This window comes from Streptomyces sp. PA03-5A, assembly GCF_033792725.1.
Lineage (GTDB): Bacteria > Actinomycetota > Actinomycetes > Streptomycetales > Streptomycetaceae > Actinacidiphila.
The window spans coordinates 97,169-278,244 of record NZ_JARAVL010000010.1 but is presented as its reverse complement, the minus strand read 5'-3'; the positions used below and the strand labels follow the sequence as shown (position 1 = coordinate 278,244).

The 181,076-nt window shown below is 72.8% G+C and carries 170 protein-coding genes and 5 pseudogenes; 72 read left to right on the top strand and 103 right to left on the bottom strand.

Annotation, left to right across the window (positions count from 1 at the left end; genetic code table 11):
• Nucleotides 1-180: 180 nt before the first annotated feature.
• Nucleotides 181-537 carry a DUF805 domain-containing protein gene (locus tag PV410_RS15515; RefSeq protein ID WP_500324903.1) on the bottom strand — a complete coding sequence of 119 codons (357 nt, stop codon included), beginning with the start codon at nucleotides 535-537 and terminating at the stop codon, nucleotides 181-183.
• Between the two features lie 277 nt (nucleotides 538-814).
• On the opposite strand from PV410_RS15515, the gene PV410_RS15510 reads away from it, so the two are divergent.
• Nucleotides 815-1,210, top strand: coding sequence for a DUF2267 domain-containing protein (locus PV410_RS15510; protein WP_500324901.1), 396 nt, complete (start codon nucleotides 815-817; stop codon nucleotides 1,208-1,210).
• A gap of 18 nt (nucleotides 1,211-1,228) precedes the next feature.
• Here the strand turns inward: PV410_RS15510 and PV410_RS15505 are convergent, their stop codons facing one another.
• The 7 genes from PV410_RS15505 to PV410_RS15475 form a co-directional block, all read right to left on the bottom strand.
• Nucleotides 1,229-1,966 carry a hypothetical protein gene (locus PV410_RS15505; protein ID WP_500324899.1) on the bottom strand — a complete coding sequence of 246 codons (738 nt, stop codon included), beginning with the start codon at nucleotides 1,964-1,966 and terminating at the stop codon, nucleotides 1,229-1,231.
• 86 nt (nucleotides 1,967-2,052) lie between these two features.
• A complete protein-coding gene (locus PV410_RS15500; protein ID WP_500324897.1) occupies nucleotides 2,053-2,424 on the bottom strand; it encodes a hypothetical protein in 372 nt (123 codons plus the stop codon).
• A 179-nt stretch (nucleotides 2,425-2,603) separates the two neighbouring features.
• On the bottom strand, nucleotides 2,604-3,302 hold the full coding sequence (locus PV410_RS15495; RefSeq protein ID WP_500324896.1) for a DedA family protein: 699 nt from the start codon (nucleotides 3,300-3,302) through the stop codon (nucleotides 2,604-2,606).
• A 5-nt stretch (nucleotides 3,303-3,307) separates the two neighbouring features.
• Nucleotides 3,308-3,841 (bottom strand): hypothetical protein, encoded by a 534-nt coding sequence (locus PV410_RS15490; RefSeq protein WP_500324894.1) that lies wholly within the window; start codon nucleotides 3,839-3,841, stop codon nucleotides 3,308-3,310.
• A 134-nt stretch (nucleotides 3,842-3,975) separates the two neighbouring features.
• Entirely contained in the window at nucleotides 3,976-4,677 is a 702-nt protein-coding gene (locus PV410_RS15485) for a TetR/AcrR family transcriptional regulator (protein WP_500324892.1), read from the bottom strand.
• 80 nt (nucleotides 4,678-4,757) lie between these two features.
• A complete protein-coding gene (locus PV410_RS15480; RefSeq protein ID WP_500324890.1) occupies nucleotides 4,758-7,055 on the bottom strand; it encodes an LLM class flavin-dependent oxidoreductase in 2,298 nt (765 codons plus the stop codon).
• A gap of 208 nt (nucleotides 7,056-7,263) precedes the next feature.
• Nucleotides 7,264-7,833, bottom strand: coding sequence for a MarR family winged helix-turn-helix transcriptional regulator (locus PV410_RS15475; protein ID WP_500324888.1), 570 nt, complete (start codon nucleotides 7,831-7,833; stop codon nucleotides 7,264-7,266).
• 159 nt (nucleotides 7,834-7,992) lie between these two features.
• On the opposite strand from PV410_RS15475, the gene PV410_RS15470 reads away from it, so the two are divergent.
• Entirely contained in the window at nucleotides 7,993-9,423 is a 1,431-nt protein-coding gene (locus PV410_RS15470) for an MFS transporter (RefSeq protein ID WP_500324886.1), read from the top strand.
• Nucleotides 9,424-9,442: 19 nt separating this feature from the next.
• Here the strand turns inward: PV410_RS15470 and PV410_RS15465 are convergent, their stop codons facing one another.
• Together PV410_RS15465 and PV410_RS15460 are read right to left on the bottom strand one after the other, a co-directional pair.
• Nucleotides 9,443-10,255 (bottom strand): thiamine pyrophosphate-dependent enzyme, encoded by an 813-nt coding sequence (locus PV410_RS15465; RefSeq protein ID WP_500324884.1) that lies wholly within the window; start codon nucleotides 10,253-10,255, stop codon nucleotides 9,443-9,445.
• Between the two features lie 475 nt (nucleotides 10,256-10,730).
• Nucleotides 10,731-11,099, bottom strand: a pseudogene (locus PV410_RS15460) (thiamine pyrophosphate-binding protein); the annotation flags it as partial.
• A 599-nt stretch (nucleotides 11,100-11,698) separates the two neighbouring features.
• Between PV410_RS15460 and PV410_RS15455 the strand changes: the two are divergent.
• Nucleotides 11,699-12,565, top strand: coding sequence for a phosphatase PAP2 family protein (locus PV410_RS15455; RefSeq protein ID WP_500324882.1), 867 nt, complete (start codon nucleotides 11,699-11,701; stop codon nucleotides 12,563-12,565).
• Here the strand turns inward: PV410_RS15455 and PV410_RS15450 are convergent.
• The 3 genes from PV410_RS15450 to lplAB form a co-directional block, all read right to left on the bottom strand.
• Nucleotides 12,510-13,244 carry a CE1759 family FMN reductase gene (locus tag PV410_RS15450; protein WP_500324881.1) on the bottom strand — a complete coding sequence of 245 codons (735 nt, stop codon included), beginning with the start codon at nucleotides 13,242-13,244 and terminating at the stop codon, nucleotides 12,510-12,512. The genes PV410_RS15455 and PV410_RS15450 overlap by 56 nt on opposite strands.
• Nucleotides 13,245-13,247: 3 nt before the next feature.
• Nucleotides 13,248-14,435 carry a CE1758 family FMN-dependent luciferase-like monooxygenase gene (locus PV410_RS15445; RefSeq protein WP_500324879.1) on the bottom strand — a complete coding sequence of 396 codons (1,188 nt, stop codon included), beginning with the start codon at nucleotides 14,433-14,435 and terminating at the stop codon, nucleotides 13,248-13,250.
• A 137-nt stretch (nucleotides 14,436-14,572) separates the two neighbouring features.
• Entirely contained in the window at nucleotides 14,573-15,637 is a 1,065-nt protein-coding gene (lplAB, locus tag PV410_RS15440; RefSeq protein ID WP_500324877.1) for a lipoate-protein ligase LplAB, read from the bottom strand.
• 160 nt (nucleotides 15,638-15,797) lie between these two features.
• Here lplAB and PV410_RS15435 point away from each other — a divergent pair, with 160 nt between their 5' ends.
• Together PV410_RS15435 and PV410_RS15430 are read left to right on the top strand one after the other, a co-directional pair.
• Nucleotides 15,798-16,706: a Sco1979 family transcriptional regulator gene (locus PV410_RS15435; RefSeq protein ID WP_500324875.1), complete on the top strand. Its 909-nt coding sequence runs from the start codon at nucleotides 15,798-15,800 to the stop codon at nucleotides 16,704-16,706.
• A gap of 82 nt (nucleotides 16,707-16,788) precedes the next feature.
• Nucleotides 16,789-17,610, top strand: coding sequence for an SAM-dependent methyltransferase (locus PV410_RS15430; protein WP_500324874.1), 822 nt, complete (start codon nucleotides 16,789-16,791; stop codon nucleotides 17,608-17,610).
• Between the two features lie 290 nt (nucleotides 17,611-17,900).
• Here PV410_RS15430 and PV410_RS15425 read toward each other — a convergent pair whose 3' ends face one another.
• Both PV410_RS15425 and PV410_RS15420 read right to left on the bottom strand, forming a co-directional pair.
• On the bottom strand, nucleotides 17,901-18,167 hold the full coding sequence (locus tag PV410_RS15425) for a hypothetical protein (RefSeq protein ID WP_500324872.1): 267 nt from the start codon (nucleotides 18,165-18,167) through the stop codon (nucleotides 17,901-17,903).
• Nucleotides 18,168-18,644: 477 nt separating this feature from the next.
• Nucleotides 18,645-21,269 carry a non-ribosomal peptide synthetase gene (locus PV410_RS15420; RefSeq protein ID WP_500324870.1) on the bottom strand — a complete coding sequence of 875 codons (2,625 nt, stop codon included), beginning with the start codon at nucleotides 21,267-21,269 and terminating at the stop codon, nucleotides 18,645-18,647.
• A gap of 276 nt (nucleotides 21,270-21,545) precedes the next feature.
• Between PV410_RS15420 and sbnA the strand changes: the two genes are divergently transcribed.
• Entirely contained in the window at nucleotides 21,546-22,556 is a 1,011-nt protein-coding gene (gene sbnA, locus PV410_RS15415) for a 2,3-diaminopropionate biosynthesis protein SbnA (RefSeq protein ID WP_500324868.1), read from the top strand.
• Between the two features lie 121 nt (nucleotides 22,557-22,677).
• On the top strand, nucleotides 22,678-23,607 hold the full coding sequence (locus PV410_RS15410; RefSeq protein WP_500324866.1) for an ion transporter: 930 nt from the start codon (nucleotides 22,678-22,680) through the stop codon (nucleotides 23,605-23,607).
• Nucleotides 23,608-23,652: 45 nt separating this feature from the next.
• On the opposite strand, the gene PV410_RS15405 is transcribed toward PV410_RS15410, so the two are convergent.
• Nucleotides 23,653-23,940, bottom strand: coding sequence for a DUF6480 family protein (locus PV410_RS15405; RefSeq protein ID WP_500324864.1), 288 nt, complete (start codon nucleotides 23,938-23,940; stop codon nucleotides 23,653-23,655).
• Between the two features lie 284 nt (nucleotides 23,941-24,224).
• Between PV410_RS15405 and PV410_RS15400 the strand changes: the two genes are divergently transcribed.
• On the top strand, nucleotides 24,225-25,070 hold the full coding sequence (locus PV410_RS15400) for a patatin-like phospholipase family protein (RefSeq protein ID WP_500324862.1): 846 nt from the start codon (nucleotides 24,225-24,227) through the stop codon (nucleotides 25,068-25,070).
• A gap of 135 nt (nucleotides 25,071-25,205) precedes the next feature.
• Here the strand turns inward: PV410_RS15400 and PV410_RS15395 are convergent, their stop codons facing one another.
• The 3 genes from PV410_RS15395 to PV410_RS15385 form a co-directional block, all read right to left on the bottom strand.
• Nucleotides 25,206-25,934, bottom strand: coding sequence for an HAD family hydrolase (locus PV410_RS15395; RefSeq protein WP_500324860.1), 729 nt, complete (start codon nucleotides 25,932-25,934; stop codon nucleotides 25,206-25,208).
• 65 nt (nucleotides 25,935-25,999) lie between these two features.
• Nucleotides 26,000-27,280 (bottom strand): MFS transporter, encoded by a 1,281-nt coding sequence (locus tag PV410_RS15390; RefSeq protein ID WP_500324858.1) that lies wholly within the window; start codon nucleotides 27,278-27,280, stop codon nucleotides 26,000-26,002.
• 35 nt (nucleotides 27,281-27,315) lie between these two features.
• A complete protein-coding gene (locus PV410_RS15385) occupies nucleotides 27,316-28,167 on the bottom strand; it encodes a DUF3626 domain-containing protein (protein WP_500324856.1) in 852 nt (283 codons plus the stop codon).
• A 67-nt stretch (nucleotides 28,168-28,234) separates the two neighbouring features.
• Here PV410_RS15385 and PV410_RS15380 point away from each other — a divergent pair, with 67 nt between their 5' ends.
• A complete protein-coding gene (locus tag PV410_RS15380) occupies nucleotides 28,235-28,684 on the top strand; it encodes a hypothetical protein (protein ID WP_500324854.1) in 450 nt (149 codons plus the stop codon).
• A gap of 66 nt (nucleotides 28,685-28,750) precedes the next feature.
• Here the strand turns inward: PV410_RS15380 and PV410_RS15375 are convergent, their stop codons facing one another.
• From PV410_RS15375 to PV410_RS15355, 5 genes and pseudogenes are all read right to left on the bottom strand, one after another.
• Nucleotides 28,751-29,341 carry a shikimate kinase gene (locus PV410_RS15375; protein WP_500324852.1) on the bottom strand — a complete coding sequence of 197 codons (591 nt, stop codon included), beginning with the start codon at nucleotides 29,339-29,341 and terminating at the stop codon, nucleotides 28,751-28,753.
• Between the two features lie 104 nt (nucleotides 29,342-29,445).
• Complete coding sequence (locus PV410_RS15370) at nucleotides 29,446-29,901, bottom strand: tellurite resistance TerB family protein (RefSeq protein WP_500324850.1); 456 nt, start codon at nucleotides 29,899-29,901, stop codon at nucleotides 29,446-29,448.
• Nucleotides 29,902-29,995: 94 nt separating this feature from the next.
• Nucleotides 29,996-30,868 (bottom strand): aldo/keto reductase, encoded by an 873-nt coding sequence (locus tag PV410_RS15365; RefSeq protein WP_500324848.1) that lies wholly within the window; start codon nucleotides 30,866-30,868, stop codon nucleotides 29,996-29,998.
• 171 nt (nucleotides 30,869-31,039) lie between these two features.
• The gene (locus tag PV410_RS15360; protein WP_500324846.1) at nucleotides 31,040-31,372 is read right to left on the bottom strand and encodes a VIT1/CCC1 transporter family protein; all 333 of its coding nucleotides are present in this window, start codon (nucleotides 31,370-31,372) and stop codon (nucleotides 31,040-31,042) included.
• 124 nt (nucleotides 31,373-31,496) lie between these two features.
• A pseudogene (locus PV410_RS15355) lies at nucleotides 31,497-31,568 on the bottom strand (hypothetical protein); the annotation flags it as partial.
• Nucleotides 31,569-31,596: 28 nt separating this feature from the next.
• Here PV410_RS15355 and PV410_RS15350 point away from each other — a divergent pair.
• Nucleotides 31,597-31,800, top strand: coding sequence for a hypothetical protein (locus tag PV410_RS15350; protein WP_500324844.1), 204 nt, complete (start codon nucleotides 31,597-31,599; stop codon nucleotides 31,798-31,800).
• A 64-nt stretch (nucleotides 31,801-31,864) separates the two neighbouring features.
• Here PV410_RS15350 and PV410_RS15345 read toward each other — a convergent pair whose 3' ends face one another.
• Nucleotides 31,865-32,287, bottom strand: coding sequence for a hypothetical protein (locus PV410_RS15345; protein WP_500324843.1), 423 nt, complete (start codon nucleotides 32,285-32,287; stop codon nucleotides 31,865-31,867).
• 271 nt (nucleotides 32,288-32,558) lie between these two features.
• Here PV410_RS15345 and PV410_RS15340 point away from each other — a divergent pair, with 271 nt between their 5' ends.
• Nucleotides 32,559-33,326 carry an NPP1 family protein gene (locus PV410_RS15340; RefSeq protein ID WP_500324841.1) on the top strand — a complete coding sequence of 256 codons (768 nt, stop codon included), beginning with the start codon at nucleotides 32,559-32,561 and terminating at the stop codon, nucleotides 33,324-33,326.
• A gap of 56 nt (nucleotides 33,327-33,382) precedes the next feature.
• On the opposite strand, the gene PV410_RS15335 is transcribed toward PV410_RS15340, so the two are convergent.
• A complete protein-coding gene (locus PV410_RS15335; protein ID WP_499515961.1) occupies nucleotides 33,383-34,240 on the bottom strand; it encodes an aldo/keto reductase in 858 nt (285 codons plus the stop codon).
• Between the two features lie 169 nt (nucleotides 34,241-34,409).
• On the opposite strand from PV410_RS15335, the gene PV410_RS15330 reads away from it, so the two are divergent.
• Nucleotides 34,410-35,285 (top strand): LysR family transcriptional regulator, encoded by an 876-nt coding sequence (locus PV410_RS15330; RefSeq protein WP_500324839.1) that lies wholly within the window; start codon nucleotides 34,410-34,412, stop codon nucleotides 35,283-35,285.
• A gap of 130 nt (nucleotides 35,286-35,415) precedes the next feature.
• Nucleotides 35,416-37,932 (top strand): excinuclease ABC subunit UvrA, encoded by a 2,517-nt coding sequence (locus PV410_RS15325; RefSeq protein ID WP_500324838.1) that lies wholly within the window; start codon nucleotides 35,416-35,418, stop codon nucleotides 37,930-37,932.
• A gap of 28 nt (nucleotides 37,933-37,960) precedes the next feature.
• On the opposite strand, the gene PV410_RS15320 is transcribed toward PV410_RS15325, so the two are convergent.
• From PV410_RS15320 to secF, 3 genes and pseudogenes are all read right to left on the bottom strand, one after another.
• Nucleotides 37,961-38,413, bottom strand: coding sequence for a TIGR03668 family PPOX class F420-dependent oxidoreductase (locus PV410_RS15320; protein WP_500324837.1), 453 nt, complete (start codon nucleotides 38,411-38,413; stop codon nucleotides 37,961-37,963).
• Nucleotides 38,414-38,444: 31 nt separating this feature from the next.
• The gene (locus PV410_RS15315) at nucleotides 38,445-39,269 is read right to left on the bottom strand and encodes an LLM class F420-dependent oxidoreductase (protein WP_500324835.1); all 825 of its coding nucleotides are present in this window, start codon (nucleotides 39,267-39,269) and stop codon (nucleotides 38,445-38,447) included.
• Nucleotides 39,270-39,377: 108 nt separating this feature from the next.
• A pseudogene (gene secF, locus PV410_RS15310) lies at nucleotides 39,378-40,583 on the bottom strand (protein translocase subunit SecF); the annotation flags it as partial.
• 164 nt (nucleotides 40,584-40,747) lie between these two features.
• On the opposite strand from secF, the gene PV410_RS15305 reads away from it, so the two are divergent.
• Nucleotides 40,748-41,533: a hypothetical protein gene (locus PV410_RS15305; protein WP_500324833.1), complete on the top strand. Its 786-nt coding sequence runs from the start codon at nucleotides 40,748-40,750 to the stop codon at nucleotides 41,531-41,533.
• Between the two features lie 78 nt (nucleotides 41,534-41,611).
• Nucleotides 41,612-42,454: an aldo/keto reductase gene (locus tag PV410_RS15300; protein ID WP_500324831.1), complete on the top strand. Its 843-nt coding sequence runs from the start codon at nucleotides 41,612-41,614 to the stop codon at nucleotides 42,452-42,454.
• Between the two features lie 16 nt (nucleotides 42,455-42,470).
• On the opposite strand, the gene PV410_RS15295 is transcribed toward PV410_RS15300, so the two are convergent.
• Complete coding sequence (locus PV410_RS15295; RefSeq protein WP_500324830.1) at nucleotides 42,471-43,100, bottom strand: TetR/AcrR family transcriptional regulator; 630 nt, start codon at nucleotides 43,098-43,100, stop codon at nucleotides 42,471-42,473.
• Between the two features lie 93 nt (nucleotides 43,101-43,193).
• Here PV410_RS15295 and PV410_RS15290 point away from each other — a divergent pair, with 93 nt between their 5' ends.
• The 3 genes from PV410_RS15290 (at nucleotide 43,194) to PV410_RS15280 (ending at nucleotide 46,594) form a co-directional block, all read left to right on the top strand.
• Nucleotides 43,194-43,949 carry an SDR family NAD(P)-dependent oxidoreductase gene (locus PV410_RS15290; RefSeq protein ID WP_500324828.1) on the top strand — a complete coding sequence of 252 codons (756 nt, stop codon included), beginning with the start codon at nucleotides 43,194-43,196 and terminating at the stop codon, nucleotides 43,947-43,949.
• A 50-nt stretch (nucleotides 43,950-43,999) separates the two neighbouring features.
• The gene (locus tag PV410_RS15285) at nucleotides 44,000-44,791 is read left to right on the top strand and encodes a class I SAM-dependent methyltransferase (protein WP_500324827.1); all 792 of its coding nucleotides are present in this window, start codon (nucleotides 44,000-44,002) and stop codon (nucleotides 44,789-44,791) included.
• Between the two features lie 837 nt (nucleotides 44,792-45,628).
• Nucleotides 45,629-46,594, top strand: coding sequence for a hypothetical protein (locus PV410_RS15280; protein ID WP_500324825.1), 966 nt, complete (start codon nucleotides 45,629-45,631; stop codon nucleotides 46,592-46,594).
• A 318-nt stretch (nucleotides 46,595-46,912) separates the two neighbouring features.
• Here the strand turns inward: PV410_RS15280 and PV410_RS15275 are convergent, their stop codons facing one another.
• The gene (locus PV410_RS15275; RefSeq protein WP_500324823.1) at nucleotides 46,913-47,473 is read right to left on the bottom strand and encodes a GNAT family N-acetyltransferase; all 561 of its coding nucleotides are present in this window, start codon (nucleotides 47,471-47,473) and stop codon (nucleotides 46,913-46,915) included.
• A gap of 435 nt (nucleotides 47,474-47,908) precedes the next feature.
• Here PV410_RS15275 and PV410_RS15270 point away from each other — a divergent pair, with 435 nt between their 5' ends.
• The 7 genes from PV410_RS15270 (at nucleotide 47,909) to PV410_RS15240 (ending at nucleotide 56,157) form a co-directional block, all read left to right on the top strand.
• Entirely contained in the window at nucleotides 47,909-48,940 is a 1,032-nt protein-coding gene (locus tag PV410_RS15270) for a LacI family DNA-binding transcriptional regulator (protein WP_500324821.1), read from the top strand.
• A gap of 113 nt (nucleotides 48,941-49,053) precedes the next feature.
• Nucleotides 49,054-50,328, top strand: coding sequence for an extracellular solute-binding protein (locus PV410_RS15265; RefSeq protein WP_500324819.1), 1,275 nt, complete (start codon nucleotides 49,054-49,056; stop codon nucleotides 50,326-50,328).
• A 9-nt stretch (nucleotides 50,329-50,337) separates the two neighbouring features.
• Nucleotides 50,338-51,300: a carbohydrate ABC transporter permease gene (locus tag PV410_RS15260; protein WP_499515940.1), complete on the top strand. Its 963-nt coding sequence runs from the start codon at nucleotides 50,338-50,340 to the stop codon at nucleotides 51,298-51,300.
• A 1-nt stretch (nucleotide 51,301) separates the two neighbouring features.
• Nucleotides 51,302-52,195 carry a carbohydrate ABC transporter permease gene (locus PV410_RS15255; RefSeq protein ID WP_500324817.1) on the top strand — a complete coding sequence of 298 codons (894 nt, stop codon included), beginning with the start codon at nucleotides 51,302-51,304 and terminating at the stop codon, nucleotides 52,193-52,195.
• A gap of 91 nt (nucleotides 52,196-52,286) precedes the next feature.
• On the top strand, nucleotides 52,287-53,303 hold the full coding sequence (locus PV410_RS15250; protein WP_500324916.1) for a glycoside hydrolase family 130 protein: 1,017 nt from the start codon (nucleotides 52,287-52,289) through the stop codon (nucleotides 53,301-53,303).
• Nucleotides 53,300-54,496 (top strand): Gfo/Idh/MocA family protein, encoded by a 1,197-nt coding sequence (locus tag PV410_RS15245; protein WP_500324816.1) that lies wholly within the window; start codon nucleotides 53,300-53,302, stop codon nucleotides 54,494-54,496. Before PV410_RS15250 ends, PV410_RS15245 begins: the two co-directional genes overlap by 4 nt.
• Entirely contained in the window at nucleotides 54,493-56,157 is a 1,665-nt protein-coding gene (locus tag PV410_RS15240; protein ID WP_500324815.1) for a glycoside hydrolase family 13 protein, read from the top strand. The genes PV410_RS15245 and PV410_RS15240 overlap by 4 nt, the downstream gene beginning before the upstream one ends.
• A gap of 94 nt (nucleotides 56,158-56,251) precedes the next feature.
• Here PV410_RS15240 and PV410_RS15235 read toward each other — a convergent pair whose 3' ends face one another.
• The 6 genes from PV410_RS15235 to PV410_RS15210 form a co-directional block, all read right to left on the bottom strand.
• A complete protein-coding gene (locus tag PV410_RS15235; protein ID WP_500324814.1) occupies nucleotides 56,252-57,169 on the bottom strand; it encodes a LysR family transcriptional regulator in 918 nt (305 codons plus the stop codon).
• A 256-nt stretch (nucleotides 57,170-57,425) separates the two neighbouring features.
• The gene (gene fdhD, locus PV410_RS15230) at nucleotides 57,426-58,265 is read right to left on the bottom strand and encodes a formate dehydrogenase accessory sulfurtransferase FdhD (RefSeq protein WP_500324813.1); all 840 of its coding nucleotides are present in this window, start codon (nucleotides 58,263-58,265) and stop codon (nucleotides 57,426-57,428) included.
• On the bottom strand, nucleotides 58,253-60,547 hold the full coding sequence (locus PV410_RS15225) for an FdhF/YdeP family oxidoreductase (RefSeq protein ID WP_500324812.1): 2,295 nt from the start codon (nucleotides 60,545-60,547) through the stop codon (nucleotides 58,253-58,255). Before PV410_RS15225 ends, fdhD begins: the two co-directional genes overlap by 13 nt.
• 287 nt (nucleotides 60,548-60,834) lie before the next feature.
• A complete protein-coding gene (locus PV410_RS15220; protein ID WP_500324810.1) occupies nucleotides 60,835-63,222 on the bottom strand; it encodes a SpoIIE family protein phosphatase in 2,388 nt (795 codons plus the stop codon).
• A gap of 74 nt (nucleotides 63,223-63,296) precedes the next feature.
• Nucleotides 63,297-64,274, bottom strand: coding sequence for a WGR domain-containing protein (locus PV410_RS15215; protein ID WP_500324808.1), 978 nt, complete (start codon nucleotides 64,272-64,274; stop codon nucleotides 63,297-63,299).
• A 64-nt stretch (nucleotides 64,275-64,338) separates the two neighbouring features.
• Nucleotides 64,339-64,887 (bottom strand): GNAT family N-acetyltransferase, encoded by a 549-nt coding sequence (locus PV410_RS15210; RefSeq protein WP_500324806.1) that lies wholly within the window; start codon nucleotides 64,885-64,887, stop codon nucleotides 64,339-64,341.
• Nucleotides 64,888-65,009: 122 nt separating this feature from the next.
• Here PV410_RS15210 and PV410_RS15205 point away from each other — a divergent pair, with 122 nt between their 5' ends.
• Complete coding sequence (locus PV410_RS15205) at nucleotides 65,010-65,729, top strand: SDR family oxidoreductase (protein WP_500324804.1); 720 nt, start codon at nucleotides 65,010-65,012, stop codon at nucleotides 65,727-65,729.
• A 60-nt stretch (nucleotides 65,730-65,789) separates the two neighbouring features.
• Nucleotides 65,790-66,272 (top strand): winged helix-turn-helix transcriptional regulator, encoded by a 483-nt coding sequence (locus tag PV410_RS15200; RefSeq protein ID WP_500324802.1) that lies wholly within the window; start codon nucleotides 65,790-65,792, stop codon nucleotides 66,270-66,272.
• Between the two features lie 15 nt (nucleotides 66,273-66,287).
• Here PV410_RS15200 and PV410_RS15195 read toward each other — a convergent pair whose 3' ends face one another.
• Nucleotides 66,288-66,698 carry a DUF3662 domain-containing protein gene (locus tag PV410_RS15195; protein ID WP_500324800.1) on the bottom strand — a complete coding sequence of 137 codons (411 nt, stop codon included), beginning with the start codon at nucleotides 66,696-66,698 and terminating at the stop codon, nucleotides 66,288-66,290.
• 229 nt (nucleotides 66,699-66,927) lie between these two features.
• On the opposite strand from PV410_RS15195, the gene PV410_RS15190 reads away from it, so the two are divergent.
• The gene (locus PV410_RS15190; RefSeq protein ID WP_500324799.1) at nucleotides 66,928-68,079 is read left to right on the top strand and encodes a right-handed parallel beta-helix repeat-containing protein; all 1,152 of its coding nucleotides are present in this window, start codon (nucleotides 66,928-66,930) and stop codon (nucleotides 68,077-68,079) included.
• A 3-nt stretch (nucleotides 68,080-68,082) separates the two neighbouring features.
• On the opposite strand, the gene PV410_RS15185 is transcribed toward PV410_RS15190, so the two are convergent.
• On the bottom strand, nucleotides 68,083-69,123 hold the full coding sequence (locus PV410_RS15185; protein WP_500324797.1) for a serine/threonine-protein kinase: 1,041 nt from the start codon (nucleotides 69,121-69,123) through the stop codon (nucleotides 68,083-68,085).
• A gap of 377 nt (nucleotides 69,124-69,500) precedes the next feature.
• Between PV410_RS15185 and PV410_RS15180 the strand changes: the two genes are divergently transcribed.
• Entirely contained in the window at nucleotides 69,501-70,928 is a 1,428-nt protein-coding gene (locus PV410_RS15180) for an ATP-binding cassette domain-containing protein (RefSeq protein WP_500324795.1), read from the top strand.
• A 54-nt stretch (nucleotides 70,929-70,982) separates the two neighbouring features.
• Here PV410_RS15180 and PV410_RS15175 read toward each other — a convergent pair whose 3' ends face one another.
• The 4 genes from PV410_RS15175 to PV410_RS15160 form a co-directional block, all read right to left on the bottom strand.
• The gene (locus PV410_RS15175; RefSeq protein ID WP_500324794.1) at nucleotides 70,983-72,446 is read right to left on the bottom strand and encodes an amidase family protein; all 1,464 of its coding nucleotides are present in this window, start codon (nucleotides 72,444-72,446) and stop codon (nucleotides 70,983-70,985) included.
• 211 nt (nucleotides 72,447-72,657) lie between these two features.
• A complete protein-coding gene (locus PV410_RS15170; RefSeq protein WP_500324792.1) occupies nucleotides 72,658-73,875 on the bottom strand; it encodes a phospholipase D-like domain-containing protein in 1,218 nt (405 codons plus the stop codon).
• Nucleotides 73,876-73,980: 105 nt separating this feature from the next.
• Nucleotides 73,981-74,508: a DoxX family protein gene (locus PV410_RS15165; protein ID WP_500324790.1), complete on the bottom strand. Its 528-nt coding sequence runs from the start codon at nucleotides 74,506-74,508 to the stop codon at nucleotides 73,981-73,983.
• Nucleotides 74,509-74,563: 55 nt separating this feature from the next.
• A complete protein-coding gene (locus tag PV410_RS15160) occupies nucleotides 74,564-76,012 on the bottom strand; it encodes an amidohydrolase family protein (protein ID WP_500324788.1) in 1,449 nt (482 codons plus the stop codon).
• Nucleotides 76,013-76,271: 259 nt separating this feature from the next.
• Between PV410_RS15160 and PV410_RS15155 the strand changes: the two genes are divergently transcribed.
• From PV410_RS15155 to PV410_RS15145, 3 genes are read left to right on the top strand one after another with little or no spacing between them, the layout of a single operon-like run.
• Nucleotides 76,272-77,462, top strand: coding sequence for a CaiB/BaiF CoA transferase family protein (locus PV410_RS15155; protein ID WP_500324786.1), 1,191 nt, complete (start codon nucleotides 76,272-76,274; stop codon nucleotides 77,460-77,462).
• Nucleotides 77,455-78,285, top strand: a complete 831-nt coding sequence (locus tag PV410_RS15150) for a citryl-CoA lyase (protein ID WP_500324784.1) — start codon at nucleotides 77,455-77,457, stop codon at nucleotides 78,283-78,285. The genes PV410_RS15155 and PV410_RS15150 overlap by 8 nt, the downstream gene beginning before the upstream one ends.
• A gap of 2 nt (nucleotides 78,286-78,287) precedes the next feature.
• Complete coding sequence (locus tag PV410_RS15145) at nucleotides 78,288-79,145, top strand: dioxygenase family protein (RefSeq protein WP_500324782.1); 858 nt, start codon at nucleotides 78,288-78,290, stop codon at nucleotides 79,143-79,145.
• Between the two features lie 71 nt (nucleotides 79,146-79,216).
• Here the strand turns inward: PV410_RS15145 and PV410_RS15140 are convergent, their stop codons facing one another.
• Nucleotides 79,217-80,029 carry an IclR family transcriptional regulator domain-containing protein gene (locus PV410_RS15140; protein ID WP_500324780.1) on the bottom strand — a complete coding sequence of 271 codons (813 nt, stop codon included), beginning with the start codon at nucleotides 80,027-80,029 and terminating at the stop codon, nucleotides 79,217-79,219.
• 530 nt (nucleotides 80,030-80,559) lie between these two features.
• Here PV410_RS15140 and PV410_RS15135 point away from each other — a divergent pair.
• Nucleotides 80,560-81,411: a formate/nitrite transporter family protein gene (locus PV410_RS15135; RefSeq protein WP_500324778.1), complete on the top strand. Its 852-nt coding sequence runs from the start codon at nucleotides 80,560-80,562 to the stop codon at nucleotides 81,409-81,411.
• A gap of 55 nt (nucleotides 81,412-81,466) precedes the next feature.
• Here PV410_RS15135 and PV410_RS15130 read toward each other — a convergent pair whose 3' ends face one another.
• Nucleotides 81,467-82,393: a pirin family protein gene (locus tag PV410_RS15130; RefSeq protein WP_500324776.1), complete on the bottom strand. Its 927-nt coding sequence runs from the start codon at nucleotides 82,391-82,393 to the stop codon at nucleotides 81,467-81,469.
• Nucleotides 82,394-82,518: 125 nt separating this feature from the next.
• On the opposite strand from PV410_RS15130, the gene PV410_RS15125 reads away from it, so the two are divergent.
• Nucleotides 82,519-83,007: a carboxymuconolactone decarboxylase family protein gene (locus PV410_RS15125; RefSeq protein ID WP_500324774.1), complete on the top strand. Its 489-nt coding sequence runs from the start codon at nucleotides 82,519-82,521 to the stop codon at nucleotides 83,005-83,007.
• A 74-nt stretch (nucleotides 83,008-83,081) separates the two neighbouring features.
• Here the strand turns inward: PV410_RS15125 and PV410_RS15120 are convergent, their stop codons facing one another.
• Nucleotides 83,082-84,104, bottom strand: a complete 1,023-nt coding sequence (locus tag PV410_RS15120; protein WP_500324772.1) for an aldo/keto reductase — start codon at nucleotides 84,102-84,104, stop codon at nucleotides 83,082-83,084.
• A 175-nt stretch (nucleotides 84,105-84,279) separates the two neighbouring features.
• On the opposite strand from PV410_RS15120, the gene PV410_RS15115 reads away from it, so the two are divergent.
• The 4 genes from PV410_RS15115 to PV410_RS15100 all read left to right on the top strand — a co-directional run bounded on the left by PV410_RS15115 (nucleotide 84,280) and on the right by PV410_RS15100 (nucleotide 86,406).
• A complete protein-coding gene (locus PV410_RS15115) occupies nucleotides 84,280-84,906 on the top strand; it encodes a TetR/AcrR family transcriptional regulator (RefSeq protein WP_500324770.1) in 627 nt (208 codons plus the stop codon).
• A 120-nt stretch (nucleotides 84,907-85,026) separates the two neighbouring features.
• A complete protein-coding gene (locus tag PV410_RS15110; protein ID WP_500324768.1) occupies nucleotides 85,027-85,236 on the top strand; it encodes a DUF2180 family protein in 210 nt (69 codons plus the stop codon).
• A gap of 72 nt (nucleotides 85,237-85,308) precedes the next feature.
• Nucleotides 85,309-85,746 carry a Fur family transcriptional regulator gene (locus tag PV410_RS15105; RefSeq protein ID WP_500324767.1) on the top strand — a complete coding sequence of 146 codons (438 nt, stop codon included), beginning with the start codon at nucleotides 85,309-85,311 and terminating at the stop codon, nucleotides 85,744-85,746.
• 150 nt (nucleotides 85,747-85,896) lie between these two features.
• Entirely contained in the window at nucleotides 85,897-86,406 is a 510-nt protein-coding gene (locus tag PV410_RS15100) for a Dps family protein (RefSeq protein ID WP_500324765.1), read from the top strand.
• A gap of 60 nt (nucleotides 86,407-86,466) precedes the next feature.
• On the opposite strand, the gene PV410_RS15095 is transcribed toward PV410_RS15100, so the two are convergent.
• The gene (locus tag PV410_RS15095; RefSeq protein ID WP_500324764.1) at nucleotides 86,467-87,225 is read right to left on the bottom strand and encodes a DeoR/GlpR family DNA-binding transcription regulator; all 759 of its coding nucleotides are present in this window, start codon (nucleotides 87,223-87,225) and stop codon (nucleotides 86,467-86,469) included.
• Nucleotides 87,226-87,324: 99 nt separating this feature from the next.
• Between PV410_RS15095 and PV410_RS15090 the strand changes: the two genes are divergently transcribed.
• A complete protein-coding gene (locus PV410_RS15090; protein ID WP_500324914.1) occupies nucleotides 87,325-88,485 on the top strand; it encodes an MFS transporter in 1,161 nt (386 codons plus the stop codon).
• On the top strand, nucleotides 88,482-89,243 hold the full coding sequence (locus PV410_RS15085; RefSeq protein WP_500324762.1) for an alpha/beta hydrolase: 762 nt from the start codon (nucleotides 88,482-88,484) through the stop codon (nucleotides 89,241-89,243). The genes PV410_RS15090 and PV410_RS15085 overlap by 4 nt, the downstream gene beginning before the upstream one ends.
• A 13-nt stretch (nucleotides 89,244-89,256) precedes the next feature.
• Here the strand turns inward: PV410_RS15085 and PV410_RS15080 are convergent, their stop codons facing one another.
• Nucleotides 89,257-90,237: a D-cysteine desulfhydrase family protein gene (locus tag PV410_RS15080; RefSeq protein ID WP_500324760.1), complete on the bottom strand. Its 981-nt coding sequence runs from the start codon at nucleotides 90,235-90,237 to the stop codon at nucleotides 89,257-89,259.
• A gap of 174 nt (nucleotides 90,238-90,411) precedes the next feature.
• On the opposite strand from PV410_RS15080, the gene PV410_RS15075 reads away from it, so the two are divergent.
• The gene (locus PV410_RS15075; RefSeq protein ID WP_500324758.1) at nucleotides 90,412-90,804 is read left to right on the top strand and encodes an SRPBCC family protein; all 393 of its coding nucleotides are present in this window, start codon (nucleotides 90,412-90,414) and stop codon (nucleotides 90,802-90,804) included.
• Between the two features lie 254 nt (nucleotides 90,805-91,058).
• Entirely contained in the window at nucleotides 91,059-91,898 is an 840-nt protein-coding gene (locus tag PV410_RS15070) for a helix-turn-helix transcriptional regulator (protein WP_500324756.1), read from the top strand.
• On the opposite strand, the gene PV410_RS15065 is transcribed toward PV410_RS15070, so the two are convergent.
• From PV410_RS15065 to PV410_RS15050, 4 genes are all read right to left on the bottom strand, one after another.
• Nucleotides 91,888-92,484: a chloramphenicol phosphotransferase CPT family protein gene (locus PV410_RS15065; RefSeq protein ID WP_500324754.1), complete on the bottom strand. Its 597-nt coding sequence runs from the start codon at nucleotides 92,482-92,484 to the stop codon at nucleotides 91,888-91,890. The genes PV410_RS15070 and PV410_RS15065 overlap by 11 nt on opposite strands.
• A gap of 50 nt (nucleotides 92,485-92,534) precedes the next feature.
• The gene (locus PV410_RS15060) at nucleotides 92,535-92,678 is read right to left on the bottom strand and encodes a hypothetical protein (protein ID WP_500324752.1); all 144 of its coding nucleotides are present in this window, start codon (nucleotides 92,676-92,678) and stop codon (nucleotides 92,535-92,537) included.
• A 218-nt stretch (nucleotides 92,679-92,896) separates the two neighbouring features.
• Nucleotides 92,897-93,166: a hypothetical protein gene (locus PV410_RS15055; RefSeq protein ID WP_500324751.1), complete on the bottom strand. Its 270-nt coding sequence runs from the start codon at nucleotides 93,164-93,166 to the stop codon at nucleotides 92,897-92,899.
• A 148-nt stretch (nucleotides 93,167-93,314) separates the two neighbouring features.
• Nucleotides 93,315-93,929, bottom strand: coding sequence for a TetR/AcrR family transcriptional regulator (locus tag PV410_RS15050; protein ID WP_500324749.1), 615 nt, complete (start codon nucleotides 93,927-93,929; stop codon nucleotides 93,315-93,317).
• Nucleotides 93,930-94,056: 127 nt separating this feature from the next.
• Here PV410_RS15050 and PV410_RS15045 point away from each other — a divergent pair, with 127 nt between their 5' ends.
• Nucleotides 94,057-94,617, top strand: a complete 561-nt coding sequence (locus PV410_RS15045; protein WP_500324747.1) for an ester cyclase — start codon at nucleotides 94,057-94,059, stop codon at nucleotides 94,615-94,617.
• A 15-nt stretch (nucleotides 94,618-94,632) separates the two neighbouring features.
• Here the strand turns inward: PV410_RS15045 and PV410_RS15040 are convergent, their stop codons facing one another.
• Together PV410_RS15040 and PV410_RS15035 are read right to left on the bottom strand one after the other, a co-directional pair.
• Nucleotides 94,633-95,202: a TetR/AcrR family transcriptional regulator gene (locus PV410_RS15040; protein ID WP_500324745.1), complete on the bottom strand. Its 570-nt coding sequence runs from the start codon at nucleotides 95,200-95,202 to the stop codon at nucleotides 94,633-94,635.
• Between the two features lie 5 nt (nucleotides 95,203-95,207).
• Nucleotides 95,208-96,614, bottom strand: a complete 1,407-nt coding sequence (locus tag PV410_RS15035; protein ID WP_500324743.1) for an amidase — start codon at nucleotides 96,612-96,614, stop codon at nucleotides 95,208-95,210.
• Nucleotides 96,615-96,669: 55 nt separating this feature from the next.
• Here PV410_RS15035 and PV410_RS15030 point away from each other — a divergent pair, with 55 nt between their 5' ends.
• On the top strand, nucleotides 96,670-97,464 hold the full coding sequence (locus tag PV410_RS15030) for an SDR family NAD(P)-dependent oxidoreductase (RefSeq protein WP_500324741.1): 795 nt from the start codon (nucleotides 96,670-96,672) through the stop codon (nucleotides 97,462-97,464).
• 46 nt (nucleotides 97,465-97,510) lie between these two features.
• Here PV410_RS15030 and PV410_RS15025 read toward each other — a convergent pair whose 3' ends face one another.
• From PV410_RS15025 to PV410_RS15005, 5 genes are all read right to left on the bottom strand, one after another.
• Entirely contained in the window at nucleotides 97,511-98,488 is a 978-nt protein-coding gene (locus tag PV410_RS15025) for an ABC transporter permease (RefSeq protein ID WP_500324739.1), read from the bottom strand.
• A 174-nt stretch (nucleotides 98,489-98,662) separates the two neighbouring features.
• Complete coding sequence (locus PV410_RS15020) at nucleotides 98,663-99,607, bottom strand: MerR family transcriptional regulator (protein WP_500324737.1); 945 nt, start codon at nucleotides 99,605-99,607, stop codon at nucleotides 98,663-98,665.
• 33 nt (nucleotides 99,608-99,640) lie between these two features.
• Nucleotides 99,641-101,290 carry an FAD-dependent oxidoreductase gene (locus PV410_RS15015; RefSeq protein ID WP_500324735.1) on the bottom strand — a complete coding sequence of 550 codons (1,650 nt, stop codon included), beginning with the start codon at nucleotides 101,288-101,290 and terminating at the stop codon, nucleotides 99,641-99,643.
• On the bottom strand, nucleotides 101,287-101,961 hold the full coding sequence (locus PV410_RS15010) for a DUF5987 family protein (protein WP_500324734.1): 675 nt from the start codon (nucleotides 101,959-101,961) through the stop codon (nucleotides 101,287-101,289). Before PV410_RS15010 ends, PV410_RS15015 begins: the two co-directional genes overlap by 4 nt.
• Nucleotides 101,962-101,964: 3 nt before the next feature.
• Complete coding sequence (locus tag PV410_RS15005; protein WP_500324732.1) at nucleotides 101,965-102,546, bottom strand: hypothetical protein; 582 nt, start codon at nucleotides 102,544-102,546, stop codon at nucleotides 101,965-101,967.
• 194 nt (nucleotides 102,547-102,740) lie between these two features.
• Between PV410_RS15005 and PV410_RS15000 the strand changes: the two genes are divergently transcribed.
• Nucleotides 102,741-103,433 (top strand): FadR/GntR family transcriptional regulator, encoded by a 693-nt coding sequence (locus tag PV410_RS15000; protein WP_500324731.1) that lies wholly within the window; start codon nucleotides 102,741-102,743, stop codon nucleotides 103,431-103,433.
• A gap of 51 nt (nucleotides 103,434-103,484) precedes the next feature.
• On the opposite strand, the gene PV410_RS14995 is transcribed toward PV410_RS15000, so the two are convergent.
• Nucleotides 103,485-104,222, bottom strand: coding sequence for an SDR family NAD(P)-dependent oxidoreductase (locus PV410_RS14995; protein WP_500324729.1), 738 nt, complete (start codon nucleotides 104,220-104,222; stop codon nucleotides 103,485-103,487).
• A gap of 135 nt (nucleotides 104,223-104,357) precedes the next feature.
• On the opposite strand from PV410_RS14995, the gene PV410_RS14990 reads away from it, so the two are divergent.
• From PV410_RS14990 to PV410_RS14970, 5 genes are all read left to right on the top strand, one after another.
• Entirely contained in the window at nucleotides 104,358-104,999 is a 642-nt protein-coding gene (locus PV410_RS14990; RefSeq protein ID WP_500324727.1) for a TetR/AcrR family transcriptional regulator, read from the top strand.
• 139 nt (nucleotides 105,000-105,138) lie between these two features.
• A complete protein-coding gene (locus PV410_RS14985; protein ID WP_500324726.1) occupies nucleotides 105,139-105,666 on the top strand; it encodes an SRPBCC family protein in 528 nt (175 codons plus the stop codon).
• A 50-nt stretch (nucleotides 105,667-105,716) separates the two neighbouring features.
• The gene (locus tag PV410_RS14980) at nucleotides 105,717-106,268 is read left to right on the top strand and encodes a YrhB domain-containing protein (protein ID WP_500324724.1); all 552 of its coding nucleotides are present in this window, start codon (nucleotides 105,717-105,719) and stop codon (nucleotides 106,266-106,268) included.
• A 234-nt stretch (nucleotides 106,269-106,502) separates the two neighbouring features.
• Complete coding sequence (locus PV410_RS14975) at nucleotides 106,503-107,246, top strand: HAD family hydrolase (protein ID WP_500324722.1); 744 nt, start codon at nucleotides 106,503-106,505, stop codon at nucleotides 107,244-107,246.
• Complete coding sequence (locus PV410_RS14970; RefSeq protein WP_500324720.1) at nucleotides 107,243-109,582, top strand: glycoside hydrolase family 65 protein; 2,340 nt, start codon at nucleotides 107,243-107,245, stop codon at nucleotides 109,580-109,582. The genes PV410_RS14975 and PV410_RS14970 overlap by 4 nt, the downstream gene beginning before the upstream one ends.
• Here the strand turns inward: PV410_RS14970 and PV410_RS14965 are convergent.
• The gene (locus PV410_RS14965; RefSeq protein ID WP_500324718.1) at nucleotides 109,537-110,616 is read right to left on the bottom strand and encodes an LLM class flavin-dependent oxidoreductase; all 1,080 of its coding nucleotides are present in this window, start codon (nucleotides 110,614-110,616) and stop codon (nucleotides 109,537-109,539) included. The two genes, PV410_RS14970 and PV410_RS14965, sit on opposite strands and share 46 nt — an antisense overlap.
• 68 nt (nucleotides 110,617-110,684) lie before the next feature.
• On the bottom strand, nucleotides 110,685-111,899 hold the full coding sequence (locus tag PV410_RS14960) for an MFS transporter (RefSeq protein WP_499515882.1): 1,215 nt from the start codon (nucleotides 111,897-111,899) through the stop codon (nucleotides 110,685-110,687).
• Nucleotides 111,900-112,059: 160 nt separating this feature from the next.
• Between PV410_RS14960 and PV410_RS14955 the strand changes: the two genes are divergently transcribed.
• Together PV410_RS14955 and PV410_RS14950 are read left to right on the top strand one after the other, a co-directional pair.
• Entirely contained in the window at nucleotides 112,060-112,530 is a 471-nt protein-coding gene (locus tag PV410_RS14955; RefSeq protein WP_500324716.1) for a MarR family winged helix-turn-helix transcriptional regulator, read from the top strand.
• A gap of 170 nt (nucleotides 112,531-112,700) precedes the next feature.
• Entirely contained in the window at nucleotides 112,701-113,528 is an 828-nt protein-coding gene (locus PV410_RS14950) for an aldo/keto reductase (protein ID WP_500324714.1), read from the top strand.
• 63 nt (nucleotides 113,529-113,591) lie between these two features.
• Here the strand turns inward: PV410_RS14950 and PV410_RS14945 are convergent, their stop codons facing one another.
• Together PV410_RS14945 and PV410_RS14940 are read right to left on the bottom strand one after the other, a co-directional pair.
• The gene (locus PV410_RS14945) at nucleotides 113,592-114,455 is read right to left on the bottom strand and encodes an alpha/beta fold hydrolase (RefSeq protein WP_499515879.1); all 864 of its coding nucleotides are present in this window, start codon (nucleotides 114,453-114,455) and stop codon (nucleotides 113,592-113,594) included.
• A gap of 38 nt (nucleotides 114,456-114,493) precedes the next feature.
• Entirely contained in the window at nucleotides 114,494-114,886 is a 393-nt protein-coding gene (locus PV410_RS14940; RefSeq protein ID WP_500324712.1) for a hypothetical protein, read from the bottom strand.
• A 385-nt stretch (nucleotides 114,887-115,271) separates the two neighbouring features.
• Here PV410_RS14940 and PV410_RS14935 point away from each other — a divergent pair.
• Nucleotides 115,272-116,324, top strand: a pseudogene (locus tag PV410_RS14935) (molybdopterin dinucleotide binding domain-containing protein); the annotation flags it as partial.
• 64 nt (nucleotides 116,325-116,388) lie between these two features.
• Here PV410_RS14935 and PV410_RS14930 read toward each other — a convergent pair.
• Nucleotides 116,389-116,808 (bottom strand): SRPBCC family protein, encoded by a 420-nt coding sequence (locus PV410_RS14930; RefSeq protein WP_499515876.1) that lies wholly within the window; start codon nucleotides 116,806-116,808, stop codon nucleotides 116,389-116,391.
• Nucleotides 116,809-116,843: 35 nt separating this feature from the next.
• Nucleotides 116,844-117,854 (bottom strand): aldo/keto reductase, encoded by a 1,011-nt coding sequence (locus tag PV410_RS14925; RefSeq protein WP_500324710.1) that lies wholly within the window; start codon nucleotides 117,852-117,854, stop codon nucleotides 116,844-116,846.
• A gap of 289 nt (nucleotides 117,855-118,143) precedes the next feature.
• On the opposite strand from PV410_RS14925, the gene PV410_RS14920 reads away from it, so the two are divergent.
• The 4 genes from PV410_RS14920 (at nucleotide 118,144) to PV410_RS14905 (ending at nucleotide 122,159) form a co-directional block, all read left to right on the top strand.
• Complete coding sequence (locus PV410_RS14920; RefSeq protein WP_500324708.1) at nucleotides 118,144-119,247, top strand: NADH:flavin oxidoreductase/NADH oxidase; 1,104 nt, start codon at nucleotides 118,144-118,146, stop codon at nucleotides 119,245-119,247.
• Nucleotides 119,248-119,356: 109 nt separating this feature from the next.
• Nucleotides 119,357-119,926: a GNAT family N-acetyltransferase gene (locus tag PV410_RS14915; RefSeq protein WP_500324706.1), complete on the top strand. Its 570-nt coding sequence runs from the start codon at nucleotides 119,357-119,359 to the stop codon at nucleotides 119,924-119,926.
• Nucleotides 119,927-120,038: 112 nt separating this feature from the next.
• Complete coding sequence (locus tag PV410_RS14910; RefSeq protein WP_500324704.1) at nucleotides 120,039-121,517, top strand: hypothetical protein; 1,479 nt, start codon at nucleotides 120,039-120,041, stop codon at nucleotides 121,515-121,517.
• Nucleotides 121,518-121,634: 117 nt separating this feature from the next.
• Nucleotides 121,635-122,159, top strand: coding sequence for a P-loop nucleotide/nucleoside kinase family protein (locus tag PV410_RS14905; RefSeq protein ID WP_500324702.1), 525 nt, complete (start codon nucleotides 121,635-121,637; stop codon nucleotides 122,157-122,159).
• A 279-nt stretch (nucleotides 122,160-122,438) separates the two neighbouring features.
• Here the strand turns inward: PV410_RS14905 and PV410_RS14900 are convergent, their stop codons facing one another.
• Complete coding sequence (locus PV410_RS14900; protein ID WP_500324700.1) at nucleotides 122,439-123,293, bottom strand: NAD-dependent epimerase/dehydratase family protein; 855 nt, start codon at nucleotides 123,291-123,293, stop codon at nucleotides 122,439-122,441.
• Nucleotides 123,294-123,429: 136 nt separating this feature from the next.
• Between PV410_RS14900 and PV410_RS14895 the strand changes: the two genes are divergently transcribed.
• A complete protein-coding gene (locus tag PV410_RS14895) occupies nucleotides 123,430-124,278 on the top strand; it encodes a helix-turn-helix transcriptional regulator (RefSeq protein WP_500324698.1) in 849 nt (282 codons plus the stop codon).
• Nucleotides 124,279-124,471: 193 nt separating this feature from the next.
• Here the strand turns inward: PV410_RS14895 and tpg are convergent, their stop codons facing one another.
• Nucleotides 124,472-125,020: a telomere-protecting terminal protein Tpg gene (tpg, locus tag PV410_RS14890; RefSeq protein ID WP_500324912.1), complete on the bottom strand. Its 549-nt coding sequence runs from the start codon at nucleotides 125,018-125,020 to the stop codon at nucleotides 124,472-124,474.
• A gap of 15 nt (nucleotides 125,021-125,035) precedes the next feature.
• A complete protein-coding gene (gene tap / locus PV410_RS14885) occupies nucleotides 125,036-127,108 on the bottom strand; it encodes a telomere-associated protein Tap (protein ID WP_500324697.1) in 2,073 nt (690 codons plus the stop codon).
• A 446-nt stretch (nucleotides 127,109-127,554) separates the two neighbouring features.
• Here tap and PV410_RS14880 point away from each other — a divergent pair, with 446 nt between their 5' ends.
• Nucleotides 127,555-127,878 carry a hypothetical protein gene (locus tag PV410_RS14880; RefSeq protein WP_500324695.1) on the top strand — a complete coding sequence of 108 codons (324 nt, stop codon included), beginning with the start codon at nucleotides 127,555-127,557 and terminating at the stop codon, nucleotides 127,876-127,878.
• 4 nt (nucleotides 127,879-127,882) lie between these two features.
• Here PV410_RS14880 and PV410_RS14875 read toward each other — a convergent pair whose 3' ends face one another.
• A complete protein-coding gene (locus PV410_RS14875) occupies nucleotides 127,883-128,860 on the bottom strand; it encodes an AraC family transcriptional regulator (RefSeq protein WP_500324693.1) in 978 nt (325 codons plus the stop codon).
• 71 nt (nucleotides 128,861-128,931) lie between these two features.
• Between PV410_RS14875 and PV410_RS14870 the strand changes: the two genes are divergently transcribed.
• Together PV410_RS14870 and PV410_RS14865 are read left to right on the top strand one after the other, a co-directional pair.
• On the top strand, nucleotides 128,932-130,305 hold the full coding sequence (locus PV410_RS14870) for an FAD-dependent oxidoreductase (RefSeq protein WP_500324691.1): 1,374 nt from the start codon (nucleotides 128,932-128,934) through the stop codon (nucleotides 130,303-130,305).
• Between the two features lie 124 nt (nucleotides 130,306-130,429).
• Complete coding sequence (locus tag PV410_RS14865) at nucleotides 130,430-131,287, top strand: alpha/beta fold hydrolase (protein WP_500324689.1); 858 nt, start codon at nucleotides 130,430-130,432, stop codon at nucleotides 131,285-131,287.
• A gap of 22 nt (nucleotides 131,288-131,309) precedes the next feature.
• Here the strand turns inward: PV410_RS14865 and PV410_RS14860 are convergent, their stop codons facing one another.
• The gene (locus PV410_RS14860; RefSeq protein WP_500324687.1) at nucleotides 131,310-132,356 is read right to left on the bottom strand and encodes a TDT family transporter; all 1,047 of its coding nucleotides are present in this window, start codon (nucleotides 132,354-132,356) and stop codon (nucleotides 131,310-131,312) included.
• Between the two features lie 279 nt (nucleotides 132,357-132,635).
• Between PV410_RS14860 and PV410_RS14855 the strand changes: the two genes are divergently transcribed.
• Complete coding sequence (locus tag PV410_RS14855) at nucleotides 132,636-134,771, top strand: SpoIIE family protein phosphatase (RefSeq protein WP_500324685.1); 2,136 nt, start codon at nucleotides 132,636-132,638, stop codon at nucleotides 134,769-134,771.
• 22 nt (nucleotides 134,772-134,793) lie between these two features.
• Here PV410_RS14855 and PV410_RS14850 read toward each other — a convergent pair whose 3' ends face one another.
• Nucleotides 134,794-135,072 carry a hypothetical protein gene (locus PV410_RS14850; RefSeq protein ID WP_500324683.1) on the bottom strand — a complete coding sequence of 93 codons (279 nt, stop codon included), beginning with the start codon at nucleotides 135,070-135,072 and terminating at the stop codon, nucleotides 134,794-134,796.
• Between the two features lie 100 nt (nucleotides 135,073-135,172).
• The gene (locus PV410_RS14845) at nucleotides 135,173-136,009 is read right to left on the bottom strand and encodes a polysaccharide deacetylase family protein (protein WP_500324681.1); all 837 of its coding nucleotides are present in this window, start codon (nucleotides 136,007-136,009) and stop codon (nucleotides 135,173-135,175) included.
• A 117-nt stretch (nucleotides 136,010-136,126) separates the two neighbouring features.
• Between PV410_RS14845 and PV410_RS14840 the strand changes: the two genes are divergently transcribed.
• Genes PV410_RS14840 through PV410_RS14830 form a run of 3 tightly spaced genes read left to right on the top strand, consistent with a single transcriptional unit; the run spans nucleotide 136,127 to nucleotide 139,697 of the window.
• Nucleotides 136,127-136,651, top strand: a complete 525-nt coding sequence (locus PV410_RS14840) for a PadR family transcriptional regulator (protein WP_500324680.1) — start codon at nucleotides 136,127-136,129, stop codon at nucleotides 136,649-136,651.
• A complete protein-coding gene (locus PV410_RS14835; RefSeq protein WP_500324678.1) occupies nucleotides 136,648-137,334 on the top strand; it encodes an ABC transporter ATP-binding protein in 687 nt (228 codons plus the stop codon). Before PV410_RS14840 ends, PV410_RS14835 begins: the two co-directional genes overlap by 4 nt.
• The gene (locus tag PV410_RS14830; protein WP_500324676.1) at nucleotides 137,331-139,697 is read left to right on the top strand and encodes an ABC transporter permease; all 2,367 of its coding nucleotides are present in this window, start codon (nucleotides 137,331-137,333) and stop codon (nucleotides 139,695-139,697) included. The genes PV410_RS14835 and PV410_RS14830 overlap by 4 nt, the downstream gene beginning before the upstream one ends.
• A gap of 15 nt (nucleotides 139,698-139,712) precedes the next feature.
• On the opposite strand, the gene PV410_RS14825 is transcribed toward PV410_RS14830, so the two are convergent.
• The 5 genes from PV410_RS14825 to PV410_RS14805 all read right to left on the bottom strand — a co-directional run bounded on the left by PV410_RS14825 (nucleotide 139,713) and on the right by PV410_RS14805 (nucleotide 146,185).
• Complete coding sequence (locus tag PV410_RS14825) at nucleotides 139,713-140,732, bottom strand: LacI family DNA-binding transcriptional regulator (RefSeq protein ID WP_500324674.1); 1,020 nt, start codon at nucleotides 140,730-140,732, stop codon at nucleotides 139,713-139,715.
• Between the two features lie 38 nt (nucleotides 140,733-140,770).
• Nucleotides 140,771-143,047 (bottom strand): alpha-xylosidase, encoded by a 2,277-nt coding sequence (gene yicI / locus PV410_RS14820; protein ID WP_500324672.1) that lies wholly within the window; start codon nucleotides 143,045-143,047, stop codon nucleotides 140,771-140,773.
• A gap of 179 nt (nucleotides 143,048-143,226) precedes the next feature.
• The gene (locus tag PV410_RS14815) at nucleotides 143,227-144,012 is read right to left on the bottom strand and encodes a carbohydrate ABC transporter permease (RefSeq protein ID WP_499517024.1); all 786 of its coding nucleotides are present in this window, start codon (nucleotides 144,010-144,012) and stop codon (nucleotides 143,227-143,229) included.
• A 32-nt stretch (nucleotides 144,013-144,044) separates the two neighbouring features.
• Complete coding sequence (locus PV410_RS14810) at nucleotides 144,045-144,947, bottom strand: carbohydrate ABC transporter permease (protein ID WP_500324670.1); 903 nt, start codon at nucleotides 144,945-144,947, stop codon at nucleotides 144,045-144,047.
• Nucleotides 144,944-146,185: an ABC transporter substrate-binding protein gene (locus PV410_RS14805; RefSeq protein WP_500324668.1), complete on the bottom strand. Its 1,242-nt coding sequence runs from the start codon at nucleotides 146,183-146,185 to the stop codon at nucleotides 144,944-144,946. The genes PV410_RS14810 and PV410_RS14805 overlap by 4 nt, the downstream gene beginning before the upstream one ends.
• 773 nt (nucleotides 146,186-146,958) lie before the next feature.
• Between PV410_RS14805 and PV410_RS14800 the strand changes: the two genes are divergently transcribed.
• Complete coding sequence (locus tag PV410_RS14800; RefSeq protein WP_500324666.1) at nucleotides 146,959-147,285, top strand: hypothetical protein; 327 nt, start codon at nucleotides 146,959-146,961, stop codon at nucleotides 147,283-147,285.
• 90 nt (nucleotides 147,286-147,375) lie between these two features.
• On the opposite strand, the gene PV410_RS14795 is transcribed toward PV410_RS14800, so the two are convergent.
• Nucleotides 147,376-147,843, bottom strand: a complete 468-nt coding sequence (locus PV410_RS14795) for a hypothetical protein (protein ID WP_500324665.1) — start codon at nucleotides 147,841-147,843, stop codon at nucleotides 147,376-147,378.
• A 401-nt stretch (nucleotides 147,844-148,244) separates the two neighbouring features.
• Between PV410_RS14795 and PV410_RS14790 the strand changes: the two genes are divergently transcribed.
• The 3 genes from PV410_RS14790 to PV410_RS14780 all read left to right on the top strand — a co-directional run bounded on the left by PV410_RS14790 (nucleotide 148,245) and on the right by PV410_RS14780 (nucleotide 150,676).
• Nucleotides 148,245-148,577: a tetratricopeptide repeat protein gene (locus PV410_RS14790; RefSeq protein ID WP_179279764.1), complete on the top strand. Its 333-nt coding sequence runs from the start codon at nucleotides 148,245-148,247 to the stop codon at nucleotides 148,575-148,577.
• A 138-nt stretch (nucleotides 148,578-148,715) separates the two neighbouring features.
• Complete coding sequence (locus tag PV410_RS14785) at nucleotides 148,716-149,861, top strand: alpha/beta hydrolase (RefSeq protein ID WP_500324662.1); 1,146 nt, start codon at nucleotides 148,716-148,718, stop codon at nucleotides 149,859-149,861.
• Nucleotides 149,862-149,971: 110 nt separating this feature from the next.
• The gene (locus PV410_RS14780) at nucleotides 149,972-150,676 is read left to right on the top strand and encodes a TetR/AcrR family transcriptional regulator (protein WP_500324661.1); all 705 of its coding nucleotides are present in this window, start codon (nucleotides 149,972-149,974) and stop codon (nucleotides 150,674-150,676) included.
• A 117-nt stretch (nucleotides 150,677-150,793) separates the two neighbouring features.
• Here the strand turns inward: PV410_RS14780 and PV410_RS14775 are convergent, their stop codons facing one another.
• The 20 genes from PV410_RS14775 to PV410_RS14680 all read right to left on the bottom strand — a co-directional run bounded on the left by PV410_RS14775 (nucleotide 150,794) and on the right by PV410_RS14680 (nucleotide 175,355).
• Complete coding sequence (locus PV410_RS14775; RefSeq protein WP_500324659.1) at nucleotides 150,794-151,129, bottom strand: nuclear transport factor 2 family protein; 336 nt, start codon at nucleotides 151,127-151,129, stop codon at nucleotides 150,794-150,796.
• Between the two features lie 104 nt (nucleotides 151,130-151,233).
• Nucleotides 151,234-152,139 carry an SDR family NAD(P)-dependent oxidoreductase gene (locus PV410_RS14770; RefSeq protein WP_500324657.1) on the bottom strand — a complete coding sequence of 302 codons (906 nt, stop codon included), beginning with the start codon at nucleotides 152,137-152,139 and terminating at the stop codon, nucleotides 151,234-151,236.
• Nucleotides 152,140-152,349: 210 nt separating this feature from the next.
• Entirely contained in the window at nucleotides 152,350-153,093 is a 744-nt protein-coding gene (locus tag PV410_RS14765) for an SDR family oxidoreductase (RefSeq protein ID WP_500324655.1), read from the bottom strand.
• A gap of 237 nt (nucleotides 153,094-153,330) precedes the next feature.
• A complete protein-coding gene (locus tag PV410_RS14760) occupies nucleotides 153,331-153,567 on the bottom strand; it encodes a hypothetical protein (RefSeq protein WP_500324654.1) in 237 nt (78 codons plus the stop codon).
• 557 nt (nucleotides 153,568-154,124) lie between these two features.
• The gene (locus PV410_RS14755; protein ID WP_500324652.1) at nucleotides 154,125-155,177 is read right to left on the bottom strand and encodes a sugar phosphate isomerase/epimerase family protein; all 1,053 of its coding nucleotides are present in this window, start codon (nucleotides 155,175-155,177) and stop codon (nucleotides 154,125-154,127) included.
• Nucleotides 155,178-155,211: 34 nt separating this feature from the next.
• Nucleotides 155,212-156,600, bottom strand: coding sequence for an alkaline phosphatase family protein (locus PV410_RS14750; protein ID WP_500324650.1), 1,389 nt, complete (start codon nucleotides 156,598-156,600; stop codon nucleotides 155,212-155,214).
• Nucleotides 156,597-157,766 (bottom strand): metabolite traffic protein EboE, encoded by a 1,170-nt coding sequence (gene eboE / locus PV410_RS14745; protein WP_500324649.1) that lies wholly within the window; start codon nucleotides 157,764-157,766, stop codon nucleotides 156,597-156,599. Before eboE ends, PV410_RS14750 begins: the two co-directional genes overlap by 4 nt.
• A gap of 13 nt (nucleotides 157,767-157,779) precedes the next feature.
• Entirely contained in the window at nucleotides 157,780-158,628 is an 849-nt protein-coding gene (locus tag PV410_RS14740) for a TatD family hydrolase (RefSeq protein WP_500324648.1), read from the bottom strand.
• A complete protein-coding gene (locus PV410_RS14735; RefSeq protein WP_500324647.1) occupies nucleotides 158,628-159,263 on the bottom strand; it encodes an EboA domain-containing protein in 636 nt (211 codons plus the stop codon). The genes PV410_RS14740 and PV410_RS14735 overlap by 1 nt, the downstream gene beginning before the upstream one ends.
• Nucleotides 159,260-160,117 (bottom strand): sugar phosphate isomerase/epimerase family protein, encoded by an 858-nt coding sequence (locus PV410_RS14730; RefSeq protein ID WP_500324646.1) that lies wholly within the window; start codon nucleotides 160,115-160,117, stop codon nucleotides 159,260-159,262. Before PV410_RS14730 ends, PV410_RS14735 begins: the two co-directional genes overlap by 4 nt.
• Entirely contained in the window at nucleotides 160,114-161,340 is a 1,227-nt protein-coding gene (locus PV410_RS14725; RefSeq protein ID WP_500324645.1) for an SCO3242 family prenyltransferase, read from the bottom strand. The genes PV410_RS14730 and PV410_RS14725 overlap by 4 nt, the downstream gene beginning before the upstream one ends.
• The gene (locus PV410_RS14720) at nucleotides 161,337-162,491 is read right to left on the bottom strand and encodes an inositol-3-phosphate synthase (protein ID WP_500324644.1); all 1,155 of its coding nucleotides are present in this window, start codon (nucleotides 162,489-162,491) and stop codon (nucleotides 161,337-161,339) included. Before PV410_RS14720 ends, PV410_RS14725 begins: the two co-directional genes overlap by 4 nt.
• Nucleotides 162,492-162,585: 94 nt before the next feature.
• Nucleotides 162,586-166,305, bottom strand: coding sequence for a ThuA domain-containing protein (locus tag PV410_RS14715; protein WP_500324643.1), 3,720 nt, complete (start codon nucleotides 166,303-166,305; stop codon nucleotides 162,586-162,588).
• 294 nt (nucleotides 166,306-166,599) lie between these two features.
• Nucleotides 166,600-167,604, bottom strand: a complete 1,005-nt coding sequence (locus tag PV410_RS14710) for a sugar phosphate isomerase/epimerase family protein (protein WP_499515840.1) — start codon at nucleotides 167,602-167,604, stop codon at nucleotides 166,600-166,602.
• Between the two features lie 28 nt (nucleotides 167,605-167,632).
• A complete protein-coding gene (locus PV410_RS14705) occupies nucleotides 167,633-168,847 on the bottom strand; it encodes a Gfo/Idh/MocA family protein (RefSeq protein WP_500324642.1) in 1,215 nt (404 codons plus the stop codon).
• A 49-nt stretch (nucleotides 168,848-168,896) separates the two neighbouring features.
• Nucleotides 168,897-169,934 carry a substrate-binding domain-containing protein gene (locus PV410_RS14700; protein ID WP_500324910.1) on the bottom strand — a complete coding sequence of 346 codons (1,038 nt, stop codon included), beginning with the start codon at nucleotides 169,932-169,934 and terminating at the stop codon, nucleotides 168,897-168,899.
• A gap of 85 nt (nucleotides 169,935-170,019) precedes the next feature.
• Nucleotides 170,020-171,057, bottom strand: coding sequence for an ABC transporter permease (locus tag PV410_RS14695; RefSeq protein WP_499515838.1), 1,038 nt, complete (start codon nucleotides 171,055-171,057; stop codon nucleotides 170,020-170,022).
• The gene (locus tag PV410_RS14690; protein ID WP_500324640.1) at nucleotides 171,057-172,598 is read right to left on the bottom strand and encodes a sugar ABC transporter ATP-binding protein; all 1,542 of its coding nucleotides are present in this window, start codon (nucleotides 172,596-172,598) and stop codon (nucleotides 171,057-171,059) included. Before PV410_RS14690 ends, PV410_RS14695 begins: the two co-directional genes overlap by 1 nt.
• A 101-nt stretch (nucleotides 172,599-172,699) precedes the next feature.
• The gene (locus PV410_RS14685; protein WP_500324639.1) at nucleotides 172,700-173,881 is read right to left on the bottom strand and encodes an ROK family protein; all 1,182 of its coding nucleotides are present in this window, start codon (nucleotides 173,879-173,881) and stop codon (nucleotides 172,700-172,702) included.
• A 292-nt stretch (nucleotides 173,882-174,173) separates the two neighbouring features.
• On the bottom strand, nucleotides 174,174-175,355 hold the full coding sequence (locus PV410_RS14680) for an ROK family protein (protein WP_500324908.1): 1,182 nt from the start codon (nucleotides 175,353-175,355) through the stop codon (nucleotides 174,174-174,176).
• A 253-nt stretch (nucleotides 175,356-175,608) separates the two neighbouring features.
• Between PV410_RS14680 and PV410_RS14675 the strand changes: the two genes are divergently transcribed.
• The 3 genes from PV410_RS14675 (at nucleotide 175,609) to PV410_RS14665 (ending at nucleotide 178,248) form a co-directional block, all read left to right on the top strand.
• Nucleotides 175,609-176,409, top strand: coding sequence for an alpha/beta fold hydrolase (locus PV410_RS14675; RefSeq protein WP_500324637.1), 801 nt, complete (start codon nucleotides 175,609-175,611; stop codon nucleotides 176,407-176,409).
• Between the two features lie 497 nt (nucleotides 176,410-176,906).
• Nucleotides 176,907-177,701: an oxidoreductase gene (locus PV410_RS14670; RefSeq protein ID WP_500324635.1), complete on the top strand. Its 795-nt coding sequence runs from the start codon at nucleotides 176,907-176,909 to the stop codon at nucleotides 177,699-177,701.
• A 121-nt stretch (nucleotides 177,702-177,822) separates the two neighbouring features.
• Entirely contained in the window at nucleotides 177,823-178,248 is a 426-nt protein-coding gene (locus PV410_RS14665; protein WP_500324633.1) for a nuclear transport factor 2 family protein, read from the top strand.
• A 70-nt stretch (nucleotides 178,249-178,318) separates the two neighbouring features.
• Here PV410_RS14665 and PV410_RS14660 read toward each other — a convergent pair whose 3' ends face one another.
• The 4 genes and pseudogenes from PV410_RS14660 to PV410_RS14645 form a co-directional block, all read right to left on the bottom strand.
• Nucleotides 178,319-178,672 carry a WhiB family transcriptional regulator gene (locus PV410_RS14660; RefSeq protein WP_500324632.1) on the bottom strand — a complete coding sequence of 118 codons (354 nt, stop codon included), beginning with the start codon at nucleotides 178,670-178,672 and terminating at the stop codon, nucleotides 178,319-178,321.
• 104 nt (nucleotides 178,673-178,776) lie between these two features.
• Nucleotides 178,777-179,652: a LysR family transcriptional regulator gene (locus tag PV410_RS14655; RefSeq protein WP_500324630.1), complete on the bottom strand. Its 876-nt coding sequence runs from the start codon at nucleotides 179,650-179,652 to the stop codon at nucleotides 178,777-178,779.
• A 77-nt stretch (nucleotides 179,653-179,729) separates the two neighbouring features.
• The gene (locus PV410_RS14650; protein WP_500324629.1) at nucleotides 179,730-180,629 is read right to left on the bottom strand and encodes an NAD-dependent epimerase/dehydratase family protein; all 900 of its coding nucleotides are present in this window, start codon (nucleotides 180,627-180,629) and stop codon (nucleotides 179,730-179,732) included.
• Between the two features lie 70 nt (nucleotides 180,630-180,699).
• Nucleotides 180,700-180,936: pseudogene (locus PV410_RS14645) on the bottom strand (gfo/Idh/MocA family oxidoreductase); the annotation flags it as partial.
• Nucleotides 180,937-181,076: the final 140 nt, after the last annotated feature.

The window sequence follows — 181,076 nt, the reverse complement described above, 5'->3', positions numbered from 1 at the left end:
ACCCGGGCAACTCCGCCCGAGGCACAGAATCCGCAGGAACGCGCGTACTCATATACACCAGCATCCCCCCACACCCCCCGACCGGCGAATTCAGACACCGCACGGCCCGGACGGCACGCGGCCCCTTCCGGCCGGCCCGGCCGGAAGGGGCCCCGCACCACGCGGAGATCAGGCGGGAGATCAGGCGGGCGCGCTGCCGAACTTCGGGTTCGCGCCGTACTGGTTCTCGGAGGGCTGGCCCTCGGTGCAGAAGAACACCAGCAGGACGATCGCGCCGACGACCGGGACGAGGGCGATCAGGATCCACCACCCGGATCGCCCGGTGTCGTGCAGGCGGCGGACGGCGACGCCGAGCCCGGGCAGCAGCACCGCGAGCGCGTAGATCGACTGGAGGAAGTTGAAGTCGATCGCGCGCCCGACGAGGACGAGCACGATGCTGATCACCACGTTGAACAGCGCGAACATCCAGTACTCGGTGCGGCGCGCGCGGCCGCCGAAGACGGCGTACTTCCTGAGCACGTCCACGTACCAGTGCATGCGGAACCCCCCAAGCCGACGAACGGATGCCCGTCCGGAGCGGCCGGGCAGGCGGAATGTACGGTTTTGTAGTGCACAGGTCAAGACATACGGCGGAAAAAGGCCCTGATCCGTTTCACGGCCTTCGGGCCGTACCGTCCTCATGGCGGTCCGGCAGTCATACACCGCGGTTTCCGGGGTAGACGCGGGCGGAACGGCCGGACCCACCGGCCGGTACGCCCACCGCGGAGGTCCTCCGATGTCCCCCGAGCCCCAACCGGGTCGGCCCACGGCGTCCATGACGTTCGACCACATGCTGGAGCGGGTGCGGTACGACGGCGTCTACCCCACCCGGGAGCGGGCCGAGGAGGCCGTGCGGGCAGTGCTCGCCGCCCTGGGCCGCCGGCTCATCGGCGACGAACGCGTCGCCCTGGCCGCGTGCCTGCCGGTCGAGGCGGCACTGGTCTTCACCGCAGAGATCCCGGAGATCCTGCCCATCGCCTGCAGCGCCTTCGTCGAGGACCTGGCCGCCCGCACCGGCGGCAGCACCGCCACGGCACGCTGGGACAGCTGCACCGTGCTCGCCGTGGTCGCCCGTCTTGCCGGACGCGACCTGACCACGCGGGTCCTCCACCAGCTGCCGTGCGACTACGCCCCGCTGTTCGGCCGCGACGACCTCGTCAGCGCCGCCTGAGACGGCCGCCGGGAGCGGCTAGAGGTGCCGCATCCACAGGTTGGACTCGGCGTAGACGCCCTGGTCCCGCTCGCGGTCGATCTCCACGAGGTCGAGGGCTCCCGGGACGACGTAACCGCCGGTCCGCGGGAAGGCCATGCCGGCCCACGACTCCCACTCGGCCACGGTGCCGGGGATCACCATGGAGCGCGGCGCGGGCGCGAGGACCCTCGCCCCGAGCCGTTGGTGGGTGCGGATCCAGGGGTCCAGGTGCAGCCCGTCCGGGCGCGCCCAGCCGGCGAAGTCCTCCATCGCCGCCAGCGGGTAGCGCGCCTTGAGGGTCGGCCGCACCGGTGCGATCACCCGCCGCAGTCCGGCGTCCACGGCGCGGTCGCGCAGCGCGGTCAGCACCGTGCCGGCCAGTCCGCCCCCGAGGCGGTCCGGACGCACGGTCGCGACCATGATGCAGAGGGTGTCGGGCACGACGGAGGCCTCGTGCCCGGTCACCGCGGCGGCCATCGCGCCGTCGTAGCCTTCCGGCAGCGTGCCGACGTCCCCGTCCCAGCGCAACGCCACACCCGCGCCGCCGGCCACCACCTCCCCGCCGTCCAGCAGCAGCACGTCGAACCGCGGGAAGTACGCCAGCGCCCGGCGCCGGTACACGGCCGAGGACGGCGCGTGCAGGATGAACTCCGGCCACCCGCCCCAGAGCGCGTCCTTCGCCTGCTCACGGAGGTCGGGGCGCTCACCGGATGTCACGATCTCTGTCTCGGGCACCCGGGGATCCTAGAGGGATCACGGTGCGTGCGGTATCCCGTCCCCTGGCACCGGTCTCCCCTGCGGGGAGTCCGCCGGGGGCCGCCTCACGCGGGAAGGTAACTCGGCCACCACGGCGGGACGTTGTCCGTGCACCAGGGGCTCGGGTAGGAGTCCGGCATGCCGAGCCACGTCACCAGGAACCACGTGAACCAGACGGTGAAGGCAAGACCCGCGACCAGTGCCGCCCGTCGGTGGCGTCGTCCCAGGGTGCCGTGCAGGACGACGACCCATGGGATCGCCGCCGCGACCCATATGAGGGGCGCGAGGAAGAGCAGCGTCAACGAGTTCGCGCCCGCGTTGACGCCGACGTCGCACGCGGCCCATGCCCTGCCGATGCCGACGACGGAAACCACCGAGGTCAGCGCGCCGTAGAGGATGCCGAACCCGATCCCCCTGGACCAGGGGCTCGGAGGCACCCGGGTTCCCGATTCCGCCGTCATCCGCCCCCCCGTTGCCGCGCGGAGGCGCAGCCTACCAACCGGCCTCGCGCCGGGGGCCCTGGCCGGACCGTGAGCCCGACCGAACCCACGTGGCGGGCAGCGGTCTCCCGCACGATGCCCGTCGCACCCCCGGGACAGCCCGTGAAAGCGGTCGCTCACGACTCCCGTGCGGAGGTGTACGTGTCCGCGGGGTCCTGCTCCGGCGTCCGCGGGGCGCGCCCGCCGGACGCCACGATCCTCGACGCGGCCCGTGCGCTCCCGCGCCGGTGCCGGGCGAGGAGCCGGGTGGCGACCAGCGCGGCCGCACCCGCGGCGACGAGCACGGGGATCGCGACCAGACCGGCCCGGTGCAGCAGTTCCGTGGCGGCCGCGCCGGCGAAGTAGCCGAGCAGCACGTTGCCGACGCCCCAGACCAGCGACGCGGCGCTGCTGTAGGCGAAGAAGCGGCGGAAGGGCATGCCGGACGCCCCCGCGACGAACGGCAGGAAGGTACGGACGAAACCGACGAACCGGCCGGTGAACACCGCCGCCCCGCCGTGGCGCAGCAGGAAGTGCTGGGCGCGTCCGATCCGGCTGTCGGGCCGTATCCGGTGCAGCCACGTGCCCGGGTGCCGCTCGCAGTGCCGGCCCAGTGCGAAGCCGAGGCTGTCACCGGCCATGCCGCCGGTGACCACGGCGGCGGCGAGGAGCAGGGGGTCCAGGTCCCCCCGGCCCGCGATGGCGGCCGCCAGGAGGATGACGGTCTCCCCGGGGAGCAGCAGGCCGACGAACGCGCTGGTCTCCCCCGCCGTCACGGCGAACACGACGACGTACGACCACCAACCGGCCGCCTCGATCAGGCCGTCCAGGTGCATGGCCGTCAGCCCGCCTGCCGCAGCGGCGCCGCTTCGGGTGCGCGTCGCGCCCCCCGCCGGTACGGCACGTGGCGTGCGGTGAACCAGGCGAGCACCGGCACGCCCGCGGCCAGCAGGGCGCCCGCCACCGGGTCGTCGGCGGTCGCCACCGCCGCCGCGACCGAGGACAGGGCGATCGCCGCCACGGCGATCCGCGCCCAGACGGCCGGGACGGTGGCGACGACCGCGAGCGCCGTCAGCAGGTACCAGCCCGCTCCCGCGCCGGGCAGCGCGAAGTAGTCCGCCAGGTAGTCGCGGGCGGGGGACGCCTCGCGCACCGGCACGCGTCCCATGGACGCGGAGAGGGCGAGCCCGGCCGCGCTCGACAGCAGCAGCGCGACGGCGACGCGGACGTAGACCGCGGGTTGCCGGTGGGACAGCCAGAGCAAGGTCACCGCCATCAGCGGCCAGGGGGCCACGGCGTGGATCCGGTCGAGCACGTGCGCCGCGTCCTGCCCCAGTGCCGTCCAGCCATCTCTCGCGGATGGGGATGGGTTCACGGCGGCCTCCTGATCAGCCGGGTCCGCGTCGCCACGGCGGCGCGTCGACTTCGTCTTCCGATCAGGTAACCGGACTTGGCCCTCCACTTATTTCCGCCGTGACGCACCTAACACCGCACGGGCCCGACGGTAGGTCAGCCGAGGCCGCGGCCCTCGCGGCCCGGCGCCCGCAGGCCCTTGGCCTCCGCGTTCCCCAGCAGCGCGCGCTGGGTCTGCATCGGGGTCGGCGCGGCCGGCAACGGACCGGTGTGGACCGGCCTGCACGCCTCCAGCAGGAACGCCACCAGGCGCCGCCACGCGTGGGGGGCGGCGCCCCGGGTCACCTCGATGACGCCCGCGTTCGCCATGAGGAACAGGAGGACGTCCTCCGGAACGACGTCCTCGCGCAGGGCTCCGGCCTCCTGTGCCCGGCGCACGAGTTCGCCCACGGCGCGGTTCTGGCGCTCACAGGAGCCGGCGGCCACCCGCGAGTTGGGAAGCCTGAGGACGAGCAGGTCGCTGATGCCGCGGTCGGCCGCCATGGCCCCGCACAGCCGCTCGACGAAGGTGGTGAAGCCGGTCCACGGGTCCTCGCAGAGCAGCGCCTCCTCGGCGATGGCTCCCACCTGCGTCAGCTCTTCCTCGAAAGCGGCCTCGACCAGCTCCTCGCGTGTCGGGAAGCGCCGGTAGAGCGTGCCGGCGCCGACCCCGGCGCGCTCGGCGACCTCGTCCAACGGGGCGTCCAGACCCCGCTCTTCGAAGATCTGACGCGCGGCCGCCACGATCCGCTGCCGGTTGCGCACGGCGTCCGCGCGCAGTCCCCGTTCTGCGGATCGGGGGCTCTCGGTCGCTGCCATACGCCCAGCCTACCAACCGGAGAACCTGCTCCGGATGGCGTCGTACGCCCCGCAGCGGCCCGGACGACGCGGTCGTGGGCCTACCGCCCGGCCGCGTCGTCGTCGGAGGACGTGGCGGGCGGGATGGGGAAGTTGCGGTTGAAGACGTTCCCCGGGTCCCACTCGGCCTTGGTCCGGCGCAGCCGCGTGAGGGCCGGCTCGGGGAAGGCGTCCTGGAGGCGGGCCGGGTCGGTGTCCGTCTCGAAGCTCAGGTACGTCCCGTCCAAGTGCGGGTACAGGCGGGCCCACTGGGCGTTCATGCGCGGGACGAGATCCGGCGCGGTGGCGGCGAGCACGGAGAACTCCTGGGTGCGGTGCGACCAGGCCGTCGCGTCGACGGGGACGTCGTGCACGGCACCGCCCATCGAGCGGAACTGCATGATGAGGAGGTCGCCGGACCTCATCATCGCCTCGACGGTCTCCGCCGCCTCGCGGGTCATGTGCGCGAGCAGTCCGCTGCGTGTGTCCTCCAGGCCCTGCCCGCGGTGCCGGTTCCCGGGCGGCGCCACGATCGCGTGGTACGGGGCGAGTTGGGCCTGCTGGTCGAGGACCGGCCCGGTGCCCAGGAACGGGGTGAGGGCCTGCTGCGCCTCCTCGACGTCGTCCCCCGTGTACACCAGGGTGATCCGCGCGGTCACCGGCGCGCCGCGCCGTCCTGGGAAGAGCGACAGGAAGCTGCTGATCTCCCGCGGGGCGGCCTCCACCAGGCGCCCCCATTCCATCAGGAAGTCCGCGGTGTCGGTCGCGTCGACGACGAGCGTGGCGTAGGCGACGTCCTCGACCTCGTAGGCCTCCAGCTCGAAGGCCGTGACGACGCCGAAGTTGCCGCCCGCGCCGCGTATCGCCCAGAAGAGGTCGGGGTGATGCCCGGCGTCGACGCGGAGCTTGCGGCCGTCGGCGACGACGATCTCGGCCGCGGTGACGTGGTCGATGGTGAGCCCGTACTTGCGGGCCAGGTAGCCGATGCCGCCCGCCGTGGCGAGCCCGCCGACGCCGACGTCGCCGTAGTCGCCGGAGCTCATGGCCAGTCCGTACGGGGCGAGGGCGCGCGCGACGTCCCCCCATCGCGCGCCGGGCCCGATGCGGACGCGGCCGGTGGACCGGTCGAGGACCTCGACCGCGTTCATCGCGGAGAGGTCGATGACGACCCCGCCGTCGTTCGTCGAACGGCCGCTGATGCCGTGGCCGCCGCTGCGAACCGCGACGGCGACTTCCTGGCCGCGCGCGTAGGCGAGGGCCGCCACCACGTCGTCGGCGCTCTCCGCGCGGACGACCAGGGCGGGCGAACCGGTGCGGGTGTAGGTGTGGCGCACGTCCTCGTAGCCGCGGTCGCCGGGTTCGACGACCTTGCCGGCCAGAGACTCCGGGACGGCGTCGTAGTCGAGCGTGTCGTGCCGCGCGGCGAGGGCGACCGCCGGGCGCCGCGGGGCGGTGCCCGTGCCCGCGGCGGCCCGTTCGCGTGCGACGGCCTCGCGCAGGGCGGGCGCCACCTCCTCGCCGAAGGTGCGGATCACGTGCGGGTCGTCCCGGCCGATGAAGAAGCCGGAGAAGCCGTGCTCCAGGACGAGCGGGAGGAGTTCCTCGACCCACTGCGCCGGCGGGCCCTGGAGGTGGCCGCGCCGCACCGGGGAGAAGTCCACCCGGAAGACGTTGAGCAGGCGCCGGATCTCCCCGGGGTCGCGGCCGGCCGCGAGCGCGGCCTCGTCGATCGTCTTGTTGGCCTCCGCCATCCCCGGGGTCCGCAGGTACTCCAGGGTGGGCAGCCATCCGTCGGCCTTGCGGCCCGTCAGGCGCAGCATCCGCGGCTTGTAGGCGCCGAGCCAGACGCCGATGCCGTGGGCGGGGCGCGGGCCGCGCTTCATCCCGGGGACGGTGTGGTGCCGGCCCTGGAAGCGCAGGGGGCCGGGAGCGTCGCCGTCCCACACACCGCGGATGACGTCGAGGGCCTCCTCGAGCGCCTCGGTCCCCTGGCCCGGCGTCAGGCGCCGGCCGCCCATGCCGTGCACGGCGTCGGGGAAGGCGCCCGCACCGAGGCCGAGTTCGAACCGCCCTCCGGACAGGAGGTCCAGGCTCGCCGCCGTACGGGCGAGCATCGCGGGCGGGCGCAGGGGCAGGTTCGTGACGTTCGCCGAGACGCGCAGCCGGCTCGTCCGCGCCGCGACCCAGGTCATGAGCGTGTAGGTGTCCAGGAAGTCCGGATTGTAGGGGTGGTCCTGGAACGTCGCCACGTCCAGGCCCGACGCCTCGGTGAGTTCGGCCAGGGCCACGGCCTGCGCGGGGTCGTGGGCGGTCGGGGTGATGAACGTGCCGAGCAGGAGCTCGTGACCGTGGTCGGGCATGACCTCGTCCCTCTTAGTGTGCTGCCGGACAGCTTATCTGTCTCGCAAATAATATATATTGCAGCACATCTGTGAGCACACGTATTCCTCGGCTCTCCCGGGGCGAGGGTGGAGGGTAAGGACGGCGGTACGCGAAGCCGCCGCCGTCCGAACGGACGGCGGCGGCAAAAGCATTAGGGCGGGGGCGCCACCACGGCACCCCTGACGGTCAGTTCGCGGGACGCCGCCGTCCGCGGCGCGGTGCGCGCGGCGACTCCTCGGCGATGCCGAACTCGACGACCACCTGGCAGGGGTCGACCACCGGGTCGCGCCCGGTCACATGACGGGCGAGGGTGCACAGCATGCCGTGGAACGCCTCCCGCGACTCCTCCGGCAGCACGCCGAGCAGGTGCTGCTCGACCAGGCCGACCCGGGCGCGCAACTCCTCCCAGCGTTCGGCGCCGTGCTCGGTGGCGAACACGTGCCGGCTCCTGCGGTCGGCGGGGTCGGGCCTGCGCTCCACCAGACCTGCCTCCTCCAGGTCGTCCAGGAGGTAGGTCATGACCGTCCGGTCGACCCCGAGGCGTTCGGCGAGGGACTTCTGGCTGCCCGCCTCGCCCGAGACGGCGGCCGCGAGCACGAAGTAGCCGCGGGGCCCGCCGGGGATGTCACCGACAGCGGCGTCGACCGCCTTCGCGTAGGCGCGGAAGACCGCGCCGATGGCGAAGCCGAAGTCGCCGTCCAGTCCGGACGGTCCGCTCTCCGGGGCCTCCGCACCGAGGCCGCGCTGTGAAGTCACGAGGACACCCTAATTCACCTCGGTGCGCATATCGTCTGCTTGACAGATCATCTTGTCTACATAAGATCTGGTTGGCATCTTTCTCCGGGACCCGAGTGCCGTCCGGCCTCCCGGGCGCCGGGACCGGCGGAACCCGCACCCGTTCGCAGAGAAGGCCCCATGCCACCCCTCGTTCCCCCGCGTCCCGCGCGCCCGCGCGCCGTCCTGGCCGTCGTCCTGCTGGGCGTCTTCGCGTTCGCCCTGCTCCAGTCGCTGATCAACCCGGTGCTTCCCCGGTTGCAGGAGGAACTGCGCACCACACAGACGCTCATCACCTGGGTCGTCACCGCCTTCCTCCTGTCGGCGTCCGTCTTCACACCCGTCGTCGGACGCCTCGGCGACCGGTACGGCAAGGACCGGATGCTCGGCGTGGCACTCGCCGCGCTCTCCGCGGGCTCGCTGCTCTCGGCCGTCGCCACGGACATCACCGTGATGATCGCCGGACGGGCCGTCCAGGGCATCGGCGGCAGCGTCCTGCCGCTCGCCTTCGGGATCATCCGCGACGAGTTGCCACGGGAGCGGATCCCCGGCGCGATCGGTCTCGCGTCGGCACTGACCGCGGTGGGCGGCGGCAGCGGCGTCGTCCTGGCCGGACCGCTCGACGACGCCCTGGGCATCCGGGCGTTGTTCTGGGCCCCGATGGTCCTCACCGCCCTCGCCGCGGTGGCGGCACGGCTCGTGGTGCCGCCCTCGCCGTCCCGGAACGACGGGTCCGTCAGCTGGGGGTCCGCCCTGCTCCTGGCCGGCTGGCTGCTCGCGCTGCTCGTGCCACTGACCCAGGCCTCGGCGTGGGGGTGGTCGTCGGGCAGGGTGACCGGCCCCCTGGTCGCGGCCGTCGCGCTCGGCGCGGCCTGGGTCGTGACGGAGAGCCGTTCCGCGAGCCCGCTGGTCGACATGCGTATGCTGCGCGTCCCCGCGGTGTGGACCACCAATCTGGTCTCGCTGCTGCTGGGCACGGGCGTCTTCGCCGTGCTCGGCTTCATGCCCGCCTTCCTGCAGAGCCCCCCGGAGAGCGGCTACGGCTTCGGGGCGAGCGTCTCCCGCGCCGGGCTGCTCCTGCTGCCGATGACGGTGGCGATGTCCGTCTCCAGTCCGGTGTCGGTGCGGCTGACACGGCGGCTCGGCGCGCGCACGGTGCTCACCGCTGCGGCCGTGCTCGACGTGGTCGCGCTGGCCGGGCTCGCCTTCCGGCACGACCGCACGTGGCAGGTGGTGGTCGCGATGGTGCTGCTCGGCACCGCCTTCGGGGGAGCCGTCGCCACGATGTCGAACGTCGTCGTCGCCGCTGTCCGCCCCGAGCAGACGGGAGTGGCGGGCGGTGTCAACGCCAACCTCCGCACCATCGGCGGCGCCCTGGGTGCCGCGCTCATGGGCGGGATCGTCGGCGCCCGCGTCGGCGAAGGCGGACTGCCCGCCGAGTCCGGGTACACGTACGGCTTCGGCGCGCTCGCTCTCGCCGGACTGGGGGCGGTCCTCGCCGCATGGCTGGTGCCCCGTCGGAGCGCGGCCGGGCACACGCCCGCGAAGGAGGCGGTCGTCGCCCGCTCCTGACGGGACGCCGGCGGCCCCCTCAGCGCTGGTGGACCTCGACGAGCCGGGGGACCTGGGCGGTCGGCCCCTGGTGCACGAAGTCCGTCAGGTCCTGGAGGTCCTCCGCGCGGTGCGCCTCCAGGCCGTAGCCACGGGCGAGGTCCAGGACACCGATGCCGGCGATGTCCAGGTAGTCGCCCTCCGGGACGTGGAGGAGCCGGGAGAACTCCTCCAGTGCCCCGTACCTGCGGTTGTTGCAGACCACGAAGGTGACCGGCACCCGGTAGCGGGCGGCGGTCCACAGGACGGAGGTGGTGTACTGCATGGCCCCGTCGCCGATCAGGGCGACGACGGGCCGCTCGGGACGGCCGAGCCGCAGCCCGATGGCGGCGGGCAGGCCCCAGCCCAGGCCGCCGGCGGCAGGGTAGAACAGCGACGTGGGCCGGGTGATGGTGAGCCGGTCGCGCGCCATGTCCGCGGACGTCCACTCGAGGGCGAACACGGTGTCGTCGCTCTTGCCGCGCTCGATCGCGTCGAGGATCGCCTCGGCGGTGAAGGCCGGCCCGGAGGTGTCCGCCGCCGCGACGGTGCGCTCGGGGGGCCAGGGCCGGTCGCCCGGTGCGGCCGCCTCGGCCAGACGCACCAGCGCGTCGGACGGGTCGCCCACGGCGAGGCGGCCGAAGGGGGCGCGGGCCGCTTCGTCCGGGTCGTCGGTGACCCCGTACACGCTGATGCCCGGCGGAAGGAAGTCGCTGCCGCTGGGGGCGTGGTACCGGAAGACGGGCGCCCCGAAGCAGAGGACGACGTCGTGGCCGGAGAGCACCTCCGCGACCGCGCCGACGGCGGACGGCAACTGGCCCTGGTAGCAGCCGTGTCGCGTGGGGAACGGCGCCCGCGGCGGGCTGGGGGCCACCCACACGGGCAGCCGGGCCCGTCGGCCAGCGCGACCGCCGCGGGGAAGCCGGTCTCGGTGTCGGCCCCCGGGCGAGGACGAGCACCGGCGACCCGGCGCGGTCCAGCACGCCGGCCAGCGCGTCCAGCACGCGCGGCGCCACCACGGGACTGCCCTCGACCCCGCGATCCATGAGCTGGGCCAGGTCACCTTCCTCGGCGGGCTCGTTCCAGTCGTCCAGCGGTACGGACAGGTAGACCACGCCGCGCGGCGCGGAGCCGGCGAGCATCAGGCCCTTGGAGACCAGTGCCCGGCCGTCCTGCGGCCGCGGCGGTTCGCCGGACCACTTGACCAGCGGGTCGCAGAGCTTGGTCGGGTCGACGTTGGTGAGCATCGCACCCACGGGGACGTAGCGCCGGGGCTGCTGGCCGGCCATGACGACCATCGGGGTGTGGCAGCTCGCCGTGTTGGTCATGCAGCCCATCGCGTTGCCGGTGCCCGAGGCGGCGTGCAGGTTGAGGAAGCCGGTCGTGTCCGATGCCTGGGCGAAGCCGTCGGCCATCGCGATCGCGGCGCCCTCCTGGAGGGCCAGGTAGTAGGGGATGTCCTCGGGCAGTCCGGTGAGGAACGAGAGCTCGTTGGACCCGGGATTGCCGAAGACCGCCTTCACCCCGTGATGGCGCAGGATTCGGTAGAAGGCATCACTGACGGTGACCACGGCCGTCCCCTTACGCAAGGTGATGGACCCTGTCCCATGACCGTAGAAGTGCCGCAGGGAATCGGTAAATCGGCACGCCACCGCCATCGCCGGGCGCCGCTCACGAGCGACCCGCCGGAAGCGGGGCCGGTGCTGAATTCCGCCTGCACAGGCGGGAATTCATCGCCGCGGAAAGGCCTGTCGCAGGTATGCCCGGCATTCCTCACCGCACATCCCCGGACGGTGCACGGAAGCCGCCGCCACCCCATATGCTTGCAGCGTCAAGTAGATACCGGTCGCCGTTCCCTGTCAACTCCACGCCGGGTACCTGGCGCATGAGCAGCGGTGACACCTCTCATCGGACGCATGGTCAGTTCACTTGACCCTCAAGGAAGAAGCGCCCGGCCTCCCGTGATCCCCCATGCCGCGACATGGCCGGCGCATCACGACGACTTCCTGTGATCTTCCCCACCGCGACCCTCCGGAATATGGGAAACGAAACTCCCAGTTGTTGCGATGCGTTCGAGCACAACTGAACCGGAGGCAGAAATGAACGGCCCACTCCCCTCGTCGGACGGCAGTGGCAGAAACACCGACGGCAGCCGGATCGTCGTCCCGCTGTGGCGGGCCCCGCTCGCGGGACCCGGCGTCCGCGCGGAGTCGCACCCGGGCACCCAGAGTGACCGGCAGGGCTTCCGGACCCCGCGATGAGCGTCATCGCCCCCTACGCGCACCGCGCCCGCCACCTGGCGTACGACGCCGTCTCCTGCCGTGCGGCCCATGACGGGCCCCCGGCCGCCACCGCGTCCCGGCTGGTCCCGCGGAGCGCGGTCGTCGTGGCCGCCGTCATCGGCTACTTCGGCGTCCGGGGCCTGACCGACGGTTCGCAGGGCACGGCCCTGCACAACGCCGCCCGGGTCCAGGCCACCGAGCGGTTCCTGCACCTGGACTGGGAGTCCCCGCTGCAGGACCTGGTCGTCGACGACCGCACCGTCACGCGGGTCCTCAACTGGATCTACATCTTCGGCCACTGGCCGGTCATCGCGCTCACCCTGCTGTGGCTGCTCTCCCGGCACCCGGAGGTGTACACCCGGGCGGCCGGCGCGATGCTGATCTCGGGCGCGGCCGGGCTCGTCGTCTTCGCCGCGTTCCCCGTGGCCCCGCCGCGACTGGCGGCGACGGGCATGACGGACACCGTCACGCAGCAGTCCCATGCCTACCGGGTCCTGCAGCCGCCCGCCTTCACCGACCAGTACGCGGCGATGCCGAGCCTGCACGTCGGCTGGAACCTCCTCATGACGCTGGCGGTCCTCGCCGCCACCCGGAAGGTCTGGTTCCGCGTCCTCGCCGTCGCGCTCACCGTGTCGATGGACGCCACCGTCGTCCTGACCGCCAACCACTACGTCCTGGACGCCCTCGCGGGCGCCGCCCTGGCCCACGTCGGCTGGTACGCCGCCGGACACCTCGGGTCCCGGCCCCGGCCGCCCCGGCTCCGGAGCGGCGGGATCGCCTCGGCGGTCAGCCGGCGGGGCCTTCCTTCCGCAACGGGGCTCCACCGGCGGCCAGGCGCATGAGCGGGGTGTCGAAGTCGACGTCGGCGGCGGTGCGTTCGGCACGCGTGGCGTTGCCGCCGAAGCGGTGCTGGTAGCCGGACCAGGCCCGGTCCGCGATCGTGTCGGCGACCCCGCTGGCCATCAGCGCCGCGAGCTCGACCGCCGCCCGGCCGATGCGGTCCCCCAGCGCCGACGCGCCCCAGTCCTCGGGGGCGGCGAAGACCGACGTCGGGACGGAGAGGGCGCGCAGGTAGGCGAACATGGGGCGGACCTGGTCCTCGACCACCAGCGCATGACGCGCGCTGCCGGCCGTCGCGGCGAGCACGACGGGCCTGGCGACGAACAGGTCGCCGTCCAGGACGTCGAAGAACGACTTGAACAGGCCGCTCACCCCGGCGGTGTAGACCGGGGTGGAGGTGATCACGCCGTCCGCGGCGGCCAGTTCGCCGATCGCCGCCTGCAGGTCCTCACCGGGATGCCCGGAGACGATCGCCCGGGCGATGTCGACGGCGAGCGGGCCGAGTCCGATCGACCGGGTCGTGGCCGTACGCCCCTGCTCACGCAGCGCGGCGACGGCCCGGTGGGCGATGCGGCCGGCCAGCAGCCGCGACGAGGAGGGATCGCCGACCCCCGCGTCGAGGACGACGAGGCTGAGCGGGCGGGTGGCGGACGCGTCGGCGGCCGGGGTTCCGGTGCTCATGGCTCAGCCTGCCAGGGGCCGGTGCGCGGCGACCGACGGATCGCTGTCCTGGTACGGCGAGGCGCCGGTGACGTTGTCCCCGCGGTTGGGGTTCGGCCGCGGCTGCCGCGGCTCGGCGTCGCCGTACTTCGCCCGCACCAGGCTCGCGTGCGTGGGCGCGTCCGGCACGCCCGGGGCGCGCAGCGAGCCCATCTCCTTGCGGAGCACCGGCACCACCTCGGTCGCCAGCAGTTCCATCTGCTCCAGGACGACCTCGACGGGCTGCCCCATGCCGTCCACGTTCCACAACTGGCGCTGGTAGTCGCCGAAGCGCTCCCGGAAGTCCATCGTCTTGTCGATGACCTCCTGCGGACTGCCCACCGACAGCGGGGTGAGCTTGCGGTACTCGTCCAGCGAGTGCCCGCGGAACAGCGGGTGGCCCTCGAAGTACGGGCGGAACGCCGCGACCGCGTCCTGCGAGCGCCGGGCGATGTGGGCCTGGCCGCCGAGGCCGACGATCGCCTGCTCCGGGGCGCCGTGCCCGTGGTGCGCGAACCGCTGGCGGTAGAAGGCGACGAGCCGTTCGAAGTGCCCGTACGGCGCGAGGACGTTGTTGGCGAAGAAGCCGTTGCCGTAGTACGCGGCCTGTTCGGCGATCTCGGGCGTGCGGATGGAGCCGTGCCACACGAAGGGCGGCACGTCGTCCAGGGGGCGCGGGGTGGAGGTGAAGCCCTGCAGGGCGGAGCGGAAGTTGCCCTCCCAGTCGACCACGTCCTCCCGCCACAAGCGGTGCAGCAGGTTGTAGTTCTCCAGCGCGAGTTCGACACCCCGGTGGATGTCCTGCCCGAACCAGGGGTAGACCGGCGCCGTGTTGCCGCGTCCGAGGACGAGGTCGACCCGGCCCTTGGCGACGTGCTGCAGCATCGCGTACTCCTCCGCGATGCGCACCGGGTCGTTCGTCGTGATCAGTGTGACGGAGGTGCTCAGCGTGATCCGCCCGGTGAGCGCCGCGATGTGCCCCAGGATCGTGGTGGGCGAGGAGGGGATGAACGGCGGGTTGTGGTGCTCGCCGATGGCGAAGACGTCCAGGCCGAGCTCGTCCGCGCGCCGGGCGATGCGCACGATGGCGTCGATGCGCTCCGCCTCGCTCGGCGTGCGTCCGGTGACCGGGTCCCGGGTGACGTCGCCGACTCCGAAGATGCCGAATTGCATGGTGGTTCGTCTTTCTGGTGCGCGGACGGACGCCCGGGGGGTTCCGGGGTCCGCGCCGGCAGGCCCGCACCCCACGTCTTTGACTCGTCAAGCATACATATGCTTGACGAGTCAAAGACGTGGGTCGGACGCGTGCGTCACGGCACGCGAGCGGTCCATTCCGCGGTGCCGAACTTCGCGGCGACGAGTTCCTCCGCGCGTGCGAGCTCCTCGGCGCTGATGCTCCCGTCCGTGAGGCCGTAGCGGGCACGGAAGGAGTCGATCATCCGGTCGATGACGGCCTCGCGCGGCAGCCCGGTCTGGCGGCGCAGCGGGTCGACGCGCTTCTGTGCGCTGCGGGTGCCCTTGTCGGACATCTTCTCCCGTCCGATGCGCAGCACCTGGAGCATCTTGTCGGCGTCGATGTCGTAGGACATCGTCACGTGGTGGAGGACGGCACCCGCGCCCCCGTCGGGGGCGACCACGCGCTTCTGCGCGGCGCCGGCGATCTTGCCGGCCTCGGTGGCGATGTCGTTCAGCGGCTGGTACCAGGCCTTGATGCCCATGTCCCCCAGGGCGTCGAGCACCCAGTCGTCGAGGTAGGCGTAGGAGTCGGCGAACGAGAGCCCCGACACCAGGGAGGCGGGCACCGACAGGGAGTACGTGATGGTGTTCCCGGGCTCCACGAACATCGCGCCGCCGCCCGAGATCCGCCGCACGACGGTCAGGCCGTGGCGCTCGGCGTTCCCCGCGTCGACCTCGTTGGCGAGGGACTGGAAACTGCCGATGACGACCGCGGGACCGCCCCACTCCCACACGCGCAGGGTCGGCGGCCGGCGGCCGGCCGCGACCTGCGCGGTGACGACCTCGTCGAGGGCCATGTGCAGGGCCGGGGACTGCGGTCCCTCGTGGATCAACTGCCAGTCGTAGTCCGTCCAGTCCGTGGCCTGGGCGAGGGCCCGCCGTACGGCGACGGCGACCCCCTCCGCGGTCAGGCCGTACATGACCGTCCCCTCGGGCAGGGCAGCCTCGATCCGGGCCGCGAGGCCGGCGGCGTCGGTGTCGGCGGGAGCGCCCTCGAGCGCCCGGTCGATGGCGGTGATCGCCTCGTCCGGTTCGAGGAAGAAGTCGCCTGCGACGCGAACATTGCGGAGCATCCCGTCGTGGTCGTCGAGGTCCACGACCACGAGCTTCCCACCGGGCACCTTGTACTCACCGTGCATGCTGACGACAACCGTCCCGGCCGCCCCTTTACTCCCGGCGGGTGCGCCGGGCACGCGCGCGGTGGGCACCGGGCACGCCGCCGCGATGCGGATGTGCCTGTACTGACGGGCCCGGCGATGGAACACTGAATCCGCAACCAGTCGTCCAGGGGGATCCGACATGACTGCCGCCCGGCCGGGCCACGCGCCCGCCACCGGTTCGCCGCTCGCCGCGCAGCGCGGCGGGCCGACGGTGCTCCGCATCGTCCTGGGCACGCAGCTGCGCAGGCTGCGCGAGTCCCGGCAGATCAGCCGCGAGGCGGCCGGCGAGGCGATCCGCGCGTCGCACGCGAAGATCAGCCGCCTTGAGCTGGGCCGGGTGGGGTTCAAGGAGCGCGACGTCGCCGACCTCCTCACCCTGTACGGCGTGACCGACGCGCAGGAGCGCGCCGACCTGCTGGGGCTCGCCCTGCGGGCCAACACCCCCGGCTGGTGGCACCAGTACGCCGACGTCCTGCCGAGCTGGTTCGAGACGCACATCGGCCTCGAGGAGGCCGCCCACACCATCCGCACCTACGAGGTGCAGTTCGTCCCCGGCCTGCTGCAGACCGAGGCGTACGCCCGGGCCGTCACCAGGCTCGGCCACCCCCGCGCGACCGAGCGGGAGATCAGCCGCCGTGTCGACCTGCGGATGACCCGTCAGGACCTGCTCGCCAAGGCGGACGCGCCGCAGCTGTGGGTCGTGCTCGACGAGGCCTGCCTCCACCGCCCGCTCGGCGGCGTCGAGGTGATGCGCGGTCAGCTGGAGCACCTGATGAAGGTCGCCGCGCTCCCCAACGTGACGCTGCAGATCGCCCCGTTCGACATCGGCGGTCTGGCCGCCGCCGGCGGCCCCGTCACCATCCTGCGCTTCTCGGAGCCGGACCTGCCCGACATCGTCTACCTGGAGCAGCTGACGAGCGCGCTCTACCTGGACAAGCAGGACGACGTGGAGCACTACCTGACCGTCATGGACCGGCTCGCCGCCGAGTCGCAGCCGCCCCGCAACACCGGCCGGATCCTGACCCGCCTCATCGACCGCATGGGCTGAGCACCACCGCCGGGGGTGAACTGCCCACGACCTTCCCTAGGATGACGGTTGCCCGGCGTCATCGCGGAGAAGGATGGGTGTCATGACGGACGACGTCTCCTGGGTCGACCAGACCAGACCAAGCATCGCACGCGTCTACGACTACCTGCTCGGCGGCAAGGACAACTACGCCGTCGACCGGGAGATCGGCGACGTGTTCAAGAAGGACCTGCCCGGCTCGGTGGCGATCGCCTTCGCCAACCGCGCGGCACTGATCCGCGCGATCCGGGAGATCGCCACCACGACCGGTGTACGCCAGTTCGTCGACCTGGGCAGCGGTCTGCCGACCGCGGACAACGTCCACCAGGTCGCCCAGCGCCACTCCCCCGGCTCCACGGTGGTGTACGTGGACAGCGACCCGATCGTGCTCGCCCACGGCCGGGCGCTGCTGGAGCAGAACGACGACACGCGCGTCATCCAGGCCGACATCCGCGAACCCGAGGTCATCCGGAACCACCCGGACACCCTCGAGGTGATCGACTTCGACAAGCCCGTCGCCGTCATCCTCAGCGCCATCCTCCACCACGTCAACGACGACGAGGACCCGGCGGGCATCGTCGGCTACTGGCGCGACCAAGTGCCCTCCGGCAGCTACTTCTTCGTCAGCCACTTCCGGTCCGGCAACAACGCGGAGACCGCCGAGTCCGAGCGGATCCTCCAGCAGACCTTCGGCCGCGGGCGGTGGCGCACCGACAAGGAGATCGAGGACCTGCTGGACGGCCTGGAGGTCCTGGAGCCGGGGATCGTCCCCGCGTCGCTGTGGCGACCGGACGCGAGCGACGGTGTCTCCCGCATCGGCGACACCGAGCGTGAACTCACCGTCTGGGAGCGTCTCATCGCCGCCGGGATGGCCAGGAAGCCGTAACCGGCGGCCCTTCCGGGCTCGCCGCCGGCGCGCTCGTCCACCCGCCGCGTCGACCACGCGCCCGTGAACTCCGCGGCGGGCGCCGGGTCGTCCGGGCAGGGCAGGGCCGGGCACGGCGGGAAGAGCGGCCCGGGGCCGAACCGGGGGCCACTCCGGGGCCCCGGGACCGCTGTGTTCATCAGACACCCCGGGGCGCGATCCGGCGAGCCGGGCTGACCCACCCGGGGCCCCCGCGGCAACCCGGCCCGGTGCACGCGACCGTGACGGGGCGTCCGCGACGCCGGGGACGGTCAGCGGCTGTCGCCGTGCCAGTCCCAGTGGTCGGTGTCGCCGTCGCGAGGGGCGTACCGGGCGCGGCCGCCCGGACCGAAGCGGCCGATGTCGGTGCGCAGCTCCGCGCCCGCCGAGTGCTGCGGCGCGGTCCAGCCGGTCACGTCGAGCAGCAGTCCGTCCAGCGGGCCGCCGACCAGTTCCCGGTAGACGTGCCCCGGCTTGGGGCCGGGATGCGGGTCGTCCACGTCGGCACCGTAGACCCTGGGGTGTATCACCTCGTCCATGGTGTCCACGGTGCCACCCGGCACCGACAATCCCCGGGGAAGCAGCCTGCGCCGGCCCGGATGGGGGCCGGACCGGCGCGGGAATGAGGCGGGTGCCGGTCGCCGCTCCCCGGCGGCAGCGTGGGGGCCGGACCGCTGCGCGGTCCCCACGGCGCCAGGTCGCGTACTCCCGCCACCGGTCACCCGCGTTATGTGCAACCGCCGCGCGGACGATGCCATTCCCGTCGCCGGGCGGCGGGACAGCCGCGCACCGGTGTCACTTGTGGTGCGCGATCGGTCACGCACGGCGTTTGTTCAAAATAGGGCATTCCGCTTATACCTGGATAAAGAGCCCATAAGGCCCGACATCATGCCGCCTCCCCGTGCACCCCTAGGAGTCCCGGATGTCCCACGGAGCACTCTCCGCTCCCGCCGTCCCGCATCCCGACCTGGCCGCGGCACGCAGCTGCACGGTCTGCCTCGGGTGGGGCACCCGGATCACGGCGCGGGGGCATCAACTGTGCCCCGCGTGCCAGCGACCGGCGGCGCCGCCGGTGCCGGGTGTCGACGGGCCGGTGCCGGCGGACCTCCGGCAGTGCCGGCCCCCGGCTGCCTGAGCTCCCCGTCCTGCGGCCCGCCCGCGCACCGCCGGGCCTCCAGCGTCCCTGCGAGGTCGGCCAGCACCGGGTGGGCGTTGACGTCGGCGGGGGTGACGTCGCGGTCCAGCAGGATCGCCAGGCGCACCGCGGCCAGTGAGGTGCCGCCCCGGTCGAAGAAGTGGTCACCGCGGCCGACGCGGTGCTCCGCGATTCCGAGCGCCTGAGCCCAGGCGGTGGCCAGGCGGCGTTCGGCCGCCGTGTGCGGGGGCTGGTGGGCACCGGCAGGCTCCGCACGGCCGGCGAGCGCGGCCAGGGCCTCGCGGTCGGTCTTCCCGTTGCCGGTCAGCGGCAGGCGCTCCAGCCAGTGGAAGGCCGCCGGGATCATGTAGGCGGGCAGCGCCGCCGCCAGGTGTTCGTGGAGCGCGGCCGCAGGTACCGGCCGGTCCCCGGTGCAGAAGGCGGCCAGCCGGCTCCCGTGGTCGGTCAGGACCACGGCGGCGTCATGGACGCCGTCGGCGCGCGTGAGGGTGTTCTCGATCTCGCCGATCTCGATGCGGAAGCCCCGGATCTTCACCTGGTCGTCGGTCCGGCCGAGGAACTCCAGCCGGCCCCCGGGATGCCAGCGACCGACGTCACCGCTGCGGTAGAGCCACGCCCCGGGGTGGTGGGGGTCGGGCAGATAGGCCTCGCGGGTGCGCTCGGGGTCGTTCACGTAGCCCCGGCCGACGCAGATCCCCGAGAACGCGATCAAGCCGGGGGCGCCCAGCGGGACGGGCGCCAGGTGCTCGTCGACGACGTACACGCGGACGTTGTTGACCGGCCGGCCGACGGGGACCCAGTCGGACGCGGGGGGACGGTCCATGACCGCGTGGTTGGTGTCGTCGCTGGTCTCGGTCAGCCCGTACGCGTTCACCAGCCGGGTCCCCGGCACGGCGGCGAACCAGCGCTCGACGAGGTCCTTCTTCAGCGCCTCCCCGGTCACCGAGACGCAGCGCAGGTCCGGCAGGCGCCGCGGCCGGCTCTCCAGCGCGGACAGCACGACGTCCAGGTGGGAGGGGACGAGCTGCAGCACCTCGACCGGTTCCCCGGCGACCGCGTCGAGGAAGCGGTCGGCGTCCAGGACCACGTCCTGCTCGACGACGAGGACCCGCCCTCCGGCCAGCAGCGGGGCGGTCAGCTGCCACAGCGAGATGTCGAAGCTCTGCGGCGCGGTCTGCGCGACGACCTGGCCCTCCCCGATGCCGAGGTCGTCGATCTTGGCGTAGAGGTGGTTGAGGAATCCGGCGTGCTCGCACATCGCGCCCTTGGGCTCCCCGGTCGAGCCGGAGGTGAAGTACAGGTACGCCAGCTGGTCGCCGGCCACGGGGACACCGGGATCGGACGGCGGGTGATCCTGCGCGCGGGCCTCCTCCACGAAGACGGTCGTGGTGCCGGGCAGCCCGTGCAGGGCGCGTTCCAGGGCCTCGGTGCTGCCGTGCTCGGTGATGACGGTCGTGCAGGCGGCGCGGGTGAGGACGGCGGCGATCCGGCCGGGCGGCAGGTGCGGCTCGACGGGCAGGTACGCGCCCCCGGCCTTGAGCACGGCCAGCACCGCGGCCAGCCAGTCCAGGTTCCGCCCGGTGACCACCGCGACCACGTCCTCGGCCCGCAGCCCGCGGGCCAGCAGGGCGTGGGCCAGGCGGTTGGCACGGGCGTTGAGCTCCCCGTACGTCCACCGCCGGCCGGCGTGGACGGCCGCCACCGCCTCGGGCCGGCGAGCCGCCCGCTCCTCGAAGAGCTCGTGGAAGCGCCGGTCTGGCAGCCTGCGCCGGGGCCCCGCCATGCCGTCGAGCTGCAGCCGGGTCTCCTCCGCCGTGAGCAGGCTCTGGCGCGCGTGCTCGGCGTCGACGTCGGTGGCCATCAGGGTGAGGGCGGTCAGGTGGTAGCCGGCGATCCGGGCTGCCGCCGGTTCGTCCAGCACGTCGGTGCGGTAGCCCAGCTCCAGTACCGGACGGCCCTCGTGGGCGCCCAGGCCCACCCGCAGCACCGTGGACCGGTCAGGTGCCCCGTCCGCGCCGGCCAGCCCGGCGCCCACGCCCGCCGGGTCGCAGACGGTCTCGAACAGCGGGCCGGTCATCCCGAGCTCCCGGCTCAGCTCACCGACCGGGTAGTCCTGGAAGGCCAGCACCTGCGCCTCCACCCGGTGCGTGGCCAGCACCAGCCCGCGCCACGTGGCGGCGGCCGCCGACAGCCGGCACGGGAGCACCCTCCCGTCCTCGACGGCGTAGCCGGTCACCACCTCCGCCTCCCCCGACAGGGCCGCCAGCACCTTGGCGTGCGCGGCCGGCAGCATCGAGCGCAGCGGCACGCCGAGGCGGTACGCCTGCCGTCGCAAGGCCGCCACCAGCCCGTCCGGGAGCCCCAGCCGGTGCACGGCGGTGCCCGGTGGGGACGGCCGGCAGGTCCAGCGCGGTATCGAGGTGAACCCGCCGGTGGTCACCATGGAGTGCCAGAACCTGCGGCCGGTGTGGGCGTACGTGTCCATCGAAGTCGTCCTTCCGGTGCGATGCGGTGGCGTCGGGTCGTCGGTGTGCCGGGGGCGCCGCCCTCCAGTAGGCACCGGCGCCGACGGCCTGTCCTGCCCCGGCAATTCGGTACTTGACGTGTCGGCGTACGTCCCGACAATCCGCCCGCCCCGCCCGTTCGGCGCCCGCCCGTAACGGCGCTCCCGGACGGCGTCAAGTCACGGATTCCGGTGACATGACGGACAGCTCCCGATGGGTGTCACTGGGAGCACGACCACCCCCGGAAGGGAGACACCGTGCCGGTCATATCCGCACCCCAGGACTTCAACGAGGACGATCTGTACGTCGACCTCGAACCCGTCCTCGCGCAGCGGCTGTTCCTCAAGTGCGAGGGCTTCAACTTCGCGGGGTCGATCAAACTCAAGGCGGCCGCCGCCATGATCGGGGCCGCCGAGCGCAGCGGACGCCTCGGGGCCGGCTCGGTCCTGGTCGAGTCCTCGTCGGGCAACCTCGGCGTGGCCCTGGCCGTGATCGCCGCGAACCGGGGCCACCGCTTCGTGTGCGTGACCGACACCCGCTGCAACCTGGCCACCCGGCAGATGATCGCCGCCCTCGGCGCCGGGGTGCACCTGATCACCGAACCCGCTCCCGTCGGGGGCTGGCTGCGGGCCCGCATCGACCACGTCCGCGCGCTGTGCGCCGCCGACGACGGTTACGTGTGGCTGAACCAGTACACCAACCCCGACAACGGCCGGGCCCACTACAGGACGACCGCCCCGGCCATCGCCGCCCGCTTCCCCGCCCTGGATGTCCTGTTCGTCGGCGCGGGCACGACCGGCACGCTGATGGGCTGCGCCCGCTACTTCCGCCGCCACCATCCCCGCGTCCGCGTCGTGGCCGTCGACACCGCGGGCTCGGTCACCTTCGGCGGCGCCCCCGGCCGGCGCATGATCCCCGGGCTGGGCACGAGCGTCCGCCCGCCGCTGCTCGACACCGCGTGCGTCGACGAGGTCGTCCACGTCGCGGAGGCGGACGCCATCCGCACCTGCCACCGCCTGGCCCGCCGCGGCTTCCTCTTCGGCGGCTCCACCGGAACCGTCGTCAGCGCCGCCACCGACTGGCTCGCCGACCGCGGCCACGACGACCTCACGGCGGTCGCCATCGCCCCCGACCTCGGCGAACGCTACCTCGACACCGTCTACCACACCCCCTGGGTCAGGGACCTCTACGGTGACGACGCGCTCGCCGGCCCCGACGACCCCGCACCGCGCCCCGCCAGTGCCTCCACCGCCACCCCGGCCCACTGAACCACCGTCGCCCGAACGGCAGTTGAGTGCGCCTGCGGACCCGTGGGCCCGCCTGCCGGCCATAAGATCCACTTCAGTCGGGTCAACAGGCAGGCGGCAGCGGAGGACCGGGTACACGTACATGGCCGAACACATCGCCACTCCCCCGGGCCGTGCGCTCGCCGTGCGCTGCCGTCGCGTCGTCGACTCCGAGTGGTTCGGCGTCACCGTCTTCGCCCTCGTCCTGGCCAACGCGGCCGTCCTCGGCGTCGAGACGTACGACGGCATCGCGGCACGCTGGCACGGCCCCCTGAAACTGGTGGAGCACGCCTTCCTGGCGGCCTTCACCGCCGAGGTCGTCCTACGGGCCTGCGCCCACGCCGACCGCCCCGGGGACTTCCTCCGCGACCCGTGGAACATCTTCGACCTGGCCGTGGTGACGCTGGCCTACCTGCCCTTCGCGCGCGAGAACACCACGGTGCTGCGTCTGCTGCGGATGGCCCGGGTCGTGCGCGCCGCCCGCTTCCTGCCGCAGCTGCGCATCATCATCGTGGCCATCGGCAAGAGCCTGCCGGGCACGGTCAGTTTCCTGCTCGTCGGCACGATGCTGCTGTACGTCTACGCCATGACCGGCTGGGTCTTCTTCGCCGACGACGACCCCGAGCACTACGGGTCCGTCGGGCGGGCCGCCCTGTCGCTCTTCCTGCTGATCACCCTCGACGGCATCGGCGACGCCGTCCGGGGCGGCCTGGAGATCTCACGTTGGAGCCTGCTCTACTACGCCTCCTATGTGCTGCTCGGCTCGTTCGTGCTGGTCAACCTGCTCATCGGCGTGGTCATCAGCTCGCTGGAGGAGGCCAGGCAACTGGAGCGCGAGCGCGAGTCGCCGCCCCGGCCGACCGAGGGCGAGCCGCCCCCCGACCTACGGGAACGTCTCGCCGCCGCCCGGCGGGCCCTGGACGAGCTGGAAGCCGGGCTCGATCTCGTGGGCGCGCAGAGCGCGGGCCCCGTAGCCGCCGTCCCGGCCGCCCCGTCCGGCGGGCGTCAGGCCGGGTCACCGGCCCCGACCTGAGGACGGGCGCTCCGGCGTCCTGGACCATGTGCCGCCGGCGACCGGTCAGAGCGTCAGGACCCGGCCGAACATGCCCACGGCGATCAGGAGCGTGACGGCGAAGATCGCCACCAGGGCAACGATCTCCCAGGTCTTCGGGACCTCCGGGGGCTCGGTGTACGAGATGCCCGCGGTGGTGCTCTCCTCGCAGGCCGGCGTCGGGGTGGGCGCCACCCGGTCCCGGTGCGGGCGCAGGGCCGGCGCGGGCTGCGCCCCGGTGCCGGTCGTGGCGCCGAACGCCGGGCCGATCGTGGGGCCGATCACCGGCCGGGGAGGAATCAGTGTCTTGGACATGCTCACCACTCCGGACGTTCCTGTGGCGGACGCGGGAACCGCTCCGCATGGCGTCACCTCGGGCCGCGGCGGCCGGGGTCCACGGAGGTCTCCGCCGCACACCGCCCGGGCGATTCATCTTATATCCGCACGAAGGGATCCACGATCAGGGATCCCACGTGACCAGCGCGTCACGCTGGGTGGCCGATGACACCCGTCCTCCTCGCGGGACCGGACGATCCGGCCGCCACGGGAGAGGATGGGACGAGGGCCGACGAGGGCAACGCCGAGGGAGAGGACGGAAGATGACCGACGCACTGGTGCTCGGTGGCGGGGGCGTCGCCGGGATCGCCTGGATCACCGGACTGCTGGCGGGGCTCGCGGACGCGGGGCAGGACGTGTCAGGAGCCGACGTGCTGGTCGGGACGTCGGCGGGGGCGACGGTCGCGGCGCAACTGGCCAGCGGGCTGTCGCTGCAGGAGCTCTACGCCCGGCAGACCGAGCCGGAGCTGCAGTCGGCCGAGATCATGGCGGACGTGGACCTGGCGAACTTCGGCGCGGGCATCGCCGACGTGCTGCAGGGCGCGGCCTCCGTCCCCGACATGCGGCGCGCGGTGGGCAGGTACGCCCTGGACGCCGAGACCGTGCCGGAGGCGGAACGGCGGCGGGTGATCGAGTCCCGTCTCCCCTCACACGACTGGCCCGCCTCCCGGACGGTACGGATCGTCGCCGTGGACGCGGAGACGGGGCAGCCGCGCGTCTTCGACGGCTCCTGCGGCGTGGGCCTCGTGGACGCCGTCGCGGCGAGCTGCGCCGTGCCGGGCATCTGGCCCCCCGTGACGATCGAGGGGCGCCGCTTCGTCGACGGCGGCGTACGGTCCGCCACGAACGCCGACTACGCCGGGGGCGCGTCGCGCGTGCTGGCGATCGCGCCGATGGGGACCACGGACCTGTTCCCCAGCGAACTGCCCCTCGAGCGGGCCCTGGCGGAACTTCGGGCCGCGGGCGCCGAGGTCGCGGTGGTCGAACCGGACGAGGCGTCACTGGCGGCGATCGGCACGAACCCGCTCGACCCCGCCACCCGCCGGCCCGCCGCCGAGGCCGGACGGGCACTGGGGCGCGCGCTGAAGATCGAGTGGAGCCGTGCGTGAGCACCCCGCGGGTGGCGCAGGGACCTCGCCCTCGCCCCTCCCCGAACCAGGAGTCCTGAAGGAGGCGGCCAGGCAAGGAGGCGCGGCCCACCTGCCACCGCTGGTTCAGCTCCGTGTGAGGTGCCCCACGGCCGCTCACGACCGCACCCCGGCCAGCCGGAGCACCGCCTCCAGCCCCCGGTGCCCGCCGGGGGCCGCGCCTGCGGGCAGGACGTACGAACGCAGTCCCGCGCCGGCCGCGCCGCCGTCCTTGGCCGGGTGGTCACCCACCATGAGCGTCTCGGCCGGATCGACGCCCAGTTGACGGCAGGCGTGCCCGAACAGGACGGCGTCGGGCTTCTCGGTGTCGTACGCGTAGGAGTGCACCCACGCCGAGAAGTGGTGGTCGAGCCCGTGATGGGCGAAGGTCGGCCGCAGATCCCAGCCCACGTCGCTGACGACGCCCATGGCGATGCCCGCACCCCGCAAGGCTTCCAGCGTGGCCGCGGCGTCGGCGTACGGCACCCAGTGGCCGGGCGCCCGCAGCTGCTCGTAGAGCGCGTCGGCGTACGGGGCGAGTTCGGCCACGGAGGCGTACCACGTCGTGAAAGCGTGACGATGCGCCGTCGAGGAGACGTCCCGGCCCCGTTGCGCGCGCACCACCTCGGGATCCGTGAGCCCCGCCTCCAGCCCGTCCAGCAGCCGGTCCATCTCCGCATCGCCCACGGGCCGTTCCAGCACCGCGCGGATCCGGTCCGCGTACGACGCGATCTGGAACAGCGTCCCGGAGAAGTCGAAGAGAACGGCACGCACGGGTGCGGACCCACGGGCGACGACCGCGGCACGCAGGGGCCCTTCGGGGCCGCAGACGGGAGGCTGTGTCATTCGATCTTCCTACCGCACGCCCCACGGCAGCCACCAGGCCCCGCGGAGGGCCGGACGGTGACAGCTCAGGACTGCTGCTGGGTTCTGCGCCGGGGCAGCCCCTCCTCCCCGCTCGCCGGCAGGCACAGCACGCGGACCCGACGGCGCACCAGCGGAACCACGGCGGCGCCGAGCGTGACCAGGCCGCAGCAGGCCAGCGCCGGCCGCACGCCGAAAGCGTGGGCCATCGGCGCGGCCGTCAGGGAGGCCAGGGGGACGGGGGCGAGCTGGAGCAGGGTGGAGAACGCGATGACCCGGCCGAACGCCTCGTCGGGAACGCGGCGTTGGAGCAGCAGGGTCCACACCGTCGACACCAGTGCCTCACCTGCACCGGCCAGGAAGTACCCGGCCCCCACGGCCGGAAGGCCCGTACCGGCCGCCATGGTGAGCATGGGCAGCGCCATCAGCGCGGTCCCCGCGCAGAGCAGCCGGCCCACGCGGCGCACGTGCCACCACAGCGCCACGGCGGCGCCCACGAGGATCCCCGCGGTGAAGCCGGTCATGGCCAAGCCCCACGCTGCCGCACCACCCAGGTGTTCCTCCGCGTAGGCGGGCCCCAGCGTCTGGAACGACACCAGCCAGACGGGCACCACCACCGTCCCCTGGACCAGCAGCAGCCGGAGCCACGGACGCGCGGCGATCTCCCGCCATCCCTCGCCGGGCCGCAGGCCGCCGGTCCGCCGGCGCGCGTCGGGCAGCCGCGGGGTGCGGAGGCGGGTGGAGAGGAGTCCCGCGGCCAGGTACGTGGCCGCGTCCCAGGCGATGGCCCACTGCGGCCCGGCCGCCGCCACCACGATGCCGCCCAGCGCCGGGCCGGCCACCTTCACGGAGTTCTGCGCCAGCCGCAGCAGCGCGTTGGCCTGCCGGAGCTGTTCCGGCGGGACCACCGCACGGAGCACCCCGCTCGACGCGGGCCCGATGAACGCCCCCGCCACGCCACCGAGCGCCGCCGACACCGCCAGGTGCCAGACCTGGGCGGTCCCGGACCACACCAGCGCAGCCGCGCAGCCCTGCCCCACGGCGGCGACGACGTTGGCCGCGACCAGCACCGTGGACCGGGGCCACCGGTCCGCCACCGCGCCGCCGACCAGCAGCAGCGCCGCTCGCGCGGCCATGTCGGCCGCCAGCACGACCCCGAGCCCGCCGACGCCCCCGCCGATCCCGAGCACGGCGAACGCCAGCGCGATCGGCGAGACCGCGGTCCCGGTCCACGACAGCACCCGCGCCGCGAAGTGCCGCCGGAAGAGGGGACCGGACAGCGGAAGCCATGCGGCGGTGAAACGGGCGGTGAAGCGTGCTGAGGTCATCGTCCCCATCCCCCGATGCGTTGTCCGACGCGGCGTCAACTTCGGGCGCCGTCCATCCCGAAGCGGGCGAGGCAGTGCCACACCTTCTTGAGCGCCTGGGGGTCGTGGCGGCCGGTCGCGGCGGCCGTGCCGAGGACGCGGGGGTCGAGCAGGCCGTCGACCGCGATCCCGGCGCCCAGGTCCACGTACTCCCGGCCGCGGTACGCGGGGCGAAGCCGGAGTTCCTCGACGGTGAGCCGGAAGCCGCCGTGCCACTCCACGGGGCAGGGCAGCCGGCGGGCCGCGTCCTCGACGGCGGTGCCCCGGTAGCAGGGGTCCAGGACCAGCGCCTCGACATCGCGGTCCAGACGGACCGGTCCGTGGACCTGTGCCTCGATGTAGTCGTCGAGGGCGTCCCTGGAATCGGCCAGGGCGAGCGCGACCAGGCCCATGCGGTCCCCGACGCCGAAGTCCGAGGGTTCGAAGAAGCTGTCCGGGTAGCAGAAAGTCGTCCGGGTCACCGTCCCTGCGCTCAGGCGGAAGTGGGCGGACCCGAACCGCGGCGCGGCGCCGACCGTCTTGCGGCGGAAGTTCAGCGCCCCGTAGACGGGGCGTTCGGCGGGCGGCGCGGCATCGTACGCACCGTTGAAGATGCGGCTCTCCCACCGCCACCGGTCACCGCCCGGCCGGGCGGTCAGGCCGCCGTTGCTCGTCCCCGTGACGAACTGCGAGTGGTAGACGCCGCCTTCGGACAGGGCCTGCAGCACCGGCTTGCCCCGCGCGGCCCGGTCCGGGTGGAAGTTCAGCGTGACCCGCAGCGCCGGATCCACCGGAGGTCCCGACGACAGCCCCGCGACGTGCCGCAGGGCCCGCTCCCGCGGGGTCGGGGCGGTGGCGTCGGTGGTCATCCACGCAGTGTCCCGCGGACGACGGGGAGTTCGCACATCCGCATCACCGGCCAGGCATGATGTGTCCATGCGGAGATCATCTTTGGGCTCAGTCACCGTCGCCCTCGCCCTGACGGCCGTGGCCGGCGCCTGCGGGTCGGGGGACAGCAACCGGGCACGCGGCCTGGCCCGTGATGCGTGCGGGACCTACGAGATGTTCCTCCCCGGCGGCTTCGACACTCCCGAAGACCGGGACACCGTCCGCGAGCGGGACATACCCGCTCTCGAGGAAAGTGCGCGCGAGGCCGCTCAGGCCGCCCGCCTCGACTCGGACTGGCGGGAACTCGCCCAAGGGCTGTCCAGGACGGTGGAGTGGGCCTCGGCGAGCCTCGAACTCGCCGACCTGAAGGCGGATGTCGCGCCGACGTCGGACGGCACGGACGAGGTGGACGCACTGCAGGCCCGCGTCCTCAGCCTCGGCAGCGAGCTCGACGCCCACGATCCCCAGGCGCAGTGCCAGAAGGCCCAAGCCTCCTGACGCCGGGAGTGGCCGACGCGGCCGGCCGCGGACGACCCCGGCCGACTCACCGGCCACGACGCACCTTCACGCGGGGCCGCCCAAGTGGGCGGGGAGGAGGCGCAGCACGTGGTCGATGCTCTGTTCCGGGGTGTCGCCCTCCGTGCACACGACGTGCGTCGCGACGGCACGGCACATGGGGTCGTGGAGCCATTGCGCGAGGAAGTCATGGCCGTCGGTGATCCAGTCGGTCCCCTTGGACGCCATCGAGCGGCGGCGCAGCACGGTGAGGGCGCGCTCCGGATCCGCGGCGGGGAGCAGCAGATGGACCGCGGTGCAGGGGCGGAGGGCGGCGCGGACCTGTGCGGCGTGGCGGGGGTCGGCGTAGCTCGTGTGGCCCGCGCCGAGCGCGACCACCGCCCCGGGGTGGTCGGCGAGGAACCGCCGCACCGCGTGGACCCGGGCGGGCTCCCACTCGCGTTCGGCTGCCACGCGGCCGAGGGCGGTGATGCGCTCGCGCAGGCGCGCGACGCTCCAGCCGACCTCGCGGTAGTAGGTGTCGGCGACCGCGTCGAGGTCCGTGAAGGGGCGCCCGAGCCGGGCGGCGACGCCCCGCCCGACGGTCGACTTGCCCGTCGCGGCCGGGCCCACGAGGACGAGCAGCGGTGCGGCTTCCATGGCGGGCCATGATGCTGCATCCCCCGCGGCGGGGGGAGGGCCGGGACGCGTCGGGCCGCCCCCGGTCCCGGGGGCGGCCCGACGTGCGTACCGTGCGGGGAGGGTCAGAGGTCGAACTCCGCCGGGGCCAGGTCGAGGGCGTAGCAGGCCTCGCGGACGACGGCCTGCTCGGTCTTGTCGAAGTTGCCGTCGGCGCCGCCGATGACGACGCCGATCTGGATGACGGCCCGCGCCTCGGCGGGCTTCTTCCTGGCCTTGGCGATCTCCTGGAGGATGCCGACCTTGCCGAAGTCGAAGTCGGCGGTGAGTTTGTCGAGGCAGTCGTCGAAGCGCCGCTGCAGGTCGGCGGCCGGGAAGTTCTGCAGGACCTCGTTGGTCGCGATGAGCTGCGCGACGCGCTGTCGTTCGGAGGGGTCCACGGTGCCGTCCGCGGCGGCGACCAGGGCGCACATCGCCATGCTCGCGTCGCGGAAGGCGCCGCTCTTCAGGTCGTTCTTCTTGGCGACGAGCTGCGTCTGCATCGTCGCGGCCGAGTCCTTGATGCGGTCCCAGAGGGCCACGGTCTCTCCTCAGGTGATGGTCCGGCGTTCACCGAGGAGGTAACGCAGGACGCGCGGCGCGAGTGCCGCGCCGCGCGGCGGCCGTGCCCTCGCGTCAGACCGCCGTCGTCAGCGCCTCGTACTGCTCGTCGGTGAGCCGGATACCCGCTGCGGCGATGTTGTGCTCCAGGTGCGCGACCTTGGACGTGCCGGGGATGGGCAGCATGACCGGGGAGCGCCGCAGCAGCCAGGCGAGGGCGAGCTGGGACGGCTGGGCGCCGTGCGCCTCGGCGATGCGGTCCAGGGGGCCGCCCTTCCGCGCCAGTTCGCCCGTGGCGAGCGGGAACCAGGGGATGAAGCCCATGCCGTGCCGCTCGGCGTGGGCGAGGACGTCCTCGGCCGCCCGGTCGGCGAGGTTGTAGCGGTTCTGCACGGAGACGATGGTGGCGGTCCTCGCGGCCTCCTCGATCTGGGCCGTGGTCACCTCGCTGAGCCCGATGTGCCGGATCTTGCCCTCCTGCTGCAGCGCGGCGAGTTCCCCGACCTGGTCGGCGATGGGCACCTCGGGGTCGACGCGGTGCAGCTGGAGCAGGTCGATGCGCTCGACGCCCAGGTGACGCAGGCTCAGCTCCACCTGCTGCCGCAGGTACGCGGGCCGCCCGACCGCGACCCACTGTCCGGGGCCCGGGCGGGCGAAACCCGCCTTGGTGGCGATCACCAGGTCCTGCGGATAGGGGTGGAGGGCCTTGCGCAGGAGCAGTTCGGCGGTGAAGGGGCCGTAGGCGTCCGCGGTGTCGATGAAGGTGACGCCGAGGGTGACCGCGCGCCGCAGGACCCGTACGGCCTCGTCGGGGTCCGCGGGGTCGCCCCACACGCCCTCGCCGGTCAGCTGCATCGTCCCGTAGCCCAGCCGGTGGACGGGCAGGTCGCCGCCGAGGTCGAAGGTGCCGGAGTCGCGGGCGTCGGCCTGCGCGCTCGTGGATGTCATGGGGGTCTCCTCGCGTCGTGCCGGCGGACGGCTGCTCACCAGCTTCGGGGCCGCGTCCGCTCCCCGCTCGGCGGACTACGCCGACCGGCGCCCCCCGGCCGGTCCCTCAGCTCACCGCCTGCCCGCCCAGGGCGCCCAGGGCGTACGTCGCGGCCGAGGCGGCGGCGACGATCAGCGGCTGGCGTGCCGCGGTCCAGGCGGCCTTGCGGGGGCACGCGCCGGAGCCGAGGCGCCGACCAGGAGCGAGGCGAGGGCGGTCACGGCGGCGGACGCGGCCGTCCCGGAGGTGAGGAACCACGGCAGCAGCGGCACGAGGGCCCCCGTCGCGAAGAGCAGCGGCGAGCTGACGGCAGCGACCATGGGCGATCCGGCCTCCCGGGCGCTGACGCCGAACAGGATGCGCAGGGTCGTCTGCCGGGTGGTGCGTTTGGCGGCGGCGATGCCCCCGCCGGCCCGGACCGCGGTCTCCTTGTCGGGGCCGCGGTCGCGCATGCGGCGCGTCATGTGCGCCGGCACGACGAGGGGGCGACAGCGTCCACGCCCGGTGGAGCGCGTCCTCCATGCCGCCGGCGATCTCCCGCCGGCCGCGTACGGAGACCCGCTCCCCCGCGGCCATGGACAGGGCGCCGGCGAGCAGGCTCGCGGGGCCGGTCAGCCGTACCGTCCCGGGACCGGCGCTCGTACCCGCGACGCCGAGGATCAGGCAGAGGTTGGTGACCAGGCCGTCGTTGACGCCCAGCAGGCGGCCCGCCGCCGCCCGCGACGCGGTGGGCGGTGCGGGCGAGCGCGGCGAGTTCGGCCTCCGCGGCGGCGTCGCCCTGCGCGCTGCGCCGGGCGGGGGGTCCCAGCGCGGCGCGAGCACCGAACGGTCAGGACCCGTCGATGCCCTGCACAGCCTCCTCGCCGTTCGTCGCATCAGGCTGCGGTCGTGACCGGTGCGGGGGCGGGAAGGGCGGCGGGGCGGTGTGCCGGACCCGCCGGGGGAGCGGCCGGCCGTCAGCCGACCGCGTCCTCGAGGCTGTCGTGACCGGTGGCGGCGAGGATCGACTCGCGGACCCCGGGGCAGCCCTGCTGCGCGGCGGCGTCGAAGTCCGCGGCCGTGCGCGGCTGCTGCTCCGGGTGGTCGGAGACCCAGGTGGCCAGGTCGATCGCCAGGGCGGCCTGCGCCCCGACGTCGGAGCCGATGTCCTTCACCTTGGGCTGCTCATCGGTGAGGAAGGCGCAGAAGGCCGCGGCGTCGACCGGGTTGCCGTCGCCGTCCTTCGCCGGGTCCTGCGCGGAGGCGCTCCTCGACGCGCTCGCGCTCGCGTCCGGCGCCGGCGTGCCGGCGGAGGGCGATCCGCCGCCCGCTTCGGCGCCCTTGCCGCCGCACGCGGTCAGGAGCAGCAACAACAGGGCGGCGGGCACTGCGTACTTCATGGTTCCCCCTCCTTCAGGACGCCCCCACGACGTCCGGTGCCGCCATCCAACGCCATCCGCCGGCGCATGTCCCGCGGGCACACGGGTTCGGTGCCCGACGGTGACTGTCCCGGGACGTCGCGGCCGTCCGGCCCTGCCCCCGCTATTGGTTGACGCTTCATCACCGGGACATCCGGCGAGGCTCGACGTGTCACCGCGGTTCGGGAAAGATGAGCCGAGCATGTCAATCAGGCCGTGCATTCCCCCACCGCGGTCGACCAGGAGGAAGCAAGTGAAGAGAAGCTCGCGTACCGGCAGGGTCCCGGCTGTCGTCGGCAGCGCGGTCGCGCTGGTGATCGCCCTTCCGGGGACGGCGTTCGCCGCCCCGCCCCCCGCCCTGCCCGCCAACGCGGACGGCCTGGAGCAGACGTTCCAGCCGGCGTTCGACTACGACACGGACGGCTGCTACCCCACCCCCGCCATCGGCCCCGACGGCACCATCAACCCGGGCCTCAACCCCACCGGCGCCCTGAACGGCAACTGCCGCGACCAGTCGGACCTGGACAACACCAACGGCTACGCCCGCTACAAGTGCAACAACGGCTGGTGCGCCATCATCTACGGCCTCTACTTCGAGAAGGACCAGGCCATACCCGGCATCAGCCTCGGCGGCCACCGCAACGACTGGGAGCACGTCGTGGTCTGGGTGAAGGACGACCAGGCCCAGTACGTGTCCACGTCGGCGCACGGCAACTTCAACATCTACGGCCGCGACCAGATCCGCTGGGACGGGACCCACCCCAAGGTCGTCTACCACAAGGACGGCGCGGGCACGCACTGCTTCCGTCCCGCCAACACCAACGACGAGCCGCCGGAGAACCACTACCACGGCTGGCAGTTCCCCGACCTGATCGGCTGGAACGGCTACCCCGCGGGCCTGCGCGACAAGCTGAGCCAGGCCGACTTCGGCAGCGCGGTCTTCGGCCTGAAGGACGGCAACTTCAACGGCCACCTGGCCCAGGCCAAGCCGGCGGGCATCCCGTTCGACCCGAACGCCTGACGCGTGCGCCGGGACGGGGCGGCGCACCGCCCCGCCCCGTCCCGGGCACGGCCGTGTCAGACGGCGTCCAGCTCCGCGATCTCCTCGGCGGTGAGCACGAGTTCCACCGCGGCCACCGAGTCGCGGATGGTCTCCGGCCGGCTGGAGCCGGGGATCGGGATCACGTAGGGGGACTTGGCGAGCATCCACGCCAGGCACACGCGCTGCGGGCTGACCCCGTGGGCCTGCGCGACCCGGGCGAACGGCGCGTAGGACGAGCCGAGTTCGCCTGCCTGGGAGATGCCGCCGAGCGGGCTCCACGGCAGGAAGGCGATGCCGAGCTCGTGGCACAGTTCGAGCTCCGGCTCGCTGGAGCGGAAGGCCGGGGAGAACTGGTTCTGCACGGAGACCAGCCGGCCGCCCAGGATCTCGTCCGCCTGCCGGATCTGCTCCGGGTCCGCGTTGGAGACGCCGGCCATGCGGATCTTGCCCTCGTCGAGCAGGTCGCGCACCGCGCCGACGGACTCGGCGTACGGGACCTTGGGGTCGGGGCGGTGGAACTGGTACAGGCCGATGGCCTCCACGCCCAGCCGGCGCAGCGAGTCCTCGCAGGCCCGCTTGATGTGCTCGGGCGAGCCGTCGAGGGTCCAGCGGCCGTCGCCGGGGCGCAGGTGGCCGCCCTTGGTGGCGACCAGGACGTCGGAGCCGCGTCCGTGGGACGCCAGCGCCTTGGCGATCAGGGTCTCGTTGTGGCCGACCTCGTCGGCCCCCAGGTGGTAGGCGTCCGCCGTGTCGATCAGCGTGACACCGGCGTCGAGCGCCGCGTGGATGGTGTCGATGGACCGCGCCTCGTCCGGCCGGCCCTCGATCGACATGGGCATGCCGCCCAGGCCGATCGCGCTGACCTCGGTGGCGCCGATGCGGCGAGTCTCCATGTGTCCGTGGCCTTTCTCGGCTTGCGTCTCGGTCTTGCGCACTGATGGCGTGCCGGCACGGCCGGAAACGGGCCGCAGCCGTGCGGGCACGCACCCAAGCCTCGCCGGAGCTGCACCCACACGTCCAATAGAAGAAAGCGAACACATTCAGGAGCTAGGCTTCTGAATCATGGAGCTACGCCATCTGGAGTACTTCGTCGCGGTCGCGGAGGAGCACCACTTCACCCGCGCCGCCGAACGCCTCATGATCTCGCAGTCGGGTCTGTCCGCCTCCGTACGCGCCCTGGAGCAGGAGCTCGGCACGCCGCTGTTCGTGCGCAGCACCCGCAGCGTGGAGCTGACCGCGGCGGGCCGGGCCCTGCTGGACGAGGCCTGCCGCACGCTGGCGAGCGTACGGGCCGCCAAGGAGGCCGTGGCGGCCGTACAGGGCCTGATGCGCGGGGTGCTCACCATCGGCACCGAGCAGTGCCTGGCCGGCGTCGACGTGCCGGCACTGCTGGCCCGCTTCGGGGCCCAGCACCCGGGCGTGGAGGTCCGGCTGCGGCAGGCCGGGTCGGCCGCCCTGGTGCAGGACATCACCAGTGGCCGGCTGGACGTGGCGTTCACGGCCCTGAGCGGCGAGGCGCCCGAGGGAGTGCGGCTGATGCCGATCACCCGGGCCCCGATGGTCCTGCTGTGCCACCCCGGGCACCGGCTGGCCGGGGCGGACTCGGCCGGCTGGGCGGACCTCGGCGGCGAGGAGTTCGTGGACTTCCACCCCGACTGGGGCGCGCGCGGGCTCACCGACCGGGCCTTCGCCGCGAACGGGGTACCGCGCCGGGTCGCCCTGGAGGTCAACGACGTGCACAGCCTGATCGACCTGGTCCACCACGGGCTCGGGATCGCCGTCGTGCCACGGCCCATCGCCCGCAAGGAGCACGCCGCGGGACTGCGCACCGTGACGCTGGACGGCGCCGAGGACCACGTCTGGGAGGTATCGGCCGCCCTGCCCCAGGAGGACCGGGTCTCCCCCGCCGCCCGCAAACTGCTGTCCTACCTGCCGTGACGTCACCGTCCACGCCTTCGCCGGCGGCCCCGCCGTGGACCTGCGGGCACCCGCAGCCGCGCGCACACTGGTGCCGGGCGCGCGGTGCCGCGCTCCCGGCACGTACCCCCACCCCGTTCTCCGGAGGGGCATGAACAGCACGGCCCACGACCCGTACGTCCGGGTGCGCGGCGCCCGCGAGCACAACCTGCGCAACGTCGACGTCGACGTCCCGCGGGACGCGCTGGCGGTGTTCACGGGGGTCTCCGGCTCGGGCAAGTCCTCGCTGGCGTTCGGCACCATCTACGCCGAGGCGCAGCGCCGCTACTTCGAGTCCGTCGCCCCGTACGCCCGCCGGCTCATCCACCAGGTGGGCGCGCCGGCGGTCGACGACGTCCTGGGGCTGCCCCCTGCGGTCGCCCTGGAACAGCGCCGCGGGGCGCCCACCTCGCGCTCCTCCGTGGGCACGGTGACGACCCTGTCCAACACGCTGCGGATGCTCTTCTCCCGCGCGGGCCGCTACCCGCAGGGGGCGGAACCCGTGGACTCCGACGCCTTCTCCCCCAACACGGCCGCGGGCGCCTGCCCGGTCTGCCACGGGCTGGGACGGGTGCACCGGGCCACCGAGGAGCTGATGGTCCCCGATCCCTCGCTGAGCGTCCGGGAGGGCGCGATCGCCGCCTGGCCGGGCGCCTGGCACGGCAAGAACCTGCGGGACGTCACCCGCACCCTCGGGTACGACGTCGACCGGCCCTGGCGCGACCTGCCCGCGCAGGACCGGGAGTGGATCCTGTTCACCGACGAGCAGCCGGTGGTGACCGTGCACCCGGTGCGGGAGGCGGGCCGGATCCAGCGCCCGTACCAGGGCACCTTCCAGAGCGCGCGGCGCTACGTCATGCACACCTTCGCCGACTCCAAGAGCCCGGCGCTGCGCGCCCGCGCGGAGCGGTTCCTGGAGAGCTCGCTCTGCCCCGCCTGCGACGGCAGCCGGCTGCGCCCGGAGTCCCTGGCCGTCACCTTCGCCGGCCGGAACATCGCCGAGCTCAACGCGATGCACCTCGCGCGGCTCGCCGACGTGCTGCGCCCGGCCGCCCGCGGCGCGGTGGACGACCTCCCCGAAGGCCCGGAACGGCAGATCGCCACGACGCTGTGCGCCGACCTCGTCGCGCGGATCGAGGTCGTCACCGAACTCGGCCTGGGCTACCTCAGCCTGGACCGCACGACGCCCACGCTCTCCCCCGGCGAGCTGCAACGCCTGCGCCTGGCGACCCAGTTGCGCTCCGGCCTGTTCGGTGTGGTGTACGTGCTGGACGAGCCCTCGGCCGGGCTCCACCCGGCGGACAGCGAGGCACTGCTGACGGTCCTGGTGCGGCTGCGGGAGGCCGGGAACTCGGTGTTCGTCGTCGAGCACGACATGGACGTGGTGCGCCGCGCGGACTGGATCGTCGACGTCGGACCCCTCGCGGGCGAGCGCGGCGGCCAAGTGCTGTACAGCGGCCCGGTGGACGGACTGGAGGCGGTCGCCGAGTCCGCCACCCGCCGGTTCCTGTTCGCCGCGGGACCCGATCCGGCCGCCGGTCGCACCGCACGGAAGCCGTCGTCGTGGCTGGGTCTGCGCGGCATCACCCGGCACAATCTGCGCGGCGTGGACGTCGAGCTGCCCCTCGGGGTGTTCACGGCGATCACGGGGGTGTCGGGTTCGGGCAAGTCGACGCTGGTGGGCGTACTGGCCGGGGTGCTGACGGAGCACCTGGGGCCTTCCGGCACCGCGGACGACGCGGCCGTTCGCGCGGACGCCGCCGACGGCGACGGCGACGACGAGGCCTGGGAGGGCGCCGGCGCCGGGCCGGCGTTCGGCGTCCTGGCGGACGGCCTGCAGGCGGTGGACCGGCTGGTGCGGGTGGACCAGAAGCCCATCGGCCGCACCCCGCGCTCCAACCTCGCCACCTACACCGGCCTGTTCGACGCGGTGCGCAAGCTCTTCGCGGCCACCGACGACGCGCGGCGGCACGGCTACACGGCCGGGCGCTTCTCCTTCAACGTCGCGGGCGGCCGCTGCGAGACCTGCCAGGGCGAGGGCTTCGTCGCCGTCGAGCTGCTGTTCCTGCCCGGCACGTACGCCCCCTGCCCCACCTGCCACGGGGACCGCTACAACGAGGAGACCCTGTCGGTCCGTTACCGGGGGCGGAACGTCGCGGAGGTGCTCGGCATGAGCGTGGACGCGGCGGCGGAGTTCTTCACCGGCGTCCCCGCGGTCGCCCGCAGCCTGCGCACCCTCCAGGAGGTGGGTCTTGGCTACCTGCGGCTGGGGCAGCCGGCCACCGAGCTGTCGGGCGGCGAGGCGCAGCGGATCAAGCTCGCCTCCGAGCTGCAGCGCGGCCGCCGCGGGCACACCGTGTACCTGCTGGACGAGCCCACCACGGGCTTGCACCCGGCCGACGTGGAGCTGCTGATGCGGCAGTTGCACGAGCTGGTCGACGCCGGCCACTCGGTCTTCGTCGTCGAGCACGAGATGAGCGTCGTGGCGGGTGCCGACTGGGTCATCGACCTGGGCCCCGGCGGCGGGGACGCCGGAGGGAAGGTCGTCGCCACCGGGCGGCCCGCGGAGGTGGCCGGGGCCGGGGGCAGCCGTACGGCGCCCTACCTGGCGCGCCGGCTGACGGGCTGACCCTTCCCTCCGCGGTCCGCCCCCGGCTTCACACGGCCCGCCAGCCGCTCCAGCGCCGTACGGAGATTTCCACCACGGGCCCGGCGGGCGGACGGCCCGCGTACTGACCGTACTTGGCGGTCAGCAGGGCGACGCAGCGGGCGGCCGCTGCCGATCCGCAGGTCGGTCCGCCGGCCGGTTCTCCGACCGGGGGGAGGACGCGGGCCGTGCCGTCGGCGCGGGCCCACCACAGCAGCTCCCAGTCCTCGTCGTAGCGGTCGGCGAGCAGGCAGACCGACGGGTTGGCGTCGATGTTGGCCAGGCGTTTCAGGCGCGTGGTCCGTTTGGGTTTGTGGTCCACGGCCAGCGCGACCGTGTCGCCGTCCACGGCGAAGACCACCGGCACCAGGTGCGGCACACCGACGGCGTCGGCGGTGGCCAGGCGTGCGACGCGTGCCGCGGCGAAGCGCTCGCGTGCCTCGCCGCCCGTCAGGGCCGGCATCGGGTCCTCCCCTCGTCGGGGTCCCGCCGGGTCAGCGGAACCGGTCGGCCAGCGCGGCCAGTCCGTCCAGGTGCTCCAGGGTCTCCCGTTCGGGCAGCGTCGGCAGGTGGAGCAGCACCCGTTCGACACCGAGCCGCTGGTAGCCCTCGAGCTGCTCGGGGCCGCCGCGGACCCCGTACACCGTCACGGGCACGTCGCGCCCGGTGACCTCGCGCAGCCGCTCGATGCGCGGGCCGAGGTCGTCCGGCGCGTCACTGTTGGCGAGCCAGGCGTCGCCGAACTCGGCGACCCGGCGGAACGCGCCCTCGCCGCCGCCGACGTAGATCGGCGGATGGGGCCGCCGTACCGGCTTGGGCCAGGCGAAGACGGGGTCGAAGTCGACGAACCGGCCGTGGAACTCGGCCCTGTCCGCGGTCCACAGCTCGCGGATGGCCCGCAGCCGTTCGTCGGTGAGCAGGCCGCGCGTGGCGGGGTCGGCGCCGTGGTTCCGCATCTCCTCGCGGTTCCAGCCGACGCCGACGCCGAAGACGGCACGGCCGTCGGAGACCAGGTCGAGGGAGGCCACCTCCTTGGCCGTGTGGATCGGGTCGCGCTGCGGGATCAGCGCGATCCCGGTGCCCAGCAGCAGACGCCGGGTGACGGCGGCGATCACGGAGAGGGCGACGAAGGGGTCGAGGGTGCGGTAGTACACCTCCGGCAGCTCGCCACCCATGGGGTAGGGGCTCTCGCGCTTGACGGGGATGTGGCTGTGCTCGGCGATGAAGAGCGAGTCGAACGCCCGTTCCTCCAGGGCGGTGCCGAGCGGGGCGGGGCGGATGCCCTGGTCGGTGATGAAGGTGGAGATCCCGATGTACACGACGGCTCCGTGGGTTGCGACGAGCGGATGGCTCCTCTGTGCTGCCTACCCCGTCCGGGTGGCCGCGCGCCCACGACCACCCGGGAGGAGCATCGCGCCGGGTGTCCCTCAGCCGGCCGCCACCGGGCGCGCGGTCACCGGCGCCCGCTTGCGCCGGTGCAGTTCCACGGCGAGCGGCGCGGCGGTGAACACCGAGGACCAGGTGCCCACGGCGAGCCCGATGAGCAGGGCCAGCGCGAAGTCGGCGAGCGATCCCTCCCCCAGCACGGCGAGCTCGGCGAGGATGAACGCCGCGCCCATCCCTGTGTTCACGGTGCGGGGCACCGTCTGCAGGACCGCTGCGTTGGCGACACGCGCGAAGGGGCGCCTCCCGTCGCGCCGGGCCAGTTCCCTGACCCGGTCGAAGACGACGACGGAGTCGTTGACCGAGTACCCGACGACGGTCAGCAGGGCCGCGACGAAGACGCCGTCGACGGGCTTGCCGAGCCAGGCGAACACCCCCACCAGGACGACGACGTCGTGCACCATGGCGACCACCGCCGCCGCGCCGAACGTCCACCGGAACCGGGCGGCCAGGTAAAGGAGTTGGGCGGCCAGGGCCACGGCGAGGGCGATGACGGCGCCGCGGCGCAGCTCCTTGCCGATGCCGGGCCCGACGGACTCGTCACGGAGTTTCTCCGCCTGCCCGCCGAGACCGCTGATCGTCGCGATGACGCGGTCCTCCTCCGGCTCGGTCAGGTCCGCGGTACGCACGGTGAGACGGTCGTCGCCCGAGGTCGGCACGACGGCCCGCGGGAACGCGGCACCGCCGAGGACCTCGCGTGCGCGGTCGGCGCTCACCGGCCGGTCCGTGGCGTACTCGATGAGCCGGCCACCGGTGAACTCGACCCCGAGGTCGGCACCCCGCACCAGCACGCCGGAACCCGCAAGGACGAGGACCGCCGCCGACACGGCGAGCCAGCGCCGTGGGCGCCGCATCAGGTCGGGGTCGCGGCGGGTGATCCGTTCCCGTACGGCGCCGATGCCCGCGATGCCGGACAGGTGCGGGCGCCGTCGGACGGAGCGGCGGGTGACGGCCGTTTCGGCGAGGGACCGGGTGATCACCAGCGCGCTGAGCATCGAACTGAGGACACCGATGCCGAGGGTGACGCCGAAGCCGCGCACCGGCCCGGACCCCAGGAAGAAGAGCAGCGCGGCGGCGATGAGGGTGGTGACGTTGGTGTCCGCGACCGCGCTGAAGGCCTTCCGGAACCCGGCGGTCAGCGCGGACCCCAGGCTGGCGCGGCGCCGTGCCGCGTACTCCTCACGGGCCCGGCCCGGATGGTGCTCGCCGACGTCGAGGCGGCCCTGGAGCGCATGCGCGAGGGGCGGTACGGGATCTGTCCGCTGTGCCGGGAGCCCATCCCGCTGAACCACCTGGTGGTCGTCCCCCAGGCCCGATACTGCGGCCGCTGCCTGCATGCGCGGGGGGCCGAGTGATGAGCGCGCCGTGGCTGCCGGTGCGCCGGCAGACGGGCTTCGCCCTCGACCTGGGCAGTGCCCGCACGCGGGTCTGGGCCCTCGGCCGGGGCATGGTGCTCGACGTGCCCACGGTGACGTTCCTGGGCTCGGGCACCGTCCACCCCGTCCGCCGCGGCGTCATCGACGTCCCCGGCACCGCCCGGATGCTCGACCGGTTGCTCCGCCATCGGCTGCCCCGTCTCGGCCGCCCGCTGGTCGCGCTGACGGCGCCCGTCCTGGACGGCGTCGCCTACCGCGCGGCGGCCCGGGCCGCCGTGGAGGTCCTGCGGCCGCGCGCCGTCCTGACGGTGCCCACGGCGCGGGCGGTGGCCCTCGCGGCCCGCGAGGACCTGAACCGCCCGCTGCTCGTGGTGGACGTCGGCGCCCACCTCACGGAGACGGTCCTGCTGGTCGACGGCGCGGTGACCGACGCGCACCGCGCGGAGCTCGGCACCACCGGCCTCGACGCGGACCCCGGTGCCGCCGCACGCCTCGTCGACGCGCAGGTGGCCACCGTGGCGACCGTGCTGGAGGAGGACCGGACGGCGGCCGCGCCGGCCGCCCTGGCGCACGGCGTCCTCCTCGCCGGCGGGGGCGCACTGCGCCCCGAGGTCGTCCACCGTCTCGCGCGCCGGCTCGACGTCCCCGTCAAGGTGGTGCCGGCGCCGCACACCGCGGCGGTGCGCGGCGCGGCCGAACTCCTGGGATCCGCCCGCCTCCACCCGTCGTTCACCGGCAACGTCCGCGCGCCGGTGCCGGAGTAGGAGCCGGCGCGGTCCACCGAGTTGCACCACCGGATGCGGGGTGGTGGCCTGAAGGGGTGTCGTGCCGGGGAGGCAGGGATGGCGACAGCGTCGATGCGTACGGTCCGGCTGTCCTCCAGGGACGTCCCCGCGCTCGGCCAGGGCACCTGGTACCTCGGTGCGGACCCGGGCCGCCGCCGCGAGGAGCTCGCCGCCCTGCGGCTCGGTGTGGACCTGGGCATGTCGATCGTCGACACCGCCGAGATGTACGGCGACGGCGCGGCGGAGGAACTGGTCGGGGAGGCGATCGCGGGACGCCGTGCCGAGGTGTTCCTCGTGAGCAAGGTGCTGCCGGACCACGCCGACCGCCGTGGCGTCGTCGCGGCCTGCGAGGCGAGTCTGCGACGGCTCCGCACGGACATCCTGGACCTGTACCTGCTGCACTGGCGGGGGCGGCATCCGCTGGAGGAGACGCTGGCCGGGTTCACCGAGCTGATGGCCGCCGGAAAGATCCGCACCTGGGGGGTCAGCAACCTGGACGCCGGGGACATGGCCGAACTGGTCTCCCTCCCGGGCGGTTCGGCCGTGGCGGTGGACCAGGTGCTCTACAACCTCACCCGGCGCGGCATCGAGTGGGACCTGCTGCCCTGGTGCCGGCGCAACCGGGCCGGAGTGATGGCGTACTCCCCCGTCGAGCAGGGCAGACTGCTGCGTTCCGCACCGCTGCTGGCCGTGGCGGACGGCCTCGGCGCCACGCCCGCCCAGGTGGCGCTGGCGTGGGTGCTGGAGCAGGGCGTGGCGGCGATCCCCCGCTCGGGGCGGCCCGAGCACGTGCGCGAGAACCGCGCCGCGGCGGACCTGCGGCTCCCCGCGGAAGCGCTGGCGGCGCTGGACGCCGCGTTCCCGCCGCCCCGCGGGCCCGTGCCGCTGGAGGTGCTCTGAGGGGTGCCGTGCCCGGTCAGGGGGCCGACGGCACGGGTGCGGGTACCGGTACGGGTGCGGCGAGGAGCCGTTCGATGCCCAGGTCGAGGGCGGCTTCCAGGTGCGTGAGCGAGCCCGTCGACATCAGGATCGAGACACCGCCCTGGATGCCCGCGAGGAGGGCGGCCGCGACACGGTCGGCGTCCAGCTCCGGTGAGATCTCCCGCTGCTCCTGCATGGCCCGGATGCCGGTGGTGATCTGGGCCTGCCAGGAGGCGAGGAGTTCCCTGGTGACGGCCTGCGCGCCGGGCGTGGCGGGGCTCAGCTGCGAGATGAGCGTGCCGAGCGGGCACTGCTGCCCCTGCCGCCGGTAGCGGTCGACCACCGCGTCCCGCCAGTCGTACCAGGCCTGCCAGGAGGTGAGCGCGCCGAGGTGCGGCTGCTGGTCGGCCAGGACCCGGCCGGCCTCGTGCCGGGCCACGGCGAGCAGCAGCTCCTCCTTGCCGCCGGGGAAGTAGTGGAAGAGCTGGCTCTTGCTGGTGGCCGTGCGGGCGCGGATGTCGTCCAGGGTGGTCTCGACCGCGCCTCGCTCGCGGATCTCCTCCGCGGCCCCCTCGACGATGCGCTGCCGGGTGGCGGCGCCCTTGGCCGTCAGTCGTGCTGCCATGCCTCCATCCTGCCACTTTCTGGACTTGCAGGTCCAATTTCCGGGTGGCACCTTGGCCGTTCCCAGCCGGTTCACGGAGAAAGGTGCGGAAACATGACCCAGCGACTCACCGGGCGGACGGCCCTGGTCACCGGTTCCACCACGGGCCTCGGCGCCGCCATCGCGGCGGCCCTGGCCGCCGAGGGCGCGTTCGTCGTCGTCAGCGGACGCGACGCGGCCCGCGGTGCCGACGTCGTGGCACGCATAGAGAAGGACGGCGGCTCGGCGGCGTTCGTCGGCGCCGACCTGTCGGGCGGCGCCGACGCGGTCGGCCGCCTCGCCACCGACGCGCTCGCGGCGGCCGGCGGCCGGATCGACGTCCTCGTCAACAACGCGGCGCTCCTGCTCACACCGACGCCCACCGCCGAGGTCCCGCAGGAGACCGTCGACCAGGCCCTGGCGGTGAGCGTGCGGTCGGTGTTCCTCCTCACCGGCCTGCTGGCGCCGCCCATGGCCGAGCGCGGCCACGGCGCCGTGGTCAACCTGGGGTCCATCAACGGCATGCGGGGCATGGCGCATTCGGCGCTCTACAGCATGACCAAGGCGGCCGTGCACTCGCTCACCATGTCGTGGGCCGCGGAGTACGGACCGCACGGGGTCCGGGTCAACACCGTGGCCCCCGGTCCCACCCTGACGGAGAAGGTCGCGGCGATGGAGGAGCACCTGACCCCGATCATCGCGCGCATGCCCGCGCGCCGCGCCGGCGACCCGGCGGAGGTGGCATCGGCCGTCGTGTTCCTGGCGAGCGACGAGGCCTCGCAGATCCACGGCGCCACGCTCACCGTCGACGGCGGGTTCACCGCGGTGTAGCGACCGGCCGCCGACGGGTGACCGCGTCCGGTGCTTGCCACAATGAGGGCATGACCAGCGCCGGTCGCTACGGTGAGCGCTTCTTCCGCCCGGAGGACGCCGGCGAGGGCGACCGCATCGACCTCGCCGCCGCCACGTACGACGACACCACCCTCGCCCGCCTGCGACAGCTCGGGGCCGGCCCCGGGTGGCGCTGCCTGGACGTCGGCGCCGGCACGGGCACGGTGGCGCGCAGACTGCTGCGCGAGGCCGCGGTCAGCGAGGTGCTCGCGGTCGACCGGGACGTACGGTTCCTGGCGGCGCGTCCGACGCCGGGCCTCACGGTGCGGCAGGCGGACGTCACCGTGGACGACCTCCCGCCGGGGCGGTTCGACCTCGTCCACGCGCGGTTCGTGCTGATGCACCTGCCGTCGCCGGAGCGGATGATCGCCACGCTCGGCGGCCTGCTCGCCCCCGGCGGCGTCCTGGTGGTCTGCGACGCCGTGGACCTGACCACCGCCGCCGCCCCCGGCACCCCGTACACGCTGGCCATGCGGGCGATGTGGCGGGGGCTGCGCGACACCGTCGGCACCGACGTCTCACGGGTGCCGCGCTACCCCGGGATGCTCAGGGCGGCCGGGCTCCGGTCGGTCGCGGCGGAGATCCACGTTCCGCCGCTTCTGCCCGGCAGCACGATCAGCCGGTTCTGGGCGGAGACCTGGCACCGGACCCGGTCCACCATGATCGCCACCGGTCTCGTCGACGACATCCTCGTCGACGAGGCCCTGCGCTACCTGGACTCCCCCCAGTGCGCAGACCTGTCCCCCGGCATGCTCACGGCCTGGGGCCGGTCGCCGCCCTAGGCGTGCCGCCGGGCACCGGCCGACGGCGTGACGCCACCCATGGGCGCAGGGAGCATCACCCGTCCGGCCCCCGGTGGCGTGCGAGCGCGCGGGCCCACGACGAGGCTGGGCAATGGTGTAGTTGGAGGGCTCCGACTCTCCCCGTTCGAGCCCTCATCGCCATGAGTCGGGCCCCTGCCGCAACGGCGCGGCGGGGGCCTGCGGCATGCCCGGGCGCCCCTCCGCCGTGAACGCTGCCCGCAGTCGGCGCGCTTCGGCGACCACACTCCACAACGGCGCACTCGCCCCGGAGCAGGGCGATGCGCCCGCCGACCGATGCCCCGACCCGCTGCCGGCCGACTTCACCCTGCCCTGCGTCGGACCCCGGATCGGTCTCACCGACACCGACACCCCGGATCTCGCCGGGGTCGCGACCGCGGGCAGCCACCGCGTCCTCTTCAAGGGGCGCCCGAGTCAGGCAAGTCGATGGCCCCCGAACAGCTGACTGAAGTGCAGCTGCCCGACCAGCACATCGTCGACCAGCCCCCGTACTGCGCGCCGCACCACTCAGCGACCCAGCGGCCCCTCGGCGGCGGGAATCGTCGGAATGAGGGCTCATCCGAGCGATATGAGAAGCCGCTAACGCGCTTGACCCCGCCGTGGCGCCTTGGGAGCGTCCATCACGGCGGTGTCGCTCTCATCGAGCCTCGTGTTCGTGATACCGGTTGCCCGGCCGAACCGGCTGTGGCCCTAGGCCGGGTGGCAACCAATCAGGGGACATGGACAGTCCGGCCAAAAGCCTCCCGTCCGGGGTGCAACTGGGGCACACTAGCCACCTGTTGAGCAGCGAGGTGGGGGATGGCGGACACTGACACTCCGGATGCGGACACTCAGTCAGGCGACTCTGACGGCGGCCACCAACCGCAGGCGTTGAGCAAGAGAGTTAAGGCATTCATCTGGACGGCAGTGCTCGTTGGTTTGTCGGGCAGCATTGCAGCGATTACGCAGGGCGCTGTCACATGGGTGACCGACGGCATTGCGCACCCCTTCAAAAGTGATACCACCACTAAGTCAAGTCCTTCAAATCCTGGAACTGGCCCTACCACAAGCCTGGCGAAAGCGCCGTTCACTGTCACCATCGACCAAACCAGTCCGTGGGATGCCTGTGAAAATGGCAGTGGAATGGTGTATCTGAAGCCGCCATCCATTGCAGCCATTAATGATGAGTGGAAGCGGCGTTTCGTTCCCCCGTATGACATCTTGGGACTGAAGTCGAGTTTCGACAAAACACACTCGGGCCAACCAGCCAACTTCGCCATTCTCAATGTGCAGATCCACGGCAAGAGCGACGAGGCCGTCACCATCAATGACGTGTCGATCGTCGCTGTCAAGGTGAGTCCTGCCCCGAAAGCCCTGCGCCTGGCGCTGGAAGGCGGGTGTGGGGACAGCAGCAAAAGCCGGTTCTCTATCGATTTGGATTCCCCTAGCCAGCACAAGGTGTTCAAGGCGGGCAATAATGATGCCGGCGCTAAGCTAGTCCGCCGTTTTCCTTACCGGGCCACCAAGGGCGACCCGGAAACGATGCAGATATTACCCTTCACCAATGAGAGTGATTACAGCTTTAAACTATCCATCTCATGGGCCACCAGTGCTGGCAGCAGTTCGACCGAGGTGGGTGACCTCGACCATGGCAACCAGCCATTTCGAGTGGTATCTGGCGCTCAGTCTCAGAAGTACATCGTGGGACAGGACGCAGCGGCGCGCCCGTTCGTCGAGAAAAAGGTAGATGATCCGTTCGACGAGCTTCCCACGCAGGAGCCGTAACGCTCGGCGCAACTGCATGATGACACGTCATTCGGATTGGCTGGCGAGACCTGGATGACGCCTCCTCGGCTGGCACCCATAAGCGGTAGCGCGAAAAGTGCGAGTAGTAGTGGTCCTGGGCATGGGGAGCACGATCGAGCAGAACCGGTCCTCCGTCGTTCCGAGGAACCCACCACCCTGGCAGTCGTCAATGTCTTGGATGGCGCCAACTTTCCACGCCACCGGCGACACCCTCGTACCCGCCCGGACCCAACGCCGCCATTCTTCGAACGCGTCCGACCCGGGTCCGCTGGCGACCCGCCCGCGTCCCTGCCCCGATCATCCACCAACGGCGCCCGCCAAGTCCCCCGGCACCAGGGAGAACACGACGAGGTCGACGCGGCCGGTGTGCACGAACCCCGCGTTGCGCAGGACGCCTTCACGGCGCAGGCCGGCCTTCGCGGCAACGCGCTGGGAGGCGGTGTTGCCCGTCGCCGCGCGGAGTTCCAGGCGCTGGAAGCCCTGTTCGGCCAGCAGCCAGGTCGCGAGGACCCGGGTCGCCTCCGTGGCGATGCCGCGTCCCCTCGCCCAGGGGGAGACCCAGTAACCGACCTCGCTCGTCAGTGCCCGCCAGTCGGTCCGTTTCAGGCCGACGGTGCCCACCAACCGCCCGCCGTCCGCTTCGGTGACGGCGAAGTGGATGCCGTCGCCGGACTCGCGCAGGGCGTGCGAGACCGTCGTGCACCAGGCCGTCGCGTCGTCGAGCGTGTAGGGGCGGGGCAGGGGCAGCCACCGCTGGGTGTGGGGGTCCTCACAGCTGGCCCGGGTGTCTTGGGCGTCGTCCGGGGTGAACGGGCGCAGGAAGAGCCGTTCGGTGCGCAGGACCGTGTCCGGGAACACATCCGTCTCCGTCGTCGTCTCCGTCCGCCGCCCGCGGCCGGGTTGGGCAGACGTTAGCAGCACGCCGCGCCCTACCGGCACCCCCGCAGGGGCCGTGACGCACTGTCACAGCTCGCTCCCTGCGTGGTGACGGTGCACCGCGGCGACATTTCGGACCTATCGTCTCATTTACCACACATAACTCCCCAACTGAGAGTAGGCCCTTGACACTCCGCCCCCCGAGGTTCATGGTTCCTCACATCGCTCGTTTAAACCGGTTCAAACGCGAGGTGACGAGAGCCTTTCGCGTTGGTTGCCCCGGTATGCGAGTGCAAGAACGTGCTGCCTCCGGCGCCGAAGGTGCCGCCGGACGGTGTGCCCCTCGGGGTACGCCGGCCGACGGGACCCGCGGATGCGGATGTGGCGCCCTTCCGCCGCCGTACACGGAGAGTCCGCATGGCCAGACGCCCCACGATCGCCGATGTCGCCCAGCTGGCGGGTGTGTCCAGGGCGACGGTCTCCTTCGTCCTCAACGACCGCCCCGGCGTGGCCGCCGCGACCCAGGAACGGGTCCGCGCGGCGGCCGAGAAGCTGGGCTGGACGCCGAGCCGCAGCGCCCGCGCGCTGTCGACCGGGCGGGCCAGGGCCGTCGGCCTGGTCCTGACCCGCGAGCCCGACCTGATCGGCACCGACCCCTTCTACCCGGCCTTCATGGCGGGCATCGAGTCCGTCATATCCGAGTCCGGTGACGGCCTCATGCTGCACGTGACGGGCCCCCGCAACGAGATGGACACCTACCGCCGCCTGGTGGACGACCAGCGCGTGGACGGGGTGTTCCTCACCGACCTGCGCGTGGGCGACCCCCGCCCCGCGCTGCTGCGGGAACTGGGCCTGCCCGCCGTGGCCGTCGGCGCCGACGACGGTGTCGAGGGGATCGCCACCGTGAACCTGGACGACCGGCCGGTGGTCGCGGGCGCCGTCCACCACCTCGTCGGACTCGGCCACCGCCACATCGCCTACGTCGCGGGCCCCGAGGAGTACCTGCACGCCCAGCGGCGGCTGGGCGCCTGGCGGGACGCGCTCGCGGAGGCGGGCCTGCCCCCGGGCCCGGTACTGCCGGGCGGCTTCACCGCGGAGGGCGGCGCGCTCGCGACGCAGGCCCTGATCACGCGGGGCGACCGGCCCACCGCCATCGTGTACGCCAACGACCTGTCTGCCACCGCCGGCATGGCGGTCGCGCAGGAGGCCGGCCTGCGGCTGCCCGACGACCTGTCGGTGGTCGGCTTCGACGACGTACCGCTGGCCTCCTGGACCAGACCCTCGCTCACCACCTGCCGTGCGGACGCCGCCACCTGGGGCCGCGCCGCCGCACTCGCCCTGATCGAGACGATCGAGCAGGGCACCACCCCGCACGTGGAACTGGACCCGGCCGCGCTCATGGTGCGCGGCTCCACGGGCCCGGCTCCCGCCGGAACCGCACGCCCCTGAACGCGCGCCCGACGCGCCCACGACGTTCTCCGCTCCCCGGAGGGCCGTCACCGAGGCAGGACGACGCCCCGGAACGGCCTCTCCCCACCCCTTGAGAACCCGGAGCCACCGCAATGAAGAAAACCCTCCTGACCGTCCTCTCGGCCGTCGCCCTGACCGTGCCCCTCGCGGCGTGCGGCAGCGGCGGGTCGGACTCCGCCGGGGGCGGCGACGCCGCCCACGGGCCGATCACGGTCTGGTACTCCAACAACGCCCAGGAGGTCGCCTGGGGCAAGAGCATGGTCGCGTCCTGGAACGCCGCCCACCCCGACGAGAAGGTGAAGGCGCAGGAGATACCGGCGGGCAAGAGCTCCGAGGAGGTCATCGGCGCGGCCATCACGGCGGGCAACGCCCCGTGCCTGATCCTCAACACCGCCCCCGCGGCCGTGCCCGGCTTCCAGAAGCAGGGCGGCCTGGTGGCCCTGGACGACTTCCCGGGTGGGGAGGCGTACCTCAAGGCGCGGACCGGCGACCGGCTCTCGCAGTACGCGTCGCCCGACGGCAAGCACTACCAGATGCCCTGGAAGAGCAACCCCGTCATGATCTTCTACAACAAGGACCTGTTCAAGAAGGCCGGGCTCGACCCCGAGCACCCCAAGCTCTCCACCTACCAGGACTTCCTGACCACCTCGCGTGCCCTGGTGAAGGGCGGTGCGCACGCCGCCATCTGGCCGGCGCCCACCTCCGAGTTCTACCAGTCCTGGTTCGACTTCTACCCGCTCTTCGCGGCCCAGACCGGCAAGCAGCTCGTCGAGGACGGCAAGGCCCAGTTCGCCTCGCCCGATGGCGTCAAGGCCGCCGAGTTCTGGAAGACGATGTACGCGGACCACCTGGCCCCCAACGAGCAGTACAACGGGGACTCCTTCGCCGACGGCAAGTCCGCCATGGCGATCGTCGGCCCGTGGGCCGTCTCCGTCTACGGCGACAAGGTCAAGTGGGGCGCCGTGCCGGTGCCCACCGCGACCGGCACCGAGGCCAAGGGCACCTTCAGCGACGAGAAGTCCATCGGCATGTTCACCGCGTGCAAGAACAAGGGCACGGCCTGGGACGTGCTGAAGTTCGCCACCAGCAAGGAGCAGGACGGCAAGCTGCTGGAGGCCACCGGCCAGATGCCGATGCGGCAGGACCTCCAGGCCGCGTTCCCCGACTATTTCGCCTCGCACCCGGACTACAAGACCTTCGCCGAGCAGGCCGACCGCACCGTCGAGGCCCCGAACGTGCCGAACTCCGTCGAGATCTGGCAGACGTTCCGCGACGCCTACACCAAGTCCGTGATCTTCGGGAAGGGCGACGTCGAGAGCGCCTTCCGCGAGGCCGCGGGCAAGGTCGACGGCCTGGCGAAGCAGTGAGTCACGGCCATGTCCTCCACGCACCATGACGTCCTCCGCCCCGGGTCCGCCCGGGGCGGGGCCCGCCCCCGGGCCGACCGCGAGCCGCGGCCGCGCCGGCTGCGGTTCGCGGGCCGGCAGCCGATCGGCCTGGCCTTCGTCTCCCCGTACCTGATCTACCTGGCCGCGATCTTCCTGTACCCGCTCGGCTTCGCGGTGTGGATCTCCTTCCACGACTACTTCTTCGCCGCGCCGGGCGCCCAGGTGGACCGTCCCTTCGTGGGGCTGGCCAACTACACGGCCGTCCTGACCGATCCGGCCGTGTGGCGTTCCTTCGGCAACATCGCGGTCTTCCTGGTCATCAACGTGCCGCTGACGGTGGCGGCGTCGCTCGTGCTCGCCACCGCCCTCAACTCCAAGCTGCGGGCGCGCACGTTCTTCCGCACCGCCTACTACGTCCCGTACATCACCGCCAGCGTCGCCGTCGTCGGTGTGTGGCTCTTCCTGTTCAACTCCAACGGCCTGGTCAACAAGGCGCTCGGGCCGCTCGCGCCGGACCCGTCGTGGCTGGTCAACTCGCACCTCGCGATGCCGACCATCGCGCTGTTCGTCGCCTGGAAGCAGCTCGGCTTCTTCATCGTGCTCTACCTGTCGGCGCTGCAGAACGTGCCCGGCGAGCTCTACGAGTCGGCCGCGCTCGACGGCGCGGGCAAGGTGCGGATGTTCTGGTCCATCACCGTCCCTGCGGTGCGCACCGCGACGCTGCTGGTGCTGGTCATGGCGACGGTGACGGGCGCGAACCTGTTCACCGAGCCCTACCTGCTGACCAGCGGCGGCGGACCCGACGGCGCCACCACCTCACCGGTGCTGCTGATGTACCAGCGCGGTCTGCAGCAGGGCCACCCGGACGAGGCCGCGGCGATCGGCGTGATCCTCGTCGTGCTGATCACCGGGATCTCCCTCCTCTACCGCCGTCTGCTGGAGAGGGACTGACATGGCCGACGCACACGCCCCCTCGCTCCCGCGCCGCTCGGCGCACCACAGGCCGCACACGCACTCGCGCGCCCGCCGGATCCTGTCGCGGCTGGCCCTGCTCACCGGGGCCTTCGCCTTCCTCTTCCCCTTCTACTACATGCTCATCGGCTCCCTGCAGCGCGAGCCGGACAGCAGCCCCGCCGGCGCCTTCCCGCAACCGGGGAACCTCTCCCTGCACAACTACGCGGAGATCAACTCGGCCATCTCGCTCGGCCGTTCCCTGATCAACTCCGGGATCTTCACCGGCGGCGTCATCGTCTGCACCACCGTCTTCGGCCTGCTGGCGGGGTACGCCCTGGCCCGGCTCCACTTCCGGGGCAAGGGCTCCACCTTCGCCCTGGTGCTGCTGGTGCAGGTCATCCCGTTCCAGCTGCTGATGATCCCGCTGTACGTGCTGATCGTCCGCGACTACGGCCTGGCCGACTCCTACATCGGGATCATCCTGCCGTTCGCGATCAACACCAGCGCGGTCTTCATCTTCCGGCAGTTCTTCCTGCAGCTGCCGCAGGCGATGTTCGAGGCCGCGCGCATCGACGGCGCGGGCGAGCTGCAGATCCTGTTCCGGATCGCGATCCCGCTGTGCAGGCCGGCGCTCGCCTCCGTGGTGCTGCTGAGCTTCACAGGGCCGTGGAACGAGTTCCTGTGGCCGTTCCTGGTCACCAAGGAGCAGGACATGCAGCCGCTGGCGGTGTCCCTGGCCAACTACATCAGCACGGTCTCCTCCGCCGCCGCCAACCCGTTCGGCGCCATCCTCGCCGGTGCCTGCGTACTGGCCGCGCCCGCGGTGGCCCTCTACCTCGTCTTCCAGAGCCGCTTCACCTCCACCGACCTCGATTCCGCCACGAAGGGCTGAACTCGCCGTGAACGACCGCACCACCAGCACCGCCCGTACCACCGGCTCCAGCAGTTCCGTGCCCTACCGCCTGACCCGCGTCGGCGTCGTGATGTCGCCGCTGGCCGGCGAGGCCAACGAAGCCGAGGGCGTGCTCAACCCCGCGTCCGGCCGTACCCCGGACGGCACCCTGCACCTGCTGCCCCGCCTCGTCGCGGAGGGCAACGTCTCCCGCGTGGGCCTGGCCGAGGTCGTGATCGAGGACGGCGTGCCCACCGGCGTCGAGCGCCGCGGCGTCGTCCTCGCCCCCGACGCCGGCTGGGAGCGCGGCAAGAACAACGCCGGCGTGGAGGACCCGCGCACGACGTGGATCGAGGCGCTCGGGCTGCACGTCATGTCGTACGTCGCCTACGGCCCGCTCGGCCCCAAGCCGGCGCTGGCCGTCTCGAAGGACCTGGTCACCTGGGAGCGCCTGGGCCCGATCCAGTTCGCCTACCAGGCCGACCTCGACACCGACCTCAACCTCTTCCCGAACAAGGACGTGGTGCACTTCCCCGAGCCCGTCCCGGGTCCGGACGGCGAGCCCGCCTTCGCCATGCTGCACCGCCCGATGTGGGACCTGGGCTGGTTCCGTCCCGGGGAGGGCGTCCACCTGCCGGCCGGCGTGACCGACGAGCGCCCCGGCATCTGGATCTCCTACGTCCCGGTGGCCGAGGTGGAGAAGGACCTCAGCGCCCTGGCCCGCCCCCGTGACCACCGTCTGGTCGCGCTGTCCGAGCACCCCTGGGAAGAACTCAAGATCGGCGCCGGCCCGGCACCGATCCGCGTCGAGGAGGGCTGGCTGCTCATCCACCACGGCGTGTCCGGCACCATCGACGACCCCTTCGCCCAGCAGCAGAAGGTCAGCTACGCGGCGGGCGCCATGATCCTCGACCCGCAGGACCCGGCCCGGATCCTGGCCCGCACCGACGAGCCTCTCATGGAGCCGGAGACGGAGGAGGAGCGTTCCGGCACCGTGCCGAACGTCGTCTTCCCGACCGCGATCGAGGAGATCGACGGCGTGCGCTACGTCTTCTACGGCATGGCCGACGCCCACATCGGCGTCGCCCGCCTGGACCGTGCCGAGTGACCACGCTCGGTCTGGGCCTGGCCGGCTGCGGCGCGTTCGGCGCCTACCTGCTGGACGCCGTGGCCGACCTGCCCGGCGTACGCGTCGTGGCGTGCGCCGACCCCGACGGTGACCGTGCCGCCGCCCTCGCGCGGCGGCACGGCGCCACCGTCGCCGCCGACGCCGCGGCGCTGGCCGGCCTGCGCGGGGTGGACGTCGTGGCGATCGCCACTCCCCCGGCCACCCACGCGGAACTCGCCGTCGGCGCGCTGCGCGCGGGCCGGCACGTGTTCTGCGAGAAGCCGCTGGCCGTGACGCTGGAGGACGCCCTGCGGGTGGAGGCCGAGGCCGAACGCTCCGCCGGCGTCCTCGTCGTCGACCACGTCCTGCGCTACAACCCCGTCCTGCGGATGCTCGAGCGGCTGCGTGAGGAAGGGCTGCTGGACCCGCTGGTGCGCTTCGCCTTCGAGAACGACGCCGCCGACGAGGACCTGGGCCCCGGCCACTGGTTCTGGGACCCCGCCCACAGCGGCGGCATCCACGTCGAGCACGGCGTGCACTTCTTCGACGCCGCCCGCGCCCTCATGGGCAGCGAGCCCGTCGAGGTGCACGGCACGGCCGTGCGCCGCGAGGGCGGCCCGGTCGACATCGTCGTGGCCACCGCCACCCACCCCGGCGGCGCCGTCGCCACCCACACCCATTCCTTCACCCACGCCCATCGCGCCGAACGGCAGTTGATGCGCCTGGACTACGGATTCGCCGAGGCCCGGGTCACCGGCTGGATCCCGACCCACGCGACGGTCACGGCCTGGACGGACGAGCAGGGCGCCCGCCGCTGGGAGGACCTGCCCTCGCGTGCCGCCGCGCTGCTGGCCGTACCGGGGCTGCGGCCGCACGGCGAGGAGCGGATCACCGTCACGGTGGAACGCGACGCGGGACCGGCGGCGCCCGCCCGCGGCCGCGGTGCGGAGCGGAGCGTCCCGCACCGGGTGACCTGCGTGGTCGACCTGGGCGGAGAGGCGCGCAAGCAGCACGTGTACGCCGAGAGCGTGCGCGCCGCCTTCACCGACCTGCTGCGCTGCGCGACCGAGGGCGGCACCCCGGTGGCCGACGCGCGGTCCGGGCGGACCGCGGTCGCGGTGGCCGAGGCCGCCACGCGTTCCGCGGAGACCGGCCGCACCCTGCCGGTCCCGTCCGGCCCGACAGGAGCATGAGGAGCACCGTGAGCACCACCATTCCCGCACCGGACACGCCCTGGTGGCGGGACGCGGTCTGCTACGAGATCCACCCGCGCGCGTTCGCCGACGGCGACGGGGACGGCGTCGGCGACCTCGCCGGCGCCGCCGCCCGCCTGGACCACGTGGCCCGGCTGGGGGCGGACGCGGTGTGGATCACCCCGTTCTACCCGTCCCCGCTGGCCGACGGCGGCTACGACATCGCCGACCACACCGCCGTCGCCCCCGACCTCGGCACCGACGCGGACTTCGACGCCTTCGTCGCGCGCGCCCACGGCCTGGGGCTGCGGGTCCTGATCGACCTCGTCCCCAACCACACCTCCGACACGCACCCCTGGTTCCGGGAGGCGCTCGCGGCCGGCCCGGGGAGCGCGGCGAGGGACCGCTACCTCTTCCGCACGGGACGCGGCGCGGACGGTGAACTCCCCCCGAACGACTGGGAGTCCGCGTTCGGGGGTCCGGCGTGGACCCGTGTGCCCGCACCGGACGGCGGCCCGGGCGAGTGGTACCTGCATCTGCACGCGCCCGAGCAGCCGGACCTCAACTGGCGCCGGCCGGAGGTCGTCGCCGACTTCGAGCGGATCCTGCGGCACTGGCTCGACCGCGGCGTCGACGGTTTCCGCATCGACGTGGCCCACACCCTCTTCAAGGCCCCGGGCCTGCCCGACGCCGGACCCGGGCAGCACCAGGACGTCCTGCGCAACCACCTGCTGCCGTACCACGACCAGGAGGAACTGCACCCGCTGTTCCGTTCCTGGCGCCGGCTGCTGGACACCCATCCGGCACCGCCCGGCGCGGTCCCCCCGGGGCAGCGCGTGATGGTGGCCGAGGCCGCCGTGTTCGAACCGGCCCGGCTGGCCCGGTACGTCAGCCCCGGCGAGATGCAGCAGGCCTTCAACTTCGCCTTTCTGGAGTCCCCTTGGGACGGGAGGGAGATGCGCGCGGTCATCGGGCGGTCCGTCGCGTCGATGCGGGCCGTCGGGGCACCGGTCACCTGGGTCCTGTCCAGCCACGACGCGGTCCGCCCGGTCACCCGCTACGGCGGCGGGCAGCGCGGCCGGCGCCGTGCCCGGGCCGCCGCGCTGCTCATGCTCGCGCTGCCCGGCGCCGCGTACGTCTACCAGGGCGAGGAACTGGGGCTGCCGCAGGCCCACGTGCCGGACGAGCGGCTGCGTGATCCCCTCTGGGAGCGTTCCGGCCACCGCGAGCGCGGCCGCGACGGCTGCCGGGTGCCGCTGCCCTGGGAGGGCCCGGCGGCTCCTTACGGTTTCAGCAGCGCCCCCGCCGAGGCCTGCTGGTTCCCGCAGCCCGACGACTGGGCGGACCTGACGGTCCGGGCCCAGGAGGACGACCCCGCCTCGATGCTCGCCCTGTACCGCTCCGCGCTGCGGCTGCGCCGCGCCGCGCCGGTCCCGGCGGAGGCGGCGCCGGTTCCGCAGGGGCCCGCGGACGGTTCCTGGTTCGCCTTCGACCGCGCGCCGGGGCTGCGGTGCCTGACCAACTTCGGCCCGGATCCCCTGGCCCTCGCGGAGGGGGACGAGGTGCTGCTGGCCAGCACCCCGCTCGACGGCCGCTCGGTGCCCGCGGACACCACCGTGTGGCTCCGCCCCGCCGGGACCACGACCGGGGTCACGTCCTAGGCCGGCAGTCCCAGGGCGGACCGGGACTCGCGGGGGCACGGGGACGTGCGTCCGCGCTCCCGCCGCCGGGCGTCGTCGGCCGCGATCCCCGGCCTCACTGCATCCGGGGAAGCGACTCCAGCGGCTTGAGGTCGGCGTGCTGCGCGGTGGCGACCAGCGCCTGCACCATCACGGACTCGGGATCGCGGCGGAAGGCGACCAGCCCTATCTCGGCAGCCCGGGCGGGCTCCACCATCGGGACCGCCCGCACCCCGGGCGGCACTCCCAGGGCATGGATCCACGCCAGAGGGGCGATCCCGGCCCATCGCCCGGGCACGACGTGGGCGATCAGCGAGGCGAACGAGTCGGTCTCCACCCTCGCCGTCGGTTCGGCCCCGGCCGCGGCGAAGAGGGCGTCCATGGTGCGCCGTCCCCGCATGGTCGAGGTGAGCAGGCACAGTGGCAGGGCCGCCGCCTCCGCCCAGGTCGCCGTGGCGCCGCCGGCCGGGGCCCACGAGGCGTCGGTGAGCAGTGCGTACTTCTCCCGGTACAGCGGCACGGTGCGAAAGGCGGCACGCACCTCGTCGTCCAGGTAGGTGACGGCGGCGTCGAGGGTGAAGTCCCTGAGCATCGTGAGGATGTCACTTGACGTCAGGTCGTTCACGATGTGCGCGGTGAGCAGCGGGTGCCGCGTGCACAACGGGTCGACCAGGCGCGGCACGGCGGTGGCCGCGCTGGGCACGACGCCGATGCGGATGCGGCCGCTCAGTCCGGTGCGCATGGCGGCGACCTCGCCCTCCATGGCATCCCGGTCGGCCAGGATCTGCCGCGCCCACACCACGACGCGCTCGCCCTCGGCGGTGAGGCCGTCGAACCGCCGGTCCCGCTGGATCAGCGGGACCCGCATCTCCTCCTCCAGCTTGCGGATGCCCTCGGACAACGAGGGCTGGGACACCCCGCAGCTCTGCGCGGCACGGGCGAAATGCCCCTCCTGCGCCAGGGCCACCAGGTATTCGAGCTGCCGGAAGAGCACGGCTGAGCACCTCTCAGGATTCCACCGGCCGGGAGACGCGTCGGACCTGTTCCCGGGTTCCGAGCTGTATACCAAGTCGCTCCCGGCGGGCCGACGGCGCCCGCCTCCGCGAAGTGCCCGGAGCGCCCGTGTTCCCAGTGAACCGGTGAGTGCCGTGCGCGGCGAGTCGAGGATGCGGTCACGCCGGCACCGGGCGCGGAACGGGTGCCGCCCGGACGGGCGGCACCCCTCGCGCACGGCCGGGCGACGCTCCGCGTCAGGCGACGGGCTGGGCCACGCGCAGCCGCTCGGCGCCGGTGTACACGTTCGCCGAGCGGCCGCGCAGGAAGCCCACCAGGGTCATCCCCGTCTCTTCGGCCAGGTCCACAGCGAGGGAGGACGGCGCGGACACCGCGGCCAGCACCGGGATGCCCGCCATGGCCGCCTTCTGCACGAGTTCGAAGGACGCCCGCCCGCTGACCATGAGCACGGTGCCCTGCAGCGGCAGCAGCCCCTCCTGCAGCGCGTGGCCGACCACCTTGTCGACGGCGTTGTGACGGCCCACGTCCTCACGCAGGCACAGCATCTCGCCGTCCGTCGTGAACAGCCCGGCGGCGTGCAGCCCGCCCGTGCTGTCGAAGACCCGCTGCGCCGCCCGCAGCCGGTCGGGGAGGGTGAAGAGCACCTCGGAGTCGATCTCCGCGTCGTCGCCCGCCACGCTCCAGCGCTGCGTGGTCCGCACCGCGTTCAGGCTCGCCTTGCCGCACAGACCGCAGGAGGAGGTGGTGTAGAAGTTGCGCTCCAGGGAGAGGTCGGGCAGGCGCACGCCAGGGGCCAGGACGACGTCGACGACGTTGTAGGTGTTGCCGCCGTCGTCCGTGGCACCTGCGCAGTAGCGGATGCCCAGCACGTCGTCCGGACCGTGGATGACGCCCTCGCTGACGAGGAAGCCCACCGCGAGGTCGAAGTCGCTGCCGGGGGTGCGCATGGTGACCGTCAGCGCGCGGCCGCCGACCCGGATCTCCATCGGCTCCTCGGCGGCCAGCGTGTCCGAGCGGTGCCCGGGCACCCCGTCCCTGATCCGCAGCACCCGCCGCCGCGCGGTCACCCGGCCCATGCCGCCGCCTCCAGTCGTACGACGACGGCCTTGGAGGTGGGGCAGTTGCTGACGTCCGCGACGCTGTCCAGCGGGACCAGGACGTTGGTCTCCGGGTAGTAGGCGGCGGCCGACCCCCGGGAGGTGGGGTAGGGCACCAGGCGGAAGGACTCGGCCCGGCGCTCGCTGCCGTCGGTCCAGATGCTCACCAGGTCCACCATCTGCATCTCGGTGAGCCCCAGCGCCGCGATGTCCTCGGGGTTGACCATGACGACCCGGCGTCCGCCCTGGATGCCGCGGTAGCGGTCGTCCATGGCGTACGGGATGGTGTTCCACTGGTCGTGCGACCGCAGGGACTGCAGGATGAGGTGGCCCTTCGGCGCCCGCGGCATCTCGAAGTCGTTGCGGGTGAAGACGGCCTTGCCGCTCGGCGTCCTGAAGGTCATCGCGTTCACCGGGTTCGGCAGCTGGAAGCCGCCCGGTTCGGCGACGCGCCGGTTGAAGTCCGCGAACCCCGGGACGACCCGGGAGATCCGGTCCCGGACGGTGCCGTAGTCGGCCTCGAACTCCTCCCAGCCGATCGCCGGGGAATCGCCGAGGGTGGCCCGGGCCAGCCGGGAGATGATCGCCACCTCGCTCAGCAGGTCGGGGGAGGCGGGCGCCAGCTTGCCGCGGGAGGCGTGCACCATGCTCATGGAGTCCTCGACGGTGACGAACTGCTCGCCGCCCGCCTGGACGTCCCGGTCGCTGCGGCCCAGGGTGGGCAGGATCAGTGCGGTGTCACCGCACACGGTGTGCGAGCGGTTGAGCTTGGTGGAGATGTGCGCCGTCAGCCGGCAGCGGCGCATCGCCCGCTCCGTGACGTCGCTGTCGGGGGTCGCCCGGACGAAGTTCCCCGCCACCCCGAGGAAGAACTTCGCCTCGCCGTCGCGCATGGCACGGATGGCGTCGACGGAGTCGTGGCCGTGCTTGACGGGGGGTGTGAAGCCGAACTCCCGTCCCAGGGAGTCGAGGAAGCTCTGCGGCATCTTCTCCCAGATGCCCATGGTGCGGTCGCCCTGGACGTTGCTGTGGCCACGCACCGGGCACGCCCCGGCGCCGGGCTTGCCCAGGTTGCCGCGCAGCATCAGGAAGTTGACGATCTCGCGGATGGTCGGCACACCGTGCTTCTGCTGCGTGACACCCATGGCCCAGCAGACGATGACGCTCTTGGCGGCCAGGACGCGCTCGTGGACCTGCTCGATCTCCTCACGCGTCAGGCCGGTGGCCGTCAGCACGTCGTCCCACGACGTCTTGCGCGCGTGCTCGGCGAACTCCTGGAAGCCCGTGCTGTGCTCGCGGATGAAGTCGTGGTCCAGGACCGTACCGGGAGCGGCGTCCTCGGCCTCCAGGAGCAGGAGGTTCAGCGCCTGGAAGAGGGCGAGGTCGCCGCCCGCGCGGATGTGGAGGAACTGGTCGGCGATGACCGTGCCGCGCCCGATGACGCCGCGCGCCTTCTGCGGGTGCTTGAACCGCATCAGCCCGGCCTCGGGGAGGGTGTTGACGGCGACGACGCTTCCGCCGCCCCGCTTGGTCTCCTCCAGTGCGGACAGCATGCGCGGGTGGTTGGTGCCGGGGTTCTGTCCGACGACGAAGATCAGGTCGGCCTCGTGGATGTCGTCGAGGCTGACGGTGCCCTTGCCGACGCCGAGCGTCTCGTTCATGGCGGCGCCGCTGGACTCGTGGCACATGTTGCTGCAGTCCGGCAGGTTGTTGGTGCCGTAGGCGCGGGCGAAGAGCTGGAGGAGGAAGGCGGCCTCGTTGCCCACCCGCCCGGAGGTGTAGAACAGGGCCTCGTCCGGGGAGTCCAGGGCGCGCAGCTCCTCGGCCATCAGGGCGATGGCCTCGTCCCAGGCGATGGGCTCGTAGTGCTCCGACCCGGGCCGCTTGACCATCGGTTCGGTCAGTCTGCCCTGCTGGTTGAGCCAGTAGTCGGACTTACGTCCCAACTCCTCGACGGTGTACTGCTCGAAGAACTCCCGCCGCACGCGGTGCGACGTCGCCTCGTCGTTGATGTGCTTGGCGCCGTTCTCGCAGTACTCGTTCATGTGCCGCTTGCCGGGCGCCGCCTCGGGCCAGGCACAGCCGGGGCAGTCGATGCCCTTGGCCTGGTTGACGTTCAGCAGGGTCAGCATGGTCCGGCGGGGCGAGGTCTGGCTCAGTGAGTACCGCAGTGCGTGCGTGACCGCGGGGAGACCGGTCGCCCAGGTCTTGGGCGAGGTGATCTCCAGGTGCTCGTCCGTTGGGTCCTCCAGAGCGCTCATGCCTGCCCTGCCTTCCCGGCTTCCGACACCGCGGAAACCGCCGCGAATACCGATCCGCAGAAAAGCTAGACCCGCTTCACCGGCCCGTCAAAGAGGCCGTTCCTTTTGCTTGATAGGCGGCGCCGATCAAGGAAGAGCAGGGCGAACGCCCAGCTCGTCGCGGCACTGTACGTATCCGGGGGAACGCGGCGAAAAAGCGGGCGCAAAAAACGTCTCGCCATCCGGGGATTTCACCGGGGACGTCCGTTCCGCCGCCCACGAGAATTCAGGACCGGCTCCGCACGAGGCTAGACGGCGAGGGTCTGCTCGGTCCAGATGGTCTTGCCGCGCTCCCGGTAGCGGGTGCCCCAGCGCTCGGCGAACTGGGAGACCAGCAGCAGGCCGCGGCCGCCCTCGTCGGTGGTGCGGGCGTGGCGCAGGAAGGGTGCGGCGCTGCTGGTGTCGGAGACCTCGCAGGTCAGCGCCCGGTCGCGGATGAGCCGGAGCTGGATGGGCGGTGTCGCGTACCGGATGGCGTTGGTGACCAGTTCACTGACGATGAGTTCGGTGGCGAAGCACTTCTCGTGCAGGGCCCACGCCGCGAGCTGACGCGTCGTCAGCGTCCGTGCGGTGGCCACGGCGGCGGGGTCGCACGGCAGGTCCCAGGTGGCGACGGAATCGGGGCCGAGCGGCCGGGGGCGGGCCACGAGCACAGAGGCGTCGTGGTCCGGGTCCGCGGGGACCAGGGCGTCCGTGAGCAGCAGGCTCATGTCCTGGGGGGAGTCGCAGGGCGTGGCCAGCAGCCGCTCGAACTCCGCCCGACCGGTCCCCGCCGGGTGGCTCTGCAGGAGCCCGGGGGTGCGGAGCACCAGCATGCATCCCTCGGGCAGTTCCAGGGTGGCCATCTCGAAGGACGGCCCGGGGCGGCCGAGCGGTTCGCCCGCGGGGGCGTCCGGGATCCGAACGGTGTGGTCGGGGTGGACGACCGCCGGCGGCGGATGGCCCGCCGAGGCCATGGTGCTCTGCCGGGTCACGGGGTCGTAGACCATGTACAGGCAGGTGGCCCCGACCGGGGAGGCCGAGCCCGCGCCCTCGTGCTCCTGGGCGAGGTTGCGCACCAGGTCGTCCAGGCGGGCCAGGACCTCGTCGGGGGCCTGGTCCAGGTTGGCAAGGGTGTGCACGGCCGCCCGGAGCCGGCCCATGGTGGCGGCGGTGCGCATGCCACGGCCGGGGGTGCTGCCGCTGACGAGGGCCACGCGTGCGCCGGGCAGCGGGATGACCTCCGTCCAGTCGCCGCCGGCACCGGAACGCACCAGGTGGTGGGCCCACTCCACGGCGCTGGGCGCGGGCAGCCGCTGGGGCAGCATGCCGCGCTGCAGGGCGAGGACGGCGTTGCGTTCGCGCACGTAGCGGTGGGCGTTGTCCAGCGCCATCGCGCCGCGGCCGGCGAGGTCGACGGCGAGCGTGAGGTCGTCGTCGTCGAAGGGGCCCAGCTCCGGGTCCCACCGGTGGAAGGTGACGAGGCCCAGCACGCAGTCGCGGACCAGCAGCGGCACCACCATCAGGGAGTGCACCCGCTCCTCCAGCATCCTGCCGCCCCGTACGGGGTCGTCACCGATCCACGTGCTGTCCTGGCTGAGCCGGGGAACGAGGCGCGGCTCGTGGTCGGCGAGCACCTGCAGGGCGGGCGAGCCCACCAGGTGGGTGCTGACCGCACCCGTGGTGTACGCCCCGGTCTGGCCGCAGCGGGCGGAGGTGGCGGCGCGCCGCAGCCCGGTGTCGTCCGCGACCGGCCCCGCCGCCATCTCCTCGCCGCCGAGGAGGGGGGCCAGCAGGTCGACGTTCACGCAGTCGGCGAGTACCGGGACACCCACCTCGGCCAGTTCCTGCGCCGTGCGGATCGGGTCCAGGGTGGTGCCGATCCTCCGTCCCGCCTCGGCCATCAGGGCCAGGCGCGCCTCGGCGAGGTGGCGTTCCGTGACGTCGACGACGGCGTCGGCCACGCCGAGGATGCGGCCGTCCTCCGACTCGAGCCGGAAGGCGGACGCCGAGTAGACGTGCTCCCTGGCGGGATCGCCGGGCGGACGGCCGCGCTTCTCGAACGAGATCGCGGCCTCTCCGGTCCTGAGCACCCTGTTCATCACGCGCTCGGCGAGCTCCGCGCTGAAGTCGGGCCACGCCTCGGTGGGCCGCCGCCCCAGGGCGAGCTGCGAGCGGTGGTCCTGCATCCCCTCCGCCGCCGGGTTGAACCGCATCAGCCTGAGCTGCGGGTCCAGCACGAACAGCCCGATGGGCGAGCGGGTGAACAGTGCCTCCAGGAGGGCGCGGTCGACGTCCGGGGAGAGGCCCGACACCCCGGTCAGCAGGTCGACGGTCAGGCGCGGGCCCCTCCCGTCGTCGCGCACGGCCCGCAGGCTCGGCCGGCAGGCCACCGTCCGCCCGTCACGGTGCCGGAGGAGGACGCATCCGGGCCCGGCGCACGCGCCGGATCCGGCGTCGGCGGTGCCGGGGGCGGGGGCGAGCAGGTCCAGCGCGGGCCGGCCGAGCACGTCGCCCGCCGGGCGGCCGAGGAGGCGCTCCGCCTCCGGGCTCCATGCAACGACCGTGCCATGGGCGTCGATCACCATCCGCGCCGCCGTGCGCCCCGCCGGCTCCTCGCGCTCTTCGCCGCGTTCCCGCGATGCCCAAGTGCCCATGACCGTCCCATCACGTTCCGGTCCTCAGGTTCCCAGTCTTGCGCAGGCGGGCGAGGTCACCACTCGGGGCCGCCTCAGCCGTGCAGGAAGGCCGTCACCTCCGCGAGGGACGGGACCTCGGCGGGTGTGAAGCGCCGGATCTCGCCGCGGAAGGAGCGCACTTCCAGCCAGCTGCCGGGGTCCGCACCCGGCAGTGCCGCCAGGAGGGCCTCGAGATCGGCGGCGCCGAACACCTTGAACGTCCGTGTCCGCCGGTAGTGGGACGGCTGGACGTCGAAGCGGAGGTCCACGACCGGTTGCGGCCGGCGGGCCCAGTCGGCGTACGGCAGCGAGCCGTGCCCGTGGATCCGCGCGTCGACCAGGACCTCGGGATCCGCGTCACCGATCTCGCAGTCGAAGACCGGGAAGGCCGCGGCGACGCGGTCGGCGATGGCGGGGTAGGCGACGCAGCCCCGTCCGAGGGCCGGTGCGCACAACAGCGCGTGGCTGAACGCCCCGACCGGCTCCGGCAGCGGCACCTTGTGGTGGGAGCGCCCGTCGAAGGGCAGGTCGCGACGGGTACGGACGAAGTCCAGGAAGGCGGACACGGCTGCGGCGTCACTCCGGTCGGACCGCACGGCGAAGCGGACGGCGCTGCGTCCGTCGTCGCGCAGGACCACGTACTCGTGGAAACCCGCCGGCCGCCCCGGCGCGAGCACATGGCGGTACACCTGCTCGAAGCCCTCGACCGGCAGGTACTCCAGGGCCGGGGCGTGCGGCCGGGCGTGCGGGCGGGCGCCCGCCCTCAGCACGTCGAGGACCTTCGCCTCCGGGTCGGGTCCGGCGTCGTCCTCCGGCGGGTCGACCTCCACGAAACCCTTCCGCAGCCACTCGCCGGCCTTGCGCGCGGCGTGGCGCCGGGCGTGCTCCTCGTCGTCGAGCGTCGAGGTGCTCCCCTTGCCGTTCGCACCGACGGAGCCCCAGCGCAGGAAGCAGCGGATCCCCTCCTGACGGATCTCCCGGTACTCGGTCCTCCCGGCCCCCGGGGCCTCGAACCGCCGCCACCTCGTCATCCGTATCCGTCCTCCGGCGTCCGCGGCGCCGCCCGTGCGCTGCGCGCCGCCTCCGGCGGTCATGTCAGGGCGCCTGGACCGGGGCGCCCGCCGTGATCCGGTACAGCACGTTGGGGCGCAGCGGCCCTTCGGGGGCGGTGGGGTCCTCGAAGTCGCCGGCGGGGTCGCGGGTCATGCCGATGCGGCGCATGACAGCCTGGGAGCGGAGGTTCCCGGCCGTCGTCACCGCGAGGATCTCATCGAGCCCGAGGGTGCCGAAGCCGAAGGCCAGGACGGCCAGGGCGGCCTCGGTGGCGTAGCCCTTGCCCCAGGCCGCACGCGCGAGGCGCCAGCCGATCTCCACTCCCGTGAACGGCAGGCCGTCGTCCACCCGGTCCAGGCCCGCGAAGCCGGCGAACCCGCCGGTCGCCCGGATCTCGACCGCCCACCAGCCGTAGCCGCGCTCGTCGAATTCGGCCAGGAACCGGGCCACGGACGCGTCGCTCTGCTCCCGGGTCAGCGGCTCCCCCAGATGCTCCCGCACCTCGGGGTCGGCGTTCATCGCCGCCCAGGGCGCGAGGTCGCGGTCCTGCCAGCGGCGGAGGATCAGGCGTTCGGTGCTCAGTTCGGTCACACCGCCCAGCCAACGGCAACCGCGGCTCCGGGGCAAGGCCATTTCCCATCTGAGTTGCTTTTCAGAATCCAGCTGACCTAGATTGGATATACCTACTCAGCCCAACGGAACGAGCGCTCCTCATGGACATCAAGAACTCCGTCGCCGTCGTGACCGGCGCCAACCGCGGCCTCGGCCGTCACCTGGCGACCCAGCTGCTCGACCGGGGCGCCGCCAAGGTCTACGCCGGCGTCCGCAACCCCGACGCCCTCGACCTGCCGGGCGTGGAGCCGCTCCGGCTGGACATCACCGACCCCGAGTCGGTCGCCCGGGCGGCCCGGACCGCCTCCGACGCCACTCTCGTGATCAACAACGCGGGCGTCAGCACCCACGTGGGGCTCGCCGAGGGGAACATGGCCGACATCCGCCTGGAGATGGAGACCCACTTCTTCGGCTCCCTGGGCGTCACGCGGGCCTTCGCGCCGGTGATCGCCGCGAACGGCGGCGGAGCCGTCCTCAACGTCCTGTCCATCCTGTCCTGGATCCACCTCCCGGGATACGGCGGCTACAGCGCGGCCAAGGCCGCCGAACTGGCGATGACCAACGTCCTCCGGCAGGAGCTCGCCCCGTCCGGCATCGACGTCACCGCGCTCCACGTGGGCTACATGGACACCGAGATGGCCGACTACGTCGACCCCTCCGACAAGGTGGACCCCGCATGGGTGGCGGGCCTGGCTCTGGACGGCATCGAGCAGCGGGCGCTGGAGGTCGTCGTCGACGACCGGAGCCGCGGCGTCCGGGCCGCCCTGTCCGGCGGACTCGAACTGCTCTACCCGGGCCTGCCCGCACCGGCTGCCCGCTGACCGGCACACGCCGCACCAGCAGCTGAATTGGAAATGTCAATCCAGAGGTACATTGGTGGCATGTCCAGCGCCAAGGCCACCGGCAACGCCACCGGCAAGGAGGAGACCGTCTGCTCGATCGCCCGGACCCTCGAGGTCGTCGGCGACAAGTGGACGCTGCTCGTCCTGCGTGAGGCGGCGATCCGGGGCGTGACGCGCTTCGCGGACTTCCGCCGGGAGCTCGGCATCGCGCCCGATCTGCTGACCGGGCGCCTGGGCTCGCTCGTGGACGAGGGGATCATGGAGAAGCGGCCGTACCGGGAGCCGGGCAGCCGGACCCGGTACAGCTACCACCTGACACCGGCGGGCGAGGAGCTGCGGCTGATCCTCGCGGCGCTCCAGCAGTGGGGCGACACGCACCGGACCCCCGCGCGGGGGCCGAGCCACCTGCGGCGCTCGGCGGACGAGGGCCGCCCGGTCAGCGTCGCCTTCGTCGACGACGCCGGCACCGTGCTCCCGCCGGAGGGCGTGGAGTTCACCCCCTCGGAGGGCGTCGCCCGCTGACCGCGCCACCGTGGCTCACGACCACCCGGGCGCGATCCGGGCGAGCGCGTCCGCGCGGATCCGGTTCATGGGCCTGCTGCTCACCCGGTAGCGCCCGTTGGGCACCTCGGCGGACCGGACGATGCGCACGGTGACCGGGCCGGCCCACTCGTAGCCGCGCCGGTCGGCGTGGCGCAGCAGCGAATCCGTCAGGGCCTCCCCCACGCGGGCCCGATGCGGGATCAGCTCCCGGTGCGGAGCGTCGGCCAGCTCCACCGTGTACACGTTCGGCACCACCACGCGGCTCGAACTGCACACCACCGCCCGTTCGTCGCACTCCCGGCGCAGGGCGTCCACCAGTTCCACCGGCTCACGGTGGATCAGCTTCGCCACCAGCACCTGTTCCCAGCGCTCGATCACCCGTTCCCATCGTTTCAGTGTTCCCATGACGATGCGCCTGCCCGGGGCCCGGGCCCTGATGCGGCCGCGGCCACCCCATCAGCCGTACCGGGTCGATTCCGGCCACCGGACCCGGCACCCCCGTGAGCCCGGGGGCCACCGGCCGATCAGGGCCCCGTCGCCCGCATGCCGCAGGCTCTGCAGTGGCGAGGTGTCAGATCCGTCCATAGCGTCTGTTTTCGGCTGATCACATGTCACGGAAAGCAGGTGCACACACATGAAGCTCTGTCGGTCCCGCAGGGCCGTCGTCGCGGCGGCCGCCACGGCGACCATCGTGGGGGGCGCGGTCGCGTGCGGCGGCGAGTCGCAGCCCACGGCCTCGCAGTCCGCGGACGCGCAGAAGAAGATCTCCGTCCGCGCGGGGGAGTCCATCCAGTCGGCGGTGGACCGCGCCAAGCCCGGCCAGGTCATCGACATCGCGGCCGGTACCTACCACGAGAGCGTCCAGATCAGCACGCCGCGGCTGACGCTGCGCGGAGCGGGCACGGGCACCGTCATCTCCCCGAGCACGAAGGGCAAGGAGAACGCCTGCGCCAAGGCGGGCGAGGGCATCTGCGTCACCGGTACGGCGCAGAAGAAGGCGTCCGACGTGACGCTGGAGTCGCTGACGGTCGCCGGGTTCAAGAAGGCCGGCATCCACGCGACGCAGGCCGACGGCCTGCAGGTCGTCCGCGTCACGGCACGGGACAACAAGGTGCAGGGCATCCTCGCGGAGAAGTCCGTCCGCACCGTCTTCCGCGACAACACCGCCCGCAACAACGGCGATTCCGGCATCTTCCTCGCCAACTCCATGGACACCGAGGGCGGTGCGCTCGACACCCAGGGCGCCGTCATCGACGGCAACGAACTGACGGAGAACCGGATCGGCATCGGACTGCGCCGCGTGCGGGGCGTCACGGTCGAGAGCAACCAGGTCACCGGCAACTGCGGCGGTGTCTTCGTCGTCGGCGACGAGGGCGTCCCGCGCGGCGGTGCGCTGACCGTCACCCGCAACACGGTGACCGGCAACAACAAGTACTGTGCGCCCAGCGCCCGCCTCCCGTTCATCCAGGGCACGGGCATCCTGCTCACGGGCGTCGAGAAGACCGTCGTGACCGACAACGACGTGCGCGACAACAGCGGCAAGTCCCCGATGTCCGGCGGCATCGTGCTCTTCGGCAGCGTCGTGGGGACGTCCAACTCCGAGAACACCATCCGCGACAACGTCGCCCGCGGCAACAAGCCCGCCGACCTCGCCAACCGCGACCTCAAGGGCAAGGGGAACACGTTCGTCAACAACACCTCGGAGACCACCGAGCCCAAGCAGCTGCCCAACAGCTCGCCCAGCGGCGCGTCGAGCACCGCGCCCAGCACCGCACCCAGCAGCTGACGTTCACAGACCCGGCAGACGACGGAAGACCGCCCGGGCCCACATCGGCGGGTCCGGCGGCGGTCCCGGGGGCGTGGGGAGCACGGGCGCCCGGGGCGTCACCCGCGTCGCCTGGTGGTCGGGGGAACCGCCCCGCGCGGAACCCTCCTCCGGCGCGGTCGCGGCAGCGGCCGCCCGCAGGGCACCCACGAACTCCAGGCAGGAGTCGTAACGGTCCTCGGGGACCTTCGCGAGCGCTTTGGCCATGACGTCGTCCATGGCCGGCGGGATGTCCGGCCGCCGCTCGCTGAGGGGTGGCGGCTGGTCGTACTGGTGCGCCCACAGCAGGGCCATGTCCTCCTCGCGCTCGAAGGGCAGGCCACCGGTCAGGCTCTCGTAGACGACGCAGGCCAGGCTGTACAGATCGCAGCGGCCGTCCACCGGGCGCCCGGAGATCTGCTCGGGCGCCACGTAGTCCAGGGTGCCGACGAACTCGCCGACGGTGGTGAACCCGGTCAGCGACAGCGACTTCTTCGTCAGGCCGAAATCCGTGAGGTAGACGTGCTCGGGGTGCTCGCTGTCGGTGCCCTTGGCGACGAGCACGTTCCCCGGTTTCACGTCGCGGTGCACCAGGTCGTGGTCGTGCGCCGCGTCCAGTGCGGAGGCCACCTGGGTGGCGATGCGCAGGGCGGTGGGAACGGGGAGCGGACCGTCCCGGTCGAAGAGCGCCCGCAGGTCGAGGCCCGAGACGTAACGCATCGCGATGTAGAGGACACCGTCGGTCTCCCCGGCCTCGAATATCGGCACGATGTGGGGGTGGTCGATCGCGGCCGCCACCCGTGACTCGTGGGTGAAACGGCGGCGGAAGGTGTCGTTGCGGGCCAGCTCGGGGGCGAGCAGCTTCAGGGCCACCGTACGGTCGAGCCGCAGGTCCCGGGCGCAGTAGACCACGGCCATGCCGCCGCGGCCGATCTCCCGCTCCACGCGGTAGCCGGCGATCTGGGCCCCGATGAGCCCGGAGGACCGCCCGGCGTACACGCTCACGTCATGCGGAATCGAATTCATCGCGCACCACCGCCACGCGGCCCGACATCGGAGACCTTTCCGCGCTCCCTTTGTGAATTGTATCGACCGGGCCCCGGCAATTCGCGGTCGCGCCTTTCCCTCGAAGCCTGAGGTACAGTTCCTGGGTCCTGTCGTCTCCGATAGAGGTGGACGTTGCTCATCTGAGGTCCGCGATCATCGCGCGCACGGCCCCACCGCCGTCCGCCGGTCACGCAGCAGTCGGCCTTCCCGCCGCCCGTGACCCCGCGCGCATGCGACCTCGGTGCACGAGCCGTCCCCGTTCCCCGGAGGACCGCACCCCCCGTCCCCGCACGGTCGCCGCGTGGTGCTCGCACCCGAAGCCCGCCACCCCTGCGCTTGCGACTGCGAGGACCATCATGTCCACTCACACCCCCACCGCCACCGGCTCGTCCCTGGGCTGCTCCGGCCTCTCCTTCCGGTGGCCGGACGGCACACCCGTGGTCGACGGGCTCTCCCTCACCATCGGCAGGGGCCGCACCGGGCTCGTCGGAGCCAACGGCACCGGAAAGTCCACCCTGTTGAAGCTGCTGGCCGGCCGGCTGCCCCCCACCCGGGGGTCGGTGACCGTCGGCGGCAGCCTCGCTTACCTGCCCCAGGACGTCACCCTCGACACCGCGCTCCGCGTCGACCAGGCCCTCGGCATCGCCGAACGGCGCGCCGCCCTGCGGGCCATCGAGGCGGGGGACGCCGGGGAGGAGCACTTCGAGACCGTCGGCGACGACTGGGACGTGGAGGAACGCGCCCTGGCGACCCTGGGCTCCCTCGGGCTCGGCGGCCTCGAACTGGACCGTACCGTCGGCCGGATGTCCGGCGGCGAGACCGTGCTGCTGCGCCTGGCCGCCCTGCTGCTGGGCCGCCCCGACGTCCTCCTGCTCGACGAACCCACCAACAACCTCGACCTCTTCGCGCGCCGCCGGCTCCACGAGACCGTCGGATCCTGGCGTTCCGGCGTCCTCGTCGTGGTCAGTCACGACCGCGAGCTGCTGGAACGCGTGGACCGCGTCGCCGAACTGCGCGCGGGCTCCGTCACCTGGTACGGCGGGGCGTGGTCCGACTACGAGGGGACCGTGGCCGCCCAGCAGGAGACTGCCGGGCGCGCGCTCCGCGCCGCCGAGGCCGACGTGCGCCGCCAGCGCCGCGAACTGGAGGAGGCGCGGATCGCGTCGGACCGCCGACGGCGGCACAGCCGGAAGATGGACGCCCAGCGGCGCGCCCCGCGGATCGTCGCCGGCGAACGCAAGCGTTCCGCGCAGGAGTCCGCCGACCGGCTCCGGGGCGTGCAGGAGGAACGGCTCGCCCAGGCGCGCGAACGCCGCGAGGCCGCCGCGGACGCGCTCCGCGACGACGCGGAGATCCGGGTCGACCTGCCGCGCACCGCGGTCCCGGCGGGCCGCACCGTGCTCACCCTGCGGGGGCTGCGGCCACGCAACGAGATCCGCGCCCGGCTCGCGCGGTTCCTGTTCCGGGGCGCCCGCGCCGAACAGCCCGCGGGCACCCTCTCCGGCGGGGAGCGCTTCCGCGCCGCCCTGGCGGCGTCGATGCTCGCCACGCCGGCCCCGCAGCTGCTGATGCTCGACGAGCCCACCAACAACCTCGACGTGGACGGCGTCCGTCAGCTGACGACCGCCCTCGCGTCCTTCCGGGGCGCACTCGTCATCGCCAGCCACGACCTGCCGTTCCTGGAGTCGGTCGGGATCACACGCTGGCTGCTCGTGGCCGAGGAGCTCCACGAGACCACCGCCGAGGAGGTGCGCGGCCTGCTGGAGGACGCCGGGGACGACTGAGCGTGGGACCGGGACCGCCCCGCTCGTGCGGGGCGGTCCCGGGCGCCGACGCCGTCAGCGCTCCGGGTCCGCCGCCCTCGGCGCCGGTACGGCGAGCGGACGGCGGCGCAGCAGGGTGGGGTTGACGGCGGACGGCGGCCTGCGCAGCCGGGTCGCCTGCTCGTAGTCGTGCGCGTAGCCGAGGAGCAGCGGTTCGCTCCACGCCCGTCCCAGGAAGGTGATGTTGAACGGGCGGCGGTTGGCCGCGAGGTAGCCCGCGGGCACGGTGACCGAGGGGTAGCCCGCCTTGGCGCCGATGGACGAGCTGCCGCTGTTCGCGAACAGCAGGGCGGTGACGGCGTGTTCGGCCATCAGGGCGTCGATGCGGTCCTTGCTCTCCTCCAGGTCCCGGGCGCGGGCCGCCTTGTACTCGACGGTGTCCGCGCTGTCCGGACCGAGGTCCCTGGCCTGTGCGGCGAGCGCGAGCGTCTGCCCGAACTTCAGGGCGACGTCCGCGTGGGCCTCGTTGTGGGCGATCACGTCGGCGAGGGTGCGCACCGGTGCACCCTCGGGCAGCCGCGCGAGATAGGCGTTCAGGTCGCGCTTGAACTCGTGGCTCAGCACCGGGGAGGCGACGTCGTACCGGCGGCGCGCCTCGATGCCGACGTCGACGAGTGCGGCGCCGCGTCGCGCCAGTGCGTCCAGGGCCGCGTCCCACAGGGCCCGTTCGTCCGTGCCGTCCTCGGGCGTCTGTTCCGCGACGACGCCGATGCGCACGCCGCGCAGGGCGTCGGGGGACAGGTCGGCGGTGAAGTCGTGGCCTTCGAGCGGGTTGCCGGCGGTGGCCGGGTCCGCGGGATCGGTGCCGGCGAGGACGGTCAGCAGGGCGGCGGCGTCCGCGACCGTCCGGGTCATCGGGCCCGCGGTGTCCTGGCTGGAGGCGATGGGCACGATGCCGGTGCGGCTGACGAGGCCCAGGGTGGGCTTCACCCCGACCCCCGACGTCGCGGACGCCGGGCTGAGGATGGACCCGTCCGTCTCGGTGCCGATGGTGACGGCGGCCAGTCCGGCCGCGGCGGCGACCCCCGAACCGGCGCTCGAACCGCTCGGCGTCTCGCTCAGGTCGTACGGGTTGAGCACCTGACCGGCCAGCGAGCTGTAGCCGCTGGGCATGCCGACGGTGAGGTAGTTGGCGAACTCCGTGAGGTTCGCCTTGCCGAGGATCACCGCACCCGCCTCGCGCAGCCGGGTCACCAGCGGGGCGTCCTGCGCGGGGTGGGAGTCGGCGAGCACCACCGAGCAGGCGGTGGTCGGCATGCCGAGGACGTCGACGTTGTCCTTCACGAGCACCGGTATGCCCAGCAGCGGGCCGCCGGGGTCGCCGCCGGCCCTGCGCGCGTCGGCCGCGGCGGCCTCCTCCAGGGCGGCGGGATTGACGCAGCGCACCGCGTTCAGGGCCGGTCCGCCGACGTCCAGGTCCTCGATGCGCCGCAGGTAGGCGCGGGTGAGGGAGACGCTCGTAATGCGGCCCGAGGCCATCAGGGCGGTCAGCTCGGCGACCGTCGCGACCTCCAGGTCGGCGGGGAACGGTTCGTGCGGCGCCGCGTCGTTGGCGTCGGTCCGGCTGCCTGTCGATGCCGGTTCTGGGCCGGTGTTGACGTCGATGTCGCCCTCCAGGGTGAGCGGTGCGCTGACGCGCCCCGGTGTCCGTACGCCCCCGCGGCCGTCTCGTGGGGCGACACCATGATGCTCACAGGAAGCGGCGGATGGGCGCGGTCGCCACCTCCTGGGCCCGCTCCAGTGAGGAGCGGGTGCGCCAGCGCGTGCCGTCGACGGGGTCGCTGCGCAGCAGGTCCTCGTCGAAGTGGGCGTCGAGGACGGACGTGAAGTTCTCGTCGAGCACCGCCAGCATCACCTCCTCGTCGTGGTCGAGGGAGCGGCGGTTGAAGTTGGTCGAGCCGATCAGGGTGGCGACCCCGTCCATGGTGATCACCTTGGCGTGCATCATGGTCGGCAGGTAGTGCCAGATCCGCACGCCGCAGTCGAGGAGCCGCTGGTAGTAGCGCTGCCCGGCCAACTGGCAGACGCGCTTGTCGGTGTAGGGGCCGGGCAGCAGGATCTCGACCTCCACCCCGCGGGCCGCCGCGTGGCAGAGCAGGCCGACGAAGTACGGGTCGGGCGCGAAGTACGCGGTCGCGAGCCGGATGCGCTGCTCCGCGGAGGCGATCACCACCCGGAGCAGGGTGCGCATGTCCTGCCAGCCGACGCTCGCCGAGCCCCGGACGACCTGGACGATCGCGCCTCCGCTCTGCTCGTGCTCGCCGAAGCGGTCGCGGTCGTCGAAGAGCCCGTTGCGCCGGCACTCCGCCCAGTTCTGCGCGAACGCGGCGGCCAGGCCGTCCACGGCCGGCCCGGTGACCCGGACGTGGGTGTCCCGCCATTCGCCGGGGTGCCGGGCGTCGCCGCACCACTCCTCGGCGATGCCGACGCCGCCGGTGAAGGCCACCTCGGCGTCGACCACCAGGACCTTGCGGTGGCAGCGGTGGTTCTGCTTGAACGGCGACAGCCGCACGGGCTTGCGGAACCAGGCGACGTCCACGCCGGCCCGGTCCATGCCGTCCAGCAGTTCCTGCTCGATCAGCCGCCCGCCGAAGCCGTCCAGCAGCAGCCGTACCCGTACCCCCTCCGCCGCCTTGGCGGCCAGCGCGTGCGCGAAGTCACGCGCGATCTGGCCGCGCCAGTAGACGAAGGTGGTCATGTCGACGGTGTGCTTCGCCGCGCGGATCGCGTCCAGCATCGCGGGGAAGATCTCGTCCCCGTTCCGCAGGGCCTGCAGGCAGTTGCCCTCGGTCGCGGCGATGCCGATGAGCCGTTCCAGGCGGCGGCGCAGTTCCTGCTTGCGGTCGGCGACGGAACGCTCCGGCCGGTCTCCGTCGGTGCGGTCGGTCTCCTCCAGCGAAGCGCCCATGCCGTCGTGCCCCCCGGTTCCGGTGCCGCCGCGGCCCGTCCGGCCGCGGCGTCGCGTGGCGTACTCCAGCCGTATGCCCGGCAGGATGCGGCTTATCCGGAGTGACTACGCGTTCCCGTGGGACCCGGGGGACTCCCTCCTGCTCCTGCGCACCTTGGCGCGGCCGGCGAGCGGCACCGTCGCCGCGAGGAGTCCGGCCGCCAGCGCGGCCGCGCCCCAGGCGGGGGCCGGCCGCCAGCTCAGGCCGAGGACGTGGTCGAGCGACCACTCCCCCGGCCCGGTGAAGCCGAGGCACGCGGCGACCGCGCCGTAGAGGAACGGCACCTCGCAGCCGCCCTTCAGCGCCCAGAAGCCGCCCGGCGCCGTCGAGACGGCGGCCACCGTCATCGTCCCGACGACGACCGCGCACCCGCCGGGCGTCAGCAGTCCGGCCGCGACCGACGCCGCGCCCGTCAGCTCGGCCACCCCGGCGACCAGGGCCATCCGCGGCCCGGGGACGATGCCGTAGCGCTCGAAGACGGCGCCGGTACCCGCCAGCCCCGCCCCGCCGAACCAGCCGCGCAGCTTCTGCGTGGCGTGGCCGAAGAGCAGGGCGGCGAGCAGCAGTCGGAGCAGCAGCAGCCCCACGCTCATCTCTCGGTTTCCCTTCGTGTCGCTGGTGTCACCCGTGCCGCCGCTGTCACCGGTGTCACCGGCCGTGCGTCGAGGCGCTGCGGTAGTCGGTGTAGGTGTAGGGGTTGTCGAGCACCTTCGTCTCGGGGACGTCGGGGTTCATCCCCTTGCGCCACTCCTCCTCGCCCATGGCGGACCGCAGGTGGTCGACGGTCTCCTCGACCTCGCGCCGCACCGCGGCCAGGTCGACGCCGACCAGGCGGTGCTCGTGCTTGACGACCCGTCCGTCGACGAGCACGGTGTGCACGTCGCCGCGCTGCGCCTGGAAGGCGACCTGGCCGTACGGGTTGAGCAGCGGGAAGGAGACCGGCGAGTGGTCGTTCTTCAGCAGGACGATGTCGGCCTTCTTGCCGGCCTCCAGGCTGCCCAGGTCCCGCTCGCGGCCGAGGGCCCGGGCCCCGCCGAGGGTGGCCCACTCCACCACCTGGTCGGCGCGCAGGGCGCAGTGGGTGACGGTGTCGCCCTTGGCGTGCGCCTCCAGGTGCGCGCGGGCGCGGTCGGCGCCGAGGGTGGTGCGCATGGCGGAGAACAGGTCGCCGCTCCACCACACGCTGGTGTCCATCGACAGGGAGACGGGGATGTCGTGCGAGCGGATGGCCCAGGTCGTCGGGTAGCCCTGGCCGGCGCTCTGCTCGCTCTCCGTCGACACCGAGACCGAGCCGCCGGTGGCCGCGATGCGGTGGTAGGAGTCGGCGCTGAGCGTCGAGGCGTGGACGTACACGGTCTGCGGGGTCATGAAGCCGTTCTCGTACATCAGGCGGATGCCGTCGTCGTTGGTGGCGCCCCACACCCCGGCGTGGGTGGTGACGGCGACGCCCAGTTCGCGGGCCACCTCGAAGGCGGGCTTCTCGGGGAAGGCGGGGTCGCCCGTGACGTCGAAGGCGAGCTGGAAGCCGAGCATGTCGTCGCCGTCGATGCGGCGGGCGACGAAGTCGCGGAACTCCGGCGCGGCGGTCCATTCCGCGGGTGCCTGCTGGATGTTGCCGTAGGCCAGGACGAAGCGGCCGGGCACCGACCGCAGGGCGTCCACGGCGGCGTCGGCGTGGTCCACGGTCTGCAGGCCGTGCGACCAGTCGACGACGGTGGTCACGCCCGCGTCGAGGGCCTCCACCGCGGCGAGCCGGTTGCCGGCGTGGACGTCCTCGGGGCGGAACTTCCTGCCGTGTTCCAGGTAGTACCAGACGAAGTACTGGGTGAGGGTCCAGTCGGCGCCGTAGCCGCGCATCGCGGTCTGCCACATGTGGCGGTGCGTGTCGATCATGCCCGGCATCACGATGCCGCCCGTGGCGTCGATCTCCACCGTCCCGTCGGGGACCGCCAGTCGCGGACCGACCGCCGCGATCCGGTCGTCGACGACGAGCACGTCGGTGTCCCCGAGGACCTCGCGCTCACGGTTGACGGGCAGCACGGTCCCGCCCCGCAGGACAATGGGCCGCCCCGGGGTGAATGCCTCGACCTTATCCATCGTTGAACTCCCTTGGCCGCTTGACGGACACAGGTACGCTATTCGGCCAATGGACCGAGCGCTAGCCTCGCGACGCAGTTCGGAGCGCACACGCCCGCGGATGGGCCCCGGCCCTGTCGCAAAACGAGACACCGCAGTGCCGGCAAGCCTCTGACCGGCTACGGCGGCGACGATCACCCTTGACGCCCCCGGCTTTCAGCAACAGAATCACGGTGACGGACGGATGTCCGTCCTGCGGTCAGATGAAAGGTGACACCGGATGTCAGAGAGCACCGCGCCTGCGCGACCGGGCCCGGCGGGCCCGCTGTCCGGGCTGCTGGTGGCCGACTTCTCCCGCATCCTCGCCGGGCCCTACGCCACGATGCTGCTGGCGGACCTCGGTGCGGACGTCGTCAAGGTCGAGGGCCCGCGCGGGGACGACACCCGCAGCTGGACGCCCCCGGTGCGCGGCGAGGTGTCCACCTACTACCTCGGCATCAATCGCGGGAAGCGTTCCATCGCACTCGACCTGCACGACGGGGCCGACCTGGAGGCGGCGCGCGAACTCGCGCGCCGGGCGGACGTCGTCATCGAGAACTTCCGGCCCGGCGGCCTGGTCAAGTACGGGCTGGACTACGCGTCGGTGCGGACCGGGAACCCGGCCGTCGTCTACGCCTCCATCAGCGGTTTCGGTTCCGGCGCCGGGCGCAAGGTGCCCGGCTACGACCTGATGGTGCAGGCCGTCTCGGGGCTGATGAGCCTCACCGGGGAGCCCGACGGCCCGCCCTACCGGGCCGGGATCTCGGTCTTCGACGTCATGGCGGGCAACCACGCGGCCATCGGCATCCTCGCCGCGCTGCGCCACCGCGACGCCACCGGCGAGGGCCAGCACGTCGAGGTCAACCTGCTGTCGTCGGCGCTGACCGGACTGGTCAACCACAGCTCGGCCTACGTGGCAGGGGGTGAGGTCCCGTACCGGATGGGCAACGCGCACCCGAGCGTGTTCCCCTACGAGCCCTTCCCCACGGCCGACAACGACCTGATCGTGACCGCCGCCAACGACGGCCAGTTCCGCAAGCTGTGCGAGGTCCTCGGCATCCCCGGGGTCCCCGACGACCCGCGCTTCGCGCGGAACGCCGACCGCACCGCGAACCGGGAGGAGCTGCGGCCGCTGCTCGTGGAGCAACTGGTCAAGCGCGGCGCGAACGAGTGGTTCGAGCTGCTGGTCGAGGCCGGGGTGCCGAGCGGGCCGATCAACACCATCGACGGCGGCTTCGCCATGGCCGAGCGGTTCGGGCTGGACCCGGTCGTCACCGTCGGCGAGGGCGACCGCGCGGTGCCCACCACCCGCCACCCGGTCACCTTCTCCGCCACTCCCGCCGTGTACCGGCTGCCGCCGCCCGAACTCGACGAGCACGGCGCCGAACTGCGTGCGTGGCTGGCCCAGGACCCGGAGGACACCCGTGACTGACCCGTCCGCGTCCGGCGGCTACCCCACCGCGCTGGGCGCCTCGGACCGCAAGAGCATCACCCTGCTCGGCCATGACCTCGCCGAGGACATCATGGGCAGCGTCGGCTTCGGCGAACTCGCCTTCTGGCTGGCGACGCAGCGCCGTCCGAGCCGCGGCGAGACCCGCGTCTTCGAAGCCGTGCTCGCGGCCCTGGCCGACCACGGCTTCACGCCCACGGCCATCGTCACCCGGCTGACGTACCTGTCCGCGCCGGACTCCGTCCAGGGCGCGCTCGCCGCGGGTCTGCTCGGCGGGGGCTCGCGCTTCCTCGGCGTCACCGAGGACACCGGGACGTTCCTGCACGAGGCCCTCGCCGCACACGGCGAACCGCCCCACGACGACTCCGGCTGGGACGAACTGGCGCTGCGCCTGGTGCGCGAGCAGCGGGCGGCCGGTCGCTTCGTCCCGGGCCTCGGCCACCACGTGCACAAGGACGGTGACCCGCGCACGCCCCGGCTGATGGCCATCGCCGCCGAGGAGGGCCTGTTCGGCCCGCACCTGTCACTGTTCGCGGCCATCGGCCGCGTGCACCCCGAGGTCCTCGGCAAGGCCCTGCCGCTCAACGGCGCCGGCGTGTGCGGAGCCGCACTCGCCGACCTCGGGCTGCCGCTGCCGCTGCTGCGCGGCTTCGCCCTGCTCGCGCGCACCGCCGGGCTCATCGGCCAGCTCGCCGAGGAGATGCGCGATCCGGTCGCGAACGACATCTTCCTCTCCGTCGACCTCAACAACCGGCCCGTCCCGCCCCGGCCGGACACCGAATCCGCAGGGAACACCAAGGAGTGACCGTGTTTGTCAACGAGGACAACCTCACCGAACTGGCGGCCCGGCGCTGGGCGACCGCGCACACCCCGCGCCAGGCCGAGCTCCTGTCCGCGCTGGTCCGCCACCTCCACGCGTTCGCGCGCGAGGTGGAACTCACCGAGGACGAGTGGATGGCCGCGATCCAGTGGCTGACCGAGGCGGGCCGGATCAGCGACGACAAACGTCAGGAACTGATCCTCGCCTCCGACGTGTTCGGGCTGAGCACGCTCGTGGTGCAGCTGAACAACAGGTTCGCGCCGCGGGCCACCCCCGCCACCGTCCTCGGCCCCTTCCACATCGACGGGTCCCCCGCCGCCCCGTACGGCTTCGACATGTCCGACGGCATCCCCGGGACGCCGTTGTTCATCACCGGCAAGGTCACCGACCTGGACGGCAAGCCCGTGCCCGGGGCCGTCCTCGACGTGTGGCAGGCGGACGCCGACGGCGCCTACGAGGCGCAGCTCCCCGAGGTCGACGAGGCGCGGCTGCGTGCGAAGTACCGGGCCCGCGAGGACGGCACCTACTGCGTCCGCACCATCGCGCCGCGTGGCTACGCCATCCCGATGGACGGCCCGGTCGGCGACCTGATCAGCACCACCGACATCAGCCACTTCCGCCCCGCGCACGTCCACTTCCTCGTCGACGAGCCGGGGTACGAGAAGCTGATCACCCATCTGTTCCAGGAGGGCAGCGAGTACCTGGACAGCGACGTCGTCTTCGGCACGAAGGAAGCGCTGGTGGTCCGGTTCACCGAACAACCGGCGGGACCCGCCCCCGACGGAACGGCCGTCGACGTGCCGTACCTGCTCGCCGAGTACGACTTCGTGCTGCAGCCCCGCTGACGCGGCGTCGGCCGCAGGTGCGGTGCGTCGCCGCCGCCGCCACGGCGCGGTGCCCTGTTCCGGGCAGGGCGTCAGCCGGCGGCGGGGCGCACCTCGCCGTGCGGCCGGCTCTGCCACAGCGCCCAGTCCGCCGAGACGTCCCCGGCCGCGCGCAGCAGCAGGGGCAGGTACGTGCCGGTGAGCACGTCCACACTGGTCTCGGCGGCGTGCACGGTGACGTTCATCGCCGCCCGGACCACCCCGTCGCCGTCCCGTACGGGCACGGCGACCGACCGTACGCCGGGTGCGAGTTCCTCGTCGGCCAGCGCCCAGCCGCGGGCCCGGACGGTGCGCAGCTCCGCGGCGAACTCCTCGGGCGTCCGCCGCGGGGACTCCGGCAGCCCGGAGCGGCTGGGCTCGGCCAGGACGGCCTCCAGCTCCTGCGGGCCCAGGGCGGCCAGCAGCACCTTGCCCTGGGAGGTCTGCGGGGCGGGGAACCGGGTGCCGATGTCCACCCGCAGCGCGATGATCTTCGGTACGGAGACGCGGGCCACGTAGACGATGTCGGAGCCGTCCAGCTGCGCCATCGAGGACGACTCCCCGGTCCGCGTGACCAGCACCTCCATGTGGGGGCGGGCCACGTCCCACAGGCCGAGCGAGCCCACGTAGGACATGCCCAGGCGCAGCACGCGCGGCGTGAGGGTGAACGCGCCCTGGTCGGCGCGGACGTAGCCGAGCTCCTCCAGCGTCAGCAGCAGTCGGCGCGCCGTCGGCCGCGCCAGCCCCGTCGCGGCGGCGATCTCGCTCAGCGTCCGCCGGCGGTGCCGGGCGTCGAAGCAGCCGAGCACGTCCAGCCCGCGGGCCAGCGCCTCCACGAAGTCCGGACTGCTTCCGCGCCCTGCCATCCGATGCCTCCCGCGTCCACGACCGCGATGCCCCGCCCACCGGTGACCGCAGGGCGGACCGCCCGCAGACGGCGTCGCGCCTGCGTCCGTTCCCCTTCACCGGCTCCCGACCGCACGGGCATCCTCTCGGCGGCCATTATACGGACGATCGTCCGTCGCCGGCGCGGCCTTGGTGGCACCCGGCCACGGCCGCCACGACAGGAAAGGCCCGCATTCCGCCGGCGATGACACCCGGGCGATGATTTCCGGTGCCACGCATCAGGCAGAGCAAGGTCGGACCACATTCGGAAACCCCCGCCGCGGCGAACCGGTGATCGGCTTCTTCCTGCGGCTCCACCCGCCACGCAGCGCGACTTTACCCATGGCCGAATTTCCGTTGACCCGGCCTTGCATTACGGATTGCACGCCGATGACATAGCGCGTCATTTCCCTTGTGACGTGCAACTCCTTTTCCTTCACGACGCCTCGACGGACCTAGCATCGGGAAAACCAGGACGGACATTCCGGTACATCAGTGAAGAGGTGACACCATGCCGATCCCCGTGTCCCAGACCCTCGACGAGCAGGGGCGGACGGCCGCCGAGAAGGTCGCCGGCCTCCGCAGCCCGGGCCGCTACCTGGTCAGCTCCCTGCTGGCCGGGGCGTTCGTCGGGGTCGCGGCGGTGCTGCTGCTCACGGTCACCGGACCACTGGCGGCCGCGGGGTCGCCGTCCACGAAACTCGTCCAGGGCCTGCTGTTCGGCGTGGCGCTCACCCTGGTGGTCTTCGCCGGTGCCGAACTCACCACCGGCAACATGATGACGACGGTCCAGGGCGTCGTCGTCCGCAGCATCAGCGGCGCCAACGCGATGGCCCTGGTCGTCGGTTCGTTCGTGGGCAACCTCATCGGGTCCGCCCTGTTCGCGCTGCTGGTGCACGGCAGCGGGGTCATCACCGCGGGCGCCGCTCCCGGGCACACAGCGCCGGCCCTCGCCCTGCTCTCCACCCTGCTCAAGACGAAGGCGGCGGAGTCCGGCGGGGCGCTGTTCTTCCGCGGTGTGCTCTGCAACTTCCTGGTCTGCCTGGGCGTCTGGATGGCCGCGCGGACCCGTTCGGACGGCGCCAAGATCGCGCTGATCTTCTGGGCCCTGCTGGCGTTCGTCGGCTCCGGCTTCGAGCACGTCGTGGCCAACATGACGTACTACTCGCTCGGGATGCTGGAGCACGTGCCGGACGCCACGGCCGCCGCCTTCGCGCGCAACCTGCTGCTGGTGGGCCTCGGCAACCTCCTCGGCGGCGGACTGCTGGTGGGCGCGGCGTACGCGTTCGTGGGCCGCGGCAGGCCGGGGCGGCCCGCCGGCGGGCCCGCCCCGGTCGAGGCTCCGGAGTCGGTCCAGGTCTGAGCGACGCCGACCGGTCCGGCGGCGGACCCGGGTGGCCGCCGCCGGACCGCGCCGGTCAGTGCGTGTTCCCCCGCGACTTCAGGGGCACCCGCGGCAGTTCGGGCGCGGGCAGCGCGTCGCCGTCGTAGCCCTTGACCTCACCGAACCGGGTACCCGTCATCCAGTCGGAGCGGGCCTGTTCGATGTCCTCCTGCGTGCGGCCGATGAAGTTCCACCACATGATGATCCGCTCGCCGAGGGGAGGCCCCCCGAGCAGCACCGCCCGGGCGGGCGCGTCGGCGTGGTTGGTCAGGGTCAGGGTGTCGCCGCCGGGCGCCAGGTAGCCGAGTTCGGCCGGGCTCAGCCGGGTGCCGGCCATCTCCACGTCGCCGGCGTCGACGAGCAGGCCGTGCTCGTAGGCCGGATCGATCGCCAGGGTGACGGTCGCACCGGGATCGAGCGCGAGTTCGGCGCCGAGCAGCGGGGTGAAGGTCGGCACCGGCGAGGTGTCGCCGGCCAGGGACCCCAGGAACACCCGTGCCACACCGCCGGCGAGCGCCACGGGCTCCGGGACGTGGTGCTGGAAGGCGGGGGCGGTGTCACGGTGCCGCTCGGGGAGCACGACCCACAGCTGGACGCCGTGCAGGACCGTGGTGCGCTCGGTGGAGACCTCCGAGTGGCTGATGCCGTGGCCGCCGGTCATGAGGTTGAGTTCGCCGGGCCGTACGTAGGCGTGCGTCCCGAGGCTGTCGCGGTGCTCGATCTCGCCGCTGAAGAGCCAGCTCACGGTCTGCAGCCCGGTGTGCGGGTGGGGCGCGACGTCCATGCCTCCGGTGTCGGAGACGTCGTCCGGCCCGTAGTGGTCGGCGAAGCACCAGGCGCCGATGAGCGAGCGGTTCCGCTGCGGAAGGGTGCGCCGCACCGTCATCGCGCGGGGCCCGCCGAGCGGGACGTCACGGGCGGACAGGATCTCCACGGTGCCCTCGGGCTGGGTCCCGCTCATGTCGCGCTTCTCACACAACGACTGCTTCGAATTTCAACAATCATGGAGTTGATGATACGGCGATGCCCCCGAAGGACGACGGCGCATCCCACAGCGGCCGGAGACGGCCCGGCGAAGGAGTACTGGTGAGCGACACCACGGCGGTTCGGCCGAGCAGGCGGATCTTCATCGACAAGCAGAGCCCTCGGGCCTACAAGGCGATGCTGGCGGCCGCCGAGACCGTACGCGCGGTGGCCACCGAGGCCGGGCTCGAACACGACCTCGTGGAGCTGGTGAACATCCGCGTGTCGCAGCTGAACGGCTGCGCCTTCTGCCTCGACCGGCACACCCGGACCGCCCTCAGCGCGGGCGAGACCCCGCAGCGGCTGACCGTGCTGCCGGCCTGGCGCGACACCGAGCTGTTCACCGCACGCGAGCGCGCCGCGCTCGCGGTGGCCGAGGTGACCACGGACCCCACCGACGCCGCCGCTCAGGAAGAGGCCTACCAGGCCGCGCGCGAGGTGTTCGGCGACGACGAGCTCTCGGCCCTGATCTGGGTGGCGATCACCATCAACTCCTTCAACCGGGTCTCCATCCTGAGCAAGCACCCGGTCCGCCCCGGCCCGCGCCGGTGAGCCACGACCGTGACCGAAGGGGCGCGGCCCGCCGTTCGTGACGGCCGGGCCGCGCCCTTCCCGTCACGGCGGGGTCAGCCGTCCAGGTCCCGCTGGGCTCCCGGCCCGGAGTGCACGCGCTCGATGTACTCCGGGGCGAGCCGGCTGACCTCGTCGAGCGCGGCGAGGTCGTCCTCGGTGAGCGTGAGCCCGGCCGCGGCGAGGTTGCCCTGCAGCTGGTCCATGCGGCTCGCGCCGACCAGCACGCTGCTCACCCCGGGCTGCTGCATCACCCAGGCCAGGGCCACCTGCGCGACCGTCGCGCCGTGCCGCCCGGCGATCTTGTCGAGGCGGTCGACCACGTCGTGTCCGCGTGCCTCGTCGACCGGCGGGTTCGAGCCCTTGCCCCAGCGCGTCGACAGGTCGCGCTCCGCTCCCCGGCGGAACTTGCCGCTCAGGAAACCGCCCGCGAGGGGGCTGTAGACCAGCAGGCCGAGCCCCTGGTCACGCACGGCGGGGAGGATCTCCCGCTCGATGTCCCGGCCGACGAGGGAGTAGTAGGCCTGCAGGGAGGCGAAGCGCTCCAGGTCGTGCAGGGCCGAGACGCCCAGCGCCTTCATCAGCTGCCAGGCCGCGAGGTTGGAGGCGCCGATGTAGCGCACCTTGCCCTGGCGGACCGCGTCGTCGAGCGTGCGGAGGGTCTCCTCCAGCGGCGTCAGCGGGTCGAAGCTGTGGATCTGGTAGAGGTCGATCCGGTCCGTGCCCAGCCGCCGCAGGCTGTCCTCCAGCTGGCGCATGACGTGCAGGCGCGACAGGCCCATGTCGTTGGGGCCGGCGCCCATCCGGCCGTAGACCTTGGTGGCGAGGACGACGTCGTCGCGCCGTCCGCCGAGTATCCGGCCGAGAACCTCCTCCGACTCCCCGTCGGAGTAGATGTTCGCGGTGTCGATCAGGTTCACGCCGGCGTCGAGCACGGCGTCCAGCATCTTGCCGGACTCGGTGTCGCCGAGGCCCCCGAGCACCTTCCAGAAGTCGTGGTCGCCTCCGCCGAAGGACATGGTGCCCAGGCCGAGCCGGGACACCAGGAGGCCGGTGTTGCCAAGTCGCGTGTAGCGCATGTCGTCGTCTGCCTTGCCTTTGCGTGTCACTGCCTCGCGGACCGGACAGCGGTGCACCGTTCACGGGGCACATCGGACAGTATGCACGACATAGTGTCGGACACAGTGTCCGAGACAGTACGGTGACCTAGGGGACGGAGAGAATGGGCGTCCGGTCAACCAGGGAGCAGCACACATGGCATCGATCACCCGCCCGACCCGCCAGACCAGGCGCCGCGCGGACTCCGAGGCGGCGGTCCTCGCCGCCACCGAGCGGCTCCTCCAGGCCGGCGCCACCTTCACCGAGCTCGGCGTCCAGCGGATCGCCGCGGAGGCGGGCGTGGCCCGGTCGACCTTCTACCTGTGCTTCCGGGACAAGACCGACCTGCTCATCCGGCTGACCGCCCACATGAAGGAGGAGCTGTTCCGGATCGGCGGCGACTGGCGTCCGACCGGGCCGGACGGCGGCCCCGACGGCCTGGCGGCGATCTACGCGGAGCAGCTGCGCTACTACCGCGAGCGCGGTCCCCTGCTCGCCGCCATCGCCGAAGTGGCGGCCTATGACGCCGAGATGCGCGAGGCCAGGGCGCGGGAGATCGACCGGTTCACCCGGCACATGACCCGGCTGATCGAGGAGGAGCAGGAGGCCGGCCGCCTCCACCGGGGGGTGGACGCGACGGCCGCGGCGCAGGTGCTGGCCTGGGGCGGTGAGCAGGTCATCGCACGTCAGGTGGCGATCGGCGACCCGGCCCGGGACGAGGCCGTGGCCCGCGACCTGGCCGGGTCGCAGTGGTACGGCACCTACCGCCGCCCGGAGGTCTGAGTCCTTCCGCACGGCGGAACACGTACGGCCCGAGATTTGACTCGGTCAATTCTCGCCTTTACGTTCGAGGGGCGGGCGACGAGAGCCGCGCCCCTCCCCCACCCCACGGAGCGAACTCGCGTGAAGTGCTACGACTGCGCCCAGGAAGCGCGCCACAACAGCGAAGGCATCGGCGTCTGCACCCGTTGCGGCCTGTTCACCTGCGCGGACCACTCCCGCGTCGTCCGCCTCCCCGTCCACCAGCCCCGCGGGCTCGGCCGGGCGACCAGCCGCCTGCCCGCGCGCCGCGTCGTCTGCGCCACCTGCCACACGGCCGAGACCGCCGAGTGAGCACGGCCACGTCGGCACGTGCACTAAAATTGACTGTGTCCAATCTCGTGCGCGAAGGAGCGTGACGCCGCCATGGAGCAGTCAGTGGGCGACCTGCTCAAGAGCAAGGGGCTGCGCAGTACGGCACAGCGCCGCGCCCTCCTCAGCGCCCTGCAGGGCCACCCCCACTCCACCGCCTCCGAGCTCGAGGCGAGGATCGGCGTCGGCTCCCCGGGCGCTGGCGGACTGTCCAAGCAGGGCCTCTACAACGTGCTCGACGACCTCACCAGGGTGCAGTTGATCCGCTGCATCGAGCCCGCCGGTTCCGCCGCGCGCTACGAGCTGCGCGTCGGCGACAACCACCACCACCTGGTCTGCCGCAACTGCGGACGGGTCGAGGACGTCGACTGCACGGTCGGCGCGGCCCCCTGCCTGGACCCCGTGGAGGACAAGGGCTTCGTCATCGACGAGGCCGAGATCACCTGGTGGGGCCTGTGCGCCGACTGCCAGAAGGCCGCCACCGGCATCTAGATTTGACCGGGTCCAATCTAGGCGTAGTGTGGGAACCGCACCAGGACGAAGACCGCCACCGGCCCCATCGCACCCCTCCCACCTCGCCGGCCGGACGCGGACCTCGCGGCACGCACCGCACACCGCCCGCCCATGGGAACGGAGTCCATCGTGACCACGACCCTGCACGCCTCCCCCACCAACCGGCGCCGCGCTTTCGACGCCGCCCCGTTCACCGCCTCCGCACCGCTGGCCGCCACCCTCCAGGACGTCCTCGTCGACCTGCTGGAAGTGCACGCACAGACCAAGCAGGCGCACTGGAACCTCGTCGGCCGCGGCTTCCGCAGCCTGCACCTGGAACTGGACGAGATCGCCGCGACCGCCCGTGAAGCGGCGGACGAGATCGCCGAGCGGATGCGCGCCGTCGGCGCCGCCCCCGACGGCCGAAGCGACACCGTGGCACGGACCACGACGCTCCCCGAGTTCCCCGCGGGTCGCATCGAGGACATCCGCGCCGCGACCCTCGTCCTCGGCCGCCTCAACACCGTCGGATGCGTGTTGCGCGCGGCGTCCAGCGCCACGGGCGCCGAGGACCCGGCCACCGGGGACCTGGTCAACACCACGCTGCAGTCCGTCGAGAAGCACGCCTGGATGCTGCGCGACCGCCTCGCCCACGTCTGACCAACCGTCACATTCCGTGCGGACAGAACACCTTGACGACGTCGGACGACGGACGCGTGGTCAGACCTGCCGGACCATGACACCCGCCGCGGTCAGTGCGCCGACCGCCTCTTGCGGCGCGGAGTCGTCCGTGACGACGGCGTGCAACGCGCCGGCCGGGGCGACGAATGCGAGGGCGGTACGGGAGAGCTTGGCCCCCTCCGTCACCGCGATGACGCGGCGGGCGGAGCCGATGGCGGCCCGCTTCACGGCGGCGTCGTCCAGGTCGTAGGCCGTGAGGCCGTTGGCGGCGTTGAGACCGCAGCAGCCGATCACCGCGGTGTCGAAGCGCAGCGCGGCCAGCGACGCCTCGGTCAGCGGGCCGGTGAGCGCCAGTTCGCCGGGCCGCGGCCGGCCGCCCGGGACGAGCAGGGTCAGGGACGGGGCGCCGGTCAGGGCGTTCACCGAGTGCAGCGACAGGGGCATCACCGTCAGCCGGCGCCCTTCGAGCGCCCGGGCCACCTCCAGGCAGGTCGTACCGCTGTCCAGGACGACAGCCTCGCCGTCGGAGATCAGCCCGGCGACCTCGGCCGCGATGCGCCGCTTGCCCTCCTGCCCCTCCTGGGACCGGAGCCCGAAGGGCGGTTCCTCACCGCGCAGCAGCAGGCTCCGCGCGCCGCCCCGGTAGCGCTCCAGGACACCCTGGGCGGCCAGCACCTCCAGGTCGCGACGGACGGTCATCTCCGAGGCGCCGGTGAGGACGGCCAGTTCGGCGACGCCGACGCGCCCCGCCTCCTGCACGGCCTCGGTGATCTGCCTGAGTCGGTCGGTACCAGCCATGACCGCATTGAACAACAGGCATGTTCAAAAGGCAAGGTTTCGAAAGTAATCGATGTTCGCTATGTTCGAAGTGTGAACACAGCACCCCGGGCCGCCCGGATGGCCACCTTCGCCTACTTCGTGCTGAACGGCTTCGTGCTGGGAATGTGGATCGTGCACATCCCGGAGATCGAGCGCCGCACGGGGATCGGCCATGCCACGCTCGGCTGGCTCCTGCTGCTGCTCGGCGCGGGGGCCTTCGCGGGCATGCAGATCGTCGGCCCGCTCACCGACCGCCTCGGTGCCCGTACGGTCGTACCCGTCAGCGCGGCGCTGTGCAGCGCCACCGTCGTCCTGCCGGGCCTGGCCGGCGACGCCTGGACCCTGGGGGCCGCCCTCCTGCTGCTCGGCATCGGCAACGGCAGCCTGGACGTCAGCATGAACGCCCACGCCGTCCAGGTCGAGCACGGCTACGGACGGCCCGTCATGTCGGCCTTCCACGCCACCTTCTCCATCGGCGGCGTCCTGGCCGCGCTCGCGGGCGCGCGCACGCTCAGCAGCGGCTGGAGCCCGGCGTGGACGCTCGGGGTCGTCGCGGCGCTGGGCGTCGTCGTCGCGGTCGCGGCGGCACCCGCCCTGCTGCGGCCCGTAACCCACGCCCCTGGTACGGAGAATGCGAAGGCTCCGGTCCGCCGGCGGACGCCACGGCGCATCTGGGCACTCGCCGTACTCGCGTTGATGATCATGATGTGCGAAGGGGTGGCCAACGACTGGAGCACGCTCCACCTGAGCACCGTGCTGGACGCGCCGGCCGCCACCGCCGCGCTCGCCTACGGGGCCTTCTCCACCGCCATGACGGCCGGCCGGTTCGTCGTGGACCGCGTGGCCACGCGGCTCTGCCCCCTGGCCGTCCTGCGGGGCGGCGCCGCGGTGGCCGCGGCCGGGCTCCTCACGGCGGCCCTCTCACCCTGGGTGCCCCTGGCGGTGGCCGGCTGGGCCGTGTTCGGCGCCGGACTGTCCGGCTGCGTGCCCCAGTTGTTCAGCGCGGCGGGCCACGCCGACCCCGCCTCCGCGGGCGCCAACGTCTCCCGCGTCGCCGGGCTCGGCTACCTCGGCATGCTCGCCGGGCCGGCGGTCATCGGGCCGCTGACCCATCTGATGCCGCTCAACATCACCTTCCTGCTGCCCGTGGCATGCTGTGCCGTCGCGGCCGCGGCGGCCGGCATCCTGCGGCCGCCCGCGCGTACCGCACCGGCGCACCAGGAGGTCTCGGCGGCATGACCGGCACCGAACGCACCGGCGGGAACCCCGCCACGATCGAGTCGTTCACCGTGGACTGCGACGGGGAGACCCTCAGTTGCACGGCGGCGCGCCCGGTCACGGACGACCGGGGAGCGGCCGGGGCGCTGACGGCCGTCGTCCTGCACGGCGCGGGAACCAGCGACAGGCAGCGGCTCACCGGCCTGCTCGGCGACGTCGCCGCCCGGGGTCACCACGCGCTCGCCTTCGACTTCTCGGGGCACGGCGACAGCACCGGCCTGCTCGCGGACTCCAGCCTGAGGCGGCGGTTCCTCCAGGCCCGGGCCGTCATCGACGGACATGTCCCGGCCCGGCACCGCCTGGCCGTGATCGGCTTCAGCATGAGCGGGCAGACCGTCGCCGACCTGGCGCGGCACTACGGCGCACGGGTGGCGTCCGTCGGCCTGTGCGCTCCTGCCGTGTACGCGGCCGACGCGTGGACCGTGCCCTTCGGGGCGGGCTTCACCGAGATCATCCGGAGCCCCGAGAGCTGGCGGAACTCGCCCGCCCTCGACGTCTTCCGCTCCCTGTCCTGCCGGGCGGTCCTGGCGACCCCGGCCGCCGACACGGTGATCCCGCCCGCCGTCACCGAGGCCGTCGCCACCGCGCTCGGGGGCTCCCGCGCGCGCTTCACCCGGCTCACCTACCCGGACGCGGAGCACCGGCTCGCCCTGTGGTTCACCGGCAACCCGGAACCGCGCGGTCGCTTCGTCGACGCCGTCCTGCGCGACGCGGCGTGAACCTCCCGGCCCGTCAGCCCCGTTCGTACGGCCGCAGCGCGGCGACCGAGCGGCGCACGGCCTCGGCGTGCCCGAACAGCCCGGGCAGGCCGCCGGTGTGCAGGAAGACGGTGCGCCGCCCGCGGCGGATGTCGCCGTCGCGCACCGCCGCGGCCAGACCGGCCATGGCGCGGCCGGTGTAGGTGGGGTCCAGGGCGATGCCCTCGGTGGCCGCCGCCGTACGCATCGCCTCCAGGACCGGTTCGTGGAGCGTCGCGTAGCCGGCGCCGACCTGGTCGGTGCGGATGCGCAGCGAGTCCGGGGCGACGGCACGGTGGGCGACCTCCCCCACCAGGTCCGCCACGATGGCGGCGGGTCCGGTCACGGCGCCGCAGTGGACGCCCAGGACCCGTTCCTCACCCAGTGCGGCGACGAGACCGGCCATGGTGCCGCCGGAGCCGAGTGCGACCACCACGTGGGCGACGTCCGGCAGTTGGGCGTGGAGCTCCTCACCGGCCTCGACGTACCCGCGGGCACCGGTCGGGCTGGATCCGCCGAAGGGGATGAGGTGGGGCAGTGCGCCCTCGCGGCGCAGTTGCCCGCACACCTCCTCGGCGACGCCCGCGAGGTCGGCGGGCTCGGCGTCGCCGGCCCAGACGACCCTGGCGCCGAAGAGGCCGTCGAGCACGAGGTTGCCGGTGCCGGACCCGGCTTCGGGTTCCTTGCCGGGGAAGACGAGGACGACGTCGAGCCCGAGGCGCGCGCCGGCCGCGGCGGTGAGGCGGGCGTGGTTGCTCTGCGCCGCGCCGACCGTCACCAGGGTGTCCGCGCCCGCGTCGAGCGCCTCGCCGACCGTCCACTCCAGCTTGCGGACCTTGTTGCCGCCGCCGCCCAGCCCGGTGAGGTCGTCCCGCTTGATCCACAGGTCGTCCGCGCCCAGGCCGAGGGTGGCGGCCAGGCGCGGCATGGGCTCGACGGGGGTGGGCCAGGTGGACAGCGTGATCTTGCCGGGCATCGGCTGCGCTCCAGGGTCAGACGACGGTGGTGACCGGCGTTCCGGACGCCGGTGGAGTCCATTGTGGGCGCTGCCGGGCGGCCCGCCGCTCCGGAAGGGCGGAAGGGGGCCCGGTGGCTGCCTCGTCGCGGCGAAGGGACACTTGAAGTCTCCCCCTGAGGAGGTGGGATCGCCGTGAGCGAGTTCGAGCGCTCCATGAACATGACGGCCTCCGCGGACCGCGTCTTCGACCGGGCGGAGGACCTCGGCCGCATCGAGTCCTGGCTCCCCGACGAGCTGCACGTCCACGCCGCCGAACCGCCCGCCGTCACCGTGCACGACGACGACACCGGACGGGACGCGGCCGCGCTCTTCCGGGCCGACCGCGCGCACAAACGGCTGGAGTGGGGTACCAGCGAGGACGACCGCTACGCGGGCTGGCTGCAGGTGGACCGGACCGACGAGCGGACCAGCGAGGTGACCATCCACCTGTCGTTCTCCGACGAGAGCATCGCGCCGCCGGAGGACGTCGTGGACCAGGCCTTGGACGACAGCCTGCACCGTCTGTCGCGCATGGTCACCGCCTGAGTCCGGCGGCGCGTCCGGGCGCCGGGGCCAACTGTCGGCGCCGGCCGCACCGCCGGGGCGAGAGGACGGCTCCCGGGATGACGCACGTCCCAGCGGACCCGGACTCCGTTCCCTCGTGCATCCCAACGTAAATCTCAGTTTGGACTGAGTCAAATGTCGGCGGTCGCCCCGGGCCGGCCCCGTACCACCGTCGCCGGACCTCCTGGGACTGCGGGTACCAGGCAGCCACGCGGCCCGCGCAGCACACTGGGGGCATGGCGGCGACGGAATTCGGCAGAGCGGTGCGGCGGTGGCGGGAGCGGGTGGCCCCCGAGGCCGCCGGGCTGCCGGTCGGCGGGCACCGGCGTGCCCCGGGACTGCGCCGGGAGGAACTGGCCCAGCTGGCGGGGATCTCCGTCGACTACGTCACCCGGCTCGAACAGGGCCGGGCCTCCCATCCGTCGGCGCAGGTCGTGGAAGCCCTGGCCAGGGCGCTGCGGCTGTCCCCGGACGAGCGCGGGCACCTGTTCCAGCTGGCCGGTCTGGCGCCCCCGGGACCGGACACCGTCCCCGCCTACATCACGCCCAGCGTCCAGCGTCTGCTCGACCGGCTGACCGGCACCCCGGTCGCCGTCTACGACGCGTCCTGGACGCTGCTGGTGGCCAATCCCCCGTACGCGGCGCTCATGGGCGATCCGTCCGGGTGGCGCGGCAACCAGCGCAACGGGGTCTGGAACCACTTCGTCGGCGGGGGCGAGCGGATCCGGCGCACCCCGGAGTACCTGGCCGCCTTCGAGTCGGCGCTCGTCGCCGACCTCCGCGCGGCCGCCGACCGCTACCCGGCCGACCCGCAGGTGCGCCGGCTCGTCTCCGACCTCCGCGCGAACAGCGACCGCTTCGCCGAGCTGTGGGACGCCGGCGCGGTCGGCCGCCACGAGGCGGCCCGCAAGACGTTCGACCACCCGCGCGTGGGCCCGCTGACCCTCGACTGCGACGTGCTCACCGTGACGGGCAGCGACCTGCGCATCATGGTCTACACCGCAGAACCCGGCACCGAGGACGCCGACCGCCTGGCGCTGCTCACCGTGCTCGGCACCCAGGAACTCACCGGGTGACGGCCGCCAGTCGCTCGAACGCGGTCGGAAACGGCCTGCGGGGCAGGAAGTCACGGATGCGGCGGGCACACTCCGCCGCGGAGGCCTCGGTCGTGTCGCACTCGACGTCGTAGAGGCCGTGGGCGTGGACGAGTCCGGACTGACGGGCCGCCAGGCCTTCGGGGCGGTCCCCGCGATCGCGTTCGCGCCGCCGGAGTTCCCCGGGCGAGCAGTGCACCCCCACCAGGACGACGTCCCTCGGGGGGAACAGCCCGAGGCAGTCCCGCAGGCGCCAGGGCTCGCTGAGGACGTGGTCGACCACCACGTTGTTGCCCCCGGCGGCCATGCCGGCGACCGCGCGGTGGAATCCCCGCCAGGTGCGCCGCAGTACGCCCGGCAATTCCTCCGGGCCGACCTCGCGACGGGACCGCATGGCGTGGAACGCGTCCACCGGCATGTGGAAGTAGGTCCCGTCCAGGGTGAGCAGCAGTTCCCTGGCGATGCTCGACTTCCCCGAACTGGACGTCCCGTTGAGGAAGACGATGAGGCCGCCTGGCCCGGCATCGGGGGTTGCTTCGGTATCGGTGGTTGCGCCGGCTTCGGGCAACGTGCCTCCTCCGCCGCCGGACCGCCGGGGGGCCGTGGTGGGCGGTCGCCCTACGGCGCGTGCGTGCCGGGCGCGTTGGGGCCTGCCGACGGCTGGGTGGGGGGAGGACTCACGATCCGGTCCTCCACTGCGGACAGGACGAGCATCAGCCCGAGCAGGAACACCGGCAGCCCGAGCACCAATGCGGCGATCATCGCAGATCCTCCGCGTGCGGCGGGGACGTTCGCCGACTGCGGGCGAGGGCGTCGGACGGGTGGCGGGGGTCGTGGACACGGTGGGACACGGGCGACATGGGCACCTCCACTGTGGCGTCGGATGCCCGCCTTCCCCGCTTCGGGCGTTGTATGGGGGCGCCCGGGAAGCCGGCGCTCCCGCGTCCCGGTTCCGGTCCCGGGCGCCGCGCCCCGTCGGGTCAGTAGCGGAAGGCGTCGGGGCCGTCGAGCCGCCCGAACCGCCGCGGGTGCGGGATCTGCTCCGGCCGCTGGGCCCACCGGGCACGGCGGCGCCGGGCGCCTCCGTGCTCGCCCCAGTAGAGGACCGCGACGACACCGGCCGTCGCGCACAGCAACGCGCCGACGGCGACGCTGTAGACCGTGCCCGCCGAGAGCACCCCGACCACGGTGCCCAGCACGACTCCCAGCATTCCCGCACCGAAAACGAGCCTGCGAATCTTCAAATCCATGAAGAATCACTCCCTTTCGCCAGAACGCATTCCCCGGTGAACGCCCGTCAATCCACGGATCGCCTTAACGAGTGACACCCGGACCGGGTTTGTGACACATCATCACGCGATTTCCCCCGCATTCCTCCACGCTCGGGAAGCCGCGGTTTCACACGAGGGCGTCCATCGCCGTGCGGTACAGGACCTCCTCGGCCCGGTCCCACGACCAGCCGTTCTCCACCACGAGCGTGCGCCAGCCGGTCGGGCCGAACCAGAACCAGAGCAGGTCGGCGGTCTCCTCCGGCGAGTAGCGCGGGGCGGGTGCGCTCACCGCCAGGAAATGCCGGGCGACCGCGCGCAGCGCCTCCCGGTAGTCCGCCGTCGCCCTTTCCCACAGCGCCTCGCCGTTCTCGTGCACGGGCAACGCCTTCTGAATCGCCTCGTGCGCCTTGAACTGGCTCTCGTTGCCCGCCCGGGTGCCGTCGGCGAGCGCCCGGAGGACGCCCTCGGGCGTCCGTACGGCCAGGATGCGCGCGACGGCCCCCTCGTAACCGGACCCCACGACGGCCTTGTCGACGATCCGGTCCAGGACCTCCGATTTGCTGCCGACGCTCGCGAAGACCGTCTTCGACGCGACCCCGGCCGCCGCCGCGATGTCCGCGACGGTCACCCGCCCGTAGCCGCGTTCGGCGAAGAGCTGCTCCGCCTGTTCGAGGATCACCGCACGCGTCCGCGCCGCGGCCTGTTCACGGAGCGGGGAGACGTATGCGCGCTTGGTGACCATGCCGTCATCCTACTATCAGTGCCGCTTTGACCTATCCAATCGGTCCTCTATAACCTCAATATCGGATGCGCGGCTCGCGCATCCGGTGAGACCGGCCCGCAGGACGGGCGGGCGAAAGGTGGGAACGATGGCGATGGACGCCAAGGACCTGGCCGAAGGGCTCTTCCGGATCCTGGAGACGGGCGACGCGGCGCTGGCCGCCGAGGTCGTGGGCGCCGACAACCACAACCGGGAGGCGGCCGTCTCGCCCGCGGCCTGTTCGACACCCGGCCCGGCGGGAACGCTGGCCTCTGGCGCGTGGCTCCGCTCGGCCTTCAGCGACCTGCGCTTCCCCGTGCTGGGCATCGCGCGCAACGACGATCAGGTCTGGATCCGGCTGCGCATGCAGGGACGGCACACCGGTCCGTTCGTGCGCTTCCGGGACGGCGTCCTCGACCAGGCGATCCCTCCCACGGGGCGCGAGGTCGACTTCGAGCAGGTGCACCTGCTCGACCTCCGCGACGGCAAGGTCGTCCGGCACGAGGCGCTGCGTGACGACGTCACGATGCTGGGCCAGCTCGGCGTCTTCCCCCCGTCGCCGGCCGTGGCGATGCGCATGGTCGCCTGGAAGGTCTCCGGACGCGCCAAGCGGGCCGCGGACGAGGTCACGAAGCTCGCCGCCGCGGCGGCCGGGCAGGCGCGCGCGTAGTCCGGCGGGCCCGGGTCAGCGGGCGCCCGAGGCGCCCCGTGCCAGCAGGAGCAGCGCGTCGACCAGGCTCTCGGCCGAGCTGCCGGTGGCCAGGCGGCGCAGCTGCATCCCGAACACCAGGGCCACGACCGTCGAGGCGGCCTCCTCGGCGTCCGGCACGCCGAGGGCGGTCAGCACGGACGCGGCGAGCCGGTCGTAGGCGGCGAAGCACTCCGCCGCGGCGTCCCGCAGCGCGGGGTCGCGGCCGGCCTGGACGTACAGCTCGAAGGGCGCGAGGTGGGTGCTGTCGAAGCCCGTCCCCTCGGCGACCTGCCCCACCAGCGCGGCGGCACCCTTGAGGTCGATGCCCTCCTCCTGCCCCCGGGCGGCCAGTTCGGTGAAGCGGCCGGTCTCCTCCTCCACGAAGTGCAGCAGGCTCTCCCGCAGCAGGTCGTGCTGCGTGGCGAAGTGGTAGGTCACCGAGCCGAGGGACACCCCGGCCTCCTGGGCGATGCGCCGGTTGGTGACCGCGGCGACACCGTCCTGACCGATGATCCGCAGGACGGCACTGATGATGTTCTGGCGGGTGCCGGCGGGGTTGGGCATGCCTGTCATTGTGTCACCGCGGCGGGGGCGCGCTGCTCGTACCAGCGCTGATCGCTCTCCAGCTGTGCGGCGAGCGAGATCAGCAGGGGCTCGCTGTGGGCCGGCCCGAGGAGCTGGGCGCCCACCGGCAGGCCGTCGCCGAAGCCCGCCGGGACGCTGATGCCGGGCCAGCCGAGCACGTTCCAGGGCCAGGCGTACGGGCAGGCCGCGATCACCGCCTGGTCGGTGCGCCGCCCGGACAGCTCGGTCATGGCGCCCACGGCCGGGGGCGGGGTGGCGGTGGCGGGGGTGAGGAGCACGTCGAAGCGGGAGAAGATCTCGCCGATCCGGCGGTGCTGGCCGCCCTCCGCGCGGCGGGCGCGGCGCAGGGCGGCCCCGGCGAGCAGGCGCCCGTTCCGGGAGGCGGTCAGGGTGCGGGGGTCGAGGAGCGTGCGGTCCGGGACGCGGTCGCTCCACTGGCTGATGCCGGCGAACGCGCGGGGCAGGAAGCTCAGTCCGATCAGGCCGTAGCGCGGCTCGGCCTCCTCCACCTCGTGGCCCAGCCGGGCGAGGGCGTCGGCCAGGTCCCCGAGCGCGCGGTGCACGGACGGGTGGAGCGGGGCACGGGCGGCGACGAACGGGGGCCGCCAGGACACTGCGATCCGCAGCCGGCCCGGTTCGCGTCCGGCCGCCTCGACGGCGGCGATGCCCGGGGGCCGGTGGAGGTCGCCCGGGTGCTGTCCGGCGGCGGCATCCAGCAGCAGCGCCGCGTCGCCAACGGTGCGGGCGAGCGGGCCGTTGACGGTCAGGCCGTGGAAGGACTCGGCGTCGGGCCAGGTGGAGACCCGGCCACGCTGCGGCTTGATGCCCACCAGACGCGTCCACGCCGCGGGGATGCGGACCGAACCCGCCCCGTCCGAGCCCAGCGCCGCGGCCACCACCCCGGCGGCCACCGCTGCCGCGGCGCCGCCGGAGGAACCCCCGGGAGTGTGCCCCAGGTCCCACGGGTTGCGGGTGGCACCGAAGGCGGGGCCCTCGGTGAACGGCCACTGCCCCAGCTCACAGGTGTTGGTCTTGCCGACGACGATCGCACCGGCCGCGCGCAGCCGCCGTACCGCCTCGCCGTCCTCGGACTTGGCCGGGAAGGCCCCGGCGCAACCGAACGCGGTCGGTTCGCCCGCCAGGTCCGTGTCGTCCTTGATCGCGACGGGGACGCCCAGCAGCGGCAGCCGCTCGCCGCGCTCCAGCCGCCGGTCGGCCTCCTCGGCCTCCGCCAGGGCGGCCTCGGCACGCACGCGGCGGAAGGCGTTGACGGTCGGCTGGGTGGCGTCGATGCGGCCGAGCGTCACGCGCACCAGCTCCGCCGCGGTGACATCGCCTTCACGCAACGCCCGGGCCTGCGCCGCAAGCCCCTCGGTACGGGCAGTGGACACGGCCGCCCCCTCTCCCTATTGTTCGTTCGAACGAACGAGACGGGAGGTTAGACGGATGCGCATCGCCGGTGCAACTGTTCTGCTCACCGGTGCCACGGGTGGGCTCGGCCAGGACATGGCGCGCGAACTCGCCGCCAGGGGCGCGCGGTTGACCCTCAGCGGGCGCCGCGCCGACGTCCTCGAACCCTTGGCCAAGAGCCTGGACGCGAGGGCCGTCCCCGCCGACCTCGCGGATCGCGCCGACGTGGAGCGGCTGGCCGCCGAGTGCGCCGGCGTCGACGTCCTCGTGGCCAACGCCGCCCTGCCGAGCAGCGGCGAGCTGCTGGACTACTCCCCCGACCAGCTCGACCGCGCCCTGATGGTGAACCTGCGGGCACCGGTTCTGCTCGCGCGGCTGCTGGCGCCGGCCATGGTCGGGGCCGGGCGGGGCCACATCGTCCTCATCGGCTCACTGTCCGGCAAGGCCGCCTCGCGGTCCACCTCCCTGTACAGCGCGACCAAGTTCGGCCTCCGCGGCTTCGCCCACGGCTTCCGCGAGGACCTGCACGGGACCGGTGTCGGGGTGTCCTTGGTCCAGCCCGGATTCGTCCGGGACGCGGGCATGTTCGCCGACACGGGTGCCAAGGCGCCCGCCGGGGCGCGTACCGTGACGCCCCGACAGGTCACGGCGGGGGTCGTCCGGGCCGTCGAACGCAACCTCGGCGAGGTGAACGTGGCCCCGCCCGAGCTGCGCCTGCTCAGCGCCGTCGCCGGGCAGTTCCCGGTCTTCGCCGCCCGCGTCCAGCGGCTCAGCGGATCCGCCGAGCGTGCGACGCGGGACATCGTGACCGCGCAGCGGCACCGCCGCTGAGCGGCCGCCGTACGGGTGTGACGCCGTCCGGTACGACCGTACGGGGTCACATGTGCGGGTACCGGCGCCGCCGCCAGGTCCACGCCACCGCGGCGGCCGCCGCCGCCCAGCCGAAGAGCACCAGGTACGGGAAGGCGTACTGGTTCTCGGCGAAGTAGATCGCGTTGTGCTGGGCGTTGACCGAGGCCCCGGGCGGCAGCCAGCGGCCGACGGCCCCCAGCGGCTCGGGCAGGAGCAGCCAGGACACCGCCCCGCCCGAGGACGGGTTGCCGAGCAGCACCATGAGCAACCAGGTCGGCAGGATGGCCCACTTGCCGAACAGCATGTAGAACGCCGTGAACACCAGCCCCGAGGTCACCATCGTGAGGGTCAGGATCGCCCAGGACTGGAGGAAGGGCAGCCGCAGCACGTGCAGCCCCCAGTCCACCACCGCGACGATGGACAGGCTTCCGAGCGCGGAGTACGCGACGATCGTCAGGAAGCGCTCCAGCGGTCTGAGCTCCGACGCGTGCACGGTCAGCTGCACCGCGCCCAGGAAGCCCACGATGACCGCGGCGAGCGTGATGTAGAAGATCGCGAGCCCCTGCGGGTCGCCGGGCTGCAGCGGTCTGAGGTCGCCGAGGGTCAGCCGCACCCCTGCCTGCGCGGCCGCCACCGGGGCCGCCGCCGCCAGCACACGCGCCACCGAGGCCCCCGCGGCCGGCACCAGGTCGAACGAGACGGCGCCGCCCCCGGCCCTGGTCTGCGCCACGGCGAACACATGCTGCCGGTCGACGGCGTCGACGGCGGCCGCCCGCGTGGCGAAGCGGCGCTGCAGCAGTTCGGTGCTCAGACCCGAGTCCATGCCCGCCACGAACTTCTGCAGCTGGGGGGAGTCGTCCACGACGCCGATCGGGATGTGATGCGGTGTCGGATGTGCCATGGCGAAGCTGTACGAACCGGCGAACAGCCCCGCCCCCACCGCCAGGAGCACGACGATGACCACGGCCGGCCGGAAACGTGACAGCCCGGAGGGGGCAGTCATCGGCTTACCCTCATCGCACCCTCCGAAAGGCCGAGCTCCGTCCCCGGCGGCCTCGCGGCACGGCCGGCGGTGCGGGGCGAACCCGCCGCCCAAGTTACTGCCGGTGATCCGCCCCCGCTACCTGACGGGACCTGGGTCCGGCGCACCGGCGTGAGGGCCCGGCGAGCCGTCCGGTCACGCTGCGGCGGCCTCCAGGGCGCGGACGGCCCAGTCGAGGGCGGGCCCGCGGCTCTCCAGGACGGGCCAGCCGTTGACCACCGCGAGCAGCCGGGCGTACCGCTCCCGGCGTGGGTCGGACGCGGTCCGCAGACGGGTCAGCAGTCGTCGCCGGAGCTCGGCGCCGTCCGCGGCGCCGAGGAGGTCCGCGTACTCCGCGGCGACGGCCGCGACGACCGTACGCGCCCGGTCGGAGGCGGGGTCGACGCCGGCGGCCACGGCGGGGCCGACCCGCTCGCCGACCGACGCGACGACGTCGCGGCGCGGCGACGTGGTCCCGGCCCGGGCACGGTCGGCCGCGTGCTCCCCGGCCATCCGGCGCATCGTGGCCCGGAAGCCGGGGTCCCGTGACAGTTCGGCGAGCTCCACCCACGCCTGGACCTGGTCCGGCTCGGGGTCCTCGGGCAGCTCCGGGGTGAGGGAGCGGCGCAGGCCCGCGAGCGTGGGGGCGTCCGCGAGGTCACCGGGTCCGCCGAGGACGGCGTCGAGGAAGTCGTCGATGAGCCGTCCGCGTTCCACCGCGGACAGCCCGGCCAGTTCGTGCATGAGCTCGGTCTCCTCCGGGGTGGACCCGCGCCGGGCCACGGCCGTCAGCACCGCGCGCCGCAGCCGCAAGGTGCGGATCTGCGCCTCCAGGGCCGCGGCATGGGCCGCCGCGACCTCGGGCAGGGACAGCTCCCGGTCCACGACCCGCCGGATCGTGGCCAGGTCGAGTCCCAGCTCGCGCAGGGTCCGCACGAGTTCCAGCCGGGCTGGGGCCTCGTCGCCGTAGCGGCGGTAGCCGGCCGGACTACGGCCGGCCGGCGTCACGATCCCCCGGTCGGAGTAGGAGCGGATGGTCTTGACCGTCAGCCCGGTGCGCCGGGCCAGGTCGCCGATCGAGTAGCGCGCGTCGCCGTTCACACCTCCACTCTTCCGTCTCCCCCCGGGGGAGACTCAAGCCCCCGCGCGGGCCGCGACGGCACGGGCCGCCGCCGCGATGTCGCCCCCGCGGGTCGCGCCGGTGAGCGGATCGCTCGGTGCGTAGCGCACGGCGACGCCGTACTGGGCGCAGCGGGCGGCGATGGCGGGGCAGGCACGCTCCGCGAGGGCCGCGATGGTCAGGGAGGGATTGACGGTGAGGGAGGTGGGGACGGCCGCACCGTCCGTCACGAAGAGGCCGGGGTGGGTGCGCAGCTCGTTGAGCTCGGTCAGCGCGGAGATCGCGGCGGAGTCGCCGAGCCGGCAGGAGGCGAGGGGATGGGCGGTCACCGTGCCCGCCACGTCCTCGCTCCACGGGCGGACGGTGGCGAGGCCGTCCCGTTCCAGTACCGCCCGTGCGTGGGTGTCGGCCTCGGACCAGCCGCGCCGCGTGCCGGCCGTCGGTGCGAACCGCATGGTGCCCAGGCCCAGCCCGTTGGCCAGGCGGGTGAAACTGCCGGTGAGGGGCGGCACGCCGAAGCTGCCCTCGGCCTCGTCCTCGGTCATGGCGAGCACGGTGAGCCAGGAGCGCCAGCGGGCCCGCATCTGCTTCTTGGCGACGCCCGACCAGCGCCCCCCGGCGGTCTGGGCGAGGGAGTTGGTCACGGTCGGGAAGTAGATCTGCTGGAGGGTGAAGCGGGAGAACTCCGGCGCCCGGGCGTCGAGTCGGTCGAAGGACGCCGCGGTGATCGGCATCCCGATGTGCAGCGCCTCGTACGCCACCGTCGCGCTGCGCGCCAGCCCGAGCAGGGAGCGGACCTTGCCCTCGTCCATCTCCGCGACGCTGACCCGGTCGCCGTTGCCGGAGAAGTAGCCGCCGACGGCCGGCGGGACTCCCCCCAGGGCGAGCGCCGAACGCTGCAGCAGGACCGGTGTGCCGACCGCGCCCGCGGCCAGCACCAGGACCTTGGTGTGGACGGTGCCCGCGCCGGTGGGGCAGGTGTAGTCCGCCGGGTCCACGGTGGTGTAGTCGACGGCGTAGCGGTATCCGGGCACCGTGGACGGGCGGATCAGCTGCACCTCGTGCAGGGGGCGGATCTCGGCCCCGTGGGCCTCCGCGGCGGGCAGGTAGTTGAGCAGCATGGAGCGCTTGGCGCCGAATCGGCAGCCCGAGAGCATCCAGTTGCAGTCGGTGCAGCGGGCCCGGTCGACGGCGACGGGCACCGGGTTACAGGTGTGCCCGGCGCGGTCGCAGGCGGCGGCCAGCACGCCGCCCGCGTACGAGACGTCGGGCCAGTCGAGCTTCGTCACGGGCAGGGCCTGCTCGACCTGCTCGTACCAGGGGTCGAGGGCGGCGCGGGTGAGGGAGGCGGGCCACAGCCGCCGTCCCGAGGCGTCGCGCCGGTCGAAGACGAAGGACGGCGCGCGCAGCGACGCGGCGAAGTAGACGACGCTGCCGCCGCCCACGCAGTTGCCCGCGACGACCGAGATGCCGTCTCCCTTGATCACGTCGACGATGCGGGGGTACGCGCCCAGGTCGAGGTCGTGGGTGAAGTCCTCGGTGGCCAGGCGCGGTCCGCGTTCGAGGACGGTGACGCGGGCTCCCGCGGCGGCGAGGTGGTAGGCGGGTATCGCACCGCCGAAGCCGCTGCCGATGACGAGGACATCGGTGGTCTGGGGGCTCATGCGGGGCTCCCGGAGGGGGTGGTGGCGGGGTGCGGCTCGGCGAGGGCCGTGCCGTAGGAGGGGGACGGGTAGCGCCACAGGCCGTCGGCGTCGGGCGGGGGGAAGCCGGTCCAGACCAGACCGGGGTGGCCTTCGGCGAGGGCCTGCGCGGTGTGGCGGTGGGCGGCGGTGTCGAAGGCCAGACCGACGAGGAAGGCGAGCAGTTGCCAGATCGGGCGGTCGAGGTCGTCGGCCCGGAAGAGCCCGGTGACCAGGGTGGTGCGGTGGTCGAAGGAGAGGCCGACGAAAGGCGGGCGGTCGAGCGGGAGCAGGATGAGCCGGCTGATCGCGTAGGCGGTGGCGCGGGCGTCCAGCAGCGCCGCGATGCCCGGCAGGAGCGGGTTCAGCGGGAGGTCGGGCGAGGCGAGCAGGGTGATGACGCCGGCCTGTACGGCGCCCGGGCCGGGGGCGGCACCGGCGATGGCGCGGTCGGAGGGGGAACGTCGTTCCCCCGGCACGAGGGTGTCGGCGAAGGCTTCCAGGGTGGAGACCGGCCAGGAGCCGAGCGCGGCGGGAGCGGCGGGAGCGGCCGCGGCGGGAGCCGCCGCCGTGCCCAGCGCGGGCAGGGCGGCGACGGCGGCGGCCAGACCGCGCAGCACGGCGCGCCGGTCGATGCCGGGGAGCGGCTCCATCGGCTACCACCCCGCGCACAGGAGGCTGAAGGGCAGCGTGACGGAGAGCCCGCTCTCGCCGGCCTCGTCCCCGTACGCGTCCAGGACGTCCGCCACCTCGGGCAGTTGCGGACGCAGCGCGGCCACCAGGTCGCCGATGCCCACGGTGACCCCGTTGAGCCGGAAGTTCGTCAGGAGCATCGCCGCACGCCGGTTGCGCTTGTCGAACCAGTAGCGGCCGTCCCAGGAGACGTACGGGACCGCGCCGGTGGTGGACTGCACGCTCCAGTGGTCGCGCTGGTAGTAGCGGCACACGGGGAGGGCGAGCGCGAAGCGGGCGGGTTCGGCGAGCAGGAAGCGGACGGCGCCGCCGTTGTCGAGGGTGATGTCGCGCTTGGAGTACTCCACGCACACCGGGTCGGACAGCCAGAGCCACGGGTCGGGGGTCTCGCCCTCCCCGTACGCGTGCCAGTCGCAGGCGGCGGCGAACGGCGGCTCGGAGTACGGGTCGGGAGCGTTGGCCGAGGCGGGGGCGGTGGCGGTCACCGCGAACAGGGCGGCCGCGGCCAGGGTCAGCAGGCGTGAGGAACGGCGGAAACGGGGCATGGGCAGACTCCGGCGGTCGTGGGGACGGGGCGTACGGGGCCTGGGCACCACGCAGGATGCCGCTGACGCGACGTCAGGGCAAGAGGTTGCACACAGACTCATTGAATGAGTGGCTCATCCACTGCCTGAGTGTGTTGACGCGGTCCCCGTTGCTCGGTGGGCTTGGACCGGACCGCTTCGAGAGGACGACCACGGTGGAGCCACTGCCCCGCGAGACCATCGTCGACGTGCTGGAACGCCGCCTGCAGGAGGACATCCTGGGCGGCACCCACCCCGCCGGCACCCTGCTGCCCCCGGAACAACGCCTCGCCGAGGGCTACGGCGTCACCCGCACCACGGTGAAGCACGCCTTCGGCCGGCTCACCCAGGCCGGTCTCCTGGAGACCCGCCACGGCGTCGGCACCCGGGTCCGCGACTACCTGCGCCTCGGCGGTGCGGACCTGTTGCCCATGCTCGTACGGCACAACCCCGGGTGGCTGGCCGACATCTTCGAAGTCCGTGCCGGTGTCGGCACGTTGATCGCCGAACGCGCCGCCGTCAAGGCCACTCCCCCGCAACGCGCCCGGCTGCGCACCCTCCTGGACGCCGTCGGCACCGCCGCCGACCCCGACGCCGTCCAACTGGCCGACGCCGAGGTCCACCGCGCCCTCGCCCAGGCCACCGGCAACCGCGTCTACGTGCTCCTCACCAACACCCTCTTCGCCGCCTACCTGCCGTTGCGCGCCCGCCTGGTCGCCCCCTTCCGCGACCCGGCGGAGGCGGCCGCCCGCCTGGAACCCCTCGTCACCGCCGTCATCGACGGTGCCGCGACCACGGCCCGCACGGCGGCCCAGGCGTACCTCGCCGAGACGCAGCGCATCATGCTGGAGTCGCTGGAGCCGTCCTGAGCCGAGCGGACCGCCGCGGAAGGGTTCCCCGGTCCGCGGCGGCCGGCCTCGTCAGCGGGCCTGGTCGGTGGGCCGGATCAGGATCTCGTTCACCGCGACGTGGTCGGGCTGGGTGACCGCGTACAGGACGGCGGCGGCGATGTCCTCGGGCTGCAGGGTCCGCATGGACTCGGCCATGCTCTTGGCCATGGCCTGGATCGCCGGGTCGGTGATGTGGCTGGTCAGCTCGGTCGAGACGAAGCCGGGTTCGACCAGGACGACCCGGACGCCCTGTTCGGTGACCTCCTGACGGAGCGACTCCGCGAAGGCGGTGACGCCGAACTTGGTGGCCGAGTACACGCCGCTCGCGGCCGTCGCCGTGCGCCCCGAGGTCGAGGAGACCTGGACCACGGCCCCCTTGCGCTCCAGCAGGTGGGGCAGGGCGGCGTGGACCGCGTACATCGAGCCCAGCAGGTTGGTCTCGACCATGCGCGTCCACTCGGTGGTGTCCGCACCGAGGATCGGGCCGCTGAGCATGACGCCCGCGTTGTTGACCAGGATGTCGAGACCTCCGAAGCGCTCGACGGCCGCCGCGACCGCGTCGCGCACCGATGCGTGGTCGGTGACGTCCAGATCGATGGCGAGCATCTCGCCGGGGGCGTCCTGCACGAGGTCCTTCAGCCGGTCGGCCCGCCGGGCCCCGACCGCGACCAGGGCGCCGGCCTTCGACAGGGCGATGGCCGTGGCCCGGCCGATGCCCGAGGACGCGCCGGTGACGAGGACGACCTTGCCTTCCAGGGTGCCGCTCACGTTGTTCTCCCAGAGGTTCGTGTTCGTGGTTCGCGACCCGGGCAGAAGGTGACCGCCGGGTCATGTTGAGCGTAACAGCTAACCTGACCCTCCGGTCACGTTGGTGATAGGCTCCACACCTGGGAGGAGGCGCGGATGAGCGGGACGACAGCCACTCCGGGCCAGCGGGCGGACATGGTGCGCAACCGACGCCTGCTGCTCGAGGCGGCGACAGCGGCGTTCGCCGAGCGCGGGGTCGACGTGCCGATCGGTGAGATCGCCCAGCGGGCCGGCCTCGCCAAGGGCACCGTCTTCCGGCACTTCGCCTCGAAGGAGGACCTCCTCGCGGCGATCATGCTCCAGTTGCTCGACCAGCTCGTCGGCTCGGCCGGCCGCCTCCTGGAGGCCGACGACTCGGGGGCGGCGCTGCGCGAGTTCATGACCGACGGCGTCGAGGCGCTCGCCACCGACCGCGCGTTCTGCGAGGTGATCGGCCGCCCGTCACTGCAGCACGCCGAGGTCCGCGACCGCATCGCCCTGCTCTGCGACGCCGCCGAGGCGCTCACGGCCCGGGCGCGCGAGCAAGGCGCCGTGCGCGGCGACATCACGGGGACCGACGTCGTCCTGCTGCTCGGCGGGATCCACCAGACGGCGGCACCGCTGCTCCCCATCCAGCCGCAGGCGTGGCGCCGCTACCTCGCGCTGGCCTTCGACGGGCTGCGCGCCGCCGACTCCGGGCCCTTGCCGGAACCGCCACCCGCGCGCCTGGAGATCGCCGACCCCGCGACGTCGCCGTAGGGCACACGCACCCACCCCTCCCCCGACCAGCGGAACATCGGGCCCGCCGGCGCATGCCGCCGGCGGGTCTTGACCGCATCCATGCCCATGGGAGAGCATTGCTCTCATTGGTAAGCACTGCTCTCGACGGGGGATGGGGATGAAGCTGTTCTACGCGGGCCCGCCGCTCGGGGAACTGCACGAGGAGTACGCGAAGAAGGGCCGGCTGGACGAGCGCGCCCCGGTCAGGTCGACCAGTTCGGTCACCGTTGACGCACCGGTCGCCACGGTGTGGCGGCTCGTCAGCGACCTGCGCGCCTGGGACACCTGGCGCTCCGACGCCCGCGTCGTCGAGCTCGGGGCCGTGGAACCGGACGCACGCTTCCGCTGGAAGCTGCGGGGGACGCGCATCACGTCCTCCTTCGCCGTGGTGGCGCCCGAGCGGGAGCTGTCGTGGACCGGGCTGGCGATGGGCTGGGTGAAGGCGGTCGACCGGATGCGGATGGCACCCACGGACGACGGCCGGACGGTCGTCACGATCGAGGAGTCGCTCTCCGGGCCGCTCCTCACGCTGTTCTACGACAGCACACGGCTCCGCAGGGGCCACGAGGAGATACTCCGCATGCTGAAGGCCGCCACGGAGGAGAGCGCGGAGGAGAGCAGGGCCTCGTGCCGGCCGGGGACCTAGGACCAAGGGACCACTGGCCCGGTCCGCGCCGGTTGCGGGATGCTCCCCGCATGATCGAGCGCGAGGACGCGGTCCGGAGGGTCCAGGAGCACCTGGACCGGTGCTTCCCGGGGCGCATGGCGGTGGTGGAGGCCGAGGAGCACGAACTGGTGTGGGTCGTCGTCTACCAGTCCGCGGAGTACGTCAGGACCGGCGACGCGGAGCATCTCCTGGCCGGCAACGGACCGTACCTGGTGGACCGTGCCGACGGCCGCATGCACGCGATCGGACCTGTGGACTACCTCATGGGCGGATGGGAGGACGAGTACCGGGCGCGTGTCCGCCGACTGCCGGTGCGGACCGCGGTGGACGATCTGGACGACGGGATACGCACGTCGGTGGCCGCCCGCGGCCGCGTGTTCGCCATGGTCGAGCTGCGGGAACGGATACCGGCGCTCACCCCCGCCGACGCCTTGGCCTACGTGACGGCCGTTCAGGCCGCCCGCCCCGCGCCGCGGCGTCCGCTCGCCGTCGTCAGCGAGGCCCTGGTGCCGTACCGGGAGCCCGTGATCAAGCCCGTCCCCCAGAGACGCGAAGACGCCGGTCAGGACGGGGGAACCTGACCGGCGCCGGTCTGCGTTGCGGGGCCGCGGTGGCGGTCGCCCCCGGCGAGGGGCTCCGTGGGGCTTCAGCCGAACGATCGTCCCCACGGGCGAAGGGATGAGGCCCGGGGTCACTGGCCCACTCACGGCACCCGCATCATGTCGAACCGTGCCCCGGCCCGGATTGTTCCCGCGTCCCGGTGGTCCGCGGCCGCGGAAGGCATGCCCGGGGCCCGCTGCGGGGAAGCGCGTTGCATGACGAAGACCGGTCTCCCGGAGGGCATCCGGGCCTGCCTGTTCGATCTCGACGGAGTGCTGACCAAGACCGCGGTCGTGCACGCCGCCGCCTGGAAGGAGGTGTTCGACGACTTCCTGCGGCACCGGGAGGGTGCGGACTTCCGCCCCTTCGACAAGGTGACCGACTACGACGAGTACGTCGACGGCCGCCCACGCGCGGACGGCGTGCGGGCCTTCCTGGCCTCGCGCGGCATCGAACTGCCCGAGGGCTCCGCGGACGACCCGCCCGAGCGCGACACGGTGCACGGGGTGGGCAACCGCAAGAACGTGATCCTGCTGGAGAAGATCCGCAGCGAGGGCGTCGAGGCCTACCCGGGCTCGGTCCGCTACGTGAAGGCCGTACGGGCCGCCGGCCTGCGGACGGCCGTGGTGTCCTCCAGCGCCAACTGCCGCGACGTGCTGGTCGCGGTCGGCATCGAGGACCTCTTCGACGTGCGCATCGACGGTGTGGTGGCCGCCGAGCGCAAGCTCCCCGGGAAACCGCACCCCGACACCTTCCTTGAGGCGGCGCGCGAGTTCGGGGTGGAGGCGAAGGCGGCGGTGGTCTTCGAGGACGCGCTGGCCGGCATGGACGCCGGCCGCTCCGGCCACTTCGGGTACGTCGTGGGGGTGGACCGGGTGGGCCAGGCCGACGCCCTGCGCGCGCACGGCGCCGACATCGTCGTACGGGACCTCGCCGAGCTGCTGGAGGCGGACGCGTGATCAGCCACTCCTCCTACGTGGTCGAGCCGTGGTGCCTGCGTGAGACGGAGCTGGACCTCGACGTGCTCGCCCAGAGCGAGTCCGTGTTCGCCCTCTCCAACGGCCACGTCGGCTGGCGCGGCAACCTCGACGAGGGCGAGCCGCACGGACTGCCCGGCTCCTATCTGAACGGTGTCCACGAACGGCACCCGCTGCCCTACGCGGAGGCGGGTTACGGCTACCCGGAGGCCGGCCAGACCGTCATCAACGTCACCAACGGCAAGATCATCCGGCTGCTCGTCAACGACGAGCCGTTCGACGTGCGCTACGGGCGGCTCGTCTCGCATGAACGCGTCCTCGACCTGCGCGCGGGGCATCTGCGCCGCACCTGCGAATGGACCTCCCCCGCCGGCTGCACCATCCGGGTGACCTCGACCCGCCTGATCTCGCTCACCCAGCGGTCCATCGCCGCGGTGGTGTACGAGGTCGAGGCCGTGGACGACGTGCGCCTGGTCGTCCAGTCCGAGCTGGTGGCCAACGAGCAGCTGCCGACGACCTCGGGCGACCCCCGGGTCTCGGCCGTGCTGGACTCCCCCTTGCAGCCGGAGGAGAACCTGGCACTGGACAACCGTCTGCGCCTGGTGCACTCGACCTCGGTCACCGGACTGCGGGTCGCGGTGGCGGCCGACCACGCCGTGGAGGGGCCGCCGTCCACCCGGAGCTTCAGCGAGAGCAACGACGACACCAGCCGGCTCACCGTCACCTCGTCCCTGGCGGCCGGGGAGAAGCTGCGCCTGGAGAAGATGGTCTCCTACGGCTGGTCCCAGGTCCGTTCGCTGCCCGCCGTGCGCGACCAGGTGGAGGCGGCGCTCGCGGGCGCCCGCAGCACGGGCTGGCAGGGGCTGTGCGACGAGCAGCGCGACTACCTCGACGCGTTCTGGGCGCGGGCGGACGTGGAGATCGACGGCGACGCCGAGATCCAGCAGGCGGTCCGTTTCGCCATGTTCCACGTCCTGCAGGCGGGTGCGCGCGCCGAGCAGCGTGCGATCCCGTCGAAGGGCCTGACGGGCTCGGGCTACGACGGGCACTCCTTCTGGGACACGGAGACCTTCGTCCTTCCGCTGCTCACCCTGACCTCGCCGGAGTCCGTCGCGGAGGCCCTGCGCTGGCGCCGTGCCACCCTGCCCGCCGCCCGGGAGCGCGCCCACCAGCTCGGCCTCGAGGGCGCCGCCTTCCCGTGGCGCACGATCGACGGCTCGGAGGGCTCGGGCTACTGGCCGGCGGGAACGGCCGCGTTCCACATCAACGCGGACATCGCCGACGCCGTCGTCCGCTACGTCTCCCTCACCGGCGACGAGGACTTCGAGCGCGAAACGGGTGTGGAGCTCCTGGTGGAGACCGCGCGCATGTGGCACTCCCTCGGTCACCACGACCCCCACGGGAACTTCCACATCGACGGGGTCACCGGGCCCGACGAGTACAGCGCCATCGCGGACGACAACGTCTACACCAACCTGATGGCCCAGGCGAACCTGCGCGCCGCCGCCGACGTCGTCGAACGCCACACCAAGGAGGGCGCGGCCCTCGGCGTCGACGACGAGGAGACGGCCGCCTGGCGGGACGCGGCCGCGGCCATGACCGTCCCCTACGACAGCGCGCTCGGCGTCCACGAGCAGTCGGCGGGCTTCACCCGGCACCAGATGTGGGACTTCTCCACCACGCAGCCCGACCAGTACCCGCTGATGCTGCACTTCCCCTACTTCGACCTGTACCGCAGGCAGGTGGTCAAGCAGGCGGACCTGGTACTGGCCATGGTCAAGCAACCGGAGGCCTTCGACGACGAGCAGAAGGCACGGAACTTCGCCTACTACGAGCCGATGACGGTGCGGGACTCGTCCCTTTCGGCGTCGACGCAGGCGATCATGGCCGCCGAGGTCGGTCATCTGCGCCTCGCCTACGACTACCTGGGCGAGGCGGCGCTGATGGACCTGCACGACCTGGAGAACAACACCCGTGACGGCCTGCACATCGCCTCCCTCGCCGGCACCTGGGCCGCGCTGGTCGGCGGCTTCGGCGGGATGCGGTACCGGGACGGCTGCGCCGCCTTCGCACCGCGGCTGCCGGAGAAGCTGCGGCGGCTCGCCTTCACCCTGCAGGTGCGGGGGCGGCGGCTGAGGGTGGAGATCACCGGCGCGGCGGCGACGTACACCCTGCTGGACGGGGAGCCGCTCGAGCTCTACCACTACGACGACGGGTTCACGCTCACCGTCGACCGCCCGCAGACGCGCAAGGTGCCGACCCTGCGCACGCGTCAGGCGCCGGAACAGCCGCCGGGCCGCAGTCCCCGGCACCGCTGACCTCCCCGCGTGCGCGGCGGGTGCGCGGCGCCGGTCCCCGAGGGGGCCCGGCGCCGGGTCAGCGCCCGGGGAAGTGGGGCAGGACCTCCTCGGCGAGTTCGTGCAGTACCTCCGCGACCGGGCGGTCCCCCGGACGGAGGTTGAGGGAGACGTGGGCGACGCCCAGGTCCGCCATCGCGCCCAGGTGTTCGACGAGGGCGGTGCGCCCGGTACGCAGGCCGAGGCGGATCGGCTCCGGCCGGGCCGCGGGGTCCGCGACCAGGTCGAGCAGCATGGGCGTGAGGTAGGGCTTGGACCTCCCGCCACCGCTGGACGTCGTCGCGCAGGGCGTCGAGGGGCCGGGGGTCGTTCAGGCCCGCGTCGGCGTGCCCGGCGATCCACTCCGGGGTCTGACGGGCGCTGCCCGCCACCGCGATCGGGATGTCCCCGCCCACGGGCTTCGGCAGGACGTCGATCCGCCGCTCGGCCCGGAGCCCGGTGCCGGGCAGGGTCAGCCCGAGCCCGGGAGCGGGGGTCGCCCAGGCGGCGCGCAGGGTCCGCACGCCGTCGCGGAAGGCCTGTCCGCGGCCGTCGAAGTCGGCACCGAAGAGCGGGTACTCCACCGGGCGGTCCCCGCTGGCCAGGCCCAGGACGAGGCGTCCTGCGGAGAGCACGTCGACGGTGGCCGCGGCCTTGGCCACGTGCAGCGGGCTGCGCAGTGGCAGGACGACGGCGGAGGTGCCGAGCACCACGTGTTCGGTCAGCGCGGCGAGGTGCCCGAGGTACGCGAAGACGTCGAAGACGGATCCGGCGTCGCCGAAGGCGAGCGGGTCGTACACCGGTACGTCGCGCAGCCACAGGGCGCTGAAGCCGAGGCGGTCGGCGAGCCGGGCGAGGTCGGCGTGACCGCTCAGGTCCGGCACCCCGAAGGGGCGCCCGGCCTGCTGGTCGGCGGCACGGCGGCCGGCTCCCCAGTCGTTGTCCAGGGGCAGTTCGAGTCCGAGGGTGAGCCGCTGGTGCGCGCCGGTGAGGCGGGTGAGGGCGGTGCTGGTCATGGTGCGGGCCTTCGTCGGTGCGGTGTCGGGGCCGGGACCGGCGGTGCCTGTGGTCCCGGCCCCCGCGGTCAGTGCCGGGAGGTGAGGGCCGGCTGCTCGGCGGGCGCGGCCCCGGTGACGACCCGGCTGGTCCGGCCGCCGCGGCCCTTCTCCAGTGCAGCGGAGACGACCGCGAGCACGAGGGCGGAGGCGGTGAGGACGGCCCCGACGAGGTTCGGCGCGGTGTAGCCGAAGCCCGCGGCGATGACGACCCCGCCGAGCCAGGCGGACAGCGCGTTGCCGAGGTTGAAGGCGCCGATGTTGACGGCCGAGGCCAGGGTGGGGGCGCCGGACGCCTGGTCCAGGACCCGCTTCTGCAGCGGCGGCACCGTCGCGAAGCCCAGGGCGCCGATGAGGAGGATCGTCACGCCGGCCGTGACCTCGTTGTGGGCGGTGAGGGTGAACAGCGCCAGCACGGCGGCCAGGGAGCCCAGCGCCGTGTACAGCATCGGCATCAGGGCGCGGTCGGCGTACTTGCCGCCGACCAGGTTGCCGACGACCATGCCCGCGCCGAACAGGACCAGCAGCCAGGTGATGGAGGAGTCGGCGAACCCGGTGACCTCGGTCATCATGGGCGCGATGTAGGTGATGGCCGCGAAGACGCCGCCAAAGCCGAGCACGGTCATCGCCATGGCCAGCAGGACCTGGACGTTGCGGAAGGCGCCCAGTTCGTGGCGCAGGCGCACGCCCTGCGGCTTCGGCATGTCGGGCACCAGCTTGAGGACGCCGGCCAGGCCGACGACGCCGAGGCCCGCGACGACGAAGAAGGTCACGCGCCAGCCGGCGTTCTGACCGATGAAGGTGCCCAGCGGCACGCCGATCACGTTGGCCACGGTGAGGCCGGCGAACATCATCGAGATCGCGCGCGCCTTCTTCTCCGGGGCCACCAGGTCGGCGGCGACGACCGAGCCGATGCCGAAGAAGGCGCCGTGCGTGAAGGAGGCGAGGATGCGCCCGGCCATCATCACGCCGAAGGCGGGTGCCAGGGCGGAGACCAGGTTGCCGAGCACGAACAGGCCCATGAGCAGCATGAGCATGTTCTTGCGGGACACCTTGGTGCCGAGCAGCGTCATGATCGGCGCGCCGATCATGACGCCGAGTCCGTAGCCGGTCACGAGCAGGCCGGCGGTGGGGACGGAGACCCCGAAGTCGGAGGCGACCTCGGGCAGCAGGCCCATGATCACGAATTCGGTGGTTCCGATCCCGAAAGCCCCGATGGCGAGGGCCAGGAGCGCGAGAGGCATGGCGGAGACCTTCCAGATGTTGCAGTGGCACCTAACAAGCGAAAACAATAATTGCAGACGCGCTATAACGTCAAACGCTGGACATCTCCGGGCGGCGGCTTACCATGGCCAGTGACGACGAACAGCCTTCACCCGCAGCCGCTGCACAAAGGGGACCTCGATGACCGCCACCGATCCGGCCCTGACCGCCCTCGCCCAGGGGTGGCACGCCCTGTCGCTCCTGCACGGACGGATCGAGGGGCGGATCGAGAAGCAGCTCCAGGTTCACCACGACCTCAGCGTGCGCGAGTACTCCCTGCTCGACGTCCTCAGCCGTCAGCACGACGGGGAGGGCGGCCACCTGCAGATGCGCCAGGTCGCCGACGCCGTCGTACTGAGCCAGTCGGCCACGACCCGCCTGGTCACCCGGCTGGAGGACCGCGGCCTGCTGGCCCGCTACCTCTGCCCCACCGACCGGCGCGGCATCTACACGGACGTGACGGAGGCCGGCCTGAAGCTGCTGGAGGAGGCCCGGCCGACGAACAACGCGGCGCTGCGCTCGGCGATGGACGACGCGGCACTCGTCCCGGAGCTCGCCCCCCTGGTCAAGGCGGTGGAGGACCTGCAGGGCGCGAAGGTCCCGGCTTCCTGACCCGGCCATTCCGCGCACGAACTTATTCCGCGTTTGCAATTAACCGCGTGCGCAACTAATCTGGTCGTGGAGCACGGGAAGGGCGCGTCCCCCGCCCCCTCCCGGGACGTTCACCCGTCCGCACTCGCACCGGCACCCATCGCCGGCCGCGACGCGAAAGGATCTGCACCATGACCACCCCCACCCCGGACATCACGCTGAACAACGGCGTCACCATGCCGCAGCTCGGCTTCGGCGTCTTCCAGGTGCCCGACGCCGACACCGCGACCGCCGTCACCTCGGCCCTGGAGAGCGGCTACCGCAGCATCGACACCGCGGCGATCTACGGCAACGAGGCCGGCGTCGGCCAGGCCCTCGCCGCCTCGGGCATCGCCCGTGACGAACTGTTCGTCACCACCAAGCTGTGGAACGGCGACCAGGGCTACGACAGCACCCTCGCCGCCTTCGACGCCTCCCTCGCCAAGCTCGGCCTCGACCACGTGGACCTCTACCTGATCCACTGGCCGGCCCCGGCCCGTGACACCTACCTGGACACCTGGCGCGCCTTCGAGAGGATCCACGCCGAGGGCCGGGCCCGCGCCATCGGCGTCTCGAACTTCCAGCCCGCGCACCTGCAGCGGCTCATCGACAACGGCGACGTCGTGCCCGCCGTCAACCAGGTGGAGCTGCACCCCCAACTGCAGCAGGCCGAGCTGCGCGCCTTCCACGCCCGGCACGGCATCGCCACGGAGGCATGGAGCCCGCTCGCCCAGGGCGCCGTCCTGAAGGACCCGGTCATCACCGGCATCGCCGGCCGCCTGGGCAGGACCCCGGCCCAGGTGATCCTGCGCTGGCACCTGCAGCTCGGCAACGTGGTCATCCCCAAGTCGGTGACCCCCGAGCGGATCCGCGAGAACCTCGACGTCTTCGACTTCGTGCTCTCCGACGCCGACGTCGCGGCGATCACCGCCCTCGACAACGGCACCCGCATCGGCCCGGACCCCGACGCCTTCAACTGATCGCCCGGCCACGGGCCGCGGGGCACCCCGCGGCCCGGCGGGCGGCAGCGTACGGCGCGTGCCTCAGGAGGCGGTGCGCTCCTCGATCCGCCGCAGCGCCTGCTTGAGGTACCCGGCAAAGCGCGGGTAGTTCTCGCTCATCGGGAAGTGCCCGATCTCCTTCATCTCGATGAACTCGGCCCCGCGGATCTGCTCCGCGGTACGGGCCCCGTCCTCGGGGGTGGTCAGGTAGTCGTACTCGCCGGTGAGCATGACGACCGGGCAGCGCTCCCCGTCGATCTCCCCCAGCCTGCCCCGGAGGTCGTGGTCGACGGAGTAGAAGTACAGGTCGCCCTTGAACGCCTCCGAGCCCTGGCTGTAGTAGAACCAGGTCGCCCAGCGGTCCGCGTCGGGCGACTGCGGGGCCATGAGGTCCCACACCCCGCTGGCGCAGACCTGCGCCGCGTTGGCGTGGGGATGCTGCCACCAGTCGAGGTAGAAGCCGGGAGAGTAGTCCGCACCCTCCACGGGGATGACCGCCTTGAAGCGGTCCGGGTGCCGCAGCGCCAGTTGCAGGGCCACGTTCCCGCCGAAGGAGGAACCCATGAAGATCGGGTCCTCCAGACCCAGCGCGTCGCAGAACGCGGTGATGAAGGCGACGTAGTGGTCGGCGGTGAGCTTGTACTCCTCCTTCCACCACTCCTTGTTCAGCGGCGGGTCGGACTTGCCGTGGCGGGCGAGGTCGTAGGCGATGACGCGGTGGTTCGCGGTGATCTCCTCGTCCTCCAGGAGGCCGCGCCACTGGTGGTTGTGGCAGCCCGCCGTGTGCTGGCACACCAGCGGCTGTCCCTGGCCGTTCTCCAGGTAGAAGACCTTGTACTGGACGTCCTCCACGTCGATCGTGACGTAGTGGCCGGTCACCGGGGAGATACGGGAGGCGGTGCTCATCGAGGGGTCCTTTCGGCGGTGCGGGGCGGAACGGTGGTTCAGCCCAGCGGGCCGGTGAGGCGGAGCAGTTCCAGCTGACGGGTGAGGCAGCGCAGGTTCTGCATGAGGACCAGCAGGTCGCCCTCCAGCCGCATGTCCCGCTGGAAGCTCGCCGCCCAGATGCCGTGGTACATCGGCTTCGGCACCGGCGAGCAGAACTCCCGCCAGGTCGCGGCGCCGGCCCTGATGGCGAAGTCGTAGGCGGTGAGCGGCTCGGGATCGACGACGAGGTCCTCCACCCGGCCGCGGTGCATGCGCACCAGGAAGGCGTGCCGTTCCATGTCCAGTAGATAGGTGCAGCTGAAGTACGCCCCGTGCGCCCGCAGCTCCGCGTCGCCGTCACTGAGCCGGCGGAACTCCTCCACCGGCCCCTGTGCCGTTGCCGTCGCCATGTCCTCTCCTCGCTGACGTCGATCTTTGCGCCCAGCTAATACACCGCCAGGTGCGCGCGGGCGGGGGCACGCCGTCACGTCCCCCGCACGCACCCCGGCAAAGCGTCCGGTGGTGGCACCACCACCCCGCACGGCGCGCCCACCAGGCGGGCCTCGCGGCGGGCCCGCCCTCCTGGTGCACCTCCGGGGAGGACAGCGCCCCAGATGCCCTCATAGGATAAAGATCATCATTGAATGCCATATTTGCCCCGAAGGTGATCGGTATGAGCGTCCAGGGCGTGAACGAGCCGATGGCACCCGGCGACGGCCGGCCCGAGGTACCGCCGACCGGCGGTGCGGGTGCCGCCGACGACAAGCGGCCGTCCCAGCACGACTACCACCACCCCGCCGCAGCCTGGGGCGCGAGGGCGCCGGCCCCTCCCCCGTGCGCGGGCACAGCAACGTCCAGGGCAACCGCACGTGCGGCATCGACCACCGGCCGGCCGAGGCCTTCCTGGACCGGCTCGCCGCGGTCTGCGGCATCGACCCGCCCCGGGAGCACGAGGTGTTCGTCGGGATGGGCGGCAATTTCGTGCTCGCCGCGCCCGACACCCCGTACACGGCCCAGGGCCTGGCCAAGTGCGCCCTGACGGCGCACGTGAGCACCAAGCTCAACCGGAGCCACCTCGTCCACGGCAGGCAGGCCCTGATCCTGCCGTGCCTGGGCCGCACCGAGAAGGACGAGCAGCGGCGCGGACTGCAGGCCACGTCCGTCGAGGACTCCATGAGCATGGTCCACCTGTCCGTCGGCATGAAGCGGCCCGCCTCGCCCCACCTGCTGTCCGAACCGGCCATCATCGCCGGCATGGCGCGCGCCGCCCTCCCCGGCAGTTCCACGCCGTGGGAGCACTACGTCGAGGACTACGACCGGATCCGCGACACCATGGCCAAGGTCCTGGACGGGTTCGAGGACTTCAACCGTCGTGTCCGGCTCCCCCTGGGCTTCCGGATCCGCCAGCCCGCGCGCGAACTGGTCTTCTTCACGCCCTCCGGGCGTGCCGAGTTCTCCAGCGCGCCGCTGCCGGACGTGGTGCCCCGCGACGGGATGCTCGTCCTGCAGACGATGCGCTCCCACGACCAGTGGAACACCACCATCTACTCGGACGACGACCGCTACCGCGGCGTGAAGAACCTGCGCACCCTCGTCCTGATGAACCCGGCCGACATGCGGGCCCGGGACATCGAGCCCGGCACCCTCGTCGACATCACGGCGACGGCCAAGGACGGCAGCCGGCGCACGCTCACCGGCTACCGCGCGCTGCCCTACGACATGCCCCGCGACTGCGCGGCCGGCTACATGCCGGAGATGAACGCGCTCATCGCCGCGAACGACTACAGCACCCAGAGCGACCAGCCGCTGATGAAGAGCGTCCGGGTCACCATCGGCCCCACCGGCTGAGGCGCCTGCCGTCACCACGATGCTCCCCCGCCACCGGGCGTGACGGGGGAGCGTCGGCGCGGGTTCAGCCCGCGAGCGTGCCGTGGAGCGCTTCGAGGCCGTCGCGGTAGATGCCGGTGAACAGCTCGACCACCTCCGCCTCGCCGGCACCGTCGGGGACGAACCGGCCGCTCCACACGACCTCCGCGACCTCCGGCTGCCCGGGTACGGCGTGGACCCGCAGGTCGGAGACGTACCCGGTCACGGGGAAGGGCGCCTGAAGGATCGCGTACGCGTAGTGGCGCTCGGCTTCGTTGAAGGCCACCATGCGCTCGACGATCACCTCGCCGTCGGGGTTGCGGAGCCTGCGCACCCGCCCGCCCTCCAGTGGGGTGCTCTCGGGGATGAACGGGAGCCAGTCGGGCAGCGCGTGGAAGCCGCCGATCAGGTCCCAGACGCGTTCGGGCGACGCGGGCACGACTCGGCTGACCGAGGTGGACGCCATGGTCTTTCTCCTTGGCTTGTGGGGGGCGAGGGCGTTCAGGCGCCGTTCGGGAGCGGCGCGGCGGGGCTGACGAGGCCGGAGGCGCGCAGGTCGGACCAGAAGGCGGCCGGGACGTCCTCGTTGAGCGCGGCGATGTCCTCGGCGATGCGGCCCGGCTTGGTCGAGCCGGGGACGGCGGCGACGGCCACCGGGTGCGCGAGGGAGAACTGCAGGGCCGCCGCCTTGACGCTCACCCCGTGGCGGGCCGTGATCTCCTTGATGCGCCGTACGCGCTCGACGATCTCCGGAGGCGCGTCCTGGTACTCGAAGTGGGTGCCGCCGGCGAGGACCCCGGAGCTGTAGGGGCCGCCGACGACCATGCCGACGCCCTGTTCCTGCGCCTTGGGCAGCAGCCGCTCCAGCGGTCGCGCGTGGTCCAGCAGGGTGTAGCGGCCGGCGAGCAGGAAGCCGTCGGGCTGCGGCTCGTCCAGGTCGAGCGTCAGCTCGATGGGCTCGACCCGGTTCACGCCGAGGCCCCAGGCCTTGATGACGCCCTCGTCGCGGAGCCGGGACAGCACCCGGAAGGCGCCCGTGCGGGCCTCCTCGAACTTGCTCAGCCACAGGTCGCCGTGGAAGTCCTGGGCGATGTCGTGCACCCAGACGATGTCCACGCGGTCGACGCCGAGGCGCTTCAGGCTTCCCTCGATCGACCGCTCGGTGGCGTCGGCGGTCCATTCGTGGAGCATCGCGTTCGGACGGCCGTGCTCGAAGAGCCCGCCCTTCTCGCCGAGGTCGCGGGCGCCCGGCTCGGGCTCGTCCAGGATGACGCGCCCGACCTTGGTGGCCAGCACGTACTCGTCGCGGGGCCGCCGCGAGAGCAGCTCGCCGAGCCGCAGCTCCGCGAGACCCGCGCCGTAGAAGGGGGCCGTGTCGTAGAAGCGGACGCCCTGGTCCCAGGCGGCCTCCAGGGTCGCGCTCACCTCCTCTTCGGGGATGGCGCGGAACATGTTGCCGAGGGGGGCGGTACCGAAGCCGAGGCGGCCGGGGATGAGTTCCTTGAGCGACATGATGGTGCCTTTCGACGACCGTACGCGGGGGGCGAGGTACCCCGCCGCGGGGCCGGGAGGTGAGGGGATTGCGCCTTACGAGGATCGAGGTTACTTGCAGACGCGGACTAATGCAAACGCTTGATATCTGCGTCATCCACTTGTGGGCGATCGAGCACTGCACGCGGGATGCGGGAATTAATCAGCGCGTGCAATTATTGAGGGAGCCTGTAGGGCGCATACGCATGAGCGATGCAACGACGCGTTGCCGCGTGACCCGGCCCCGACCGCCCCCTGAGGAGACAGCTTCGTGACCACCACCTTGTTCGAGCCTTTCACCCTCCGGTCGCTGACCATTCCGAACCGGATCTGGATGGCCGCAATGTGCCAGTACAGCGCCGCGCCGGACGGCGAGCAGGCGGGCGTGCCGAACGACTGGCACTTCACGCACCTGGCGGCCCGGGCCACCGGCGGCACCGGACTGATCATCACCGAGGCCACCGCGGTCAGCCCCGAGGGCCGGATCAGCCCGTACGACCTCGGCATCTGGAACGACACCCAGGTCGAGGCCTTCCGCCGGATCACCGCCTTCCTGAAGTCCCAGGGCACCGTGCCCGGCATCCAGCTCGCCCACGCCGGCCGCAAGGCCTCCACCGAACGCACCTGGGTCGACCGCGGCGCCCCCATCACCCCCGACACCCAGCACGGCTGGACACCCGCCGGCCCCAGCGCCGTCCCGTTCGACACCGGCTCCACCACACCGGAGGAGCTCAGCACCGAGCAGATCGGCCGGATCGTGGCGGACTTCGCCGCGGCCGCCCGGCGCGCCCTGGACGCCGGGTTCCAGGTCGCCGAGATCCACGGGGCCCACGGATACCTCATCAACCAGTTCCTCTCCCCGCACAGCAACCGCCGCACCGACGGCTACGGCGGGGACTTCGCCGGCCGCACCCGCTTCGCCCTGGAGGTCGTCGACGCCGTCCGCGCCGTCTGGCCCACCGACCTGCCGGTCTTCTTCCGCATCTCCGCGACCGACTGGCTGAGCGAGAACGCCGACGACGACCGCGAGGGCTGGACCGCCGACGACACCGTCCGCCTCGCCAAGGAGCTGCAGGCCCGGGGCGTGGACCTGATGGACGTCTCCACGGGCGGCAACGCCCCCAACGCCAGGATCGTCGCGTCTCCCGGCTACCAGGTGCCGTTCGCCGAGCGCGTCCGCAACGAGACCGGTATGCCCGTGGCGGCCGTCGGCATGATCACCGAACCCGACCAGGCGCAGACCATCGTCGCCTCCGGCAAGGCCGACGCCGTCCTCCTCGGCCGCGAGCTGCTGCGCGACCCCTACTGGGCGCGCCACGCGGCCACCGCGCTGGGCGGGAAGGTCACCACCCCGGTTCAGTACCACCGTTCCTGAAGGTCGTAACAGCCCCGTCCCCGTCGTACCGTCGTACGGCGGGGACGGCGCACGCCGGAGGCGGAAATCGCGTTGCGCGGCGTCTCCCCGCCCGGACAGCATCACCCCCGTGACCTACACGCTGCGTGAGTACGCCCCTGCGGACGAGGCCTCCTGGCTGCGCTGCAGGGTGCTCTCGTTCCTGGGCACCGCCTACTACGACGACGTCGACCGCGCCAAGCCGCCGATCCCGGCCCCCGGCCTGGAACTCGTCGCCGTCGACGCGTCGGGGACGGTCGTCGGCATCATGGACACCGTCGTCGACACCGCCCTGGCGACCATCGACACCGTCGCGGTCCACCCCGACCACCAGCACCGCGGTCTCGGCCGGGCCCTCCTGCACCGCACACGCGCCGAGGTCCGCGAGCGGGGCGCGACGACCCTCGACGCCTGGACCCGCGACGACCCGGACACCCTCGCCTGGTACCGCGCCATGGGCTTCGCGGAGAGCGACCACTACCTGCACGTGTACGCCCACCAGTACACCGCTCCCGGCGAACCGGACCGCGCGATCCTCACCCCGCGCCCCGGCCTGCGGCTCATGGCCGCCTTCCTGCACGCGAAGCTCGAGGACGAGACCCGCATGCGCGCGGAGTTCAGCCGCGTCCACGTGTGCCGGCGCTTCTCCATGACGACGTGACCCCTCGCCTTCCCCGACGGCCTTCCCCTGCTCGCCGTTCCGGTCCCGCCCACGCCGGACGGCGCCCCCCGGCATCGCACGGCCGGCCTGGCCTGCGCCACGATGGTGCCCTGTGAACGACCTCCTGTACGGCCTGGCCGGCAATCCCTCGCTGCCGCCCGAATGGGTCGACCGTCTGATCGCGACCGCGGACGCCGATGTCGCCGGTGCGCTCGCCGACCGCCCCGACCTCACCCGTGCGCAGGTGGCGGCCCTGGCCGCGCGCGACGAGGGCGCCGCCCTGAGCCTGGCGTACGGGGGACGTCTCTCCGCGGCCGATGTCGATCCCGTCGACCGGCCGTTCGTCGCGCTCGCCCTGCTGGACGGGCGCGCGGGACCGCCGGAGTGGGCGCGCCTGCTGGCCACCACGGGGTCCGTCGAGCAGCGGGAGAAGCTGGCCGGCTGCCCCGGTCTCCCCGAGGATGTGGCGCGTGCCCTCGCGGCGGACCCCGAGGTCGGGGTGGTCGCGGAACTCGCGCTGTGGACGACGTCCGATCTCGCCGCCCGCCTGGCGGAGCACCCGCATGCCGGGGTGCGTCGCGCGGTCGCGGTCAACGAGGCGACCCCACCTGATGTGCTGGCGGCGCTCCTCGACGGCGGAGCACTGCCTCCGGCACGCTTCTGCCGGGTCTGCGAACATGAGCCGACGCATGAGCCGACGCCGCCCGGGGAGCACTGCGAGGGTGCGCACGAGTCCACCGTGCACGCGACGCTGCAGGCCGCCCTGGGCAATCCGGCCACGCCCGCGTCCGCCGCCGCAGCCTTCGTCGACCATCCGTCCCTGCTGCTGCGCCAGGAACTGGCCGGGCGGATCGACCTGCCGCCGCAGGTGTACGCGCGGCTCGCAACCGACCCCGTCCCCTGGGTCAGGGCGCAGCTCGCGGACAACCCGGGGATCGGCGAGGAACTGATCCGGACCCTGGCCGTCGACCTCGGCCACGACGTGCGGCGACGGCTCGCACACCACCCGGCGGTGCCGCTGGACGTCCTGGACCGGCTCGCCTCCACCGTCCGGATCGGTCCGACGCCGCTGCCGCGCATCTCCTCGGCCACTCCCGACGAGATCGCCGGGCTCGCCACCTCACCGAACCCCGTCCTGCGGATGTTCCTGGCCGGGCGAACCGATCTGCCCGACGAGATCCGCGACGCCCTGGCCCGCGACCCGGACGCGAAGGTGGTGGGCGCCCTCGCGCCCCATCCCGGTCTAAGAGAAGCCCAGTTGGCGTCCATGATCGACCGGCATGGTGCGCGTGTCGCCGCGCGGGTGGCGGCCAACCCGGACGCGACTGCGGCCCTGCTGGAGCGATTGGCGCACATCCGGCCCCCCGTCCGGAAGGCGCTGCGCGAGATCGCCCGGCACCGGCACGCGACGGCCGCGGCGCTGATCCCCTGCCTCGACGACCTACGGGCAAGGCCCCTGGCCGCGGCCCACCCGGCCCTGCCGCCCCCGGTGATCGCCGAACTGCTTGCGGACGAGGACGCGCAGGTGGTGCACGCGGCGGCCGCCAATCCGTCCCTGCCGTCGGCGGCGATGGCACGTCTGCTGCGCTGATCGTCGTGCGGCCGAGGGCTTCCTTCGACGGCCCGAGGGTCTTGCCTGCATCAGGCGGGCCGGCACCGCCGGACCCGAAGCCTTGCCGCCGCCCGCACAGCGCTAGCATCGGGACGCATGATCGTATGGCTCAACGGCACCCACGGCGCGGGGAAGACGACGACCAGTGCGCTCCTGCAGCCGCTGATCCCGGATTCACGGGTGTTCGACGCCGAGAAGGTCGGCGAGACGCTCATGGACATCACGCCCGGGCTGCCCGCGACGGACAACTTCCAGCACTGGCCGCCGTGGCGACCGCTCGTCGTCGAGACCGCCCGGCGGGTACTCGACTACACCGGCGGCACCCTGGTGATGCCCATGACCGTCCTGGTCGAGCGGTACTGGCGCGAGATCAGCTCGGGCCTTGCCCGGCATGCCATCCCGGTCCGGCACTTCGTCCTCCACGCCGACCAGGACACCCTCCGCGGGCGCATCGAGGGCGACACTGTTCTCGGCCCCAATTCCCCGTTCCGTCTCCGATACCTCGAGCCCTACGCCGAGGCGGCCCGCACCTGGTTGCACGGCGAGGCAGAGGTAGTCGACACCACGCACCTCACGCCCGCCCAGGCCGCCCAGCAGATCGCGGAGGCCGTCAAGGGCTGAGGTGCTGAGCCGAAGCACGATGGGTGTCACCACCGGCATCCACTGAACTGCGGCTTCGGCCGGGCGAAGCACAGTGGTTGTCACCGGTACGGCGCGCTACCTGTCACCCCCTCTGCGCCCCGCAGCCGCCTGAGCCGAAGGCAGCAGCATCAAATCCTGCCCGCGCGGTGCCGATCGTGACGCTACCGGTGCTGTACCTGGTGGCGGTCGTGATCCGTGTGGCGGGGGCGGTGCTGGTGGGGCGGATCAGAGGGGGGGACCAACCTCGCGTGGTGACCGTCACAGGGCTCCGGCGTCCCGGGCCGTCCAGACGCTCGGATAGATCGGCCGGAAGCCGAGCTCCCGGCGGATGCGCTGGTTGGACATGATCCCGAACCACGGGTCGGGGTCCGTGAGCTCGTGGAGCCCGGCGGGCACCTCGACGCCGTTGAGCTGGTACAGCTCGACCGTCGTGACAGGGGCGTCATCGGCGATGTTGTAGATCCGGCCGGCGATGCCCGGCGCGTACAGCAGACGCATCAGACCCTGGGCAACGTCCGCGTGGTGGGCCATCTGCAGGCGCTGGTGCGGCGCCCAACCGGCGGCCCAACGCAGGGAGTCGGTGAGGTGCGGGTCGCCCTCGCCGTAGACGAAGGGGAGCCGCCCGATGCGTACGTCCAGGCTCTCAAGCGCAAGCAGTTCACGCTCGGCCTCGGCCTTGGACTCGGGGTAGGCGCCCCACATCTCGCCGCCCGGCCGGCTCTCGTCCGCCTCGGTCAGCGGGCGGCCCCGTCCGACGCCGTACACATTGCCCGTGCTGACCTGCACGAACCGCTCCACGCCGGAGGCCTGCGCGGCGCGGCCCAGGGCCACCGCGGCGTCCCGGTTGACGGCCCATGCCTCCTCGTCCGGCACCCCGCGGAAGGAGGCGGCGACGTTCACGACGGCGTCCACGCCGACGAGCGCCTTGCCGAGTGTCTCCTCGTCGCGCATGTCTCCTACGGCGACCTGGGCGCCCAGCTCCCCGAAGCGCTCGCCGCGGGTCGCATCCCGTACCAGGACCCGCACCTGCTCGCCCGGCTGCCGCTGGGCCAGCAGCCTCGGCACGAAGCGGCGTCCGACCTGTCCCGTCGTTCCGGTCACCAAAGTCAGCATGATGTGCTCCTCACGCGCTGTGTCGCCTGTCGTTGACGACCAGCCTCGGCGGATACGGGAACGACCGGGAGAGACCTCTTCATCAGGGGATCGGGAGTCCCTGGATAAGCCGGCCGGCCTCCCGCACCCTGGAGAGGTGAACCGAGGCGAACTAGCCGACTTCCTGCGCCGCGCCCGCGCCCGCCTGGACCCCTCCGACGTGGGCCTCACCGCCGGCGCCCGCCGCCGTACGCCGGGGCTGCGCCGCGAGGAGGTGGCCCAGCTGGCCGGCATGTCCGTGGACTACTACACGCGGATGGAACAGTCCCGGGGCCCGAGCCCGTCCCGCCAGATGCTCACCGCGCTGGCCCGCGCCCTGCGCCTGACGGAGGACGAACGCGACCACCTCTTCCACCTCACCGGTGAACAGCCGCCGCGCCGGGAGGCGACCAGCACGCACGTGCGCCCGGGCCTGCTCCTGGTGCTGGACCGGCTGGACGACACCCCGGCGATGGTGGTGACCGACTGCGGCGAGGTCCTGGCCCAGAACGCGCTGTCACGGGCGTTGAGCGGAGACGTCCTCGCCCGCCCGCCCCAAGGACGCAACATGATCCGCCGATTCTTCCTGGACCCGGCGGCCCAGGAACTGTTCCCGCCCGAGGACCGCCCCGAGCGCGCCCGCGAGCAGGTCGCCGGCCTGCGAGCGGTGGCCGCGGCCCGCCCCACGGACCCCGAACCCTCCTCCCTCGTCGCCGAACTACGCGCCGCGAGCGAGGAGTTCGCCCGCCTCTGGGACGAACATGAGGTCGCCGTACGCCGCGCCGCCACGAAACGCTTCCGGCACCCTGCGATCGGCATCCTCGAACTCGACTGCGAGGTCCTGGTCAACTCCGACCACAGCCAACAGCTCGTCATTCACACGGCCCGTCCGGGCACGGAGTCGTACCAGCGTTTGCAGTTGCTGCGGGTGGTGGGCTTGCAGGACCTGTCGCCGACGAGCTCCTGAACGCGTGCGCGCCTTTCACGTTCGCTCCCTGCCCACCGCACAGCGCCCACGATCCCGAACTCCGCGCCATCTGGCGCCGACAGCGGCGCAACGTCTGCCACTGGCACAGGCAGACGGACGACCACCCCTACTACCGAGCGCTCAGGCCCCTGCCTGACGGCCACGCTGAGCAGCTGGCCGAGGCTATCGACACTCAGAACTCGAACTCGACGTAGTCGATGTCGGTGAAGTCGACGTGCAGTCCCTGCGCGCGGCGGCCGCGGTCCTTGAAGTAGACCTCCTGGAGGCCCTCCGCCGCGATGGCGCGCAGTTGGTCCTCGCCGGCGCCCGCGGCACGGGCGGTGAAGAGATGGGCGGCGTAGTCGGGGGGAAGGGCCTGGGTGACGAGGCGGACGCGGGCGTCGTCGGTGGAGCCCGGGGCGGCCGTGAAGCCAAAGCGGGCGCGGGTCTCGATCACGATGCCGCCGGTGGTGGCCGCGTGGCGGCGGGCGCGTTCACGGACGCGGGGCTGCCACCGTCTGCGGACCTCGTCCTCGAGGCGGCCGGCCAGGTCCTTGCGGGGACGTTTGATCTCGCCTGTGAGGTAGCGCTCGACGGTGCGCTGCGAGACGCCCAGCAGGGCGGCGACGGCCCTGGTGCCCTTCTCCTGCTTCACCAGGAACCGCATCTGGGCCTGCGCCGACTTGGGCACGGGCCGTGTGAGGGTCTTCGCCGTGGCCTTGTCGAGGCCGTCGCCGAGCATGCCCACCGGACTCTCCTACTCTCCGTCGAGTGCGGCGTCGCCGCCCTTGATGTGGCGGGCGGGGTTGTGGCCGTCCTCGAGCAACTCCACGGCCCACATGAGGGATTGGGTGCCCTCGTGCTTGACCATCCCGGGCGACACCCCGAGCCGGAAACCGCCGGGCAGCGGCTTGCCCTCGGGCGTGCGCGGCAGGAAGTCCAGCGGGCCGGGGCCGTCGGACAGGTACACGGCGCAGTCGGAGAGCACCGCCACCGGGAAGAGGCCCACCGCCGCGAACCTGACCATCTTGCGGTGCATGTTGACGCGCGCGGTGGCGATGACGGCGGCGCGGATGTCGGGGCGCCACGTGGGCCGGTCGAGGGCGGGCCAGCGCTCCCCCGGGCGGTAGCCGGTGCCCTGAGGGCGTTCGCGGAGCTTGCCGATGCCGCCCTTGACGGTGGCCTTGACGGCCGAGAGGAGGCCGGCGCGGGCCGGGTCGGCCTCCTTGTGGTGTTCCATCGCGGCGAGGAATTCGGCCTCCGGCATGCCGGAGACGACGCCGAGTTCGGCCATGGTGGTCATGTAGGCGTCGCGCAGGCGGCCGTACCAGGCGTCGAGGTAGGCGCCGTGCTCGGGGCGGACGTACGCCTCGGTCGGGCGCACGTCGTGGCCGAGTTCGACCGCGTACGCCACGGTGGGGGTGGCATACCAGGCGGGGCCCCCGGGGCGGGTCCCGTCGGGGGTGAACGGGTTCGGCAGGCGCGGGTCGACGTCGATGTGCGAGAGGTCGACGAGCCAGGACCCGGGCAGCGCCTTGTCGAACTCCGGGGCGCGGACGTGGACGGCGGCGCCGAGGCCCACGTTCAGGCGGTTCGCGGCGGCGGCGAACGCCATGTTGACGTCGATCCCGACGGCGTACTTCCGGGCGCACTCGTCGTCGGTGAGCAGTTGCGGGTCCCGGGTCCACTCGAAGGCCTCCTCGTCGAGGACTTCTTCCGGGGTGCGGCGGTGCCCGCGCGCGAACAGCGAGGCCACGACGGGGTGTTCGTCGGGGGCCTCGGGAGGTGCCGGGTCCACGGGCTGCGCGAGGGCACCGGGGTTCGGAGCCGGGACCCAGGAGCCGGTGGCCTGGTCCTTGACGGCGCGGGTCGGCGGGCGCAGGGCGGTCATCAGTTCCAGACCGCTCACGGCGGTGGAGCCGCGCGGGGTGATGACGCGGTGCGCGTAGTCCGCGAGCAGTTGGGCGAGCTCGGGGGGCGGCAGGTGCTCGACGTCGCCCCAGGAGCGGCTGTCGAGGGCGCCCCACGGCAGGACGGCGAGTTGTACGCACTGACGCCTGCCGTCCTGCGCCGGGCGGTACACGCGGGCCCAGGGGCCGAACCCGCGGCGGGTGAGCTGCCACTTGGCGCGGGCGATCTGCCGGACGACCTTGTGGTCGGCGGGCAGGCGCAGGGCCCTGCGGTCCTCCAGGACGGTGGGCAGGCCGAGGCGTTCGGCGGCCGGGGCGGTGAGGACGATCAGCGGGTCCGCGTCCTTGCCGTTGCGGTGCAGGCGCGGCGCACCGAGCCTCGCTTCGGTGAGCGTCCACGCGACGAGCGAGGGGACATCGGTCGCCGGGCAGGGCAGCACGAGGCCGCCGGCGCAGTAGGCGGTGCCGTCGCCGTCCAGCACGGCGAGCGGGCCGTGGGCGAAACGCGGATCCGCCGCGTCGGGCACGGGCTCCGCTTCCTTGCGCGCGGGGGCGTGCGCCGGCCGCGCGGGGCGGGCGGCGGGCGCGGTGACGGCGGCAGGCGCGGCAGCGGGTCCAGGGGCTGGGACGGCGGGGGCCGCCGGGGCGGCGGGCACGGGCTCGGGTTCCGTGGCGCCGAGTTGGGCGGCGATGCCGTCCAGGAGCTTGGCGTACGCGGCGCGGGTGGCGCCCTGCGGCTCGCTGCGGCCGGATTCCCAGCCGGCCACGGTCGTCCGGGTCACGTCGAGCGCCTCGGCGACCTCCGCCTGGGTCAGGCCGTACTCGGTGCGCAGCCGTGAGCGTTCGGCGGGCTCGGGCAGGCGGGTCCGCCGCGGCCCCGGCTTCAGGAGGGCGTCGACGGGGTCGGACGTGCTGGCCATGCGGCGGTGGGCTCCTTCGCTGCTCGGTCCTGGCCGGTTACGGGCGCACAACGAGGTTCCGTGGGGAGGAACTCGCGCGGGTGCTGCCCCGTGAGGATACGGGCCTGATTGCGCCGCGGGGGCAGCGGAAGGCTGCTGCCCGGCACCCGGCGGGAAAGCCGTGCGGGTGCCAGGTGGAAACGGACTTCCCGCTGCCTGCGTCGTCGGCGTGCCGGGCGACCGTCCGGGCCGACAAGCGCCAGGCCCGGGCCGCGCTCTCCTCGACGGTGCGCCCGTCGCACGGTGCCTCCCGTACGTCCGACGTCGGCATCCCCGGCCCTCCCTCCGCCGCTCCGTCCGGCCCGGGACCATCCTTTCCGGGCCCGCGACAACGGACCTTATCGGCCGACAAAGCGGCCCGCGGGCACCGAAGCGCCCGGCGGGGCGTCCGTCGTAGGGTGTGGTCCGTGACCGACCTCATGGGCTGCCTGATCCTCACGGCCGTACTGGCCGGGGTCATGGGCGTGTTCGCCTGGCTGGCGCGGGTGATCCGGCGCCGCGGTCTCGCCGGCCATGCGGTCGCCGCCGCGCTGGCCTCCTATGAGGAGGCGTTCCGCGTCACGTCCTACGAGGCCCACCAGGAGATCCGCACCCAGGCCGAGCGCAGGCTGCCCTTCGACTCGCCGGACGAGCCCTGGCGCCCGGCCCGCGCGACGGTCCCGGCCCGCCCGGCCGTACGCTCCGCGCGGGGGCCGCGCACATGGGTCCGCCGCCTGCGTCGTCGCCACTGACCGGTCACGGCCGGGACGCTCCCCCGCCGGTCGCGGCGCGCAGGCTCAGGACGGAGGCACCCTCGCCGGGCAGGCCATGACGGGCCGCGCGACGGAGCCGGGCGGGGGTGTCGCCCGCCGCGAGGCGGAAGGCGCGGCCGAAGGCGGACTCGGAGGCGTACCCCACGGCGGCGGCGACGGCGGCGACCGGCTGCTCGGACTCCGTGAGCAGTTCCGCAGCGAGGAGCATGCGCAGCCGCATCAGGAACTCGCCGGCGTTCATCCCGGCCTCCCGGCCGAAGTGCCGGATGAAGGTCGCCCTGGACATGGAGGTGAGCGCGGCGAACTTCTCGATGCCCCAGTCGTGGGCGGGGTCCCGCAGGACGGCGTCGGTGACGGTCCGTACGACGCCGCGGGTGGAGGCGAGCCACGCTGCCCGGCCCATGCCGGACACCCCGCGCAGGGCCAGCGTCAGCAGGACGTCGCAGAGGGAGTCGAGGACGGCCTCCGTGCCGGGGCCGGCGGCGCGTGCCTCGTCGCGCATGAAGGCGCCGAGCAGCGCGAGGGGGCTGCCCGCGCCGGTGCCGAGCGGGACGTGCAGCACCTCGGGCAGCATGCCCATGAGCACCTGGCCCGCCCCCGGCCCCCAGGTGTAGTGACCGCAGAAGAGATCGACGGGCACCGCGTCGTCGCCCGGCGCGGTCCCGCTCACCAGGGCGTACGGACCGACGTCCTGGCGATCGACCGACGTGGCCGGGCCGGGGCCGTGCGTGTGGATGCGGTGCGCCGTGCCTCGCGGGAGGAGCACCATGTCGCCCACGCGCAGTTCGATGCTCCGGTCGGGCAGTTCGAGGGTGCATTCGCCCTCGAGCAGCAGGTGGAACGGCGAGCTGCCGCTCCCGCCGGCGGGGTTGTCCAGGGTGTGGCGGCCGGCGATCAGGCAGCGGATGTCGACGCTGCCCCGCAGCCTGGCGAGGTGGACCACGCGGCTCAGGGTGTCCATGAGACTTTCTCGATAGAAATCGGTACTTGCTGATCTTGGCAGCTCGCCTGACGACGAGCAAGGTGAGAGCCATGGAAACCATGCATGTCGATCTCCTCGTGATCGGTTTCGGGAAGGGCGGCAAGACCCTGGCCGGACGGATGGGCCGTCTCGGCAAGCGCGTCGCCATCGTCGAGCAGTCGGACTCGATGTACGGCGGCACCTGCATCAACGTGGGGTGCGTACCGACGAAGGCGCTGATCCACCGGGCGGGGGAACGCCGCCCTGACGATCCGCCGGAGGCGGGGTTCCGTGACGCCGTGCACAGCACGACCCGCCTGACCGAAGCGCTCCGCGCGAAGAACTTCGAGATGCTCGACGCCGTCGACTCCGTCACGGTCGTCACGGGCCGCGCCCGGTTCGTCGCCCCGGAGACGGTGGAGGTCAGCGCCGGGACCGATCGCCTGCTCATCACCGCGCGGACCGTGGTCGTCAACACCGGCGCGGAGCCGGTGGTGCCCGACCTCCCCGGGCTGCGCACCAGTGCGTACACGAGGACCAGCGCCGACCTGGTGCGGGACCCGCGGCGTCCCGCCCGCATGGTGGTCCTCGGGGCGGGCTACCTGGGGCTGGAGTTCGCCGGGATGTACCGCGCGTTCGGCACCGAGGTGACGGTCCTGGAGGCGGGTGCGCGGGTGCTGCCGCGTGAGGACGAGGACGTCGCCGACGCGGTGGCGGGCGTGCTGGCGGGCGATGGCGTCACCGTCGTGACGGGAGCGACCGTCACGGGTGTCACGGACGCCGCGGACCACGCCACCGTGCGCTACCGCGTCGACGGGCAGGAGCGGACGGCCGACGCCGACGCCGTCCTGGTCGCGACCGGGCGCAGACCCGCCACCGCGGGGCTCGCCCTTGAGGTCGCCGGGATCCGGACCACCGAGTCGGGTGCCGTCGCCGTGGACGAGCACCTGCGCACCAGCCGGCCGCACGTCTTCGCCGTCGGCGACGTCAACGGCGGGCCCCAGTTCACGTACATCTCGCTCGACGACAGCCGGATCGTCGCCGACCAGCTGACCGGTGCCGGCACGCGGACGACACGCGACCGCGAGGCCGTGCCGTACACCCTCTTCACGACGCCCCCGCTGTCCCGCGTCGGGCTCACCGAGAAGCAGGCACGCGAGCAGGGGTACGCGGTCGGCGTCGCCGAGAAGGCCGTCGGCGAGATCGCCGCGATGCCCCGGGCGAAGATCGTCGGGGAAACGCGGGGGCTGATGAAGTTCGTCCTCGACACGGCGACGGACCGGGTGCTCGGTGCCGCCTTGCTCAGCGTCGACTCCCAGGAGCTCGTCAACACGGTCGCGCTGGCGATGCGGCACGGGGTCACGGCGACCGAACTGCGCGACACGATCTACACGCACCCGAGCTCGACCGAGGCCTTCAACGAAGTGCTGGCCACGGTCCGGTGAGCGCGGTGAGGCCCTGCCGTCGCCTGCGCCTTTTGAGCCGCACCGAACCTTGCGCCGGACAATGTTGGCGACGGCGGCACGCACACCGTCGACGGCGGGGGCTCACCCAGCGCAGGACGGCATCATGCCTTCGTACGTGCACACCACGGCACCGACCCGGTACATCGAGGTGGACGGCGACCGTTACGCCCATCGCCGTTTCGGGGCGGATTCCGGGACGCCGCTCCTGATGCTCCCGCACTTCCGCGCGGGCATGGACCACTGGGATCCGCTCGTCACGGACGGCCTCGCCGAGAACCGGCCGGTGATCCTCTTCGACAACGCCGGGGTGGGGAACTCGGGCGGCCGGACGCCGGAATCGGCGGAGGGTTTCGCCGGGAACGCCGTCGCGTTCCTGCGGGCGCTCGGCCTTCCCGAGGTCGACCTGCCGGGCTTCTCGGTGGGCGGGTACGTCAGCCAGGCCCTCGTTCTGGCCCATCCCGAACTGGTGCGCCGCCTGGTCCTGGTCGGGACGAAGCCGCGCGCGGGCGAGATGGCGGGCGTCGGCGAACGGGTCGCGGAGGTGGCCGCCCACGAGGTCCTGACCGAGGAGGACTACCTGTACCTCTTCTTCGACGGCTCCCCCGGCGGACGCCGGGCCTGCCGGGAGTTCTGGCTGCACCGCCACGAGCGGACGGTGGACGCCGACGCCGAATCCGGCCCGGACAGCGTCCGCGCACAGCAGGCGCTGCGTGCCGACTGGAACACCGGACGGGGCGAGCGGTTCACGGAGCTGCGGCGCATCACCCAGCCGACGCTCGTCGTCAACGGCAGCGACGACATCATGGTCCCGACCGTCAATTCGTGGATCCTCGCGCAGTACATCCCCCACGCGCAGCTCGTCGTCTACCCGGACGCGGGCCACGGGGCGCTCCTCCAGTACCCCCGGCTGTTCTGCGCCCACGTCGCCCGCTTCCTCGACAGCGAGGTCCCCTTCACCTGACCTCGTGGCGGGCCCGCCGTCACTACGCCCCCGCGACCGCCCGGTGCCGGCCCACGGCGCGGACGGCGTACCGGACGGTCGCCGCGTACAGGACGAGGAACGCCCCGCCGACCAGGACGATCACCAGCCAGGTCAGGCCCTGCCAACCGGGGACGGCGGCGCCGTGGAGCCAGCGGACGAGGAAGTTGCCGGTGGCCGCCGCGGGGAAGGAGAAGACCCAGTAGCCGGTGTGGAAACCCTCCTGCCGGACGTGCGGCACCAGGAACAGGACGATCAGGACGGTGAAGAGCACCAGCCCGGCGAAGCCGTACCCCACGGCGTCGACCCGTCCGCCGTGCGCGGCGGTCCAGGCGAGGCCGCCGACGGCCGGCGGGATCGTGAGGACGGTCAGCGTGGGGCGCGCGGGTCCGGGCAGGCCGTCCGTCACGAGGCGGCCGAGGACCACGGTGCCGAAGGCGAGCCAGTACAGGACGCCCACCGCGAAGGCGGCCGAGGCCGCGTCGGGAAGCGCGACCGCGGTGCCGGTGGTGCTGGCGATGAAGGGTCCGGAGACCACCGGCAGCAGGTAGCCGGGGTGCAGCGGGGCGGAGCCGAGGCCGCCGGTCACCCAGTGCGCGAGCAGCCGGGCGGCGAGGGCGGCGGAGGCGAGGGCGAACAGCGCGTAGAACCAGCGGGCGCCGTCGACCCCGAAGCGAGCGAAGTGGCCGGTGGCCAGCATGCCGATGATCGGGACGTACGCGAGCGCGAAGCCCTGACCGGGGTGGCGCAGGTCCTCCAGGATGTTGCGCCGGCGTGCTCCGCCGTGCCGCACGTACTGCGCCAGCAGCACCACCCACAGCAGTCCGCTGACCACGAACAGGGCGTCGCTGACCCCGATGGGCGCGGCCACCGTGGCCGAGGCCGACTGCCAGAGCCCGCCCAGGCCCGCCGTGCCGAGGGAGACCGACATCATGGCGATGTGGGTGGCGCGCCGGGCGCCTCCGCCATCCCCGGCTGCGGCGTGCGCGGGCCCCGACGAGTCGTCCGGGGGCGTGACGGTCACGGGTGCGTCGAGTACGGCCGGCTGCATGCGGTGCTTCTCCTCGGGGGTCCGGCGCCGCTGAGGGGCGCGGCGGGGGCGTGGTTGCAACTTTAAACCAGACGCGACGGCGAGCCCTTCCCGCTCCCGCGGGGAATCCGGGACCGGGTCCCGGAATCCCCGGCCCGGCCCCGGGGCCGGGCCGGGCCGGGCCGAGATGCCCCCACCTGTCGGCGGGGACTATCGTCCACATATGGGAGCGCCCCGGCCACGCCGAAACGGCGTTCCCCGGCGGCGAACGGCCCGTTGGTCACCGCGCGGGGCCGCTGGGTGACGAGCGGGAGCGCAGCGCCCGGCGCCGCGCCGGAGGAAGAGGCCGCACTCGACCAGGCTCTGGCCGAGGTGGCGAGAATCACCGGGTCCCACGCTGCCGGAGTCTTCCTGCTGGTGCCGCACGCCCAGGCGCTGCGCCTGGCGGTGGTGACGGGCCTGTCGGCCGGAGTGGTGCGGCCGTGGTCGCGGCTGGCGCTCGCGACACCCGCGCCCGTCTCCACGGTCGCGCGCGACGGGCGTCCGGTCTGGGTGCACGGCCACGACGAGCTCGCCCGCCGGTTCCCGCGCACCGCCTTCGCACTGCCCTACCGGCTGGCGATGTACGTCGTCCCGTTGCACACGGGCACCACGGTGTCGGGCGTGCTGCAACTGCTGTGGCCCGACACCCGTCCCGACCGGCTCGCCCAGGAGGAACGGGCCGCCGTGACCCACGCCGCCGACCGGATGGGCGCGCTGCTGACGCGGGCCGCCGCCAGGGGGCGGCCGCTGCGGCCGGGCGCCATGCCCCGGGTGCTCGCGCCGGACCCGCCGCCGCCCCTGCCGCCCGCCGAGGCCCAGGCCGCGGCGGAACTGACGGAGCGCCTGGACGACGGGGTGCTCGCGCTGGACCTGGAGGGGCGGGTGACCTTCCTCAACGCCACGGCCGCCGAGCTGCTCGGCCGCGGCAAGGCCGAGCTGATGCACACCCGTCTCTGGGAGTCCCTGCCCTGGCTGATCGACCCGGCCTACGAAGACCCGTACCTGGCCGCGCTGTTCAGCCGGCTCCCCACGGACTTCACCGCGCTGCGCCCCCCGGACGACTGGCTGTCCTTCCGGCTCTACCCCGGCACCACCGGGATCAGCATCCGGCTGCGGACCGCCCCGGCCCCGGCGGGCGACCGGCTCCCGCCGGCCACACCCTCCGGGACCGCGCCGACCCGCGCCGGCGCGCTGTACCACCTGCTGTACATCGCCTCGTCCCTCACCGAGGCGGTCGGCGTCCAGGACGTGGCGACCGCCGTCACCGAGCAGATCATGCCCGTCCTCGGGGCCGACGGCCTGTCGTTGCTGATCGCGGACGAGGGGCGGTTCCAGGACGTCGCCTCCCACGGTTTCCCCCGGACCCACAAGGACTTCTTCCGCGGTCTGTCGCTGACGGTCGACACCGCGGGCTCCCGCGCCGTCGCCACGGGTGCGCCGCTCTTCTTCAGCGACGTCGACGCGATACGGCAGGCCTTCCCCCTCGTCGCCCCCTACACGCGGATGGGCGCCTGGGCGTTCCTCCCGCTGAACGCCTCGGGCCGCACGATCGGCTGCTGCGTCCTGGCCTTCGCCCTCCCCCGCGCCTTCCCGCCCGACGAGCGCGCCGCCCTGACCTCGCTGGCCGGCATGATCGCCCAGGCGCTGGAACGTGCCCGGCTGTTCGACACCAAGAGCCAGGTCGCGCGCACCCTCCAGACCGCGCTGCTGCCGCACTCCCTGCCGCACGTGCCCGGCCTGCGCGTCGCCGCCCGCTACCTCCCGGCGACCAGCGGCATGGACATCGGCGGCGACTTCTACGACCTGATCCGCCTGGACGGCGCCGGGGCGGCGGCCGCGGTCATCGGCGACGTCCAGGGGCACAGCGTCAACGCGGCGGCGCTGATGGGCCAGATCCGCACGGCGGTGCACACCCACGCGAGCACGGGCGCGGCCCCGGACGAGGTGCTGACCCGGATCAACCGCCTGTTGAACGACCTCGACACCGACCTGTTCACCAGTTGCCTGTACGCACAGCTGGACGTGCCCGGGCACCGCGCGCTGCTGGCGAGCGCCGGCCATCTGCCGGCGCTGCTGCGCCACCGGTCGGGTCGCACGGAGATCCTCGACGTACCGCCCGGGCTCCTGCTCGGTGTCGACGTGACCGCGGACTACCGGGCCGCGGAGGTGCCCATGCCGCCGGGGAGCGTGCTCACCCTGTTCACCGACGGCCTGATCGAACGTCCCGGCACCGATCTGGGGACGGCGCTCGGGGAACTCGCCGGCCGGCTCGCCGCGGCGCCCGTCCGTTCGCTGGACGACCTGGCCGACGAGCTCCTGCGGGAGGCCCGGCGGACCTCCGGGGGCCGCGACGACATCGCCCTGCTCCTGGTGGGCCCGGTGCCCGGGCAGTGACGGGCGGGAGGTCCGCGCGCGCTCAGGCCGCCCGGCCCGCGAGACGGAACCGGCCGAGGGTGTCCTGCATGAGCCGGCGCACCTCGGCCCATGTGCCGTCGACCGCCGCGTCGCAGCGCAGCACGCGCTCCGTGGGCTGTGCCGCGAACCAGCGGGCGCGGCGCAGCGCGTCGACCCCGGCGATCGTCCCGGCCACCACGTAGTAGTGGCGGACCAGCGCCCCCGAGCCGCCGCGGTGTCGCAGCCCGACCAGCCAGACCACACCGTCCTCGTCACCGTTGTGAGGGTGGGTGTCCGTCATGTCTTTCTCCCGCCACACGCTCCCTGCTCCGGTCATCCACGGTGCCGCCGAAGCCACCGGCGGGGCCACCTCCATCCGGCCGTGTCCCCCTCGGATCCGGTCAGGGGCGGTAGACCGCCCCGGGCTGCGGGGTGCCGGGGGCGAGCAGCTGCGGAACGGTCACGAAGGTGAAGCCCCGCTTCTTGAGCGCGTCGATGATGCCGGGCACGGCCGGCAGGGTGCCCCGGTAGCCCTTGGCGGCCGGGCCGGGGACGAGGTCGTGGAGCAGGATGATGCCGTCGCGGTCGGCCTGGTCCAGGACGCGCTTGGTGATCAGGTCGGGGTCGTTGGTCTCGTAGTCCTTGGCGGTGACGCTCCACAGCACCTCGGAGAGGCCCATCTCACGGGCGATGCCCTGGACGGTGTCGTTGGTGCGTCCCTGCGGCGGGCGCATGAGGGTGGGCCGCCGGCCCGTGATCCGCTCTATCGCGTCGTTGGGACGGCTCAGCTCCTCGCGTACCTCCTCGGGCTCGATCTGCGTGAGGATCTTGTGCGTCCAGGTGTGGCTGGCGACCTCGTGCCCCTCGGCGGCCATGCGCTTGACCATGTCCGGGTAGCGGTCGATGTGCTTCCTGCCGAGGAGGAAGAAGGTGGCGGGCACCTGCTTCTCCTTGAGGACGTCCAGCAGCTGCGCCGTGTGCTTGCTCGGTCCCGCGTCGAAGGTGAGCGCGATGCACTTGGCCTTGCGGCAGTCGACGCTGCCGAAGGTGCCGGTGCCGGTCTTGCCGGCCTCCTGCCGCACGGTGCCCGGGGAGGTGGTCTCCACGCGGGTGCAACCGGTGAGCGCGAGCGCGAATGCCAGGGCGGCCGCGGGAAGCACCGCCCATCTGCGGGCGGTCCGGGCGGAGGCGGCGTCGCGTCGGGCGGGCAGGAGGCTTCGGAGCCGGGTAGTTCGCATGGCCGCGACTCTACACAGGGGGTATACACGCAATTCATAGCGGGGGTGCCCCCAGCTGCACACCATCGCGACATCGCGTCTGCATGACGTGTATACCTCATGTGTATATTGACGCGCATGTCCATCGGTCACACCCTCCTGGGCCTCCTCGAATCCGGGCCGCGCCACGGCTACGACCTCAAGCGCGCCTTCGACGAGCGATTCGGCCACGACCGGCCGCTGCACTACGGGCAGGTCTACTCCACGATGTCGAGGCTGCTGAAGCACGGCCTGGTCGAGGTCGAGGCCATAGAGCCCGGCGAGGGCCCCGAGCGGAAGCGGTACGCCATCACGGAGGCGGGCGTCACCGACGTCGCACGGTGGCTGGCGACCCCGGAGAAGCCCGAGCCGTACCTGCAGTCGACCCTCTACACCAAGGTCGTCCTCGCGCTGCTCACCCAGCGCGACGCGGCCGACATCCTGGACGTGCAGCGTGCCGAGCACCTGCGGCTGATGCGCGACCTGACCGAACGCAAGCGCACCGGGGACCTGGCCGACCAGTTGATCTGCGACCACGCCCTGTTCCACCTCGAAGCCGACCTGCGCTGGCTGGAGCTGACCGCGGCGCGGCTCGACGGGCTCGCCCGGGAGGTGAGCGCGTGACGCCCGCAGAGCCCCTGCTCACCGCCGACGGCCTGCACAAGAGCTACGGCCGGACGCCGGCCCTCGACGGGGCGGACTTCTCCATACGCCCCGGCGAGGTCGTCGCCGTGATGGGCCCCTCCGGCTCCGGCAAGTCCACCCTGCTGCACTGCCTCGCGGGGATCGTCGTCCCGGACGCGGGCACCATCACCTACCGCGGTCGTGAGCTGTCCGCGATGAACGACGCCCGGCGCAGCGCCCTGCGGCGCAGCGAGTTCGGCTTCGTCTTCCAGTTCGGGCAGCTCGTCCCCGAGCTCACCTGCGCGGAGAACGTGGCGCTGCCGCTCCGGCTGGGCGGCACCTCCCGCAAGGAGGCGACGCGCACCGGCCTGGAGTGGCTGCGCAGGCTGGAGGTCGAGGACGTCGCGGGCCAGCGGCCCGGGGCCATCTCCGGCGGGCAGGGACAGCGGGTGGCCGTCGCCCGTGCCCTGGTCACCGGCCCCCGCGTGCTGTTCGCCGACGAACCCACCGGAGCGCTGGACTCCCTCAACGGCGAACGCGTCATGCAGCTGCTCAGCGCCGCCGCCCGTGAGACCGACGCGGCGGTCGTCCTGGTCACCCACGAGGCGAGGGTCGCCGCGTACTCCGACCGCGAGGTCGTCGTGCGTGACGGGAAGGTCCGCGACACGGCGCGCGTGGCATGAGCTCGGGCGACGCCCCCGGCACCAGCCGCCGAAGCCGCATCCAGGACCTGGCGATGGGTGTCCGGTTCGCCGTCACCGGTGGCCGCGAGGGCTGGGTGCGTACGCTCCTGACCGCCGTCGGGGTCGGCCTGGGAGTGGCCCTGCTGCTGCTCACCGCCGCGCTGCCGAACGCCCTGACGCAGCGTCACGACCGCGAACGCGCCCGCAACGACATGACGTACACCTCGGTCGTCAAGCACCGGGCCGACGACACCATGCTGATCGCGACGGTCGACACCACCTACCGCGACCAGGCGGTACGGGGCCGCCTGCTGCAGCCCGAGGGCCGGCGTCCACCGCTGCCGCCCGGCGTCGCCCGGCTGCCCGGGCGCGGGACGATGGTGGTCTCCCCCGCCTTGCGGCGGCTGCTCGCCTCTGCGGAGGGCCGGCTGCTGAGCGAGCGCCTGCCGTACCGCATCGCGGGCACCATCGGGCAGGACGGGCTGGTGGGACCGGACGACCTCGCCTACTACGCGGGGACCTCCGGGCTCCCCGCCGGCGCCGGGGCCGGGGCCGGGCAGACCGTCCGCGTCGAGCGCATCCACGCCTTCGGCTCAGTGGACCAGGGCAGCACGACGGACCCGGTCCTCGTGCTGCTCGTCCTCATCGTCTTCGTGGCGCTGCTGATGCCGGTCGGCGTGTTCATCGCGGCCGCCGTCCGCTTCGGCGGGGACCGCCGCGACCGCCGGCTCGCCGCGTTGCGCCTGCTCGGTGCGGACGCCGGGACCACGCGACGCGTCGCCGCGGGCGAGGCCCTCGCCGGCGCCGTGTGCGGACTCGCCGTCGGCGCCGTGCTGTTCGCGGCCGGTCGCACCCTGGCGGGCCAGGTCGGCTTCTACCGCGTCAGCGTCTTCCCCGGCGACCTCACGCCGGCGCCCGCCCTCGCCGCCCTGGTCGCCGTCGCCGTCCCGGCCGCCTCGGTGGCCGTGACGCTGCTCGCGCTGCGCGGCGTGGTCATCGAGCCGCTCGGTGTCGTCCGCGCGAGCAAGCCGCCTCGCCGCCGGCTGTGGTGGCGCCTGCTGCTGCCGCTCGGCGGGCTCGCCCTCCTGTACCCGATGGTCGGACAGGGCCGCGACCGAGGGAACTTCAACGAGGCGCTGGTCGTCGGCGGCACGGTCCTGCTGCTGATGGGCGTCACGGCACTGCTGCCGTGGATCGTCGAGGCCGCCGTCGACCGGCTCGGCACCGGCGCTCCCTCCTGGCAGCTCGCGGTCCGCAGGCTCCAGCTGAACAGCGGCACCGCGGCCCGCACGGTCAACGGCATCGCCGTCGCCGTCGCCGGGGCGATCGCGCTCCAGATGCTCTTCGCGGGCGTCGACGGCTCGTACACCCGCAGTACCGGGAACGACTTCTCCCGGGCCCAGATGGAGGTCTACCTCCCGGCCGCCGACTCCCCCGCGGACGCCGCCCGGCGGCTCACCGCGGCCGACGCCGTGCGCGAAGCGACCCCGCTGTCGGTGGGGATGCTCGGCGAACGTGCCCAGGACCCGCAGCGCTACGTCGAACTGACCGTGGGCACCTGCGACGCGCTGCGCGTGGTGGCGAGGGTCTCCGCGTGCCGCGACGGCGACGTCTTCGTCGTCCGGGACGGGGAGTACGACGACGACACCGTCCGCACGGCCAGGCCAGGACACGTCGTCTACCTGGACCCGGGCTACGCCGGCGCGCCAGGACGCGGACTCGCCTGGCACCTGCCGTCCGGCCTGAAGCAGGCCCACACCCGCGCCGACCCGAGCGGCTACAAGCGCGGCGGCGTCCTCGTCACCCCCGGGGCGCTCCCCCCGTCCGCCGCCGGGACGGTCACGGGCAGGGTCTACGTCTCGATCGACCGCTCCGTCCCGGACGCGCCCGAGGTCGTCCGCAACACGGTGGCCGCGATCGACCCGCTCGCCGACGCGCACGACTACGTCACCCGGACCGAGTCCGCGCGCTTCGCCTCGATCCGCACCGGGTTGTTCGTCGGCGCCTGCTGCGTCCTGCTGCTGATCGGCGCGAGCCTGCTCGTCTCCCAGCTGGAGCAGTTGCGCGAGCGGAAGAAGCTGCTGTCCACCCTGGTCGCCTTCGGTACCCGCCGCAGCACCCTCAGCCTGTCGGTGCTGTGGCAGACCGCCCTCCCCGTCGGCCTCGGCCTCGCCCTCGCGTGCGCGGTGGGCCTGACCCTCGGCGCGGTGCTGCTCCGCATGGTCGGTGCGCCCGTCACCGTCGACTGGCCCGACGTGGGCGCCATGACGGGCGTCAGCGCGGCGGTCGTCCTGCTGGTGACCGCGCTCAGCCTCCCTGCCCTGGTCCGCATGATGCGACCGGACGGCCTGCGCACGGAGTGACGGCGACGGGGCCGGTCACGGGGCCACGGCCGCCGGCGGGGCGGTCGTGGCCCGGGGGGTCAGGACCGCGGAGAGCACGGTGGTCTCCGGCACGTCGTCACGGCCGGCGAGCTTGGCCAACAGGAGGTCCACCGCGCGGGTGCCGATCTCGGCTGAGGGGATCGACACGGAGGTGATGGGCACCGATGCCTGCTCGGCGGTCTCGTCGGGGCAGATCGCGGCGACCGACAGGTCCTCCGGTACCCGCAGGCCCATGGCCTGGAAGGCGGCGATCAGGGGCTGGGTGATCGGCTCGTTGTGGACGACGATCCCGGACAGCCCCGGCTGTTCGCGCAGCAGTTGCTCGGCCATGGCTCGCGCGGCGGCCGGGGTCTCCGGGCAGGGGTGGACGGACGAGCGCAGGCCGAGCCGGTCGGCGGCGGCCGTGAATCCCGCGGCGACCCGGCGGGCGAACCCGGTGCCGCGGACGTAGACCTCGGGGGGTGAGCCGACCAGGGCCACGGTCCGGTGGCCGAGCGAGGCGAGGTGCTCCACGCACGCCTCGCCGGCACCCGCGAAGTCCAGGTCGACGCAGGTCAGCCCGGCCGGGTCGGAGGGGAAACCGATCAGCACGGACGGCCGGTCCATGGTGCGCAGCAACGGCAGCCTGCGGTCGTCCATCTCGACGTCCATGATGATGAAGGCGTCCGCCATGGCGCTCTGGGCGACCCGGATGATGCCCTCCTCCCCCTCGCTCTGCGTGAGGAGGAGGACATCGTGGTCGTGCTCCCGGGCGGCGGTCAGCACGGACGTGGCGAATTGCATGACCACAGGCACGTGGATGCCCTTCCGGAGGGGCAGCACGAGACCGAGCACCCGTGACCTGCTGCTGGCCAGGGAGCGGGCTCCGGCGTGCGGCCGGTAGCCCAGTTCACGGATGCTGTCCTCGATGCGCCGCCGGGTCTCCGGGGAGATCGGCCGCTTGCCGCTGAGGGCGTAGCTGACGGTGCTCGGCGACACGTTGGCGTGCCGCGCGACGTCAGTGATCTTGACCATGCAACTCCCTTCCCGTACGTGCGTGCAGCAGACCGCCCTCAGGAGCCCGCGAGCTCAAGGGTGAGGACGGCGGTACCGGCCGCCGCACGCACGGAGGCTCCGCCGGCCACCTCGACGCCCCACGGGAGCGACGCGTCGGAGGTCTCGGCCCGCAGCGTGGAGCCCTCGCGCACGACGGTGATCTCGGCCGCGGCCGTGCCGTCCTCGCGGGGGATCCGCACGGTGGTGCGGGAGCCGTCGGCGGGCTCGAAGACCCGGACGGTGACGTCGTCCGCCCACGCGTAGTCGGGGCGGTCGGTGACCGCGCCGACCGGGATCGCGGAACCGGGCCGGGCCAGCAGCGGGACGCTCAGGTAGTCGTGGGTCTCGCGCACCCAGCGCGGACCGGTGACCTTCTCGCCGGTCGTGAAGTGGGTCCAGGTGCCCTCGGGCACGTAGTACGACACCTCGCCGTCCTCGGAGAACACCGGCGCGACGAGCAGGTCCCCGCCGAGCATGTACTGGCGCTCCAGCGAGGCGCAGCCCGGGTCGTCCGGGAACTCCAGCACCATGGCCCGCATCATCGGGACGCCCTCGGTGTGCGCCTGGTGCGCGGCACCGTAGAGGTAGGGCATGAGGCTCAGCTTGAGCTTGGTGAAGTGGCGGAGGACGTCCACCGCCTCCTCGTCGAACAGCCACGGCACGCGGTAGGACGAGGAACCGTGCAGCCGGCTGTGCGAGGAGAGCATGCCGAAGGCGGTCCAGCGCTTGAACAGACCCGCGTCGGGCAGCCCCTCGAAGCCGCCGATGTCGTGGCTCCAGTAGCCGAAGCCGGACAGGCCGAGCGACAGGCCGCCGCGCAGCGACTCGGCCATCGACTCGTACGTGGACTCGCAGTCGCCGCCCCAGTGCACGGGGAACTGCTGGCCGCCGGCCGTGGCCGAGCGCGCGAAGAGCACGGCCTCGCCCTCGCCGCGGTGCTTGCGCAGCACGTCGAAGACGGTCTTGTTGTACAGCTGCGTGTAGTAGTTGTGCATGCGCTCCGGGTCGGAGCCGTCGAACCAGGCGACGTCGGTGGGCACGCGCTCGCCGAAGTCGGTCTTGAAGCAGTCGACGCCCATGTCGAGGAGGGCCTCGAGCTTGGACGCGTACCAGGCGCAGGCGTCGGGGTTGGTGAAGTCGACCAGGGCCATGCCGGGCTGCCACAGGTCCCACTGCCACACGCCGCCGTCAGGGCGCTTGAGGAGGTAGCCGGCCGCCTTGCCCTCGGCGAACAGCGGTGAGCGCTGGGCTATGTAGGGGTTGATCCACACGCAGATGTGGAGGTCGCGCTCCTTCAGCCGGCGCAGCATCCCCTCGGGGTCGGGGAAGACGCGCGGGTCCCACTCGAAGTCGCACCAGTTGAACTCGCGCATCCAGAAGCAGTCGAAGTGGAAGGCCGACAGCGGCAGGTCGCGCTCGGCCATGCCCTCGACGAATCCGGTGACGGTCTGCTCGTCGTAGGAGGTGGTGAACGACGTGGTCAGCCACAGCCCGAAGGACCAGGCGGGCGGCAGGGCCGGACGGCCGGTGAGCGCGGTGTACTTGCGCAGGATCTCCTTCGGCGTGGGGCCGTGGATGACGTAGTACTGCAGCTGCTGCCGCTCGGCGCTGAACTGGACGCGCGAGACCTGCTCGGAGGCGACCTCGAAGGAGACCTTGCCGGGGTCGTCGACGAAGACGCCGTAGCCGGCGTCGGTCAGGTAGAACGGGATGTTCTTGTAGGACTGCTCGCTGCTGGTGCCGCCGTCGGCGTTCCAGATGTCGACGGTCTGGCCGTTCTTGACCAGCGGGCCGAAGCGCTCGCCGAGCCCGTAGACGGAGGTGCCGACGGCCAGCCGGAGCTGCTCGCGGACGTGGTGCTCGCCCTCGGCGGTCTCCATCAGCGCCATGGCCTTGACGTCGCTGCTGGTGAGGGTGCGTCCGTCGGCCTGGAACTCCATCCGCCACTCGCCGTCGAGGCGGAAGCGGACGCTCAGGTCGCCGGAGGTCAGGACGGCCTGCTCCTCGTCGACCGTCACGAGGGGCTCGTGCGACTCGTGGTGCAGCTCGAAGTGCGGCCCGGTCTCGACGTCGCCCTCGAAGTGGGTGATGCGCACACCGATGACACCGGGCATGGGCGCGGTGCAGTCGACCGTGACGAGCGGGCCCTTGAGCAGGTCGCCGCGGTGCCGGATGTGCTGGGTGGGCGCGTGGACCCGCAACGTTCCGGGGCCCGGGACGGCATCGAGGACCTCGGCCGGATACGCCGCCGTGACGCCTTCGCGCAGCAGCCAGTACCCGTTGGTGAACTTCATGGTCGATGCCTTTCCCGGTGGGCGGCCACCGGCGTTCTCGGTACGTGTGGGAGCAGGTGGGGCCGGCTCTGCCTCCTGCCGCGGAGCGGGGAGGCAGCGGGGAGGCAGAGCCGTGGGCGGGACGCGGGGAGGTCATCCGCCCGGGTGGAGGGCCACGGACACGGTGGTCCGGGCGCGGATCACTTCACGGCGCCGACGGCGATGCCGCGGGTGAGGGTCCGCTGGAAGAGCAGGAAGAAGACGATCGCGGGCAGCGCGCCGAGCAGGCCGGCCGCGTTGGTCATCGTCGCGTCCATCAGACGCTGACCCTGGAGCACGCCGAGCGCGACCGAGACGGTCTGGTTGTCGTTCGACGGCAGCATGACCAGGGGCAGCAGGAACTCGTTCCAGGTCCAGATGAAGAAGAACACCAGCAGGACGCCCAGGGTGGGCCGGCTGACCGGGACCACCATCCGCCACAGGATCTGCCAGCTGTTGGCGCCGTCGATCCTGGCCGCCTCGATGATCTCCTTCGGGAAGGCTCCGAGCACGGAGGAGAGGAGGTAGGTGCCGAACGCCGCCTGCACGACGCTGAAGACGATGATCAGGCTCAGCCTGGTGTCGTACAGGCCCACCTGCTTGGACAGGTAGTACAGCGGGTAGACCAGCGCTTCCTGCGGCAGCACGTTGGCCAGCACGAAGAAGGCGAGGAAGTACGCCTTGCCCTTGATCCTCCCGATGCCGATCGCGTACGCGTTCAGCACCGAGAGGATGACGCCGAACACGGCCACCGAACCTGAGATCACGATCGAGTTGATCAGCGTGTGCCCGAAGTTGACCCGGGTCCAGAAGTCCGTCAGGCCGTCCAGGTGGAGGCCGTGGGGCAGCGAGAGCGGGCCGTGCGCGGAGTAGTCGGCGGGCGACTTCAGCGCGTTGATGAGCACGATCAGGAGCGGCAGCACCATGAAGATCGCGCCGAGGATCATGGCCACCAGCACGGGGTAGCGCTTGAGCGCCTTCACTGTGCGTCCTCCGATCGGGTCTGGAAGCGCAGGCCGACCGTGGTCAGCGCCAGGATGATCAGGGTGAGGACCGTCGCGATCGCCGAGCCGTAGCCCACGTCGGTCTTCTCGAAGAAGGTCGAGAAGGAGAAGTAGGACGGGACGATGGTCGAGTCGGCGGGTCCGCCCTTGGTGAGGACGTAGACCGCGCCGAAGACCTTGAGGGCCGCGATGGTGCACCACAGCATCACCACGTAGATCTCGGGGCGGATCTGGGGCAGCGTCACGTGCCAGAAACGCTGCCACCAGTTCGTCCCGTCCAGCTCGGCCGCCTCGTAGAGCGAGGGATCGACCCGCTGGAGTCCCGCCATGAAGATCACGACGGGGAACCCCAGCTGCACCCAGACCATGACGGCCATCACGCTGTAGAGCGCGAACTTCGGGTCACCCAGCCAGTCCTGCTGGAGCGAGCCCAGGCCGACCGCCTTCAGCAGCTCGTTGAGCGAGCCGTTCTCGGGGGCCAGGATCCAGCTCCAGACGATGCCCGCCACGGTGATGGGCAGGACCTGCGGGAGGTAGAAGCAGGCACGCAGCACGCTGGCCAGCTTCGAACCGAAGTGCTTGCCGATGAAGTCGAACAGCGCCGCGGCCACCACCAGGCCGACGGCGGTGGGGATCACCGCCATCGCCAGGACCATGGCGACGCTGTGCCGGAAGGACTCCCAGAACCGCGAGTCCTTCATCAGCTCCCGGTAGTTCTCCAGCCCCGCCCAGGTGGGCGAGCCGACGCCCTGCCAGTGCGTGAAGCTGAAGTAGATGTTCATCACGAACGGCACGATCACGACGGCCAGGAAGGCGATGACACCCGGGATCAAGTACAGCGCGTAGGGATTGCGCAGCCGGAGGGGTCGGGCACTCATGACGTGGGCGCACCCGCGTCATAGGCCTTCTGCAGCTCGTCCAGGACCTGGTCCGGGGTGCCGCTGCCGGTGATCAGCTTCTGGGTGGCCGAGACCAGCACGTCGTAGAAGCCGGGGACCGGCCAGTCGGGGTAGAAGGCGAGACCGTCCTGGTCCGAGACCTTGTTGAAGTTCTCGATCAGCTCCTTGGAGCTGGGGTCGGTGATCGCCGAGGGCTCGGCCGCGACGGGCACGCCGCCGTTGTTGCCGAGGGTGTTCTGGATCCCCTTCTTCATCGTGATGTCGATGAAGTCGTAGGCCAGCTGCTTGTTCTTGGCGTTCTTCGGGACGACCCAGAGGTTGCCGCCCGAGCCGAGGGTCATCTTGGACTCCGGGAAGAGGAACGAGCCCCACTGGAACTTGTTCTCGTCACGGAAGCGGCCGTACCACCAGCTGCCCGAGAAGAAGATCGGGGACTTGCCGCCGATGAAGGAGACGCCGGCGTCCTCGGCCTTGGCGCCACTGCTCGTCTTGGCGATGTAGCCCTTCTTCACCCAGTCCGACAGGGTGTTGGCGGCGTACGTCCAGGCGGCGTCGTGGAAGTCCGCCTTGCCCTTGTAGAGCTCGAAGGAGTCGACCCAGCTGCGGTCGGCCTTGGTCAGGGCCAGCTGGTACAGGTACTGGTGGGCCGGGTACTCGGCGCCGCCGTTGGCGAGCGGGGTGATGCCCTTGGCCTTGAAGGCGGCGAGCGCCTGCTCGAACTCGTTGAACGTGGTCGGGACCTTCACGTTGTTCTTCGCGAAGAGGTCCTTGTTGTAGTACACCATCGTGTACTCACCGAAGTTCGGGATGCCGTACCAGTTGCCGGAGCCCATGACGCCCTTGGCGTCGTAGCGGCTGGTGGTGGTGACGCTGGGGCTGAGCAGCTTGTCCCAGCCGTACTTGGTGACCTGCGGGGTGAGGTCGGTCAGCAGGCCCTGCTTGGCCAGCAGGCCGGCCGTGGCGTTGCCCTTGTTGTACTCCATGAGGTCAGGGGCGTTGCTGGAGTTGAGCACCATCGAGGCGGTCTTCTGGATCTGCTCGAAGCCCTTGGCCTCGAACTCGACCTTGACGCCCGGGTGGCTCTTCTTGAACTCCTCTATCGCCTGGTTCCAGGCGATGCCCATGGCACTGTTCGGGGCTTCGTAGTGCCAGAGCTTCAGCGTCTTACCGTCGCCCTCCGCACCCCCGTCCGAGCTTCCGCACGAAGTGATGAGCATGGCGCCCGCAAGGGCAGCTGCTGCGAGAGCCAGCGGTCTGCGCACCTTCAACATTGAAGTGACCTCCACCTGGGCCGAACGAGTGAGGCGTCCATCGAATGGTTTCGATGCGACGCGTCGAAGCGCTTCGACGCAGGACCGTATGCAGCGATCGCGGATATGTCAATGGTGTTAACAAATCGCCGACCAGCGATTTTGAAGCGTTACCGACGCGCAACAGCTGCGCGACATGCGACGGATGCCCGGAGTGACCACATGGGGACGCAGCGGTGCCGCCGGAGGGGCGGAAGCGCTTGACAGCGAAGCGGATTCATCTCTTCCGGATTCCGGAGGGAAATTCCCCTACACCCCACTGGCATCACTTGCCCCTTCTGTCGCATTTGCCATATCAGCCCCTGCGGTCACGGGGGACTCGTGGCGGAAGGGGTCGCACCGCGGCCTCAACCAGTTTGGTCCGAGGGCCCGTTGGGCGGCCGCTGACGCAACGGAACCTATGCGGTACGCACGGTTGAAAGGGCGTCACAGTAGAGCAAAAGATACCAATATGCACTTTTTGTCGGATCCCTTTGACGGACGGCACAAAACGTGCCTACCGTTCATATAGGGACGTCTTCAACTACAGATATCTGTTCCGGCGTTCCACGTCCGTGAGGTGCGTCCGCACCAGACGCCCGCACCCCCATCTGCGCCGGGGTCACGCGCACGATCCGGCGCGACGGCGGCCCGCTCCGTGCGGACCGCGACCCGAAGTCCAGATCCCCGAAGGGGGAGTCATGCGCACGCTTACCATCCGCAGGATCGCCGCCGCCGCCGTGGTGGCGCCCCTGCTCGCCTTCGCCGGAGCCACCGCGGCCAGCGCGGCGACGCCACAGACAGCACCCACCACCGCGCAGTCCGTCGTCGACCACGGCGGCGGCTGGGGCGGCGGACACGGTGGCGGCCACGGTGGCGGCCACGGCGGCTGGGGCTGGGGGAACGGCTACGGCTGGGGCGGCTACGGCGGCTACGGGGGTTACGGCGGCTATGGCGGTTACGGCGGCTACTACGGCTTCTACCCCGGCTTCTACGGGACCGGCTTCTACGGAGGCTTCTACCGCTGAGAGCCATATCCACTGAAGATCATCGAGGAACGACCGACGGCCCCCGCGACGCGGGGGCCGTCGGCGTGTCCTGCGCCGTCGCGCGCCCGCTCAGTCCCACAGCTCGCGGACCGGGTCGTGCGGCCAGGAGGGTTCGGTGTCGGGGTAGGTGATCGTGAGCTTGGTGAAGTGCCGCAGGTGCGGGTCCTCGGGCCAGGGCTTGCTCTCGGAGAGCCTGATCTTGACCGGGAAGGTGTGGAAGTGGCCTGCCGCGCAGTACGGATCGCAGTCGTTGGCTTCCTCGTAACCGGTGCCCACGGCCGACTCGCTGCCCCAGTGCGACCAGTACAGACCGCCCAGCCGGTCGTTCCCGTCCCCGCAGGCCAGGAGGAAGTCCGGGGGCATCACCAGTCCCCGGCCGAAGCACGTGACGAGCACCGTGGCGTAGGTCGGGGCGGCGCCGCCAGGGGCGGCCCGGGCCGTCGCGGCGCCGGCGGCGGCCGTGGCCGGGGCGGCCGCGACCACGGTCGCGAGGGCGGCGGACGCGGCAGTCAGGGCGAGGGTGCGGAGGAGTGGCATGTCGTTCTGCCTTCCTGGCCGCTGCCGGGGGTGGTGGCGGTCGTGGGCGAGGATGCGGTCCGGAGTGCCGCTGCGGGGTCGCGGGATGCGGGGGCGCGGTTGCCGGCGTCCCGAGGGGCCGCTGTGCGGCGGAGAACGGGAGCGGAGGAGAGCGGAGGACGGCGGGAGATCCTCGGACGTGCGGCCATGCGGCCTCGAAGTCACGTTCCCCCAGGAGGGTGAGGCGCGCAACCCGGCCGGGCCCCATCCGACTCCGGACGACACGTACGGTGATCGGGCGGGCACACAAAGATTCCGGCAGATCAAGGGGCGGAGTGGAACAAATCAGACACTTGCCCCGGTTGGAAGGCATACCAAGGAGACCGTCCTTCGACCGAGGTGATGCAGTAGTGGGCACCGACATGAGCAGTCCGACCACGGAGACGTTCAAGCGCGCCGTGCTCTTCTTCAACCGGCAGCGCTACGCCGCCGCGGCCCGGACGCTCGCGTCCATCGTGGACGTGGCACCCCGCAACATGGCGGTGCGCATGCTGCTGGCCCGGTCGTACTACTTCTCCGCGCAGCTGTCGCGGGCCGAGGCGGAGCTGCGCGACCTCCTGCGTGCCGAGCCGCAGGACGCGCACGCGCACCTCCTCCTCGGGCGCACGCTGGAGCGTCAGGGCCGGCTCGCCGAAGCGGCCCCCCACCTGCGGCTCGCCGACGCGATGACCGCCTGGGACCTCGTCGTGGTCTGACCCTCCGGGCCCGGTGAGGCCGCGTGGCGCCGACGCCCGCGGGCCACTCCCCCGGCCCATCCCCGGTTGTCCGGACCGTACCGCCTCCGCAGGCTGCTCACGTGGGGGCCATCGACCGACCACGGTTCGGAGACCGCAATGACCTGTCCGCACGTCCGGTCCATAACGCGACGCAAGGCACGCTACGCCGTCGCAGTCCTCCTCGCGGCGGCCGCGGGCCTCACGGCCTGCGGCGAGAGGGCGACGAACGTCCTGCGCGTCGACCACGCGGTGCCCGCCGACACGCCCGCGCCGAAGGTGCCGTGCGGCAACCCGCCGGTGCGGCTGGACCCGCAGGACCAGGACTTCCTCGACCAGCTGGCGGCGGCGGACGGCCCGCCGCTGTACACGCTCTCCTACACGGCCGCCCGGGAGGTGCTGAACAAGCTGCAGGCGGGCCCGGTGGACACGCTCCCTGCGCAGATCAGCGAGCGGACCGTGCCCGGCGGACCGACCGGCCCGGTGTCCGTGCACGTCGTACGGCCCGAGGGCGCCAAGGGGGACCTGCCCGGGATCGTCTACATCCACGGCGGCGGGTGGGTGCTGGGCAACTTCAAGACCCACGAACGCCTGGTGCGCGAGCTCGCCAACGGCGCGCAGGCGGCGGTGGTCTTCGTCGACTACACCCCTTCGCCCGAGGCCCAGTTCCCCGTGCCGATCGAGCAGGCGTACACCGTGGCCAAGTGGGTCGCCGACCACGGCGGCCAGATCGGCGTGGACCCCTCGCGGCTGGCCGTCGCCGGCGACTCCGTGGGCGGTGACATGACCGCCGCCGTGGCGATGATGGCCAAGCAGCGCGGCGGACCCGACTTCCGCCGCCAGGTGATGCTGTACCCGGTCACGGACGCGAACTTCGACACCGCCTCGTACAACCGCTTCGCGGAGAACTGCTGGCTCACCAAGCCCGCGATGAAGTGGTTCTGGGACGCGTACGCCCCCCGCCTCAAGGACCGGCAGAACCCGCTGGCCGCCCCGCTGCGCGCCACGGTCGACGAGCTGCGCGGCCTGCCTCCGGCGCTGATGATCACGGACTCCGACGTCCTCCACGACGAGGGCACCGCGTACGCGGAGAAGCTGCGGAAGGCCGGTGTGCCCGTCCAGCTCACGCACTACCCCGAGATCACGCACGACTTCATGATGCTCAACGCCCTCCGCGGCACCGAGTCCAACAAGAAGGCGGTGGCCGAGGCCACCACGGCGCTGCGCGAGGCGCTGCACGGGGAGGGCTCCGGCCCCGCCAAGTGACCCTCCCGGCACGCGGGACGTGGAGGGGCGGCCGGCACACCCGGCCACTCCTCCACGGTCTGACGACCGAGAAGTTTCCCTTGGTAACAAATTTCTGTTATCGTCGATTCATGGAGGAAAGGGCGACCACCCGAGAGCGGATCATGTCCGCCGCCGCTGCCCTGCTCGCCGAGGGCGGCCGCGACGCGGTCTCGACCCGGTCGGTCAGCAAGGCGGCGGCCGTTCAGCCGCCGACCATCTACCGGCAGTTCGGCGACATGCAGGGCCTGCTCGACGCCGTCGCGGCGGAGGGCTTCGCCGACTACCTGCACCGCAAGACCGACCGGGTGCGGGCCACCGACCCGGTCGAGGACCTGCGCTGGGGCTGGGACCTGCACATCGAGTTCGGTGTGGCCAACCCGGAGATATACCAGCTGATGTTCGGTCAGCCCAGGCCCGGGGCCGAGCCGGCGGCCGTGACGGAGTCCTTCAACGTCCTCCGCGGCCTGGTGACCCGGGTCGCCGAGGCGGGCCGGCTGAGCGTCGACGTGGAACGCGCCATGCTGATGATCCACTCGGCCGGCTGCGGGGTCGTCCTGACGCTGATCGCCACGGTGCCCGAGGCTCGCGACCCGGAGCTGTCGCCCCGGACGCGGGAGGCCATACTCGCCGCCATCACCACCGCGGAGCCCGAGGAGGCCGCCGAGGAGGAGCGCCGGTCGATCGCCCGTACCGTCGCCTTCAAGGCCGTGCTCCCCGAGATCGGGGAGATCCTCACGCCCGGTGAACGCATCCTGCTGAACGAGCTGCTGGACCGCATCACGCACTCCGCCTGAGCCGCCACGCGCGGCGGCTCAGGCCGCCGCGGCCGGTCCGCTGCAGAAGAACGCCCGGTGGGGAGCCGTCATGTGACGGTTCCCCACCGGGCGTTCGCGTGTCCCGGCACCTGCCTGTCAGCCGGTGATCCTCATCAGGGCGACCCTGTCGCCCTCGACGGTGAAGGCGAAGTCCGACGGGCCGTTGAATCCGTCGCCGCCGACCTGGGCGGAGACGATCACCTGGTCCCCCCGCCGGGTCACCGCGGTGACCTTCAGGGAGACCTTGACGCCGATGAACTCGCGGTCGCTCCATCCCTCGACCGCTTCACGGCCCTCGAAGCGGCGGCCCCAGTCGTCCACCGCGCCGTGCTCGGTGAACTGGTCGAGGAAAGCCTCGGTGTCATGGGCGTTCGCCGCGGCGACGGCGCGCCGTACGGGCTCGGGAAGCTCGGGAAACTCGGAGGTGGTCATGACGGTTCTCCTTCTCGGTGCCTCCCGGCGCACCGGCCCCCGAAGGGTCCGGTGCGCCGGGAGGCCGCGGCGGGTGGCTGCTGAGCCGGTCGGCTGTGGGGCCGTCAGGCTTCGGCGCGGGGGCTGAGCAGGTCGTCCAGGCCGATCCGGTGGTAGAAGTCCTGGCGGATGCGGTCGGCGACCACGGAGACGGCCTCCGAGCCGTCGTCGGCGGGGTCGATGTGGGTGCGGAACGGCCGCTTGCCGGCGGGGAGCCCGACGACGCGGACGATCTCGCGCGCCACCTCCGCCACGTCGGCGTCAGCCGGGGTGATGGCGGCCAGGGCGCGGCCGACCTGCTCGGTCAGGCCCGCGTACCGGGTCTCGTAGGCCGCGACGGTGCCGGTGTCGGCGGGGTGGCCCGCGTTCGCGAAGTGGTTCGTGCCGGAGGTGAAGGCGCCGGGGACGACGATGGAGGTGTCGATGCCGAAGCGGGCGAGCTCGGCTGCGTAACTGACGGCGACGGCGTCCATGGCGGCCTTAGCGGCGAAGTACGGCGCCAGGTAGGGCGGGGTGCCCCCGCGGGTGCTGCTGGACCCGACCCAGAGCAGCAGACCGTGTCCTTGCGCCCGCAGGTGCGGCAGTGCGGCGCGGTTCACCCGCTGGGTGCCCAGCACATTGGTGTCGTAGACCGCGGCCATCTCCTCCGGGGTGAAGGCTTCGGTGGGGCCGAGCACCATGTGGCCCGCGTTGTGGACCAGGACGTCCAGCCGGCCGGCCTCGCTCAGGACGGTGGCGACGGCGCGGTCCGCGCTGTCCTGGGACAGCACGTCGAGTTCGACGACCCGCAGGTCGATGCCCTCGCGGGCGGCCCGTTCACGTACCTGCGCCGCACGCTCGGCGTTGCGGCCGGATATGTCGCGCATGCTCGCGTAGACCGTGTGGCCCGCGGAGGCCAGAGCGTGGGCGGCCAGCGCGCCGAATCCGGAGCTCGCACCGGTGACCAGGACGACGGAGGACACGGGGGACATGACGGATCTCCTTGGGCTGATGGGGACCGGTCCCGGCGGCTGTGGCGTCCGGGCCCCGGGTCGGGGTGGGGTGGCACGAGGTGGTGGATCTGCCGGGGCAGGATGCGGTCGAGGTGCGGGGTGCCGGGCGGGTCGACGACCCGGCGGTCCGGCGGACGGACCGGCGGTGCGGTGCCCGGAGGGGTCGCGCGGAGGTGTACGGCCGGCGGGTCAGGCCGCTCCGCCGTTGGCGAAGATCGTCTGACCGTTGATCCAGCGACCGGGGCCGGCCAGGAAGGAGACGATCTCGGCGACGTCCTGAGGGGAGCCGAGGCGCTCGAGGGGGTTCAGCTTCGCGAACCGGTCTATGGTCGCCTCGTCCTTGCCGTTGAGGAACAGGTCGGTGGCGACCGGGCCGGGCGCGACGGCGTTCACGGTGATGTCGCGGCCGCGCAGCTCCCGGGCCAGGATCAGGCTGATGGCCTCGACCGCACCCTTCGACGCGGCGTACGCCGCGTAGGTCGGCGTGGCGATCCGGGTCTGGGACGAGGACACGTTGATCACGGCGCCGCCCTCGCGGAGCCTGCGGGCGGCCTGCTGGTTGACCACAAAGGTGCCGCGGATGTTGGTGCGGTGCATGCGGTCAAGGGCGTCGAGGTCGAAGTCCGCCACGGTGTTCAGGATCATGAGGCCGGCCGAGTTGACCACGACGTCCACACCGCCGAACTCCCGCTCCGCGGCGTCGAAGAGCTCCTGGACCGCCTTCTCGTCGGCGACGTCAGCCTGAACCGCGAGGCCGGAACCGCCGATGGCGGCGATCTGGGTGACGGTCGCGTCGGCGTCGGCCTGGTTGCCGGCGTAGGCGACGACGACCGCCTGGCCGTCGGCGGCCAGGCGCAGCGCGACTTCGCGGCCGATGCCGCGGGAGCCGCCCGTGACGATCGCGACGCGGCGAGTGGTGGTGGTCTCGGTCATGGCGGTCTCCTGATCGCGCGAGGGGGGCGACTCCTTCCATCGCCCCGCTTCCGCTGATAACGGTGCCACGTTATCGGCGGAAACGCAAGCAGCGATAACGTTGACTTGTTATCGCCGTACACATGGGAGTCCGCGGTGCGCACCGCCCCGCACGCACGGGGGCCGCCGCCCCTGTACGGGGGCGGCGGCCCGGGGGACCGACGGCCGTCACGCGTGGGCGCTCAGGCCGGCCGGAGGTCAGTGGAAGCGACCGCCGAAGAAGAAGGGGTCGAAGAGGTAGGGCCCGAAGAGGTACGAGCCGAAGAAGCCGCGGTCGAAGCGGTAGGAGTCACGGTGGTGGCCGCGCCCACCGTGACCACGGTCGTAGCCGCCGCGGCCGTGGTCGCCCGTGACGTGGGTTCCCTTGGTGCCGGCGAGGTCCGGGGTGGCGGCGCCGGCGGCAGTGGCACCACCCAGCAGAACGACAGAGGCCACACCGACAGCGGCCACAAAACGGGAAACGCGCATACTGACTCTCCTGTCTCGGCGGGCACCGTGGCGATACCCGCAGGGTTCCGACATGGAGAGCCTGCGTCGAGGACATCCGCGCCGCACGACGGAATTCCGTCACGCTCCGTCACGCGACGCCGCGTCAGGTGCGGCGAACGGTGGACTGCGGACGGCGTGCACAGCGCCGAATTCCTGATGATCACGGGTCCGACGGGGCCTCAATGACTCCACCACGCACCGTAATCACGAACCGTCACGTCCGGACCTCCCGACGAGTGAATCCTCGTCACCGACAACGTACGCCAACGCGGCCACCCAGCCCCCGGGACGACCGAGCCGACCGCGGGCCCGGAGCGGATGGGACCCGCTCCGTCCCTGGTCATGGGCTCGCGCGTCGCTGCGGCCGCAGGACTGCCCGAAGTCGCGGCGACGCGCAAGCCCGGCTTCTCCCGGGAAGACGAAGGGCCCCGGCCCGCCCGAGCGGCGGGCACGGGGCCCCTCCGGCATGCCGGACGGCGCGTCAGATCGTCACCGACACGGCGTCAGCAGTCCTTCTCGCGCAGCGAGTGCAGGTACGCGCTCGACCTGCGGGCGAAGCTGAAGGAATCGGGCGGCGTGTCGTGCTCGGTCTGCCAGTGGTGGTCGAGGCGGCCGCCGTGTGTGCGCGTCACGGCCGAGATGAACCGCTGGTAGTCGATGTCCCCGTCCCCGACGTCGACCATGCGGTAGCCGTCGGCGTTGGTGTCGTCGCGCTCACCGTCCTTGACGTGGAAGAGGGGGTAGCGGTCGGGCTGCTTCAGGACGTAGCGCAGCGGGTCGAAGGGGGCGGGGGTGCCGTCCGCACGCTTGGAGAACCGGAACTGGCCCGCGTAGGCCCAGTAGATGTCCATCTCCAGGTAGACCAGGTCGGGGTCGGTCTCGGCGAGGAGGACGTCGTACAGCCGCACTCCCGGGCGGTCGGTGGCGAAGGAGAACTCCTCCGCGTGGTTGTGCTGGTAGAACTTCATGCCGCGGGCCTTGGCGGCCGCGCCGTACTCGTTGAACTCCTCGGCGCAGCGCTTCCAGCCGTCGACGGTGCTGCCGTACCGCCAGGGACCGGACGCCGTTCCGATGTGCTTCAGCCCGAGAGCCTGGGCGTCGTCGAGGACCTTCGTCAGGTTCTGGGCGAAGGTGTAGGCGTTCGGGTCGCCGTCGTTGTAGTAGCCGACGTGGCTGCCGATGGCGCGCAATCCGTGGTCGCGGGCGAGCCGGCGCAGCTGGGCGAGGGTGATGGCGCCCGCGGAGCCCTGCGTGTAGCCGGCGTACTCGATCTCGTCGTAGCCGTACTTCTGGAGTTCCGCGAAGACGGGGGCGAAGCCCAGTGTGGAGACCTTGTCGCGCAGCGAGTACAGCTGGATGCCGAGGCGGCCGGGAGGCAGGACCGGGCGGCCGTGGCCCTTGCCGTGCCCCTTGCTCTGGGCGGCGGCAGCGGTGGGGGCGGCCAGGCCGAGCAGCGCGGCGGCGCCGGCTCCGGCGGCGACGCCCAGCATGCCGCGTCTGCTGAGCTTGCGGCTGAGCTCCGGGTCGGGGGTGCTGTTACGACGCGAGCTGGTCATTGTGGATAACTCCTTGGCGTCGGTGATGTGTGGTTCAGTGGAGTCCTGCCAGGCGCAGGAGCAGGGACTTCACTTCGGTGGCCGCCACGCGGCCGCCGACGGCACGGGGGATGGAGCAGAGGATGAGCGGACCTTCTTCGTCGCTCGCCGGGAGGCGGCCGTGGCTGCCGCGAATAGGCGAGGGGTCGAGCGGCACGACCGCCATGCGGTAGCGCATGCCGAGCTTCTTGCGGGCCAGTGCGGTGGCGGCCTTGACGCGGACGTAGGGGTCCGCGGGGTCCATGAACAGTTCGACGGGGTCGTAGCCGGGTTTGCGATGGATCTCGACGAGCCGGGCGAAGTCGGGTGCCCTGTCGTCGTCAAGCCAGTAGTAGTACGTGAACCAGGCGTCCGGGTCCGCCACGGCGACGAGCTCGCCGGAGCGCGGATGGTCCAGACCGTGCCGCTTCTTGCCCTCGTCGTCGAGGAGTTCGGCGACGCCGGGCAGCGTGGCGAGGACCTTGCGGGTGGCTTCGAGGTCCTCGGGACGGCGCACGTACACATGGGCGATCTGGTGGTCGGCGACCGCGAACGCGCGGGAGGCCATCGCGTCGAGGTACTCCATCCCGTCCTGGGTGTGGACCTCCAGCAGCCCGGCGCGCCGCAGCTCGCGGTTGATGTCGACGGGCCGGCTGACCGGCGTGATCGCGTACTCGGAGAGCGCCACCACCGTGCGGCCCTCCCGGCGTGCGTCGTCGAGGAGCGGGGCCAGGGCCTCGTCCAGCTCGGTGGCCGCGCGGCGGGAGCGGGGGTCGTCCGGACCGAACCGCTGCAGGTCGTAGTCGAGGTGCGGGAGGTAGCAGAGGGCGAGGTCGGGTGTGCGGGTGCGCAGGATGTGCCGGGTGGCGTCGATGATCCAGCGGCTGGAGACGATGTCGGCGCCGGGGCCCCAGAAGTGGAAGAGGGGGAAGGTACCGAGGGCGTCGGTGAGCTCGTCGTGGAGCTCGGGGGGCCGGGTGTAGCAGTCGGGCTCCTTGCGGCCGTCCGCGTAGTAGACGGGGCGCGGGGTGACCGTGACATCGGTGTCGGCGCCCATGGCGTACCACCAGCAGATGTTGGCCACGGTGTAGCCCGGGTGGGCACGGCGGGCGGCGTCCCACAGCTTGTCGCCGGCGACGAGACCGTTGTGCTGGCGCCACAGCAGGACGTCGCCGAGTTCGCGGAGGTACCAGCCGTTGCCGACGATGCCGTGCCCGGCGGGCGGCGCACCCGTGAGGAAGGTGGACTGGGCGGCACAGGTCACCGCGGGCAGGACGGTGCCGAGCGGGGCCTGTGAGCCGCTGTCCGCGAGCCGCCTCAGATGCGGCATGTGGTCCAGGAGCCGGGGGGTGAGGCCGACGACGTCGAGGACGAGGAGGGGGGCCGGCCCGGCGGTGTCGGTCATGGGAGTTCCTTCAGGCCGAGGTCGTGGAGGAGGTCGCGGGCCAGACCGAGTTCCGCGGCGATGCCGTCGGCGAGCTGGGCCCGGGTGCGTGGGCGCAGCTCGGCGGGGAGGGCCTGCCAGGTGTAGGTCTCGACCTCGAGGTGGTGGGTCAGCGGGGACGGGCCGCCGACGAGGCGGGCGAGGGCGTCCTTCAGGACGGGGACGGTGGAGGTGAGCGGAGGCGCCGGCGGTGCGTGCAGCGGCACGTGGAAGTGGGCGCGCCAGGGTGCGCCGGTGGGGAGCGGCCCCTCGGTGAGCGCCTGGTGGAGGTCGTCGGTGCCGTGCAACCCGCCGGCGGTGCGGGCGCGCGTCTGGTGGAGGAAGCGGGGTTCGGAGAAGGCGGCGAGCGCGTCGCGTACGTCCTGCAGGTGCGGGTGTTCGGCGTGCAGGGCGGCGGAGAGCTGGACCTTGGGGATGGTGATGCCCGCCGCGGTGAGCGCGTCCAGCGCGGCGGCGGGTTCTTCGAAGGAGGTGGCGAGATGGCAGGTGTCGACGCACACGCCGATGCGGGGGTGGGCGATCGCCGTGAGGGGCTCTATCGCGTCCGCGGTGGTCTCGACGATGCAGCCCGGTTCGGGTTCCAGGGCGATCCTGATGGACTTGCCGGTGAGTTCGGCCAGCGCGTCGAGCCGTCCGGCGAGGGTGGTGAGGGCGGTCCTGGCGCTCCGCGCGGCACGCTCGTCCCAGAGGGTGCGCCAGGCGAGCGGGAGGGTGGAGATCGATCCTTCGGTGACGTCGGCGGGGAGCAGGGCGGCGAGGAGGTCGGCGAGGCCGCTGGTGTAGGCGAGCCGCTCCGGCTCGGTCCAGTCCGGCCGGTAGACCCGGTACTTGACCTCGGCGGCGCCGAAGCCCTGGTAGGGGAAGCCGTTGAGGGTGACGACCTCGAGGCCGCGGCGGTCGAGTGCGGTGCGCAGCCCGCGCAGGGCGGCCGGATCGGTGTGGAGGGCGCGCGCGGCGTCCTTGGCGAGCCACAGCCCGATGCCGAGGCGGTCCCGGCCCAGCCGTTTGCGCACGGGTTCGCAGTGGTCGCGGAGCTGCGAGAGGACTCCGTCGAGCGTCTCCGCGGGATGGACGTTGGTGCAGTAGGCCAGGTGGACGACGGAGCCGTCGGGGTGCCGGAAGCGCATGGGTACCGCCTCCTCATTCCCCGCCGCGGAGGATGGAGTTGCCCTCGTGCAGGTCCGCGGGGGCCGGGACGTCGAGCTGCAGCTTGCCGCTGCGGCCGTAGAAGGCGACGGGGTTGCGCCACAGGACCTGGTCGACGTCGTCGGCGGTGAAGCCGGCGGCGAGCATCGCGTCCGCGGTCCTGCGGGTCTTGAGGGGGTCGCTCTTCCCCCAGTCCGCTGCGGAGTTGACCAGCGTCTTCTCGGTGCCGTAGGCCTTCAGCACGGCGACCATGCGGTCCTCGTCCATCTTGGTGTCGGGGTAGATGGAGAAGCCCAGCCAGCAGCCGCTGTCGGCGGCCTCCTTCACCGTGGTCTCGTTCAGGTGGTCGAGCAGGACGTGCTCGGGGTCGAGCGCGGACTCGCGGACGACGTCGATGGTGCGGCGCATCCCGGTGAGCTTGTCGCGGTGCGGGGTGTGGACGAGGGCGGGCAGTCCGTGGTCGGCGGCGAGCTGGAGCTGGGTGGCGAGGGCGGTGTCCTCGGCGGGGGTCATCGAGTCGTAGCCGATCTCGCCGACGGCGACGACGTTGTCCTTGACGAGGAAGCGGGGCAGCGCGTCGAGGACGGGGAGGCAGCGCGGGTCGTTCGCCTCCTTGGGGTTCAGGGCGACGGTGCAGTGGTGGGCGATGCCGTACTGCGCGGCGCGGAAGGGTTCCCAGCCCAGGAGGGAGTCGAAGTAGTCGAAGAAGGACTCGGGGCAGGTGCGGGGCTGACCGAGCCAGAAGGAGGGTTCGACCAGGGCGCGGACACCGGCGGCGTACATGGCCTCGTAGTCGTCCGTGGTGCGGGAGGTCATGTGGATGTGGGGGTCGAAGATGCGCATCAGGACTCCTCCGTCCGGGACGTCAGGGCGAGGGCGCGGTGGAGGTCCGCGGGGACGGGCCGGCCCGCGGCGGTGCGTTCCGCCGCGTAGTCGCCGAGCATGCGGGCCAGTTCCGCGTCGCCGCGTGCCCGGTCCTCGAGCCGGGCGGCCGCGTCCACCGGCACTCCGGTGAACAGGCATTTGAGGAGGGCGTGACGCCAGGTGTGCGGGTCGAGGTGCTCCGCGGCGTAGGGGCCGACGGCGGCGGCGACGAGCCGCGTGTCGTTGGTGCGCAGGGCGTCCTCGACGAGGGGCACCCCGTCGGCGGGGGCCGGCGCGAGGTGCGGCAGCGCGAGGAGGACGGCGCGGCGCTCCGCGGCGGTGCCCTGCCGGTACAGGCGGGTCAGCGTGGCGGCGTCGGCGCGGGCCTCCCGTAGGAGCAGCACGCGGGCGGCGTCGGCGTGCTCCTGGCCGCAGTGGCGGCCCGCGGAGGCGAAGCGCTGTTCCCAGGCGGGCACGGAGGAGGGTGTGGTGGGGGTGTCGTCGTCCGTGGTGCCGTCGCGGGCGGCTCCGGCTTCGGCAAGGGCCGCGTCGAGCCAGGCGCCGGCGGCGTCGCCGAGCCGGCCCTGGAGGCCCTCGCGGGTGGGTGTCGTCATGCCGTGGCTCCGTTCGCGGGGGTGTGGGAGCGCAGGAAGTCGAGGGAGGTGCGGGCGAGTTCGGGTCCGGCGTGGGAGTGGCGGGGAAGTTCCACGACGGTCAGGCCCTCGTAGCCGGTGTCCGCCAGGGCCTGGAGGACGGGCGGGAAGTCGATCTCCCCGTGGCCGAAGGGGAGGTGTTCGTGGACGCCGCGGCGCATGTCCTCGATCTGGACGTGGCGGAGCCAGGGGGCGGCCTGTTTGACGCAGTCTGCGGGGGGCGCCGGTTCCAGGCACTGGCAGTGGCCGATGTCGAGGGTGAGTCCGAGGGGTTCGGGGTCGCCGAGCAGGCCGCGCAGGTGGTGGAAGTCGTCGAGGCACGCGAGGAGGTGACCGGGCTCGGGCTCGACCGCGAGCGGGACCCCCGCGGTGGACGCCGCGTCCAGGACGGGTGCGAGGGCGCCTTCGAGCCGCTGCCATGCGGTTGCGGACGACGTGCCGGCGGGCGTGATCCCGCTGAAGCAGTGCACGGCGTGGGCCCCGAGGTCGGCGGCGACCTGGACGGCGCGGACGAGCAACCGGGTGCGGGCGGCGCGGGCGTCGGGGTCCGGGTCGAGGAGGGAGGGACCGTGCTTGCGGCGCGGGTCGAGGACGTAGCGGGCGCCGGTCTCGACGGTGACCTCGAGGCCGAGCGCGGACAGCCGTCCCGCGAGGCGCCGGGTGCGGGCGGCGAGGTCGGGTGCCAGCGGGTCGAGGTGCATGTGGTCGAGGGTCAGTCCGACGCCGTCGTAGCCCAGGTCGGCGAGGAGGGAGAGGGCGTCATCGAGGCGGAGGTCGGTGAGGCCGTTGGTTCCGTAGCCGAGGCGCAGGCTCATGTGGGGCTCACCTTCCTGGCGACCCGGCGGGCTACGGGGCCGAGGGCGAGGACGGCCGCCGCGGATGCTCCCGAGCCGGAGCGGGCCGCCAGGGCGGCCTGCAACGGGATCATGGCGCGGATCCCGCCGCCGACCGCGCGCTGGGTGAGCTGCGGTGACGGGTTGAGAGCCGCGTGCAGGAAGGGGGTGAGCGCCGTGCCGGCGTAGGCCGCGGAGGCCAGTGCCGTCAGGACGTGGGGCAGGGCCGGTGGTTGCTCCGTCCTCGGGGCCGGTCGCCCGCGCCGGCCACCGCCCGACCCGTGCCGGGCAGTGGCCGACGGCGGGCGTGTGGACGCACGCAGGTGGTGCAGCGTCCGGGCGGCGTCGGCCGTGACGGCGGCGATCGCCGTGGTCGTGACCAGCGCTGTGAGCGGTGCCCTGCTGGAGCCGCCCTGCGTCTCGTTGCGGGAGACGGTGGTGACCGCGTAGGTGTGTGCGCCGAGCAGGGCGGCGTGGGGCAGCGCAGCGGCGAGCGCCCGGGGACGGGTGGCCGCCGCGCCGAGCACGAGGTCGAGGGCGCGTGCGGTGGCCATGGCGGCCGGTCCCGCCGCCGTGTGCTTAAGACGCAGGTCGTACGCCCAGACCGTCGCCGCGAGGGTGGTGGCGAGGGCGAGCGGGGCGCGTCCCGCGCGGGCCGCGAGCGCCAGGCCGGCCGCGGTGAGCGCCCCGGCGGCCGTCAGGGCGGCGGCTGGGCTGATCCGGCCCGAGGGGAGGGGCCGGTGGGGGCGGTCGACGGCGTCCTCGTCGCGGTCGGCCCAGTCGTTGAGCGCCATGCCCGCGTGGTAGAGGCACAGCGAGCTGCCGATGGCGAGGAACGTGCCGCGGCGGGGACCGCGTCCCGTCGCGGCGGCGCCCGCGAGGGCGTCGCCCGGGACGGTGAACAGGGCGGAGACGCGCAGGAGTTCGGCCCAGTCCCACAGCCGTGGGGCCGGTGCGGGCCGTTCCGCCTCGGCGTCGCCGGCGTCGTCGGCGCTCCCGGGCCCGGCGGGCCGGGCGTCGTCGCACCCGCCCGGGGCGGCCCCCTCCTCCGCCCCGGGCCGGTGGGTGCCGCGCGCCGCCCCGCCCCGCGGGACGGTGTCGTGCACCGTGCCGCGCGCTGGGTGGCGCGCGGCGAACGCCGTCACGACGCCGAGGGCCGCCACGACGGCCAGGGCCCGCAGCCGCCCCGCTCCCGGTGCCCTCACCGGGACTCCCCCAGCCTCACGGCGAGGGCCAGCAGCTCCCCGTACTGCTCGGAGAGCGCCGCGGGGGCGCCCGGGTCGGGGTCCTTGAAGTAGAAGCCCAGCTCGGGGAGGGGTCCGCTCAGACCGGCCTCCTGGGCGCGGGCCGCGAAGCGGGCGAGGTCGAGGACGAGCGGGGCGGCGAGGGCGGAGTCGCATCCCTGCCAGGTGGTCTGGAGGACCATGCGGGTGCCGAGGAAGCCGTCGAAGGCGATGTGGTCCCAGGCCGTCTTCCAGTCGCCGAGGGCGGGGACGTCGTCGATGTGCACCTCGCCCTCGGGGGCGGCGCCGAGGGCGTCGGCGAGGACGCGCTCCTTGCCGGCGTTCTTCGCCGCGGCCGCCGCGGGGTCGGCGAGGACCGCCCCGTCGCCGCCGCCGAGCAGGTTGGTGCCGGACCAGGCCCGTACCGACAGCGCGCGTTGCACGAACATCGGGGCGAGGACGGAGCGGAGCAGGGTCTGCCCCGTCTTGCCGTCCCGTCCCGCGTGAGGCAGGCCGCGGGCGGAGGCCGCCTCGGCGAGGTCCCGGGTCCGTATCCCGGTGGAGGGGGTGAAGTTCACGTAGGCGCATCCGGCCTCGATCGCCGCCGCCGCGTAGAGGGAGCTCGCCGGGAGGCGGTCGCTCCCGGGCTCGGGAACGGGCTCGGTGGAGGCGACGTTGACGACGACGGTCCGCGCCAGGTCGTGGCGGTGGGTGAAGGCGGTGATGTCCGCCGCGAACGCCGCGATCAGCTCCTCGTCACCGCGGGTGTCGCCGGGGAGCGGGCCGCCGGTGCGGATCTCGGCGTCGGCGGCGGCGAGTTCGGCGCGGAGCGCGGCCGGCAGGCCGTACGGCAGCACGCCGCCCTCCGCGAGCTGTTCCGCCCGCTTGCCCAGCGGGCAGGCGGCCGTGTCGTGGCCGCCGAAGACCAGGGAAGGGAGTGGTGGAAGGCCGGCCGAGGCGAAGGGAGCGGTCTCGCTCACCATGCCCGTCGCGGGGTGGAGCCCGGCGGTGATCGCCGCGCATCCCGCGACGGCGGTGGTGGCGACGGAGCCGCGGGCTCCGATGAGCCACACTCCGGTGCGTGCGGGCGACCGGTGGTCCGATGCCGGTGCCGGGGCGGGGGGGTTCGTCACGGCTGCCTCCCTGGTGCGAGTGGTGGGGGGCGGCGGGCGGGGGCACGGCGTCTCCCCGCCCGCCGCCGGCTCGTGGGTGCCGGCAGGGACTGCCCTACGAGGAGGGAAGTTCCTTGATCTGTACGTTCCGGAAGGACACCTGGTCGTCGGCCCCGTGGTTCTGCAGGCCGATGTAGCCGTCCTTCAGGCTGCGGGCGGGGTCGGTGTTGGTGAAGTCGTTGATCTTGACTCCGTTGAGGAAGACCTGGAGCCGTTCACCCTGGACCTTGATCTCGTAGCTGTTCCACTGGCCCGGGGGACGCAGCACCTGGTCGCGGGCCTTGAGGTTGGCCGACTTGAAGCTGTAGACGGAGCCGGTGGTGCGGTCGGGGGCGTCGGAGGCGTCGATCTGGATCTCGTAGCCCTTGTCCACCGCTGACCAGGGGTCGTCGGAGGCCGGGAAGCCCACGAAGACACCGGAGTTGTCGTCGCCGTCCATCTTCCAGTCGAGCTTCAGGGAGTACGCGCCGTACTGCTTGGCCTGGTACCACAGCAGGCCCATGCCGCCCTCGGTGCGCAGTTCACCGTCGACGACGTTGAACTTGCCGGGGCCCGCCTGCTTCCAGCCCTCCGAGGTGTACCCGTTGAACAGGTCGCGGTAGCCCGTCTGCGGCTTGCAGTCGGCCTTGACCTGTCCGACGGCGTAGCGCAGTCCGCCCAGGAGGTGCTGGCGGAAGGCCGGCTCGGCGTAGGACTCCTTGGTGTGCCCGAGACCGGTGTAGAAGGAGCGCCCGGACTGGTAGGTCTGGCACCACGCGATCGGGTGGTCGCCCTTCATCGTGCCGCCCTGGTAGGTGGTCTCGTCCAGGGTGGCGAGGACGCGGGCCTGGCCGCGCGGGTTGGTGCGGTAGTTGTACCACTCGTCGGTGCGCTCCCAGCCGGCCTCGTCGAGGTGCGCGGTGGCGGGGTGCGTGTGGTCCTCGGCGCGGACGGTGGCCTTCTGGATCTGCGGGTGCCCCTGGAAGTAGGCGCCGACGAGGCCGCCGTAGAAGGGCCAGTCGTACTCGGTGTCGGCGGCGGCGTGGACGCCCATGTAGGCGCCCCCGCCCTTGACGTAATTCTCGAACGCCTGCTGCTGATCGGCGTTGAGGACGTCACCGGTGGTCGACAGGAACACCACCGCGTCGTAGCGCGCCAGGTTGTTGCTGGTGAACTGACGCGGCTCCTCGGTGGCGTCGACGGTGATGTTGGCGGTGGCGCCGAGCTCCTTCAGCGCGGCGACGCCGGTGGGGATGGCGTCGTGGCGGAACCCGGCGGTCCTGGAGAAGACCAGGACGCGCTTGGCGGCGCGGTCTGCCGGGACGTTGGAGAGCTCGAAATCGTCGAGGTCGTAGAGCGCCCCGGAGCCGCCCTTGAAGACCAGGAACAGCTCGGTGGTCTTCTTCGGCACGGCGCGCAGCGGTACGTCGATCTCCTGGAAGGTCTCCCAGCTGCCGGTCACCGGTACGGGGGCGGAGCCCAGGATCGGGCCGGTCGCCGAGCCGGTGCGCACCTCGAGGAAGCCACCGGAGCCTCCGGAGGAAACGCGGGCGGTCAGCCGGACGGAGCCGGTGAGGTTGTAGGGCTTGAAGGAGATCCAGTCGCCGTCGTCGATGTTGCCGACGGTGCGGCCGCCGTGGGCCTCGGCCTTGTCGAAGAGGTCGACGCCGGACGAGCCCGTGAAGTGCTCGGCCTGCCGGTGGCGCGGCTGCAGCTGCGCCTGGTCGTGGCCGGTCAGCGCCTCCTGGCCGCCGCCCCCGCCGTCGGTGTACTCGGCGTCGATGACGCCGAAGATGTTGGCGTTGGGGTCGTGGCCGCCGTCGGCGGAGGTCTTGATGGCGCCGGAGCAGCCGTTGACGGAGGTCACGGGGTGGCCGTGGCTGTCGTGGCCGAGGACGTAGGTGACCTTGACCTTGGAGCAGTCGACGGTCCCGTCCTCGGGGTCGGTGACGGTCACCTTGAACGGGATCTCGTCGCCGAAGCTGAACAGGGCCCCCTCGGCGGGTAGTTCCAGGGTCACCTTGGGCGCGGTGTTGCCGACGACGACCTGGACGCTCGCGGTCGCGGTGCGCCCGGTCGGGTCCTTCACCGTGAGGGTCGCGGTGTAGGTGCCGTTCGTACGGTAGGTGTGCGCGGGGTCGGCCGCGGTGGAGGTGCCGCCGTCGCCGAAGTCCCAGCTGTAGGCGAGCGTGTCGCCGTCGGGGTCGGTGGTGCCGGCCGAGGAGAAGGTGACCTTCAGCGGTGCGGTGCCCGAGGTCTTGTTCGCGGACGCCTCGGCGCTCGGGGAGCGGCCGTCGGTGGCGTTCTCGATCCGGTAGAGGGCGGAGTGCTCGTCACCGCCGAACCAGGCGGTGCCGTAGTCGAGGACGTACAGCGCGCCGTCCGGGCCGAAGGCCATGTCCATGATCTGCGTGCCGGTCCAGGGCACGTCGTTGATGGACTGGACCGTGCCGTCCTCGCCCTGGTCGATGCGCTTGATCCAGCGGCGCCCGAACTCGCCGGCGAAGAAGTCGCCGTCGTAGGCCTCGGGGAACTTCACCGGGGAGTCCAGTTCGGGGTCGTACCGGTAGACCGGGCCACCCATGGGGGACTCGGAGCCGGAGCCGAACTCGGGCACGGAACCGCCGTCGTAGGGGATCCACGCGGCCTGCGCGGGCGGCAGGTCGGTCAGGCCCGTGTTGTACGGCGAGTCGTTCTTCGGCGCGGCGCAGTCGAAGGTCGCGCCGGACTGCCCGGTCGCGAAGTCGTAGTCGACGTACGGGTCGTTGTCGCCGGTGCAGAAGGGCCAGCCGAAGTTGCCGGCCTTCGTCACGCGGGCGAACTCGACCTGGCCGCCGGGGCCGCGCTTGGGGTCGGCCGCGCCGGCGTCGGGTCCGTAGTCGCCGACGTAGGCGATGCCGGTCTTCTTGTCGACGCTGAAGCGGAACGGGTTGCGGAAGCCCATGGCGTAGATCTCGGGCCGGGTCCTGTCCGTGCCCGGGGCGAAGAGGTTGCCCTCGGGGATCGTGTACGAACCGTCGTCGGCGACCTTGATCCGCAGCAGCTTGCCGCGCAGGTCGTTGGTGTTGCCGGAGGTGCGGCGGGCGTCGTAGGCGGGGTTGCGGCCCGGGCGGTCGTCGATGGGCGCGTAGCCGTCGGAGGCGAAGGGGTTGGAGTCGTCGCCGGTCGACAGGTACAGGTTGCCCTGGGCGTCGAAGTCGATGTCACCGCCGACGTGGCAGCAGATGCCGCGGGTCGTGGCGACGTCGAGGACCTTCTTCTCGCTGGCGTTGTCGAGGGTCCAGTCGGCGTTCAGCGTGAAGCGCGAGAGCCGGTTGACGCCGTCGAACTTGGCGAAGTCCTCGGCCGTCCCCTGGTCGGGGGCGTCGCCTGCGGGGGTGTCGAGCGGGGGCGCGTAGTAGAGGAAGATCGCCCGGTTCTCGCTGAAGTCCGGGTCGATGCCGACGCCTTGGAGGCCCTCCTCGTCGTGCGTGTAGACGGGGACCGTTCCGATCACGGTGGTGGTGCCGGCGGCGTCGGTCCTGCGCAGCTCGCCGTCGCGCGAGGTGTGCAGCACGCTGCGGTCGGGCAGGACCGCGAGGGACATGGGCTCGCCCGTCTCGGGCTCCCCCTTGGCGAGGGTGACCTGCTGGAACTCCTCCGCCGCCGCGGCCGCGGGCTCCGTGTCGAGGGGCCGGGCCGAGGCGCCCAAGGGGGCGGAGATGACGAGGGACGTGGCGGCGAGGAGGCCGCCGGTGAGGAGCGCGAGTCCCTGCCGGAATCGGGTTCTGGATGCTCCGGGCCGTTTTCTGTGCACGTGTGTCCTCCGGGAAGGTCGTACGGGCGGATGCAGCTGCCGTGCGGAAGATCCGGGGACCGGCGTGCGCCGTCACGCTGGTCGGGTGCCGCTCAGGACCGGCCTCGTGTTTCAGGCCTGTGTCCTGTACACCTCAGGGACGGTAGCCGGGTTCGTCCCGGACCGAAAGGCCTTGCGCGGTGAATAAGTTGAACTTTCTCCAGCGCCAGGACAAAGCCGGGCCCGGGCAGCCCGACAGGCCCGGCGGCGGCGGCCGCCGGGCTGCGGGATGTGTGCTGTGACCTGCGGTGACGCCTAGTCGTTGCCTCCGAACGCGGCGTCGAAGGACGCCGCGGGCGGATCGAAGTCGTACCGCTTCAGGAGGGAAAGCGCTTCCGGGGCGCCCGCGAGGCGGTCCATCCCGGCGTCCTCCCACTCGACGGAGATCGGGCCGTCGTATCCGATCGACCGGAGCATCCGGAACACGTCCTCCCACGGCACGTCGCCGTGCCCGGCCGAGACGAAGTCCCAGCCGCGCCGCGGGTCGCCCCACGGCAGGTGGGAGCCCATGCGCCCGTTGCGGCCGTCGAGGCGCTTGCGGGCCTCCTTGCAGTCGACGTGGTAGATGCGGTCCTTGAAGTCCCACAGGAACCCGACGGGGTCGAGGTCCTGCCACACGAAGTGGCTCGGGTCGAAGTTCAACCCGAAGGCCGGCCGGTGGCCGACGGCCTCCAGCGCGCGGTGCGTGGTCCAGTAGTCGTAGGCGATCTCGGCCGGGTGGACCTCGTGGGCGAAGCGGACCCCCTCGGCGTCGTAGACGTCCAGGATCGGGTTCCACCGCTCGGCGAAGTCCTCGAAGCCGCGCTCGATCATCCGCTCCGGGACCGGCGGGAACATGGCGACCAGGTGCCAGATCGAAGAGCCGGTGAAGCCGATGACGGTGCGCACCCCGAAGGCGGCCGCGGCGCGCGCGGTGTCGGCCAGCTCGCGCGCGGCCCGCTGCCGGACGCCCTCCGGCTCACCGTCGCCCCAGATCCGGGCGGGCAGGATCCCCTTGTGGCGCTCGTCGATCGGGTTGTCGCAGACGGCCTGTCCGACCAGGTGGTTGGAGACCGCCCAGCACTTCAGGCCGTACTTGTCGAGCAGCGCCCGCCGCCCGTCCAGGTAGGCGGGGTCGGCCAGGGCTTTGTCGACCTCGAAGTGGTCGCCCCAGCAGGCGAGTTCGAGCCCGTCGTAACCGAAGTCGCGGGCGAGCCGGCAGACCTCCTCCAGGGGCAGGTCGGCCCACTGGCCGGTGAAGAGGGTGAAGGGTCGTGGCACGGCAAGGGCCTCCTCGATACGGGCGTGGTCAGGCGGGGACGTGGGTGTAGACGGCGTTCTTCTCGGCGCTCTCCTCCACCGCCGCCAGGACCCGCTGCACCTGCAGCCCGTCGGCGAACGACGGCGCCGGGGCGACCCCTTCGGCGATCCCGAGGACGAGGTCGCGCGCCTGGTGGGTGAAGGTGTGCTCGTAACCGAGCGCGTGGCCGGGCGGCCACCACGCCTCCAGGTACGGATGGCCCGGCTCGGTCACCAGGATCCGCCGGAAGCCGGCCGAGTCGGCGGGCTCGGTGTGGTCGTGGAACGACAGCTCGTTCAGCCGCTCCAGGTCGAAGGCGAGCGAGCCGCGCTCGCCGTTGATCTCCAGCCGCAGGGCGTTCTTGCGCCCCGAGGCCATCCTCGTGGCCTCGAAGGAGGCGAGCGCCCCCGAGGCCAGCCGCCCGGTGAACAGCGCCGCGTCGTCGACGGTGACCGGCCCCCGCCGGGTGCTCCCGGAGCCCGACAGCCCCGACGACGTGCCGGCCAGCTCGGGCCGCTCCCGTACGAACGTCTCGGTGAGCGCCGAGACCCCCACCAGGTGCTCCCCCGCCAGGTACTGCGCGAGGTCGACGGCGTGAGCGCCGAGGTCACCGAGCGCCCCGGAGCCCGCGTACTCGCGCTTCAGCCGCCAGGTCAGCGGGAAGTCCGGGTCGACGAGCCAGTCCTGGAGGTAGGTCACCCGCACGTGGCGGATGGTGCCCACCCTCCCGTCCGCGATGAGCCGGCGGGCGTAGGCGACCGCCGGCACCCGCCGGTAGTTGAAGCCGACCATGGCCACCTGGCCGCGGGCGGCCGCCAACTCGGCCGCCGCGGCCATGGCCTCCGCCTCGGCGACCGAGTTGGCCAGCGGCTTCTCGCACAGGACGTGCTTGCCCGCCTCGAGCGCCGCGATGGCGATCTCGGCGTGGCTGTCCCCGGGGGTGCACACGTCCACCAGCTGGACGTCGTCCCGGTCCACCAGTGCCCGCCAGTCCGTCTCCGCGGCGGCCCAGCCGTGCCGGGCGGCCGCGGCCCGCACCGCCCCCTCGTCCCGGCCGCCGATCGCGGCCAGGACGGGCCTCATCGGCAGGTCGAACACGCGGCCCACGGTGCGCCACGCGTGGGAGTGGGTGGCGCCCATGAAGGCGTAGCCGACCATGCCGATGCCGAGCGCCGGCGAAGCGGCCCCTGCCTCACTGTCTTCCTTGCCGGCCATATCAGCCATGCCGTTGCTCCTCGTCGGTTGCTCGGTTCGGACGGGCGGGGCGGATCTGTTAGATGAAGCCCGTCGGCAGGTACTCGTCGACGTTCTCCTTGGTGACGACGGCCGAGTACAGGGTGATCGACGCGGGGATCTCCAGCTCCGACAACCCGCCGACGCCCTTCTTCTGTCCGAGCGCTCGGGCCAGGTCGATGGCGGAGGCGGCCATGGTGGGCGGGTACAGGACGGTCGCCTTCAGCACGCCGTTGTCGGCCTTGATGGCGTCCATCGCCGACTTGGACCCCGCGCCGCCGACCATGAAGAACTCGTCACGGCCCGCCTGCGCGATCGCGCGCAGGGCACCGACGCCCTGGTCGTCGTCGTGGTTCCACAGCGCGTCGAACTGCTTCTGCGCCTGCAGCAGCTGGGCCATCTTGGCCTGGCCGGTCTCGACGGTGAACTCGGCGGCCTGCCGGGCCACCTTCCTGATGTTGGGGTAGTTCTTCAGAGCGTCGTCGAAGCCCTGGGTGCGCTGCCGGGTCAGCTCCAGGTTGTCGATGCCGGCGAGCTCGACGACCTTGGCGTCCGGCTTGTCCTTGAGCTGCTCGCCGATGTAGCGGCCGGCGTTGAGCCCCATGCCGTAGTTGTCGCCGCCGATCCAGCAGCGGTACGCCTGCGGGGAGGCGAAGATCCGGTCCAGGTTGATCACCGGGATGCCGGCCTTCATGGCCTGCAGGCCCACCTGGGTGAGGGCCTTGCCGTCGGCCGGCAGGATGACCAGGACGTCGACCTTCTTGTTGATCAGCGTCTGGATCTGCCCGATCTGGGCGGCGGTGTCGTTGGAGCCCTCGGTGATCTCCAGCGTCACCTCGGAGTACTTCGCGGCGCGGTCCTTGGCGTTCTGGTTGATGGCGTTGAGCCAGCCGTGGTCGGCCTGCGGGCCGGCGAAGCCGATCGTGACCGGCGTGCCGGGCTTGTCGTCGGCGGCCGGGGCCTTGGTGGCGGCCGTGCCCGCCTTCTTCGGCTCGTTGCTGGTGCAGGCGGTGAGGGCCGCTCCGGCGGAGACGGCGGCGGCGCCGAAGAGCAGTCCTCTGCGGCTGGTGACCGGGATTCGTGGCATGGCGGTGAAACCCTCCGGGATAGGGCGGTGCGGGGCGCGTGCGGGTTGTCGGGTGGAGCGGGGGCGACGGGCTGTGTCAGCCGTCGCCGTTGCGCACGGTGCTGCGCTGGACCAGGACGGCGGCCACGATGATCGCTCCCTTGGCGATCTGCTGGACGGCGCTCTCCAGGTTGTTGAGGGCGAAGATGTTCTGGATGGTGATGAACACCAGGACGCCCAGGACGGAGCCGACGATCGTGCCGCGGCCGCCGCTGAGCAGCGTGCCGCCGATGATCGCCGCGGCGATGGCGTCGAGTTCGTAGAGGTTTCCGTTGGTGTTCTGGCCCGAGCCGGACAGGATGATCAGCATGAAGGCCGCGATGCCGCAGCACAGCCCGGACAGCAGGTAGAGGTAGAGCCGCTGCCGGCGGACGTCGATGCCGGCGAGGCGGGCCGCCTCCGCGTTGCCGCCGACGGCCACGGTCCGGCGCCCGAACGTCGTCCGGTTCAGCACCAGCCAGCCGATGACGGTGACCCCGGCGAAGACCAGCACCAGCGGCGGGATGCCGAGGACGTAGCTGGCGGGAAGGCCGAGGTCGAGCACCGAGTTCACGGTGACGATCTGCGTCTTGCCGTCGGTGAGGTACAGGGCGAGCCCGCGTGCCGAGGCGAGCATGGCGAGGGTCGCGATGAACGGCACCATGCCGCCGTAGGCGATGAGCACCCCGTTGACCAGCCCGCAGCCGACGCCGACGACGACCGCGGTGAAGAGGATGCCCGCGAAGCCGTACTCCTGGGTGGCGAGGGTCGTCGCCCACACGGAGGAGAGCGCGACGATCGCGCCGACGGACAGGTCGATGCCCCCGCTGGTGATCACGAAGGTCATGCCGACGGTGACGACACCGATGACGGACGCCTGCGTGAGCACCAGTTGGAGGTTGGAGACGTCCAGGAAGGCGTCGGGCTGTGTGATGCCCCCGACCAGGACGAGGGCGGCGAGGACGCCGAGCAGGGACAGGTTGCGGACGTCGGCGTGGAGCCCCAGCGCCGGACGCCGGCCGCCGCCCTTCGTGACGGGGGACGCGTCCGCGGGCGGCGTCGGTGCCTGCGGGGCCTGGGAAGCGGGCTGTGTCATCAGCTCGGGCTCCCTTCCATGACGAGGTCGAGTACGCGGTGTTCGTCCAGCTCCGTCGCGGGCGCCGTGTGCACGACGCGTCCCTCACGGAGTACCAGCACCCGGTCCGCGAGCCCCAGGACTTCGGGGACCTCGCTGGAGACGAGGAGTACGGCGAGCCCGTCGTCGGCGAGCCGGCGGATCACCGCGTACAGCTCGGCGCGGGCGCCGACGTCGACGCCCCGGGTCGGCTCGTCGAGCAGCAGGACGCGGCAGCCGCGCAGCAGCCAGCGGGCCAGGACGGCCTTCTGCTGGTTGCCCCCGGACAGGGTGCGCACCCGGGCGTCGGGGTTGTCGGGCCGCAGCGACAGCGACCGGGTGGACTCCTGTGCGGCCCGTCGTTCCTCCCTGCGGTCGAGCCAGCCAGCCCGGGAGAAGCGGGCGAGCGTGGACACCGACACGTTGCGCGTGACGGACTCCAGCATCAGCAGTGCCTGCGCCTTGCGCTCCTCGGGCGCCAGTCCCAGACCGGCGCGGACGGCGGAGCGGACGCTGCCGGGTTTGAGGGGCCGGCCGTCGACGGTCACCCGGCCGGCGGTGGGCTTCCTGGCACCGTAGAGCGTCTCGAGGATCTCCGACCGTCCGGAGCCCACGAGTCCGGCGAGCCCGACGATCTCCCCCGGGCGCACTTCCAGGTCCACGGCGGCGAACTCGCCGTCGCGGGCGAGCCCTTCGACCCGCAGGACGGGATCGCCGGAGCGCGGTCCCGCGGGACGCGGCGGAAAGACGTACTCGACGTCACGGCCCGTCATGAGGGCGACGATGTCGCGCGTGGGCATCGACTTGGCGGGGAGTCCGCCGGCGACCGCGCGGCCGTCCTTCAGGACGGTGACCCGGTCGCCGACGCGGCGGATCTCCTCCAGCCGGTGGGAGATGTAGACGACCGCGACGCCGTCTGCGGTCAGCTGCCCGACGATGCGCAGCAGGTTGTCGGTCTCCTCGGGGTCCAGCGCGGCGGACGGCTCGTCCATGACGATGAGGCGCACGTCGTGGGAGAGCGCCCGGGCCATCGAGACGATCTGCTGCTGGGCGGCCGAGAGGTCACCGACGCGGCGGGCGGGGTCGATCTCGGGGTGGCCGAGCCGGCGCAGCAGGACGGCCGCTTCACGGCGTGCGTCGCGTCCGCGCACGACGAAGCCGGCGGTGGTCGGTTCGTGGCCGAGGAAGACGTTCTCGGCGACGGACAGCCCCTCGACCAGGTCGAGTTCCTGGTAGATGGTCGCGATGCCGAGCCGCATGGCGGCGATCGGCGACTTCAGCGACACCGGTTCCCCGCGCCAGGTGATCTCCCCGCCGTCGGGCTGGTGGGCCCCGGCGAGCACCTTGATGAGGGTGGACTTCCCCGCGCCGTTCTGGCCGAGGAGGCAGTGCACCTCGCCGGCCTGGACGTCCAGGTCGACGCCGTCCAGGGCGCGGACGCCGGGGAAGGACTTGGTGATGCCGGACATGGTGAGCAGCGGCGCCGCTGTCGCGGGCGGCGGTGCCGGTGGTTGTGGTGCCATGACGATCCCCTCGGCGGGTGCGGGTGACACGTGCGCGTGCGGAGCGTGCAGTGGAGCCGGTGGTGCCGTGGTGCCGGTGGAGCGCTTGGCCGGTGGGGGGATCAGGCCGGGGAGAACACGTGGTCGCTGATGAGCCGGGCCGCGCCGATCACGCCGGCGGTGGGGCCCAGTTCACCCAGGACGATGGGAAGGTTGCCGGTCGCCAGGGGCAGGGACTGGCGGTAGACCTGGCTGCGGATGCTGGCGAGCAGCGTGTGGCCGAGGCCGGTGACGCCGCCGCCGATCACGACCAGTGCGGGGTTGAAGAAGCTGACGAGCCCGGCGATGACCTGCCCGACGCGGTTGCCCCCCTCGCGGATGAGTTCGAGTGCCGCCGCGTCACCGACCGCGGCAGCCGCGGCGACGTCGACGGCGGACAGCTGACCGGCCGCCTCGAGCCGGGCCGCGAGGGCGGCGGACCGCCCTGACCTGGCCGCCTCCAGGGCGTCCTGGACGAGCGCGGCGCCGCTGAAGTGGGCCTCCAGGCAGCCCTTGTTGCCGCAGGCGCAGGCGCGTCCGTCGGCCTCGACCCTGATGTGGCCGATGTCGCCGGCGCTGCCCGTCACACCGCGGTGCACCTCTCCGCCGACGACGATGCCGCAGCCGATGCCGGTGCCGATCTTGACGCAGAGGAAGTCGCCCACGGAGCGCGCGACCCCGGCGTGCTGCTCCCCCATGGCCATCAGGTTCACGTCGTTGTCGACCATGACGGGGCAGCCCAGTTCCTGGCTGAGTGCCTCGCGGACCGGGAAGCCGTCCCAGCCGGGCATGATCGGCGGGGCGACGGGGACGCCCTCGGGGAACCGCACCGGCCCCGGTACCCCGATGCCCGCGCCGTCGAAGCCTTCGGCGAGGCCGGCGGCCTTGAGTTTGGCGGCCATTTCGAGGATCCGCTCGAAGACGGCGACCGGTCCCTCACGGACGTCCATCGGGTGGTTGAGGTGGCCGAGCACCTCCAGCTCGGCGTTGGTGACGGCGACGTCGACCGAGGTGGCGCCGATGTCGACGCCCAGGAAGCGCAGGCCCGGGGCGAGCCTGATGTTGTGCGAACGCCGCCCGCCGCGCGAGGCGGCCAGGCCGTCCGCGACGACCAGACCCGTCTCCAGCAGCCGGTCGACCTCGACGGCGAGCTTGGAACGGGACAGGTCGATCTGGTCCCCCATCTGGGCACGGGAGTTGGGACCGCCGTCACGGAGCAGCCGCAGGAGCCGCGCCTGATGCGCGTTGGCGGGTCGAGCTGTCATGCGTCTCATGTGCCCCTCACCTCCCCCGGCCGTCGGCATGGGGATACCGGACCGGCGTCGGCCGGTCCCGCTCCGTCAGGCTTTCGATGGGAAAGTAGCAGCGCCCGTCCAGTGGGGGAAGAAGTTGCGCAGGAATCAGCAAGGTCTTTTTCCGGTTCCAGGACAAAGTCCGGAAGAGGTCAACTCACCTGCGGGCAGGGGGCGTGGGCGCGCCCGGAACGGCACGCACGGAGACGACGTGGCGAACCGGGGGTGGGACGGGCCCGTCACGGCGGACGGTGCCCGCCGTCGGTCACACCGGCGAGAAGACGTGGTCGCTGATCAGGCGCGTGGCCCCGACCACGCCCGCGGTCGGGCCGAGTTCACTGAGGACGATCGGCAGGTTGCCAGTGGCCAGCGGCAGCGACTGGCCATACACCTGACTGCGGATGCTCGCCAGGAGGGTGTGCCCCAGACCGGTGAGACCGCCGCCGATCACGACGAGTCCGGGGTTGAAGAAGCTCACCAGGCCGGCGATGACCTGGCCCGTGCGGTTGCCGCCCTGCCGGATGAGGTCGAGGGCGGCACCGTCCCCGGCCGCCGCGGCGGCCGCCACGTCGGCGGAGGTGAGCGTCCCGGCAGCGGCCAGCCGGTCGGCGAGCGCCGCCGATTCCCCGGCGGCCGCCGTGGCGGCCGCGTCCCGGGCCAGGGCGCTCCCGCCGAAGTAGGCTTCGAGACAGCCGCGGTTGCCGCAGGCGCAGGAGATGCCCCCCGGCACCACCTGGATGTGACCGATGTCCCCGGCGCTGCCGGTGACCCCGCGGTAGACCTGCCCGCCCACGACGATGCCGCAGCCGATGCCGGTCCCGATCTTGACGAAGAGGAAGTCCCGCACGGAGCGGGCGACCCCGGCGTGCTGCTCCCCCAGCGCCATGAGGTTCACGTCGTTGTCGACCAGGACGGGACAGCCGAGTTCCTGGCTCATAACCTCCCGGACGGGGAACCCGTCCCAGCCGGGCATGATCGGTGGGGCGACCGGCACGCCGTCGGGGAACCGCACCGGCCCGGGCACTCCGATCCCCGCCCCGTCGAAGCTCTCCGCGGCGCCGGTGGCGCGCAGTTCGGCCGCCATCGCCAGCACCTGCTCGAACACGGCGACGGGCCCCTCGCGCACGTCGAACCGCGCGGCACGGTGGCCGAGCACCTCCAGCTCGGCGTTGGTGACGGCGACGTCGACCGAGGTGGCGCCGATGTCCACGCCCAGGAAGCGCAGCGAGGGCGCGAGGCGCACGTTGTGGGAGGGCCGTCCGCCGCGGGAGGCGGCGAGGCCGTCGGGGACCACGAGGCCCGTCTCCAGGAGGCGGTCGACCTCGACCGCCAGCTTGGACCGGGAGAGTTCCACCTGGTCGCCGAGCACGGCCCGCGACTGCGGGCCCGCGTCGCGCAACAGGCGCAGCACTCGCGCCTGGTGCCCGTTCGCCGGACGGGCCGTCATCCGTCTCACGTCGCGCCTCTCCCTCGCCGGTGATCCTCGGGTGCGTCTCGTCACCCTCCGGACGGGGCCACGACTGGACCGGACCGTACCACCGGGGTGGGCGGCCGGGAAGAAACCGCCGAAAGGCACCCGGAGGCCCCTTCTCCGGGCGGCACCGGGGGGCGCCGTTTGCGGGCGCCCGCCGCGTCCGGCAGGGTGCGGGGCGACGGCACGCGGCACGGCTGCCCGCGTCGGGAGGGGGAAGGGGTTCGTGATGACGTGGTCCCGGATGACCGTGGTCCGCGACGGCGTACGGCTGGAGTGCCGGGACCTGCCCGGTCCGGGGCCGTCGGCGGTCCTGCTGCACGGCCTGGCCGGCCATGCGGGCGAATGGGACGAAACGGCGGGGTGGCTGAGCCGCCGTCATCGCGTGGTCGCGGTGGACCAGCGGGGGCACGGCGCCTCCGAGCGGCGTCCCGGGGACGTCTCCCGCGCGGCCTACGTCGCCGACACCGCCGCCGTCATCGCGGAGTCGGGGACCGGGCCGGCGATCCTGGTGGGCCAGTCGCTCGGCGGCCACACCGCGATGCTGACCGCCGCGGCCCGTCCGGACCTGGTCCGGGCCCTGGTGCTGGTCGAGGCGGGTCCCGGCGGCCCGAACCCGGACGTTCCGGGGGACATCGGGGCGTGGCTGGACTCCTGGCCGGTGCCCTTCCCCTCGGTGGAGTCCGCCGCGGCCTTCCTCGGCGGTGGCCCGGTCGGCAGGGGCTGGGCGGAGGGCCTGGAACGGCGCGAGGACGGCTGGTGGCCGCGCTTCGACCGGGACGTGATGGTCGCGTCCCTGCGGGAGAACGCGGAGCGGGACTTCTGGTCGGAGTGGGAGGCACTGCGGTGCCCGACGCTGGTCGTCCTGGCCGAGAGGGGGATCATCGGGGCCGAGGAGGCCGAGGAGATGTGCCGTCGGCAGCCGCGGGCGGTGGCCGTCGGCGTTCCCGGGTCGGGCCACGACCTCCATCTGGAGCGCCCGGACGCGCTGCGCCAGGCGATGACCGCTTTCCTCGACGGGCTCGGATGACGCGGCCCGCCTGACGGGAGCGGGCGGCCCGGTGCGTCACCCCCGTCTCCTCCGGCATCGGCGTCATGCCGCCGGCCAGCATGCTGCGGCAGCTGAGCGCCACCGGATCGCGCAGGCCGGTCACCGTGCTCCACCACGACCGCACACCGTGGACGCACCCACCGCGCTTCGAGGTGGAGGAGTGCGTCGGCGGCTCGGCGGCCGGCTGCACGTCTGGTACGAGGACCCGGCGGGGGCACCGCCCCACGCCCGCCAGGGGGCGCCCGACCTGTCGCAGGCGGCGGTGGCGCCCGGAACGCGCGCCTACCTGTGCGGACCGACCTCCTTCACCAGGGCACTGCGGCCCAGGCTGGTGCACGTCCCCGTGGGGCGCGTCACGCCGGGCCGGAATTACTTGATCGGACGATCCAGATTGGTTTAGCCTTCAACCATCGGCCCGGAACGCGCCATCACGACCGGGCCCGAGATCTGTATCAATCAATCAAGAAAGGCTCGCCATGGACCTGCACCTCAAGGACAAGACCGTCGTCGTCACCGGAGCCAGCCGGGGCATCGGGCTCGCCACCGTCCGCGCCTTCGCGGAGGAGGGCGCGCGCGTGGTCGCCGGCGCCCGCAGCCCGGGGGCGGGCCTGGCGGAGCTCGCCGGGTCGTACGACGTCGTGCCGGTGGCCGGGGACCTCGCGACCCAGGAAGGCGTCCAGCGACTGGTCGCGACCGCGGTGGAGCGGTTCGGCGGGATCGACGTCCTGGTCAACAACGTCGGCGCCGTCCAGCCGCGGCTCGGGGGCTTCCTGTCGGTCACCGACGAGGACTGGCTGGCGACCATGAACCTCAACCTCATGAGCGCGGTGCGGGCCTGCCGCGCCGCGCTGCCCGGACTGCTGGAATCCCGCGGGGCCGTCGTCACGGTCAGCTCGGTGAACGCCTTCCTGCCCGACCCCGGCGTGATCGACTACACCGCGTCCAAGGCGGCCCTGACCAACTTCTCCAAGGCGCTGTCCAAGGAGGTCGGCCCGCTCGGGGTCCGGGTCAACTCGATCGCCCCGGGGCCGGTGTCCACCGACATCTGGACCGGCGAGAACGGGATGGCCGACCAGGTGGCCCAGGCCATGGGCAAGGACCTCGACAGCGCGGTCGCGGAGCTCCTCGCGGGCCTCGGCGGTCTCGCCACGGGACGTCTCACCACGCCGGAGGAGGTGGCGGACCTCGTCCTCATGCTCGCCAGCGACCGCACCGGGAACGTCACCGGAGCGGACTTCACCATCGACGGCGGCCTGATCAAGACCCTCTGAGACCCGCGCCGTTGGACAGTCCGCGGACAGCCCGGCGAGCGGGTCCACGACTCCCCTATGCTCGCCTACGATCCGACAACCTTCCCAACAGTTGATCCTTGAATCACCTCAGGAGATCGCCATGCCCGAGACACCCGGATCCGGGACCTCGGCCCCACGCGAGGTCGCCGAGGCGATGTACGACGCGATGCTGCGCTCCGACCGCGACACGCTGACGGCCATCGCCTCCCCCGAGATCCGGATCCGGGTGACCGAGGCCCTTCCCCACAGCGGCACGTATTCCGGACCGGCCGGTTTCGCCGCGTTCTTCAGGAAGACCTTCGACCTGATCGAGAGCCGCATCGAGATCGAGCGGCTCTTCGAGGCCGGCGGCCAGGTCGTCGCCGTGGGGCGGACCCAGGGCACCGGACGCGACACCGGCCAGGCCTTCGACTCCGCGGTCGTGCACGTCTTCACCGTCGAGGAGGGCAGGATCGTCGGGTTCGACGCCTACGTCGAGGACCGGCCCGTGACCGCGGCGGTCAAGCGCGACGGGGCTCCGGCCTGAGGAGCGATCCAGCGGTCGCCGCGAGGCCGACGGGCCGGGCCCGACGGGCCCGGCCCCCCTGCTCCGGTGCTCAGGCCGAGGCCTGCCGCGGACCCCGCTCGTAGGCCTGGCGAGCCGTCCGCAGCAGGGTGCGCCAGGAGGTCACGGTGGGGCGGCGGCGCAGCAGGGCGCGGCGCTCACGCTCCGTCATACCGCCCCAGATCCCGAACTCGGTACGGTTGTCGAGGGCGTCGGCCAGGCATTCGGTGCGCACGGGGCATCCGCCGCACACGGCCTTGACGCGCTTTTGGGCGGCGCCCTGGACGAACAGCACGTCCGGGTCCTCCATCCGGCACATGGCCTGCGCTCCCCAGTTCTCCACCCAGACGTCGGACTCGCCCGCGATGCCCGTCGGCCCCGGCTCCCCCACCACGTCAAGCTTCATCGGCGTCTCTCTCCCGCTCCGCCGCCCCGTCGCGCCTTCGCGCGGGGCTTCTCCTCTCGTCCCCGTGCCCTCAGTACGGAGCGGGTGCGGAAACCGTTCAGCGGTCAGGCGGACGAGTCGGCGCGAGCGACGGCGATGTCGGCGAACTCCTCGATGAGCGGGTCGTGCCGGGTGCCGTCCCAGGCGAGGAACACGCGGTTGGGACCGATGTCCTCGATCGCGACGTGGGCGATGTCGGCGCGGGTGTAGTACGTCGCGGTGGAGAGCGGCAGCACGACGACGCCGCGGCCCGCCGCCACGCTCTCCAGCTTCTCCTCGACGGAACGGAAGCCCGGGACGGCCGGCCGCGGCTGCGGGTCGGCGAGCTCGCGCGCGATGTCCCGCCACTCGGGGACGGCGGCGGGATCCTGGAGGAGGTGCTCGCCGGCGAGGTCCGCGATGCGCAGGGCGGGCTTGCCCGCGTAGGGGTGGTCCGCGGGCAGGACGGCGACGCGGGGTTCGGCGAGGAGGCTGCGGGTCGCCAGGCCGCGGGTGTCGACGGGCATCCTGACGTAGCCGACGTCGACGCGTCCGTCGAGGATCACTTCCGTCTGGTCGTCCCAGTTCGTCCTGACGACGTCGACCGACAGGTCCGGGTGCCGGCGGGAGAGTTCCCGCACGGCACTCGTGACGATCAGTCCGGGCATGAAGCCCACGGTGAAGGAGGCGAGGCCGCGGGCCGCCCGGACGGCGCGCCGGCGGGTGGCGTCGGCGGCCGCCAGGAGCGGTCCGGCGTCGGCGAGGAGTTGCGTGCCGGCCGGGGTGAGCTCGGTGCTGCGGCGGTCACGGGAGAACAACAGCACCTTGAGTTCGTTCTCCAGCGCCCTGATCTGCCGCGACAGCACGGGCTGCGCGATGTGCAGGCGCTGCGCCGCCCTCCCGAAGTGCAGCTCCTCGGCCACCGCGACGAAGTAGCGCAGCTTGCGCAGATCCAGATCCACGGGCCCCTCCTCGCCTGCTCACCGGGACGGACACCTCCGAGCGTATCCGCCCGGCCCGCACTCCTCAGCGGAGAGGCTCAGGGGCGGGCGAGGTCGGCCGCGAAGTCGAGCCGGGAGGGACGCCAGCCCAGCTCCCGGCGGGCCCGGGCGCCGGTGAGCCGCTGGTCCAGGGCGAAGGCCTCCGCGATGGGGCCCATCCGCTCCTCGGCCTCAGCCGCGGTCAGGTGCCGGACCGACCCGGGATGGCCGATCGCCCGGCCCACCGCGTGGGCGATCTCCGCCTGGGTCGGGTGGAGGTCGCTGACCCCGGCGTACACCGAGCCGGGCGCGGCGTTCAGGGCCAGCGCGTAGAGCTCGGCGACGTCGTCGACGTGCACGGTCGACCAGTGGTTGGCGCCGTCGCTCACGCAGGGCACGGAGCCGGTCTCCCGGCCCGGAGCCGCATAGAAGGCCTCGACCAGTCCGCCGTTGCGGCCGTGGACCAGGCCTGGCATGACCACGACCGGCCGTTCGCCGGTCGCGGCCCGGGCCAGCACGCGCTTCTCGTTCTCCAGCCGCCAGGCGGTGAGGCGCGGCGGGGACAGCGGGGCGTCCTCGTCGGCCACGCCGTCGGTGTCGCCGTAGACCCACGCCCCGCCGGTGTGCACGTAGGGCCGCGGCCCGGCGCCGTCCTGCAGTGCCTCGGCCGCCGCCCGGTCGACCTCGGCGGTGTCGGGACCGTAGTGCTGGCCCAGGTGGATGACCCCGTCGGCGGCGCGCGCGGCGGCCCGCAGCACGTCCGTATCGGTCAGCTCCCCCCGCACGGGGGCGGCCCCGAGGTCGCCGACGACCCGGGCCGAGTCCTCGGTGCGCGCCAGCGCGACGACCTGGATCCCGCGGCGCACCAGGGCCTCGATGGTGGCCCGTCCGATGTAGCCGGAGCCTCCGGTGAGGAAGACCTTCATGACGCTCGCCTCTCTCGTGGTGTCCTGTGACACCTCCGAGTCTTCTGGCGGGGCGGGCACCGCGTCCAAGACCTGTTCCCCGCCCTGTGATACCCGCCGGGCATCAGCGCACGGCGGCGTCGATGAGCTCCTGCAGGCGCAGTCCCCGTCGCGCGTCGAGCTCGCCCGCACGGCCGGAGCGCACGGCGGCGGCGAACTCGGCGCGCAGCACCGGCCAGCCCTCCTCGTGGTCGATGGCGGAGGTGTCGTAGACGAGCTCCCCACCGGGGCCCAGGAGTTCGATCCGGGTACGCGGCTTCGGCAGCCGGACGCTACCGGAGAGGGAGGACTGGCTGACCGCCCGCGGCGGGCACCGCGTCCAGGACCTGTTCCCCGCCCTGCGATACCCGCCGGGCATCAGCGCACGGCGGCGTCGATGAGCTCCTGCAGGCGCAGTCCCCGTCGCGCGTCGAGCTCGCCCGCACGGCCGGAGCGCACGGC

Coding starts and splice junctions, on each gene's coding strand:
- PV410_RS15445 (WP_500324879.1), bottom strand. CDS start 14,435: ATGCAATTCGGCATCTTCGGAGTCGGCGACGTCACCCGGGACCCGGTC.
- PV410_RS15220 (WP_500324810.1), bottom strand. CDS start 63,222: ATGGGCACTTGGGCATCGCGGGAACGCGGCGAAGAGCGCGAGGAGCCG.
- PV410_RS15025 (WP_500324739.1), bottom strand. CDS start 98,488: ATGACTGCCCCCTCCGGGCTGTCACGTTTCCGGCCGGCCGTGGTCATC.
- PV410_RS15470 (WP_500324886.1), top strand. CDS start 7,993: ATGCCACCCCTCGTTCCCCCGCGTCCCGCGCGCCCGCGCGCCGTCCTG.
- PV410_RS14675 (WP_500324637.1), top strand. CDS start 175,609: ATGACGTGGTCCCGGATGACCGTGGTCCGCGACGGCGTACGGCTGGAG.
- PV410_RS14930 (WP_499515876.1), bottom strand. CDS start 116,808: ATGGCGTCCACCTCGGTCAGCCGAGTCGTGCCCGCGTCGCCCGAACGC.
- PV410_RS14850 (WP_500324683.1), bottom strand. CDS start 135,072: ATGACGGACACCCACCCTCACAACGGTGACGAGGACGGTGTGGTCTGG.
- PV410_RS15400 (WP_500324862.1), top strand. CDS start 24,225: ATGACCGACGCACTGGTGCTCGGTGGCGGGGGCGTCGCCGGGATCGCC.
- PV410_RS15435 (WP_500324875.1), top strand. CDS start 15,798: ATGACTGCCGCCCGGCCGGGCCACGCGCCCGCCACCGGTTCGCCGCTC.
- PV410_RS14755 (WP_500324652.1), bottom strand. CDS start 155,177: ATGACCAGCTCGCGTCGTAACAGCACCCCCGACCCGGAGCTCAGCCGC.
- PV410_RS15270 (WP_500324821.1), top strand. CDS start 47,909: ATGGCCAGACGCCCCACGATCGCCGATGTCGCCCAGCTGGCGGGTGTG.
- PV410_RS14990 (WP_500324727.1), top strand. CDS start 104,358: ATGAGCGGGACGACAGCCACTCCGGGCCAGCGGGCGGACATGGTGCGC.
- PV410_RS14735 (WP_500324647.1), bottom strand. CDS start 159,263: ATGACGACACCCACCCGCGAGGGCCTCCAGGGCCGGCTCGGCGACGCC.
- PV410_RS14825 (WP_500324674.1), bottom strand. CDS start 140,732: ATGGTCAAGATCACTGACGTCGCGCGGCACGCCAACGTGTCGCCGAGC.
- PV410_RS14830 (WP_500324676.1), top strand. CDS start 137,331: ATGAGCTCGGGCGACGCCCCCGGCACCAGCCGCCGAAGCCGCATCCAG.
- PV410_RS14940 (WP_500324712.1), bottom strand. CDS start 114,886: ATGGCGACGGCAACGGCACAGGGGCCGGTGGAGGAGTTCCGCCGGCTC.
- PV410_RS15090 (WP_500324914.1), top strand. CDS start 87,325: ATGGCCACCTTCGCCTACTTCGTGCTGAACGGCTTCGTGCTGGGAATG.
- PV410_RS15360 (WP_500324846.1), bottom strand. CDS start 31,372: ATGACGCGCCGCATGCGCGACCGCGGCCCCGACAAGGAGACCGCGGTC.
- eboE (WP_500324649.1), bottom strand. CDS start 157,766: ATGCGCTTCCGGCACCCCGACGGCTCCGTCGTCCACCTGGCCTACTGC.
- PV410_RS14865 (WP_500324689.1), top strand. CDS start 130,430: ATGCCTTCGTACGTGCACACCACGGCACCGACCCGGTACATCGAGGTG.
- PV410_RS15040 (WP_500324745.1), bottom strand. CDS start 95,202: ATGCCCAACCCCGCCGGCACCCGCCAGAACATCATCAGTGCCGTCCTG.
- PV410_RS15425 (WP_500324872.1), bottom strand. CDS start 18,167: ATGGACGAGGTGATACACCCCAGGGTCTACGGTGCCGACGTGGACGAC.
- PV410_RS15395 (WP_500324860.1), bottom strand. CDS start 25,934: ATGACACAGCCTCCCGTCTGCGGCCCCGAAGGGCCCCTGCGTGCCGCG.
- yicI (WP_500324672.1), bottom strand. CDS start 143,047: ATGAAGTTCACCAACGGGTACTGGCTGCTGCGCGAAGGCGTCACGGCG.
- PV410_RS14955 (WP_500324716.1), top strand. CDS start 112,060: ATGACCGCCACCGATCCGGCCCTGACCGCCCTCGCCCAGGGGTGGCAC.
- PV410_RS15015 (WP_500324735.1), bottom strand. CDS start 101,290: ATGAGCCCCCAGACCACCGATGTCCTCGTCATCGGCAGCGGCTTCGGC.
- PV410_RS15305 (WP_500324833.1), top strand. CDS start 40,748: ATGAGCGCGCCGTGGCTGCCGGTGCGCCGGCAGACGGGCTTCGCCCTC.
- PV410_RS15205 (WP_500324804.1), top strand. CDS start 65,010: ATGGACATCAAGAACTCCGTCGCCGTCGTGACCGGCGCCAACCGCGGC.
- PV410_RS14960 (WP_499515882.1), bottom strand. CDS start 111,899: ATGCCTCTCGCGCTCCTGGCCCTCGCCATCGGGGCTTTCGGGATCGGA.
- PV410_RS15135 (WP_500324778.1), top strand. CDS start 80,560: ATGCCGATCCCCGTGTCCCAGACCCTCGACGAGCAGGGGCGGACGGCC.
- PV410_RS14815 (WP_499517024.1), bottom strand. CDS start 144,012: ATGATCCTCGGCGCGATCTTCATGGTGCTGCCGCTCCTGATCGTGCTC.
- PV410_RS15320 (WP_500324837.1), bottom strand. CDS start 38,413: ATGCCGGCCCTGACGGGCGGCGAGGCACGCGAGCGCTTCGCCGCGGCA.
- PV410_RS15265 (WP_500324819.1), top strand. CDS start 49,054: ATGAAGAAAACCCTCCTGACCGTCCTCTCGGCCGTCGCCCTGACCGTG.
- PV410_RS15120 (WP_500324772.1), bottom strand. CDS start 84,104: ATGCGCTACACGCGACTTGGCAACACCGGCCTCCTGGTGTCCCGGCTC.
- PV410_RS15165 (WP_500324790.1), bottom strand. CDS start 74,508: ATGAGCGTGGGGCTGCTGCTGCTCCGACTGCTGCTCGCCGCCCTGCTC.
- PV410_RS14900 (WP_500324700.1), bottom strand. CDS start 123,293: ATGCTGACTTTGGTGACCGGAACGACGGGACAGGTCGGACGCCGCTTC.
- PV410_RS15175 (WP_500324794.1), bottom strand. CDS start 72,446: ATGGCCTCGGGCCGCATTACGAGCGTCTCCCTCACCCGCGCCTACCTG.
- PV410_RS15285 (WP_500324827.1), top strand. CDS start 44,000: ATGACCAGCGCCGGTCGCTACGGTGAGCGCTTCTTCCGCCCGGAGGAC.
- PV410_RS15510 (WP_500324901.1), top strand. CDS start 815: ATGACGTTCGACCACATGCTGGAGCGGGTGCGGTACGACGGCGTCTAC.
- PV410_RS14965 (WP_500324718.1), bottom strand. CDS start 110,616: ATGACCAGCACCGCCCTCACCCGCCTCACCGGCGCGCACCAGCGGCTC.
- PV410_RS15095 (WP_500324764.1), bottom strand. CDS start 87,225: ATGGCTGGTACCGACCGACTCAGGCAGATCACCGAGGCCGTGCAGGAG.
- PV410_RS14905 (WP_500324702.1), top strand. CDS start 121,635: ATGATCGTATGGCTCAACGGCACCCACGGCGCGGGGAAGACGACGACC.
- PV410_RS15030 (WP_500324741.1), top strand. CDS start 96,670: ATGCGCATCGCCGGTGCAACTGTTCTGCTCACCGGTGCCACGGGTGGG.
- PV410_RS15250 (WP_500324916.1), top strand. CDS start 52,287: ATGTCGCCGCTGGCCGGCGAGGCCAACGAAGCCGAGGGCGTGCTCAAC.
- PV410_RS14765 (WP_500324655.1), bottom strand. CDS start 153,093: ATGACCGAGACCACCACCACTCGCCGCGTCGCGATCGTCACGGGCGGC.
- PV410_RS15070 (WP_500324756.1), top strand. CDS start 91,059: ATGGCGGCGACGGAATTCGGCAGAGCGGTGCGGCGGTGGCGGGAGCGG.
- PV410_RS14680 (WP_500324908.1), bottom strand. CDS start 175,355: ATGACGGCCCGTCCGGCGAACGGGCACCAGGCGCGAGTGCTGCGCCTG.
- PV410_RS15495 (WP_500324896.1), bottom strand. CDS start 3,302: ATGCACCTGGACGGCCTGATCGAGGCGGCCGGTTGGTGGTCGTACGTC.
- PV410_RS15345 (WP_500324843.1), bottom strand. CDS start 32,287: ATGAAGTACGCAGTGCCCGCCGCCCTGTTGTTGCTGCTCCTGACCGCG.
- PV410_RS15260 (WP_499515940.1), top strand. CDS start 50,338: ATGTCCTCCACGCACCATGACGTCCTCCGCCCCGGGTCCGCCCGGGGC.
- PV410_RS14780 (WP_500324661.1), top strand. CDS start 149,972: ATGGAGGAAAGGGCGACCACCCGAGAGCGGATCATGTCCGCCGCCGCT.
- PV410_RS14860 (WP_500324687.1), bottom strand. CDS start 132,356: ATGCAGCCGGCCGTACTCGACGCACCCGTGACCGTCACGCCCCCGGAC.
- PV410_RS15185 (WP_500324797.1), bottom strand. CDS start 69,123: ATGAATTCGATTCCGCATGACGTGAGCGTGTACGCCGGGCGGTCCTCC.
- PV410_RS15485 (WP_500324892.1), bottom strand. CDS start 4,677: ATGGCAGCGACCGAGAGCCCCCGATCCGCAGAACGGGGACTGCGCGCG.
- tpg (WP_500324912.1), bottom strand. CDS start 125,020: ATGCTCGGCGACGGCCTCGACAAGGCCACGGCGAAGACCCTCACACGG.
- PV410_RS14875 (WP_500324693.1), bottom strand. CDS start 128,860: ATGGACACCCTGAGCCGCGTGGTCCACCTCGCCAGGCTGCGGGGCAGC.
- PV410_RS15290 (WP_500324828.1), top strand. CDS start 43,194: ATGACCCAGCGACTCACCGGGCGGACGGCCCTGGTCACCGGTTCCACC.
- lplAB (WP_500324877.1), bottom strand. CDS start 15,637: ATGCACGGTGAGTACAAGGTGCCCGGTGGGAAGCTCGTGGTCGTGGAC.
- PV410_RS15005 (WP_500324732.1), bottom strand. CDS start 102,546: ATGCCCCGTTTCCGCCGTTCCTCACGCCTGCTGACCCTGGCCGCGGCC.
- PV410_RS14950 (WP_500324714.1), top strand. CDS start 112,701: ATGACCACCCCCACCCCGGACATCACGCTGAACAACGGCGTCACCATG.
- PV410_RS15115 (WP_500324770.1), top strand. CDS start 84,280: ATGGCATCGATCACCCGCCCGACCCGCCAGACCAGGCGCCGCGCGGAC.
- tap (WP_500324697.1), bottom strand. CDS start 127,108: ATGGCCAGCACGTCCGACCCCGTCGACGCCCTCCTGAAGCCGGGGCCG.
- PV410_RS15385 (WP_500324856.1), bottom strand. CDS start 28,167: ATGACCACCGACGCCACCGCCCCGACCCCGCGGGAGCGGGCCCTGCGG.
- PV410_RS15515 (WP_500324903.1), bottom strand. CDS start 537: ATGCACTGGTACGTGGACGTGCTCAGGAAGTACGCCGTCTTCGGCGGC.
- PV410_RS14870 (WP_500324691.1), top strand. CDS start 128,932: ATGGAAACCATGCATGTCGATCTCCTCGTGATCGGTTTCGGGAAGGGC.
- PV410_RS14685 (WP_500324639.1), bottom strand. CDS start 173,881: ATGACAGCTCGACCCGCCAACGCGCATCAGGCGCGGCTCCTGCGGCTG.
- PV410_RS14810 (WP_500324670.1), bottom strand. CDS start 144,947: ATGAGTGCCCGACCCCTCCGGCTGCGCAATCCCTACGCGCTGTACTTG.
- PV410_RS15330 (WP_500324839.1), top strand. CDS start 34,410: ATGGAGCTACGCCATCTGGAGTACTTCGTCGCGGTCGCGGAGGAGCAC.
- PV410_RS15060 (WP_500324752.1), bottom strand. CDS start 92,678: ATGATCGCCGCATTGGTGCTCGGGCTGCCGGTGTTCCTGCTCGGGCTG.
- PV410_RS14805 (WP_500324668.1), bottom strand. CDS start 146,185: ATGCTCATCACTTCGTGCGGAAGCTCGGACGGGGGTGCGGAGGGCGAC.
- PV410_RS15215 (WP_500324808.1), bottom strand. CDS start 64,274: ATGACGAGGTGGCGGCGGTTCGAGGCCCCGGGGGCCGGGAGGACCGAG.
- PV410_RS14705 (WP_500324642.1), bottom strand. CDS start 168,847: ATGGCTGATATGGCCGGCAAGGAAGACAGTGAGGCAGGGGCCGCTTCG.
- PV410_RS15085 (WP_500324762.1), top strand. CDS start 88,482: ATGACCGGCACCGAACGCACCGGCGGGAACCCCGCCACGATCGAGTCG.
- fdhD (WP_500324813.1), bottom strand. CDS start 58,265: ATGGGCCGGGTGACCGCGCGGCGGCGGGTGCTGCGGATCAGGGACGGG.
- PV410_RS15155 (WP_500324786.1), top strand. CDS start 76,272: ATGTCAGAGAGCACCGCGCCTGCGCGACCGGGCCCGGCGGGCCCGCTG.
- PV410_RS14730 (WP_500324646.1), bottom strand. CDS start 160,117: ATGAGCCTGCGCCTCGGCTACGGAACCAACGGCCTCACCGACCTCCGC.
- PV410_RS15180 (WP_500324795.1), top strand. CDS start 69,501: ATGTCCACTCACACCCCCACCGCCACCGGCTCGTCCCTGGGCTGCTCC.
- PV410_RS14790 (WP_179279764.1), top strand. CDS start 148,245: ATGAGCAGTCCGACCACGGAGACGTTCAAGCGCGCCGTGCTCTTCTTC.
- PV410_RS14785 (WP_500324662.1), top strand. CDS start 148,716: ATGACCTGTCCGCACGTCCGGTCCATAACGCGACGCAAGGCACGCTAC.
- PV410_RS15050 (WP_500324749.1), bottom strand. CDS start 93,929: ATGGTCACCAAGCGCGCATACGTCTCCCCGCTCCGTGAACAGGCCGCG.
- PV410_RS15325 (WP_500324838.1), top strand. CDS start 35,416: ATGAACAGCACGGCCCACGACCCGTACGTCCGGGTGCGCGGCGCCCGC.
- PV410_RS15410 (WP_500324866.1), top strand. CDS start 22,678: ATGGCCGAACACATCGCCACTCCCCCGGGCCGTGCGCTCGCCGTGCGC.
- PV410_RS15080 (WP_500324760.1), bottom strand. CDS start 90,237: ATGCCCGGCAAGATCACGCTGTCCACCTGGCCCACCCCCGTCGAGCCC.
- PV410_RS15010 (WP_500324734.1), bottom strand. CDS start 101,961: ATGGAGCCGCTCCCCGGCATCGACCGGCGCGCCGTGCTGCGCGGTCTG.
- PV410_RS14695 (WP_499515838.1), bottom strand. CDS start 171,057: ATGACACAGCCCGCTTCCCAGGCCCCGCAGGCACCGACGCCGCCCGCG.
- PV410_RS15420 (WP_500324870.1), bottom strand. CDS start 21,269: ATGGACACGTACGCCCACACCGGCCGCAGGTTCTGGCACTCCATGGTG.
- PV410_RS15380 (WP_500324854.1), top strand. CDS start 28,235: ATGCGGAGATCATCTTTGGGCTCAGTCACCGTCGCCCTCGCCCTGACG.
- PV410_RS15300 (WP_500324831.1), top strand. CDS start 41,612: ATGGCGACAGCGTCGATGCGTACGGTCCGGCTGTCCTCCAGGGACGTC.
- PV410_RS14665 (WP_500324633.1), top strand. CDS start 177,823: ATGCCCGAGACACCCGGATCCGGGACCTCGGCCCCACGCGAGGTCGCC.
- PV410_RS14980 (WP_500324724.1), top strand. CDS start 105,717: ATGATCGAGCGCGAGGACGCGGTCCGGAGGGTCCAGGAGCACCTGGAC.
- PV410_RS14800 (WP_500324666.1), top strand. CDS start 146,959: ATGCGCACGCTTACCATCCGCAGGATCGCCGCCGCCGCCGTGGTGGCG.
- PV410_RS15255 (WP_500324817.1), top strand. CDS start 51,302: ATGGCCGACGCACACGCCCCCTCGCTCCCGCGCCGCTCGGCGCACCAC.
- PV410_RS15195 (WP_500324800.1), bottom strand. CDS start 66,698: ATGGGAACACTGAAACGATGGGAACGGGTGATCGAGCGCTGGGAACAG.
- PV410_RS15190 (WP_500324799.1), top strand. CDS start 66,928: ATGAAGCTCTGTCGGTCCCGCAGGGCCGTCGTCGCGGCGGCCGCCACG.
- PV410_RS14845 (WP_500324681.1), bottom strand. CDS start 136,009: ATGCGAACTACCCGGCTCCGAAGCCTCCTGCCCGCCCGACGCGACGCC.
- PV410_RS15335 (WP_499515961.1), bottom strand. CDS start 34,240: ATGGAGACTCGCCGCATCGGCGCCACCGAGGTCAGCGCGATCGGCCTG.
- PV410_RS15200 (WP_500324802.1), top strand. CDS start 65,790: ATGTCCAGCGCCAAGGCCACCGGCAACGCCACCGGCAAGGAGGAGACC.
- PV410_RS14985 (WP_500324726.1), top strand. CDS start 105,139: ATGAAGCTGTTCTACGCGGGCCCGCCGCTCGGGGAACTGCACGAGGAG.
- PV410_RS14740 (WP_500324648.1), bottom strand. CDS start 158,628: ATGCGCATCTTCGACCCCCACATCCACATGACCTCCCGCACCACGGAC.
- PV410_RS15105 (WP_500324767.1), top strand. CDS start 85,309: ATGGAGCAGTCAGTGGGCGACCTGCTCAAGAGCAAGGGGCTGCGCAGT.
- PV410_RS14670 (WP_500324635.1), top strand. CDS start 176,907: ATGGACCTGCACCTCAAGGACAAGACCGTCGTCGTCACCGGAGCCAGC.
- PV410_RS15405 (WP_500324864.1), bottom strand. CDS start 23,940: ATGTCCAAGACACTGATTCCTCCCCGGCCGGTGATCGGCCCCACGATC.
- PV410_RS15170 (WP_500324792.1), bottom strand. CDS start 73,875: ATGGGCGCTTCGCTGGAGGAGACCGACCGCACCGACGGAGACCGGCCG.
- PV410_RS14925 (WP_500324710.1), bottom strand. CDS start 117,854: ATGTCGCTCAAGGAACTCATCCCCGGCCGCCTCGGCTTCGGTACCGCC.
- PV410_RS15140 (WP_500324780.1), bottom strand. CDS start 80,029: ATGGCAGGGCGCGGAAGCAGTCCGGACTTCGTGGAGGCGCTGGCCCGC.
- PV410_RS15055 (WP_500324751.1), bottom strand. CDS start 93,166: ATGGATTTGAAGATTCGCAGGCTCGTTTTCGGTGCGGGAATGCTGGGA.
- PV410_RS15390 (WP_500324858.1), bottom strand. CDS start 27,280: ATGACCTCAGCACGCTTCACCGCCCGTTTCACCGCCGCATGGCTTCCG.
- PV410_RS15045 (WP_500324747.1), top strand. CDS start 94,057: ATGGCGATGGACGCCAAGGACCTGGCCGAAGGGCTCTTCCGGATCCTG.
- PV410_RS14660 (WP_500324632.1), bottom strand. CDS start 178,672: ATGAAGCTTGACGTGGTGGGGGAGCCGGGGCCGACGGGCATCGCGGGC.
- PV410_RS14775 (WP_500324659.1), bottom strand. CDS start 151,129: ATGACCACCTCCGAGTTTCCCGAGCTTCCCGAGCCCGTACGGCGCGCC.
- PV410_RS15160 (WP_500324788.1), bottom strand. CDS start 76,012: ATGGATAAGGTCGAGGCATTCACCCCGGGGCGGCCCATTGTCCTGCGG.
- PV410_RS15450 (WP_500324881.1), bottom strand. CDS start 13,244: ATGAGCACCGGAACCCCGGCCGCCGACGCGTCCGCCACCCGCCCGCTC.
- PV410_RS15480 (WP_500324890.1), bottom strand. CDS start 7,055: ATGCCCGACCACGGTCACGAGCTCCTGCTCGGCACGTTCATCACCCCG.
- PV410_RS15430 (WP_500324874.1), top strand. CDS start 16,789: ATGACGGACGACGTCTCCTGGGTCGACCAGACCAGACCAAGCATCGCA.
- PV410_RS14795 (WP_500324665.1), bottom strand. CDS start 147,843: ATGCCACTCCTCCGCACCCTCGCCCTGACTGCCGCGTCCGCCGCCCTC.
- PV410_RS15455 (WP_500324882.1), top strand. CDS start 11,699: ATGAGCGTCATCGCCCCCTACGCGCACCGCGCCCGCCACCTGGCGTAC.
- PV410_RS14750 (WP_500324650.1), bottom strand. CDS start 156,600: ATGACCGACACCGCCGGGCCGGCCCCCCTCCTCGTCCTCGACGTCGTC.
- PV410_RS15375 (WP_500324852.1), bottom strand. CDS start 29,341: ATGGAAGCCGCACCGCTGCTCGTCCTCGTGGGCCCGGCCGCGACGGGC.
- PV410_RS14690 (WP_500324640.1), bottom strand. CDS start 172,598: ATGGCACCACAACCACCGGCACCGCCGCCCGCGACAGCGGCGCCGCTG.
- PV410_RS15225 (WP_500324812.1), bottom strand. CDS start 60,547: ATGAGCGCTCTGGAGGACCCAACGGACGAGCACCTGGAGATCACCTCG.
- PV410_RS15295 (WP_500324830.1), bottom strand. CDS start 43,100: ATGGCAGCACGACTGACGGCCAAGGGCGCCGCCACCCGGCAGCGCATC.
- PV410_RS14840 (WP_500324680.1), top strand. CDS start 136,127: ATGTCCATCGGTCACACCCTCCTGGGCCTCCTCGAATCCGGGCCGCGC.
- PV410_RS14770 (WP_500324657.1), bottom strand. CDS start 152,139: ATGTCCCCCGTGTCCTCCGTCGTCCTGGTCACCGGTGCGAGCTCCGGA.
- PV410_RS15240 (WP_500324815.1), top strand. CDS start 54,493: ATGAGGAGCACCGTGAGCACCACCATTCCCGCACCGGACACGCCCTGG.
- PV410_RS14945 (WP_499515879.1), bottom strand. CDS start 114,455: ATGAGCACCGCCTCCCGTATCTCCCCGGTGACCGGCCACTACGTCACG.
- PV410_RS15365 (WP_500324848.1), bottom strand. CDS start 30,868: ATGACATCCACGAGCGCGCAGGCCGACGCCCGCGACTCCGGCACCTTC.
- PV410_RS15130 (WP_500324776.1), bottom strand. CDS start 82,393: ATGAGCGGGACCCAGCCCGAGGGCACCGTGGAGATCCTGTCCGCCCGT.
- PV410_RS15280 (WP_500324825.1), top strand. CDS start 45,629: ATGGCGGACACTGACACTCCGGATGCGGACACTCAGTCAGGCGACTCT.
- PV410_RS14975 (WP_500324722.1), top strand. CDS start 106,503: ATGACGAAGACCGGTCTCCCGGAGGGCATCCGGGCCTGCCTGTTCGAT.